Below are 230686 nucleotides of genomic sequence, written 5' to 3'. Positions count from 1 at the left end.
ATTCAATAAGATAGTGAAAGTTCTACAGAAAAAAAAAGAAGAAGGCAAAAGGAGGAAATAAGCTAAATGAGGAAATTAATGGCATTATTCGTGGACCTATTTCCATATTGCACAAAACTATGGGAGATATAAAACAGTAAAGTGGGTAGAATAATAGAGCACCCAGATTTTGCGTTACCGAATCGAAAAGAATTGTTAAAAAGTGATATGGAATATGAAGTTTTAGTGATAGATAGTACAGAAACACCGATAGAAAGATCTGAAAAAAGCAACGAAGATTTTATTATCCCAAATTTGGGATTGCTTTCAAGTATATAATAGCTGATGGTAAGTTTGAGGTGATATTAGAGGAAAAGCAGCCATTCGGTATATATATCATATGGCATGAAATATCAGTGTTGATAGAGAACCAAAGATGTAGTACAAGAGGTATGTAGAAATCAGGGGGAAAATTACATCAAATCATGTCCATATATATGTTTCTATATTTAGCAAATTAGTGCAAAGAGAAGAAGTTCAACAACAAAATTTTCCGGAATTGAAGAATGGATTTATGGGCAGTTGGCTATTTTGTAAGGGAAATGTAACTGATCAGATGATAAAATCACTCTAAACGAGAATTGGTAAATTAGCATTCTATGCTTTTTCTCATTCTTTGGATTTCTAATCCATAGTGGTTGAATTTTTGTTCACAGAGACTAGATATTTAGTCCCATCAAGTAATGGTAAGGATTTGAATGAAACATGTTAATTTGTATTCAGACAATATTTTTTCCATAGGTGTTAAAAATTTGAGGGACTTGAGTTTTTGAGCATAGCTTTCAAAACTTCAGTTTGTTTCATAATGTGGCTTGTTTAATAGTTCTATTCATTCTGCTCATTTATCCAATAAACTTAGTCAAACAATGTTGAATTTCTTATATCGAAGTCATGAATTTTGTCTTTAGGAGCTTTTTTAAGCAAAGAATAGGAGAATTGAATACAGTTATGAATCTTATAAGGCACAGCAAATTTCAAGAAAATAACAGCCTGTGCGAGAATCCCAGATATTTACAATATTCCTACATAAATATAAACTTTTTGTTCGCGCTTCACAAATATCAACATGAAAATATCGTATTTTTTGAAGTTCTGGCTTAGTATTCTTTTTAGGTAAAGATTGTGTCTTTTTAAGCAACGATACTGCGAGATAAGGTAGTTGTTTAAAAAACAATCATCTAAAGGTTTTTGACGGTAATTCCTCTCTCTCAGATAATTAGGGCCCATAGTTCTATAGAAGTTTCCATTTTAAGACCGTTTTAGGATTCAGGTTATATTGTTTACTTAACTGCGTGATTGTAAGCGCTGTAATTCTGTTCGCACAGCGTACGTTGTCTTGTGTGTAATATCTGTCCCACAATATCTCCTTTTCTACTAAGGAATAACTTACACCATTACTTGATGGAGCTAAACAGCTAACTTGTATCATATGTTAGCTATACCATGGGAATTCCCACTTTTCTTCAAATCATTCATTTTGCTGGATACATATTTTACTTATCTCATATATTTCTGCGTTGGTTGTTTATGGCTGTAGGAAAATACACAATTTGAGATCATTCATAACCAGCCAAATAAAAACCTCTTTTTTTGATCTATGCCGAATTTGCTTACTTTGAAAAATCATACAAATTATTGGCACTCATTGGTAATAATTTATCGGTAATATTGCTGCTGCTTATGGTCGTTTCGATATTTATAACTTTGCAAACATTTCAAGTTCAGGGTGTAAATTAATTTGTCTTTTTTTTGCGGCTCAAGTCTCTATCTTCAAATGAGTCTGAATCTGTATTTTGAACTTTTCTACGATTTCATTCTCATTTATTTTCTTTCTAAACTTGCCTCTAGTAACTTTTTGATTAGCAGTTCCTCCTTTTCCAATTAGTTTCTCGGATAGACGATAATATATTAACTCTTTATTAATCCACTGTTTTTATTCGATGTTTTTTCGTTCATTCCTCCTTTTTTATATTATTTATATTCGGCTTGACACAAGATCCCCTGAGAAACGGTATACTAGTAACGAGGTATGAGTTAGGCCAAAGCAAAAAAACCATGCTTCAAGTTCCAGAAATAATATTAAACCTCATATTTTCTGAAAATTACATGTGACATAATTTTAAATATCTTTGAGTCTTATTTTCCACCTAAACGACGCAAGCTATGATCCTTTTGCTCCGGGGTTTTTTACGGTATTTTTTATACTTTCTGCAATTTTTGCCAACCCTAGAATCAGCATATTTTATGCTATCTACTGGCAGAACTGTTTTCGTATCTTAAACACGATGAGATTTTGAAACCTTGTCCGTTTTCTTCATTTCGGTTTTTATGTTTTCTTTTTTCCAATTCCTTCTCTTTTTGCTATCTTTTGGCTGCTGTGTCTGTCACATCTACCAAAATATTTTTTCTGGTTTTGTGATCTTGATTTTTTTCGCTAACCCATTTTTTTTAGCAAATATTTGAATTGTGTAAATTAAACAAATAGCCCAAAAATGGATGCATTATATACGTTCGGTAGTATATTAACACACATAAAATTTTGTCTTCTAGCGTTTTAATGTGATTCCGTCGCCTGTTTTTTAACTTTTTCCCACTAACTATTTCGACTATTTTTTCGCATTCTGCTATCAGCAAATTGACGGAATATATATTTGCCACTTTTTCATAACTTCTGCCAAAACTGCTATTTTATATCTTTCTCTCTCTTTTCATACCTGTTTCCTCACTTTCTCAGGGGGTCTAACGTTTGAAGAAATGCGAAAGCTAATTGCTACTAGTTCAATGCATGGCATAGCTCTTTAAAGTATTAGCCTGATTGGCAAATACAATGATCTAGAAAGAAGGTTTTAGAGACATTTATTATCTTTTATTATTATCCTGAAAGGAAATGGAAGGGGGACTTCCAAGTTCCTAGCTTTAATTTTCTAAGCATGGTTACATACAGATAAAAAAATGTTTTATTCTTTGCTCTAAGATATATACTATAATCTTTCATTAGAGAGTTTATGAATAAGGAAATAGTAAAGCATTTAAATATCTTATTGACACATGAATTAACGTCTATACGTCAGTATTTTTTACATTCAGCAATTTTAAAATCGTGGGGGATAGTAAAGTTAGCTGAAAAAGCAGAACAAGAACTCAATGATGAAGTGACTCATGTAAAGAATATATCAGAAAGAATTATATTTTTAGGAGGTATGCCAAATTTTCAGGATACTAATACTGTATCAATTGAAAATATTACAAAAGGAAGCGAAACAACAATAAAGGAGATCTTAGAAGCAGATTTGACGTTGGAGATAAATGGTATTAAAAATTTAAAAGAAGCAATCTCTTTTGCTGAAAATCAAAAAGATTATGTAACTGCTGATTTGCTAGAACATATTCTAAAAGATGAGGAAGGACATCAAGATTGGATTACAAAACAACTTAAAATAATTGAATCAATAGGTGCTGCAAATTACTTGCAAACACAAATATAGCAATGCTCAGTAAAAATATCATAAACACTATTTTAATTATATGTTGTCCTTTTATAGTTTTATTTGCACTTGGTACATGGCAGTTGTTTAGGCTTAATTGGAAAAATAACATTATAGCAAAAATGAATATGCCAGCTGTAAAGATGGAAGGTGGAAATATTGACGATTTTGCTTATAGAAAAGTTGTAGTAGAAGGGGTACTCACAGGCATTGATCTATATATTTTTGCTGGAATGAATAGCTACTATATTTTAACCCCTATGCTTTTAAGCAGTGGAGAGTATATATTAATAAATAAAGGATTAATTGATAAAAAACAAAAGGGAGTGAACATAAAACCTAAAAAAATAATTATAAATGGTATGTTATATTGTGATTCGTATAAAGGTATAAATAAACTCATTAAGAATGAAGCTAAAGATGATGTATGGCCATGGCTTGATGCTGAGTCAATATCTAAAGATATGGAAGTAAATTTTAGTCGATGTGTAGTATGGGCAATAGATAAATTAAGTGATAACTTGGTTCTAGCTATGCCAATTAAGCCAAGGAATTATCATATGCAATACATGATTACTTGGTATTCTTTAGCCTTTATATGGCTCATAGTGTGCTATGTAAAAAACAAGAGTAATTTTGTAGTTGACCCTAAACATCACAAAAGCACATAATGTAATTTTAACAATATGAAATTTGTTATTGCAACATTTTATCGTTTTGTAGAACTTTCTAACTATTATGATATGAAAAATAGGTTAGCAGATTTTTGCAAAAACATAGGTCTAAAAGGTACAATATTATTAGCGGAAGAAGGAATTAATTCTACTATATCAGGAACAAAATCTGCAATTGATGATTTTTTCAGGTTTTTAGATCTTGATGATAGGTTATGCAATCTTAAGTGGCAGAAAACTTACTCAAATTTTCAACCCTTTAGCAAAATGAAAGTAAGGCTAAAAAAAGAAATAGTAACTTTGGGTGTAAGTGACTTATCACCTTCTTTAAAAGGTGAATATGTAGAACCTGATAATTGGGATAATTTTATTTCAAGTCTAGATGTTTATGTCATTGATACAAGAAATGAATACGAAGTAAAGCTTGGTAAATTTAGCAATGCCATTAATCCTAATACACAAAATTTTCGAGATTTTCCTGGATGGGCTAAATCCTGGGCACAGGATAAACCTAAAAATAAAAGCAAAGTAGCAATGTATTGTACTGGTGGTATTAGGTGTGAAAAATCGACTACATATATGAAAAGTCTAGGATTTAAACAAGTCTATCACCTGAAGGGAGGAATTATTAACTATTTAGCAAAAAAGCAGAATAGCAGTAATACCTGGCAAGGTAAGTGTTTTGTCTTTGATGATAGAGTTGCAGTTAACAACTCTTTACTGCCAAGTGATGAAATAAAATGCATATCTTGTGCACAGAAAGTGACAACAGATGAGTTAAAGTCGGTCCCACATGGACAAGTTATTTGCTATCATTGTAAGTATTAATTTATTATCCCAAATTTGGGATTGCTTTCAAGTATATAATAGCTGATGGTAAGTTTGAGGAGATATTAGAGGAAAAGCAGCCATTCAGTATATATATCATATAGTATGAAATATCAGCGTTGGTAGAGAACCAAAGATGTAGTACAAGAGGTATGTAGAAATCAGAGGAAAAATTACATCAAATCATTTCCATATATATGTTTCTATATTTGAGTATAAAGTGCAAATGATTAAGGGAAGAAAACAAAATTTTCCGGAATTGAAGAATGGATTTATGGGCAGCTGGCTATTTTGTAAGGGAAATGTAACTGATCAGATGATAAAATCACTCTAAACGAGAATTGGTAAATTAGCATTCTATGCTTTTCTCATTCTTTGGATTTCTAATCCATAGTGGTTGAATAATTATTATACTATCTACTATTTAATAGTAGATCCCCTGAGAAACGGTATACTAGTAACGAGGTATGAGTTAGGCCAAAGCAAAAAAACCATGCTTCAAGTTCCAGAAATAATATTAAACCTCATATTTTCTGAAAATTACATGTGACATAATTTTAAATATCTTTGAGTCTTATTTTCCACCTAAACGACGCAAGCTATGATCCTTTTGCTCCGGGGTTTTTTACGGTATTTTTTATACTTTCTGCAATTTTTGCCAACCCTAGAATCAGCATATTTTATGCTATCTACTGGTAGAACTGTTTTCGTATCTTAAACACGATGAGATTTTGAAACCTTGTCCGTTTTCTTCATTTCGGTTTTTATGTTTTCTTTCTCTTTTTGCTATCTTTTGGCTGCTGTGTCTGTCACATCTACCAAAATATTTTTTCTGGTTTTGTGATCTTGATTTTTTTCGCTAACCCATTTTTTTTAGCAAATATTTGAATTGTGTAAATTAAACAAATAGCCCAAAAATGGATGCATTATATACGTTCGGTAGTATATTAACACACATAAAATTTTGTCTTCTAGCGTTTTAATGTGATTCCGTCGCCTGTTTTTTAACTTTTTCCCACTAACTATTTCGACTATTTTTTCGCATTCTGCTATCAGCAAATTGACGGAATATATATTTGCCACTTTTTCATAACTTCTGCCAAAACTGCTATTTTATATCTTTCTCTCTCTTTTCATACCTGTTTCCTCATTTTCGCAGGGGGTCTTGAGATCTCTTACAGGTTCTTAGAAGAGCAAAATTTAGAAATATTCAAAAATTTCAAATTCTAGTTTTTATGACAGCGATAGTTCAAAATTTCAAAAGAAAATTACCTTTTTGTATCCCTATTTGCTGTTGCTCAAAAGTAAACCATTTTTGCCTAATCTTAATTATTTATACTATTTTTAATAGTCCGAGGACTTGATCTGACAACAGAAGAATTGAAATACTGATGTTTTTATGCTTGGTAAGCAGTCTTCATTGCTGTTTTTATATAGCATACTTTTTCTTTAAAATTTTTATAGAGATATTAATAATACATAATTTATCATTAATTTAACAAAGCTTAGCATCCTAATTATTAACTTATTTTCATAACTACGACTTATTTAGTAACTTTATCCTTTCAATATATTGATCCAATACGTTTTTTATTTCCTTGAAGTTCTCATTACTTTTGCCTTCACAACGTGCTGTAATATAGTTCTGTGTGTTAGATGCTCTAAGTAATAACCATCCTTTTTCAAAGGTAATTTTTATGCCATCAATACTTGAAAACATAATATTTTTTTGTTCTAATTCTTTTTTTAAAAGATCAATGATCTGAAATTTTTTTTCTTCTTGAACTTCAATTTTGATTTCGGGACTAATGTGTAGCTTAGGTAATTCTCTCATTATGCCATCCAAATTTTTATACTTCTGCAGAATATTAATAAGCTTAACAGCCGCGTACATACCATCATCAAAGCCAATTTCTGCAAAGAAAAAGTGGCCACTAAGTTCTCCGGCGAATTTTGCACTTTCTTTTATCATCATTTTTTTAATAATAGAATGGCCAGTAGCACATGTTATTGCTATTCCACCTAACTTTGAAATGAGGTCAAAAACTTTCATACTGATTTTTATATCAATAATAACTTTATCGCCTTTGGTCAGTATTTCCTTTACAAATATCATAAAAAGGTAGTCATTAGGAACAATATGATCTTCACTATCTACTATACAAACCCTATCACCATCGCCATCTAAGGCGATACCAATATCACATTGATGCTCTCTTATAGTATTGATTAGTTTATTGAGATTCTGCTGCTCAATAGGATCAGGATTACAAGAGCCATCTATTGTGTTATTAATTGTAATGTGTTCATGATTGGGCAAAATTTTTTGAATATACCTAATAACACTACTTGTTGCTCCATTAGAACAGTTCCATGCTATTTTAAGCTTTTTCTTACTTCCTACATCTTTATCTGCATTCTTCAGTATTTCTATATATTGAGTATATATATTACAATTAAGCACAGTATAATTACTTATACTATTTTCAGCATCAACACTCATAAACGTAGTTATTTCTTTTTCACTAAATACTATCTTGTTGCTATAAAATTTAAATCCATTGTACTGTGCAGGGTTGTGAGATGCAGTAATCATTATGCCGCCATCTGCATTGGTAAGTTGAGTAGCAAAATATAGCATTGGAGAAGAACACAGCCCAACTCTTATAACGTTTGCTCCAGAAAAACATAGCCCTTCAATTACTTTTTTCTCTATTTGAGGCGAGTGTACTCTGCCATCATAACCAACACAAATCTTAGCATTAGTGCCTAAAAATTGGGCGAATTTTTTCCCTATCTCATAACCATCTTCAACTTTGAGGTTTTGCCCAATTATTCCTCTAATATCATATTTTTTTATTATTGAGGTGTCTATTTTTGCAGTCAAGATCATTAACTTATTGACATAAATTATTAATTTATAAAATATAACATTTTTATTAAGAATTGAATATGGGTATATTAAAATATTTTAAAAAGCAATCTGAAAATCAATTTCAAATTAACAGTAGTATAAATACAGTAGAGAAAAATAATGTTATATATACTGCATACTATAAAGATATGGGTGATGGGTACAGCAGCGTTGAATGCACAATTACTACTCCTTTTAATAGTCAAGAGCACTCTTTCAGCATAGATGCAAAAATACCAAACAAACTAATAAAAGATGATAAGCCAGTTATCCTGCCAATTAATGATGGAGAAAAAGATTTCGTTTTTTTTGCCTTTCCTGAAGAACAAAAAAAACTCTCTGTAACATCGTATACTCGATACCAAGTTGATTTAAAATCAAATTCTATTAATGCTATACCTCACGGCACAAAAATGTCTTTATCAAACAATGCAAAACTTTCTCACTCTAGTAATAAGTACCATAGTTATAGCAAGTCGAAAGCCATGGAGTTGCCAAATGGTGATATCATAGTTGCTGCAGTAGATTCAAATTCTGAAGGACAATACGTTACTGCATGGCTTTTGGAAAAGGGACAAGATTTAGAATTTAGCGTTAATGAAGGATCAAATAAAGTTACCAATAGACTATTGTTCAAAGTAGATGAAAATATGGGAAGCAGTTTTCAACTTTTGCCATCAAATCAAAACGATAATGTAGGAAAGATAATTTATTCAGATTCAACTTCTTTATTTTCCTTAGATATCACTAAGTCAATGATTGATAATATCAGAGAGGGAAAATACGTAAATAATGAAGATGAAGAATGTTTATTTGCAGTAGGTAAAGAGCGCTGCGGTCAATTTGATAAAAAAATATCAACTCCATTTTTAACCAGTAAAGGTATAAGCAATTTAAGTGCAGTAAATACTGAGAATGGAGCAGTAGTTGCTTTTCTTGAGGATCAGCAGCAGTTATGCATTGCAAAGTTAACAGATAAAAAGGGAAAGAAACAAATAGTTCATAATTATAAAGTGAAAATAAAATTACTACAGCTGAGTGTTGTTGGTGAGAATGATATTATAGTATCAGCAGCGGATGAGAAAAACATTACTCAAAGTACAATTAATTCAGAAAATTTAAATGTGGTTACTACACGAGACTTTCCAACTGATGGGATAAGAACTTTGGGTGATTTTGTAGATATTGTTTATAATAACCCGTTAAAGCTTACAACATCTTTTCCATATACAACTTTTTTAAGTTCAGATGCATCTCAAATAAGCTCTAGTACAGTACCTGTAACTACTCCTTTATCTACAGCTACTACCGAAGAAATAACTACAAAAGAAAGTACAACTACTATAGAAGGTGATACAACAAGTGCTGCAACTACAGAGGTCACAGCTCAACGCATTACTACAAAACCAAAAACTACCAAACATACTACTGTCACAACTACTGCATCTACTACACAACCAACTACGACAACTTTTCCTCAAACCACTACTTCAACAGAGAGGGCTACAACTACTGCTAAAACAACAGCAGAAACTAGTACCGCACAACATACCACTGCAGGTCAAAGTACAACAGTCACTACTATATCTACTACACAACCACCTAAAATTACTACCCCAGCAGAAGAAACTACTATCAGCACTAATCCAACTACTAGTCAGACTGCAAAGGTAATTTCGCATACAATTTCTTCAAGTTCAGATGCACCTAAAATAAGCTCTAGTACGGTATCAACAACTACTCCTTTAGCTACTGAAGAAATAACTACAAGAGGAAGTACGACTACTGTAGAAAAGGATACAACAAATGCTGCAACTACGGATGTAACTACTGCATCTACTACACAGCCAACTACAACAGAGGGAGCTACAACTACTGCTAAAACAACAGTAAAAACTAGTACTGTACAACATACAACTGCAGATCAAAGCACAACAGTAACTATTATTCCTACTGTACAATCATCTAAATTTACTACTTCAACGGAAAAAATTACTGTCAAGCCGACTACCAATCAAGTCAACGAAACAACAGCTAGTACAACAAAACCAACTACTAAACCTACAAAGGCTACTGCAAAAAGCACTGTAAAATCAACAAACAACTATACAACAAGCTCTAAGCAAGGCAGTACAACTGTTATAAGCACTAATTTCCCTCAAAGCACAACTACAGAAATGCAAAGCACAGCAGCCTTAGGATTCACTACTTTAGCTTCAACAATAGGAAGTGCAATGGTAACAATTTTAGGATCAGTTACACAAAATGCTACAAATATGCTTACTACAGGTAATCCAATGATAACAGGTAGTTCATCTGATTCCAATCAAACAGATGTATCATCAAATTATGAAGAAAAGTTGTTAAGTACTGCACAGGTTAGTACAATCGTTTTTGGTTCTATAGCAGTAATAGGGGGAATGTCTTATCTTATATATAGAAATTGTTGCCGCAGTAATATGCGACTGCCAAGTGAATATACGGATGATGTGGGACTTTGGCAACGTTTAAGACGTTATTTTAGAAGCTGCTTTAATGGACAAGAACAAACTATACATGCACTTCAATTAGAGCCACTAGATGGAGATAATGCTAACCGGGTAGATAGTAACGAAGATGAAATTGTAGTATATCAAAAAGGCATATCAAGTTCAAGTGACAATCTTCTACCAGATCAAGATCAAAATAGTAATGATGGAGTAAGTAACAGTGCTTCTACTGTAGAAAAAGGTAAAACTAGTGTAAATTCAGAATTAGGTAGTACTGAAGTTAGCAATGGTGCAGGACAAAATTGTAATGCTAAAGATCGTGAATCAGCAGTGTAATATAACTTGTAAAAACAAAAGAACTATTTTAGAGTAATATATTAATTAAATTAATGTTTTAAAGATGTCGAGTGGTAGTGTTAATAAAGTGATTTTAGTTGGTAATCTTGGTAAAGATCCAGATATAAGAGCAATGCAAAATGGCAAGGAAATGGCAACGTTTTCACTTGCTACTTCTGAAAGTTGGTTCGACAAGGCGTCTGGTATGCGTTCTGAGAAAACAGAATGGCACAATATTGTTGTGTTTAGCGAAGGACTGGTAAAAATTGTAAAAGATTTCGTACGCAAAGGCAGTAAAGTCTATATTGAAGGTTCCCTAAGAACTAGAAAATGGGTGGATCAAAATAATAATGATAAGTATACCACAGATGTAGTGCTGCAAAATTTTAGCAGTGCTTTAACTCTTTTAGATTCTAAAAATGCCACAAGCGCTGAATATACAAACAGTGAACGTAAAGATTATAAGGCCAGTGGCGAATATAAAAATCACAGTAAAGAAGACGAATTTGAAGGAATTATTGATGATGAAATACCATTTTAACTATGTTTAATCTAGAAGGTAAGAAATTCTTAGTTACAGGTGCATCGGGAGGAATAGGACAAGCTATTACGGATGTACTACATGAGGCTAGAGCTACTTTATGCATTTCTGGAACAAGAAAAGAAATTCTAGAAAAAATGGTAGAAGGCAAAAATAATATGTACTCACTGCAATGCGACCTAACGAAGAATGAGGAAGTAGACAGTTTAGTTGATAAAGCTAATGATCTAATGGCAGGTTTTGATGGCATTGTATGTAACGCCGGAGTAACACAAGATAGCTTACTACTTAGAATGACAGATGAAGCATGGGATAAGGTTATTAGCATAAATCTTACCTCAACTTTTAAATTAAACAAGAAGGCATGTAGTAAAATGCTCAAAAATGGCTGGGGAAGAATAATCAATATTTCTTCCATAGTTGGTTTTACAGGTAACCCAGGGCAGGCAAATTATGCTGCATCTAAAGCAGGAATGGTTGCTATGAGTAAGTGTATTGCAAAGGAATTTGCAGGCCGCAATATAACAGTGAACTGTATTGCACCAGGTTTTATAGAAACATCAATGACTTCTTCTCTTTCACAAGAACAACAAAACAATATAATGAGCAATATTCCTCTAAAAAGAATGGGTATTCCAAAAGAAGTAGCATCGGGAGTTTTATTTCTAGCAAGTGATGAAGCTAGTTACATTACTGGTCAAACCCTTCATATAAATGGGGGATTATTAATGTAATGATCAGTATTCATTATATATAATGATGCATATTGAGAAACATGAAGCTGTTGATGTTGGTTATGTTGAATTATTAGCAAAAAAAATTGCTAAAGTTGTAAAGCCTCCATATGTTATTGCTCTGTATGGAGATTTGGGAGTTGGAAAAACTGCTTTTGCTAAGTTTTTTATAAACACTTTGTTGCCTGATGAGGTAGTGTCTAGCCCTACTTTTAATATCATAAGTCGTTATGATGCTTATGATTTTACTATCTGGCATTTAGATTTATATAGAATAAAAGGTCTGAATGAGCTATATGATATTGGTATAGAAGAGGTGTTGAGTTCAGGTATTGCTATTGTTGAGTGGCCAGAATTAATAAAAAAGTTAACTATACCTGATATAGAAATCAATATTAACTATAATGATGATAAGGATGATTTGCGTGATATAATAATACAAACTAAATCTGAGAAAAGGAGGAGTTGTGTCACAAATATTAGATGATCTGAAGAAAGGTTTTAAAGCCGTTGATGAGTTTTACACCAACAAAATAAGAGAGCCTGTTGTAAATCTTATAAAATCATGTAATAAAGTTTTTAAGCTGGCTAAGCACAATGACACTTCACATGACGATAATGAGCATATGATAAAAACAGCTTTTGAGCAAAATGAATCTACATTCAATCAGGTTTCTGCAGCAGAAGATTTAACTGGAACAAGCATAAACGATACTGACATACTATAATCTAGATAATTTATACTACAAATAATGATAAAATGGATAATACTTTTAATAATAATAGCTATTGTAATTGGGGCTGGTTGTAAGTGGTTTTATGAATGGTTGAGTCAGAGTTATTTTTCAGATGATACTAAACTTAAAGATGTTAGCTCTGTAAATGACAAGCCTTCCTTAGATGTAAGAGATAAAAAATTTAATAATAAAAAGGACTTAGGTAAAATTCCATATGATAAAAAGAATGAGCTAGACGTAAAATCAGTTAAATCTGTGTTGAAAAATACAAAAAAAGGGAAGCATTTATAAGTACATTTGATTTTATAGTCTAAAATGTAAAAGATAAAACTTAAACTGATAAAAAAATTAAAAACTAATATCAAGTTTAAGATTTTTCTAAAAAGCTTGCTATCAATGGCAGTCTGTATAGCCATATTATTAGAATGAGGGCTTGCTTCATTATAAGAATATGGCTAAACTGTAGAAGACAAGACTTAATCTGACAATGATGAATTAACTGACAGAAGAATCGACGTAGTCAAAACTAAAATCAGAATCCTGTTTAATGCTACTAATATTTTTCTGAAAAGCAATATATCAAGAAAAGTTTGTATTGGCGTTTTATCAGAGAGTATTCAACAAACTGTGTCAAAAACTCAACTGAATTTTTAATCTATTAGGAAAGAAAATATCAAAAAGCCCAATTTGGTACAGTCCAATTTTGCTCTATTTTTTTATAGCACAGAAGGCATTTGTACTGGTAAATTGGTTTTTTCCTGATTTGTCGGTGTAACCCCTCAATAGGATTGGTAGTAGCCGCCTAATCGGATTTGAATACTTTAAATAGCCAGTTTCCCAATTATTTTGCCACTACATTCCCATTTTTCTTCCAGCTCAAATTTTCAGCGATTTCTCTATTTGAAGCTTTTCTTCAAATCATTCATTTTGCCGGATACATATTTTACTTATCTCATATATTTCTGCGTTGGTTGTTTATGGCTGTAGGAAAATACATAATTTGAGATCATTCATAACCAGCCAAATAAAAACCTCTTTTTTTGATCTATGCCGAATTTGCTTACTTTGAAAAATCATACAAATTATTGGCACTCATTGGTAATAATTTATCGGTAATATTGCTGCTGCTTATGGTCGTTTCGATATTTATAACTTTGCAAACATTTCAAGTTCATGGTGTAAATTAGTTTGTCTTTTTTTGTGGCTCAAGTCTCTATCTTCAAATGAGTCTGTATCTGTATTTTGAACTTTTCTACGATTTCATTCTCATTTATTTTCTTTCTAAACTAGCCTCTAGTAACTTTTTGATTAGCAGTTCCTCCTTTTCCAGTTAGTTTCTCGGATGGACGATAATATATTAACTCTTTATTAATCCACTGTTTTTATTCGATGTTTTTTCGTTCATTCCTCCTTTTTTATATTATTTATATTCGGCTTGACATGGTTTGTTGAACGTTCTCCAACATGATTAATTATTGGTGGGCCTGGGAAGAGTTGAACCTCCGACCTCACGCTTATCAGGCGTGCACTCTAACCACCTGAGCTACAGGCCCTTTATATCTGCCTCAAGCAGCTACTATATCAATAAAAACTCTTTTGTTTCTTCCTCTTCTAAACTGAACATAACCAGCTACCTTAGAAAAGATTGTATGATCCTTGCCCATGCCAACGTTATTACCAGGATGATATTTTGTACCCCTTTGCCTTACTATTATATTCCCCGGGATTACTTTACCATTTTTTTTAATGCCTAGCCTTCTTCCTGCCGAATCTCTACCGTTACACGAACTACCGCCTGATTTTTTCGTTGCCATATATCATTTCTCCATACATTTTGATTATTCTTTTATATCAATGCTTGTAATACGCAGGACAGTAAGATATTGCCTGTGACCTTTTTTTCTTCTGTAATTCTTACGTCTTCTTTTTTTAAAAATTATAACTTTTTCTCCTCTACACTGCTCGAGAACTTGGGCCTTAACTACAGCATTAATTGAGTTAAATACTGGACTAGATTGACCATTCACAAAAAGAACATTATCAATTGATATCTCGGCATCTTGGTCAGTTTTTAATTTTTCTACTCTAATTATATCACCTTCTTTAACAGTGTATTGCTTTCCACCAGTTTCTATAACGGCAAACATTGATAAATCTATAATAACTTCTAGAGCTTAACTTTAATTAATATATGTCCATCTGTCAATAGATCATTATGACTTAGCATTGCAATTTTATAAGGATTTTTTAAGAAAATTATAAATTAAGATACTGAAATTAGGTGCTTAACTATAAGGACATAAAATTACTGCCAGATAAACATTTTAGCTATGTTTTGAAGGTCTTCATAATAATAAGCTACTGCATGCAGTAGCTTATTATTTAAAATTATATCAGTTCATGTGCACTATAAAATAATCGACGAAAACGTTTTGGTTTAAGATTTAATTTAATCGCTGCTATTCACAATTTTGAGCTCCCACATGAATTTTGAAAGAAATCTATTGACTGCAACAGTCACTACTACATCATTTAAAGTCATATGCGGATTAATTAAGACATATTTGCAAAACTAAATCCTGATTTTCTACTGAATGAGTGATATAGTTTTTACTTTTATCTAACTCTGCATTCACTGATAAATGTGTCGATAAAGTTTGGTCTTTTATATATTCTCCCCACTCTTTTATTGCATTTTTGAAATTATCATTATTTGTCTTTACAATAACTTCAATACGGTCAGATATATGCAGATTTGCTTGTTTTCTTGTTTCTTGAATCAACCTTACTAAATCTCTAGCAAATCCTTCTATGATTAATTCTTCACTTAAATTTGTATCTAGTATTGTTACTCCCTTGTTATCATCAAATACACAAGAAAAAATGTTATCTGTCTGCAAAAGTAGCTCATATTCTTCTTTTTCTAATATATGGTAATTATCTCCATCATTACGTATAAGTAACTGCCCTTTTCTAAGTTGATCCCACTTTCCTTGCTTTACATATTGCATTAGATCCTTTATTTTATCTGGCATTCTCTTTCCTAATAAAGGAAAGTTTAGTTTTAATTTTACTGACGCTATTTCTTCTACATTATTTACCATTTCAAGGGTTTTAACATTAACTTCGCTTTTAATTATCTCTTGATATTCATCAGACAAATTACTTAAGTTTTTGTGATATATTGTTATTTTACTCAAAGGCTGACGAATGCGTATTTTATGAGTGTTACGTATCGAAAGAGCAGAGTTGCATATATCTTGCACTAAGTCCATCTCTGTTATGAGTTTCTTATCAAAATTTTTACTTTCAGGAAAATTAGTTAAATGAATAGATTGCTCTTCAAACTTGAGCCCTTGCCATATAGCCTCTGCAATAAGTGGCAAAAGCGGTGATGCAGCACGCAGTATATAGTAAAGCACAGTATATAAAGCATTATAAGCATCAATTTTATCTTGATCTATCTCATTTTTCCAAAAGCGACTGCGGCTCCTACGTATGTACCAATTATTCAGCACTTCAAAAAAATCTGTAATTGCCTTACATGCATTTTGTGCATCATATGAGTCCATTGAATTTTTTATAATTGCAACAGCTTCAAAGCATTTAGCAATTATGTAATGATCAACAGTAGCTTTAAACTCCTCACATATTTTAGCTTTTACCCCGTCAACGTTTGCATACATAACAAAAAAATGATAGCTGTTCCATATAGGCTTTATCACTCCTTTAAGGACATCTTTCATCATATTTCCTTCTTTATCTAGAAGTAAATTTCCACCGCAGACGATTGGGCTGGAGAGCATAAGAAAGCGTAAGGGATCTGAGCCGTATTTATTAAATACTTGCATAGGATCAGCGTAATTATTAAGGCGCTTAGATAATTTTTGTCCTTGGATATCAAGAACAACTCCATGACATATGCAATTCTTAAATGGTGAACGGTCAAACAGTGCAGTGGATAAAACAAATAAAGTGTAAAACCATCCCCTGGTTTGTGCTACATACTCGGTGATGAAATCTGCAGACTGCTTATTTTCAAATGGATCTTGTGCAAAAGGCATAGAGCCTGATTCAAACCAACAATCAAAGATGTCAGGAACACGACGCATTGTTGATTTACCAGTTGGGTCGTCAGGATTTGGACGCACAAGACTATCAATAAATGGCAGATGCAGATCTTCTATTTTGGTGCTAAAATCTTTTTCTAGTTCCGCAATTGAGCCATAAACATCTATTCGCGGATATTTAGGATCATCTGATTTCCATACTGGTATTGGTGTTCCCCAAAAACGATTACGTGAGATAGACCAATCATGAGCGCCTTCCAACCACTTGCCAAATTGCCCATCTCTCACATGTTGTGGTACCCAATTGACACTTTGATTTAATTCTACCATTCTATCTTTGAATTGAGTCACAGCAACGTACCATGAAGGCATGGCACGATATATTAAAGGAGTATCTGTACGCCAGCAATGCGGATAATTATGCACATATTGTTCTGTCTTAAACCACAAATCTTTTTCTTTCAATTTTTTAATTATTATGTCATTTGTATCAAATACATGCATGCCAGCTAGATCTGAAACAGCTGCAGTAAATTTACCACCACTATCTATAGGGCAGATAGCTTCTATATTATGTTGCTGACAAAGAAAAAAGTCATCTTCACCAAACCCTGGTGCTGTGTGTACAATGCCTGTGCCATCTTCTTCTGTTACATAATCTGCAGTTAAAACACGGAATGCATTTTTTATATCTTTAAAGTAGTCAAACAGTGGTTTATAGGAAAGATGAGCTAAATCTTCTGCTCTAAATTTTATATTACATATTGAATAAGTAATATTGCTCTGCTGACAATGATCTGTAAATTTCTGCATATAACTTTTGGCAAAAATATATAATTCATTGTCCACGATTGCGCTTAAATACTCTATATCTTTGCCTATTGCTAAAGCTAAATTGCTCGGCAAAGTCCACGGAGTTGTAGTCCAAGCAAGTAATTTACATTTGCTGATATTGCTAGCAACAGACTCAGGTTTTTCTGATAATTCGAAGGCAACTGTTACTGATTTGCTAACTTTTTGTCTATAGGCATTGTCTATTCTTGTTTCGAAATTAGATAGTGGAGTTTCACATGCCCAGCTATAAGGAACAACTCTGATTGACTCATATATCAAACCTTTATCGTAAAGTTGCTTAAAAGCCCAAATTACTGATTCCATAAATGACTTGTCCATAGTCTTATAGTCATTATGAAAATCAACCCAACGAGCTTGTCTATTTACGTATCTCTCCCACTCTGCAGCATATTTCATCACAGAAGATCGACAATGATTGTTAAATTTTTCAACGCCAAACTTCTCTATTGCTACTCTGCCAGATATACCAAGCTCTTTTTCAGCTCCCATCTCTGCTGGTAGTCCGTGGCAATCCCAACCAAACCTTCTTTCTACTCTCTTTCCTTGCATTGTTTGATATCTAGCAAACGCATCTTTTATAAAGCCTGTAAGCAGATGACCATAGTGGGGCAGACCATTAGCAAACGGGGGACCGTCATAAAAAACAAAACAGTTGCTTTTAGGTCGGTTTTCAATTGATTGCCTAAAGGTTTTATTTTTATCCCAAAAATCTAAAATTTCTTCTTCTATAGCGACAAAATCTGGATTGCCATCAACTTCTTTATATTTCATAGCTATTTTTTAAGTACTATTACTTAAAGAGTACGTTATTTTCTTTTTTTGACAAGGAAGAGTATCTTTAAAGAAATTGCTATATAGAACGGCTTTTCCCTACTGGATTGGACAATGTTGGACTTTGCATAACATTACCTTTTACTTCTTCTTGTATCGTTACCTTCTTCATTTTCTGTATTTTTGCTTCTATTGCTTGTGGATCTGAATTAAAAATTTCTTTATCGATAGTAGCGAGATATTCAAGATCACGATTCGCTATGTGACTAAGATTAAGATATGCTTTTGATGATAAAAACTCTAACCTTTCTTGTTCACTTAAATGAAGTATATCAATGGGTGTTTGCCCATTTTTATTCTTAATTTCTAAACTTGCTCCTTTTTCTAGTAATTGAGCTATAAATTTTTCATCTCTTCTTGCGCAGGCAATGTGAAGAGCAATATCACCATATATGGTCTTATCATCAATATGCTTTTTAATATCCTTGTGATTTAATACTTCATCAACTATGCGCCTTTGCACGTCATGGCCTTTAAGTAACAAAAAATGTAAAGCATTCTTATTATCTTTGTCACAGATAAATGGATTAGCATCAAATTCACGTAGTAATATTAATGAAGCTTCTGGAGTGATAGCCTTACCATAAGAAATATCCCATAACAACTCAGTATTTCCATACATACCAGGAGAATGTTTCTTATTAAAATCAAACCCCTTTTTATAGATAAAGCGCATTATATTGCGATAAACTTCATTTTGATCAGTAGTGCTATTTGGACTGTGTAAATGATCAATTACACTTTCTAGTATACCATACCTAGTACTTTCAGTGAACGCAGTTACTGGTTCATTGACTTCACAAAATTCCTCAATATCTTGTAAAGTAACATTAGATGTAATTTCTAACTTTCCAAAATTGCCTAAACTTATACTAGATTTCCCACTTTGCATTCTTACAGTTTTTACATATGTTGGGGGAAGAGATAACCAGTTTTTTATTTTATTCCAGACTCTACGAAAAAAATTAGCAATTCTTTTAAATAGTGAAGGTTGCTGAATTTTAGTGTTACTACTTGCCCCTTTCATATGTCCCCCTAATCAACTTAAATAATTATATATTATACTAAACTCTTAGTAAAGATTAGTTGCATCTTACATTATTCCATTTTTGCTGCTATTATTAAAGGCTACATCTAAGGGGGTAAAAATGATTAATGAAATAACAAAAGCATAATTAGGAATGGGTGCATCACTTTTTTTTATAATTGGTGGAATAGCTGGAATAGTTGTATCTGACAAATTTCCTTCTAGGGATAATAAAATCAATTTTGGTGGAATATCATTTTTCACATTAGCTTTTGCCTTAATAGGATTATTTAACTTTACTTACAGATTCAAAACTGCAAAAGATGAGAAAAACAGAATAGAAAATACACGTGACAATAGTTTGAATGAACCGAAAACAGAGCTTTCAACTATTTTAGCAAATAGAGCTGTACAAGTACTAAGTTATCAAAGTGTGGAAGATACAAAGTAAATCACCGTTTGATTATTATTTTACTACGGTTAATTTTGCGTTGCAGACATAGCATGCCGTAGAGAAGAGCTTCAGCAGTTGGCGGGCATCCAGGAACATATATATCAACAGGAACAATACGGTCACAACCTCGTACTACCGAATAAGAATAATGATAGTAACCACCACCGTTAGCACAGCTACCCATAGATACAACATAACGTGGCTCAGGCATTTGATCATATACTTTACGCAATGCTGGAGCCATCTTATTAGTGAGTGTACCAGCAACAATCATAACATCAGCTTGCCTTGGGCTTGCACGAAACATTATCCCATATCTATCAAAGTCATATCGACTGCTCGCAGTATGCATCATTTCAACTGCACAACATGCAAGGCCAAAGGTCATAGGCCATAATGAACCAGATCTTGCCCAATTTGTAATATAATCAACTAAATTACCAAATTTGGTAACTATAAATCCTTTATTATTATAATCGTCCCAAATACCGTCAGGTGTAGTGTTACTCCCATTCCAAGGCGCCCTTATTCCATTCATATATAAAACCGACAGTAAGTATTAATAAAAATATTACCATAGACCAAAAACCTACGCTCCCTATTTTAGCAAGAGATACGGCCCATGGGAATAAAAAAGCAATTTCTAAGTCAAATATTATAAACAATATCGTAACTAGATAAAACCTTACATCAAATGTCTTTCTTGCACTTGATAATTGATTGAATCCGCATTCATAAGAAGATAATTTTTCACTATCAGGTTTGTATGCTGCAAAAAACATAGGTAAGGTAGCTAAAAGTACAGATACGAGTACAACTACCCCTAGAAAAACCATTATTGTAAAATAATCACTTATCATTGCCTTGGCTATACACGGTATGAAACTTAATCTTAAATTGTATTTAAAAAGGTTGTCAATAGACATCTTGCAAAATGGGTAAAAAATGAAAATGTAGTATAGAACCATGCATTTAAGTGTATGAAATATAAACAAAGATAAGATAATTAATTTTTTAAATAATATAAATAAGAGAGAACAATATAAGTTATAGAAACGTAAAAAACACTGGATTAGACTTTAAAAAAGTAAACAATAAATGACAAACAAAGATGTCAGAGCAAAAAATAACCAAGAGAGGACTAGATAAATAACCTTAATGCTTATTTGGACCATATCAAACAAGACTTCGTAAACTTATAGAAAACTTCTATAAGTTATATCTTAATATGCTATAGTAGCAAAAGTGCATTTATACTTAGAATAATATGTATCAACTAAAGGTAAAACATAAAAAAATCTGTTGTGACGGTACTAACGAAATAGGAATAGATGAAGGTTTAGGCCATCCTCTTATTTATTTAGATATGGGGAATGAAGACAGCATAACTTGCCCTTATTGTAGCAAAGTTTTTACTTATAGCTGTGTAGAAGATGGTGTTTTAAATTAAAAAGTCTATCTTCAGCGGATTATAGAAGATGCATATAAAAGCACTATAGATATAGCACTTAAATATTACTCAATTTAAAAAAGGTGTATTACTAATTATATAAATCTTACAGATGTGATGCGATTTTACTTGATGAGAGTAATTAAAGTTAATAAAATTAAGCTATATTTTATCATAATTCAATGGATAGTTTAACATTAATTTATATAACTATCGGTAGTTATGAAGGTGCAAAGAAGATTGTTGAAGAGTTACTTAAAGAAAAATTAGTTGCATGTGCAAATATTTTTCGCAATGTTACATCAATGTATCTATGGCAAGGAGAGGTTTATAGTAAAGATGAAGTTATAGTAATAGTGAAGAGTTTAAGTACTTTAGCTCATGATGTAATTGCAAAAATTAAAAGTATTCATCCTTATGAAATTCCTGGTATCATTGCAATACCTACAGATAAAGTTGATAATGATTTCTATACATGGGTTTGTGAGTGCATAAATTGACATTTACATTATTGGTATATTAACTCTTTTTTCCTATAATTGGGGTGTAGCCAAGTGGTAAGGCAACGGTTTTTGATACCGTCATGCGGAGGTTCGAATCCTCCCACCCCAGCCATTAAAGTAGGGAATTTGATGCTATTTTTTTATCGATTTAGAATTTTAAGTTATGCATTAGCCAATATAAAAAATCTAATTGTAAGAGTGTTTTTATTTGGTATTTATGCTTATGCTTGTGGAGCTATACTATTATTTCTCAGTGGTGACTCCGATATATCGTTAGGTTCAGTTAAACATATACTTTGCTACTTATATAAGTATATGAAGTTTTGTTACTATAACTGGAATAATCTAAGTTATGGTTTAGTAATAAGGCTAATAGTATCTTTAATACTTCCTTACTTTATTTATAAGACACTTGCTAGCATAAAGTGGAAGTATTTTTTAAGAAGATTAATAATTAGGATAATAGCGGTCATCAGAAAGAAAAGAGAAGATACTTTAAAAGAGAATCAACCTGAAAAAGGAGCTCAAAATAACTATCAAGATAAAGTTAATGCAATAAAAAACATACTAATGCATGATATTGAAAAGACTATAGATAAAAGATTGTATGACATATTTATTGCTAAACGCAAACCAGAATATAAAGATTCTAGCAAAAATATAGAATAATTTTAGCTAATTATATATATTAAACAGGACGGACTGTTAAAAAAGTATAAATAGCTAAGATTAGGTAGTGTCGACAATAAAAATGATAATAGAATAATATTTCTTTTAAAAAGTGAGAGAAGCAACAGACTTCTTTCGAAACTAGCTTATGAGCGGAGAATCGGAGTGTATTATGAGGATTCAAGCACCGACACAATTGTCCGCAGAATTCGAAAGAAGTCTGTTGAAGGAGCTGAGAAATATTGTAACAGATTATAAATCTGCAAATTCAACCCAATTTTTGGCTTCAATATTTATTCTTAGCATTTATAAATTTCATTATGTAAAAAGTAATTTTCATGAAGGATTTAATCAATTTATAAATTAACAAACATAGTATTTTATGTAGTTAGGTGCTCGCCTTCAGCCTTAGTATTTCAGTATTAGGTCTACTTTAGTTTATTTATAAACACACAGTACGTTTGATTTAAAGTATCATGTAGTATTTTGTACTAAATACAGATATTTACAGGTGAAATAGCAGTAGAGAGATTATCAGAGAAACATGTGTTACAAATTACTAGATATTGTAACTTACATATTCTATGCCGCCCACTATCCAAGTTAATACAATATATCAAACCAAGAATTTGAACACTTAAGAAAAAGATATTGGGGCCAGCACCTTTGGGCAATTTGCTGTTACTGTTGGTAATGTAAATTCTACAGATGTACAGAAATATATTGAAAGTTCATAATAAACATTTAACATCTCTGAATTTTTAATCTGCTTTATAAGCGTTACCACCAGCTCTAGCTGGTTGTAATTGATGAATGATTTGAAGAAAAGCTTCAAATAGAGAAATCGCTAAAAATTTGAGCTGGAAGAAAAATGGGAATGTAGTGGCAAAATAATTGGGAAACTGGCTATTTTAAGTACTCAGATCCTGTTAGGCGGATAGTTTACACTACCAATCCCATAGAGGGACTGCACAGGCAAATCAGGAAAAAACCAATTTACCAGTACAAATGCCTTGTACAAGCAATTATACTGTGCTATAAAAAAGATAGAGCAAAATTGGGCTTTAACCATCTCTCAACTTAATATTTTCTTTCCTAATAGATTAAAAATTCAGTTGAGTTTTTGACACAGTTTGTTGAATACTCCCTTTTTAAAACTGATCAATGTCTTCATTACTGAGATTCTCCTCTTCAACTAGTTGACAAAGTTAAGTATTCTTATCCTTTTGCAATAGAATTTAAGATTTTCTGTGTACTTATTTCTTTTAAAGTACTGACTGGTCCATCTAGCTTAGGTAAGCTCATATAAGATTCAAGATTCGCACCTAATTTTGATTTTATTTTTTGTATATCTAGCAATTTCTTTATGTTATGGCTATAAAAAGAAGTTCGCACATTACAATCTTCTCTTCTATATCATTATCGCTCATTGGCGTTTTTGAAGCAAGCCTATGTAATTCGTTGTCTTCATAATAGGGACGGGGTATTACATTAGGCGTTGTATTACTGTTCCAATTAAAAATAGGTGAATTAGCAGGTCTGTTAATATCATACTGAGGATTAAGACAATAGAAACTTCTTCTTTGTTCTTCTGATAGGCCCATAAACTTATTAAACATGTACTTTGGACTTTTACTTTCTTCTTTTTTCTCACGTTCTTCTGATGTACATTCATAAGCAGGTTTAATTAAATTTAAATTAAAAAAATCTGGTTTAACCCCTAAACTCGGTAAATCAAGCTTAATTGGTTCAACTTTAAACTTTGTTAAATTTAACCTAGTAATATACTTAGTTAAATCAACCTCTAAACCTAAATTACTTAACTCATAAGTATTATCACAAATACTACTAAACTCTTGATATAGTTCCTTAAATTGTTCTAACTTGCTAGCACTATGATTATCATTTAAAACAATATTCACTTTTTTTGAAGTAAAACCTCCAAATTAAAGATTGGTGATAATATAGTAAAAGTTAAAGAAATAGAAAGGAAAAGGAATTACACGAATGTAATTGGAGAAGGTGTAACAATTTCTTTTCCTACTAAAGTAGGGATCATTAAAATTCACTTATATCCTGACGAAACAGATAGTAACAAGGTTAAGGTAAAACTTGATAAGAAAAATCAAAACAAAATTGATAAACTGACAGACAAAAGTATCTTTAATAAAAGCTTCTTTTTAGGAGGAAAGAATGTTATAGATGCTATAAAAGATGGAAGTTTTGAAGTAGATGGTAATGTGCACACACAATCAGTAGAAACCGCAGAACAACTAAGCAGTGTTGGCAGGAAGAGAAAGATACCATCTTCCTTTATGGAAAAGGTTTGTAGTGTGAAAAAGTTATTCTGTGGAAGTTCTGTAGGTAAAACTTAGATTTAATAAGCTATTGTTATTTTACTAGAAGACCTATCTATAGAAGTATCAAATTTTTAATTATTTTGTATTTATAGTAATAGTGACATAATTATCTTGCTTAAAAGGGATTATGACAGAAAGTATTAGAGAAGATGTTGATATAGCGTCTATAATTAAAACTGAAGTAAACAAGCTTAATTGCGACAAACTCAGAGCTCAAGAGAGTAAAACAAAAGATGTGACATCTAAACATATATAGACTTGACTAGAATGAGTGAAGTTCTGATTGTTAATGGAACAAAAATAGATCCAAGGTTAGTAAAGAATTTACTTAGTGAAGTAGAAAATAATCCTGATAATAAAGTTCTTAAGAGCTTGATTAACAATAAATTAGATCATGAAACAATTAAGGTATTAGCTAGTAAACCGGAAGAAAAAGAGGGTTTTTCTAATCTGCTATATTATTGCAATAAGCAATACTATCACTCAATTCTTGCAGAAGTTTTCACAAAAATCTTTCAATATGTTGGAGCAAAAATTCCAGATGAACATCTTATATCTGAATTAATCATAAATTTAAATCAAGCTGGATATCAAGGTACTTTATATCACAATGTGTTTGCACCTAGTGCAGCTAAATGCAACTTATAGCAGTGCACAAGTGATATATATTAATTGTAACAGTTCCAATGAAATAAAATTTAAAATTGATGAAAAAATGGATATGTCAAAGTCAGATTATAATAATCTAGCAAAAGAAGTACTAGCATCTTTATCTAGCTCGGTTATGTTCATATTGCAAAGCGATAGAAATAATAATGTAAGTTATACAGGTGGAAAGTTATCAGATATTACCCTTCAAGTATCAGAAGGATTTGATTTAGAGAAAAATGAAAATTTGTTTTCTAAATTTATAGAATGGATCAAAATTTTTATGGAAAATAGTTTTGGCATAAGATTAGATAAAGCAAGCGTAAGAATAACAAAACTCGATAAGCCAAATAGTAAAATGGAAGATGCAACAGTGCAACCTTGTGAACAGAAATTAGTGCCTCATGCTATGGGCATCTAAAAGGCTAAAGTTAGTATTTTGACATTATCTCTATGTATTAAGTAATATTCAACTGATATTTTTAGAAAATAAGTTTAAAAAGAAAGAGATGGGAAATTGATTCTTAGTAGGTTTTTTCTCGAATCTTCCGTTAAAAAATCTAAATTACGTACTTTATGCAAGTTAAACATAAACATCTAATATGAAGCAAAGTAACAGAATTCTTGTATCTAAGCAGAAGAATTCATTTAAAAGTTAAACCACTCCTCAAAGAAAATTCATAGACATGTCCTATTATATTTAGCGTCATAATATATTGGGGGATATAGTGATGTTAAGACATAAGCATTTTCATCAACATTATGTTACTGCATTATTAGAAAAAATAGTATACGGCATAAACAGTAATCATTATCTAGGTTTGTTGCTGTATTATATTAATTTTTTAATTAGAAGAGAATACACTGAGGAAACCTTTAAAGTACTGCAAAAGGTAATTGTTAAAAACAATTTTTTACTACAAAGAAGAGATTCTGGGTATGGATCGGATTTTGAAAGCTACTCATCAGACTCTGAAGAAATTCTATATGAAAATTATGAAAAAGTTAATCAATATGATGCTAATGATACGGGATTATATGAAGAGATAGTAAAAAGAATAACTAAAACGCTAATTAATGCTGGAATTAATATAGGAACATATAAATATGAAAGGGTAGAAACGCCACTGCATTGGGCTACAAGGGAAAATAATATTAATCTTATAAACTTCTTTATAGAGTTGGGAGTTGATATTGAAATTCAAAATAAAAGCGGGGCAACAGCATTACACATGGCAGCTATAAATGATAATTTTAATATTATTACAGAGCTGACTAAACAAAAATCAAATCAAGAATTGAAGGCATTAATTGAACAAGGATTAAGTAAAGAACTGCTTAAACAAAGATTAAAAACTAACATAAAGGACAATAAAGGTAATACACCACTATTTTTTGCTGTATCTTGTGAAAATTACGAGATAGTAAAATCTTTGCTTGCTGCCGGTGCAGATCCAAATGTCTTTTGCCCACTGGGTGATGACTTTTATATAAAAACTCCTGAACTACAAAATATAACATGCACGCCACTTCACCTTGCAGCACTTATAGGCAATTTTGGCTTAATTAACTTACTCATAGAGTATGGAGCAGATATTAATGCTGTATGCAAAAATAAAAAGTACTCTTGCCTTCATATGGCTGTTTTAGGTGTTACATGTTATTATGATGAAGGAATTAGTGAAGAAAAAGAGGAAGAATACTTAACAGTAGTTGAGTCTCTAATATCACAGTTCTCTAATCATATTAATAACCAAGATCATGAATATAATTCACCATTACATCGGGCAGTTAGCACACGACATGAAGAGACTATAAGAATTTTACTTGATCATGGAGCTTCAACACTAGTTTTTAGAAGAGGAGGATATACTGCCTTTCATGATGCCGTAAGTATAGGAAGCTTAGCTTTAGTAAAACTGCTATTGGAAAGTAGTGATGAAAGAGAAAAAGTAATTAATGCTGTTTATAGACCTGTTGAGGAAAATGGAGATGATATTTGTTTTCAATTCTCCCCTCTACACATGGCTATTAATACTTATATTGACTTCTTAAAGAGAAAAGAAGATTCACTAGAGTCATTTAATATAATAAAATACTTGTTGTCCTATTCTACCCTTGATCACAACATTCAAGACCTTCAAGGAAAAACCCCTCTACACTATGCAGTAGAAGATATTAAAGAAGATCAGTCAGCTTTAATTCTAATAAATGAACTCCTTACTGCAAATGATATCAATCCATTCATCAGAGATTGCCTTGGCAAAACCCCCATTGATTATGCTAAAGAGGGTAATAGGAGCAAGATATTACAAGCTTTCATTGATCACCAATATGGATCTGATAAGGATAATCTGCTTCATTTGGCTGTAAGTAATGGTGATAGTGAAGCAGTTGATTATTTAATTAAAAAAGGTATTGATGCTAACCTGCGTAATACTTCATATCATACGCCACTGCACTTAGCATCAGGAAATGGATATGTAGATGTAATAAAAATTTTAGTAACAGAGGGAAAAGCAAATCTTAATGTTTTTGATGCAAGAAATCACTCACCTATTCACTTTGCAATAAATAATAAGCAGTTGAATGTTGTGAAATTGTTGTTTGAACTGGGAGCAGATATTAATATAGTTAGTACTGGAAAGAATTCTACTCGATTATCGCCACTTCATGTTGCTGTAAGTAGTAGCAATGATGATAAGAAGAATCCATGTTTCGGTATAGTTGAATATTTAATTAATATCTCGCATTGCAAGATTAATTCACAAGATTATCAAAGTCAAACACCTCTGCACTATGCTATAGATGAACATAAGCTAAACATAGTTGCAGTTCTCTTAACAAAAAAGGACATCAATCCATTTAGCAAAGATGCTGAGAACAAGACCCCGATTGATTATTACATAGAGCAAAAAAAATATAATCATCCTATTTTAGATCAATATGCAGAAATACAAGAAGAAAGAAATGCAAAAATTAGAAGCTATCAGGTAAAGAAGTACTTTGTATACACATTGACTTTATGTGCAATAAATTCTGCTTTTGCTGGAATATATACAAGCCTGGGGAATATAGCTTTAGACATAAGTTTAGTACTCATAATTAACATTGCTGCACTGGCTTGTTGCTTGATTATCAATAAGTGCGTAGAAAGGGCAATTGAAGAGAAGTTTAAAAATAAAGCTTCAGATCTTTTTAATGGTTATATTCAAGCTGAAGAACAATTAAACCATGTAATAGAAAATTGTAGTGATCTACCAATACCTAGCAAACTAGATTGTATTAATAAACAAAGTTTTTCTCAAAGGGAAATTTTGTAGATAGAATTTAAAATTGCAAAAATTTAGCTGATCTAGTATATTATATTTTTAAATGATTATATATGATAGATATAAGTAAGATTACTGCTGGTGAAAATCCTCCTAAAGTAGTTAATGCGATTATTGAGATTGGTGCAAATTCATATCCTATTAAGTATGAGTTTGATAAAGAAATAGGTCTATTGCAGGTTGATAGATTTTTATCAACAGCTATGCATTACCCGTGCAATTACGGCTTTATTCCCAAAACTCATGCTGAAGATGGTGATCCAGTAGATATTTTAATTTTAACACAATTTCCTTTAATACCAAAAGCTATAATATCTGTTCGTCCAATAGGGGTGCTTTCTATGTCTGATGAAGCAGGAGTTGATGCAAAAATATTATCCGTACCTACTTCTAAGGTTGACCCTTATTACGATAACATAGGTAATTATTCTGACTTACCTAAATCTTTACTGGATAAAATTGCTCACTTTTTCTCTCATTATAAGCAATTGGAAAAAAATAAAGAGGTTAAAGTAGAAGGATGGCATAGTATAGAAAAAGCACATAAAATTATTGAATTTTGTAAAATAATGTTAGTTTTAGTGCCTCTGTTAAGCTTTTAAATTGACTCATATATGTTAAAATCAACGTATATGTTAATAATATAATGCAAAAGGCTAAAGAAATAAAATTGAATAGTTGCAGGAATAATAATGTGATAAGAGCTATAATAGATAATATAGCTCTGATTTGGTCAATATTTCAGATACTTATTGCTTCTCCTGTTCTTATCTGGCTTTCAGCACATTTGGGTTTTGTGGCAGTATTATTAAACGACTTTCAGCTTCGCTTAATACATTTAAGCTTTGCGTTATTTTTAACTTTTCTCTCTTCTTCAGAACCTTATAGCCAACATAATAAGATTTCTGTAATCAATTGGACATTAGCATTAATCTCGTCTTTTCTAGTGCTTTATCTATTTATATTCTACGAAGAATTGGCAGTTAGAGTTGCAATGCCAACTAATATTGATCTAATTATTTCAATAGCTGGAATTTTACTTCTGCTTGAAGCTGCAAGAAGAACTGTTGGCATGCCTATTGTCATTATCAGCTCTATTTTTTTACTGTATTCATATTTTGGGCAGTATATGCCTATAATTGTAGCACACAAAGGCAATTCTCTCAGTGCAATTGCTTCGCATGAATGGTTATCATCAGAAGGGGTATTTGGAGTTGCTTTAGCTACTTCAGCAAATTTTATCTTTCTTTATGTATTATTTGGTGCATTACTTGAAAAAGCTGGAGGCGGAGAATTTTTTATAAAATTATCTTTTGCTTTGCTTGCAAGATTTACTGGTGGTCCAGCAAAAGCTGCTGTAGTTGCTTCTGGTCTTATGGGTATGATTTCTGGCTCTTCTATGGCAAATACTATCACTATAGGAACTTTTACTATCCCCCTTATGAAAAAAATGGGTTTGAGTGCAGAAAAGGCAGCTGCAATTGAAGTATCGGCTGGAGTAAACGCGCAAATTATGCCTCCGGTAATGGGAGCAGCAGCCTTTTTAATATCAGAGTTTCTATCAATACCATATGCTTTAATTGTCAAATATGCCATAGTCCCAGCCATTTTAATCTATATAACGTTACTATATATTGTACACCTTGAGGCTTGCAAATTAAACGCCAATATAGGCGATGACATGAATAAGAAAACTAATTTCAATTATTACACTCTACTTACATCTTTAATATCAATTTGCTGTTTTATTATTTTTTGCGGAGTAATTTATTTTGTAATACAAGGCATTTATCATTTTCTTGGAGCTACAGGTTACAGTATTTACCCTATCTCTCTTTTAGTTATATCTATTTACGTACTAACATTATGGTATCAGTCTCAGTATGAAAAAAGTGATAGTAATTCATTAAGACAAACACTCATATCTGGATTACATTATTTTATTCCTGTATCTATCCTAATTTGGTGTTTAACAATAGAGAAAATGTCGTCTGCTTTATCATGCTATTGGACTATAATATTTCTTATATTTATGTTGCTGACAAAGGATATAATTACATCCTTTTTTAGAAAGGAAAAAGTAAATATAGCGAGTAAGCTAAAAAGTAATTTAAATAACTTACGTGAGGCTATGGTTATTGGTGCAAAAAATATGATACCAGTTGCAATTGCAACTGGTACTGCAGGTGTTTTGGTTGGTTCAGTATCACTTACAGGCTTTGGGTTATCAATTGGCAATCTAATAGAAAATCTAGCAAATGGAAGTTTACTTATAACGCTTATTTTAACAGCAATAATATGCATTATTTTAGGAATGGGGATGCCAACTACTGCTTGCTATATAGTTGTTTCAACTCTCATGATTCCTATTTTAAATCATATTATACAGTTAAATGAATTTGATATTGCTCAAATAGCGCTACATTTATTTGTATTTTATTTTGGTCTAATGGCAGATGTTACCCCTCCAGTTGGTTTAGCCTCTTATGCTGCAGCTGCAATAGCACAGGCTAATGCATTTAAAGTTGGTATCCAAGCTTTTCTTTATAATATCAGAACAATGCTAGTACCATTTGCGTTTGTTTTTAATAATGAATTAATTTTGTATAAAATAAAAAGTGTGCCACACTCTATATGTACTATAATTACATCCCTAATTGGTTTAATTGCAATATCTTCTGGTATGCAAGGGTATTTTATTAGGGTAAGTAAATTTTACGAATCGGTTTTACTTTTTATGGTAGGTTTTATTTTACTTTTTCCTAGAGCAATTGTTGCTTTTGTTCCTGTACATACTGGTTACGCGTATGCATTATGTGGAATTATTTTGCTGAGCGTAATTTTTTTGCAAAATAGATTTAAAGGTACAAGTAAATGTTTGATGTCATAGTTATTTTTGTAATTATTCTTTGTATTTTTGTTGCTTTCATGAGAGGAGGGCTAAAAGAGCTATTTGGACTGGTAGGAATGTTTTTATCAGTAATACTGACAATAAATCACTTTGATTTCTTTAAAATGAACTATATGAATACAAAATATATAGAATCAGAATTAGTAGCAAATATTCTTTCTACAATTTCTATTTGTGCCATTATTACTATAGCCATTATAATAGTAAATAATTGGATTATGTATGTGCTAAATCCCATAAGGCTTGGCGTTACAGATAGATTAAGTGGTATATTTGTTGGTGTTTTAAAAGGTATTATATTTTCTTCTATTATATTTTTTGCGATAGAGGTTTATTGTTTTACTTTCTATACTAAGAGCGAAAATGAGGGCAGTAGTGCAGAAGACGTTCTACCAGGTTGGCTGACTGATTCGCATTTTTATCCTATGTTTCACGTAATTGAAAATAGTTTAAATACATATGTACCACAATCGATACATTCTAAGATAGAAAAGCTTGGTTCTAATTTAAAGGATGCTGTGGATAAAAAATTACAAGAGAAAGAAAAGTAGGAGGAAAATAAGCAGAAAAATAAAGAAATTAAAAAACATAAGAAAGATAAGTAACTCTATATTCCTTTAATATTATAAGATTTTAAAATATTGGACTTAAGCTTCAAAAGTTATAAATTTAAATATTTAAAATAGTAGTATGAGTGATACTAGAATAGAATCTGATAGCTTAGGAGAAATAGCTGTTCCAAGTAATCATTACTGGGGGGCACAAACCCAGCGCTCTTTGGAAAATTTCAAGATTGGCTCAGAAAAAATGCCAATTTCTTTGATTAAAGCTTTAGCAATAGTGAAACTAGCTGCAGCGCGTATTAATATAAGATATGGAGATATTGCAAGTGATGTAGGCAGTGCTATTTGTCAAGCAGCGCAAGAAATAATAGATGGCAGGTTTGATGAAGAATTTCCACTTGTTATTTGGCAAACTGGTTCTGGTACTCAGACCAATATGAATATCAATGAGGTCATAGCTAATCGCGCAATAGAGATAATGGGGGGGATCATTGGAAGTAAATCTCCAGTGCATCCAAATGATCATGTTAATTACGGGCAATCTTCAAACGATACCTTTCCAACAGCAATGCATATAGCTGCAGCTAAGCAGGTAAATGATCCGCTTATTTCTAACATGCAAGAATTACATAAAACATTAGATTTAAAATCACAGGAGTTCGAGCAAATTGTCAAAGTTGGACGCACTCATTTGCAAGATGCAACTCCACTTACTTTGGGACAAGAATTTTCTGGTTATGCAGCTCAAATTCAAAAGGGTATCGAGAGAGTAAAAGCTGCTTTAACAAACATATATGAGCTTGCACAGGGGGGCACTGCAGTTGGTACGGGTCTTAATACTAAGAAAAACTTTGCTTTAGATTTTGCAAAGGAAGTAGCAGAAATAACGAATCTACCTTTTGTAACAGCAAAAAATAAATTTGAAGCACTAGCAGCGAATGATGCATTAGTTGAACTGAGTGGAGCATTAAATACAGCTGCAGTAAGTATCATGAAAATTGCAAATGATATAAGACTTTTAGCATCAGGACCAAGATGCGGTATTGGAGAAATAATATTACCGACTAACGAACCAGGATCCTCAATCATGCCAGGAAAGGTAAATCCAACTCAATGTGAAGCAATCACTATGGTATGCGCTCAAGTAATGGGAAATCATACAACCGTTACAATCGGTGGTAGTAATGGTCATTTTGAGCTAAATGTTTTTAAACCAGTAATTATATATAATGTACTGCAGTCAATTCAACTCTTAGCTGATGCTAGTATTAATTTCAGTAATAAATGCATCGTTGGAATTCAGGCTAACAAAAAAAGAATATCAGATTTATTAAATCAATCTTTAATGCTAGTTACCGCTTTAAATACTCATATAGGTTATGACAATGCAGCAAAAATAGCAAAATATGCCTATGATAAGAACATCACTCTCAAAGAAGCTGCTGTAGAGCTCGAGTTGCTTGATGAGCAAAAATTTGATGAGATCATAAAGCCAGAAAATATGATTAGCCCTAAATAAACTAGTCGTGTTAGAAGCATATAGGAAAATTCCAATTAATTTTCAGATTTATATTATCTTTTTCCCAACTACTCAATCTATAGAATAGAGTTAAACTAAAATTCATCAAAAATAACTATACTCATATAAGAATAAAAAATACGCTCAAGCGTATATATAATATGCTATTGGTTAGGGGGAACATGCCAATACAGGGAACAGAAGAAAGTAATATCGTTGACCAACTGCAAGTTGTTTATAGATTGGATGATGAACTAGAAACTAGTAGTGAATCGTCAGATTCTGGTATTGATTCTCCCAAATTTAATGATGCTCAGGAACCAGATGATTGTGAGAGTACTTTACCTAATGATACTCATAACCTACACAGCAGAATAGAAAGGATTTTTCAGGTATTTGATGTAATACAATATTGTGGTAATATAGATAAATTACCATGCATACTTGCTTTACTCTCTTCCTCTATTAAGAGGGCTCCCAATATAAACTATGATGATCTAATTTACAAAGAAGCTTTTGATTTCTTTATAAAGCAGGGTATTAATGTTAACTCACAAAATGAATATGGGCTTACACCACTTCATTTAGCAATAGAAATTGGTGACATTGAAGCAGTAAGATATTTACTTGCTAGAGAAGGCATAAACCCGTTTATCCAAAACAATAATGGTAAAACGCCATTTGACTACGCTGAAGGAAAAACAGAAATATTGCAAATGCTGATTGAAGCTGAGTATAAATATGGTAGTGGCAAAATTAAGTTTTTTCACCTTACTGTACAACTTAATCAAATTGAAATAGTAAGATATTTAATAAAAGAGCAAAAATATCTTCTTGACCTAAAGGATTTACATCACTCACTACACATTGCAGCAATGGAAGGCTATGCTGATATGGTAAAATATCTGATTGCAAGAGGTGCTGATGTAAATTATGTTTCTCCACTTGAATACACAGCACTAATTCTTGCTACAATCTATATTGGTAATAATGAAGAAAACCGTTTAAAGACGATAAAGTTATTAGTTGAAAATGGAGCAGACGTTAATTTCATCTCTCAAGATGAAGGAGTTTTATTTCAAGAATCAGCATTGCATTTTGCTGTAGAACGCTTTATTAAAAACAACAATGAAGATTCATTAGATATCGTTTCGTATCTGTTATCCTTACCTAAGCTAAATGTTAACATTTGTGATGATCGCAATGAAACAGTACTGCATTATGTAGTAAAAAGTAAACTAGATGTAAATAGTCAATTAAAAATTTTAGGTACTTTGTTGACAAGAAAAGATATTGACCTTTTAGTTGCAGATAATAAGGGCAAAATTCCTCTTGATTACGCTCAAAAACCAATTTTGGATGTTTTATGTAAATATATAAAAATTAAAAACAATTATGAAACTGCCAATAATAGCAATTCAGCTTCGTACTGTTTAGCTACACTAATGATAGCAACTAGTTTTATGTTGATTGTAGGGAGTAGCATCTTATTAAACGACGCAATAGCAATGCAAGATGATTATGCGCATTATATGTGTGCTAGCTTTATTGTAATAGCAGCAGTTGGTATGTTGAGTGGTGTTAATATCTTAACACGTAATTATATCGAAAAAAAAGGAATAAAGGAAAATTTTGAATATCAGATAGAAAAATTGATCAAAAATAGTGACAATATCAGTAATGCATTAGCTCAACCAAAAATAGAAAATATACCAGATATGAACTCTAACTATAGATGAGGGGAAGAGTAAAGGAAATATCACACATCATGCCATTATCAGCATTGCTTAAATTGCTGCTAATGATTTGGTATTACTCAATTTACAGATACAGTAACTAACCGCATTTGATATGTCAGCAAAAGAAGTTGATGATGCTGTTGCTAAGCTTTCCAATGTTTATAATATTGACATTGATAAAATGGGTAAATGTGATAAATTATTTATCTTACAGCTAAAGCAAGGTGGCAACTTTAAATATAAGTGGTAAAATAGTTTGGTTGGATATTATTCAAGCAAGCTAATAATTTTATTAGTTTAGACCAGCCAAAGTTGCAATGATAATATATGCTATAATTCCAAACTGCAGGATAGGAAATTCCAAGAGACATTAGACTTCTTTCGAAAGAAGTCTAAAATAAGAAAAGAGGAGATTTCAAAATGGAGATAAAATATAAAATAGTAAAAGAGTTAGAGGATGAGAAATTTCGCAAGGAGTAAAAAGGTCAACATTTGATAAAATAGTAGAGAGAAGCAAATAAGAGAAAAAAGGCTAAAGGTGGTAGGAAAAATAAATTAAGTGAAGAGGATATGCTGCTTATGGTATTGGAATATCTCCGTGAATATCGAACATATTTTCATATTACGCAAAGCTATGGGAGAGTGCAGCTTATAAAACGGTAAAGTGGGTAGAATAATAAAGCACCAAGATTTTGTGTTACCGAATCGAAAAGAATTGTTAAAAAATGATATGGAATATGAAGTTTTAGTAATAGATAGTACAGAAACACCTATAGAAAGACCCAAAAAAAGCAACGAATTCAGGTAAGAAGAAAAAACATACACTCAAAACTCAGTTAATTATAGGAAAACAGAACAAAAAGATTATATGTACATCTTTTTCGAACGGTATGATTTTAGGATGTTTAAGGAATCAAAACTACATATATTACCAGACGTTAAAGTTCTGGCAGATAGTGCCTACAGAGGAATGCAGAAGCTGCATAAAAACGCGTATTTGCCTCACAGAAAGACGAAAAAGAAGCCATTGAATAGGGAACAAAAGAAAAGGAACTTATGAGTGAAAGAGTAATAGTAGAAAACATAATTGGCTTGTTGAAAAGATTTAATCGGATAGATATAGAAACAGACGTAAACGTTTTGCTCTGAGGTTCAATTTAATCGCTGGTATTTACAATTTTGAACTTTCTATTTGAGTTTCGAAAGAGGTCTATTGAGGAACTTTATTAATGCTGTTACTTGGACCATATAAATTTTCACCAACAAGCTTAAGATGCTATAAAGAGCAAAGATGGCATACGGTTGAGTGTATTGGTCAAATATCATTACAAAATATTGGTTCAGGATATTGATTTAGAAGGTATCCTCAGCTACATTTTAATGATCTAATTAATATGAGAGAATCCTGGGTAAATCAAACACCTCATATTTTAGTTGACACTTTAGGGCTTATTTTAGGCCATTTTGTTATTACCCATATAGAAGAAAGGCAGAGATACCTTCTTCCTTCTGGTAGCCCAAGAAAAATTGAATTTCAATTAAAATTAAAAAGTTATAAAAGATGATTTACTACTCTACAAAAGAAAATGAAGTATTAGATTATATCTGTTTTAAACATTATGGATTTACTTCTGGAGCTGTGGAAAAAGTGTTAGAGCTGGACTTGCAGAATATGGTAGTTTTTTGCCCACAGGACTTAAGATTTAAGCTTGAGAAGATGTCACAAAAGTCCATTGTAAGAATTTTAGACTAAAATGACACCAGACTTTTATATAACAGCAGAAGATATCTCTACTACAGAATCGATAAAGAGCAGCTTAATATCACTACATATTACTGATGAACTTGGCACTACCAGTGATGAAGCTGAGATATGCCTTGATTATAGTAGTTATTTTGAAGCTTCGGATAAATTAAAAATCTCTCTTGGATATAAAGAAACAGGTGTATGGGAGTTTATATAGCTAATGAGGTTACAATACAAAGTCCACCTCAAACTTTAAGAATAAAGTGTCACGCTGCAGATTTAAAGAAATCTCTGAAAATCAAAGGAGTGGCACCAGATCACTTTAGATAGCTTAGTTACAGAAATAGCACAAAAGCATGGTTATGGAGCTAAAATTGCTACAGAGTTCAAAGATATCTTAGTGCAGCATACTTATCAAACCAATAGGAGAAGTTTTTGCTTGATACTGCTATTTCTCCACTTAAGAATACCATCAATAGTATATATAAGAAGTTTTTAAGCATTTAAAGAGTTGTAAAAGCAAAAAAGTATATTAAAAATTAACTATTAAATAATAGTCTTTATAAGATTCATAATAAATCGATAAAAAAAATATTAATTAAAATGAGAGTTAAAGGTTCTTGTAAGAAATAAAGAATGACAAATTCAATACATAAGCTAATAATATAGTCAATTTTAAATTGAGTTATAAACAATGAAACCAAAAAAGTACATTCTCTCAGTTGACGGTGGTGGAATAAGAGGCATAATTCCTGCTATTCTTCTTGAAGAAATAGAAAAGAGAACAAATAAACCCATTGCTAAAATTTTTGATTTAATGGTGGGTACTTCAACTGGTGGCATTATTGTGGCTGGACTATGTAGAAAGGATAATAAAGGCAAACCTTTGTACTCTGCCAATGATATGGTTGGTATTTATGAAAAACACGGATTAGAGATTTTTAAAGGTCGTGGCATTATTAACGATATTATGAGTTTTATACTTAAAGCAAAGTACTCAGAAGAAAATATTGAAAGAGTACTTGGTAATTATTTTGGCGAAAGCACATTGGTTAATGTTTTAACTAACTTATCATTGACTAGCTATGACATACATAACTGTGGCCCCATTCTTTTTAAGAGCTGGAGCGATAATATAGATTTTTTAAAACCAAAAGAAACTAAAATAGTGGATAGCAGTACGAAGTTGATAAAATTAAAAGATGCATTAAGAGCTACAACTGCAGCACCTACTTTCTTTCGTTCTAAAAAACTTACAATTAATAAAGTAGACCGGATATTAGTTGATGGAGGGGTTTTTGCTAATAATCCTGCAACAGTAGCTTATGTTAGCAGTCAGGAACTGTATCCTAATAATAGTTGTGACATAACAATCTTATCTATTGGTACTGGTGTATCAGAAATACCTGTAAAGTTTACTTCTAAGCCACCAAGTAGTCCGCTTTCTTGGGTTAAGAATGCGTTTATTTTAAATGTTATGTTCAATTCTGGAAATAACTTTATCAATTATCAACTAAAAGAGATTCTTGGCCCCAAGTATATAAGAATTGAACCTCAATTGAAATTTGCATCTGCTGATCTAGATAATGCTACTGAGAAAAATATTAAAAATTTAAAACAGGATGCAGCACTTGCAATCGAAAAAAATGGTGATGTAATTGAAGAATTTTGTAAGACGGTCGTGAATGATGAACGTTATAGCGAGAGAGGTTAACAAAGGTAAATATATTACTTAAAATATTATTCAACAAATAAAGACTTTACTGTAAGGAACAGATCACATACCTAAGCAAAACTCATCTCCGCGCAAAAAGCTTTTCAATGTCAGAGAGTTTCAATTCTATATAGGTGGGTCTACCGTGGTTACATTGACCAGAAAATGAGGTCTCTTCCATTTGCCGGAGCATAGCGTTCATTTGTGTGATTCATAGGGATTACTATAACTGACTTGTCAAATCAAATCTCATTTTATACGTAAGCCTAAATTTCTTTACATTTTTATTGTAATAATCTCTATGAATTACATAATTTCTTGAATTATTAATATAACATCACAAAAGACTAAAAGTGCTGTTTTATTTAGCAAAGTTACTTTAAATAGTGTATAATTATTGATGTTTTATTCTCATTCTATATATGGCTCTTTCTAAGTTTTTAGATCCAAAGAATGATGTCGCTTTTCGGAGGATATTTGGTTCTGTAAATAATAAGGATATTCTTATTCATTTTCTTAATGATATATTAGATCTTACTGATGTTGATCAAATCAAAGATGTTTCCTTTTTAAGCCCTATTCAAGATCCTGAAATTATCTCTCAAAAGCAAAGTATTGTTGATATCCTTTGTACCGATTCTAATGGGGTTCAGATGATTCTTGAGATGCAAGTTGCTAAAACCACAGGCTTCGAGAAACGTGCTCAATATTATGCTGCCAAGGCTTATTCAAGTCAAGCTCATAAAGGTGATCAATATCATAATCTTAAAGGGGTCATTTTTATTGCTATTGCTGATTTTATTTTATTTCCTGAGAAACTGGCTTATAAGTCTGATCATGTTACCCTTGATAAAATTACTTATCAGCATGATCTTAAAGACTTTAGTTTCACTTTCATAGAGCTACCTAAGTTTAATAAAACCAAAGAAGATCAGCTTGAGAATATAGTCGAGAAGTGGATCTATTTTTTTAAATATGCTGATGCGACAAGCGAAAAAGATTTAAAGAAAATAATAGGTAATGATGTTATTATTGGCAGAGCTTATGACGTGGTCAATGAATACAATTGGACTCCAGAAGAACGTTTAGCTTACGATCAAGCAACAAAATGTACTGATGATTATCTCTCTAGTCTTGAAGAGAAATTTGATGTAGGCAAAAAAGAAGGCATCCAAATCGGTTCTCTCCAAGGGAAAATTGAAGTTGCAAGAAACCTACTTAAAGCTGGTATATCTGTTGACTTAATAGCTGGATCTACTGGCTTATCACCTGATGAAATTGCAAAGTTGGAGGATTAGCTGTACTAAGCTAGAACGGTTTTTTGCTTTTCAATTGTACCAGACACCACTTAATCTGACAGTGACGAATTAACTGACAGAAGAATTTAAATATACTATCAGAATCCTGATTTAATGTTTTTCTAAAAAGCAATATATCAAGAAAAGTTTGCATTGGCCGTAGCAATATTTGCCTGATTGTCTCATTGTAAGAACGCAACCAACATCAATCTGCAGATCTTCCAAAGAACTATATTTCTAAAGATGATTTGCATAGTTTTGTGAAGCATTGGTCTGTGGAGAGTGGGTTTTGGTTCTAGAATGATCGATATGCCTAAATAAAGCTGATAATTTCACGCAATATTCTGTACCTCTATCAGTCAAAATACGCAATATCAAAGAATGGCTATCATTTAACAAGAGGTAATTGCTGTCTTATCGACTTAGCAAATGCAACTTCGAGAATAAGTATCAATTGCTGGTAGATTCGTCCTATACCTTTGATATTACCTACATAATAGGTATCTTGAGCACCCAGATAACCTGTGTTTCAATTTTATCATCTTTGTTCTTTCACTTTTTCTAAAGCTGTTAGAATTATTCCATCTTTTTGCTTCTAGTGCTTTAAGTCTTTTCTTAAAAGTCTCAACTATCCACCTTCAGATATTATTTTTTTCTCAGCTCATTTTTTATATGCTGGAAACTCTGTTGCGATATTAATCACGGCTCTTTCTATGTCTTCCGAAACTCTGTTTGCAAACTTTCTTACTTATCTCATCTCCATTTTCGTATAACTCCTTGAAGCGATAAAATTTGAATATCCCATACGCTTGTGACACATTTCCTAGTTGTCTTGCTAAAATCCTAGTTTTAGTATTTTTTTTTGCATTGTACTCATTTCTCTTATTTTTTGTTCTAAGTGTCAGTTCAAATCTTATTTAATACAACTAATACGAAGTCTTAGCTTCATCCTCTGTTCTTGCTTATCGCTTCCATCGGCATTACTATCTTTACTTTCAATAAAATTATACCTATATTCCTTTAGTGTTTATTGATAACAAAATTCTTTTCTATCAATTAGCATCCTATGCATAATTACTGACAACTTCCGCGCTACAGCAACAATTGCTTTCTTCATACCTTTCTTTTTTGCTAATCCCCAGCTTTTTAACTTAAATTTTCTCTTACATCTTGTCAGCAAGGATTGCGCAGCCTCATATAGCATACTTCTGCACTCCATTGTTTGATATACTTCCATGTCGATCAATCTCCCCAGAAGCATACTGTCTTGGGCTCAATCCCATATATGCTCCAACTGTATAAGATGTTTCAAACCTATGTGTATTGCAGCTTTGTATGTCATTGCTACTATAATACCAACCCCTGGGCTAATAATTTTTATCTTTTTTGCACTTTTCTGAAAGTAATTTATCAAATTGATTCTTCTATTGTTTCTAAGCTATGTACTAATGCTTCAATTGAGTTTTTGCTAACTTCATCTAGATCATTTCTTCTATTTTTAAAGAAAAGCTTTCAAATTTTAATCCTCGACCAACCGTATATCTTCAATTTATTGTTCCAATAATCTGCTGTTTGCTACATGTTAACTGTCTTCTGCTTCCAAGTTGATTTGGTAAGATTTATCTGATTTTACTAATACTTCTCTGTACAACCCAACCCTCATCATTTGAGCTATACCCCTTGCATCTACACAAATCACTGGTAATCCAAAATCCCTTAACTCTTTACACATTGATATTGACAACTTTCTATCCCTATGGATTCTTATTTTTTGCCTTGACTTAGCAAGTTCTCTGCTATTGCTTTACTTTTTCTTGCAACAACTTCTTCCTTAACAACTTTTCCTTTCTCATCAACGATACTTATAAAAGTTTCTTTGAGTGAGACATCTAACCCAATATAATATTTTATGAGACTACTCCTACTTTAAAAGTTTAAATTATTTTTGCAGAACTAATTCTATCGAATTTCTTACTTCTCTCTAAAATATTCTATCTCCTTTTTTCAATAGCTATTACAGTATGTCTATTGATATGGAAGGTTTATATTTTTAGGATCATGTTCTAATAAAACCTTAAATGCTTCAGGATGCATTTAAAAAACAGCTTGCCAAATTGGATTACTAACTCTAAGAGCCTGTTCATAATCTTTTTAGCAAAAGAGCAACAAAAGAAAATTTGTAAGCTAGTGTTGAGTTTCCTCTCACAATTCTTCCATAATCTTCTCTAACCAAGCAAATCGACAACCCATCTTTTTGGTAATACAACAAAGGAATGTAGCTCATTTCGTTTGATTACTTCAACAGTTGCACCAATAATCGCTTTTATTTGAGTTGCAAATTTTTCCCCTGTATATCAACCAGTATATTTTGAACTTCTGAAAGGTTTTTTTAGCATTCCAAACCATTTTTACAGCAGATCTACGATATTAGTTGTTGTGATATAAATTGCATGCGCTGACTATCCACCGCTATATATTCCTGAAATTTTCTTACATAACCTTTTTCTTCAGCAGTATCGGTGTTTTTCACGCTCTGGGCATCAATTATGCAGAATTGGTATTCCGACCATTGTTGAAACCCAACTAATTTTTTTAAGATACGCTCCAAAACGCTTTCTTTATCTATACCTATTCCATCTCTTAAAATAATCATAGTAATTGCGCCATTTTGTTTAGGCAACATTCGCCACTACTCTTTAAAACGTACAGCACGCCGCAAAATAACTCGTATAAATTCTGCTTTCTTGGCTTTTTCGTGCGCTTTCCAAAGTTGGTTTAATCTTTTCGAATTTCTCACGACTTTGGGTATGAATCTCGCATAACATATTTTTTATATATATTATTATCCATCTTATCATTCTTCCTAGATCGCGTACAGGTTCTTAGAAATTAATGCTTCTTGCATGACATACAGTAAGCTATCTATAGATAATGTTTATTTAGTGTTCAATAAATGAACCATAAATTCCAATTGTAGTTGGTTCATCTAAAACTTGCTTTACATCAGTCATTAACCTACCCATTGACCTATTGATTCTTTTTTCGCTACATTCTTTTTCATTATTAACACTAATATTAATATCCTTATAGACTAAAGCAAGATTTTGTAAATCTTTAGTACTTAAATATTGAGCTATGTTTCCAGCTACATCATGAAAATTATTGTTGTGACATTGCTTTTCTGGAAGTGCATCATCTATATTTTTGGTTAAAAATGGCATTATTTTATAGAAACATTGTTTTATCCATAGAAGTATTTTGCTTATTATACTGAGCTTAGGGCTAAGCTTAATATTTTCATATCTTGTATTTATCAAGCTACTTACAGCTTTAGTTTTACATTTCTTTATTTTGTATGCTTGCTTAATTTTTGGTTCCATATATTTCATGAAATCATACAAGTATTGAGATATAAAAGATAATTGTTCGTTAGAATTACAACGTTCTTCAATTTCCTGTAGATCCTTGATTAATGCTTCTCTATTATTTATCAAAGGTAAAATGGCTTTTATATTTCCACCTTTATGTGCTTCTATCATTCTATCAAAGAGAGGTATCGCCTTTATTCTTTCAAATTCTTCTAAACAGCTGGCAAGTTTAGGATTGCCGTTCATTTTGATTCGATCTTCTGCACTTATATCAGCACCAAAAAGTAGAAGTAGGAAAAGGATTTCCATACAACCGGATTCAGCAGCAGCCTGTACGGGTGTACTACCCTCACCTTCCAGCATGGGATAATAAAAGCCGTGATCACTTTTAACATTAACATTTGCTTCATTTTTAAGAAGAAGATTAACTAATCCTGTATTTCTACGTAGAATAGCCCAGTGTAGAGGTGTATTACCATTCCTATCTTTAACATTAACATCTGCTCCATTTTTAAGAAGAAACTTCACTATATCTATATCTTCATCACAAATAGCACAGTGTAAAGGTGCCTCATTATAGTTATTTATAATATCAACCTTTGCTCCATTTTTAAGAAGAAGCTCAGCTATTTCTACATGTTCATTTTTAGCAGCACGGTATAGAAGTATATTACCATCCTGATCTTCATAATAAACATCTGCCCAATTTTTAAGACCAAGCTCAACTTCATATTGAAAAAGAAGATCAACTATGCCTTTATGTTCTGCTTTATTAGCAAGGTTTAGAGCTGTAAGATCATACTTATTTTTAGCCTTAACATCTGCCCCATTTTTAAGAAGAAGCTTAACTATTTCCACATGTCCATTTTTAGCAGCATAGTGTAGAGATGTTTTACCACTCTGACTTTGAGCATTAACCTTTGCTCCATTTTTAAGAAGAAGCTCAGCTATATTGTGATACCCCTCTTTAGCAACACAGTGTAGAAGTGTATAACCATCCTGATCTTTAACATTAATATCTACCCGATTTTTAAGACGAAGCTCAACTTCATGTTGAAAAAAAAGCTTAACTATGCCTTTATGTTCTGCTTTATTAGCAAGTTCTAAAGCTGTAAGATCATACTTATTTTGAGCATTAACATCTGCCCCATTTTTAAGAAGAAGCTTAACTATTTCCTCATGTCCATTTTTAGCAGCATAGTGTAGAGGTGTTTTACCATTCTTACCTTTAACATTAATATCTACCCCTAACTTGTTCACAAGAGATTGAACTTTTTCTATCTTTCCATCTTTACAAGCTTGTATTAAGTCATTATCAAGTTAAGTAAAATGTCTTCGTCTAAGTAGTACTTCTCCAACATGGAATCTGAAGAACAATTTTATTTTTTTTAATAACCATGTCATAATTTTCCCCCTCTTAGTTATTTTTTATTGTCTAATAAAATTAGAATACATATTGTCATTTTAGTCAATATCTTTTAAGATAAATACACCAGCTATTTACCTTTTATTTACAGTAAAGATTTTTTACGTATTAAACCTAAAATGTATTATATCTCCATCTTGTACAATGTATTCTTTGCCTTCGAATCTCGATTTTCCTGCATCTTTGCATCCAGCTTCGCCACCATACTGCAGATAATCTTCAAAGCTGATTGTTTCTGCTTTTATAAATCCCCTTTCAAAATCACTATGAATGACTCCGGCTGCTTTTTCTGCTGTTATACCGTTTTGTATTGGCCACGCCCGAGCTTCCTTTGGCCCAATGGTAAAAAACGTTATCATATTCAGCAGGTTATACATAATTTTCACTATAGAATCTAGCCCTGATTCCTCTAGGCCAAATTCAGATAAAAAGGTTGCTTTTTCCGCCTCATTTTCAAGAGTTGCAATTTCTGCTTCTAGTTTCGCTGAAATACAGTGACACTGACTACCTGTTTCCTTGGCCATTTTCTCTACAATTTTAGATAAGCTGTTACCATGAATGATATTCTCATCTTCAACATTGCAAACATACATAATCGGCTTGGTTGTCAAAAGTTGAAGCAGCTTTATTTCTTCTTCGTTTGGGTATCCTAAACTTCTTGCCGGTTTACCATTTTTGAGCATTTCAAGCACTTCCAGCATTAAATCTAATGTCTTTTTAGATTCTTTGTTGCCAGATTTTATTCCTTTCTGCAGTTGTGGGAGTCTGCGTTCTATGCTGTCAATATCTGCTAAAATTAACTCCATTTCCACTGTTTCAGCATCAGATATAGGATCTATGTCATTATGAACATGAGGAACGTCACTATCTTCAAAGCAGCGCAGTAGGTGAATAATTGCATCAACCTCTCTAATATGACTTAAAAACTTATTGCCCAGGCCCTCACCTTTGCTTGCACCTTTAACCAGGCCTGCAATATCTACAACTTCAAGTTGATTATATATAACTTTTTGAGATCCGGCAATTTTTGCAAGCTTCACTAAACGCCTATCTTTAATAGCTACACGCCCCACATTTGGTTCTATTGTACAAAATGGATAATTTGCGGCTTCAGCCAGTGCAGTTTGAGTAAGAGCATTAAATAGAGTTGATTTTCCTATATTTGGCAGGCCAACTATGCCGCAATTAACGCTCATAATAACATTATAAAATTAGTAGTATATCAGCCTTTTAAAGGTAGTGAAGACCTTTTTATCTCTTCGCCTGTTTCTTCATCTTTTATGACAATCTCCTTACCATCAAAGATATCCTTAATATCATCACCAGTTAAAGTTTCAAATTTTAATAGATTAGAGGCAATTAGCTCTAACTTATCTTCATGTTCAGTAAGAATACTTTTAGCTTTATCATAGCACATAGAGATAATATTTTTTATCTCTTGATCTATAAGCTCTGCAGTACTATCAGAAATCACCTCAGCGCTGCTTTCTCTGGTGATATTTTCTCTACTGTGATCCAGTGGCCCAACTTTATCACTCATGCCCCACTTTATGACCATAGCACGTGATATAGCAGTTGCTTGCTTGATATCTGATGAAGCACCGCTGGTAACTTTATCGTGACCAAAAATAAGTTCTTCTGCAACTCTTCCACCCATGGCAACAGTGATGTCAGCGATCATCTTTTCTCTCGTATGTGATACTCTATCTGTTTCTGGAAGACGCATAACAAGCCCTAAGCTCCTTCCTCTTGGGATAATAGTTGCTTTATGTATTGGATCAGAGGCTGGACTATAAAAAGCTACAACTGCATGGCCTGCTTCATGGTAAGCAGTCAGCTGTTTTTCTTCATCTGTCATCATTAAAGAACGTCTTTCTGCTCCCATCATCACTTTATCGCGTGCATATTCAAAATCTGCCATCGTCACCACTTTTTGATCTCTCCTGGCAGCTATGAGAGATGCTTCATTTACTAAATTTGCCAGATCAGCTCCACAAAACCCAGGAGTTCCTCTTGCAACCGTTCTAATGTTAACATTTGGTGCCAAAGGTGCATGTTTTGCATGTACATTTAGTATCTTCTCACGTCCGTTAATATCTGGTGCAGATATAGTAACTTGCCTATCAAAACGTCCAGGTCTAAGTAATGCTGGATCTAAAACATCTGGACGATTAGTAGCAGCAATAATTATTACTCCATCATTGGATTCAAAGCCATCCATTTCAACAAGTAGTTGGTTTAAAGTTTGTTCTCTTTCGTCATTGCCGCCACCAAGCCCAATGCCGCGATGCCGACCCACTGCATCTATTTCATCAATGAAAATTATACAAGGAGCACTTTTTTTTCCTTGATCGAACATATCACGAACACGACTAGCCCCAACTCCAACGAACATCTCAACAAAATCAGAACCAGAAATACTAAAAAATGGTACCTTTGCTTCACCTGCAATTGCTCGTGCAAGTAAAGTTTTACCAGTTCCTGGAGGACCAACCAGTAAACACCCTTTTGGTATTTTGCCACCAAGTGATTGAAACTTTTGCCTATGTTTCAAGAAGTCAACAATTTCTACTAATTCCTCTTTTGCCTCATCAATACCGGCAACATCATCAAATGTAATTCTTTTTCTATTATCTGTCATCAGTCGTGCTCTGGACTTGCCAAAGCTCATGGTTCTATTGCCACCAGCTTGCATTTGTTTTAGAAAAACAAACCATACTATGATAAGTAGAAACATAGGAAACCATGATATTAATACACTACCAATCAGACCTAAGAAGGATTCACCAGTTGAGAAGCTAAAATTTACTTGTTTATCATGGAGCATTTTTATCAAGTCATTGTAAATTATGCCACTTGAAATAAAGCTCGAGCCATCCTTTAATTTTCCTTCAATACTATTTTGTTTAATTACGACACTTTCAATTTCATTTCCATCAAGCTTATTGAGAAAGCTAGAAAAAGGTAAATTTATGTTATTTTTACTTAAAACTCTCCCATTTAATTGAAAATATACAACTGCAACAATAGTAATGATAACTAGCCAAATTAGTAAACCTTCAAAAATTTTTCTCACGCAAAAACCTCCTCATCTGTTATGTAATTTATACAATTCATTATGTTTTCTTTAACTGGATGACTACTAATTGAGAAATCTACATTGTCACAATTTATGTGTGGATAGGCAAGTATTTTTTCATCTTTTACAAGAATAGGTAAAGAACATATTATCTTTTGATGATATTTTTTCAAATGTTCTGGTAATTGAGAATATGTTTTCAGAATTGTTATAGTCACAGTCTGGTTGCATGGAATATTTCTTATTGTACATAAAAATCTGTTATCCCACTCATATTCAATAGTTTCATTTTGCTTCAGTTCTATTGTTTTATCTATAATTTTTGCAGCTTCTCTTAAGATCATTATATTACCTTTGCTTTTCATTATTGTGCAGCCATGCAGTGTATGATCTCTCTTATAATCTTTGTGCCATATTTGATTGAATATGATGCTAAAACTGCCATAACGCGGTTTATAATATTTCTCTCCTATTACCATTAAAGAATAAACAAGCACTCTTGTAGCTATCTCTTCTGGTAATTGGTAGAATTCAATCAATTTTATTTCTATGTAGCCTAAAGCAGATATAATCACACATTGGTTAAATGCAATTTTTGTATAATGCATGAGCGCAATAAGTGCTCTTTTCATGTGCATACTAGTTAAGCATATTCGTTTCATTAGTACTTCTGGATTTTCACTAATTTTAAGGAAATTGCGGTATATAGTGCGTTTATACTTGTTATCCCGATTGCTTGGGTCTTCTATCCACTTTACATTATGGCTCAATGCATATTCTGTTAAAACTTTGCGACTAAACGTAAGCAGTGGCCTAAGTATATAAATATCATTAAAAATGCTCTTTTTACTCATTGCAGATAGACCATCTACACCGCTACCACGCTCCAGTCTAATGAAAAAAGTTTCTGCTTGATCATCAAGATTATGAGCAGTCAGAAGGTGTTTCACTTGATTTTGTTTACACCACTGAGTCAATAGCTCATATCTTGCATTTCTTGCGCGTGATTGTACATTACTTTTGATTTTCTCCTTTATTTCCCAGCTTAATATGTAACATGGAATGCCTAATTGTTCTGCATGCTTTGAAACAAACAGAACTTCTTCCTTTGCTTCTGAACGCAGATTATGATTTACGGTAAGCACTATTGGCACTGCTTCTTTCTTTTCTCCTGCCCACTGCGCTACAAGATGAAGTAGGACCATGCTATCTATTCCCCCTGAGACAGCAACGGCAAAATTTTGTTCCAGTTTAAAATCATCTATAACACTAGTAAACTCTTGATTCATGCTTTAGTAATTTTATTTTCCTATTTTATATATTAAGTTTAATATTGATAGCTAAAACAAAAGCAGAGTATAGTAAAGATGCTATCTTTACTATACTGAAATTTACTAAATATTAGTTAAAATTAAGAAAGTTCTTTCTTTTTAAGAACAGCTGTTAAATTGACTATAATCAATATTTGTAAGATCGATGTGTTCATTATCTTTTTCAACACCTATAATGATAAACATATCTGGATTAGATAATGAATTACGAAGCTGTTCGAATTGATCTTTGTCTACATGTGAAAATATCAATCCTATAGTATCTGTAACACCTGGTTCTTCCTTGTAATATTTTAAATTAACATCATCAAACTTAGCTTGTACTTTTATGTTGTTACCATTTATATGATCACTATATTCAGTGATTTCTAATGCTTGATCTTTGTATCCTATAATGACACGTTGATCAGCAATACCTATATTATTACAACCTATTGGTGCAATTGTCACCATGTTGTAGGTATCAACAGCAACATCAATAAATTCTATATTAGACATTTAATCCCCTGTTTTATTAATATCTCTATAATAACAGGAAGAAGTGAAAAAAGATTAAATAACGTTTCTCAAATTTTTTAGATTTCTGCCTTGAAGGAATGTGACAAAAATCTAAACACAAGCTATATTACGTTACTATAACTTATTGAGAAATAGAGATGTTAACTCGTTTTGCACCCAGTCCAACTGGTTATTTGCATGTTGGCAATATACGCACAGCTTTGGTTTGTTACCTTTATGCACGGAGTTGTGATGGCAAGCTGCTATTACGTTTTGATGATACTGATATTGAGCGCTCAAATGTTACGTATATAGATAGCATTATAGAAGATTTAAAATGGCTTGGTATTGAGACAAATTTAAGCTTTAAACAATCTGAGAGGTTTGAACGTTACAATGAAGTATTTTCTTCTCTAATGAAGGAAGGACATATTTATCCCTGTTATGAAAGCAAAGAGGAGCTAGACATCAAACGCAAAATGCAATTAAAACAAGGATTGCCGCCAATTTATGATAGAAACTCTTTAACACTATCTGCTCAGCAGAAAGAGCAATATGAAAGGAAGCCTTATTTTCGCTTTAAGTTAGATGAAGATGCTATTATTTTTTGGGATGATGAAATACGCGGTGAAGTAAAATTTTTAGTAAAAAACATAAGTGATCCAATCATAAAAAGGACTGATGGCAGCTATACATATATGCTTCCTTCTACAATTGACGATATTGATTATAATATCACTCATATTATTCGCGGAGAAGATCATATCACTAACACTGCTGTGCAGATACATATTATGAACGCACTTAAAGCTAAAGTGCCAAAATTTGCTCATCTTTCTCTATTGCATATGGGTGAAGACAAGATATCTAAACGTAAGGGTGGTTTGAATATAAAATATTTAAAGGAAGATGGCCTTGAGCCTATGGCAATTAATAGTTATTTGGCAAAAATTGGTACATCAGATGTAATTAAAGCACAAACTAGTATGAAATCTTTAGTAGAGTCATTTTCTATACAGAAATTTAGTGCTGCATCGGTAAAGTTTGACTTATCTGATATATATAGACTAAATGCAAAAATATTCTCCAATATGTCTTTTGAATCAGTTAAAGAGCGCTTAAATTCAATGCAATCTCCAGATTTTTGGTATTTGATTAGGAACAACATAGAGAGATTTTCTGATACTGAAAAGTGGTGGAAAATATGCACAACAAATATTAAAACTGTTATTATAGATAATGAGCTTATAAACTTAGTGCTTAGCTTGCTACCAGAAGAGAAATGGGATGAAAATACTTGGACCAGATGGGTAGAATCAATCATGCTAAAAACTAAAATAGAACGCAATGATCTGTTTATGCAACTACGTTTAGCTCTCACTGGACTTGATAAAGGTCCAAGTTTAGCTAAGCTTTTACCTTTAATTGGCAAAGAACGTGTTATACTAAGGCTTGGAGATAATTGACTTATTTCTATTTATTTGTTAAGTAACTTATAATTACACAAGGTTAACCAGTTGAAGAATATTTGCGAGTGTCCTAAAAGGAAAACAGTATGCTCTTTTATACTAGTGGTGCTTGTTGCTGTTTTATTTCGTAGCTTATTATTTGAACCATTTCATATACCATCTGGTTCAATGAAGAGTACTTTACTCGTTGGTGATTACATTTTTGTCAATAAATATGCTTATGGTTATAGTAGGTATTCTTTTCCTTTTGCTCCTAAAATATTTAAAGGTCGGATTTTTTATCATAAGCCACAAGCGGGTGATGTCGTTGTTTTTCGCCCAGTAGGCAAAGAAAGCATTAATTACATAAAAAGGATTATAGGTCTTCCAGGAGACAAGATACAATTAATTAATGGTGACTTATACATTAATAATAAGAAAATGAAACATGAAAAAATTACCGATTTTGTTGATATAGATCGAAATGACAATAAAGCTGTAGTTCCTCGTTATGAAGAAATTATCTATAACGGTAGAAAGTATGAAGTACTGAAATTAGATAAGCATTTTAATGACAATGCAAATAATACACAGGTGTATACTGTACCTCAAGATCATTTTTTTGTTTTGGGAGACAACAGAGATAATTCACAGGATAGTAGATATATAGGGTTCATTCCTATGGAAAATTTAGTTGGTCGCGCTGAGATTGTTGCTTTATCTTTTAAAAGTTGGTTACCTCCAAAATTGAGATTAGATAGGATATTGCGTAAGATATAGATTTTTTATTATACATTGTAAGAATACATATTATAATTTGTGGTATATATGAAGTTAAAAAAAGTTCAATACTGGTTTTTTATAGAACTTATCAAAGGTTTATACATTACTTTAAAGTATATGTTTAAGCCTAAAGTAACTATAAGATACCCTATGGAAAAAGGTCCTTTGAGCGCAAGATTTCGTGGTGAGCATGCCTTGCGTCTGTACCCAAACGGTGAGGAACGTTGTATAGCATGCAAATTGTGTGAGGCGATATGCCCAGCACAAGCTATTACTATAGAAGCAGAGGAACGTCAAGATGGAAGTAGGCGTACCACACGCTATGATATTGATATGACAAAATGTATATATTGTGGTCTCTGTCAAGAGGCTTGCCCTGTTGACGCAATTGTTGAAGGTCCAAATTTTGAATTTGCAACTGAGACAAGGGAAGAATTAATGTATGACAAGGAAAAATTGCTAGCTAATGGTAAAATTTGGGAAGAAGCTATAGTGGCTAGGCTAAAAGAGAATCAACCATACTACTGATTCGTTTACAAATTTTTATTCAAAATATATTAATAAATTATTATAGAAACAATCAGTGTGCCTTACCAAAAATTAAAGATGCGTTAGTACCACCAAAGCCAAAAGAATTTGATAGAACAAAATCAATTTTATGTTCTTGTGCTTTAAAAGGTACAAAATTTAAGTCACAACCTTCAGATGGATTAAATAAATTTAAAGTTGGTGGCACTATATTATTTTCTAATGCTAAAATAGAAAATATTGCCTCAACACTACCTGCTGCTCCAAGCAAATGTCCTATAGATGATTTTGTTGAGGAAATTGGTATTTTATAAGCATAATCGCCAAACAAATTTTTAATGGCATTAACTTCTGCTAAATCTCCAAGTGGTGTTGAAGTACCATGAGCATTTATATATCCTATCTTATTCGATTCAATATTTGCACTTTTTAAAGCAAGGTGCATAGCTCTTTTTCCACCAGCACCATCTTCTCTTGGAGCAGTGATGTGGTGCGCATCTCCTGAGAGACCATAACCTAAAAATTCCGCATATATTTTAGCATCACGCTTCTTTGCATGTCCATATTCTTCAAGTATTACTATACCTGCTCCTTCACCCATAACAAAGCCATCACGTTCTTGATCCCAAGGTCTTGAAGCTTTATTAGGTTCGTCATTAAATTTAGTTGACAGCGCTTTAGCTGCTGCAAATCCTGCAATTCCTAACCTGCATAAAGTAGCTTCTGCACTGCCAGCAACTACAACATCTACTTCCCCTAACTTTATCATCCGTGCAGCATTTACAATTGCATGAGCCCCTGTTGCACATGCTGTAACTGCCGAATCATTTGGACCTTCAATCCCATATTTAATTGAGATATGACCAGAAATTAAATTGATCAAACTTGCAGGAACAAAAAAAGGACTAACTCTTCTTGGACCTTTTTCACTTAAGCATATAACTGTTTCCTCTATACGTGGCAAGCCACCAATCCCAGAACCTACAACAACTCCAATACGTCCAGGATTAACACTTTCTACAAGTTGAGAATTACAAACAAGACCAGCATCTTCAACTGCTTGTTGTGCTGCAACAAGACCATAATGAATAAAAGTATCCATTTTTCTGATATCTTTTTCATTTATATAATCTGTAAGCTCAAGACCATATTCATAATTTTCAGATTTTAAAGGAACCTGCCCACCAATTTTACAACTAAGATCCTCTGCGCAGAACCTATCGATAAGTTTGATTCCAGATTCTCCGTCAATTAATCTCTTCCATGTATTTTTAACATTTGCTGCTAAAGGAGTTACCAGACCAATACCAGTAATCACTACTCGCTTGTTCATAAATATTAATTACTTTTTATTTTATCTTCTATGTACTTTACTATATCGCCTAAATTTTGCATTTTTTGTGCATCATCATCTGATATACTAATGCTAAATGCATCTTCAACAGCCATAATAACCTCAACTGTATCTAAACTATCTGCTCCAAGATCGTTAAATGTTGAAGAAGTACTAAGTTGGCTTATATCTTTTTTAAATTGATTTGATATAATTTCTTTTACTCTGTTTTCTATGCTTTCATTTGATTCTAAAGAACCTTCAGTTTTTATACTTTCATTTATTGCATCTAGCTCAGCCATATATCCTCTCAACTTATCAAATGAGTATTTTTAACGTATAGTATAGAAATATTTATATATTTGCAATATTTTTAAGTTTAATCTTAAAATTTCTATGTTAGCTTGACAGTTACTATTTTAATCCTTAATAATAAAATTTAGCTGTAAGAAAGATATGAGAAAATTTTTCATTACTATTGTAATTCTATTAGTTACCTTAATTTTAATATATTTTCAAAATCAAAGGCTAAATAAAAGTGATGAGGTAGTCAATGTATACTCCACGCGGAAAGAAGAATTAATGCACTCATTGTTTAATGAGTTTACCAAAGAAACAGGCATAAAAATTAACTATATTAATGATGATTATGCTCAATTGCTTATAAGAATAGAAAACGAGAACAATGGTGATTTATTTTTAACTGCTGATGTAACAAATTTAATTTCAGCAAAAAGAAGAGAGCTACTGTCTAAAATAGAGTCTAAGATACTGGAAGATGTGATCCCAGAGAATTTTAGAGACAGCGATAATTATTGGTTTGGTTTAACAAAAAGAGCAAGAATTTTGGTTTATAATAAGGAACTTATTGATGCTGGAGATCTTAGTACTTATGAAGATCTAGCGGATCCAAAATGGAAAGGAAAAATACTCACACGTTCCTCTAGTAGTCCTTATAATCAATCACTTATTGCATTTATGATTGCAACTGATGGTTTAGAGTGTACAAAAGAATGGATTAAAGGATTAGTTTATAATTTTGCAAGAAAGCCAAGTGGTGGCGATACAGATCAAATCTATGCAGTAGCAGCAGGTGAAGGAGCAGTTGCTATTGTTAACAGCTATTACTTTGCTAGAGTACTTGCTTCTGATAAAGCATCTGAGAAATTAAAAGTTTTTTTTCCCAATCAAAACAGCAACGGAGCTATGATTAATATAAGTGGTGGTGCAGTGATAAAAAATGCAAAAAATAAGGATAATGCCATTAAGTTATTGGAATTTTTAGTAAGTAAAAAGGCACAACGCTTGTATACAGAAATGAATCATGAATATCCTATAAGGGATGATGTTGAAGTTTCACAAATACTAAAAGCTTGGGGTCATTATAAACAGAGTGACCTACCTCTTCAAGAGCTTGATAAATACTTAAATGAATCTATAATGGTAGCAGATCAGTTTGGCTGGAAGTAAAATAACTGTGATTTTGCAGATATAAATGAAGCAAATAATGGTTTGATTGCTTTTAATTTTTAGTGATCTGCTCTTCCTTAATGCTTTCAAAATATTCAGTATTTTAAGTACATTATTATCTCTATCAGCACAGAACTGATTTTTGATATTGTTATCACCTAACTATAGTTACTTCAATTTTACTTTCTGATACTCTAGGCAGGATATTTAATATAGATTCTTTTTCTGTATTTTTAGAAACGCAAATAACATCTGTTTTTTTATGCTGAAGACCTCCAGCAATTAATAGAATATTGTTTTGAAGCTCTATATTATAGAAATTTTTTAATATAAGAAAAATTTAGTTAATTTCCTCACTATCTTCTTTTTCTTCTTCTTTATCTTTTAATTTATTTTCGTTAGATTTTGATTGATCTTGCTTATTTGTTTTCTTATTTTTATTTGTGTTTGGTTCTTTACCTAGAACTTTTGATATAGCTGTCTTTAGTACTTTTATCTCAATTTTAGGAGCTATTTCAATTGAGAAGGTTGAATTTGCTGTATCAATTTTACTTATCACTCCCATAATGCCACCAGAAGTAACAATTTTGTCTCCACGTTTAATTGCATCAAGCAGTTTATTATGTTCTTTTAATTTCTTTTGTTGTGGTCTAATTATAAGAAAATAAAATACAATAAATATTAAAATTAGGGGAACAAAACCAGCAATTACACTTGAAGAACTCGCATTCTCTGCAGCAAAGGCTTTAGAGGAAAACATAAATAAACTAACCTTAAAAAATATTAGCTTATTATAAGAGAAAGTGGTGTCAAGTAATTTATAAAACTTGTTGTATTAAGGATTAGCTTGTTATACTCTTAAATTATTATTTAATTTATTCATGGCATGCTAGAAGTAGTATTTATAACCTCTAATATTAACTCTTTTTTAAAAGCAGCTGTAGTTGTTATTGGGTTATTTGAAGGATTCAGTGATATAAGTAATGTTACGTTTTTAAAAGAACAGGAGCAGCAAGTCCTTTCTTATATTAAAAATATTGGTAATTTTACTGGAAAATTTGGGGAATTTTTACCAATAACGCTGCAAAACAAAGACAACAATGATCAATTAATATTAGTTGTAGGTTTTGGTAAAAAGGATGAGTGGAACGAAAATAAAGCATTAAGCATTGGCGATATCATATATACTAAACTTAAAGAATTGCAATTAAAACAAGCTGCTATTCTCACTGATAGCAATGAAGCAAATTTGAGTGCAAATATTGCATATGGGGCATTTTTGCGCAGCTTCAAATTTAATAAATATATCACTAAAATAAGAGAAGAAACAATAGATCCAGAAAAAATCACACTTTTAGTAAATGAAAACCATTTAAAAGATGTACAAAATCTATATAATAATTTAGGTGAAGAAGGACAGGGTATTTTTCTAGCGCGTTCTCTTGTAAGTGAGCCACCAAACGCATTATATCCTGAATCATATGCTCAAGAAATTAAAAAAGAGCTTTCTAAGCTTGATTTAGACATTGAAATTTTAAACGAAAATGACATGCGCAAGAAAGGGATGGGTGCGCTGCTTGGAGTTGGTCAAGGTAGTGAAAAAGAATCAAGATTAGTAATAATAAAATGGAATGGAGGGCCTAAAAATCAAAAGCCCATTGCTTTTGTTGGTAAAGGTATAACATTTGATACTGGTGGAATTTCTTTGAAGCCTGCACGTGGAATGTGGGAAATGAAGTATGATATGGCAGGTTCTGCAGCAGTGGTTGGTACCATGCGCACTTTAGCAGGACGCAAAGCCAAAGTCAATGCTATAGGAGTAGTTGCACTTGCAGAAAATGCAATAGGTGGTAATGCCCAGAGACCAAGTGATATAGTAACCTCAATGTCTGGGCAAACAATTGAAGTGCTAAATACTGATGCTGAAGGCAGATTAGTACTTGCAGATGCTCTGTGGTACACACAAAAGATGTTTACACCACAGGTTATGATTGATCTAGCAACCTTAACTGGTGCTATAGTAGTTGCTTTAGGAAACAATCAATATGCCGGGCTATTTTCAAATAACGAAGAATTAGCAAATAATTTACTTGATGCTGGCAATGAATCAGGTGAAAAGCTATGGCAATTTCCTCTAAGCGAAGAGTATAATAAAATGATTGATTCTCCAGTTGCTGATATGCAAAACATTGCCACAATTGGTTCTGGTGCAGATAGTATTACAGCTGCTCAATTTTTACAGCGTTTTGTAGACAATGCTACTTGGGCTCACTTAGATATTGCAGGTACAGCTTGGAATAAAGAAGATGCACATGTATGTCCAAAAGGGGCAACTGGTTTTGGTGTTAGATTATTAAATAGGCTTGTTGCGAAATATTACGAAAATTAAATGCCTATAAAAAAAATTAAGTTAGGGGTATTAATTTCTGGCAGGGGGACTAACATGCAAGCTCTAATAAATGCTTGCTTAGATGATAATTTTCCAGCTCAAGTTGAATGCGTTATTTCAAATAATCCTGATGCACAAGGAATATTGTCCGCTAGAAAGCATAATATTTCAACCTTTGAAGTAGAAAATAATCCTTTAGATATAGATAGAATTAACACAATACTGCATGATTATAAAGTTGATTTAGTTTGTCTTGCAGGTTTTATGAGGCTACTTAGTGCTGACTTTTTAAAAGAGTGGGAGAGTAAAGTAATTAACACCCATCCCTCTTTACTTCCCGCATTTAAAGGTTTAAATGCACAAAGGCAAGCATTAGATGCAGGTGTTAAAATTACCGGATGTACTGTACATTATGTTGTTCCTACAGTAGATGCTGGACCTATAATTTTCCAAGCAGCAATTTCAGTGCTACAAAATGATAATGTAGCGACTCTATCTGAGCGCATCTTAAAAATGGAGCATATATGTTACCCGCACTCTATAAAGCTTATTGCAGAAAATAAGATCGTATTAAAAAACAATATTATTATATCAAATGAGGTGTTAAGCTTGATTTAAAAAGTGTTTTTTAATAAATGCAGCTCCAAAATTTACTCCTTTATCATCAATAGTATGTCCTATTCCATCTAAACTATGACTTTCTATTTCTATGTTATTGTTAGTTAGAGCTTCTATTGCTGCTTCAAAAGCAGTAAAAGGAACAACTGCATCATCTCTGCTATGAATTATGCATATGTTAGGTTTTGACTTTAATTCTCTAGGCAGTTTTGATGGTGCTAACAGTCTTCCTGAATATGCAACAACTGAAGAGCAAGGATTAGAGCGACGAAGAGACGTATGAAGAGCCATCATCGCTCCTTGTGAAAAACCAACTAAAGATAATTGCTTTTCACTAAAACCGAAATTCTTAAGCTTCATATCAATAAAATCATTTAAGATATCAGCTGCTTTTTTTATGCCAGTAAGTATAGCAACCTCGCTCCTATCCTCTAGACTAAACCATTGATAGCCGCCAACTTCACGTTCGAATGGCGCATTTGGTGCAACAAAAAAAGAGTTTGGCAAAAATTTACTCATTGCTTTGCCAATTTCAATAAAATTATTGCCGCTTGCACCCCACCCATGTAGTAAAATAACTAAATTTTCTGCTGACTTATCTAAACAAAACTCAGGACCGCTTATTTCAATCATAGTCTATAAAAATACTTAACCCTTAAAGGTTACTTATTATTTAAATTTATTCAATAAATATTAAAATTATGCAACTGATCTTTTTTGAAGAAAGTTAGTATTGCTTACCTGTTGTAAAGTGGTGCCATGATCTTTTTGCATCACCAATGGATCAATTCTTTTGCTCAACAGTGGAGTAAAAAACTCATAATCTTCTTCAGTGTAAACTTGTATAATATTTCCTTTACTAGGAGAATAAGTATATCTTATATCAGCACCTACATTTAGCAGTAAGTTAGCAATATCAACATTACGAGACTTTATTGCTAAATTCAATGGCGTGCAGCCATTTTGATCAACGCAATTTAATTTTGCACCTTTACTTATGAATTGCTTAACCATTTTAAGATCTTCTAATTTAACTGCGTGATGAAGAAATGTCTGATTTTTATCATCCTTTAAGTTTACATCAATACTACATAATATTATATGAATTATATCATATCTTTCATATTTTACTGCATAATCAAAGAGCTCATGATACTTTTTACCTATTAAGAGGTTATTTTTAACAACTTTTATCAAGGAATTAAATATTTCAAATTTTCCATACTCTATGCAATAATGTAATGTTGATATATTAATAGGAGCACCGTTTTTTATTAAAAGTTCTACTATTTTGTCCTCATTACATTTTATTGCACAATCGAGTAAATGTTCACTATTAATGTGCTTAAAAAGTAATTTACTTGTCTCAGTATTACTTAATAAATCTTCTATTACTTCATGGCTTTTCTTGATATTTCTTAATATGAGCCGTTTTAGTCCTTCTTTAGTTGTAATATATTCATTATTTATCCTTAATAAATTAAAAATGGCTTTTCGATTATCCTCTCTTTTTAAGAGATTAATTAATTCCTCAACATTTATAGGGTAGTTATTTACATTTAAAATCTTTGCTAAATCTTGAGCTATAAAAATACTATTAAGCTTATTCTTGCTTATATCCTCAAGTAGCTTTGTGAGTTCTTTATCACTTTTTTTATTTATCTTTTTAATGTGTGAAGGAGAGCTTAATATACCGGATAACTCATGTACATTAACTTCTATAGAAGGTTTTTTAGAAAATAAACTTTTTATATGTTCTGATAATTTGTGAATAATTCTCATTTCTTGTAAAACTTAAAGATATTTTATTTTAAAGTAAAAATCTTTAATTTCACTTAAAAAGTGAATAATTTAATTAAATTCTAGCTTAAAGTTATATTTATATAAATAATGCTATAAAAGAACCTTATTCTATAACTTTTCTTTGATAAGTGAACTTCATTAAAAGCTACTGAAATTAAAATCAGTAGAAATAAAAAGAAGAACAAGTACAGCTGTACTTGTTCTTTTTAAGATATATGAATTAGAATCCTCCATCCATACCCATGCCACCTGCGCCAGCACCCATGTTATTATTTTCATCTTTGCTTGGTACATCAACAAGAAGTGCGTCCGTAGTGATAAGTATACTAGCAACAGATATTGCGGTTTCAAACGCAACTCTAACTACTTTAGCAGGATCAATCACTCCAGATGTGAAAGCGTTTGCATAATTCATAGTCTCAACATTATAAATAAGATCATGATCGCTCTGCTTTGATAAGTGATCTAAAATTATAGAACCTTCCTCACCAGAATTTTTAATTATGCGTCCAATTGGAGCAGCTAAAGCCCTCTTTATAACATCAATACCTGTTTGTTCATCATGATCTTTGCCTTTGACAGCTTCAAGTGCACAAGCAGCATAAAATAAAGCAACACCACCACCTGCAACTATTCCTTCTTCTATTGCAGCCCTAGTTGCATGTAGTGCATCTTCTACTCTATCTCTACGTTCTTTTACTTCTACTTCAGTTGCACCACCAACCTTAAGCACGGCAACACCACCTGTAAGTTTTGCTAAACGCTCTCTCAATTTTTCCTTATCATAATCAGAAGTGGATGCTTCAATCTGTGTTTTAATTTGCTCAGTACGTGCTTTTACATCCTTATCATCTTTATCTTTTTCACTAACAATTATAGTATTATCTTTAGTAACCTTAATATTTTTAACGCTTCCTAGATCATCACATTTTAGATCTTCCATCTTTATTGCTAACTCGTCACTAATGACATGTTTTGCACCGGATAGAATTCTTATATCTTCAAGCATTTCTTTCCTTCTATCACCAAATCCAGGAGCTTTAACAGCAGCAACTTTAAGGCTACCACGTAGTCTGTTGAGTACGAGCGTTGTCAGTGCTTCTCCTTCAACATCTTCTGCAATAATAAATAGTGGCCTTCCAGACCTCATCACTGCTTCAAGAATAGGCAGTAGTGACTGTATAGTGCTTATTTTCTTATCTGCTACTAAAACATAAGGATTGTCAAATTCAATTATCATCTTTTCGTTATTTGTAATAAAATAAGGAGAAAGGTACCCACGATCAAACTGCATACCCTTAGTTTCTTCAACTTCCAAAGCTTCAGACCCTTTACTCTCTTCAACAGTAATAACACCTTCTTTGCCAACTCTTTTTACGCAATCAGCAATTTTATCACCTATATTTTTGTCTCCATTTGCAGAAATTGTTGCCACTTGAGCAATTTCTTTTTCTGAAGAAGAAATATTACGTGACATAGTTTTTAGTGCTTTAAGTACCGCATCTTTTGCCTTAAGCATTCCTTCCTTTAAACCAATAGGATTAGCTCCAGCTACTATACATTTTGCAGCTTCTTTCACTGCAAATGCAGTGAGTATAGAACATGTTGTTGTACCATCACCTACTTTATCATTACATTGAGAACAACTTTGGTTAAATATAGACATTACAGCAGCTTGTGTTTTGTCTTCAGGCTTGATGTTCTTCATTACTTTATAGCCATCTTTGGTGATTTTCGGTGCACCATATGGTTTGTCAACCGCAACCGTACGTCCTTTTGGTCCACCAGTAATACCAACTGTTGTATCAACAATTAATGCAACTTCACGTATAGCCTTTTGTAAACGTTCTCCCGATACTACAATATTAGCCATCTTTATCACTCCTTAATATAAAAAAATTAACAAAATAAATATCTTTTAGATACCGGAAAGAAAACTACTTCCCTTCTACGATAGCGAGTATATCAGACTCTTTCATAACAACTAATTTATCATTCCGACATTCAACTTCCGTTCCAGCCCATTGACGATAAAAAACCTTATCACCAACTTTTACAGTTAAAGCCATGCGCTCACCTTGCGCATTACGCCCCCCAGGACCGACAGCTTTAATTTCACCCTTTGTTGGTTTCTTTTTCGCTGAATCTGGTAACATAATACCACTAGATTTTTCTTCTTCATCAAGAGGTTGAATTAATACATTATCATCTAACATTTTCAACATTCTAATTTCTCCCTTAACAAATTTTTAATAACATTACTTCACTTGAAGTATAAAGCTTATATATAGATTGGCTATCCTTATTTCAAGGCCTTTTTCCAAAATTATTAAAAAAATATTAATTAAATACTTAAATTTTTATCAGCAAAATCCCAATTAACTAAATGTTTTAGGAAAATCGATATATAATCAATACGACGATTTTGGCAATCTAAGTAATACGCATGCTCCCAAACATCCATAACTAAAAGTGGAATCTGCTCAGGTAACGGTTGTTCTGCATTTGAAGTTTTGACGATTTTTAATTTATTATTTTCTAAAACCAACCACACCCAACCGCTACCAAATTGATTAGCTCCATATTCAGAGAAAGTTTCGGTGAATTTATCCACTCCTCCTAAATCATCTCTTATCTTCTTTGCAATTGCACTTCCATCTTGTGGAGTGGAGCCACCATCTTTTTTCATTGACTGCCAATAAAAAGTATGATTCCAAATTTGAGCTGCATTATTAAATATAGAAACTTTAGAATTATTATTATGCGTTTCCTTTATTAAGATTTTTAAATCTTCTTCATTGCCCGTAAACCGTCCTTCATACTCTGTTTTTCTTTCTCCTAGCAACAAATTAAGCTTATCTACATAGCCTTTATGATGTTTTCCATAATGAAAATTCATAGTTTTAGCCGATATATAAGGCTCTAAAGCATTTTCATCGTATGGAAGATCTGGCAAACTGAATGTCATAATACCTCATTTTCTGAATTTTATGCAACTACCATATACCTTCCGGTAACGATGGGCAAGTAAAACGCTACAGCAACATTATAATAAAGGAGCTTTATCAGAGCTATGTTGCACAAAATTAGGATTACTAATATGCGGCTGTGGACTTGGCTGGTACTGATTTTGATATGAACTGTATCCACTAGTCCCTGGTTTATTATGCATTGATTCTTCATAAGAAGGTGGTTGTGGTGGAGCTGATGGATCTTGTTGATTAGGCCTCATTTGATATTGTTCATACTGAGGAAATTGCTGCTCTCCATATTGACTACCCGATGCGCCATAACTTGGTGAACACCTATTGCTCATTATCCAATCAACTAGTGCTTTTTTGCTTGCTTTATCTATAGCCAAATAGAAAAACAGAACTGCGCCCAGTCCAAATATTACAGCATTTAACCCAGTTATCACCTGGAACCCTGTGAAAGCTCCACTACTTACCCCCATAGCACGCTCTAAATTTGGCACAATCATGCCTGTTAGTAAAAGAACTAAAGTTGCAGAAACACTAAATGAAAATACTCCAAGACCAATAGCAGCTGGAATAGAATGCTTATTATTTTCCAGCTTAGCATTTTTTATTTTATACGCAGCATATGATAGTAAAAAGTAAGATGCAACTGTTGCAAAAATCAAACAAAAGGCAGCAATGCATGGACCAAGCACACTGTTGTCAGATTCATTACTTTTGCGATTAGAATTAGAACCGTTGTAATTATATATATTAGTTGTACTACCACCACGCCCCCAAAGGCAAGACAAAAGCATAATATCCCAAAAATCAAATCCTGATTTATGCTCAATAATAATTGGTTGTACTATAGGCGTACTGCGATTGGTATTGCCTGAAGCTTGCGACTGATTTTGGTTGTTACTACCTGATGGAACTTGCTGTTGACCCTGATTACTACCATTATTTTGATACTCAGTGTAGTGCCGAGATAAATACTGACCTAAATCCTCTTTACTGCGACCTACATTTAGATACTCATACCCCTTCTCTCTAAGATATTTTTCTAACTCTTCTCCCCCCATTGTTCCCCCATTACTACTTTTTACTAAAATAATTAACTATTTAGTTAACACAAATTACAATAAAAATCAAGTTGAAGGTACAATTTTCTACTTTACTAATATATTTTAAGACAGCTACTCATCTGATCAGAGATTGATTCAATCGCACATTCACTTAAAATTTCATTTCTCTTTTTAGCATACTTCCCCTTGTCTAACGGATATGTAGTGCCATTTTTAATAACCGACTGAATAAGTTCTGAACACTTTGTTTTTACTTTTTCCTTTTGCTGAGAAACTAGCTTAATTATATTCTCATTCCCAATTTCTTCGGCTAACTCTTCGATGCTTTTTTCCTTGGGAGAGTGGATTGACCTTCTTTTACCTTCTACATATTCAGCTCCACAATCAATAACTAACTGAATAAGCTTAAGGTACCCTGTTTCAACTGCATAGTGCAGAGTGCTATACTCAGGCTCATTTACAACTTCAGCTCCGTTTTTAATCAATAATTCAATAATTTTACAGGTATTGTCTTTGTTTTCTTCAATATATATTTTTCTTTCTTGATCAGTGTTACAATAATGTTGGCTTGGTATAAGACGTGCTATGGCAGCATGGAGAGTATGAGTAAAACCAATGGTATAGCTATCAAGTTTGAGATAATGTTTTTCTCTTACATCTTTTTGATTTAAAGATTTGCCTCCTTTTTCAAGGATGAGTTTTATAATCTCTAAATCATTACCAATAATAGCAGTGTTTAGACTATGACCTAAATTCATGAAATTAAATGCTATATCTACTTCACTAATCTCTTCATAATTCAAATTTTTAATTTCATATTGGTCATTATCTATATCTGCTTTTAATTGTTCTGGTGTTATCTCATTAGATATGATTTTTCCAATGTATTTATGATCTAACATATTGGGGGTTTGAGTTATTTATTACAATTTAAGTATTAATATATTAATAATTCTTTGTCAAGAATCTTATTAAAAAAATAATTCATTAATTAAAATTAATAACTAAAATAGTATAAATTATAATCTTATCTCTAATAAAAAAGAGGAATAAAACAACTTAGATGACTTATGCAATATAATGGTGTAAGACTTTAAAATATTAGAAATAACGTAAGATGAACAACATTAGGAATTTTGCCATTATTGCTCACATAGATCATGGCAAATCTACTTTGGCTGATCGCTTAATAGAACATTGCAATGGTTTAGAGGCAAGAAAGATGGTAGATCAAGTGCTTGATTCTATGGATATAGAACGCGAACGCGGGATTACAATTAAAGCGCAGACGGTTAGGCTTAAATATGTAGCAGATGATGGTAATACATATCATCTTAACCTTATGGATACGCCAGGACATGTTGATTTTTCCTATGAAGTGAGCAGAAGCTTAGCAGCATGTGAAGGTTCTCTGCTCGTTATTGATGCCAGCCAAGGAGTTGAAGCACAAACTTTGGCAAATGTATATAGAGCTCTTGATAGCAACCATGAAATTATAGTTGTGCTTAATAAAATTGATCTACCTGCTGCTGATCCTGAAAGGGTAAAATCACAAATTGAAGAAATAATTGGTATAGATGCAAGTGAAGCAATTTTAATCTCAGCCAAAACTGGCCTTGGTATAAAAGATGTACTGAACACAATAGTAAAAAAACTACCATTACCAAAAGGTGATGAATTAGCTCCTCTACAGGCGATTTTAGTTGATAGTTGGTATGATGCTTATTTAGGAGTGATAATTCTCGTTAGAGTTAAAAATGGCACACTTACTAAAGGAATGAAAATAGTTATGATGTCAAATAATGCCACATATCAGGTGGACAATATTGGTATTTTTACACCTAAAAAAGTAATGGTAGAGAAGTTATCAGCTGGGGAAATTGGTTTTATTACTGCTTCAATTAAAGAAGTTGCAGATTGCAAGGTGGGAGACACCATTACTGAAGAAAAAAGATCCTGTGCAGAGGCTCTACCAGGTTTTAGGCAAACTAGCCCTGTGGTTTTTTGTAGTATATTTCCAAATTCAGCAGATGATTTTGAATATCTGCGTGATGCACTAAGTAAGTTACATTTAAATGACGCTAGTTTTACTTTTGAAACAGAATCATCCAATGCTTTAGGTTACGGATTTCGCTGCGGCTTTTTAGGGATGCTGCATTTAGAAGTCATACAGGAAAGACTAGAAAGAGAATTTGATTTAGACCTTACAGCAACAGCACCAAGCGTTATCTATAAGGTAAAAATGAAAAATGGACAAAATCTGGATATACACAACCCAAATGACATGCCAGAGCCAGATAAAGTGTTATCAACTGAAGAGCCATGGATTATTGCTTCTATTATGGTACCAGATGAATACTTAGGATCAATTTTGACGTTATGTAACGAAAGAAGAGGAGAGCAAGATGATCTATCTTATATGGGTAGCACAGCATTGGTAAAATATAAGTTACCTTTATCTGAGATTATTTTTGATTTTTATGATAGGCTAAAATCAATTTCAAAAGGTTATGCAAGCCTCGATTGGAAGTTTAGCGAATATCGCGAAAGTCAAATAGAAAAATTGAGCTTTTTAGTCAATGGTGAATCAGTTGATGCTCTAGCCTGCATAATTCATAAAAGTAGAGTAGAGCAAAGAGGAAGAGAAATATGCTCTCGTCTTAAAGATTTAATACCAAGACAACAATACAAAATTGCAATTCAAGCAGCAATTGGCAGCAAGATCATTGCTCGTGAGACCATAAATCCGTATAGAAAAGATGTTACAGGTGGTAAGATCAGTGGGAAAGATAGAAAAATGAAATTACTTGAAAAACAAAAGAAAGGTAAAAAGAGGCTACATGCTGTTGGTAATGTCAATATTCCACAAAATGTATTCATACAAGCGTTAAAGCTTAATGATTAGATAGAATCCCAAGTTTATTAAGGTATATAAAAATATACTCCAATATTATATTGATTTTTTAACTTTTTATCTAAAATAAAAGCTCCATAATTTAATACTAAGCTTTATGAAAAATAAGGGATAATAGAAAGTAAGAAGAAAAAACCCCTTTAAAGTTAAAAATGATGGATAAGGAAATAGTTACAGGCTGAAGCAAAGAGGACTACAATCTGCAAAAAAGTACAGTAAGCTCCGAAAATTTAACAAAGAAACGCTGATAGAGTAGGTAATGCAGCTAGCCAAATAAGAGAAAATTAGAGAGATATTTTGCGTATAGACTGATGCAAAAGTTGGATTTTTTCTATATAACATCAAAATATTCAACCACTATGGATTAGAAATCCAAAGAATGAGAAAAAGCATAGAATGCTAATTTACCAATTCTCGTTTAGAGTGATTTTATCATCTGATCAGTTACATTTCCCTTACAAAATAGCCAACTGCCCATAAATCCATTCTTCAATTCCGGAAAATTTTGTTGTTGAACTTCTTCTCTTTGCACTAATTTGCTAAATATAGAAACATATATATGGACATGATTTCCTGATAATTTCTACTTCTACATACCTCTTGTACTACATCTTTGATTCTCTACCAACACTGATATTTCATACCATATGATATATATACCGAATGGCTGCTTTTCCTCTAATATCTCCTAAAACTTACCATCAGCTATTATATACTTGAAAGCAATCCCAAATTTGGGATAATAAACTAAAATAGATCTAATACTAAAGCTGAAGGCGAGGGTGTTAACCCACTCACCTAACTATAATCTTTCCTAAACTGAATGATAAACCTAAATAATAGCGTTACCAACAACAACAAGAAGTGTTGATGCATTTGAGGTAACTTTTGATGGTATGCGAGCAATGTTCAATGAGGTTCAAATCAGGAGAATATGGAGGAAGATAGAGTAAATTGCCTTTTCAATTAATTCTCTTGTTTTAGCGGTTTTATTGCATTATCGATAACTACAGTTGTATTAACAGGCAGCTCCGGTAGTGTTCTAACCATGTATTAAATACTTCTTTATCACAACCTCCAGTAAAAGTCATTGAAATCTTCTTCCATCCTATTATGTTCTCGTCTTTTGCCAGTGCATGTATTTTCTCTCCTCTTGTCCATATTCTCTATATAATCTTTCATCTCTTGATAAATTTTTTTTAATGTGATTTTTAGCTGTTGTACCAAATTGCGCTTATTCCGAACCAATTTCATCTCTGCCAGCTGGATGCTTTTTTACATATTCTTCTAGGGGTCTATTTTTCGGATAAAATTACCATTTTTTGCTGGTTTTAACCAACAGCTTTCTTTTTTAGCCATCTGTACAATTCCTATTTCTAAAAGCTCCACAACTTCAGCCTTTCTTTTTCAACTAAAGATAATCTCTTAAATCTACACTGTATGCCATTTTCCCTCTTCTAAAATTGTTCATTATACCTTTATCACTTATTTTTGAAAGTACTATAGCTGGTTGTAATCGATGCTATTATAAAGGTGGGTATAAAAATTAAAGCAGCTTACCTTTAAGAGAAGTTAGTTGTTTGCACGTCAGATTTGTGCTAACATTTTTACTTCTGAAAAATCAAGATACGAAAATGAATGAGTTATTAAGGTTAACTATTGCGCAGATGCACGAAGGGTTAAAGAGAAGGGAATTCTCTGCAGTTGAGCTTGCAAAAGCACATATAGACGCAGTTGAGAATGAAAAACTTAATGCATTTGTAATTAAAACGCCTGAGATAGCACTTGCGGCTGCAAAAAGAGCTGATGAAACTATTGCGAAGCAGGACGTTACCTCACCAGTGATGGGTATACCCGTTGGAATAAAAGATCTCTTTTGTACCAAGGGAATTAGGACTACAGCATGTTCTAAAATGCTGGAAAATTTTATTCCGACTTATGAATCTCATGTTTCTCACTTACTCTTAGAAAAAGGAGCGGTCATGCTTGGTAAACTTAATATGGATGAGTTTGCTATGGGATCTGCAAATACTAATAGTTACTTCGGCCCTGTGGAAAACGTTTGGAGACGAAGTAGTGATGGAGAAAAAGTAGTTCCAGGTGGGTCATCAGGGGGATCTGCAGCAGCAGTTGCTGGTTTTTTGTGTGTTGGAAGTTTAGGTAGTGATACTGGTGGTTCTGTGCGTCAACCTGCAGCTTATTGTGGCATAGTAGGAATGAAACCAACTTATGGTCGTTGCTCTCGATTTGGTATGATTGCGTTTGCTAGCTCACTAGATCAAGCTGGTGTGTTTGCTCGCTCTACTGAAGATGCAGCGTTAATGTTAGAAGCAATATCTGGTTATGATGAAAGAGATTCAACTTCTGTGAATAAGGAGGTTCCTGCCTTTTCCTCTTATATTAATAACAGTATAAAAGGAAGGCGTATTGGTATTCCTAAAGAATATAATATGGATGGAGTGCAAGACGAGGTAGTTGCTTTATGGGAAAAAGGTGAGGATTGGTTGAGAAGCAGTGGTGCAGAAATAGTTGAAATTAGCTTACCTCATACTAAGTATGCATTACCTGTTTATTACACTATTTCTTCTGCTGAGAGCTCATCAAATCTTGCACGCTATGATGGTGTTCGTTATGGGCTACGTGCCCAGGCAGAAACGCTTGAAGAGATGTATGAATCAACTAGAGCTGAAGGTTTTGGTCCAGAAGTAAAAAGAAGAATTTTAATGGGAGCATATGCTCTTTCATCTGGTCATTATGATATGTATTATAACAAAGCTGAATGTGCACGAACCTTAATAAAACAGGATTTTATTAATGCCTTTGAAAAAGTAGACTATATTCTAGCCCCGTCATCTCCTACAGGTGCATTTGGGTTAAACGATAAGCCAAATCCTTTGATGATGTGTATTAACGATGTTTTTACAGTTCCTGCAAGTCTAGCTGGCCTACCAGCAATGTCTGTACCTGCAGGACTTTCAAGTGAAGGGCTACCTTTAGGGCTGCAAATAATCGGCAATTACTATGATGAAGCTGGTATTTTAAATATAGCAAATATCATAGAAAAATCTGCTGGAAGAGTAATAGAAAAATTAGTATTTTAGCATTACTATTTATACGATAATCTGAAGTTTTATGGCTGGTCATTCTCAGTTTGCAAATATAAAACATAGAAAAGGTGTGCAAGATGCAAAGCGCTCACAAAGATTCACAAAATTAATTAGGGAAATAATTGTAGCAGCAAAACAAGGGTTACCTGATCCTGAATTTAATCCCCGTCTTCGCTCAGCTATATTTGCTGCACGCAAAGAAAATCTGCCAAAAGATAAGATAGAAACTGCAATTAAAAGTGTCAGTAATCCTTCAATTGATAATAATTACGAAGAAGTACAATATGAAGGCTATGGATCGTCAGGTCTTGCATTTATTGTTCATGCATTAACTAACAACCGTAATCGTACGGCATCTGAATTACGCTATATATTTTCCCGTCATGATGGAGTTTTAGGTGAGACTGGTAGTGTGAATTTTCTCTTTGATCACGTAGGACTAATAACATATAAAGCAGATAACATAAGTTGTTTTGATAACATCTTCAATTATTCTTTGGAATTGGGAGTGCTAGATGTTGAAGATCAGCAAGATTTTCACAATGTAATTTGTAAAGTGAAAGATTTTGGCAGAGTGCGTGATGCATTATATAAAAAATTTGCGGAACCAGAGTTTGCACGCCTTGCATGGAAAGCAAAAGATTTAATTACTGTAGATGATGAAGGCTTAGTTAAAAGAATGATAGATTTAGTGGAAGTATTAGAAAATAATGATGATGTTCAATATTTAGATAGTAATTTTATTTATAAAGATCAACCTAAATAACAGAGAATGAAGAGGAAAAATTTAGAAATACCAAAAGTAAAGATTGAAAATAAAAATTTTAAAATAGAATTAAAATCATTTTAGATGTTTTTTATTGTCTATTATATGAAATAGTTTTATATTATTAGAACTTTGAAAGCGGGAGTAGCTTAGTGGTAGAGCGCAACCTTGCCAAGGTTGAGGTCGAGGGTTCGATCCCCTTTTCCCGCTCTAATAATCTATTAGATTGTTTGCAGAAATAATAAGCGAGTTAAGTGAAAGTATAATGTTGCTTGAATAAAATAAAACAGCTAAGTAAATACTTTATTTACCTAATTGACGTAACTTAAAAAATCTATTATAAATATAAGTTTCTGCTCTAAAAAGTATGGAATCAAACAGTAATATGCAAGAGAATGAGCAAAGGATTATAAAAAGTCTTGTTACAAAAGGAATAAAAAAAGGTGGATATGTTACCATTGATGACATAAATGATATTATATTCGATGATGACTTCTCATCAGATTTTGTAGATGAAGCCGTATCTCTATTACAAGATTCTGGTATTAATGTACTTGAAATAAATGAAGGAAATGAACTTGCTTGCACTGACAAAGAGTGTGAGACTGAAGAGGAATCAGCTGATACTCCATCGATTGGACAAATAGCTGATCCTGTACGTATATACTTGCATAAAATGAGCTCTGTGAAGCTTTTATCTAGAGAAGAAGAGATACAAACAGCAGAAAAAATTGAACGTGAGAAGATAAATATTTTAGGAGCACTAACTGAATCTTCTTTGACACTAAAAATACTAACCTCATGGCGTGACGATTTAATAAATAACAATATATTACTTAGAGAAATTATAGATTTAGATGCTAATTATAATTCTGAGAGTGAAGACATAGACAATTCTTCGATTGACGATGATAGTGCATATAATAAAGGTCATGACAAAGATAGAACAGTAAATAATCATGAAAGTGGTTTAAAAGATGATCATGAAGATGAAGAGAAGGTATCTTCGAGTAGCAGTGTGTCAATATTGCAAATGGAAAGTAACTTATTACCTAAAGTAATAAATGCTTTAGATGAAATCATTGGTTTAGGAGAACAAATACTACAGTTAAAAAATAAAAAAAAAAATCTCTCCAGTAGTGATTATCATGATAAATATGAGGAAATTTATAATAAAATATATGCAATTGTACTGCAGATAAAATTAAGTGATAATGCTGTTTCGATAATAAAAAAACAAGTTTATGATTTAAATAAGTCCATTATTGCAGAAGAAGCAAAGATTATTTCTCTAGCTGAAGATTACAAAATAAACCGTAAGGAGTTTATAGAAGCATATAGTAATAACAAGTTATTATATCAAATGAATACTAGCAGAGAATGGAAAGATCTTTTACGTGATAAAACTTCTTATATAGAAGAAATGTTATGTAGAATACAATCTCTTTTAGGGGAAAATAATTTACACGAATTTAAAGAATTAGTATCTAGAATACAAAAGCACGAAAAAATCCTCAATGAAACAAAGCAAAAAATGATAAAAGCTAACTTGCGTTTGGTGGTTTCTATTGCTAAAAAATATTTAAATCGTGGATTACCATTTTCCGATTTAGTACAAGAAGGAAACATGGGTTTGATAAAGGCTGTGGATAAATTTGACTATAAGCGTGGTTATAAATTCTCTACATATGCTACTTGGTGGGTTAGGCAGTCTATCACTAGAGCAATACCTGAACAGGCTAAAATCATCAGAGTTCCTGTTCATATGGTTGAGAGTATAAGCAAAATTAATAGGGCATTAAGGCAGATGACTCATGAAAATGGTTGCGAGCCTACTGTGGAAGAGCTAAGCAACAAACTTATGATTCCTGTTGAAAAAGTACGTAAAATTATGAAAATAGTAAAGGACCCAGTTAGTTTAGAAAGCCCAATAGGAGATGATGATAGTAGTACTTTTGGTGATTGTATAGAAGATAAGCGTGCCTCAAGACCTGAAGATTCGGCAATACTTGCTGATTTGCGTGATATCACTACAAGGGTTCTTGCTACTTTAACACCAAAGGAAGAAAGGATTGTGCGTATGCGTTTTGGCTTAGGAAAAAGTGGAAGAGATCATACTCTAGAAGAAGTAGGCAAAACTTTCAATGTTACACGCGAACGTATAAGACAAATAGAAGCAAAGGCATTACGTAAGCTTAGGCATCCAAGTCGTGCTCGTAAACTTAGAGGTTTTTACTAATATTTTATACCTAAATAATAAGATGTTATAGACCTAACATTGTTTGTCTCTAAGTTAAACCGTATGGGTTTTAATATATAAGTAATCTAAGTTACACAACATTCTGTACTTAATTTTATAGATCCTACTGTGGCTTCAATGAGTGATTTTTCTGGTACTTCAAAGACTGCTTCCTTTAATTTTGTCAGGAATGCATCTACTTTCTTACTAAGAACTAATGAAACAGCTTTATTTGTATCAGCATCAAAATATGAAACTATTCTTTCTGCTGCTTCATAAGGTAAATTTTCTAAAATAATTCCATCTTTTGTTGTCACTTTAATGTCATTTTTTGATTCATGCAATTGAGCTGCTACCACTTTTTTATTTGTAAGAAATTTTAAAAATATATGTTTTACAAAATCTAACAAATACTCAAGTATGAAAAATAATCGCTCATAGGGATGTCTCTTCTTAATAGCTTCAAATTCTTTGATTAATTCCTGTTTTTTAGTTTTATCATTTATAAATCCCAAAATGAAATTTGTATCCTTTTCTATATCCTTGCTCTTATTTATCTCCATTAGCTTATCTAAATTAGGCATCTTTTTGATTTCTTTGAATACTATTAAGCACTCTTTGAGCTCATTATTGATTTTACTTTCATTATTCTCATCTAAAGTTACATCATAAATTAAAAGCAAGCACATAATTTCTTTATGATTGTTTATGACAGCATAGCGTAAAGCTACATTTCCACTTTCAGTATTGATCCCATGCTTTAAAAACAGTTTTACCATCTCTATATGATTCTTTTCAGCAGCAATATGTAAAGCCGTTTTTCCATTAAATTTAGCATCAATATCTATTTCTTCGTGATCTAAAAGCAATTCTACAACCTTTACATGACCACAGCTCGCAGCAACGTGTAAAATTGCTTTCTCATCAAGATCTTGAGCATTAATATTCGCTCCGTACTTTAAAAGCAACCCTACAATCTTTGTATAACCCTTTTCAGCAGCAACATATAAGGCTGTTCTTTCATAAAGATCACAAGTATTAACATCTATTTTTTCATGGTCCAAAAGCAACTCTACGATCCCTACATGACCACAGCTAGCAGCAACATATAAAGCTGTATCTCCATTAAGTTTAGCATTAACATTAATTTCTTTATGCTTTAAAAGCAATTCTACAATCTCTTTATTACCACTTTCAACGGCAATATGCAAAGCTGTTTTTCTATAATAATTTGTGTATTTACAAGAATAATCTCGAGCATTAACATCTATTTTTTGAGTTAAAAGAGATCGAACTTTTTCTACATCTCCTCTTTTAACTGCAGCTAAAAATTCATCAGTAGATGACATATCCCCCTCTAAATAAGCAGACTAATAGTAGTATACTTTATTGCAGATAGTCAATTATAACGGTTTTAGTATAAAAATTTAGGTTACATTAAGAAATTTATTCATAACGCAGTATTTCAGCTGGATTTGTAGAGGCTGCCTTAATTGCAGAAGGAATCGTAGCAATCAGTGATAGTGATAGGGATAATAGTGATATTTTTACCACATCTTCTGGTAACAAGATTACAGGCAAAGTTGAGAAAAAATAAACCATAGGGTCAAAAAATTGTACGTTAGTTATGTGTTCTAGAAATATTCTTATTCTTTCAATATTAAGAGAAAATACTACGCCAATAATGCAGCCTAAAAACGTACCTATAAATCCAGTAATAAAACCGCAAAAGCAAAATATTCTCATTATGCTGCCTTTAGTTGCACCAATTGTTCTCATAATAGCAATAGCTGATTTTTTATCCTGCACAAGTGTAATTAAACTCGAAACAATGTTAAAAGCAGCAACTACAATAATAAGAGCTAAAATCAAAAACATGACACTTCTTTCAGTTTTTAAAGCATTAAAATAATAGCTTTGGATGGTTTGCCAATCTTTTGTTTGCATGCCAGTTTGCTCTTCTATAGCTTTGGCAAGTTGTGGTGCTTTATCTAAATCATTTATAAATATTTCAATACTTTTTATACTATCTTGATAATTGAAAAAAAGTTGAGCTTCTTTAAGTGGAATATAAATTAGCATGCTATCGTAATCAGGCATTTCTGTATAAAATGTTGCTATTACCCTATATTCTTTCATTTTAGGCATTTCATCTAAAAGATCTGCAAGCTCTTCAGATAAAACAAGAGTAATGTAATCGCCATAATTTACATTAAGGTTTTTAGCCAAATGCGAGCCTATTATAATACCCTCATCAAACTCTTTGATACTTCCTCTGTTTATATGAGAGGCTACAATATTTTTACGCACTAAACCTTCTTTTGCTATACCATAAACTAAGGCACCTGAAATATTGTTTTTAGATTTTATTATGACTTGATTTTCAGTAATAGCAGTAGCACTACTTACCCCTTTTATGTTTTTAATTGATTCTACAACTTGATTATAATCACTATTTACATTTTTATCAAAGTAGACAACAATGTGACTGCTCACTCCAAGTATTGTCTCAAACAATTTAGCCTTAAATCCATTCATTACCGACATAACGGTTATTAAAGTTGCAACACCTATTGTAATACCAATAATAGAAAATAAAGTCATAATTGAGAAAGGGTTTTTACTATTTTGTCGTAAGTAGCGGAAAGCTAGCATTAATTCAAAATTTAAAGACATAGGTCTAAATCTAAAAAATTTAGCTTATCGCTTTATTTTATGAAATAAAACATTTATATTTTATTAGTTGAGTTACTATTGGAGCAAAAGATGTCAATCACGCAAGATGATTACCTATTAAAGCAAATTGAAAAAGACGTAAAAGAGAATGACGTAGTGCTTTACATGAAAGGTAGCAAAGATTATCCACAGTGCGGATTTTCTCTTGCAGTAGTATCGATATTGCAGGAAATTGGTATAAGATTTAAAGACATTAATGTTTTAGAGGATCAAGGATTACGAGAAGCTATAAAGAAGTTTTCAGAGTGGCCAACAATACCACAGCTCTACATAAAGGGAGAATTTATTGGTGGGTGTGACATTATTAAAGAAATGTATGAGAAAGGAGAACTAAAGAACCTTTTAATTAACAAAGGTATTATTAGTAAGTAATACGTTTTATATGCTATGAAAAAGCCGATAGACAAAAAATTGTATTACAATATTGTTAAAGTATATAATTAAACATTTTAAATGACTGCTATACATAACGGTAAACATTCATCTCATTCTAAGTCTCTTATTTATGCTATAATCATTATAGCTGTAACAGCGGTTTTAGAAGTAGTAGGTGGTGTGATTTCAAATTCTCTTGCGCTACTGTCTGATGCTGGTCATATGCTGACTGATCTTATATCGCTAATTTTAAGTTGGTTTGCATATAAAGTTGCAACTAAGAAATCAGATTTAAAGAGATCTTATGGATATCATAGGATTCAGGTAGTTGCAGCGTTTGTCAATGGTCTTACGCTGTTTTTAATTTCGGGAATAATTATCTTTGAATCCATAAAAAGGTTTATCTCTCCAGTAAATATTGATTGGCAAATCATGTTTTTTACTGCGATCTTAGGGCTAATAGCAAACATATTAGCATTTTTTCTATTATACAGAAAAGATGAAGATAATTTAAACATAAAAAGCGCTGTACTTCATATCATCGGCGATATTTTAGGGTCTTTAGCAGCAATTACTGCATCATTTATCATTATGTATACTAACTGGCAAATGGCCGATCCTATTCTTTCAGTATTTGTCAGTATTGTAATACTTAGAAGTGCATATAAAATAGTAAAACACTCCTTCCATATTTTGCTTGAAGGTACCCCTAAAAATATAAATTCAAATGAAGTAAAAAATAAAATCATTGAGGTAATACCTGAGGTAATTGATGTACATCATGTACACATCTGGTCACTTACTGAAAACTACTTTATTATTACAGCTCATATAAAAGTAGGCCAAGAAATAAACTATAATGATACAATATATAATGTGAAAAAATTACTATGCGATATATTCAGCATAGCACATGCTACTGTTGAGATTGAATACGATCAATGTGTAGATGACAAGTTACAGAAGGCAATTACGTGAATTTCATAGTTTTTGTATCTTTTATGTTAATATGGTGGATTGTTTTCTTATGTATATTGCCAATTATGGTTAAAGTAGATGATAAACCTAAGCTTGGTTTTGCCAGCAGTGCTCCCACCCATCCTTACATATGGCAAAAAATGCTAATATCTACCATAATCTCAATTATTTTGACTGCCGTTTTACTTTATTTTAGAAGTCACAATTACATTAAATTTTAAAAATCTATTTAGCTAAATAGAGCATGTGCCGCCAGTGGATTGTAGAAAAGGTTTATTGCTGATATGGCAGAAATTCATGGATTGCTTACAAAAGTATGGAGTGATAGCTGTTGTTAATTATATCATTAAATCTTTTTCTTTTAATTCAAGATATCTACTAAATTAGTTAGTATATGGCTTTTATCTAAGTTAAATTTTTCAGCAGAAACTAAAAGATCGATAATTTGCTGACATTTTTCATACCAATATGAAATATTATGAATAATATTTTCTGTAATGAATTTTTCATTTGACTGCTTCTCTATTCCAATTTTATTTTTTACAACTCTTAAGATCAAGTTTTGTAAAATATAAGCTATTGTATCAAGTTCAACATCAGTATTTACTATGCAGTCAATTGTTTTGAAATCATTTTGTCCTTGTAAGACTTTCAATAAAGATTGATATAGATCATTAATTTTGCTGCTTGCAGTATTAATTATTATTCCTGGCAATCCACAGAACAGAGAAAGTAACTCTTCGCACAGTTTCTGTTCAGAGGGAAATTTTGCTATGACTTGTTTTGTCTCATCGTAACTTAAAGGAGATAGCTTAAGTTGAAAGCAACGTGATTTTATAGTTGCAGGTACATGATAAGGTTTATGGCTAATTATAATTATTATTGAATTTTGCGTTGGTTCTTCCAATATTTTTAGCATTGCATTTCTAGCATTATTATTTGCCGCTTCAATGCTATCTATTAATACTACTTTATAGTCAGAATATTTTGGGCTTAAATATAAAAAATTTTTTAGACATCTGATTCTTTCTACAGTAATTAAAGGATCTTCAATTATGAGAAAATCTGGATGATCACAATGAACGTAAGAATGTGTTAAAACAAAGCTTGCAAAGGATTTAGCTAGTGTTGCCTTGCCTATGCCTTTTTGCCCACAAATGAGCCATGATTGCACAGATTTATTATTAATTAGTATTTGTTTTGCAGATTTATGCCCTATTATATTTTCCATACTTATCAAATACCGTTTTAATGTTTTCTTGTGTTATTTTACCTCTTCTCAAAACAGAAATTTCATCCATTGTAAGATCAATTATAGTTGACTCTACTCCTATAACTAATTTATCATTTTCTATAATAATAGAAGCTTCCTTCTTTATATCGTTTGGAATATCACAAGCTCTTGATACACTCTTTTCTCCTGAAATGTTGATACTCGTTGCCACCACTATATTTTTAAATTCGTTTAATATTTTAAGAGCGATTGGATGGTTTGGAATTCTGACACCAATAGTACCTTGGAAAAACTCCTTTGGTAGCCTATTCTTTTCTTTAAGAGGTAAGATAAATGTTACTGAGCCTGGAGTAAAGTGTTTAATGGGAGTAAGATAATTTTCCTTAACTATTGCTATCTCCTTAAGTTGATCGATATTAGCTACAAATACTGATAGAGGTTTATTTTTATTACGTTTTTTTATTTTATAGATTTTATCTATTGCACTTGCATCGTTAGCATTACAAGAAAGAGCATAGACGGTTTCTGTTGGAAAACATATTAATTGACCGTTGTTTAAAGCATTAATTACATTTAACATGTATTATGTTTATATGTTTTAACTATAAAGTGCACTAAATATGATCATTTTAGGCTTAACAGGTGCAATTGGGGTAGGAAAAAGTTTTGTTGCAAGTTGTTTACAAAAATTTGGGGCTGCTATATTTGATGCAGACGCTATGGTACATAAAATTTACCAATCAGATAAATCTATTATTAACCTAGCACGAGACTATTTTCCGGATGCAGTAATAGATGGATCAATTAGTAGATCAATGCTTAGGAAGTATTTTTTTCAATATAGTGAAAAATGGCAAATTTTTGAATCTAAAGTACATTCTCTTGTTCTAGAAAAACAAAACGATTTTCTCATTGAAGAGAGGAAGAAAAGCAGCAAGCTTGCAGTGCTAGATGTACCACTACTTGTTGAGACAAAATCTCACCATTTATGTGATTTCATCATCTTTGTTACTGCAGATTTGCAATTACAAAATAAAAGGTTAACAAAGCGCAGCTTAACAACAAAGGAAATTGATTTATTTTCTAAACGACAACTTACTTATCATATAAAACATAAGCTTTCGGATTTTACTATAAATACCAGCTTTAACAAAGGATATACTTTTGCTCAAGTAAGGGAAATTATAGATTGTATTACTTATAATAAACACGTTTATAATGTAAGCTCTAGTTTTTGAGATAAAATATAATACTTATTAATGAAATGTGCAGAGAAAAATGTCGGTTCAAATAGCTGCATCAGTACTTTCAGCAGATTTTGCTAAGCTTGGGGAAGAAGTTAAGAAGGTAAGTGACTTAGGTGCGGATTTAATACATATAGATGTTATGGATGGCAATTTTGTACCTAATATTACAATTGGTCCAGGAGTTATATCAGCAATAAGGCCCTATTCTTCTTTGCCTTTCGATGTGCATTTAATGATAAACTCTCCTTCAGATCATATTGAAGCATTTGTAAGTGCGGGAGCAGATATAATTACTATACATGCAGAAGCAGAAATTCACTTAGACAGAGTAATCAGAAAAATTAAATCATATGGAGTTAAAGCTGGAATATCAATAGTTCCTTCAACTCATCCAAGTGTACTAGAATATATAATACATGAACTAGATGTAATTCTTGTAATGTCTGTCAATCCTGGTTTTGGCGGGCAAGAATTCCTAACTTCACAACTAGATAAAATATCTAAAATAAAATGCATGATAAAAAAAATTGCAACAAAAATAGCTATGGATGGTGGCATCACTACAAATAATGCATCCTCTATTATAGAAGCAGGAGCGGATATTTTAGTTATGGGATCAGCTATTTTTAAAGCACAAGATACCGCAAAAATGATAAATGATATTAAGAGTTTATTTTAAGATTCAACTATAAGTGGCATATTGACTTATGTTGGTATTTATGTAATACTATTTCATTAAAAGTGGGGGGTGAATAATGGGAGCATTAACACTAGAACAATTAGGAAAATATGAGGCACATTATGTCAAAAAAAATGACGGTATAGGTGCTTTAGAATCATTGCTTGGAGGCATTAATAATGAAAACGAAATTGAAGAAATTAGAAGTATTGCATACAGCATGTATGAGGAATTCCATTCTGATCAAAAGAAAAGAATTATTAGAAATATTACTATAGTTTCTACTGTTACAATGTCTGCTGCTTTTGGTGTATTTTTACTAATAAGACATTTAAATCCAATAGTAGACATAAAATTACCTATAGAGGTAGTGTCTACTTACTTTAGCAGCTACATGCTTACTTATGTTGTGTTATCAGTTGATAAAATATGAAAGCGTGGAATACAGATTTGATAGTAGATATTCTAATGAACAAGATGAAAGTAAAACACAAGCTAATGATAGTAATGATATTGTTACGTTAAAAACGCGATTAAAAAGGCTTACAGATTGCGTAAAATCAAATTGTAACAATAGTTATTATTACGATAATCCACAAATAGTTAGAGATGATGGAAAGCCGCAAAAAGTACTAGCAACATCTTTTATGCAAAATGGTGGTACAGATTGTGCAAACTTCCCTCCACTTCTTGAAAGTCCTGAAGGAAAAAATGGTTTTGCTCCTAGTACTATACAACTCACATCTAATGGCTTCTATGGTAGGTCATAACACTTTGTTACTACTTATCTTAAGTAGTAACAAATTATTAGCATTTCTTCTTATACTCACATAAATTTTTTATTATGCACGTTTTGCAAAGTGGCATGCGTGCTTTGCATACATATCTACCATGTAATACCAGCCAATGATGAGCGTATAGGAGCCATTTTTTTGGTACTACTTTAAGCAAGCTTCTTTCAGTTCCTATTATGCTCTTTTCCTTTACTAAGCCTATTCTATTGCTGACTCTAAACACGTGAGTATCAACTGCAAGCGTTGGCATGCCGAGTGCTGAATTTAAAAAAACATTTGCGCTTTTTCTTCCTACTCCTGGCAATGAGACTAGTTGATTAAACTCTGTGGGAACACTGCTATCATAGCTTTCTATTAAGATGATACTTAATTTTATGATATTTTTTGCTTTAGTGTTGTATAAACCAATACGGCAGATATGACTCTTTAATTCTTTTTCTCCAAGATCTAGGATTTTTTGTGGAGAATCAGCAATTTTAAACAGCTGTTCTGTTATCTTATTTACACTAACATCAGTTGTCCGTGCTGATAAAATTATTGCTATTAATAAAGTAAAATGGTTTGTATAATTTAGCTCAATTTTAGGTATAGGGTTAGATTGCTGAAAACTTGAAAAGATTAACTCTACTTTCTTTGGATCCATAAATCATCATTTTGCTGAAGTAGCAATACTACTGCTGCAGCATTGTAGATCAGGGCTAGTTGAGATGCAAACTTTTCTCCTAATATGTAACTAATTGTATAATTTAAAGAAACTCATTATAATAAGCTCTGAAATGGTAAAATTAACTAAAATTAATGGAAATAAGTTTAAAGGATGTAATCAAAAAAGTTTTACTTTCTGGTAAAGAGGTATGGCCCATTATAGAGGGTGGTAAAGGCATTGGAATAAGTGATGGATTTTCTTGTGGAGCCTTTGCTGCAGCTGGTGCAGTTGGTACTTTTTCAGGTGCTAATGCAAAGCTCATAGATGATAACGGTGAGATAGTGCCACAGATTTACAAAGGCAAAACAAGACATGAGCGTCATAATGAGCTCATTGAACATAGCATAAAAGCAGCAATCAGTCAGGCACGTGTTGCGAACGAAATTTCAAAAGATCAAGGTCGTATACATATGAATGTCTTATGGGAAATGGGAGCTGTGCAACGTATACTTAATGGGGTATTAGAAGGTGCAAAAGGGCTAATACATGGGGTTACTTGTGGTGCAGGGATGCCTTATAAATTAGCTGAAATAGCAGCTAAGTATCAAGTATATTATTATCCGATAATTTCATCAGTACGTGCGCTGAAAATTTTATGGAAGCGTTCGTATGAAAAAGTATCTAAATTTTTACTAGGCGGAGTAGTTTATGAGGATCCATGGCTTGCTGGTGGGCATAACGGTTTGAGTAATAATGAAGACCCAAGAGTGCCGCAAGATCCATTTGCAAGAGTTGCAGAGATTAGATCATTTATGAATGAAGTTGGCTTATGTGATGTGCCGATTGTAATGGCTGGAGGGGTGTGGTATTTAAAAGATTGGTATAACTGGTTTGATAACGAACTAATAGGCCATATAGCTTTTCAGTTTGGTACTCGCCCTCTGTTAACACAAGAAAGTCCAATTTCAGTAGAATGGAAAAATCATCTGCTTAATATTAAGAAAGGAGATGTTTACTTAAACAAATTCAGTCCTACAGGCTTTTATTCTTCTGCAATTGAAAATGATTTTTTACGTGAATTAAAAGAACGTAATTTAAGGCAAGTAGAATTTTCAGACAGTTATAGTAGTGTGTTTAATACCGAGCTAACCATTGGACAAAGAAATAGAAAAATTTATTTAAAAGCAGAAGATAAAAATCTATCTAATAAATGGATTGTTGAGGGGTATACAGAGATATTAAAAACACCTAGCTCAACTGTTATTTTTGTAACAAAAGATAAATTTGAAGAGATAAGAAGGGATCAAATTAATTGCATGGGTTGTTTAAGCCACTGTTTATTTAGTAATTGGAAAGATCATGATGACTATACAACAGGGCAAAAGCCAGACCCACGTAGCTTTTGCATACAAAAAACTCTGCAAAATATAATAAACGGTGGTGATATTAGAAATCAACTTATGTTTTCTGGCCACAACGCTTATAAATTCAAAGATGACCCTTTTTATAAAGACGGTTATGTTCCAACAGTAAAAGAGTTAGTTGAGAGGATATTAACTGGTTTTTAGGATTATTTACAGTGGCTGTTTTTGGTAAAAACTACTAGAGTGAAATTACTATAAATTCCCAATTCTAAAAAAGAAATAATTCTTAAGAAAGTTCATTGTATTGGAAGTATTAATATAATATACTTTAAATTAACATTTAAAAATATTATATGTCAGAGGTTAGAAATTTAGTCTTAGCAGTTTTTCTGTCAGTTTTAATAATGATTGGCTGGAGAATCTTCTACGAAAGGTTCTTTGATTATGAAAAAACCGCAATAGAAAATGCTGACGATATCAATTTAAACGACACAGAGTTAGCATTTCCTGAATTAAAATATAAAGATCGTTATGAGATTATAAATTCCAGCTCAGATCAAAGAGTAAAGATAGCCAATAACAAATTGCATGGTTCTATTTCTTTAAATGGAGCTAAGTTTGATGACTTAACTTTAGTCAATTATCATGTAACTTCCGATCCTACTTCTTCTGAAGTAGTTCTATTGTCTCCACTCGGGTCAAAAGATGTATACTTTGCTGAGTTTGGTTGGATAGACCCAGAAAATAAGATAAAAACTCCAAATTCATCAACAATTTGGCAAGCTGACAAAAAGAAGTTAAGTAGTGGGGAAGAGATTATCCTCCACTGGGATAATTTAGATGGCATTGTATTTAAAATAAAAATTGAACTAGATGATGATTACATGTTTAAAGTAGAACAACTAGTTGAAAATAGTACAAATACACAGGTTCATCTAGTACCTTATGGTAGAATAAATCGCAGTCGTGATGATATTAAACATTCTTACTTTATATCGCATGAAGGTGCTGTAGGCGTTCTTGATGATAAATTGAAAGAGTGGACTTATAAGAAGATTTCTTCACAAAAAAATATTAAGTTAAAGCAAAATCAAAATAATAAAAATTGGTTTGGTTTTGCAGATAAATATTGGTTTACGGCTATAATATCAGAAGGCTCATCAAGCATCAATATTAAACATGCTTCATCTTCTTTAGATAACAAATTTCAAATAGATTTTATGAAACAGCACAGCAATGAAATATCTGCAAATAATAGCCGTTCTCATATCAATTATTTTTTTACTGGTGCAAAGGAATTAAAACTTTTAGATCATTATAAAAATACTCTTAAAATACCACTATTTGATAAAGCAGTGGATTTTGGTGTTCTTTACTTTATAACCAAGCCAGTGTTTATGCTTCTGGAATATTTCCATACAGTATTTAAAAATTTTGGTTTAGCAATCTTGCTGCTAACATTATTGACTAAATTAACTATGCTGCCTTTATCTAGTAAATCTTATACTTCAACATTTAAATTGAAACAATTGCAGCCAGAAATGTTACGGATAAAAGAATTATATAAAAATGATAAAATGAAATTAAATAAAGAGATGTCATCATTATTAAAAAAACATAATATAAACCCAATGTCTGGTTTTTTACCGATGCTGATTCAAATCCCAGTCTTTTTTGCACTTTATAAAGTGTTGTTTGTCACTATTGAAATGAGACATGCTCCATTTTGTCTTTGGATTCATGATCTTTCAGCGCCTGACCCTATGAATATTTTAACGCTATTTGGTCTTTTAGATTATAATCCTCCAATTTCAATTGGGATCTTACCTATAATACTTGGTATGACCATGATAATTCAACAGAAGTTAAGTTATGACAATAATTCTTCTGAAAATATGCAAGTAACAAAATTTTTGCCATATATTTTTACATTTCTTTTTGCATCTTTTCCTGCAGGATTGATAATATATTGGATATGTAGCAACACTATAACAATCGCACAACAACTAGCCATAAAGCTTTTTATAATTAAAGATAATACTGTTTTTATCAAAAAAGTTTCAAATGAGAGTATGTAGTGTCTAAAGTACTTATTGTAATTTCAGATTATTATAAAGACATATCTGACTACCTACTAGCTGGTGCCAAAGAGAAATTGGATGACAAAGGTATTCAGTATGATGAACTCTATGTGCCAGGTGCATTTGAAATTCCGGCTGCAATTGTTTTTTCAATTATGAGTGATCGTAGCAGTTACAATGGCTATTTAGCACTTGGGTGCGTAATACGTGGGGAAACAGATCACTATCACTATGTTTGCAAAGGAGTAATTGGGTCTTTAGGTGAGATTGCCATCCAACATGCTGTACCCTTAGGCATGGGTATAATTACAGCTGATAGTAAAGAGAGAGTCTTAATCAGAGCTGATAAAAACCAAAGAAATGTTGGTGGTAATGCAGCTTTAGCGATGTTACGAATGATGGAAATATGTAGTAAATTTTTAAAATAATGGAACTTTTAGCTAAAAAAGACCGTTATTCTAGAAGAAGCATTGCACGTTTTCTTGTTATACAAGCCTACTATTCAGCCATGTTTGTAGATTACAAACATTCTGAAGAGTTAATTGATTACATAAATGAAGTTGCTCATTTATTTGAATTTTATAGTTTTGATAATCAGTTTTTGTTAAAGTTACTAGATGGTATCATCGACAACCCAAAAAAACTTGATTCAGTAATAGAATCTAATCTAAACTCTAAATGGTCCTTAGCAAGAATAAATTTGATTAGTTTAGCAATACTGCGAACTGCTGCGTATGAACTAGTGAATTGTGATACTCCCGCTATAGTGGTAATAAACGAATATACAAATATTTCTTCTGATTTACTTGATAAGGCAAGTGAAATTAGTTTTATTAATGCTATTCTAAATAAAATAAATAATACATAATATTTGCTACACATTAGATTTCTAAAAAGAGATGATAGAAGATTTAATTCCTAAATTGGTTGAAGCAACAGAAAGCGCAGCTATGGCTGCATATAATTTGCTTGGTTTAGGTCAAGAAAAAGAAGCAGATAGAGCTGCTGTTGATGCGATGCGTTCTACACTTAATTCTATAGATATGAATGGTACAGTTGTTATCGGTGAAGGTGAAAGAGACTTAGCACCAATGCTTTATATAGGTGAAGAGGTTGGTACAAAAAGGGGTCCAGAGATTGATATTGCACTTGACCCTTTAGAAGGGACTTCTGTATGTGCGAATTATGGCAGAGGGGCAATGTCTGTTCTTGCTGTTACAAAAAGAGGTAGTTTTCTAAACGCACCAGATGTTTATATGGAAAAGATAGCGGTAGGTAAAAACTTACCAAACGGTATTGTATCACTTAAAAATAGTATTGAAAGTAACCTATATCAGCTGTCCGAAGCAAAATGTTGTAAGATTAGTGAATTGGTAGTTATAGCACTAAACAGACCAAGGCATGAAAGCTTAATAATGAGAATTAGAAAATGTGGAGCAAAAGTAAAATTAATAGATGACGGTGATATATCAGCTGTTATTTCATTACTAAATAATAGTTATGATATGTATGTAGGAATTGGAGGTGCACCAGAAGGAATTTTAGCCGCATCAGTTCTAAGCTCCGTTGGGGGGCAAATGGAAGGAAAGTTAATATTTGATACTGATAAACTAAAAAAACGTGCGGAAGAAATAGGTATCAAGGATAAGGAAAAGATCTATAGAGTAGAAGATATGGTAAAAAGCGAATCGATATTTATCAGTACTGGTATTACAGATGGAGATATATTAAGCGGGATTAAAGATAAAAACAGCAAGCGTACTATTAACTCACTTATAATATCAAAAGGTGTGATAAAAAGGGTAAAAAAAATTACTTATAATTATTTTAACAGTTAAAGTATTTATTAGCTTAAAATCATGAAAAATAATAAAAAGAAAATATCCAAAAAACTGAATCAAGCTATATTTTTAATGATATAAAGTAAAACATAACCCGACCGCTTAAAACAGTAAAAGAAAGAAATATTAGACCATGTGAACAAAATTTCATTTAAGCCAAATGAGAGCACCAACGAAGTTTAAAAGTCCCATATAAACCTCAGCTGTCCTGTCGAATCTGAAAAAAATCCTTCTGAAATTTTTGATTTTTCCAAATCAATCAGATGTCGCTCTTTGTAAATATGCTTATCGTATGCACTTTTCTATTCCTCTTTGGCGGTTTTACATCCTTAAAAGCATTGCTGTCATAACCCTTATCAGCCTACTACGATGGAACGTTTTTAATGAGTACTTCAGCCTGTGTAATTTCGTTCCTTTGACCTGGTGTGAGAACAAATTTTAGCGAAAACAGTAGCATGAATCTTGATTAAAAAGCCACCCTTGCTTCGCCCTAAAGCTTCTTGAGCTTTTTTTGTATCCAGCCGAGCAGGCGTGAGCACGGATAATTGTACCATCGATTATTTCCAAATCTGGGTCTTGTTGTGTATATTGGAGCAACTTCCCCCAAATTTCTTTTTCGCACCATCTTTTGAATTTTTTGTGTATGCTCCTGTAATTGCCGTATATTTTTGGTGCCACTGGCAACCACTTCGATCCGTGTACCAAACCGCTTCCACAAACATTCTTCTCACTTTATTATTAATTTGTTAATAATTATTAATTATAATTAAGCAATATGAAAATGAATTTTGATTTAAAATTACTTGATCCAGCTTACCAATGGAATAATGGAAGTATTTTAGCAAAAGATCAAAATACGCCCAAGCATGCAGAAGTAGAAATAAACCCTAAATCACAAATTAAAAGCTGTATAAATACAAGTAAGCTAGATGACGGTTTAATTTCTATTGACACTACCAGACATGGATGTGATGTAGGCAAGCTTTTTAACGCAAAAAATGATGCATTTAAAATAACTTTAACAGAGGGAGTCAGAGAGAACGATGAGTTTGCGATGTTAGGAGGTACTGTAAACCTTAAAAGCAGCAAAGGTGATTGGATAGACTTAGGCTTAAATGAATGGGCGTTAAGCAACATCAGAGTTAAGATAACTAAGGATTGTGCTGAAGAAAGTAGGAAGATACTAGAAGCAGAGAAAGCAGCAAGAGAAGCTCAAGAAAAACTAGAACAGGAAAGAAGAGAAGCTCAGGAAAAATTGGAAAAAGAAAAGAAAGAAGCTCAAGAAAAATTAGAGGAAGAAATCAGAGAAAGAGATGCTTGCGAACCAGACATTGAAGCTATAAGAGATCACAGATATGATATAGAAGTGAAATCAAACCAATTTAATGGTAAAGTTGGTAGTGTAAATTTAGCATCTTGGTTTTTTAAAAATGGTGAATTATATTATGATTTACGTGGTGACGGTCTAGGATCTGTTAGGGTAGGAGAAGATAATATTTATTTAAAAGTATTACCTTGTAATGAGATAAAAAAGTACTATAAGTTAGCTCTTTGTGATCAAGAAGGTAATATAGCAGAAAAAACTCAAAAGGGAACTTCTTTAGATTCAAAAGGTCAAGCATCAAAAACTGAAAAAGAAACTATCATATATGTAAGTAAGTGCAACCTAATAGATGGACAAAAAATTCAGCTGAAAGACTACTATAGAGAAGATGAAAAGCCATCATTCATTATAAAACCATCTGAATCTAAAGATTGGGGAGAATCTAGTTCTGATGGAATCCGCTCTAGAGCAGAAGTATATAAATACAATCCAATTTCTCATAATATTGGAGATAAAATAGGAAAATTAAATGCGACAGATATTAGAGTATCGGATAATTCGTTTATTATTGATAATCTTGTATTAAATGATCGTTATACAACTTTTAATACTAATAAAAGTATAACAGTTTATGAACAAGATGATCATTCATACCGTGTAAATCAAGAATTTGCTGATGCAAAAACAATGAAACTTGTATTGGATGATTTACTCTGCTTATTTGATCAAAACTTATTACAAGATGGCATACAAATTATTGGCTAAAAAACTTATTCCTTATAACTACTACCGATATAGCAACTGCTTATATGCTATATCGGTGTAGTAAAAATTTGTGTGAATAAAATTTACTTATATTTTTATTATTCAATGTATTTTCTTGTATTAGTAAGATGAAATTCTAATAAATTTTTCATTTGCATTTACCTTCTTTCAGTTTTAGGAAAAATAAATTACCATTTTCATCTTTGCCAGAGAAAATTTTGACCTCTTGGTTACTGTTATTTAAATCAAAGTGAAGGTCTACATGAGTAGACAGTACATAATCTGGCTTTGCTTCACTACCTGAACCAAAGGCTTCTTTTATATTTAAATTAAAATGACTTTTTTCTAATGAATGCACATCCAAATAACATTTAGGTGGATATGAAGTTGCACAAATGCCAGAGATATTGTTTAATTCACCACTTATCTCTTCATATTTTGCTATTTTCTGGTAAGGCCATATCTTGCCATCTTGACCAAAGTATACTTTATTCTCCAAATCAACTTTCATATCACCATGATAATGAAAGCTTTCATGATCTTTATTATCGATATAATAACTTTCAACTTCAAAACATGGAAAATAATGGAGATCCATAGAAGTACCTATAAATTACACTATTGCTTATTATAATTATACAGTAAAAAAGTAAAGTAATTTTAAGTAAAAGTTAAAAATTTAATTTATTCAAGACAAAATTAAACACGAAACCTCAGAGAATTAATTTTGATAAACCCTTCTGCATCACTTTGGTTGTAATTTTCATCATCAAAACTTGCAAGTGCTTGTGAATAAATGCTATTGTCTGATTTTCTACTAACAATTGTTACTGACCCTTTATATAGCTTAGCACATACAGTGCCATTTACGTTCTTCTGTGATTTATCAATCAGTGCTTGTAGCATCTCACGTTCACGCGTCCACCAATAACCATTATAAATTAGTGCAGCATATTTAGGCATTATCTCATCTTTTAAATGTGATGCTGCTTTTTCTAGAGTAATACTTTCAATAGCACGGTGGGCATGAAATAAAATAGTACCTCCAGGAGTTTCGTATACACCACGAGATTTAATACCAACATAACGATTTTCAACTATATCTACCAAACCAATACCATGCCTGCCGCCAATTTCATTTAATCTTCTTAAAAGGTTTGCTGGCGACAGTTTATTACCGTCTATTGAGACTGGATCACCTTTAGCAAAGGTTATTTCCACATATTCAGGATTATCTTGAGCTTGCTCTGGTAGAGTAATGCGTTGTAACATTGAATAGTCAGATTCAATACCAGGATCCTCTAAAACCTTACCTTCAAATGAATTATGCAACAAATTTGAATCTATTGAATAAGGTGGTTCACCAGTTTTATCCTGTGGTATCTTTATATTGTGTACCTTAGCATACTCTATTAGCTTATTACGTGAGGTTAAATCCCATTCTCGCCACGGAGATATCACCTTAATTTTAGGATTAAGGCTGTAGTAACCAAATTCAAATCTTACTTGATCATTACCTTTGCCCGTTGCTCCATGAGCTACTGCATCTGCACCTACAAGCTTTGCTATATCAACTTGACGCTTAGCAATCAGTGGACGCGCTATTGCTGTGCCTAGTAAGTAATAACCTTCATATAAAGCATTAGCACGAAACATAGGGAAAACAAAATCTTGAACAAATTCCTCTGTTAAATCTTCTGTGTATATATTCTCATCTTTTACTCCTAATGCGGATGCCTTCTCTTTTATTAATGCAAGATCATCGTCTTGACCCAAATCAGCAGTAAAAGTTACAACTTCACAATTATATTTATCTTGTAACCACTTTAAGATCACTGATGTATCAAGCCCACCGGAATATGCAAGTACTACTTTTCTTACTTTTTGATTATTCATTACTAATCTTAAGTTTATTTATTAGCTAGTTTAGCCTTAAAACATAGAAAATAAATCTTTATTTTGTGATATTAAATTAGAGACTTGTTTCCAAAAATTCTAGAAATTCTACACAATTAATTGGTTTTGACTTTGATAATATTGGCACTACACCATGTGAAGATAAAAAACCAGAGTCAGTACTGCTACGCTGAGGTAAAATGTTAGAGCTAATATTATATAAGGGTGAAGGGCTTGAGTTAATGCCATTTGGTACTACTGCTATACTAGGAGTAGTAGGGGGAGGAGAGATAGAAGAAACAGAAGAACTATAAACGTCATAATTGCCGCAGAGCCTATAGCTTATGCCTATTGCCGAAATAAAACTAATCGTCCCTACTACTGACGTTACAATTGAAAACGTTGATAATGCTGCTGTGCTGCACTCAGCTTCTAATCCACGATCAAGAAGATATATACCAGAAGCAGAAGCAGCAATAGCACTAGATAGAGAAGAGGTAAGTGAGAAAGCTGCTATTGTAGTAAATATTCTTGCTATTCTGTCTGTACAAGTACTGGATGGACCTAAATAATTATCAACAACACAACCTGCACTACTTCTACTGTCTGTCATACTTTCTCAAAAAAAGTGATTATGCCTTTTTTACAATAAAACATTGAGCAGTCAATAAATATTTTTATTTGATTTTTTATTATCAAATTTAAAATCGATTAAAAATAATGAAGAAATTTACATTTTTTTATCATATTCTATACTTGTTAAATACAAGTTATTAGGTATGCAAATAAATCAAAATTGGATAGCTAGTGAAGAAGCAAGATTGATAATAGAGGCCATTGAAAAATCTGGTGGAGAAATACGATTTGTTGGTGGTTGTGTTCGAGATAGCGTCTTGGAAAGAGAAGTACATGATATCGATTTAGCTACTAATTTGCTCCCAGGGCAAGTAATAGCTGCCTTGGAGGCTAGTAATATTACGGTTATTCCTACGGGATTAAAACATGGTACTGTCACAGCAGTTTTAAATCAACAATCATTTGAGATTACAACTCTCAGACATGATATAAGGTGTGATGGTAGGCATGCTGAGATTGAGTTTACCAACAGTTGGCAAGCAGATGCTTCAAGACGCGATTTTACATTCAATGCTCTATACGCTGATAAATACGACAATGTATATGATTACTTTGATGGCCTGGAAGACTTAAAGCAAAGAAAACTTAGTTTTATCGGCAGTCCCGAAGCTAGAATAAAAGAAGATTATTTGCGAATATTGAGAGCATTTCGTTTTCATGCAGACCTATGTATAGGTAAAATTAGCGATAAAATACTTAGTGCATGTAGTAAGCATGCAGAAATGATATCTAGTTTATCTGGAGAAAGAATAAGAGATGAAATGTTAAAACTATTATCATGTAGTGACCACTTGGTACCCACTTTAGTAAGTATGCAGGAGTGTGATGTCCTGCAGAAAATTATTCCAGATAAAGTCTCATGCAATATTCTATCACATAAGATTTTAAGTGGAGTTGATTCCATAGTTAAATTAGCACTGCTCTTGCGTACAACTATAGCTGATAGAAAAAGTATAGGTGAATATATGAGTAGCTTTTTACGCCTATCAAAAAAACAAAAGAAAAAATTAATATCTATACTTAAAAACAACATATCAGCTGATTTATCAGAAAAAGAGCAAAAAAAGTATATATACTCATTTGGTTTAGAATTGTATAAGGATATAATAAAAGTTTGCTGTGTAGAGGCAAAAAAAGATGTTGGTGAAATACAGAAGTATATATTATTTGCTGATTCATGCTTAATTCCAGATTTTCCTATATCAGGTTCTGATCTGCGGAATATAGGATATAGACAAGGAAAATATTTGGGTGAAAGCTTAAAAACAATTAGAAGTTATTGGGAAGCGAGCTCCTATGCTCTTACAAAAGATAAGCTGCTTTCGTATGCTAAGAGTTTACTTTGTAAAAAAAAATAGAGAATGTAGGATATATAACTAAAGAGGTATAAATTCCCTGAGAACTTATGAATATACAGCCTCAAAAGGGGAATTTAAATAATATTTTAATTGTATAAATTGTTAATTTTGTCTGCATGCTGTGTGAACTGATGCTATAGGCGATGTATTTAGTGCAGTTAAACTACCATTTGGGTTTCCTTGTGATCTAATTGTGGCTTCTTCATATGAAGGAAGTTGTCCATTAGCTTCTTCGTAAGTAGGAGGCATACCTTTCATTGTAGGTTGTGCAGTAACAACATTTAGGTGTTGTGATTCACAACTATCAGGAGGCATGTCTCTTATTATAAGTTCTCCGCCATCACCATAGTGTAGCCTATAACCATTAGCATGACAGTAACGCTTTAAGTTATACGATAAATAGTACCTAGCAGCTGTAGAAATCACTGTTGATCCCGTTGCAGTAATGCTGATACATTTAGCTATTGGAGCTACTGATGGACATGCAAAACAAAAAGCAGAACAAAAGATAACTGGACATAAGGCAACAGGTGCCATGCTTATACAAGACACGATGGATTGATATTTATGATTTCCTAGCATATTTATTCTCTAATAAAGAGAATATTAGATTAATAATACTCTTTAAAAGAGAAAAATCAATAAAGAAACGTTAAAAATCCTGTGTTTCAATAGGAAAATTCAAGGTTAGTGTAGTACCAAGTTGTGGTTCGCTTTTTATGCTAAAAGTTCCACCCATAAGTTCTACTAATTTTTTGCTCAGTGGTAAACCTAAACCAGTTCCTTGATGTTGATTATAAGAATTGTTATCTGATTGGCCAAATTCAGACATCACTTTATATATATTTTGTTGCATTATACCAACTCCTGTATCACTTATTTCAATTAATATATTATCTGTGTTTTTTTCTGTTCTAAGCCTAATGACACCATTTTCAGGGGTAAATTTTATTGCATTTGATAGTACATTTATTATCACTTGTTTCATTCTTTTTGGATCTGCTTCCATGAGGAGTTGACCCTCAGTGATAATTTTTTCAATACTTACTTTTTTCTTTTGTAGTTGCGGTGTTACTACCTGCAGGCAAGATTCTATTGTCTTATTTAAGTCAAATCTGATTTTACTTACAACTAATTTGTCCGCTTCAGCTTTTGAAAGATCTAGCATATCGTTAACTAAATCCAAAAGGTGAACACCAGAATCATATATATCGTTTACATATTCCTTATATTTAGGATTTTCTATTGGTCCTGCGGATTCGTTTTTAATAATTTCCGAAAATCCAATTATTGAGCTTAAAGGTGTGCGTAACTCATGAGTGATATTAGCTAAGAATCTTGATTTATTTATATTTTCCTTTTCTGCTAAAGCCTTGGCGTTTTCAAGCTTAAGGTTAGTTTCATGTTGCACACTGATCACCCTATTGTTTTGGTTATGCAAATGACGAATAAATAGCACCATTATTATAATAAATAAAAACACTAGTGCCATGAATGCAAAACTGATTTGAATAAGAAAATTAAAATAATATTTTTGAACAATCTTTAAAAACAAGAAGGGTTCACCATTCTCTTTTGATATCCGGAAAATTGAAACTAGAAATTGATTCTTTTTGTAAAATATATGCTCATTTTTTTTTAACTGCTCCAGATCGCTTGGTGTTAATAGTTGTCTATAATTATCTTGATCTGATCTACTATCAAACAACGTCTGACCATCCTTTCCATATAGAATAACATCTATGCTTGTTCCACTAATTAGCTGTGACAATTCAGCTCGACACTTAACTAGTTGGTTTAAGTAGTTAAAATTAGAGTGCAGCTCACTATATCCATCTGTAAGAAGATTATTGTATTTTCTTACGATAGAATTTGTGATGATAGTTTTAAAATTTGAGCTCATATCTTGCTGAAGAGCAAGTGTTTTCTGTGTTAGAAATGTACTTACAAGTATGCAGCTTGAGGTTAGTATGGAAAATACAAGTGCTAAGAAAATAACTCTTACACGATACTTTGCAAAAAAATTCTTATATTTATTCATGTTGTAACGTTAAAATTTTATGTTTAAAATAATACATAATACCTATGATAGAATTATGGCAATTTCTCCTATATTACCAATTTATTCTCCAATTGATATAAATTTTTCTTATGGTGAGGGTGCATATTTGTATGATACTAAGGGTAAACGTTATATAGATTTTCAGTCAGGTATAGCGGTAAATAGTTTGGGACATTGCCATCCACGCTTAGTTAGTACATTGAAAGAGCAAAGCGAGAAAATATGGCACCTTTCAAATATTAACACTATACCAGCTGCTGTAGAATTTGCTAAAAAACTGATAGCAAATAGTTTTGCCGATACTGCATTTTTTACAAATTCTGGCACTGAAGCAGTAGAGTGTGGGCTAAAAATAGCAAGATCTTATCAAAATGGTAAAGGCAATCATCATCGTTACAAGATTATCACATTTAAAGGGGCTTTTCACGGGAGAAGTTTTGCTGCTTGTTCAGGAAATGACCCTGCAAAATTTTCTGATTTTTTAAGGCCCTATGTTGAGTGGTTTGAAAACGTTGAACCAAATATAGAGAGCGTTAAGAAGGTAATCGACAATAATATCGGAGTAATTCTAATTGAGCCAATACAAGGCGAAGGTGGAGTCAACGTTATAGACCATAGTTTTCTTAAAGAGTTAAGGGAATTATGCAATGAGCACGACATATTGCTATTCTTTGATTGCGTGCAATGTGGTGCTGGTAGAACTGGAAAGTTGTTTGCGTATGAGCATTTTGATGTGGAACCTGACATATGTGCACTTGCAAAAGGTATTGGAGGAGGCTTCCCCCTTGGAGCGTGTCTTGCAACTGAAAACGCTGCTAAGTATATGGGTGTGGGTCTACATGGATCAACTTATGGTGGCAATCCTCTAGCTACATCAATAGGCAATGCTGTACTTGATGAGTTGTTGAAAGATGGATTTTTAAAAAGCGTTGAAGATAAGGGTAAGTATCTAAAAGATAAGCTACAACAATTAGCAGACAAACATAAGATCATTCAAGAAATTAGGGGCTTGGGCCTTATGCTTGGCATCAAAATAAACACAGATAATAAAGAGTTTTCGCGAGAATTATGTTATCGTGGGCTTTTGACTGTTGGTACTACAGCACAGCAAGTAGTTAGAATTTTACCACCTTTAATTATAACTAAAGAACAGATAGATGAAGGAATTGAAATTCTAGATACTTATTTAAATGAGATAGCAAATTAAATTAAGTGTCAAAGTTATTACAAAAGGTATTTCTTTTCTTAGTAATAAGCCTTTTTGCATGTCCTTTAGTTTCATTAATATCAATCTTATTTACAGAGCAGCAAAGTGCTAAATGGGCAATACATACATTACTTTTTGAATATACATCAAACACAATTATTTTAATGATAGGAGTAGGTATTATATCATTTATTTTTGGTGTGATTAGCTCTTGGTTTGTTACTTTTTTTTCATTTCCCGGACGTAAATTTTTTGAAGTTTTTTTATTCTTACCAATTTCAATACCGGGATATATAGTATCATTTGTCTATACCAATGTACTTGAATATTCAGGTCCAATACAGAGTTTACTTAGAGAAATATTTCACTTACAAAAAAACGATTATTGGTTTCCAGAAATCAGGTCTTTAGGTGGTGGTATATTAATACTTGGTTTTACTCTTTTTTCCTATGTATACATATTAGCACGTTCAAGCTTTACTAGCCTTAATAACTCCGTAACTGTTGCTTCAACACTTGGGCAGTCACCACTTAAAATCTTCACCTCTATAGCTTTACCTGCGGCCCGTCCAGCAATCATTGCCGGTATATTACTTATATTTATGGAAGTTATTGCTGATTTTGGCACATCACAGATCCTTGCCATTAATACTTTAACCACAGGAGTATATAGGACATGGTTTTTACTTCATGATCGATATTCTGCCACTTTTTTATCAATCATAGAGCTATCGATTATTATATTATTTATGATAGCTGAAAAAGTATCAAACAATAGACAAAAATTATATTCATCAATTATTATAAACTCTGACTACCAGCGTAGATGGAGTGTTGATAATAAAATACTTTTGGCTTCAATTTATTTTATCTGCGTATTACCAGTCCTTATGGGGTTCATATTTCCTATTATTCCCTTAATATATTGGACAGTGCAGAGAACAAGTTTTTTTATAAATGATTTGAAATTCTACATTGCTATTATAAATAGCATAGGTGTTGCCTTAGTTGCAGGATCGATACTGGTTATAATTTCGCTTACTATTGCCTATACTGCACGTTACAGTAAAATCACTTACTATATAGCACGAATTATATCTATGGGTTATGCAGTCCCAAGTGCTATTGTGGCAGTAGCTATACTTACTTTTCTTGGAAAATTGTCTAGCTTCATAAGTAGATACACTGTGGAAATAGCGTTAATTGGCACTATAGGAGCTTTACTGTACTCCTATATATTCCGCTTTTTTGCCATTTCATTTAAAACGATAGAGACAGGTTTAAGCAAAATACCAAATGAAATTGATTGGGCATCTTATACTATGGGACATAGTCCCACAGCAACTTGCATTAACATACACATTCCTCTGATTAAAAGAAGCATACTATTTAGTTTCTTGCTTGCATTTATAGATATTATACAAGAGCTAACTGCAACTTTAATTATTCGACCTTTTAATTTTGAAACGCTGACAACGCGAATGTATGAGCTCATCTGTGATGAGAGATACATGGATGCAGCACCACTGGCAATTGTTATAGTACTTATAAGTCTTGTGTCAGTTACAGTGTTACTTAAATTATCAAATACAGATAAATAGTAAGTAATTTAAATCCTAATTTTTTAAGGAAATTGACTTAATAATAAAATATATATACAATATGTTAATATATAAATTAATATGAGAGGGAGATATGCTAAATGTCATTCCTGCTGCTGCAATGGCTCCAACAATGCTCAGCAATAGATTAAATAATAAAGAATTAAGAAATAAAATTTTAATATTCATTACATGCTTGCTAGTAATAAATGCTTTAGGTATTGGGCTTTGCATCCAATTTCCACAGTTAACTGGAGTGTTTGAAATGACTTCTATTACATTCACACTAATGACTGCTGCATGTATTTTTATATTGCCAAAATTTTTTTCCAAAGCGAAATCTTCTGAGAATATTAATCATGAGGAGGAGTTGCTTAGTAACCTAACTATGTGTAACCCTGAAAGAAGAGTAATTATCGAATATAATATCAACCAAGTTAATGCTTCACTCTCAGAAGATCGTGTTAGCTATATAGCAAGAAGTCTGTTTTATAGGCCACTTATGATCTTGGCTACAAGTAGTGAGAATTCTTACATATCACCAACAGTAGCACCTTTTCTAGCGCATGTTATTGGAGCTATCGATAATACAGTTTGCGCTTCTATAGATGTAACTACAGCAACTACTAAGGCAATTACTAAAAGTGTAATGGAGTCATCTACTACTAGGGCTATTTGTTCTTCCATTAATACAGCTGCTGTAGCTACCTATGATATAGCAGCGTCGTCTTTAGGATATGTATCGAGTACCCTATCATCCGTAAGCTTAAGATTTGTATCGTTTACACAATCAGCAAGTAATTGAGTAGGCAATCTAGCTAATTCTTTTGGAACAATGCGACTCAACATTCATCCCTAGTTTTATAAAATCTACATATTACTGAATCAAGCACACGAATAAATATCTTAACTATCGTGTAGATTTGTGATAAATAATAACTAGTTACCAGTGTTATTAAATGTCAAAGATAGCAATAATCGATTTTGGTTCGCAATTCACGCAATTGATTGCCAGAAGAATTAGAGAGATGAGAATCTATTCTGAAATATTTCCTTGTACTGTAGCAGCTGATGAGATATCTGATTTTGACGCATTTATTTTATCAGGCGGGCCGGATTCGATAAACACAGAAAAACCTGCTGTATTGTTGCTTCATGATATTATGAATCTAAACCAAAACAGAGGTATTCCAATACTTGGAATATGTTATGGAAAGCAGTTAATTTGTCATTATTTTGGAGTGCAAATACAATCTGATTGTAAAAAAGAATTCGGTAGGACGAATATAAAGATATTGGCTGATTCTCCTATTATTCAGGGTTTATGGAATGTTGGTTCTGAAATAGATGTATGGATGAGCCATTCAGATAGTGTAATAAGCGTGCCAAGTGGGTTTAATACAATTGCAATTGGAGCGATAAGTAATGCTGCAGCGATAATAGGAAACGAGGCAAGAAAAATATATTGCACTCAATTTCATCCTGAGGTTAGGCATACAAATAATGGAACGGGGTTATTGTCAAATTTTCTCGATATAGCAAAATGTGAAAGAAATTGGACTATGGACTCTTTCTCTGTAGAGCAGATAAAAAAGATAAAAAACGAAATTGGCAACAAGCAGGTTATAGGAGCTGTAAGTGGTGGTGTTGATTCAAGTGTAGCAGCAGTGCTAATGCATAAGGCAATAGGTGAGCAGATGCACTGCATTTTTATCGATACGGGTTTGCTCAGAAAGAATCAAGCACATGATACAAAAGCCATATTTGAAAAGATAGGAGTTCCACTTATATCTGTAGATAAATCAGACTTGTTTTTTGAAAAATTGAAAGGAATAGTTGATCCAGAGGAAAAACGTAAAATTATTGGCAACACTTTTATTGATATCTTTACAGAAGAAGCAAGAAAAATAGGTAATATAGATTTCTTAATGCAGGGAACTATATATTCTGATGTGATAGAATCAGGTTTTGGTTCAAGTTATGGACAGGACACGAAAATAAAATCTCATCATAATGTTGGTGGGCTACCAGAAAAAATGCAATTAAAGCTTGTGGAACCTTTGCGTTCCTTGTTTAAAGATGAAGTAAGGCTGCTGGGTAAAGAATTAGAATTGCCAGATGATGTTCTTTTTTGTCACCCATTTCCTGGTCCTGGACTTGCTTTGCGGATTATTGGTGAAGTCACAGAAGAGAAAGTTAAAACACTGCAAGAAATAGATCATATATATATCAATATGATGAAGGATTATAATTTATATAGTGCGATATGGCAGGCTTTTGCCATATTGCTACCAATTAAAACTGTAGGGGTAATGGGAGATAGAAGGACTTATAAATATGTATGTGCTCTAAGAGCTATAACATCGTCAGATGCAATGACTGCAGATGCGTTTCCTTTTGAGGCAAAGCAACAATATGGAGGGATATTTTGGGACTTTCTGCAAAATGTTAGTAATGCAATTGTTAATCAGGTTAAAAATGTAAATAGGGTAGTGTATGATATAACCTCAAAACCACCTGCTACAATTGAGTGGGAGTAAAAGCACTTTTGAGATATCTGTTACCTTTATACAATTTTAATTAAATTGCCATCTCATTTTATATCTAACAATGTCATCGAAATAACTAAGTTCATCTGAAGGGTTTTGTTTTGAAAAAGGTTTTTGTATAAAAATATGATTACCAGTTTGATAGTTTGAGCAATTTACTCTTTTATCATCATTAGTAGAGCTATTGTAAATTTGTGTTTCTCCATAATGTGGCCATGCACAATATCCATTTTTGCCATGGCTGACAAGCACCATCATTGCATGATTTGTTTTTACTTGATTATTTCCTCCAATTATTTTTATAGAACCATTATGTAAGGATAAGTAATATTCTGGATTAGAAAAATTGCTATCAATTGAGTACCCGATGCGTCTGTTCCAGCCATCAAACATGAAATCATCATCAAGCTGTAAAGTACGTACTGGTACAGTTCCATGTGATATTTGCTTAAACAGTATTAGGTCCCTACATTTAAAATTTCCGTCTTCAAGATTTGTGCTCTCCAGGCCAAACTTCTTCTCGCTAGCTTTAAGTTCTCCTATTGCTGGACATGGAAGACGATTATGAGAAGCTGCATATGATTCAATTGCTTTTTCTATCAGATCCAATTTCTTCAATGTTTGCTGATATTTTTCTTTATTTATGTATTTGTTTTTCAGCGATAATACATTACTAAAAACTATAGATAAAATAATTAATACTATAGTTAACTCCAAAAGAGAAAACCCTTTGTTCATGTGGTATTATATTAAATTAAAGTTTAGCTAATTAAAAACAGCTTAAAAAAAGATTAATATACTATTCATATTACTACAAAAGTATGTATGGAGACCTCATGTGTTGTATGGGTTAAGATTCTTGACAATTATTGTTGGTATTAAATAAAATTTAGGGTTTAATGATTTATTATTTAAAGTTATATACGTGTCAAGTCGTGATAAAAAAATATTAATAGATGCTATATTGCAAGATGAAATAAAAATAGCTGTTTTAGATGATGATAAAATAGTTGGATTTGAGCAAGATATTAAAGGAAAAAAACAATTAAAAGGTAATATATATACTGCTTTAGTTAAGCGTATAGAGCCTTCTCTACAAGCAGTTTTCATTGAATATGAAAAAAATAAGCAAGGTTTTTTATCATTTTATGAGATATCACCTATTTATTACCAGCTTCCTGAAGATGAGAAAAAGCTTTTACTTCAGCAGTTTTATTCTTATAAGAAATGTGTTCAAAACAATAAAGAATCAATTAGTAGTGATCAGTCAGTTTCAGAGCAGAGTAGTGATGATTGCACTGATAGCAATGAAAGCAGTTTGCCAGTTTATAAAAAGTATAAACTGCAGGATGTAATACAGTTAAATCAAAAAATTCTAGTTCAACTTACAAAGGAAGCTCGTGGCTACAAGGGAGCATCCTTTTCAACATACATTACTTTAGTAGGTAAATATTGTGTTTTAATGCCAAATTCTAATAGCAAGGGTGGTGTGTCTCGTAGAATAGAGGATGAAAATGTTAGGAAGTATCTACGAGAGGTGTTAAGTAGTATACAATTACAAGAAAAAACTAGTTTAATTATTAGAACTGTTGGTGCTTTTAGAAAAAAGGAAGAAATAGAGCAAGATTATATAGAACTGTGTTCTGTGTGGAAAAAAATTCAGAATAAGCAAAATAGCATTACAGATAGCAAGGTTCCGGTCCTTGTTCATAGTGAAACTGATGTTATTACAAGATCACTTAGGGATTTTTACGATAATCAAGTAGGTGAAATAATAGTATCAGGTGAAGAGGCTTATAAAATAGTTAAAGAATATGTTAAGCCATTAAGAAATAAATTACGTATTGAATTATACAAAAATATATTACCGATTTTTGTTTATTATAAAGTTGAAGAACAAATATCAAAATTATACACTAATTTAGTAGAGTTACCTTCTGGTGGTTACTTAGTAATAACACCAACAGAAGCTTTGGTATCAATAGATGTAAACTCAGGTAAAATGACAGGAGAAGGAAGTATTGAGGAAACAGCGTATAAAACTAATATGGAAGCAGTTCAAGAAATAGCTAGGCAGGTGAGTTTGCGTGGCCTATCTGGCCTCATAGTAATTGACTTTATAGATATGGTAAAACAAGAGCATTGCCAGGCAGTTGAATTGGCCGTTAAGGAAGCTTTTAAGAATGATAGAGCTAAGGTTCAATATGGATGCATTAATTCTTTTGGTTTAATGGAAATCTCAAGACAAAGAATCAAACAAAGTATTTTAGAGTCTAATACTGTTGAATGTTTTTATTGTAAAGGTATAGGAAAGATAAAATCTATGGAAGTTATAGCGCTTTCTATCTTGCGTGAGCTTAAGTATGCTGTTGATAAGAATCGAGGTAAGATTTTTAACTTATATGCAAATTATTGGGTTATTGCTTATATTTTTAATAGCAAACGCAGCATGATATCTGAGATAGAAAGGGAATACAATATTTTACTTAATGTTGATGTTGATAGCAATCTTGATATAGATAACTTCTATCTTAAGATTGGTGGTGATGTTCATAACTGTGAAAATTCACCAGTTTTAGATTTTAATCAAAGTAATCAAAAAAGTCAGAGAAAGAATAGCAAAATTTTGCATAAGTCAAATAGAACTAACAATATTAAAAAAGGTAAATCTTGGTTAACTCGGTGGTTGTTACGCTTATTGAAATTATGTAATTAATCTTATCTAAAGATAATAGGGGTTGTAATCTAATAAATCATTACTATATAGTTAAGGATATAATTTGAGTTTAATTAATTTAGGAGAGCAGTTTTTATGGCAATTATTGGTATAGATTTAGGAACTACTAACTCTTGTGTTGCAGTTAATATTGGTGGTGAAGTTAAAGTAATTGAAAATAGTGAGGGTGCAAGAACTACCCCTTCTGTAGTAGCTTTTACTGAGTCAAAAGAAATGTTAGTTGGCGCTGCAGCTAAAAGACAAGCATCAACAAATGCTAGCGGTACATTTATAGCAACAAAAAGGTTAATAGGACGTAAATTTGATGATGCTGAAAAGAGAACTGCATACAAAATAGCTAATGTAAAAGGTGATGCTTGGGTTGATGCTTGGGGTAAACAATATTCACCTAGTCAAATTGGTGCTTTTGTATTACAAAAAATGAAGGAAACAGCAGAAACTTTCCTTGGGGAGAAAGTAACACAAGCAGTAATAACCGTTCCTGCTTATTTTAATGATGCTCAACGTCAAGCCACAAAGGATGCTGGCCAGATAGCAGGCCTAGAAGTTAAAAGAATAATAAATGAACCAACTGCTGCAGCTTTAGCGTATGGATTAGATAAAAAACATGGCCACACTATAGCTGTCTATGATTTAGGTGGTGGTACATTTGATGTTTCTATACTGGAGATAAGTGAAGGAGTTATTGAAGTAAAATCTACCAATGGTGATACTAAATTAGGCGGTGAAGATTTCGATAGTTGTATAATAAATTACTTATTAGATGAATTTAAGAAAGAAAATGGAATGGATCTTAGCTCTGACCGATTGGCGTTGTCTAGGATTAAAGAAGCTGCTGAAAAAGCAAAGATAGAACTATCAAGCTCTATGCAAACAGAAATAAACTTGCCTTATCTTACTGCAGATAGTAGTGGTCCTAAACATTTGAATATAAAATTAACTAGGGCAAAACTTGAAAGTTTAGTTGATCACTTGATAGAAAGGACTATGGCTCCTTGTAAAAAAGCTCTTGAAGATGCAAAACTAACTACTTCGTCTATAGGTGAGGTGATTTTAGTAGGCGGCATGACGAGAATGCCAAAAGTTATACAGAAAGTAAAAGAATTTTTTGGTAAAGAGCCAAATAGAAGTGTTAATCCAGATGAAGTTGTAGCAATGGGTGCTGCTATACAAGGAGCTATACTTGCAGGTGATGTAAGGGATGTCTTGCTTTTAGATGTAACTCCTCTCTCTCTTGGAATTGAGACACTCGGAGGTGTTTTTACTTCTCTTATTGAACGCAATACTACTATTCCTACTAAAAAATCTCAGGTTTTTTCTACTGCTGAGGATAATCAAACTGCAGTGACAATAAAAGTATATCAGGGGGAAAGAAAGATGGCTGCTGATAATAAGCTGCTTGGTCAATTTAGTTTAGAAGGTATCCCACCTGCACCACGTGGCATGCCGCAAGTTGAAGTTACTTTTGATATAGACGCAAATGGTATTGTTAATGTTTCTGCTAAAGATAAAGCTTCTGGTAAAGAACAAAAAGTAACAATACAGTCCTCTGGTGGATTATCGAAAAATGAGATAGAGCGTATGGTTAAAGAAGCTGAAGAAAAAGCAAATGAAGATGAAAAACGTAAAAAATTTATTGAAGTTAAAAATAACGCTGACAGTATGATTCATTCTACAGAAAAATCCTTAAGAGAGTATGGAGATAAAGTTTCTGCTAATGATAAATCTAATATTGAAAATACAACTAATGAATTAAAGGAATCTATAAAATCTGATAATATTGATAATACTGACTTAATTCAGCAAAAAATTGATAATCTTTCTCAAGTGTCTATGAAGCTTGGTGAAGCTATGTATGCTGCCTCTCAGCAACAGCAAAATACTGCTTCTAATTCTAAAGCAACAGATGATGAAGGATATCAATCGAGTGATGAGAAAGTAGTTGATTCTGATTATCAAGAGATAAATGATAATGAAAGTAAAAAGTAGTCTAAAAATTTGACCTAAATAGGCTTTTTTATAGAGAAAAGAATAAGGAATAGTAAAGAGCTTGTAATAGAATAAGGAGTTGTACAAAACTCTTGTAGAAGTAGAGGATATTACTTTTTGTTAGATAGTTGCTTTACTGGTTAGTTATAATTGAAAGATCTCTCCGCTAACTTTGTAATTTTCAGATACGAGTTCTAAGAATTTATCGGTAAGTTCTTCTGGTGAAGGTAGTTTAGATGCATCTTGTCCAGGGAATGCCTGTTTGTAAACACCACTATTTATTGTTCCTGGTTGTACTATATTAATACATAATTTTGTGTGTTTTGTTTCTGCTGCATACACTTTTACCATTGCCTCTAAAGCAGCCTTGCTGGCAGCATATGGCCCCCAATATGGATAGGAAGCTGGTGATTGTCCAGTATTTGAGGTAACAAAAATAGCTCTTCCTGCTTCAGCACGTTTAAGTAATAGATCTAAATTCTTAATTAAGTGCCAATTAGCGTTAAAGTTGGTTCCTATAATACTTTCCCATGTATCTGGATCATAATCCTGCACAGGGCATAACTCACCCAATACCCCAGCACTGGCGACTAAAATATCTAAACGTTGATATTGTTTGTCAATTGCTCCTGCAAGCTCTTTGATTTTTTCAAATTCTAAAAGATCAAGCTGTACTAAAGTAGTATTAGATTCTTCTTTTTTATCAGGAATTAATTTTTTTATTTCATCATCTACTTCCCTTAAATCTTCAATATTTCTAGATACTAAAATTACATGCGCGCCTTCCTGTATAAACCTTTTGGCTACCGCTGCTCCTATCCCTTTTGAAGCTCCAGTAATTAAGGCTACTTTACCAGATAATAAATCACTCATTTTGCTAATAAATAACTTTTACTTTATATCTTTTTGCACAGAATTGCAATATTTAAACTTGTAGTTAAATTCCGCTCCATATATAAAAATGAAACTCAAAACGTAAAAGAACAAAAGGGAAATTATAATACCAGCTAAGCTGCCGTATATGATGCTAAGCTGGTGGAAAGTCTGTAAATATTTGGTAAAAGCTATAGCTGACAGAGTCCACAGTATTATAACCATTATGCTACCTGGGATGACATTGATAAATTTCTGTTTTACGTTTGGCAACAAAAAATACAGCCAACAGACTGTAATGAATAATACAAATTCAACTATAATGAATCTAATATAGCTACTAATTTTCCAATTAAAAAAATCTTCTAGTATTGGTATTAAAGTGGCACACATTATGGTGATTATTATAATCAGTGTAATAATTAAGAATTGGATTATACTAAGTAACCTTCGCAATATGTATGATGGTGGAGATGAAACCCTGTATACTTTGTTTAGTATACCTCTTATTCCTTCAACTGCAGAAGATGCAGTCCATATAGCACCAATTATGGCAAGCGTCAGTAGATTTTGTGGGGGACCAGATACAATTTCATTAATGCGAGGCATCAGTGATGACATCATATCACTGGGCATATTTTCGGTAATAAATGACAAGAGTCTTTTGTCAATATCATATTGGTTTAAGAAATTAGTGACAGTTGCAGCTAAGGTTGTAAGAAATACTAAAAAAGGAAAAATGGATAACAAAATAATAAATGCTAAGTACCCTGCATACTCTTCTCCATCATGGGCAATAGTATCTTTAAACGCATAATAGATACATTTAGAAATCTTTTTCATTTTTATACTTTAATATTATTTACTATACATAACACATTATTGATTTAAGTATATATGAGAGAGTTTGAGTATATTAAAAGATATTTAAAACCCTTAGATGTAAACAATTCAATTGGAGATGATGCTGCTACTTTAGCAAATAGCTCATATATTATTACAAAAGATATACTAATTGAAGGTGTACATTTTTTTTCAAACTATTTGCCTTATAACTTAGCAAAAAAATCATTAAGAACCAATTTTTCTGATATTGCAGCGGTAGGAGGAATTCCTTATGGTTATATGTTGGGTCTTGTTTTGCCAAATAACGTAGATGATTTATGGTGGGAAGGTTTTGTAGCTGGGCTCAAGGAGGATAATAAATACTTTCAAGTGAAGCTATTAGGTGGTGATACCACAGCTCACAATGGTAAAGTTATTATCAGTATAACAGCACTTGGAATAAAGAGTGATAGATTTATATGTAGATCAGGTGCGAGGTTAGGCGATTTAGTGTATGTTAGTGGCACAATAGGAGATGCAGCACTTGGCCTTCTTGCATATCAAGGAATTATAAGAGATAGTACAGGACATTTAAAAGGTCGTTATGATGTTCCAGAACCGAGGGTTATTTTAGGGCAGGCAATTTCTGATTTTGCTTCATCCTGTATTGATATTTCTGATGGTTTAATACAGGATGCCCAGCATATATGTGAGTTATCGAACGTAGGTATGGAGCTGCATTCAGATAAAATACCACTATCATTTGCAGCAAGAGAGGTAGTAGAAGAAAAGCCAGATTATATTGATCTAGTGCTTACAGGGGGCGATGATTATGAGTTGTTATTTACAGCAAGCAGTGAGCATAGCAATAAAATTGATGAAATATCGCAAAAGTGTAGAGTTAATATAACAAATATAGGGCAAATTACAGATGGTAAAGAGGTTATTGTAAGGGATAAAGATAATTTGCCAATTACTCTAAAAAGTAAGGGCTTTGTTCATTTTACTTAAACGGGCTTGCGTAATGACAAATCGATTGATTTCTCCAAATTTAAATTCTTTTTAAAGTTATAGACGCAGTAGTTTTAAATCAACAATTTTTATTATCCCAGATTTGGGATTGCTTTCAAGTATATAATAGCTGATGGTAAGTTTGAGGAGATATTACAGGAAAAGCAGCCATTCAGTATATATATCATATAGTATGAAATATCAGTGTTGGTAGAGAACCAAAGATGTAGTACAAGAGGTATGTAGAAGTAGAAATTATCAGGAAATCATGTCCATATATATGTTTCTATATTTAGCAAATTAGTGCAAAGAGAAGAAGTTCAACAACAAAATTTTCCGGAATTGAAGAATGGATTTATGGGCAGTTGGCTATTTTGTAAGGGAAATGTAACTGATCAGATGATAAAATCACTCTAAACGAGAATTGGTAAATTAGCATTCTATGCTTTTTCTCATTCTTTGGATTTCTAATCCATAGTGGTTGAATAGCTACTTTTAACCTGGATCATTTTTAGATGTATACTAAATTTAATTTAAACTAGATAAAAGGTATAATGTTTTACATAAATATTATTTCTTGCTTTTTTCTTACTTTAATAATATAAGAAAATTAACTGGTAAAGAAAAATATGATTTTTGCTCGATTATTTCTTTTATTATATTTTACCTTATATTCAATTGATTCTTTTGCCGCTCCTATGCCTTGGCAAATTGGGTTTCAACCTGCTGCAACAGAGCTGATGGAAGTGACGGATAAGGCGCACTCTTTTGTTATGCTTGTGATGTTTGCAGTATTTGGGTTTGTATGTCTTTTACTTGGCTATATAATGTTGCGCTTTCGCAAGAAAGGAAATATGCAAGTTAGCAAAAAATCACACAGCACTGTTCTTGAAATTACTTGGACAGTTGTCCCTCTATTTATTGTGGCTATATTGACTGTAAGTAACATAAGGCTTGTGAAGCTACAGGAAAAAATTCCTAAAACTGAACTTACACTTAAAGCTATTGGTTATCAGTGGTATTGGGGTTATAGGTACCCTGAGTATGATGGAGTTGCCTTTGATAGTTATATGAAACAAGATTCTGATTTGCTACCTGGAGAGCCAAGGTTACTCACAGTTGATCATTATGCTGTTTTACCAATTGACACAAATATTCGTTTGCAAGTTACAGCTGGTGATGTAATACATAGTTTTGCTGTTCCTGCTTTTGGTATAAAACTTGATGCTGTACCTGGAAGATTAAATGAAGCGTGGTTTAATATTAAAAAAGAAGGAATTTATTATGGACAGTGCTCTGAATTATGCGGCAGGGGTCATGGTTTTATGCCAATTGTTGTTCAAGCCGTAAGTAAGGAAGATTTTAAAAGATGGATTGAATTTCAGTCTATTAGTAAACTGACTAAAGAGGATTTAGCATGAGTGATATACCAAAAGGCTTAAAACGTTGGTTATTTTCAACAAATCATAAAGATATAGGTACTTTATATATTATCTTTTCCATCTTTGCGGGAGTGGTAGGTGGTGCTTTATCTTTGATTTTTCGCATGCAACTTATGCATATCAACATCTTTGGTGATAATTATCAATTATATAATGTAGTAGTTACAGGTCATGCTTTGATTATGGTATTTTTTATGATTATGCCAGCTTTGATGGGTGGTTTTGGTAATTGGTTTGTTCCTCTTATGATTGGTGCACCAGATATGGCTTTTCCACGTATGAATAACTTAAGCTTTTGGCTGCTTGTGTCATCTTTCATTTTACTTATTATGTCTGTATTCGTTGGCGAAGGAGCTGGTACTGGTTGGACCTTATATCCCCCACTATCGCAGGTTAATTCTCACCCCAGTGCCGCTGTTGATTTAGCAATATTTGCACTGCATGTTGCTGGCATTTCTTCAATTGTTGGTGCTATTAACTTTATCGTGACTATATTTAATATGCGCACCCCTGGAATGACTTTACATAAAACGCCTCTATTTGTTTGGTCTATTTTGCTTACAGCTTTTATGCTTATAATTGCTTTACCAGTTTTGGCAGGAGCTATTACTATGCTCCTCACTGATCGCAATTTTGGTACTGCATTTTTTGATCCAGCAGGTGGTGGTGATCCAGTGTTGTTTCAGCATCTATTTTGGTTTTTTGGTCATCCAGAAGTATATGTGGTTATCTTTCCTGCATTTGGTATTATAAGTCAAGTCATATCCACTTTTTCTCATAAGCCTGTTTTTGGTTATTTAGTTATGATCTATGCAATGATTGGTATAGCAACCTTAGGTTTTTTAGTGTGGGCCCATCATATGTTCACTGTTGGTCTGAGCACTGAAACGGTAATATTCTTTAGCACTTCAACGATATTTATAGGTGTGCTAACGGGAATAAAAGTATTTAGCTGGATTGCAACTATGTGGGGTGGTGCAATTGAGTTTAAAACGCCGATGCTTTTTGCACTAGGGTTTTTATTTGTTTTTGTTGGTGGTGGAATAACTGGTATAGTTTTATCGCACGGTAGCATCAATAAGCTAATGCATGATACTTACTACGTTGTGGCTCATTTTCATTACGTTATGTCCTTAGGAGCTTTATTTGCTGCTTATGCCGCGTTTTATTACTGGATTGGAAAAATATCAGGTAAACAATATAGCGAAATTTTAGGTAAAATTCATTTTTGGCTTACTTTTATTGGTACTAACATTACTTTTTTACCTCAGCATTTTTTAGGATTAGCAGGTATGCCAAGGCGTATACCTGATTATCCAGATGCATTCATCCCTTGGAATTATGTATCGTCTATTGGTGCATTTATATCATTTGCATCAGTTTTATTTTTTATCTACATAGTAGTACATCTTTTAGTTAAAGGTAAAAAAGCTCCTAGCAATCCATGGGAGGGTGATACTTTAGAGTGGACAGTTCCATCACCTGCTCCGTTTCATACTTTTGAAAAGCCACCAAAAATAGATTGATGCAAACGAGTGTTTTATCATATAACGTGAATTCTTGCATAACTGATTATTGGCGCTTATTAAAACCAAGAATTATGTATCTGGTAGTTTTTACTGCAGTAGCTGGCATGACTGCTGCTCCTGGTACAATCCATCCTTTTTTGGCGTTTATATCTATACTATCTATAGCTTTAGGTTCAGGTGCAGCTGGGGCAATTAATATGTGGTATGATCGTGATATAGATGGGCTTATGGAAAGAACAAAAAATAGGCCAATACCCTCTGGTAATATTGCTCCAGATAATGCACTTGAATTTGGCATTGCGCTTGGAATTTTATCTGTTTTTATGATGGCACTTGCAATTAATTATATTTCAGCAATTTTGCTTGTAATAAGCATTCTGTTTTATGTTTTTATATATACGATGTGGCTAAAAAGACGTACTCCACATAATATTGTTATAGGTGGGGCTGCTGGTGCTTTTCCTCCTATGATTGGTTGGTCATCTGTAACTGACTCAATAGATCTGGCAAGCGTGATATTGTTTATCATAATATTTATGTGGACACCACCACACTTTTGGTCTTTGTCTTTGATCAGGTGTGAGGAATATAGTAAAGTTCATATTCCAATGTTACCTGTTGTTTATGGTGCTCAAAAAACCAGGATGTATATATTAGTATACAGCGTGCTATTGATCTTAGTAAGCCTGCTTCCTGTATTTTTTCTTAAAAGAGCATTGCTCTATTTGATAAGTGCAACTCTACTAGGATCTGTATTCTTATGGCAAGCAGTTAGAGTTTTAACACTAAAAGATGATTCCTCTTGTAGGCGAATGTTTTCCTACTCGATTTCGTACCTTTTTGCTCTTTTTGGCTCTATAATAATATTCTCAATATTTTAGTTATTGTATGACTTTTTCTCAGCTTCACAAAAAGCAAAAGCGTAAAAACTATTTTTTACTTGTGATTTTAATAGTATTGGTTACATTATTTTTTTTCATTTCTATCGTAAAGATGTAATGTTAAATAGCTTTATAGATCTTAATTTACACAAGAAAGAAGATCTAAGATATATATTGAGTAGTGCAGTTGCAATTAAGAAAAATCCTGAAAAATACAAAAACTCCCTAACTGGCAAACAACTTGCTATGATCTTTGAAAAACCTTCAACACGCACTAGAGTTTCGTTTGAAGTAGGAATTAATCAACTTGGTGGAGATTCGATAGTTTTGCATAGTAATAATATGCAGTTAAGTCGTGGTGAAAGTGTCTACGATACAGCTAAAGTACTTTCTAGATATGTTGATATTATAGCAATCAGGTGTTATCAACATTCTTTTTTGGAGGAATTAGATAAATACTCTGAGGTGCCTGTAATAAATGGTTTAACTGACTATAGTCATCCCTGTCAGATTATGGCTGATATTATGACTTTTGAAGAAAAAAAATGTTCTATTGAAAATAGCATAGTACTTTGGATTGGAGATTGTAATAATGTTTTAACTTCATGGATACACGCTGCTGCTATTTTAGGTTTTAAACTTAGGGTATCTTCTCCGAAGGAAGCCATACTTGACTATCAGCCGTTAACTTGGGCCCAAGAACGAAATAGTAATATTTCTTGGTATGAAGATCCAAAAGAAGCGGTACCTAACGTAGATTTAATTGTTACTGATAGTTGGGTCTCTATGGGTAACGAAAGTAATGAAGACTATGCAAGATTTTCCAATTACCAAGTAAATAAAGAATTAGTATCCTTAGCTAAGAAGAATTTTGTTTTTCTACATTGTCTTCCTGCTTATAGGGGAAAAGAGGTAACAGCTGAAGTTATGGAAGGCCCAAATTCACTTGTATTTGATGAAGCAGAAAATAGACTTCATGTGCAAAAAGCAATAATGTTATGGTGCTTAAAACTTCTCTAGCTTGCTGTGTAAAGAGTTTAAAATTATATAATTTTCGTAACTATCTAAACTCTGAATTGAACTGTGATGGACGCTCTGTTGTAATTGTTGGTAACAATGGTGTAGGTAAAACTAATATACTTGAAGCTGTATCTCTTTTATCAAAAGGCAAAGGAATAAGAAGTGCGAATGCTAGCGAAATGCGTAACAGTAGCACAAATATAGATTGGGTAGCTCATTACGATTTTTTTGATGGTAATAACTTAAATTCCATTGGAATTGCTAGCAAACAAGAGAGAAAATTGATAAGTATAAATGGAAAAATGCAATCAAACTATTCTCTTCTGAGTGAGTTATCGGATGTGATATGGTTTGCTCCGCAAATGGACTATATCCTTCTTAAAGGTCCTGGCACACGATTAAAGTTTTTCGATAGAATAGTTTCTACATTCAAAGAAAAATATGCATTGTATTTTATAAAATACAAACGAGCCAAAAGTGAAAGGAGTAGATTACTTAAAGAAAATATATTAGATGATAGTTGGCTTACTGGTTTAGAGGATATAATGGCTAGCTGTGGCACTCACATTTCACTGATGAGGTTTTCTGTTTTACAGATGCTACAAGAAACAATCAATCAAGATTTATCTACCTCCTTACCAAAGGCAGCTTTACAATTAACCACTCAACTACCTAAGGAAAAAGATTTTGACGAAATTGTATCCCATTATAAAAATTGCCTAAGACAAAATAGAGGAAAGGACTCGTTATATAACCGCGTTAGTTTTGGTGTGCACAATGATAATTTTCAGATTTTTCACCAGCAAAAACAACTAGCATCTAACTTATGCTCCACTGGAGAACAAAAGTTATTATTACTCTCAACAGTAATGGCAAGTGTAAAAGCTAGGCATACATCTCCTATCCTTTTACTTGATGATGTTATGTCTCATTTGGATAAGCGGTACAGAGAAGCAATATTAGAAGAGATATTAAATATAGGTTGTCAAACTTGGGTAAGTGATGTAAACGATCAAAACTTTTTGGGACACAAAGAATCCTTTAAATTTTTTACTGTAAAAGATGACCGGATTCTAAATTATGATTAAAATATATTTAATTTTGCTATTTAGACAGTATATTTTCTAATTTTAGACCATAGCTTTTTTGTAATCGTATGTTACACTTCCTTTGATTTTCTAATATTATAAAATATATGCTCCGAAAATTTAAAAAGTATTTAGGTGGGGTTTTTGCTAATGCTGAACTTTCAGTTCCCAGCCTACTCGGCCATGGATCCTTTGAAGTAAAAAACAATTCAAATAAAAAATATCCCAAATTTCTTGAAAAATCATTTCTACTTGTTGATGCAATAATAAATTTTATTCTAAAGCGAGAAGGCAATAATAAGACAAATGAAGTATTGAATGTAACTTGGGGACCATTAGTTACAGGTTCTATAATTATGCTAATATTTTTTGGAATAGGTGGGCTTTGGTCTTTTACTGCAAAACTTGAAGGAGCTGTAATAGCCCCAGGAGAGGTTGTTTTGTTCTCTCATAAAAAAACCATTCAGCACTTAGAAGGTGGAATAATAGATAAAATACTTGTGCAGGAAGGTCAATCAGTTAAAAAGGGTGACTCTTTAATATATTTTAGTGATATTTCTGCAAAAGCGAACTTAGGTATAATAAGAGAAAAGCTTTTAAATTCGTTGGTTACAGAAGCAAGACTGCTTGCTATACGTGATAATTTAGATAATATAAGTTTTCCAGACGAAATTGCTACCTTATCAGATAAAGAAGCTGTATATAAAATTGTGAATGCTCAAGAAAAACTATTTAATTCCTACAGAAAAACCATACTTGGGCAGATTGATATACTGGATCAGAGGATAAAGCAACTACATAATGAACTGGAAGGTTTATCTTCACAACTAGATGCAGCAAATAAACAGTATGGATTTATAAAAGAGGAGTTAGAAGCAAAAAGAAAATTGCTTGATAGCGGTCACATTAGTAAGCCTTTCATTCTTGCATTGGAAAAACAATTTGCTGAAGCCGAAGGTAGAATTGGTCAATATAATGCTTTGATATCACAAGTTCATCAGAAGGTAGGTGAAAATGAACTTGAAATTATGAACATAAAAAACAAAATTCAGGATAATGCTCATGCTGAATTAAAAGAAGTCAATACTATTATTTCTGATTTAAGAGAAAGATTGATGATGGTAGAAGATATATTAAAGCGTACAGTAATTCGTGCACCAGAAGATGGTACAGTTACTGGTTTAAAATATCATACTGAAGGGGGAGTGGTGCCACCAGGTGCACCAATTATGGATATAGTTCCGATGGATGATGAATTAATTGTAGACTCTAAAATCCAGACAAGGAATATAGAAGAGATACTTTCTGCACAAAGAAAAGGTGATCATACAGTAAATGTAGATGGTGTGCAGGGACTAGAAGTAAAAGTACGTTTAAGTGCTTATAGTAGCCGCCGTGTTGGCTTAATTAAAGGTGTAGTCAGCCAAGTTTCCGCTGATGCTTTAAGCGAACCAAATGGTTTTCGTTATTATTTAGTACGTGTTGCAATACCTAAAAAAGAACTATCGCAACTTAAAAATGTTTATTTATATCCAGGTATGCCAGCTGAAGTTTATATTATAACCCAGTCTCGTACACCTTTTTCATATTTAGCAACGCCAATAATGACATCTTTTGAAAAGGCTTTGAAGGAAAGATAAGTTTTATGTAAAGGAAAAATAATTCCATTAGTTTACTTTATAATAACTTAAAATAGAGGGCTAAAAATATTTTAGCTGTTTTAAAGAAATACCTAAAACTTTTTTGCTGACTTATTTTGTTATAAATTCAAAAACTGTTAGATAGCTAATATCATCTCATCTAGAATTTAATTCTGCCAAAAGCTCATTGAAAAATCGGCTTGAACCGAATATAATTTACAGTTACAAAATTTAATTAATTAATTTTTTAATTTCCTAATGTGTATAAAGTAATTTAATTATTTTTCTGCTCTTTTACATCATGTCCTAAAAGAAATTCTACAATTTCTTTAAACCCTTCTTTAACAGCAATGTGTAAAGGTACGTTCCACTCCTCATCTCTAGCATTAATTTTCTCTACACTTTTATATTTACTAAATAAAGATTCAGATTTTTTACCACTTGCTTAACCACAGCTCTCTCTTTTCATTTAGCTATAAGCATTTTATTCAACGATGCTATATTTTGATATACAAAATTTTTTATAACAGGTAACTTCGCTATTAACAATTATATTCTAGAAAAATTTTATGCACCACTTTTATGCTAAAAATAGCTTAATTTTCTCTCCACTTTCCTAGTAAAGTCATCATTCTTCTTTTATATTACCTTTTCTCCTCTTTTCCAGATAAAGTTAGTGCATTCTATCATTTTTTCTTTTATTATATTTACAATAAACTTATACTTCAAGATTAAGGGCGGTTAGCTCAGTTGGTAGAGCATCTGGTTTACACCCAGGAGGTCGGCAGTTCGAGCCTGTCATCGCCCACCATAGCAACCTGTACGAACTTTTCTCTATTCTAATTTTAGCATAATCTTAAACCTGCCACAATAGCCTGTTTTACCTCACGTACATGTATGCCTTGATGCTCAATTATACTATAAAATAACCACATATTTCACTTTCCATAATGCAACAGTTCCAGCTCTTTTTCTCTAAAACGTAGGTCCTTTTTTACAGTTTTGAGAGTAAAGTAAATAATTGAATTATAGTTGATGCTAGTGAGTATTATACTTTTCTAAATTTATCAATTTGTTTAGCTATATGTTGCTAAGAGTACAAAATGTTAGTGATTTTTAGAAATTAAATGATTTATCTTGTCAAATAATAATAAATTAATATATTAAATTAATCATATTAATAAAGATTTGAGCAGTTACAATAGGGGGAAGTAGATGCAAGGTTCTGGTAAAAAAATATTACAGGCTATAGCACAAAACTCGCAGCAACCAGTAGAACAACAATTTAGTAGTGAAATAGTACTAGAACAACAAAAAAATAATAAATCAAAAAGTAGGAGAAATAAGGAAAATATTGAAAATCATTCTCCTAACCACAATCATAAAACTGTTAGTACTAAAAAGAAAATAAGGAGTCCTCTTTATAAGGAGAAGCATAATCAAAAAACTTTTTCCAATTATGTAATGGATCTTGTTCTTCGATATTTAAAGGAAACATTAAATCCTGAATATGACAAGATATGGGTTATACTTGAAGGAATAGTGCTAGCTAAAAATGAAGAGCTTATAAAAACAGTACTGAACTTGATTAAGGAATCTGAGGAGAATAAGAAAATTAGTGTTGAACCAAATACTAATTTAGCACTATTACATTTTGCCATTCGATTTAATTCTTTGGAATTGGTAAAAGCTCTTCTTAGCTATGGCTTTGATGTTAACGTCAAGGATAATCTTGATCTTACACCATTGCATTACGCTGTTAATGATAGTAATTTACGTGCAGTTGAATTTCTTATTAGCAAAGGTGCAGATTTTAGTGCTCAAGATAAAAACGGAAAAACACCTTTACAGTTAGCAAGAGAGTTAGAAATCAAACGTGATTACTCTCTTTACGAAAGAAAGGAAATAATAGCTTTGCTTGCAAATGCACATAGTAACAAACAATATGAACAAAAACCTTTAACTATAATAGACATAGGCCAATCTAGTAGGAAAAAATCTGAAAATAATAAGTTAGAGTATGATACTATTTCTTCTGGTAAATATGATAAACTGCAAAATTTGCAATTTAAATCTCAATATGCCATAGATCTTGTAGCTTCCTACATGAATAAATCAGCAGATATTATTGATAAATCAGAAAATATTGAAGTATCTTATAATAGCGAAACGCAATTACCACAAATACAAGATAATGAATTATCGGATATTCATAGTACTAAGGCACAATTACTACAGAAAATAAATGATTTGATAGAAACCTACCTTATTGAGGCAAAGCGCTTGCAAGATGAAATAGTTGATAATAGAGTACTTAATCGACTTGCAATAGAAGATATTAGTTTCGTATCAACTACAGATTCTGAATTGCAAATAACTGATGTAAGCAGCTCCACCATCGATGATGATTCCCAAGTTATGGATAGCAAAATAGTGAACAATAATCAGCCACAGGTAGCCAGTTCAATGAAGAAAGCTATATATGCCACCATGATAGCTTCTCCATTTACAGCAGTAGGGATTTACGCTGCAGTAGCTTTATCAGCTGGTATAGTAAAGTTTAATCCTATCGTTGCTGCTGGTATTTTTGTTGGTGTAGCAGTTGCTGCAATTGCATGTTTTGCGATAATGAAAGTTTGTGAAAAAACTGGCAAAGAAAAAGGTGAGAATTCAAGTGTAAGTTCATACGTTACTTTTGAAAATGAGCTTATTCCTGAATATGTTAAAAGTGGTGGAGCAACAGTTTCTTGATTTAATACATATAAATTAATTAGGAATATAGTTTAAGTTATTAAATTTATAAAAATTATCAATTCCTTTAAATTGTCAAAACTGCTACCCCTCATTACACTACCTTTTCTTGAATTTAGAGTTCACATCATACTTTTAGGCTTGCTCATAGATAAAACTCTAAATACTACTTTCAAGTAATGGCTTATTTTGTTGATCAGTCTCAACATCGCTAAGTGCTGTATTTACTTTATATGAACAGTAAAGCCCTGCTACAAGAAAAGTTGATGCAGCTATAGCAAGTGTGATACATGCTGCTAAGTAAGGTATTGTTAAACTTACACCGGTAGTACATACTCCAAACAATATAAAAGAAGCAGAGGTATAATTTACTTTGCCTTTTATTCCTTGAGTATTTACTATTGAGGCTTCTTTGTTTTTCAGCTCTTTATTTTCATTTTGAAGTGCCTTAAGCTGTTGCTGGGCATCATCACGCTCATGTTCTAGCTGTAAAATCTTTTGATTTACATCATCTAACTTTTTACTTACATTTTCAAATTCATCAGTTTTTTTGGTTAATTCTTGCTGCAGCCTTTCAAGTTGAACTTTTGCACTATTTGTTCTACCTTTGAGTTCAATTACTTCGCTAGTCTTCATATCTAAATCTTGTTGCAATTTTGCAAACTGAGCTTTTGTGCCTTCAAGTTCGTTAATTTTTTCAGTCAAGTTTTGCTGTGTATTATCCAATTTTTGCTTCAATTCTTCTTTTTCTTCATACAACTGGGTACGTATGTCTTCAAACTTTTCTGGCATTGTATTCAAATCGTTAGTTGTACTTTTAAGTTCTTCCAGCTCTTGAATTCTGTTTTCTTGAACTTTAATTTCTAGCTCTTTGTTTTTGCTTTCAAATTCTTGCAGCTTTGTTTGCAGTTCATTATTTTCACTTTCATATTTTTGTAGTTGTTGCTGCATATCCTTTAGCCCACCCTGTAATTGAGTATTTTCTTGGGTGATTCGATTATCACTATCAATAGAGTTATCTCTTACATTTTCTAATTGACGTTTTGCTTTTACAAGTTTGCTGTTTTCTTCTGCTAAATTATCGACATCCTTTTGCAAATATTTTATCTGTTCTTTCTTTTCTTCAAGTTCACTTTTTAATCTTTCAACTTCTTCAACTTCCTTATTAGGCTGACTTTTTTTATTAGATAATAGGCTATTTTCCTTTGCCAAATGTTCTATCTTTTTATCCTTTTCTGAAAGTACAATCTCATTTTCCTTAGCTTCTTTTTTAAGCTGTCTATTCTCTTCCTGCATGCATGACATAATATTTTTCATACTTTCCATGTCTGCAAGTTCCTCTTGTAGCTGTGTAATTTTATGTTCTAGCTCATTTTTACTTTTAATATGACTCAGATAAATTAGGTGAATCTGCATTTAATGTTCTTTTGAATCGGCTTGTAAAGCTTATAAAAGATCCAGAAAGGCTGGATTTTGGTGATCCTAAAATTGCTGAAGTGCTGTGTTCAGACATCTCAGAAATACTAGATTTAGGTGAGATTGTATCTAACATTCTCAGTTGAGATGCTTCTGGAATACTAGGTCCAGGTGAGTGTAAGCTAGAAAGTATATTGTGCTTAGATTCTGGTAGATCCATAACAATTAATGGTGACTGTTTTATTTTCTCTGGAGCCGCAAATTCAATAGATGTTTGTTCATGTGTAACTTTTAAAGTTGGATTAGCTCCGTAAGTTAATAATAGTATTTTTATATCTGTGAAATTTTGATGCACTGCCAACATTAATGGGGTATTTTTTTTGTTATCTTCTTGGTTAATATCGGTGTGTTCATACTTTATTAAAAGATCTACTATATTTATCCGATTGTTCCATACCGCTATATGTAGTGACGCATGTCCAAAAATATCTTTCGCATTAGCACTACCTTCCGTAAGCAATATTTTTACTATATTTAAGTTACGTCTTTCTTTGATAGCTATATGAATTGGAAGAACATCTTTACTGTAAGTGGTAGGATTTGCACCATATCTTATTAATGTTTTGATTATGGTTAATCGTTCATTTTGCAACATTTTCCCAACAGAACCATCTTTTAGCACTATTTTACTCAATATTGTGTATCCAGAATCATCCTTTACTTGAAGATCTGCTCCAAGCTCAGCTAGCTTTTTAACCATTGACAGATTATTACACAAAGCAGCCAAAAAAACAGGTGTTTGCCCCAAACTATCTTGTATATTGATGTCTATGCCAAAACCTAATACTCTAATTACTTCCTCTATATTACCATCACACACTGCTTTAAAAAGCTGTCTTTTTGATACCTCTAATGTTTCTTTTGAACCAATCACTTTTCCCCCCAACAACAAAACTACCCTGCTGCAGATCAACAATCCATATCTACTTCCGATACATAGCTTGTTCCTGTTTTAAACTTAAGTTTTATCTATAGAACTTCCACAGAATAACTTTTTCACACTATAAACCTTTTCCACAAAGGAAGATGGTATCTTTCTCTTTCTTTCAGCACTGCTTAATTGTTCTGCGGTTTCTACTAGTTGTATGGGCACATTACCATTTCTTTCAAAACTTCCATCTTTTATAGCTTGTAAAACATTCTTTCCGCCTAAAAAGAAGATTTTATTAATGATACTTTTGTCTTGGAGTTTATCGATTTTATCTTGACTTTCCTTGTCAAGCTTTACCTTAATCTTATTATTATCTGCTGTATCAGGATACAAATAGATTTTAATATTCCCTATTTCAGTAGGAACAGAAATCATTATACTGTTGCCAACCACATCAACATAATTTCTTTTTCTTCCTACTTTTTCAACTCTTACTATATTATCACCAATCTTTAATACACTTTCTTTTGCTCTTAAATCTCTACTTATTTTATTGTTTGTAATTTTTGCAACCTGAACGATGCAATCTTTTGGATATTTTATAAAAATAGAAGTATTATCCATTTCTACTTCTAAATCTTCAGCGTGTTTATTGTCTCCTATTACACTTTCGCATACTACCTTTTTAAGCTCATTTTTAATTCTTGCACATTCTTCGAGAATAGGCCCATCATTCCAGTAATAACTTACTTACAGTACTAATTAAAATATCTATACAATCAGTATCTGTAAGCTCATTTAATGCATCTTCTCCAGTTGATGAATCTATACGTGATATGGTAGTTGGTGTTATTTCTATTACTCTATCAGCAATCTTAATCAGTTCCTCAAATATTAAGTTCGATACGGTATGTTCATAATCTTTTTTAAGTAAATTAAGCTTTATTCCTTTCTTTAAATACTCATCCACTAAGCAGTCTAACCTTTTTAATGCAACTTCCGTACAATTTTCATATTTAGATTCTCTATAATCTTGATAATTTTCTTTAGATATTACTGCCATCTTTTCATAAAACTCATCAATCAAGTCTCTCCCGCTCAATGATAAATATGGAGCAAGTAAATCTTCTATAGTAGGAGGACTATCATCTATATTATTCGTAACGTAAGATTTATCTAAATCATCATTCCAATCATAACTCAAATCAGAGTCTTCATTTTGTTTTTGTGATACTTGATTTTGCAACGCTGCATTATCCTTAGCAGGATTAGAACATTTTAAATACTCTGTATATTGTTTTGCATCAGCTTTAATAAATCCGTACATAACACCCCCTTAAAGTTTTACTTTCACAGTATAATCTAATATGCTCAAATTAATATAACTTTTATTATTAATATTGTATTAACCACCAAAAAGATATTTCTGAAATTGGGTGCATTGATCTTTCAAGTTACTAAAAACATTACTAACTGAAGCTTGTTCTAAAAGAGTAGGTGTGCTAGCTGGGGTAGATGGTTTATAAGACTCATGTTTAGTGAACTCTTTGTCCTGGATAGCTTCTAGTACTTTTTTTCCCCCTAAGAAGCAGTTTTTGCCTAAGCTTGATTTGTCCTTTAATTTATCAAATTTCTTCTGATTCTCTTCATCAAGCTCTACTCTTATTTTGCTACTATTTTCTCCATCAGAGTATAAAAGAATGCTGATTTTCTCAGTTTTACCTTCTACTTCTGCAGTAAAAGACATCTTAATCATGCCTTGTGGAACATCTGTGTAATTTCTTTGCTTTCCTAATTTTTCAACTCTAATTACACTGCTGCCAATCTGTAGTATGCCAACTTTTAAGTCTAACTTATATTCTGAGTTTAAATCTTCTATAATTTTATTGTTTGTAACCTTTGTCAGTTCAACGACGCTATTCTTTTCATACTTTATGTAAAAATAACCATTATCTATTGCTACTTCAAAATCATCTCTGCTCTTATTCTTATTTATAACACTTTTGTATGCTATACTTCTAAGTTTGCTATCAATCTCCTCACACTTTTCATAAAGACCATCATCAATGCTACGAGTTACATGAGCTAACCTGTCATAGTAGAAATAACTGCGTTTTGCTTTCCCGCCCTTTGTCAGCAAATCTCCTATAATACTGCTAACAATTTCTGCACTACTACCTTTAAATAATTCGTACTCATCATCATAATCTTCATCATAATTAGAAACGTCATAGGGCTTAAACTGCCCATATGCTGTAGTGTTACAGGTTACACGTACAATACCATCAAGAACGTATATTATTTTTTCAAATATAAGATTTGTTACAGTGTGACCATCATAAGATGCATTTAACCTTATCCCTCTCTTCAAATATTCATCGACTAAACACTTAATACGTTTTAAAGCGTTCTCAGTACAATTTATACTAGAGTTATGTATATTCTCTTTACGCTCTTGATCATTTTGTGCCTCTACTTCTTTCATCTTTTGATAAAATTCATGGATCAAATTCTCTTCATTTTCAGTTAATGGTACTTCCAACTTCATCAAAAATGAATCTTCTGGAAGAATATCATCTGAACTATAGCTTAAATCTTCCTCTGAACTCCAATCATTAGAGTCAGAATAAGTTTCTTGCAATACAGATTCAATACATGACCTAGCAGTTTTTTTTGCTTCTATATCATATTCATCTTCTTCATTTTTTAGAGCAAATTGATCATCCTTTTGACCCAAGTTTCGTATTTCTTGTAAAAATCGAATATCATCAAGAGCTTTTGGGCTATATTCACTGCCAGTAACACTAGAATTAATAGATTGCTTATCTTCTTCTTGATATTCCTTCACGTTATGAGGAAAGTGTGGCAAGCCATCATCTGTCCCTATACCACTTTCAGGAGTGAGTTGATTATGTTTTTCTGAATGTTCTGGGATTGAAAGATATCTCTCACTTTCACGAAGCTGCTTTTTTGCTACGTCTTCTTCATCATCTAATTCAATCGGTGATATCTTTATATTAATTGGTGTAATTGGCATACTTCTTGTTTAAACGCACTATACAAATAATAGCATAACTCTGATAAAATTAAGATTATTTTAAAAGGAATAGTTGATGCTTTCTTCTAAAACGCAGACAACTGGAGCATGATCTGAAGCATTATCTTTATCACGCAGCTTATTGTTTATATAGCATTTTTCTAACCTGTCTGTTGCTTCTGGAGATAATAAAATGTGGTCTATTCTCATACCCTTATTCTGTTGCCATGAGCCTTCTCGATAATCCCACCAGCTAAACTCTTTACTTTCTGGATTTGCTATTCTAAATGCATCACAGTAACCTGAATGAAGTATAGCAAAAAGCTTTCCTCGCTCATCTATATTAAAACCTATCTTATCTTCATTGGCATAATCATCATGCACATCTATCTTATTTGGTGCAACATTGTAATCGCCACCTACTATGGTTATTTCCTCTTTTTCAAACAAATCATGTAAACGTTGATATAAGCAATCAAGAAAGTGTAACTTATACTTAAATGCTTCAGAATCAATGCTTTGGCCATTTGGCACGTATACACTTGCAACCCTTAGGTTAAAATCATTGCATTCAATCAAACATTCTAAATAACGTGCTTCTTCATTATCAACAATACTTGTGCTTAAACTATCCTCAATTACTGGATATTTTGATAATATCGCCACACCATTCCTAGCTTTTTCTCCATGCACTACACATTTGTATCCTAATTGCTCTATTTGTTCGTAAGGAAACTGCTCATTTGTACACTTTATTTCTTGTAACATTATAATATCAATCTCATCTCCAGTAACAAAGCTGCAGAGTTGATCGATCCGTTTACGTATAGAATTAACATTCCAAGTGGCAATTTTTAGCATAAATTTAGTACAGTTATATCACTATTTATAATAACCCTTTTTCTTTAAAACTAAAATATCTTTTAGGGGCTACTATTACATGATCCAAAAATTCAATCTCCATATAATGGCACGCTAAAGAAAGTTTTTTTGTAATATCTATATCATTCTGCGAAGGTCTTACATTGCTGCTTAAGTGGTTATGACTCACTATAATTGATGTTGCTCTTAAAGATTTTTTATAATATTTCTAATGTAGAGTGGTGCCTGATCTACTGTTCCATATTTTTGTAGCTCATCAGCAATTATGCGATATTTTTTATTTAAGTATATTACACGAAAATTCATCTTGTCATACATTCCCACACTAACTTTTAAATAATCTATTAGCTTGCTCCAATTACTAACAATGGGCAATGTCTCTATCTCTTCCTGTAATATTCGTTTTAAAATTTCTTTCACGCATAATATAGAAGTTACTACTGCATCATTGACACCTTCTACGCTCTTTAAATCATAAATGTTGGCACTAAAGATCTTAGTAATACTACCTAGCTTACCCATTAACCTGTATACCTAACATTTAGTTGTGCCCTATACAATATAAGCTCCATGATTTCACTGTTTGACATACCTTCACTGCTTGCTATAAAAAACTTTGAGTGTAGATACTGCTGTCTTTCATCTTCAGCAACATCTTGCTTAGTATTTGCATTATTGCTCATTTATATTCTATGTATAAAGATATTAACAATTAGATTTATAGGATAAACTGCAATCACTACTACCCATAGAAAATTTCCTCTTGCTCTGACCATAAAAGAGGTATGCTGTTTTTCTTAAAATCCATTAATCTTAAATGTCGTGGTTGGGTGCCGTTTAAAATATCTTCTTTTATTTTTGGTGCCAGAAAGTTGAGGCGTAGAATGTATTGAGCATACTTTAAACCAATGCTCTCATGATTACATAAATCTTGCAAGGTTGCAAATTCTCCATTATTTAGCTTATGCTTCCATAGATCTGCTCTTACCAATGCTTTAAGCAATGTATCATCCACTTCTTCATCCTTTGTCTTAGGATCTACTATGATAGTTCTTGCTCCACACTTTTTAAACGTTACTGGAATAAAGATTGATTCTTTATCGTTATTACTGGTGCATAGTTTGATGCCATCTGTACATATCCATAGGGTTTTAATCAGCTGACGAATAATCTTATGCTGTTCTATCCAAAACAGATTATGCCAAGTTTCCTCACTTATATTTGACAATTCTTTATGGTAATTAGCTGAATTTTTTAGTATCTGAGGAACATGTGTAATCACTATTTGCTCTATCTCGCCTGCTGGAATGGTACGGTTACTAGATGCACAATTTAGCCCTTGAATATGGCTTCTACAAACATAATAACAATAATTTTTATTCCTTTTCTTAGTATAAGTTGGTTGCATTGCTACTTGGCAGCTATGGCAGCGTATAATCCCCTGAAGTAGAGGAATTGTTGTTACTTTGCTTTTGTTATTCTTAGGAGCATTAAAAGTAGCTTTAACTTTATCCCATAATTTATCATCAATTATTGCCTGATGTTGTCCGGGATACAATTTCCCTTTATAGCTTATATAACCATTATAGATTGGATTTGTGAGAATGCTATGTACTGTGGCCTTTTTAAATGGCAATCCTCCATGAAAGCAACCTGATTTGCTTTGATATCTCTTGGTGCAATGTCCTTGTTTATTTAACTCTCTGGCAACTTTGATCGTAGATTTTAAACCTAAAAAACTTGTAAATATATACCTTACTACTTTAGCTTCATTTTCATTGATAATTAGTTTTCTATCTTCAATATCAAAACCAAGAGGTGGAGGACCTCCCATCCATATGCCCTTTTGCTTTGAGGCAGCAAACTTATCTCTAATTCTTTCTCCTGTAAGCTCTCTTTCATATTGAGCAAAGCTTAGGACTATATTGAGCATCAACCTTCCCATTGAATTTGCAGTGTTAAAAGACTGCGTTACTGATACAAATGTTACTTTATGCTTATCAAACAAATCCACTATTTTAGCAAAATCAAGCAACGATCTTGAAAGTCTATCTATTTTATAAACCACAACACAGTCAATCTTAGCATTCTCGATATCCTTAAAGAGTTCTTGCAAAGCTGGTCTCTCTAAAGTACCGCCAGAATAACCACCATCATCATATCTCTTATCCACAACAATCCATCCTTCATGCTGCTGACTTTGAATATAACTTTCTCCCGCTAAACGTTGAGCATCTAAACTATTGAATGCTTGCTCTAATCCTTCCTCACATGATTTTCTCGTATAGATTGCACATTTAACTTGCTTTGACACTCTTCACCCCAAAAAATACTAAGCCATTCCATCTTGTGCCTGTAATTTTATTAGCTATTGCTGAGAGAGATTTAAAAAACTGTCCTTGATAAGTGAATCCTTTTTTTGTTACAGAAACCTCATGATTTACTCCCTGATACTGACGAATAAGAGTTGTGCCAGCTATAGGGCAATTTATAGTTGAGCTACTTATTTTCTTGCCTTGTTCTAACTGATCACGGAGGTAGTCAAGTTTCTTAGCTGCTTTACTACATAGCCCACCATAAGCTATTTCCTGCAAATGATAAGCAAGACGTTTTATCAAATACTTTCTTGAGTATAGTGGAGCATCAGACTTAAATAACCTCCTCCACATCTCTCTCAGTTCTATTAACGTTTTACTTTCTAGAGACATCACTTCTTTAATTGCAGATGCATCCATTTTCTTCTCCTTAAAAATTAGTTTCTTCAGCGACAGAGAATTTTCTAATGTTTACTGCTATACTCAACAGTAGTCCTTAAGCTAAATTAGAAGTCAAGTTGCTTATGGTAATTAGTAGTACTAAAATAGTATATATTGTAATATTCATATATATACTTAATATCTACAGATAATTGGCCTAACATCGGACCATGGCCTATTTAAATGTTTATGTTGATGCCAGGTAATAACACCAAGATAAAACACTGCAATATAATTTTCTAACTCATGAATTGACTCTGCTTGTTTTGAGTCTAAATCACTCTTAAGATAAACATGATATTCTGCTAAGTTATATCTACTAAGCCTATGATCATGAGTATAACTTGCTTCATAGTGATAACTAACACTGAATCTTTCTAAAATTAGCTTATACTTTAAATTCCATACTTGCTCTGAAAGTTTATCATCTCCCAAAGAAAATCTATCACCTACCTCTTCATGGTAACACAGAGGAAAACAAGCATTTACGTCTTCTAAGTGCCAGCTATCTGACAATACTATTTGTGCTTTAGCAAATTTGATCTGTGGTAATAAAGTTTGTGGCAATGGATATAAAGCTTGAAAATTATGCCACTGATGCTGGCGCCTACAGATACTATGATAATTCTTAGTATGTGGCTCTGTCTCTCCAAGTATTGCTACATCTAAACGATATAAATCATTGCTAAAAACTTGTTCATAATGATCACGTAAACAGTCATCGATAATCTTAACAAGTAGACTTTTAGATTCAAAGTAATTAATCCTACCAAATGACAGAACTGGACCATCTATTGCAATCTTTATCCCTGAGTAATCAGAAAGAAGATCTCCCCATAAGCTTGCATCTAATATAAATCTTTGAGCGTTATAGTGATCATTGTACATCCTCATCAGCCGTGATCTTACTGGTAATGCCAGTTTAGTTAGGGCGATCACTGTATCAATAAAGAAATTATTAGGTACATCTTTAATACCTATTTGCAATTCAAAGAAATGCTCTCCTGGTGGTTCTTCTTCAATGGTAATGGTATCAATGTTTGCCCATTTTAATGCCATTTTAAGTGAAGCTGGTGTTCCTCTTAAACGTTGGAACTCTATTCCTTCTTTAATTGCTTTTCTTTTATCAGCTACCCAGTAAAGAATCTCTTCTAGGCCATATTCATCAACCAGAAACGGTAGTATTTCTTCCTTAAAATTAAACTTAAATCCTCCAATGCAACCTATGTCTAAAGGATAATTGATTGCTTCTACTATCGCTTTTTCTGTCGTCGATGAATTAGGAGGTAATAGAGTAGCTTTCATTTGAATTTGTTGGAATAGATTTTATATTATTGTTTCTATTTGATGAGTAAAAAAGAGATAATAGATACTATCTTGCCTGCTCATAGACGTATACGTTTTAGGGACTATAAACCTTCTCAATCTTAAAATTACCTAAAATAGCACTTTCATTGCCTTTAATTATAATATCTTCTTTTGGCTCTATAAGCTCTATATTCTCTACCCCTTCTGTAAAAAGATGAGCAATTATCCATGATCTGGTTACATTCCAACCCAACCTTTTAGTAGATTCAAACTTTTGTATAAACTGCTTTTTTATGTTTTCAATAGTATCTGATAAAGCATCAATTTTGGCAGAGATATCAACTGGAATGATATTACAACCTACCACTGTTACTGTATCAGTTAAAACTCTTATGTCATCTTTGGTTACTCGTTCTTTGACAATACTTAACAATTCCTCAGAGGGTATTCCTTCCGTAGATAATATAGCAATCTCTACATTACCAGGAACAGGCGATCTAACTAAAGCATCTTTAACTCTAATATCAGCTGATAGGGCATGATAGCGATAATGCTCTTTACTTCCTGCAGCTCCCCAACCAACAATCTTAGCTTTAACTCTTTTTCTTAAATGCTCATCATTCTCTGTGTCTTTACGCTCAACTCCATAAAACTCAGCTAAATGCTCAAGATCCGTATCTGTGGCAAAAGCTAGTAAATTAGCACGAGCTGCCTCATTAATTCTCTGTCTCAGCAAAAGCTCTCTCCAAGCAGCAATTTCTAAAATCTTTATCGCTGGGTCACTTTCAACTAATGCAGAAAAATTAGGATCTTTCTTTACTAATTCCGCCTTCATCCGTGATAAGATCTCTTCAAAATTTAATGGTTCAATTACATTTGGTGTTTTTTCCATTCAATAGACCTCCTTCGCTGCTAATTAAATTTTTTGAAAGGAGGTCTAGCTATTTTTAACTAAAGATTGTACCCACAGTGAGGACAATTTGCTACACTTACACTTTCCATTATAGTAAAAGGCAAGTTAGGTTGCTCGCCATTCTTTGCTTTTACAAAACTCTTAGCACCAGCAATAATCTTGGTTAAACGTGGTTCTTTTTCTAACTCTTGACAGTATTTTTCAAAGATCTCACAACTTTTGTCATCCATATGTACTATTATTGCACCAAAATTTAGGGCATTATTGACCTTGTCATCAGCTTTTATGGAAGATAGGTTCATCTCAAGAACTTCCTCTCCAAAGTTAAAAGTCATTTTTACTCTGCCTTTCATATCATGGTACTGTCCTTTATTTAATCTCAGTACATTTTCTCCTTCTCCTACGCGTAATGCACCATATTCTAAATCTTTAAATTCTGGAGCATTAATAAATTTTGCTGGAGTAATAACACTGCTACTTGGATACTTAACGCAATAAAACCTATGATCCCTTTCTACTATAACATATTCTGTTGCACCACTTTCAATACTTTTACGTGCAGCCTCTTCTAACTCTGATAAGTAATCATTACGTTTTCCCATTTGCGTTTGAAGTTCAGGTATAAAACTACTATACGAATCTACTATTTCTTCACCTACATATGTCCCTGTTGCCACTAAGTGTACAATTTCTTGCGCAAGAGAATCTAGTTTGCTCTTTACATTTTCCCCAAGATTCGAAGTCTGCTTTCTGATTAAAGCTACATTCTTTATAAGATGATCTATTAATGATTCTTCCTTTAATGCTTTTTCCCTTTCTTCATCAGATAACATACCATGCATTAAATTAAAAGGCATACCAAACATAATCTTTTCCTTATGTGCCTTTTCTTTAAGCTCTGACAAACTATCTATTATTTCTTCTGCTGTAAAATTGTTTACAGAATTTTTATATTTTTCTTCCACTTTTTTTATATCGTTTAAAATATTTTGCCGCATGAATCTTTCAATTTTTTTATATATCGTCATGCTCAAATTAAACTCTGTTGTATTCTCAGGACGTTTTATATTTACATATGGACGCTTTTGCTGTTCTTTTAATTCTTCAGTATTTGATACTGTAACTAATTCATAAGATGATAACATCATATCCCCCTTATTAAATATGATAAAATTAGAATATTATAGATAATATTCAATTACTAAACTTCTTCAAGCAAATTGTTATATATATCAAAAGAAACATTCTTCCCTTCTGGCAGATATTTTCCTTCAAGTGATAAAGTAACTTTACCTTCACTTACTTCTGTAATTTTAACTCTATCAAGTTTAAATCTTCTTTCCCATTTGGCTAAAGCATCAGCCACGGCTGCATAGATCTCTAAGTTTTGGTTTGTAGGTCTATCTATAAGCTCAAATAGTCTAGAGCCATAATCTCTTCTCATAACTCTACTGCCAATTGGTGTGGTTAGAATATCAATTATCGATTGCTTTAAATGCTCTAACCCTTCTAATACTTTACCATTACTGACACTCATTCCTTTCATTTCTTAGTCACCTGAGAATACATTATCGCTACCATTTTTTATTTTAAATCCACAAGAGACTAAATCTCCCACTCTTGCCATACCAAGCCCACCGACAAAGACTGTTTCAGATCCTTGTATTATTTTCTTTCCTGCAGTAAAACTATCTGATTTTCTTGCAATAGGTTTGCCATTAACAAATACATTACTACTTCCATGAGTACTAAAATGTGGTACATCTTCTTCACAACTATCTCCTACTCGCACAACTGATTTACTTATAAGCATATTTTCTTCAATTGAGGTTGATTCTCTCAGCATTTAACCTAATACCATCTCGAGTTATCTCCAAACTTGACTGATTAACTTTGAGTGTAATTTTATCCACCACAGAAACTTCAAGATGATTACTGTCTTTGTTATATGATAACTTTGTTCCATCTTGAAACACTAAGCTACTAATCATTTTATCACTCTCCGCTGCTGGATATTTCTGCTGATAAATACTCCCTAGTACAACTCCAAGAGATAACTCTCCTGAGGGTGAAAGTATCACCACTTGTTCATCAATACTTGGTGGCAACCAACTCCTCTCTTCTCCAGCTCTGGAAGTTATCCATGGCAGCCATCCAGTTAAAATCTCATCTACTTTGACCACAACTCTTGCTTGTGAATAATCTACTTCTTTTACAACTCCAATACGGATGATATTGGCTAGTTTCCTCTGCAGCTGCGAGATGGCAAAATTATGCTCCAGCACTTATACTTCCTATACTTATGGAATGTGATTCAATATCACTATCTACCCAGATTGAATGTCCAACATGTATCTCATGCACCCATTCAACTAACCAAACAAGATAAGCATCTAATTCCGGTTTAAACCCATCTCCTTCTGCTGATATAAATTCAGCGGGTGAAATATTCTCCATATTCCAAGTATTCTTGTTTACAACTCTTGCAACTTCAGCTGCCAATGATCTTACAACGAGAAAAGCATTATCTATACTACTATCAATTATCACTCTTGCTTCAAACCTAGCTCTAAGGGCAAGCTCTTCTGTACCTGGGTCTTTTCCTGGCTCTAAACTTGTAAGCTCAATAAATACTGCTGGAGCTAATATCTCTTTACGTACTACTGGATAGTGTTCACAGGTTTGTACTGCTGATATTTCATTTTTAATTGTACGACAAATTTTATCATATAGCTCATCCCAGAACATCTTTATACCTTTTGCAAAATAAAATTAAGTTCGTGCTGAAAGTACTTTTCAAATACCTTATCTACTTCATTACTCACCAGTCCCTTAATGATCTTTGATGCTTCTGGTTCTAATGGTAAGGTCACTTCTTGTATTGGTAGTGCTGTTTTACCTTTACGCTTAAAACTACTTGTATAACCTCTAGGCATAGTGGCAACAAATGCACTGTGAAACATATATTTTCCAACTTTTACCCCAGTTTTTGTCTGTCTCATACTTCCAAGCTTTGCTGCTTTGATTCCGTAAAGGCTTGCTCTTACTAATGCTCTTAAAGAATTTCTATTGGCTTTAATCACCTGTAGCCTATTTCTAATTAGCTTTAATTTTATTTGTTTCTCTGTACTGATTTCCCTACTAGCTTGAGATTTTACCCAAAGCGCTGTTTTATTTAGTGCTCTAACTATTGCTAGTTCTATTTGTGGTTTAGTGCTATTTATCTCTTGGGCTACTTTATTAATATTATTACTTACTTCGATACTAAACATCTTAACCCTCTGTTGCCATAGTTTGAATTTTCCACAACATGCCAGAATTATCTCGAAGTGGTGGTGAGTGGATTTTATACTTTTGCTCATTGATAACAAAGATATCTCCTATAATTGGGTGTAATACATCAAACACACTTACCTCAAGTATTAACATCTCCCCAATGAATTTCCCCTCACCAATCTCATAAAGCCTATCTGGTTGTTGCTTTAATATCTGTATCAAATATGATTTGTTCTTTGACTTGTATAATGCTTGCTGTCCTAGATATAAGAAACAATCTGCAAATAATCTCTGAACATTTTTAAACATATTAAGCGGTGATTTTGATCAATATTCCTGGTCTGTGACACATAGGAAGAGGATTAGACTGAGTATGCAGATCAGTTCCCCGATCAAATCTTCTTGGTTGTTGTTTGGCATAAAGTGGTTGTCCTAAAGTATTTACAGTTTCATTAAAGTCTGCTGGGGCAAAATAAGTAGTAAATGTGTTTGCCGTTTCCATGGGAAAACAATGTCCAATATCTTTTTCAATAAACCTTCTCACATTGCCATCAGGATCAGTTGCTTGTCCTCGATACTCTTCAAAAGTAATACCACAAAAAGTAAATCCTGATCTCATATCATTGCGGAGTGCTGCTCCTTCTTGCCATCTTTCATAGGCTTCTTTTACTTTTTGGTGTGAAGTTAAAGCATCAAAAAACTCAGGACTAACCAGTGCATGAACCTCGGTCATATACTCACCACTTAAGTTATCTTCAATATGACGCAATACTTCCATACACTTACGTTTTACATCTGTGGTTGCAGTGCTAAGAGCAAAATTCACTACCTTTGGTGCAATTTCAAATTCTGTATATAAGTTGAGTAATTCAGAGCCATCAGCATCAAGAATAATGCCCTTTAAAGCTCCCATGCGTAGATGCTCTAGAGTGATTGCATGTTTATTCCTCATCGATTGTAAGTGATCTGTGATAACATCAGCTAACGCTTTAAGTTCATTCTCTGAGCCAAATGCACGTATTCCTTGTACCTCTTCTGGTAATACCACATCATCATGAGGAATATGAGGGATAGTAAAGGTCCTTACTTTTCTTTTTCCACGTTTTCCTACAGTTGCTGGTGCTCCAGGTAGTTGGGTTGGCAGTAAACTTAAAACTCCATTTTGCTCTTCTATGGTGATATGACGGAATCTTACCGCTTTACTAGGAAATAACTTTAAATTTTCCGTACGACCATAATTAATTGGCAAAATATTTATTGCACCAGTGAGTGCTGTCATACTAAATGCTGGATTTGAGAATGGATTTTGCATAAAGTTTATACCCCCTTTCTTATAATAATGCCACGCTCTTCAAGTTGCTTTATGGCTTTACTTTTTTGCTCTTCAGTAATATTTGCTGGCCAAACTAAAATACAATCAGCTAGCAGGGCAATACGTGTAATTATCACAGCTTTGGTATCTGCTGCTTTTGCATCCACGTCACTTATTACTACACCAATAGCAATTTGAGTGCCGTCTGTAGCAGTTGGATTTAAAACCTTAATTAAACCATCATCTGTTTTTTTGCTAACCACAGCTCCTAGACTAAGATTCTGCCCTTTGGCAATTGTTACTTGATCGCGTGAATAGATGTTTGATGCTTCATATTTTAATAGATCACTTAAATTATTGGCCTCTGTTATACAACTCATAAAGATTTTCCTCCTTTTATTATTAACTATGCAGATTGACGAGATTTAGCTACCTGTATCACCAGATCTTCTTGCACATCTGTCTGCAAAGTACTTAAAATCTCAGTTTTTGTTGCTTGTTGGGCAAGGGTGGTCATTAAAATCTCTCTTGCTTCAACCGCACTTATATTCTGCTCAATAAATTCTCCTAACCTCTCTGGCATACGTGATAAGTTACATAAACGTATCATTTCTAAAATTTCATTTCGACACTGCTCGTAACCTATGCGCTTACCTTGATCAATTAAATCTTCGGAATTTATTATTTGTTCTTTAGCTGTAGTTTGTTCTGTCATAGTAAAACTCCTTTGTTTGTTGATAAATATTTTTTCTTTAAGTTCAGAAAACGTTGTTATCCCATCGGCAAGACCAATATCTATTGCACTTTCACTAAAATAAAGTCCGGCTTCAGTATTTTTGATCGCTCCTACAGAAAGGTTGCGATTACGTGCGATAACATTAGCCAACATTTCATATAGACGGTTTACTTCTTCCTGTAAATTTTTAAGACTTTCAGAAGTTATTGGTTGATGTGGATTTAAATCATTCTTTCTTTTACCGGCAAAAACTGTAGTATATTTTAAACCTTTTTTCTCATCAAAACTGCTCTGATCGATATGACTGGCAATAACTCCAATGCTACCAACTCCTGAAGTTCTAGTGATTAAAATCTTCTCACTACTTGCAGCAATAGCATAAGCAGCAGAATAAGCATCACCACTTACAGTTGCGATAATCTCTTTTTTTGACCTAGCATTATAGATAAAATCAGCTAAATCAAACACTCCATTTACTTCTCCCCCAGGACTATCAATATCAAGTAAAATAGTCTCTATACTACTATCTGCTAAAGCTTCTTCTACTTGCTCATAGATTCTTTCATATGAGGTCATTCCTAAAACACTATCAAAAGCTCCAGGTTTTTGAGTTAAAATCCCATAAATGGGGATAATAGCAGCACCCTCTTGCTTGCTCGCCATATGTTTTAAATTCTTAAAGATTGGTAATTTCTTGCTGTGTAATGATAATAATTCAAAACTTCTTGGTTCCAGCATCAGTGGTTTGCTTAGTAATAGAGAACTCTCCATAAATTTAATTTCCTTTTTGCTTAATATCTGCCCGACAATCAGAATCAAAATTCAGGTTAAAGTAATCAGCACGTTTATGATCTTCAGCAATCTCTTGGTCAATTTCTTCTATATCATAGCCAAGTTCTGACACTACCTCTGCTCTACTTTTAAACCCGTTTCTTACTGCCATCTGCTGTGCTTGCTGATCCTTAAGTGGGTCAACCCAATCGAATCCTTGTGGTATCCATTTTACTTCTTTCAACGATTCACTAGTTGTTGTTTCCTTAATTGCACCAGAGAGTAATGCTAACTCTAGCCATCTATTCCATACTGGACGGCAAAATTGAAAGACCATGATATTATGTTGTAACATTGAGCATCGACGACGAAACTCTATTAGCCCTGCTCGAATTGATGAATAATTAACATTAGTTAAATCTCCAGTTAACTGCTCATAAGTAATGCCCATACCAATAGCAATAGCTCGAAGTTGTTGTCTCATGAATGCTTCATAACTACCTCCAACGTCTGACGGTTCAGAAAACTTAATATCTTCTCCCGGATCAAGTAACTGCATAGTTCCAGGTTCCAAACCAGAGAGGGCAATTCCGTGTTCGTTTGTTTCACTTTCTCCCATAATATTAGCTTCAGGATCAAGTCTGGTGATAAAGCCAGCAAACATTGCTGCTGTTTTCTTTCTCACAAGTTCTGCATCATCATATTGATCAAGCTCATAGAGTTTTAGTAGTACATTAGAAAGCCAAGGTTCTCCTCTTATCTGTCCTGGCCTTAAAGGTCTATAAATATGCAAAACATCATTTGCTGGCACACGAACTGATTCTCCTAACGAACCGTCACCTGGATGCTCTCTGAATAAGTAATATGCTTCTCTTTGTCCTAATTTGTTAAATTCAATCCCACTACGAATGATATTACCATTTGCTAACGTTTGGTTACTCTTATTATCTAAATGTTCTGATTCAAGTACTTGCAGCTGCAGTGGTACAGATAAATTATCTTCTGCTCTTCGGACCCGCAAACGAACAAAACATTCTCCCCCCTCTACCATACTTCGACATACTAAAGACTGCAGTCCATAAAAATCATTTACGCCACAGCTATCTGCCTCGTCAGTCCAATTAAGCCATAACTGTTGTAGTTTCTTTCTAAATTCAGCATCTTTAGCTTTTGATTGGGGTTTAATTCCAGTGCCAACACAATTACTGACTATCGTATCAATAATATTTGCTGCATAAGGGTTATTACGTACCATACCACGAGCGCGACTACGTAGAGTTTCAAGGTTATGAGTAAGAAGGCTATTTATGCTTCCTCTTTCTGGTTGAAAATGACATAATCTCCTTCCTGACCCTGCTATATCCCAGGCTGAGCTTTTAATCTTTGGTTTATTGAATAATTGTTTTAGTGATTTGAGTATCATTGAATTTCTTGTTATTAATTATGCAGCAAGTTGTTGCACAAATGAGTTTTTGTATATATCTGTTGACCTTTTGTACAATGCACCTATCTCTTGTAAATAGTGCCTCTATGTCCTATTTCTGTAATAATTACTGTATGCTTTATTTTATCTACTCTATAAAGAATTCGATAATCACCTACTCTTAATCTTCTGTGTCCTTTAAAACTATAACGTAATGGCTCACCAAGATTAATGGGATCAATTGTAAGTCGCTCATCTATGGCTTTTTTTACTCTTGATTCTATTGTTAATGGTAAAGCTGGAAGATCTTTTTCAGTAACATTTTTTAAAAATTTAATTTTATAATGTTTTATTTTCACTGAGTGCCTTTGTAATCAACATCTCCACTTAACGTCTTTATAATTAACTGTCTCTGCGCCATCAACATCACGTTCATTAGCAATTTTAGACAATAAAATATCTTCCATTTCAAGTTCAACAGCTTCTTTTACTAACTTTTCTGTTAACTCTTGTACAGACTGTTTAGTGGCTTCAGCTAGCTCAATAAGATGTTGTGAAGTTTCTAGACCGAAAGTTATATTGACTCTTGACTCTGCCATATGCTAACTAAAATTCATTATTACACTAATTATATAATATTCCTCTTTAATTTTCAATAAATATTCCTTCATACTATCCCCTTACTTGTGGAAAAAACAATTCTTCTCTTTGGCTTTACCCCTGAGATTTTCAGCTCAGCTTTGATTCTCTGTCTTAAATTAAGTAAGTCATTTATCTGCACTTCTGCATATCTAACTACATGGTCACCATAAGCAATTGATACTACTCTTTCCCCACTTTGCAGCTTCTGTATGGCTTGTTCAACTTGAACTAGATACTCACTATTGTACATTTGGCTCTATCCACTTACTCGGTATTACTTTTGCCGATTTCTTTTGACTCTTAGTTTTTTTACCCACTAAACTGTTCCATTTATTCTCTGTCCAGCGATCAATCCCTAGAGCAATGGATGCAGCTCTTGCATAAACTCGACAGTCAAGTGCTTCATTACGTTCTCTAATCTTTTGCCATTCTTGTTTAGTATAGCCTTTAACTACTTTAGTAATTAACTGCTCAGCTGTTAATTGTTTAAAATATTCAGGGCAATACTGAGGGAAGTGACAGTACCCGGGAGGAAACCCTTCTTCATTCTCCAAAAGCTTAAGTAATTGGAATAGCTCGGATTTGAGTATTGATACTCCTATGGGCCAGAGTTTTACGCCCCGACGCAATTTTTGTCCAGCAACAGTAACATCAACTTTACTTGGGCTACTAAGTGGCACTAGAGCTTTGTTTACTCCTTTAACCGCCATTACCTTTCCACATCCTTGATGACTTCTGATCCAATTGTAAACTTCTTGCGTTGCATATCCCGCATCTACTGCCATCATACTGATTGTGTATTCCAAACCATCGTTACCGAGGAAATGATTATTTAGCAGTTCTGATAACTTATTCCACACAGCATCACGTCCAGGATCGCCTTCAAACACTTGATAATCAATTGACCAACTTTCTCTATTTTTACCCCAAGCAACAACTTCTACCTCTATTCGGTCCTTCTGCACATCAACCCCAGCTGTGAGTACTACTTCTCCTTGAGGTACTGTACCAATTAAATAATCTTCTCGACGCTGAAAAAGATGCTTCCAATCTGGTACTTCTCCACGATCAACCCAGGTTTCTCCGAGTGTAGTATTTATCCATACTTTAAGTAGTTGTTCATTATCTTTACTGTGGAGAAAATCTTCTACTGCTTGACTCCAACTATACCAGCCAACCGGGCTATATAGACTCGACAGATGAAACCCTACTGTTTTGTTGTTTGCTGTGATGTTTGTGCCTCGCCATTCCCCTTGACTTAACATTTCTGTTTTTTGATGATTTTCTATTTTGCCACTACATTCACTACAAACATAATGTGCTGAAGCTGGCTCCTTATCTTCCCATTTAATTTGTGACCATTTTAAGATTTGATAATAATTACAATGTGGGCAAGGGACAAAGAAATAACGCTTATCAGAAGCTTCAAACTCTTTCTCTATCCTACTTATTCCATGTACTGTTGGCGTTGACACTAAAAAGATCTTTCTCCTCGTAAAAGTATTAGTACGCGCAATGCTTAAAAGTACTGGATCACCCTCACCCCCAGAATCTCCTGGATAAGCATCAATCTCATCTAAGAATAAGTATTTAACTGGCATGGATCTTAAGCCAACACTACTGTTAGCTCCAGTTATTACCACCATGCCTCCTGGGAACTCTTTACTCTGCACCGTGTTACCTGAATCTCTTGCTCTTGGATTTTTAACCTTACTCTTTAAACATGGTGTACTTTCAATCAGAGGAGCAAATCTTCCTTTAGACCAACGCTTTCCCATCTCGACAGTTGGTTGTACTACCAGCATTGGTCCTGGGGTTTGATCGATGATATAACCTATCCAGTTATTACCAGCCTCTGTTCCCCCAATTTGCGCTCCCTTCATAAAGATTACTTTCTCAACGGCAGATGAAGGAGAGAGACAATCCATGATTTCTTTTAAATAAGGAGTTCTTGCTGTCCGCCACTTCCCTGGTTCTGATGACGCCGTTTGCGAAAGTACCCGATACTCATTTGCCCACTCTGATACTTTAAGCAGTGGATCGGGTTTTAGTCCGGCATAAAAACTACTGCTGTAAATCATTGCATTAGTACCAAATTATTTGATTGCCAGGGATTTTCTCGCTCATCATAATCAACTAAAGTAGCAGGTTCTTTACTGGTTTCTGTTTCTGAAAGCACTTTTAAAACCCCTTGCTGACAGTTGTTATCAATTGATCTTTGCATAAGTTGACTTAAAACGGCTATAGCAACTGCAGTGAATACTCCTACTATGCCAATATACATTCCTACTGCTATAGTAAGAATCACTGTCATTGAACCTATAACTGCAAGAGTGAGAACCGTACAGAGCTTAACCTTTTTATTATGATTATTTCTCTTTTCTATCACTTCTGCACATTTATTAAGCATATAAAACATCACAAGATTTTCTTTCGCATAATCTATAGGAGTTTTGCCTTCATTATCCCTACCAAATAGATCTACATCTTTTCTGATCAGTAAGACCTTAAGTAACTCTAGGTTATTTGCTTTAATTGCACAGTAAAGGGCAACTGCAGGACTTGCTCCTTTTTTAAGCAGTAACTCTACCGCATTTAAATGTCCTTGCTCTGCGGCAAAATATATTGGTGATTGGTTTTTATTATTTAAAACATTAATATCTTCCCCCGTTCTTATTAGAATATCGATAATTTCAGTGTATCCTTTTTGCGCCGCTAAATGTAATAGATGGTTACTATCAATTCCGTATCTATTTTCTCTTAAGACCTTTATTATCTCTTGCTTATTCTCCTCCACTGCATATTCAAATGGAGTCTTACCATTATCATCTTTCATCAGTGGATCTATATCTTTTCTGGTGAGTAAAACGTCTGTGGTACTGAGTCCACCACCATCGACAGCATAGTGCAAAGGAGTTTGGTTCTCATGGTCTTGGGGATTAACTCTACACTCAGGAGTATTTATTAAACACTTAACTATATCAAGGCAGAGATCTCTTTCATCGTAACTGCTATTACTTACTGCAATATGAAGTGGTGATAATCCTGTGGAGCTTTGACCAACACTGACTGCGTTGACATTGGCCTTAAGCTTAATTAACAGCTCTACTATTTTTAATCTCTTATTATTTACAGCGTAATGTAAAGGAGTTTGATTTCTTGCATCAAAAACATCGATTTCTGCTCCCCCTTCCTCTACTAAGATTTCAACAATATTTTTATGTCCTGCTCCTGCGGCTAAGTGTAAGGGAGTATGGTGCGCAGCATTGCGTAAGTTAACATCTACACCTTTTCCAATTAAATATCTTACTGCTTTAACTTCACCAATTGCTGCTGCTAAATGAAGTAGGCTATCGCCATCAGGTCCATACTTACGATCAATTAGAGCTTGTAGTACTCTTGTTTTGCTTTCTTCTTGGGCGTAATCAAGCGGAGCTTTACCTGTATCATCTTTAATGAAAGGATTGACATTTTTCTTGTTAAATAAGAGATCTACTAAAGCTAGATCATCAGATTCTATAGCGTAATGAAGAGCAGTTTTGCCATTTATCCCCTGAGTGTTAACATCTACTTCTGCGTTGCTAATAAAGCATCTGATTATTTCTAAATGGAGGTTTTGTTTGATCATTGGTTCTTCAGCTATAAATAAGGCAGGTAAAGTGTTTGTAGATGTAAAGCCACTCACTCCAATTCTCCTTGTGATAATGTTTCAAGCGCTGTCTTAATTTCTTCAGTTAGCGTTTGGTGAATCTTTTCACTACTATCGAGTGAAGCTAAAAGTGCAGATACTCTATCGGGAATGTTAAGCAGGTTATTTCTTACAACTCTTGCAACATTGAAAGCTGCAGTTTTAACTTCATCTATCGACACAAGTTCACCAATTTCAGCTTTAGCTTTAGCTTCCAGAAGCTTGCCACGTTCTATCTCATTCTTAATGCGAGTTTTAAGGAACATGGCAGCAAGGTCACTATTGCCTCTTTCATTACCGTTAATACCTTTTCTTCTTTGTGGTTGACTGGGATCACGAATGGTAATAAGTGCAGCATCTGCTTGCTGAGAATCAACCATACCGTCTTTAAGCTCAACGATACCATTCTTCACCAAATAACAGACGTACTGTTTAGAAAACCCTTGCTCTTTTGCCCATTCAGTCTGGGTTATAAGTGCCACTTTCCCCCCCTTTTATTATTTTCTTGCTTTAATTATTTTCCTAGGATTTGTTCTTGAATTTGCAGAAAGGTCTTACCACTCGCTGCCAATATTGCTTCCCTATTAGTATACATCTGCCAACGTTTAATCGTTATATCAACATAAGCAGGATCAAGCTCAATTGTTCTACACATTCTTTCTCTACGCTCACAAGCAATAAGTGTACTACCAGAGCCAGCAAAGGGATCAAGAACTATATCTCCTGAGTTACTACTGTTTATTATTGCCTTTTCTATTAGCTCTAAGGGTTTCATGGTTGGATGTAGCGTATTACAGGTAGGTTTGTCGTAATACCATAGATCACTTTGACTTCTTCCTCCATACCATTTACGTTCATTACCTTCCTTCCAACCATAGAGTATTGCTTCATACTGATGTTGATAATCAGCCCTGCCTAAAGTAAAGTGATTCTTAGCCCAAATGATAAACGTTGACCAATGTCCTCCTGCTTCTTTAAATGCTTTCTGTAGGGTTGCAAGTTCGGCTGATGCTGTACAGATATAAATTGCCCCTTTAGTATAGGCTAGAATGTGAGAACAAATGTCATAGAGAAATAACTCAAATTTTTCACCTTGGTCATCATTTAATATTTTCTTATCATCTCTTTCTTGGCTATTACCATAAGCAACATTATATGGAGGATCACAGAAGGTAATATCTGCCACTTGCTCATCTAAAACAGCTTTATAAGCCCTATCTAGTCTACTATCACCACAGTAAATACGATGATTACCTAAAATCCATAAATCCCCTGGTTTTGTTACTACTGGTTTATCTTCATTATCAGTTAAATGAGAAAAATCCTCCTCCTCATTGTCTTCATCAGTAAAGAACTTTTGTACTTTATCTAACTCAAAACCAGTGAGTTTAAGATCAAAGTTTAACTCTTCTAAATCCTTAAATTCAAGCGCTAAAAGATCATTATCCCATTTAGCCCAATTAGCAGATTGATTAGCAAGAAGACGAAAAGCTTTAGTTTGGGCATCATTTAAGTTGTCAGCAAATACTACTGGAACTGTCTCTAATCCTAATTTTCTTGCAGCTTTAAGACGTAAATGACCATCAATTACCATACCATCACTTTTAGCAACAATGGGTATACGAAAGCCAAACTCAGCAATAGCAGCACACATTTTACTCACTACTACGTCATTTTTACGGGGATTGCGCTCGTATTCAATGAGGTTTTCAACTGGATAATAATGGATTTTAAGATTCATATTTTCATTGATTTTAAAGGTTGGTTTAAAAAGTTAATATCTTAAAATATTCTAACGCTAAAGAAGTCCTGGGGTCCCTTTACCCAAAACCCGCCACAGTAGCCAAGGACCCGTTCAACAGGCTTCTAAACTATTTAAGTTATTAATATTATTATTTAAATTCATAGCATAAAATAGTAGTGCTAAACTATCAGCTTCATTATCATCGCTTGGGGTAAAACCCTTATTTTTTATCGCAGCAATCACTGCACTTTTACTGGCATTACCATTACCTGTGATAAAACGCTTAATAGTCTTTACAGCAACACCTTGATAAGGCAGAGAATGACTCTCACACCAAGCAGTAAGATGGGCTAAGAAACCTCCATAGATATGAGCAGCATCAGTTCCTAAATGTCTTCTTACCTCTTCAAAGTAGACAACACTTATATTAGAAAACTTCTGCTTTAAAGAGTTAAGCCAATTACTAAAGTTTAAAAACTGCATTCCTCCACCACTAAAACGACTAACATGAAAACTCTTACTGCCACTTTCAATTACTCCTCCTTCTAAGATTGCCCAACCAGTTTGTTGCCCTAAGTCTAATGTGAGTATCGACATATTTTATTTTTAGGTATAGATTTCTTAGTTGGAGTTAGTTTGGTTAAGATTTTTCTTTTCTTCCACCAATTTATCGAAGTCTGACTTGTACGATTTATCTTGTATTTTTCTGAATTCTTCATACTCCTTTGTAGCTAAGGTAATTGCTACCTCATGAGAAACTTTACCGTGGTCCTTTAATATCTCTTGCTCGTTAAATTTTAAAAATGCGTCAAGCTTTTCCTTCCAATCTTTCATATACATTATTTTACCTCGAGCAGCTTGAAATTCCGCATGGTCTATATACATATTCACTATCTTATTCAATTGAGCAATTTCATTTTCATCTAAGTAGTTTTTTGCTACCTGAGTGTCAGAGAGAAAGATTTTCTCTTTAGGTGCTTTTCGCCAATTTGTTAGGCCCATATTTGGTTTGTTTCTATTTGCTCTATTTGCGATTATTTCTGCTGCTGTATTTCCAGTAATGGCAAAATGTAATTTGTTTTGCACTATAGCAAAGAAATCTTTTGTTTCAATTGCACAACTTGAATAATCTACTGAAGTTGAATAAATATCTGTAATTTTCTGGTAAGCTATACGCTCGCTAGCCCTAATTTCTCTTATTTCTTCTACTAGCTCATCAAAGAATCTAGCATCAAATCTTGTACCATTCTTAAATCTATTACTATCTATTGCAAAGCCTTTAAAAATGTAATTCTTTAGTTTATCAGTTGCCCATGTACGAAAAGCTATGCCACGCTCTGAATTAACACGATAGCCTACTGATATAACAGCTTCTAAATTGTAAAACACTACATTACGTTTTACTTCTCTTTCTCCTTCTTTTTGAACTACCGAGAATTCCTCAGTAGTTGAGCTTTTATCTAATTCTTTACTTAGATAAATATTCTTTAAGTGCAACGAAATATTATCACTTGAACAACCAAATAGCTTAGCCATATGTTTCTGTGTAAGCCATAGATTGTCATTTTCAAACCTGACCTCTATACATACCTTTCCATTGTCTGTTTCATAAAACAAGATTTCATTATTACCTGGGAGCTTATCTTTCATATATCATCTTATTATGTAGCCTTCTTACTATTAAAATAATGGAGTTTCGTATCCCTCTACTATATATATCAAGAAAATTCATCAAAATGTTCAGAAAAAGTTACATTATTTCAACATTTAGTTCATCAAAGGTTTTAATGGTCAAAAAATTTTGAGCTATGAGTGAACAAATTCGTGCGATTTCTTGATTCATTATTGGTAAGGGATCTATTAACGGAAAATTATGGATATCACATGTGACTTTAACACTCTACCAAAGAATGGACATTATAAGCCACTGCTAGAGAAGGAAGAACTAAAAACTCAGCTTTTACTTAACATAAGATCTTGTCTTTCTTACCTCTTTCCTAATGGCACTTTTCATGGCAACGAATATCGCATTGGTAACCTGCAAGGCAGTAAAGGGAAGAGTTTAAGAGTAGAACTAACAGGCAATAAAGCAGGTTTATGGAATGATTTTGCCACTGGAGAAGGAGGGGATATCATAGATCTTTGGGCTGCTGCGCATAGGAAAGATGTTAAGGCTGAGTTTCATGAAGTAATGGCATCTATTGGTGAGTGGCTTGGCTATTACCGGCAACATAAAGTTAATGAAGCTGAGTCCACAATCTCTTGGGATTATCTTGATGAAAATGGTGAAGCTATTGTTAAGGTTTATCGTTATGATACTGCTTTAGGAAAACGATATCTGCCATTTGATGTTAAAAAGTCAAGCTATACCGCACCAGAAGTAAGACCTTTATATAATATCCCAGGTATAATTAAAGCCGATAAGGTCATTATTGTTGAAGGAGAAAAGTGTGCAGAAAGTTTAATAAAACAAGGTATTACAGCAACAACAGCAATGTCTGGAGCAAATGCACCAATTGATAAAACAGACTGGTCACCACTTAAAGGCAAACACATAATAATTTGGCCAGATAATGACGAACCAGGAAAGCAATACGCTGAAAAAGTTGCAAAAAAACTTATCGATCTTGGCGTTATCTCTTTAGCAACCGTTAAAATCCCTCAAGATAAACCAATAGCCTGGGATGCTGCTGATTGTATCCAAGAAGGAACAAATCCTCTAGAATTTATTACAAATAGGAAAAGTCCTTATCATAACAATAATTCCTCTAATAAATTGAAAAAAATTGATACATCAATCTGGACTAATACTGCTCCAGAAAGAAAGTGGATCATAAAAGACTGGCTCCCTGTTGGTAGCGTTACTGCTGTTTATGGCGATGGTGGTGTTGGCAAATCTCTTCTTGCACAACAATTAATGACAGCTGCTGCTATTGGTAAATCTTGGTTAGGCATAGATATTGAACAAATTAAAACATATGGTGTCTTTTGTGAAGATGATGAAGAAGAACTCTGGCGTCGGCAATGTACAATAAATGCATTTTATCAATTGGATATGCAATCCCCTGCTTTCCTAGACAACATTTGTTTATCATCTCGAGTAGGAGAAAATAATCTTCTTATGGTTTTTGATAATAAAGGTATAGGCCAATTAACTCCTTACTTTCAAGAATTGCTTGCAGACATTGAATTGTTTCAACCCAAGCTAGTGATCTTAGACACAGCTGCAGACCTATTTGGCGGTAATGAAAACGATCGCTCTCATGTTAGGCAATTTATTCAAAACTGTTGTGGTCATATAGCAAAGACAATAAAAGGAGCTGTTTTATTATGTGCTCATCCTTCTGATTCAGGAATAATACGAAAAACTGGTACAGGAGGTTCAACAGCATGGAATAATTCTGTAAGGTCTAGGTGGTATTTATCAAAACCAGATAGAGCTGATGCTTCTGATATTGATCGTGTTCTTTGTCGTAAGAAATCTAATTATTCTGCATCTGAACAAAATCAGATTTCATTTTATTGGCAAAATGGAGCATTTGTAGAGTGTAATGCACATTTTAATTCAGAGAGAATAGTAAGGAATAATTATAACAAGAAACTAGATTTAGAACGTGGAAGAAGACATGACGTTATCTTAGAGTTAATTGCAAGTGAAGCATATAAAGGTAAAGTCTATACTACAGCACAATTTGCTAAATATTTTGAAGGAAAATTAGGTCTTGGTAGTGAACGTAGTATTCGCGAAAGAATAAGTCATCTTGCAACTATTGGTCATATAAAATTTTTCAAGAGAAGTCCTGAGCATGAATTATCAAATACCAGATCAAAGTATGGTTATTTATGTGTTGAGGATATGGAGCTTAAAATTTCTGAAGATCAATATGTATTTATTAAACCAAGCTGTTATCTATCAGCAACAAATGGAGTACTTATGCCAGTTGAAAATCCGAACGTTTGGGTTACTCATAATTTCATTATAAATGACAATTTTAAGTTGGCAGAATAAGTTGGCAAAAATTAAGTTGGCAGTTTAAGAATTTGCCATCTTGCCAACTAGGATTTTTCTCAAACTGACCGCAGTGGCTTGTTTTAAGTTATTTTGTTAATTTTAAGTTGGCAGGATGGCAGAAATGCAGAAAGAAATTGCCAACTAGAAATGCGTCTTAAAATCCCCTTCCATAGCAGGTTTAAGGTAGTTGGCAAGATGGCAAAAAACCTTATATATATAATAATATACTATAGTATTATATAGTATATTATAATCAAATATTACCAACTAGAAATTCTGATCTTTAATAAAAAGTCTATTTTAACAGAAGAATTAAAAATGAATGCAAAGACAAACAATCTATAATAAAGTTTTAAAACTACCCCCATGAAAACATCATATCTACTGAACTTTTAGATTTTTTTTAAATACTATTGCACTCTCAAAGTAATTCTACTAACATTGCTAATGTTTAGCTGGTTTGCTAAGTTACTAAACTAAAAGTATTAAAGATATGAGTAAGTAGAGTTTATGTTGCTTTAAATGTGATGTTTTTAGAGTCATTATGTTATTTCAGCATGAATTGTATACTTTTTATAAACTTACGCTTATAATATAACTTAAAACGTCAGCAAATGGCATATAGCTTGTAATCATTATCTTGCCTTTAGCTTTTAGTTGGTTTGGGTGTGTTTTAAGTTTAACTTCAATGAACAGCACTACTATCTAAATAGATTTTAATATCATTCCATTGTAGCGCTGTTTTGAGCTTATTGCTTCCTTTTACTGAAATATATAATCCAAAAGAATTACTGACTTAATTGCTTGTTGTTTATTTTAGTTATTGTTACTTGATCAAAAGTGGTATTTAAATCAATTAAGTTACTTTTTGCATCCATTTTAGCTGAAGAATTTTCTAGTTTATGTTCTTCCTTTGCAAAATTGAAATCAGTTAAATCATTTAAACTCTTTTCTGGCAGATGACTGATAAAACTACTTTGCTGTTCTTTTGTGCTTTTAAGTTCAACTAATTTTTCTCCATGTTGAAGCTTTCTTATTACTGTTTCAAATATTCTTGTAAACAATGATTTAATTGATCCTGCTTTGCTTGCTTCTGTTTTGTTTAGCTGTTCAATACTCTCTTTTTCATACATTGAAGCAACTTTTTCAAGATACTGTATATCATCTTTTGTAAATTTGTCGGCAAGCTTATAGAGATGATGTACATCTTGTGCATTTATGTTCAATCTATCTTGCTCAATAACCTTATTTATGGCTTTAATGTCATGTTTTGTTAGTTTAAAAGTATCTTTTACTATCTCAAGTAACTTAAGTTTGCAAAGCCTTCTGAATACATCAAATGCTTTATCATCTTGAAATATAGGATAGCTTTTTTTATCCTCTTTCACTGATTTTTGTATACATATTAACTCATCATCAAAAGACTTTTTTAATTCATCGAGATCTTTACCGATATTGTTTAATCCTTCAAAATATTCCTCATATTTATCACAAGTTTTTATATTATTATTCTCTGTCATTTCACCCCCATACTTTATATCTATTAATGATATAAATAAAATTATTAAGCTTAAGTATTAATTAAAGATTAATTATTGGTTAAATAAAACCATCATAAGATATGAGAATAAGTACTATTAAAACAGCATAATAACTTCAATGTCTGAACAAATTTTGCAGATGGGGGATAAACTGGAAAGAAATCCTGAAATATCAAGTGATTAACTTTTACATATGGGGGAAAGAATTTCTCTCGTGCCGTACAAAACCAGGGCAATAGATTTCATCCTTAAACCATATAAATTTATGGAATCGCCATGAAATCAAACAATCGCTATTTAGGCATTAACCCTAAAATTATTAAACAAATAAGGAACCGTGCTAGACGACTTAAATCTTTCAGATGTTTTGCTGATTACAGTATTGAAGATATAGAACAAGAGCTTTTGTGCGAAACTTGGTCTGATTTAAACCAATATAGTGGTGATGAAAGCAGTCAAGATGCATTTATTCATAGCATTATTAAAAATCGTGCTATAAATCTTGTACGCAAGCAATCATGCGCTAAACGTGATAGTAAAGCCGGGATATTATTCATTGATATCACAGAATTAGGTAATGTTATTGACAAAAGTAGTCACTTCGAAAATAAAGTAGCAGCAAATATTGATATAAGCACAACAATTTCAAAATTACCAAAACTTTGGCAGAACATTTGTTATGATCTTCAATCTTATAGCATCTGTGAAATTGCTAAAATGTATAAAATATCAAGAACAACTGTTTATCACATCAGAAGACAAATACGAGCTAAACTTTCTCACTTAAAAATATATTTGTAAAAACAGGTGAACAAATCGTCGTCATTTCTTGATTATATATTATGAGAGGAGAATAAAATTATGACTTTAAAAATTACAAATAGTGAAGAAAGAATAAAAACAATAACAGGGGTGAAGATAGTCATCTTTGGACCTTATGGCATTGGTAAGACTAGTTTACTTAAGACTTTAGATAAGCCAACACTGTGTCTTGATTTTGAAGCTGGTTTACTGGCCGTACAGGATTGGCAGGGAGATTCAATCAATATTCGTACTTGGAATGAAGCAAGAGATATTGCTTGTCTTATCGGTGGTGCAAATCCTGCACTTAAAGCTGATCAAGCTTATAGCCAAAGACACTATGATCACATCTTAGGTAAGTATGGAGATCTTTTAGCAAAACTCTCTGAGTACCGATGCATTTTCATTGATAGCATAACTGTTGCCTCACGCTTAAGTCTTCTATGGGCTAAATTACAACCAGAAGCAATTTCTGAGAGAACAGGTAAACAAGACATGAGAGCAGCATATGGCATACTTGCTCAAGAGATGATGGCTTGGTTGAATCAATTTCAACATATTCCTAGTAAAGACATCATTTTGGTTGGTACTCTTGGACAATACTTAGATGATTTTAATCGTCCAACTTGGTTACCACAGTGTGAAGGAACTAAAACTGCCAGTGAAATTCCCGGTATTGTTGATGAAGTTATCAGCATGGTAGGAATTAAAAAAGAAGATGGCAAGGAAGTACGTTCTTTTATCTGTCATGCTATTAATTCCTGGGGATATCCAGCTAAAGATCGTAGTGGCTGTCTTGATATGGTTGAAGAACCACATTTAGGTAAGCTGCTGAACAAAATTAAGAACAAAACTTTATCCACAATTTCAACTACAAAAGGAGTGTAAACCTTATGAGACAATTTACTGATTTTAATAGACAAAAAATACCATTCTTCACCGTCAAAGAATACTTAAACGATAAGTCACCAATACCAGAAGATATCATCTCGCCAAGAATCTTAACCCAAAGAGGATTATTGGTACTAGGAGGTCCACCTAAGATTGGTAAGAGTGATTTTTTAATTTCTTGGTTAGTACATATGGCCGCTGGAGTTTCTTTTCTTGGAATGACACCAAGTAAACCTTTGAAGATCTTCTATATGCAAACCGAAATTGAATATCCCTACATGAAGGAACGCTTACAACAGCTTAAACTTGATAAGGAACTTTTAGATATAGCTGCTAATAATTTAATTATTACCCCAAAGGTACATCTATCGTTCAATAGTGAAGAGATAACGCAAATAAAGGAAACTGTAAAAGAACACTTTAGACCTGATATTTTGGCGATTGATCCTCTTCGTAATATCTTTAGCAGTGAATATGGCAATGAAAATGATAATAGCGCCATGTTATTCTTCTTGCAAAGAACTCTTGAAAGTTTACGTAGTGCTGTGAGTCCAGATGCCTGTATGATACTGACCCACCACACAAAGAAATTATCTAAGAAAATGCTCGAAGAAGACCCATTTCAAGGGTTAAGTGGAGCTGGATCTTTAAGGGGATTCTACAGTACTGGCATGGTTATGTTTTCTCAGGATGAAGAGAGTAATGTACGTCAGATAGTGTTTGAACTACGTAATGGTGAACGTGTACCAAGTAAGCTTATCGATAAAACCTCTGGCTCTTGGCAGCTTATAGAGCAATGGGATCATTAACCTTTTTTAATTTTAAAATTTAATTCATAGGAGAAATTATATGTTGCAAGATCTTTTAACTGATTTCAATACAGCAAAATCACAAAGCAATCTCATTCCTGCAGGTACAATAGCTAAAGTACAAATAGTCATTCAGCCTGGAGGTTATGATGGCGACTGTTGGTTAACTAAAAGTAGGACCACTGGAAGTGTTTATCTCAATACTGAATTTATTGTAACTGAAGGTCCATATGCGAAACATAGAATCTATCAAATCATTGGAATTAAAAGTAGTAAAGCAGATGGTGAAGATAGATGGGGAGAGATGGGACGCTCTATGATTAGAAGCATTTTAGAGTCTGCACGTAATATTCATCCGCATGACACCTCAGAGAAAGCAGTGCTTGCCCGTAAGATCAACGCTACTGGTGACTTAAATGGCCTAGAATGCTTAGTAAAGATAGGAGTTACAGCTGATGAATATGGAGAAAAGAATAAGATTGCTGCAGTTATAACCCCAGAGCATCGTGCTTACACTGATTTTATCAAAAATTCTCAGGTTAATTGGTAATGAAATATGATGAAGGAAGGTTATGGTCTGCAGTTATTATCCAGGCCATACAAGATCTATTAGGAAAAAATCAAAAGCTAAGAAAAGAAGCGCAAGGATGGATAAATTCTCAATCTTTTGCGGTGGTTTGTGATCTTGCCAATCTCGATTTTGCACGAACAAAGAACATATTGAATAAAATTGGAACAAATAAAGGAGGAATTATAGATTTTTCTTCATCAGAGGTTAAATCATTATTAATTACAATTTAGATAGACTACTTTCTAAAAATGAGAATAAATGGGTTAAGTCTGTAGCCATATTCCTTGCCACTCATTGCTGACCATGGCAAAGTTTGAATAACATCATCTCTTTTTACATTTAACCCTGAGGTTTTAGCTAATTTCTCTGTTATATTTTTCTGCATTCTATTTATTGGTTTACGAATTTGCTGTTCTACATCGAAAATATTTCCTATCCTATTTGCAATTTCCCCAACACTTAAAGCTTTATACTGCTCCTTAGGAATTCCTTCCTTAAAATCTTGCTAAAATTGTTCTAAAAGAATAAAAAATATATTTCCAGATTTTGAGTGTTTATCAATAACTCCTATATTATTAATACAAATGTTATTTCCTTGAATTTGTAGTTGTAAGATTTTCTCTGGTGGAATAGGTTGAGCGTATTGCAGTGGTACATAAGGATAATAATCTAATGCTTGTAAAGAAACGTTAGGTAATAGTTCCGGTATTCCTTTTTCGACTGCTGTGAGTAATATTTCCCTTAAAGTTTCATGCTTGCAAATTAGATCAGCCATAGAGATAGTATACAAATTTAGTAATAATTTAAGATCTCTTGTCCCAAGGGTTATTAAAACAGTAGGGTTAATTCTTAATCTATCTGCAGTTAAATATGATGTATCAGTACATAAAACTGGTATAACAATACTAACTATTCTACTTTGAAAACTAATATGGTAAACTCCTTCTCCAGCTTTTTGCCATATTAGACCAGTTAATAAACTTTCAAAATAACTTACTGTTTTTTCTATATTGAGTTTGATAGAAAGTACAAGAGATCTTTGTTTTTTATAAGTATTAGGCAAAATATAACGACCACAATCTTCACAGCTCAAATCATCACAGTCTTCATTAAAGTCATGGGCAATTATAATCTGATTTTTGCAATCAGAATCATATACATCTGGAAAATCAAGATCCAATTCGTTAGCACAAATAACAAAATATGATATTTCAAACTCAATAAATCCAAGCTTACTTAAGTATTTAGCAGCTTCTAAATAGCCCTTCTTAGGATTTATCCAAGATCCATTCATTAATATAGCATTAACTATTTCTCTATTTTGAAAGTGCTTTTGCTCTTGATAAGACAGTAATACCATAAGTATCCTTAATTAAAGATTTAAAATCATCTCGTTCTTTTTTATTAAGTATATGTTCTGAATAGTTAATTGCTATATAATTTGGATCTTGTATATTTGCTTGAAAAGACAAAGTAACTTTTTTATTTTGAAACACTACTTTTACATGCTGAATCAGAGTAATATCATGTAATACATTCCCAACAGATGGCTCTAATTTTTGCAGCCACTCTTGAACATCATTGGTAGTTAAAGTAAGGTAAGTTTTAGGTTCAGATGAGCTAAATTTTAATTCAAACATACAGACATTAGGTACAGATTTTTGTACACATGCCTTTAAGAATGTAAGTACTTGCATTGCCATATTATGATTGTGTGTATCAATAAATAAGCATTCACGTTCAAAATATTGACTGACAATACTATTTGTTATTTTTAAGCCTTGATTAATACTTTTAGTACATAAATTTACCTGATTAGCATTAAGAGCGAAATCAATTATAATCCAATCTGGCTTATAACCATGTACTACTTGATTTGAATTTAGTATTAAATCTAAGTCCCTAGCACGACGTATAAATACGTAAATACGGTTCTGATAGAAAAAGAAACCCTGGAATTGACTTTCAAAGTTGTCATTTTCAGTAAGATCATGCTGTTTTAGTATTTGCTGCACTTTTTCTTTTGATACAAAGTCTTTAAATGTAGCAGTCTTTTGTCTTGGAGGATTTTTTAAAGTAAAGGATGAAAAACTTCTCTTTTGTACTTTATCGAAGTGAAAGATTTGTTGCAACAAGTTAAAATTAGTTACAAAAAGAGTTAATAATAGAGACTTCTTGTCATACTTCTTATCCTTTAGCAAAAATATTTCCATAAGGTCTTTATCTAATATAGATCTTGCCACTTCAACTACAGCTAATTCTGACTTGGCATGGCTAAAGTAGCTAACTAAATAATAACGAAACAGAAAGTCAAAACCACCGTTGAGTATATTACGTTTTTGTTCAGCTGATCTGCCATCATGATAAAAGCTACCAACAAATAATTGTTGCTGATGATTTAAGTGGTATTGAAAAATGATATTCAATTGCTTACCGGTGAGAGAATTAAGCCAAAGTCTACAGGTATTAGCACTTTGAAAATGAGATAACAAATCAGTAGCAGGGACTTCAAGATCATTTTCCCAGAATTCTCGATTAGGATAAATGTAATCCATTTTAAAAAAACAGAAGAAACATACTTATTATAGTATGAACAATATCTCATAGAAATATTTTTTAAATTTCTATAGAAAAATCTGAACAAATTGCAGAGAAAAGTTGATTATATATAATAGGAGGAATAAAAGTATGTCAATTCTCACCCAGTCAGGTCGAGCAGCAATAGCACTAAGTATAAAAGAACAACCTATACATCTTGCCTGGGGAACAGGTGATGCTTCTTGGGAAAGTAACCACAAAGTTGAGAAAACTTTTTTAAAGGGCGAAATCAAGCTTGACCATTACCCAGTTAAAGATGTTAAGGTTTTTAAAGGAGAAGTAATCTATAAAGCAAGTGTGGATTATCTAGTTGATAGTAGTACTGGGATAGTAAAACGTGGAGAAAATAGCTCCATTTTAGCAGATGATACCATAACCTTAGAATACACCCAAAGCACGCCACCAGAACTAATTAATTCAACAAAATTGATAAATGAGGTGGGTAGACGTACTGCTGATGAAGTTATCTTTTGTAGCGGTGATGAGGAGGGAGAACTAATTACTCCAACTGGGAGATTTAAGCCTTCTTCTTTGCCAACAGGTAGCTTATACCTCAAATTTACTTTTGATTTTACTGATGCTGCAAATCAAGTGATACGGGAACTTGGAGTTATGGTTGGTACCAAAGTGAAAGAAGAATTGCCTCCTGGACAGAGATATTTTGAACCGCAAGATATTATCGATCATGGCATTTTATTGGTTTTAGAGCACACAGTACCACTTATCAGAACTGCTGCTACCAGAGAGACTTTTTCCTTTGTAGTTACTTTTTGAATTCTTTTTGTTTTATGACACTTAATAGCTATTACAATCGTTTCAATCCAGAAAAGAGATATGAACGTAGTCTATTCTTAGCAGGGAGAGGCTTACAGTCAGCAGAACTCAATGAGATTCAAGATTATGCTCTCTTTAAACTTAAAGGTATAGGAGATGCGATTTTCAGTGATGGCGATATTATCTCTGGGGCTAATTGTATTATTGATGAAGAGACTGGTAATGTCACTCTTGAGCTTGGTAAAATTTATCTTCGTGGTTCAGTAAGAGTAGTTGAAGCTGCAGAGTTTATCATTCCCCTAAATACTATAGTGCGTATTGGTATTTACTATACTGAATTAACAGTGACAGAGCTTGAAGATATAAGTCTGCGTGATCCTGCAGTTGGTACAAGAAATTATCAAGAAGTTGGCGCAGCAAGACTAAAAAGCACTATTACTTGGGGATATCAGGCTGATGGCATAACTCAAAGCTCTACTTTGGAATTCTATCCTATTTATCATATTGAAAATGGGGTTCTCATTCAGCATTCTCCCCCACCGCAAGCAAATGTAGTTACCACAGCTCTTGCTCGTTATGATCGTGAAGCTAATGGCTCTTATGTGGTAAATGGCCTTGAGGTAATATTTTTAGCTAGAGAAAATAAGGATGGCAAGAAACAACAAGTATTCATGATCAGTGAAGGTAAAGCTCATGTTGATGGTTATGAAACCCTTCTACCTCATAGTAAACGTGTCTACTTTGATGAAGATCCAGATATTAAAGCTGTTGCCTCAGAGCCTCATACTTTTCAGCCAGATAGTAAAAAAGTAATGGAGCTTGTTTTAAATGATTCACCTATCACTGAAATTAAAAAGGTTGATATTACCGTACAAAAAACCATCACCATGACTCATGGCTCGTATTCAGGAGCAGTAGATCCTATACCCGACTCAGCTGTGCTTGAGATTATTCAAATAAAACAGGGGGACACTGTTTATGAAAATGCTGTAGACTATAAACTTCATGCTGGAGATGTTGATTGGTCATTACCAGGTAAAGAACCAGCACCAGGTAGTAGCTATCAAATCACTTATCGTTGTCGTACTTATGCTACTCCTCATGATTTAAACGAGTTGGGTGGTAAAATAACTGGCGCAGTTGACGGTACTTTAGTTCTAGTTGATTATAGCTGGAAAATGCCAAGATATGATTTAATCACTATCGATAGCAAAGGGATAATTAGAAGAATAAAGGGCATAGCCCATCCTTGGCAACCATCCATTCCCCAGGCTCCAGTAGGACAACTTGCTCTTAGTTATGTTCAGCAAAAATGGCAAGAGGAAGAACAACCTAAGGTAATCAATAATGCTATTTATGCCATACCTATGAATGACTTGGAGGCCATGAAAAAAAGTATCAGTGATCTTTATGCTTTAGTTGCCGAAGAGCGTTTACGTAGTGATGCAAGCTTAAGAGAGCCCACTGCTAAGAAAGGAGTATTTGTTGATCCTTTTTTTGATGATGATATGCGTGATTTAGGCATTGCCCAAACAGCAGCAATTGTAAATAAAGAACTGACTCTACCTATTACTGCTACAGTAGTTAATCTTGAGCAAGCAGCAAAGCCTTATCTTCTTCCCTATGAGCTTGAACCAGTATTAGAACAACTATTACAAACCAAAGAAATGAAAATTAATCCTTATCAAGCTTTTGATCCTGTGCCCGCTAAAGCTACAATTAACTTAAGCGTTGATCATTGGACAGAAGTTAAAACTAATTGGCTTAGTTCTATCACTAGTAGATTTAGTGTTAATAACAGCACAGAATTTGTAAGTAGTAGAAGTAATCAAATCGCCTTTATGCGTCAGGCTACTCAAAGTTTTGAGCTTGAAGGCTTTGTTCCTCATGAAGAACTCAAAGAATTAAGACTCGACTCCATCAGTATTAAACCTGAAATTTAAAAGTATGAATGCAGTTACACCACTTATAGCTGATAACCAAGGAAAAATAACAGGAAGATTTACCGTACCAAGTAATATTCCCGCAGGGACAAAGCTCGTACAATTTTTTGGTAATCAAGGTAGTTACGCTGAAGCAACTTATACCAGCCGAGGAACAATCACTACTGAAGAGCGTAGAAGAGTCATAGCTACCAAACGTATTGATCCTTTAGCTCAAACTTTTACTTTAAGCGAAAGTAGGCACATTGCTGGTGTAGATTTATGGTTTACAAATAGTGGAACAAAGCGGGTTGTTCTACAAATTCGTGAAACTAGTATTGGCACACCATCTCAAACTGTCATTGCTGAAAGTTATATTGAACCACATGATATTAATACTAATGGTAGTGCAACACGTGCTGTTTGGTCCCCAGTATTTTGTGAAGCTGGACAGGAATATGCTTTAGTTGTTCTGACTGATGATGCTAATACTGCGGTGAAAATAGCGGAAGTAGGAAAGTATGATGCAGTAAATAGTCGTTTTGTTGTCAGTCAACCTTATCAGATAGGGGTATTACTTTCTTCTAGTAATGCTAGTACCTGGACTCCCCATCAAAACTTGGATTTAACTTTTAGACTCTTAGCAGCAAGATTTACTGAGAATACCCACACTATTGATCTTGGTAAGGTCACTGTAGACAAAATTTCAGATTTAATAGTTCTAGCCAATATTGAAAGAGTTGCTTTTGATACTAATGCTGAAGTTTTGTTGACTGATGAGAACGGCGAGGCACATCATTTATCTGACAATTTACCTTTAATATTACGCTCAAGACTCTCTGGAGAATTAAAAGTAGAAGTAAGTCTTAAAGGATCAGAGAAGAAAAGTCCGGTTCTTTATCCAGGAGTGCAGTTAGTTCTGGGCAATCTTTTAGAATCTGCAGATTATGTTACTAGAAGTATTCCTGCAGGGATAGATACTAAGGTTACGGTTACTTATGATGCTACTCTTCCAGGCACTGCTGATGTTAAAGTTTATTTGCAAAAAGCTGATGGTGAATGGCAATTGATTGATTTAACTGCTGGTAAACCTATAGGGGAATCTCAAGTGGAGCGAACTCATGTGCTAGAAAACTTTAATGCTCACAGTACTAAAGTGAAGTTAGTTTTAAGTGGTACAGTTCTATATCGCCCTAAAGTTAGAAATCTAAGAATTGTAGTAACTTAAAAGTATGTCAGAAACCAAACGTGGATACCCTTTACCACATCCAGATAATATTACGGTTGAAGACATAGTGCGTATCCGTAAAACCATTGTAAAAGTAGATGAGGATATTAGCTTGCAAGAGAGTGAACATTTAAACCTAAAAGATGCTTTTGCCCGTTTTAGTTTTGAAACTTTTTTAAATTTATGGGGTAATAAATGACCATTGCTAAAGAAGTAGTTTATGCATTACATAAAAGACTTAAAGATTTAGCTGCAGATAGTACAGCAGATCAACTTGCTTATCTTGCTAAATCTCTTGAATCTATAGCAGGACAGAGCACTGTTCTTGATATTGTAAATACAACTGATGAGAAATTAAAAGAACTTCTCGAGAGTGTAACAGGTCATTTAAATAACTTAGATACCACTAAAGATAAGGCTTTAACTGCTATTTCTCAGTTGGAAAAACAATCATTAAAAAACATCGATGATAAAAGTATAGAAGGCTTGTCATTACTTGATACGAGAAAAGATGCAAATATTGCCGCAATTGATAGTAGTGGGAATTTAGATCAAATCAAAGGTGCAGTTGATGATTTAAGCAAGGAAATAAAAAGCCGTAGTATGATTGCATCGGGATCATTACCTTTATTATTTGGAATATTAAATAGATATAATGATAATTGGGGATCAAGTAACTTCTCTAGTGAACTTGGTCAGTGGTACAGCAGTACAACCGGTGCTAATTACATGCTTGCTTTTCTTGCTGGGGCTCATAAGGAAAGTACTAAATATTGTAGTTTTTATAAGCCACCACAACTTTATTTTCTTCAAGGGACAAATGGTACATTTCTTTATAAGGAGATGTATTTGCGTTATGCTGTAAGTACAAACGTGTATCAATATCCATATGCATTACTGGGAGTAATCTTTGTTAAGAACACCAGTAAAGAAGATATAACGCGAACATTAAATTTTACTGGTTCATCGGGATGGAGTTCTGGTTATGAGGGTGCAGGAGTATTTGTTGGTACCCCAGATGCCATCAATCCTAATAAAGAAAAGACTTCAACAGTGACTTGGAAAAATGTGCAAAAGCATAATAGCACAAGTACAGAATTATCAAGCTCAGCTACTATAGTTATTCCGGCAGAGAAGACCGTAGCAATTGTGCTTTATACCTCACCATATTATTACACTAATACTAACAATTATTATACCCAATTTATGTACTTTGGTATTTATAACTTCCGTAGTAACTTTTTAACTACTGGACTTGAGATTGATAAAGAGAGAACACTTCGGGCTTTGCAGTGCCCAGGATTAGAATATGTTTATCAGATTTGGAGCTAGAAAATGCCTATTTATATTCGTTTTGTAAATAATAAACAAGTTGAAGCCACCACCCTTGAAAGTAAGCGAGAAGGTGATGGCTGGTATGAGGCGCCAAGAGATTTTAGCTGGCAGAAAAGCTATTGTTTAACGGAAAATGGAGAAATTACAGAGTGTAGTGATGAAGATGTAAGATTAGAATTATTACAGAATGCTAAATCTGCAGCACTTACGAGTCTTAATATTTATTTCCATAATTATACTGGACCATACGTGGGTTATTCTCATCACAAAGCCAAGTCATATGATATTCAAGCTCAAGCTGCAGGGAATATTCTCAAAGCAGAAGAAGCAAAACAACCTTTAAATAATAAAGATACAGAAATTATCACGCCTTTAGCTCAAGTACGTGACATATCGGTAGTTGAGATGGCTAAACTTATCCAAGAGAAAGCAAACCAAGCGATAAAGGCCATAATAAAATGTGAAGAGTTTGAAAGCCTAGCTAAGAAAAAGATTAATGAGGCTAAAACTGATGAAGAGCTACAAAACATTCTCGATAATTTTGTCAAAGAAATTCAAGTCTCTTTAACTTAATCAGAAGGATAAATATGAATGACCAATTCTTCCATGGAGTCAATGTTGTTGAAATAACTTCAGGTCCAAGGACAATACGTACCAGTAAATCAGCAGTAATTGGCGTTATTGGAACTGCTCCAGACAGCGATAGTAAGATGTTTCCGTTAAATAAACCATCGCTGATAGCAGGAAGCTTAAAAGAAGCAGCTAAACTCGGGAAAAAAGGTACTCTACCTGCAGCGATCAATGCAATCTTTGCCCAAATTGGAGCAACAGTAATAGTTATTAGGGTTGAGGAAGGTAAAAATAGTGATCCTCTTTTAAAAGATGGTGAAACACTTAAAAATATTATCGGAGGAATAGATAAAGAAACTGGAGATTATCAAGGTATTGAAGCTTTCTTAAGTAGTGAAAGTATAGTGCATGTAACTCCAAGAATACTGATTGCTCCTCATTTTACTCAGCAATTACCCAAAACAGAATCAAATACTGAAAAGCCTAAAAATCCAGTAGTTAGCGCTCTAATTCCCATAGCTGAGAAGCTCAGAGCAATTATAGTTGCTGATGGTCCCAATACTAATGATGAAGAAGCAATTAAATATCGTCAAAGCATTGATAGTAGTAGAGTTTATGTAGTTGATCCTTGGGTTAAGGTTTTTATTGAGGGCAAAGAAGAAATTTTACCTGCAAGTCCATTTGTTGCCGGGCTTATTGCTAAAGTTGATAATGAGCATGGCTTTTGGTGGTCACCTTCAAATCAAGAGATAAATGGTACTTTTGGCACGAGTCGAGCTATAGATTTTACTTTAGGTGATTTAAATTCTCGAGCTAATTATTTAAATGAGAATGAAGTTGCAACCATTATTCATCAAAATGGCTATAGATTATGGGGCAATAGAACCTGCTCTTCTGATCCTAAATGGGCATTTTTATCGGTAAGACGAACAGCTGATTTAATCAATGATAGTGTTCTGCGTGCTCATCTTTGGGCAGTTGATCGTAACATTAGTAAAACCTACATTGATGATGTTGTTGATAGTGTTAATTCTTACTTAGCACATTTAAAAGCTAAAGGAGCAATTCTTGCTGGTAAGTGTTATCCTTCACCGGAGCTTAATACTCTCACAAACATTACAAGTGGAAAAGTTTACTTTGATTTTGAGTTTACTCCATCTTATCCAGCTGAACAGATAACGTTCCGTTCGTACTTAGCTGATAGCAATATAAAAGAGATATTTTAAAATTTAAATAGGGGGATAAATTTTATGTTACCAAAAATCTTAAAGAACTTTAATATCTTTGTTGATGGTCGGGGTTATGCTGGTCGTATTGATGAAATCACGTTACCTAAACTCACTATTAAAACAGAAGAATATAGAGCCGGAGGTATGGATATCCCAGTAAGTATTGATATGGGGATGGAAAAGCTTGAAGCTGAGTTTACTTTTGCTGAGTATGATACCGAGCTCTTCAGACTTTTTGGTTTAACAGATGGCAATTCAGTACCTTTAACTCTAAGAGGAGGACTGCAAGGAAATAATAATGTTGAAGCTGTGGTGATCAATTTAAGAGGTACTTTTAGAGAGCTGGACTTTGGTAGTTGGAAACCTGGAGAGAAAGCAACTCTTAAATGTATGGTCAATGCTCATTATTATAAACTTACCATAGGAGGTAAGGAACTCATTGAGATCGATGCTGAAAATATGATGCGTAAGATTAACGGTATTGATCAGATGGCTTTATTGCAAACAGCTTTAGGCATATAGAATTTATTTAAAATTTAAACAATTAAATAAGTCGCAAAGCTTGAAAAAACTTTTTACTAAATTTATAGGAGATAATATGAACATAATAACACTTAACAACCCAATTACAATCGACAGCACTTCTATTTCAGAATTGACTCTCAGACGTCCAAAAGTGCGAGATTACTTAGCTATAGATCGTCTTGATGGTAGTGATCTGGCAAGAGAAGTAGCTTTAACTGCTAACCTTGCTTCTGTGATCAAAGAAACTATTGAAGAATTGGATATTATTGATTATGTCAAAATACAGGAAGTATTAAGAGGTTTTTTTCCATCACAAAGGACTTAAGGTTAAATGTACTGTTACTCAGTTCTGTTGCAGGTGGCGGGATTGAGCAGTTTTTAGATATGGAAATAGAAGAATTCATTCTTTGGCTTAAAGTTGGAGTAGAAATAAAATGTCAACATTATCTATCAAAATAGGTGCTATACTTGATGGTAGTTTTAGTAGTACTATGGCAGGAAGTAGTGCTCAACTTTCTCGTCTTGGTAGTACAATTAGGCAACTTGACTTATCAATGCAATCAGCATCTAAGTTTAAACAATTAACTCGTGACTCACTTATTGCCAAAAAATCCTGGAAAGACTTAGAAGGACAAGTGAAGTCTTTAGCTAAGCAGATTAAGCTCAGTGAAAATCCAAGTAAAGCTCTGCAAACAGAATTTAATAAGGTTAAGTTATCGACATCTAAGGCAAAAGCAGCTTACTTGCAAAAAAGAGAAGCTCTTCACCAATTAAATCTAGAAATAAGAAAAAGTGGCCAAGATACAGAATCTTTGATTCGCAATCAACTTAAACTCGGAGCATCAACTGAAAAGCTAAAGAGTCGTTATCATGCACTTGGTTCAGTTATAAAGAAACAGCAAGAAGTTTTAGCACAAAGAGCAAACCTCAGATCTCAAATGGTAGATGCTGTCGCATTAGGAATAACACTTGCGGCTCCACTTAAAGTTGCTATTGACTTTGAATCTGCTATGGCTGATGTTAAGAAAGTGGTAGAATTCAAGGAGCAAACAAATGAAGCCATCGAATTTGCCAATAAGTTAAAAGAAATGTCACGAACAATACCGTTATCTGCAGCAGAACTTGCTCAAATTGCTGCTAGTGGTGGTCAGCTTGGTATTGCAAAAGAAGATCTTACTCAATTTACAGATACAGTAGCTAAAATGGCCACTGCGTTTGATATGTCAGCAGAAGAAGCGGGTGATGCCATTGCTAAGCTTTCCAATGTTTATAATATTGGCATTGATAAAATGGGTAAAGTTGGTGATGTGATAAACCATTTATCTGACAATACTGCAGCCAAAGCCAGAGAAATGGTGGCAACTTTAAATATGGTTGGTGGTACAGCAAAACAATTTGGCTTGGATATTATTCAGGCAAGTAGTTTAGCTAACAGTTTTATTAGTTTAGGTAAACAACCAGCCAAAGCAGCAACAGCAATAAATGCTATGCTCAGTAAACTCCAAACTGCAGGAGAACAAAGTAGGGAATTCCAAGAGACATTGGAGGAAATGGAGTTAAGCGCAGAAGAGCTTGAAGAAGCCATCAAATCTAGTGCCCAAGGAGCAATGATGAAATTTCTTGCAGCACTAGAAAAAATAGATAGCCAGGAACGTTCTAAAATCTTATACAAGCTCTTTGGACTTGAGTATCAAGATGATATTGCCTTGTTAATTGGTAGTTTAGATAAATATAAAAAAGCTATAGAGCTGGTTGCTCAAGAAAGAGACTATGAAAATTCTATGCAGAAAGAGTTTGACAATCGTGCAAGTACTACAGCCAATAATCTACAATTGCTTAAAAATTCAATAGCAGAAGTGGGAATGAATTTAGGTTCAGTTATGCTTCCCACTTTAAATACAATCACTGGAGCTTTAAAAGCCATATCTACCAGCACAGCTCAATTTGCAGAGAGATATCCCAAAATAACTACAGCAATTATGGGTATTATTACCGCATTGATTAGTTTTAAAATAGTGGTAATAGGACTAGGTTATGCCCTCACTTTTATTAAAGGTGGAGCTTTAGCCTTAGCTGCTATTATGCATGGACCATTAGCTTTAGCATTTACTGCGTTATCTTCATCGGTATTTCCAGCAGTAGTAATGGGACTTAGAGCGATAACTCTAGCAATAATTAGCAATCCTATAGGATTATTAGTGCAGGACTTGTAACTGGTGCAGCTCTGGTGATTAGCAATTGGGAGAAAGTAAAGAGTTTCTTTGCTAGTTTTTGGGAGTATATTAAATCAATTATCAAACCCATTGGTGAGGCTTTTGCTTGGATAGGTAATACTGTTGTTTCTCCACTGAAAAGTGTTGTTGGAAAAAAGCTTTCTGAAAATAGCCCACTCAAAGAGTTTGAAAAAAGGAGAAGCTCATTAAGTGAAAACGATATTTCTAAAAATAGTACTTTAAAAAGTATAAATTCTCCTTTAAACAACAGCGTATTAACGGAATTTTCTAGAAATAAAGATTTTAAAATAAATAGCGTTATTGAAGAGAAAAAGTTTGCTGAGAGTAACTCTAAAGACGATACTGACAAGATATTTAAAGAGTTTATCAAGAGTAAATTTGAAAATAAGGAAGAGAAAACTTTAAATAAAACTCAGCATAATCATTTTAATATCAGCATTCAAGCAGCACCAAATCATGACACTCGTAGTCTTGCTGATGAAGTTATAAGAAGAATAAGAGAACAAGCACGTAGCGCCCTTTTTGATATAGTAGAAGAGGTTTATTAATGCTGTCACTTGGACCATATAAATTCTCACCAATAAGCTTAAGATGCTATAAAGAACAACGCTGGCATACGGTTGAGTGTATTAGTCAAATATCGTTACAAAATATTGGTTCAGGAATAGAACATATTGATTTGGAAGGGGTGATCTATCCGCAGTTGCATTTTAATGATTTGGTTGACATGAGAGAGTCACAGGTAAAGCAAATACCCCATATCTTAGCCCAAGCTTCAGGGTTTATCTTTGGGCATTTTGTTATTACTCATATAGAAGAAAGGCAAAGATTCTTTCTCCCTTCTGGTTTGCCAAGAAAGATTGAATTTAGCTTAAGTTTAAAACGCTATGTATTACCATACTCAGGAGAATGAAATTTTAGATTATATCTGTTATCAGTATTATGGCTTTACTTCTGGAGCTGTGGAAAAAGTATTAGAGGAAAATCCTGGACTTGCAGAATATGGTAGTTTTTTGCCTGCAGGACTTAAAATTAAGTTGCCTAAGCTTGAGAAGATGTCACAAAAGCCCATTGTAAGAATTTTAGATTAAAATGATACCTGATTTTAATATAATCACAGGAGAAAGCTTTGTTATAGAGAATTTGAAAAATAGGTTAATATCGCTGCGTATTACTGATGAACTTGGCACTACCAGTGATGAAGCTGAGATATGTTTTAATTATGAAAATGGTGCTTTAGAGTTTGCAGGTAATTTAAAGGTATTTCTTGGATATAAGGAGACAGGGTTATTTCCCATGGGAGTTTATGTAGTAAATGAAGTGATAATACAAAGTCCACCACAAACAGTAAGAATTAAAGCTCATGCGGCTAATTTAAAGAAGTCTTTAAAAGAACAAGTGTCAAAGCAGTGGCACCAGATTACCTTAAGTGATTTAGTAACACAAATAGCACGAAAGCATGGTTATGGAGCTAAAGTTGCTACAGAGTTCAAAGATACCTTAGTGCAGCATACTTATCAAACCAATGAGAGTGATATGAGTTTTTTAACTAAAATAGCTAGAGAATATGGGGCAACGGTCAAGCCTATAGGTGGATATATAATCTTTATTCCCAAAGGAAAGTCAAAATCAGCAACTGGAAAGGTTTTAGGTACGACATTACTTACTCCTAAAGATGTTTTAAATTGGAAAGCAAATTTTACTGTGCGTAGTAGATATGGCTCTGTAATTGCTAATTGGTATGATTATAACAGAGGAGAAACTATAAAAGAAAAAGCAGGAGATGAAAGTCCAAGTTATACTCTACAGGAGGTTTATTCCAGTGCAGAGTTAGCAATGAGTGCAGCAAGTACAAAGTTAAACCAATTAAAACGTAGTACTGTAACATTAAATATAACAACAGTTGGAAATCCTGAATTTCATGCAGAAACTAAGATTAGCCTTTTAGGGTTTTGTCAGGAAATAGATGGTGAATGGGTAGTAAATAAAGCAGAACATATTTTAGACAACTCAGGCTATAGAACTATGATAGAAGCTGTGATAAATAAATGAGGATTAAAAAGTTTAAATAAACAATAGCCTTAAGGAAAATTAAGTAAATTACTCATCTAATATTAGATAAAAATTTAAGTATGAATAAGCCAAATCAAAATGCAAAGCTCAATCTAAGTTTTCTATGGCTTATGATAACAATAGTATGTGTTGTTATTACTTATTACTGCGTGAAAGTTAAAGCTACTAATAACTATAAGACAATATTACATACTGCTGCTGAGAGTTGTAGTTTAGAAGTAGTAAAATTTATAGTAGAAAATATAGTAGATGTTAATAACACTCAAATATCTGATTTTACAGTACTACATAATGCAGCAGATGTAGGGTGTTTAAAGGTTGTTAAATTTCTATTAGAGAAAGGAGCCAATATCAATACTACTGGCAGGTATGGAGGAACAGCTTTACATTATGCTGCAGGTGAGAGTCATTTAGAAGTTGTTAGATTCTTGTTACAAAATGGTGCAAACCCTAATATCAGGGCCAATGATGGAAGAAATCCAAGAGACGTAGCTGTAGCAAGATCACGACATAATAAAGATAAACCCTATGACGAGATTATAAGTCTGCTTTATAACGCGGAAAAGCAAGTGCAATCTGATGCTGCAAAACCATGATGGTTAAACCTACCTGACGTAACATCTGGTTGAAATCATAATTTATATTTTAAGGAATTGGTAGTCTCCTAAAATGCAAGTATGAACCAAAAGAAAGCAATATTAAATCTTATAATAAAATCCTTAAAAGATGACTTTTTCTCCTGAGATGACTGCTATAAGTCTGAATAACAGTCTGCTTAAGCTGAAAGAACTTAAATCTTACCAATTAATCAAAAAACTTTAATTAATGTTTAAACCACTTTAACAACAAGAGGAAGTATGAAAAACCAAATTACAGGGAAGCTCCCTATGGGAGTTATAGTAACTCTAATAATACAAACGGTAGCAACAATATGGTGGTTTGCCAGGCTTGATATGAAAGTTCATTCTCACGATCAACTTATAGAACACAATAATCAGCTCAGAGAAACCGTTTATCGTCTTGAAGAAAGAGTAATAAATCTCACTGAAGAAGTAGATGAGCTGAAGGATTCCATGAAAAGCTGCAGACCTAATAATCACTTATAACTGAGTTTAAAGAATTAATGACCAAGTATATTCTCTCAGTTGACGGTGGTGGAATTAGAGGTATTATCCCTGCCATTATTTTAGCAGAAATAGAAAAGAGAACAAGAAAGCCAATAGCTCAAATATTTGATTTAATTGCTGGTACTTCAACCGGTGGCATTGTTGTTGCTGGCTTATGCAAGAAAGATGAGCAAGGAAAACCTAAATATTCTGCTCAAGATTTAGTCGACCTTTATCAAAAGTATGGGTCTTATATCTTTAGATCCTTTTTTTTAAGAAAAGCAATTGCTTGGTTTAATGGTGCAGAGTACTCACATAAAAATCTTGAATATGTTCTAACTCGGTATTTTGGTGAGGATACTTTGAGCAATACTTTAAGTAATCTCCTGTTAACTAGCTACGATATAGACAATCACTGTCCTTTCTTCTTTAAAAACTGGCGAGAGGATAGAAATCTTATCAAGTTAAAAGATGCTTTAAGAGCCACAACCGCAGCACCCACTTACTTTACTCCTAAATATCTTAAAATTAATCAAATAAACAGAGTGCTGGTTGATGGGGGAATTTTTGCTAACAATCCTGCTGCCTGTGGTTATGCTAGTGGTAAGAGGTTATTCCCAAACGATGATATAACTATTCTATCCATTGGTACAGGTACATCAGAAAGAACTATAAAATATAGTAGTTCAAAAAGACTGGGCAAGATCACTTGGGTTAAGCCTTTACTGGATGTTATGTTTGGCAGTAGCCTTGATGCTGTTGATTATCAACTGGGTGAAGTAATGGGAGATAAGTATATAAGAATACAGTCTCAATTAAAAATTGCATCAGTTGAGATAGACAATACTACTGCCAAAAATATTAAGGACTTAAAGCAAGAAGCCCAGATGATGATTAGTGATAATCAAAGATTAATAGAAGAATTTTGTCAGGTAGTAGCATAAATGTTATAGATTTTTACTAAATCCAGCACTAGAAGTTTTTTAAATATTTACTGAATACTTTCTCGTATAAAGAGTATTTCTCTTAAATATTTCTCTTGCTAAGAGCAATTATATTAATACTATCCTAACCCTGAAGAGTACATGTTTTAGTATATAACGCTCTATAGAGGTCAGTATGGGGATTGATAAGGATTTAAATGCTATCGCGAGAAAGGTTAATAAAGGTAAATATATTAATCTATTATTATACCCTATGGTTAACAGTATACTTGGTTTAAAACTGTTTCATCTGGCTGCTAAACATAACTGGAAAAGTGTGTTAGAATTTTTAGTAAAAAAAGGCATTAAGGTTAATGTTAGAGATAGAAACGGCAACACTGCTTTACATTTTGCGAGTAAAAATGGCCATGAAGAAATCTTAAATATTCTTTTGCTTAATGGTGCTAAAGCTAATGTTAAAAATATTTATAATATAACTCCGCTACACTATTCTATTAAACCTAGCTATGAAGAAATTGTAGAAGCCCTAATAAAAAATGGTGCAGATGTAAATTATGAGGACTGCTGGGGAAATACTCTTATACATTTAGCGGCAAAAGAGTGCCTTAATGAAATTTTGAAGATGCTTATTAAAAATGGAGGGTATACTGATGCGATAGATAAAGATTTAAATACACCTCTGCACATTGCAGTCTTAAATAATTGTGAGAACGTTGTAGAGGTTCTATTACAAAATAATGCTAATGTTAATGTTCAAGGAGAATACGATTGTACACCTCTGCATCTTGCCGTCATTAAAGATAATAAAAGAATTGTTGAGATATTACTAAAAAAGCAAGCAAATATTTATTTAGAGGTTAATTATAATAATATTACTATGACAGCTTTGGATATAGCTCAGGCCAATAAAAATAAAGAGATTGAACAATTACTTTTGAGTTTTATTATAGGAACAGATTACATATCTGAGTAAAAGTTATCTCCGCTCAAAAAGCTTTTCAATGTCAGAGAGTTTCATCTCTATATAGGTAGGTCTACCATGGTTACATTGGCCAGAAAATGAGGTATCTTCCATTTGCCGGAGCATAGCATTCATCTCTTCAAGTTTCATAGCTCTTCCAGCTCTGATTGATCCATGACAGGAGATGGTTGCACAAATTTTTCTCATTTTGTCTTCTATCGGTAAAGTATCTTCCATAGCTATTAGGTTATCGGCTAAATCCAATATCATCTCTTTAACATTAATTGCACCAAAAATTGCTGGAGTTTCTTTGACTGTCACTAGTGTATCTGAGGCAATCTCAAGATTAAAACCCATTTCACCAAGTTTATCTTTATACTTTGCTATAAGTTCTCCAGCATGGCTACTTATCACCACAGTTTCAGGAATAAGTAATTTTTGTCTTTTGACTCCTGATTTTTTTATTACCCCTTTTAAATACTCATAAACAAGTCTCTCATGAGCTGCATGTTGATCGACAACAATTAGCTTATCCTTTGTGAGATAATATAAATATTGTAAATCTGGCAACGTGCAAGCCCCAAAGGATGTTCTTCTACTATATTTATTTGCTCTTTAGTTAATGTTTGCTGAGAAGGCTTTAACTCTTTTTGCAGATTGAAAGAGAGCGGTTTATTTACTAAAAAACTATCCCTTTTTGTTTTTAAATCAGGGAATTTATTCATTTCTAAAGGAGATGGTCTTTTTGGATAGAATTCTTGATTCCTTTGATTATCTCTACTTACTTTACTGTGTTCACTAATCTTATCATCGGCAATAAATTTCTCAAATGGGCTAAGAATAACATCTTTCTTATCGCTTTTCTTATCACTTAATCTTGTTGATAAGGCTTTAATTAATCCTCTGGTAATTACCTCATATATAAGCTTTTTATCTCTAAATCTTACCTCTAGCTTATTGGGATGAACGTTCATATCTACCTGATCGTAAGGTACTTCTAAATGTAGTACGACAATTAGGATATCTGCCGCTGGGAATAAAGTCATTATATGCATATCTTATTGCCCCTATGAGCATATTGTCTTTAATTGGTCTATTGTTAACGAAAGTATAAATTGTAGAGGAGTTACCACGATTTACCGTTGGCTTGCAGATGTAGCCTGTAATGCAAGTACCATCCTCTTCTTCCCTCACCTTAAGAGAATTCTCAGTAAATTCCCTCTCAATCTCACATAATCTAAGCAGTAGTGATTCTTGCTTATTATACTTTAAAAGTCTTTTGTTACTTACGCTAAGAGTAAAACCGATGCTGGGGTTTATCATGGCCAAGTTGTTTATAATGTCAACAATCGCTTGGGTTTCAGCCCTCTCAGTTTTTAAAAATTTAAGCCTATTTGGAGTGGCGAAAAACAAGTCTCTCACCTCAATCTCTGTACCACCTAAAGCAGGAGCAGGGGTAAGATCCATCACCTTTTCCCCACCTTCATAAGCTATACTCCAAGCAGAATCCATTCCTTTTGCTCGCGATGAGAGTTTTATTCTACTTACTGCAGCAATTGAAGGCAGTGCCTCTCCCCGAAACCCTAGGTGTTTAATCTCTATCAAATCATCATCATTTTTAAGTTTAGAAGTTGCATGACGCTTAAATGCTAGCTCAATATCTTCTTTCTCTATGCCAGTACCATCATCTAAAACAGTAATAAGATTACGCCCACCACTTTCTATTTTTACCTCAATTTCAGTGCTACCGGCATCTATGGCATTCTCTACTAATTCTTTTACCACACTAGCTGGACGTTCTACAACCTCACCAGCTGCTATCCGATTAATTGTTTTTGCATCTAATAGAATTATCGCCATGACACTTTAACATCTATTGACGCAGGCTTAGATTGTTCTTTCCTTTTATACCAGTTTTCTGTATATTTTTTAGCTACTTCATCATCATCAATTGTAAGCAAGTTTTCAGCATTCCTATCCTGTGCTGCAGCTGTAAAATTAAATGAACCGGTTATTACTCTTTTGCCATCTACTATCATCACCTTGTTATGCGCAATAGCAGGTTTATTATCAATCCACACCGGTATCTCGTTACTTAATAACTCTTTGACAATGGAAATACTGTATTTATGTTTTACCTGACTTTTATCGAGAATAACTTGCACGTCAATGCCACGCTTTTTAGCTGCTATAACCCCATTCACAATAGGTTTTGAGGTGAATTCATACGCTTGTAGTAGTATAGACTTCTCAGCTTTATCTAACATGCTAACAATTTCTTGGGTACAATTTTCACCAGGAACAAAGCAAACTTCTACACTAGGACAAGTAGAGGCATAACTATGCAATGAGACCAGGACAGATAGAATAAGTACAAGATACTTCATATTATGTTTATTTTTTAATTATAATATGATACCATAAAAGACTAAAAGTCCTATTTTATTTTTACTTCAAATAGTGTATCATTATTAATATTTCATCTATATCCTGAGTATGGCTCTTTCCAAGTTTTTAGATCCAAAATGCGACCTAACCTTTAAGCGAATTTTTGGTACTGAGAAGAATAAAAATATTCTTATTCATTTTCTTAATGATATTTTAGAGTTTCATGGAGAAAGTACAATACAAGAAGTTGAATTCCTTAGCACTATTATGAATCCTGAGATTGCTTCTGACAAACAAAGTATTGTTGATGTTCTTTGTCGAGACTCTGTTGGTAATAGATTTGTTATTGAGATGCAGCTTGCTCGTGATAAAGGTTTTGAAAAACGTGCTCAACTCTATGCTGCTAAGGCTTACTCACGACAATTAGATAAATCTGGTAAATACATCGATCTTAAGAAAGTCTTCTTTATTGCTATTTCCAATTGTACGTTATTCCCCGAAGAAGTTGATTATATTTCTACTCACAACATTCGTGATATTAAAACCAATGGCCATTACTTAAAAGATCTACAATTTATCTTTATAGAACTACCTAAATTTGTAAAGGATAAAGTGGAGCAGCTAACAAGCACAGTAGAAAGGTGGTGTTTCTTTTTTAAGTATGCAGAAGAAACAACTGATGAAGATCTAAGGAAAATTGCAAAACAGGAACCAATAATAAAGCTAGCGTATGATGAGCTTGATAAGTCAGGTTGGACAGAAAAAGATCTAGTAGCATATGAAGAAAGGGTTTTAGATTTTCAGAAGGAAGCTGCTATTTTGGCACAACGCCTTGACGACGCTACTGAAAAAGGCATCCAAATCGGCCAAGAAAAGGGCATCAAAATTGGCGAAGAAAGAGGCATCCAAGTCGGTTCTCAGCAAGGGAAAATTGAAGGCAAAATTGAAGTGGCAAAAACAATGCTAGCTAATAATGTTGATATGGGTACTATTGTCAAGTTTACTGGCTTATCTTTAGATGAGATTAAAAAATTACAAGAATGATAGTTGCTTTATAGGTGTATGTTACTTAAGCAGGTCTGAGATTAATTTTCATAAATCAGTTGGCTCTACCTTTAGTAACCATACACTTTCTTTTTTTATTACATTAAACCCCTAGCTTGAGTTAAACAACCTTGAGTAGCAATATTGTCTAGATAGCTTTCAGGTTTCTTGTTTTCTAAATTAGAATTTCTTCGCTGTTTTTGTACACTATTACCTTTACCTTCTAGTACATTATTTTTACTATTATACAGAATTTGCTGTATTGATTGATCTAAAGATAGATTATTAAATTCAAACATAAATTTATTAAATTTCTTTGGACTTAATCTACCAGGATTTCCAGCTTCTCTACTAGGACAAGCTTTCTCTGCGTATGACTTTAAGATTTGAGAAATTTCATCAAATCTACCTCTTGCAATTTTATTGTTAATCTCTTTTTCCATCTTCTCTATTTCTACAAAATCAATATTTAATCGACGTTCCGATATACCACTTTTTAATGCAGCTTTTTTTATTGCCTCTTTAAATACTCGCCCAATATTCAATGTACTACTCAATGTTTGCGATTGAGATAAACCTTGATCCATTGAAGAAGTATATATTTTTCTTTTACCTCTCTTAGCTAGTAATACATCTGCTAATAATACTGTGCCATTTATATCAGCTTGTGCTAAGTATTTATCTCCCATTCCTAATACAGTCATTTGAGGTTTATGGTTAAATGTTTGCTGCTTTTCATAATTAGTACTATAACCTATTTCATTTACTCTGTTTTTACCATTAATATAGGAATTACTAGTAAAAAACCCTCCTATTGAATCCTTCATCCATGCAATACAACTATTTATCCACGAAGATGGTCTTGCGCCACTGCTTGTTGCTATTTCTAGTTGATCTATGTAGTAACGGTTATTTTGGTAATTATTGTTGTGTTCTTGCACTTTATGATACACACCATCTTCGCGTCTACTGTGATCCGTATGTCTTCTGTGTCTAATAGGATGATTACTACTTGCAGCTTCTGAAGGTTCAGAACTTTCTTGTAACTTAACGATAGAACTAATGTAGTCATTTATATTTAATTTATCACTAATACTATCCGCATTGTTTATTTTATCCATTTCATCACTCAACAATATTTCTTTGTCAGTAAATTTTATAGATAATGTTTCCATTTTAGGTTCCCTATAAAAATCTTTAAGACATATAGTACACAATTTATTTGTCTCCACATCAGCATTAAAAGCGTTGGTAATCATCAAGTCATATTCAGAATGAAGAAAAGTGAGTTGTCCTGCTTCTTTAGATATAATTAACTCATCTTTTTCTTCTACATCCTCAGATGTTACTACAATAATTTCTTCGTCAAATGTTAAAGGTAAAGGACTTAAATCTAAATTATCATCTATTTTCATAGGTGCATTATTGAGAATAATTTGTAACCCTTTATACCAACTGTTTACAAGTGCATCTTTTAGTCTAACTGTTACTACATCTTGCTGTAAACCAGTAGCCGATATAGATAGCTTAATCAATAAATCATTTTTATCTTTGGTAATCTTTGATATTGGTTCTATACTCAAGTCACTATTTACTTGTTGTACCAACTGACGTAAATCTAATGTATCTTTCAAGCTTTCTTTTTTATTGAAATCATCATAAATTATTACTTCTGGGATAGGAAGATTTTCAATATCAAGTGTTTCATGACCTGAAGTAATAATATGTATATTTTCACCACCGCTACCAATTAAATGACTTTTCTGTAAGAAATTATTATTAATTACATCATGATTTCCATGTCCTATAACAACAGTTTCATTATTTGCACTTATAAAAAGAGACATTTTTAAATGATCTGCTACAGTTGGATAGCTTTTCACAATCTCATCAATAGCTTTATTAGTACTATGCATTGCATATGAATTATTTTTTCCTACATTTATCTCAGTATTATCACTCAGTATATAAGAAGCATTAGCTGGAATATCTGAAATGGTTATATCAAATTTTTCATTAATAGACTTACCTTTTAATAAAGGTGAAAGGAAACTAAAAGTAACATTTCTTATTGTATGAGTCATATTTCCATAACCAGCATGCCAATGATTGATATCTTTAATATTTGTAATATCAACACTTGCTAAGTCAAAAAGGGTATAGTTAAATAAAAAATTATGCTTTCTTTGTCTTGTAAAAGTATAATCAGGTTCAATATTAATGTTAGCTTTTCCCTTATCAGGAAGAATAATGTAATCAAAATTTCCGTTACTTGATTGGTCTAAGTTATTTATTTCAGTACTAGGTCTTACTATTATTTTCTTTTCACTAGGTCTATAACAATATGGTATGGTTATATTATCAGGACTATTATTACTTATGCCACCTTGACCATCTACATATCTTACATCGCATCCACAATCTACTATATCCTGTTTTCCTTTCCTACCATAAATTATATTCATATTTTTTATTCTAATGTTATTAGAAGATGAAGATATTGAACTATCATTTTTGTGTGAGTCAGGTTTAATGTTTAGATTCTCGTTCAAAGAAAACTCTGCTAAGCTTAGTGTATTATTTCCACCACCTCCATTTAACCTTCCTGTAACCTCATTGCCTACTAGAATGAATAAGTCATCTTTATCACCTCCAGTAAATTCTTTATTTCCATCATCTATTAAGAAAATATTAGGACTATCTTTAAACCCAATTACTACATCTCTGCCTTTTTCCAACGCAATTAAAGTATAATTTCCTGTCCTATTTGCTGGGTATTGTAAGCCTATTGCATTATGACAAAGATAAGTATTTTCACCTTGACTTTCAGGACGTATTGGATCAGTTGGAAGACAAAACAATTTTCCTTCATTTGGATTATCCGGCTTTGTTCTATCATAAATTACATTATCTACTTTTTTATCAAAAGATGCCGTACTATTTAAATCCACTTGAATTTTAACCTTACATTTTTCATATTTTGATGTAGTATACATACCTGTACCGGTACCAACACAGCTCCGTTTTATATTACTTTTTATTTCAGATTCTATTGGAGACAAATAACCACGCAGACAGGTTTCACTTTCGATAGTAAAAGTGTCACAAGAATCTATCACTGACCTCCCAGTGGGAAAAACATATCTTTGGATATCATTATGTTGCTTTAAATACTCAAGTCCTTGTTTCACTAATTGGTTATTAGCTTGTTTTTTTCCCATCAATTCTTCTACATACTGTTCAGGTTTCATACCTATAAATGCACGTAATCCTTCAATAAATTTTTCTCCTCCAGTTAAGTGAACTACCTTATCAATTTTATCAACCCTTTTTACTGCCATATAAACATCAGTACCAATAAATACTACAGCTCCAATAGTAGTACCAATAGGGCCAGTAACACTTGATACTCCTTCTAAGACTTCAAAAGCCTCAGCAACTTCTATACCAATCTCCGCAGCATCAATTCCCAAATAAACACTATCTCCTATAACCGGTATTAGAGCATCTTTATCACCGCTTTCTAGCTCTTTAATTTGATTTGCTAAATCATAAACAACAAAAGCTGAAGTACTACGAGCAAGAAAAGGTGAGGCTGCCTTTAAAGATCTACCAAGAAGTACCTTACCATCTGTAATGAGACCAACTCCTTTAGTACTAACAGCTTTTGCAATTTTAGTAAGTCCTCGACCTCCAGCAATAAATCCTAAATTAATTGCTACTCCTTTATAATCATCATTTAAAAAATCAGCTAAAGCATTTTTAGCCATCATGCCATACATTAGAGCACCGGAAACTTTCCCTACCTTGTTTAAGTGGCTTATAGCCTCTCGACTACGAACTATCTTATTGACTAAATCTTGGAATTTGCCTGTAACTTCAACTTGACTTGCTAAATCAATTAACTGAACACGTCTACTTTCATCTTCCACATCCTTTATATAATAAACAAATATTTCGCTATTGATTTTAATTTTATTAACGCTTCTTTTCTCACTCTCTTCTTCATTAAATTTGTCTATATCTTTCCATAAAGCTAAACAGCGGTTAGTATCTCTTTTCCCTCTATGACCTAAACAACTACCTAGATTTAACCCATTTTTTGGTTCGCTTAAGGACCTGCCTGAAGTAGCAGCTATATGATGTAAGGAAGTAGATTCTTCAATATTTTTAACCATGGAGGATATTTTACCTACTACTTGCTGATTATTTTCCTCAGCCAATATTAATTTAGAGCACTGATCCACTACATTTTGATCATAACCATTTAATGAAAGATTATTTTGTAACTTTCTTGATAGCGCTGAAATTTGAGTGCTATTCGATTTATCTCTAAACTCGGTAAGTTGCTCTAAACTACAGAAATTTTCAGTAAAGCTAATTTGATCTTGCAGTGAAGAAAAACCTAAACATTGATACGTTGAATTCTTATTTTCACTTTCAAAACTATCAATTGATACTAAACATTTAAAGTCATTTTCTATTTTAGGAGTATATTTATCTTTATTTTTGTAATTCTCTGAAGCTTTTTCAATTAGGTCTTGTATTTTTCTTACCTCAGATAAATTAAACCTATCTAATTTACTAATTATTATTGATTCTAAGTCTAAATCAAATTCCAATGTAGAAATTCTATAAGATTTAACATTATTCCAGCTTTTTATGTTGACTGTATGATTGGACCTCTTATCGCAAAATATCAGATCTACACCATTACTAGAAATTTCAACCCGATCCGGAGTAATATTCTTTAATATTATTACCCCTATACGTTCCTCATCTTGTCCTACAAAAGTAGAGATATCTCTTTCTAATTTTTGATTATGCTTAATAGTACCAGTAGAGTTACTAAAATCTACAACGTATTCTTTTACAATCCTTTCATAATCAGTTCTAAGTTTATCCTTGTAGTCCATTACATCATCAACATTCTCTAATAAGCCGGAAGATGGAAAGAGATCGTTGTTATTCCATAGAGAATAAGAAATATTTTCCCATTTACTTCGATCAGTATAAAACCCTTCCATTCTAATAATAAAAGGTATTTCACTTTCTCTTCTTTCCCTTATTAATAAAAGATCATCTTTATCTTTATATTTCTCAATATCTTCAAGGTGGGAATCAATTACTATATGATCATCTTGAAAATCTTTAGATAACAAAAACATATTCTGAGTTTGTGTAGCTTGTAAAAAAGGAACTAATTTACCCTTCTCTGAAGAAGATGGAGAACATGACATCGACTGTATATTAGGGATAAAGGCTTCTCCTTTGTCATTCATAACTATAAGATGCCTATAATTATGATCTTGAAGGTAGTTTTTTACTTGAATACTAGTGTTATTATAATTTAAATGTAAGTCACATTGCTGGATTGAAAAATCTTTTTCGACTACCGGAATAAGTAGCATATCTAATTTTCCATCATCTGAATTATTATCAATCCTAACTTCTCTATTACCTATACCATCACCAATAACATATACATCATTCCCTTTTCCACCTCTAGCAAACATGGTGCCCTGATCGAAGTTTATTATATCATCTCCTGAAGAACCAAAAATCACGTGTAAAACTGTACTATTACGTTGGTCTTGCACTTCATCTCTAATAATACCAAAGACTGTGTAGTCCTTATTATTGTTTAGAATTTTCTTATAATGATTTTCAACATCATTATCATTAAAATTGTCTAGAGAATATTCTGAATGTAATTCAAATGATTTAATTTCTATAATTGGTGAGTCTGATTTCTCAATCTTAGGAACAATATTACTACCATTTTTGTCTATTAGTGCAAAGTGAGGCTTATTACTGCTCTTCTCAACATAATTTTTTATATCAAGAGTAAATTGATTATTTTGACCAAAATTTACCTTCAAAGATAAAGTGTTACTGTTCACAGAGTAAGTTATTTGATCACAATCACTTAATAAATCGATTTCCGGAAAAACTACAGTTCCTGTCCCATCTACATCAATTTCTGAATATAACCCCCTACCTTTGTAGTCTGCAGTTTTCACGTAAAAAGTATAATGGCTTTTTCTACCCTTGACTGTAGTATACGGAGAAATAATTACTTTTTTGCAATTTTCAACTATATCTTTCTTATTGTTGTTAGAGCCACCACCACTATCTATGATAACGTCACGACCATCGATTCCTGTAAAATGCTCAGAATAACCCATGCACAAGATCTCATCTACTTTGCTCTGCCTTCCAATATAATGGTAATTAAAGAGGTTGTTACTAACATAATCATCAATCAACAAACGATTATTTATTTTCACCTTTAATTGTCCATTGGCACTAGGTTTGAAACGATAGTTAATATTCACTTCGATAACTGTATCTTTTAATTGGCTTAAATCAAGTATATTAGTGGAGTTATTTCCACCAATAATCTTGCCTGAAAAGCTAGGGTTATTTACAAGAACAAACCTATTTACTATAAAGACTAAAAATCCTATTTTATTTTTACTTCAAATAGTGTATCATTATTAATATTTCATCTATATCCTGAGTATGGCTCTTTCTAAGTTTTTAGATCCAAAATGCGACCTAACCTTTAAACGAATTTTCGGTACCGAGAAGAATAAAAATATTCTTATTCATTTTCTTAATGATATTTTAGAGTTTCATGAAGAAAGTGCAATACAAGAAGTTGAATTCCTTAGCACTATTATGAATCCTGAGATTGCCTCTGATAAACAAAGCATTGTTGACGTTCTCTGTAAGGATTCTCATGGTAATAGGTATATTGCGGAGATGCAGGTTGCAAGAGATAAAGGCTTTGAAAAACGTGCTCAACTCTATGCTGCTAAGGCTTACTCACGACAATTAGATAAATCTGGTAAATACATCGATCTTAAGAAAGTTTTCTTTATTGCTATTTCCAATTGTACATTATTTCCCGAAGAAGTTGATTATATTTCTACTCATAATATTCGTGATATTAAAACCAATGGCCATTATTTAAAGGATTTACAATTTATTTTTATAGAGTTACCTAAATTTGCAAAGGATAAAGTGGAGCAGCTAACAAGCACAGTAGAAAGGTGGTGCTTCTTTTTCAAATATGCAGAAGAAACAACAGATGAAGATCTAAGGAAAATTGCAAAACAGGAACCAATAATAAAGCTAGCGTATGATGAATTGGATAAGTCAGGTTGGACAGAAAAAGATCTAGTAGCATATGAAGAAAGAATTTTAGATTTTCAGAAGGAGGCTGCTATTTTGGCACAACGCCTTGATGACGCTACTGAAAAGGGCATCCAAATCGGTACTCAGCAAGGGAAAATTGAAGGGAAAATTGAAGGGAAAATTGAAGGGAAAATTGAAGGGAAAATTGAAGGGAAAATTGAAGGGAAAATTGAAGGGAAAATTGAAGTAGCAAAAACAATGCTGACTAATAATGTTGATGTCAATACTATTGTCAAGTTTACTGGCTTATCTTTAGATGAGATCAAAAAATTACAAGAATGATAGTTGCTTTATAGGTATATGTTACCTAAGTAGGTCTGAGATTAATTTTCATAAATCAGTTGGCTCTACCTTTAGTAATCATACATCTTTTTTTATTAAATTAAACCCATAACCTAATTTAATAACTTTGATAAGCTATTTTATCATTAACAACATAGATTATAAATGCATAACTTGAGTTATATTTTTTATAACAGAAACATCATTTAATTCAGTTGCAGGTATATTTACACTTAAGTTCAAATCATCATTGATCAATTCAGATGGTCTAATACTACTATTATATAAAACACTAGATAAGTTAGCATAATCAGTTGAATGGCTATTCCTTGATGCATTTTGTGCTTTTGGCGTAGTATATGACTCCTTATACCTACTTTCTTTACCTAAATCATAATAATCAATAATTTTTTGAACTATCAGGTATAAAGGATCATCTTCTGAAATTGAAACTATTTCAGAACTACCATATTTATTCGCAAATTCTTTGATTATATTTGATTCTTGCCTTTTACCTTCATTTAATTTTATTTCACTTAAATTTTCTAATGAACTCAGTAAAATATCGTATATTTGATTTTTTGTTAAATATGTGTAGACAACCGCTTCCCCCAAAGCTGAAGTATATATATCATCCTCTGAGATTGAGATATGCATTGACATATTACCTTGACTCATTGCTTGACTTATCATTTTACATATTTCTGTTTTTTTAAGCACTTTATAAGCCAATTCGCGAATTTCATGATGTATATCTTCTTTATCTTTTGATTTTATCTTATTATACCATCCTAATAGATAAGTTAATAATATGATGTTACCATCTTGGTTGCATAAACTTCTTATATACTCACTTTGCTTTTGCATATTATATCGTTTCACGTTATTAATTTGCTTTTTCATGGACTCTAATAACTTGTTAGTACATAAGTTATTTAAATAATTATTATCTACATCACATTTATCCTTTATAAGCTTAGCAACATTCGTTCGGCACGTATATATATCACTGTCTTTATATGATTCAAAACTGGCTTTTATTTCCTTACAAAGATCTTCTACTCTTTTTAAATTTTCTTTATTTAATTCCCCCAATACTTCATCATAAAATCCTACCATATTTTGAGATACTTCATCTCTTCCAAATATCATACTTTTAATTTTTTCAAAAGCACTGCTCTCTGCTATCTTAGGATTGAATTTAATAGGCATCTGCCTTTTATGTGCTTGTTTTAGAGTTACATTGATATCTTGATCATCAATAAACCATCTACTTACAGGACTGACTATGTTTGACGTCAACAAATTACCTTTTGCTTTTATCCAACCAAACAAATTGTTTATCCATGAAGATGCTCTTGTGCCACTACTGACCGCTATCTTAGGTTGATTACTTGAATCTATAGCAAGAGGATTACGTGATAAGTGATTGTGATGACGATTATAATCTCCATGGTGGTGACGGCGCCTGCGCTGTACATGATTTCCCCCTTCTTGATTAGATTTTCCTAAATGTTCTATAGTCTGATCACAATCTTGACTAGAAGTAATATCTAATTGTTTTTGCCAAGAGGCAAGATCTAACGGAGTTTTACCATTCTTGTCTCTAGCATTAACATTAGCTCCCTTTTTTACAAAAGATTGTACTACATTTGAATGACATTTTCTAGCAGCAAGATGCAGAGCAGTACGGTTGATATTATTCTCAACATCAATTTTAGCATCTTTCTCTATAAGAGATTCTACTACATCTAAGCACCCTCTGAATGCAGCCCTGTGTAGAGGTGTCCATTTACTATTATCCTGAGCATTAACGTCAGCACCTTGATTGACAAGATCTCCAACTTCATTAGGTTTACAGTCTTGTGCTACAGTTAATAATTTTTTATTTAAATCTGATAACTTAATATTAGTTATATCTAAAATGCTATCCGCGTTGTTTATTTTATCCATTTCATTACTTAACAATATTTCTTTGTCAGTAAATTTTATAGATAATGTTTCCATTTTAGATTCTTTATAAAAATCTTTAAGATATATAGTACATAATTTATTTGTTTCTATGTCAGCATTAAAAGCATTGGTAATTATTAAATCATACCCAGAATGAAGAAAAGTGTATTGTCCTGCTTTTTTAGATATAATTAGTTTATCTTTTTCTTCTACATCTTTAGGTGTTACTATAACAATCTCTTCATTAAATGTTAAAGGTAAAGGCTTTAAATCTAAATCATCATCTATTTTCACAGGTACATTATTGAGAATAATTTGTAACTCTTTATACCAATTATTTGCAAATGCATCTTTTAACCTAACTGTTGCTACATCCTGCTGTAAGCCAGTAGCTGATATAGATAGCTTAATCAATATATCATTTTCATCTTTAATAACATTTGATATTGGTTCTATGCTCAAGTCACTATTTACTTGTTGTACCAATTGACGTAAATCTAATGTATCCTTTAAACTCTCTTTTTTATTAAAATCATCATAAACTATTACTTCAGGAATAGGAAGATTTTCAATATCAAGTATTTCATCACCTGAGGTAATGACATATATATTTTCACCTCCACTACCAATTAAATGACTTCTTTGTAAAAAATTATTACTAATTACATCATGATTTCCATGACCTATAACAACAGTTTCATTATTCGTGTTTACAAAAAGAGACATTCTTAAATGATCTGCTACAGCTGGATAACTCTTTACAATTTCATCAATAGTTTTATTAGTATTATGTATTGCATATAAATTGTTTTTTCCTATTTTTATCTCAGTGTTATCACTCAATACATAAGAAGCATTAGCTGGAATATCTGAAATAGTCACATTAAACTTTTCATTAATAGATTTATTTTGTGATAAAGGTGAAGAGAAACTAAATACAGCTTCTCTTATCGTATAATTATAATAGGAAACCAGACTAATATTTCGAATATCGATATTTATAAGATCAGAGAGAGTATAATTAAAAAAAAAGTTGTGTCTATCAGTTGGTGTACCACTTAACAAACTTTGTAGACTGATATTGACTAGAGCTTTCCCTTTATCAGACAAAGTAGTATAGTTAAAATTTCCTACACTAGCATGATTTACAATATTAGTACTAGGCCTTATTATCAGCTGCATTTCGTGGAAATGAGGATTTCTAGGTATAGTTATAACATCAGGATTATCATTACTCTCACCACCCCTACCATCTACATATTTTGTATTATAATCACAGGTTATCGTATCACTCTTATCTTTTCTAGTAGAGATTCTGTTTATGTTCTCGATCCCAAAAGAACTGCTATTATAACTGACATATCCACTTCTACCTAATTTGACTTGTATCGATCTTACTTCTGAAGCAAACTCTTCTAAATCTACTGTGTCAACACCATTACCTCCATTGATATCTCCCTCAATAAAATTCCCCTGTAGAATAAACATATCATCTTTATTTCCACCATAATATTTCTTAAATCCATCATTAACTACAAAGATATTTGAGCTATCTATAAATCCTTTTGCATAATCATCACCTTCTCCTAAGTTAATCAGAGTATGATTTCCTGTTTTGTTAGTAGACAAGTCTGCAATACCAATTGCACTCTTACACAAATAAGATCCATAACTTGGAGCAAGACTGTAATTACTCTGTGGCAAACAAAATAACTGACCTCCTTTTGGATCATCTGGTTTTGCTCTGCTCCATTTTATATCAGCTCTTTTTTTATCCAACACAACTGTATTATCTAAGTCAATTTCAAACTTGGTAGTACATTCTTCAGTGTAACGTGTAACTGTACGTGTCTTGAAGCATCCACCATTCAGTCCACCACTATCACACACACTTGTTTTATATGGCACAGTACGGCAAGAATCCACAACTGACTTACCAGTAGGGAAGACATATCTTTGAATATCGTTATGTTGTTGTAAATACTCAAGTCCTTGTTTCACCAACTGGTTATAAAGCTGCTTTTCTTCCATTAATTCTTCTATATATTGTTCAGGTTGCATACCAACAAATGCACGTAACCCTTCAATAAATTTTTCACTTCCTTTGAGATGAATAATCTGGTCAATTTTATCAACTCTTTTTACTGCCATATAAATATCAGTACCAACAAATACTACAGCTCCAATTGTTGCTCCTATAGGTCCAGTAACACTTGATACTCCTTCTAATACCTCAAAAGCTTCAGCAACCTCTATACCAATTTCTGCAGCATCAACACCAAGATAGATACTATCTCCTATTACACCAGCTAGAGCTTCTTCCGTACCATTTTTAAATGCTTTTACCTGATTTACTAAATCATAGACAACGAATGCAGAAGTCCCACGAGCAAGAAAAGGAGATGCTGCTTTTAAAGATCTACTAAGTAATAACTTTCCTTCTGAAGCTAACTTTAATCCTTTAATAGATGCAACTTCAGCAACCTTGGAGAATCCTTGACTACCGGCAATAAAGCCTAAGTTAATAGCTACACCCTGATAATCACCATTTAAAAAACTAGCTAGAGCACTTTTAGCCATCATACCATGCATTAGAATGCCAGAAACTCTCCTTACCTTGTTTAAATGACTTATAGCCTCTTGACTAGGAACTATCTTATTAGCTAAACCTTGAAACTTACCTGTAACTTCAACTTGATCAGCTAAATCAATTTCAATGCGTCTACTTTCATCTTCTCCTGTGCTAAGATAATTAATAAACTTTACACGACTTATTGGTATTCTTTCAGTTTTTTTTGGTTGACCCTTTCCTGCTTGAACACGTCCACCTTCACCTTCTGTACCTTTTGTATTTATATGGTAAACAGACATTTCGATATCGTTTCCTACTTGTCTTGGAACTCTTACTATATCTGAATGAAACCCAGCATTTGCATTAAATGCATTACTGTACTGAATAGCTGTGTGTAAAGAGGTTTCACCATTATTATCTCTAGCCTTAATATCTGCACTCTGATTAATAACATCTCTTTTTTTCATAGTAAACCCACAATCTTCAATCTTCCATATACCTTGCTTATCATTACCACATGAACCAGAAGGATTATTCTTTTTTGATGGAACCCAAGTAAATACATGCCGTCTATCATTATCATATTTTAAACGGTCAGCAACAGCATATAAATATTCGTTATAATTAACATTCATGATGCAAATGTTATCACCATAAGGCTCAAATTTCCACATACCTTGCTTATCATTACCACATGAACCAGAAGGATTATTCTTTTTTGATGGAACCCAAGTAAATACATGCCGTCTATCATTATCATATTTTAAACGGTCAGCAACAGCATATAAATATTCGTTATAATTAACATTCATGATGCAAATGTTATCACCATAAGGCTCAAATTTCCACATACCTTGCTTATCATTACCACATGAACCGGGAAGATTATTCTTTTTCGATGGAACCCAAGTAAATACGCTCCGTCTATCATTATCATATTTTAAACGATCAGCAACAGCATATAAATATTCGTTATAAGCAACATTTTTAATACACACTTTTGACGAAAATACTGTATTTTTTACTGACTCTGGTAATCTATTTTTTAGACTTTCAAGATCGGATCTCTTTTCTGAATCAATAATTTCCTTCACATAGTAAGCCAGCTTAAACACCGCATTATCATTAAGATTATTTTTGCTTTCCATTTTGTCAAACACAGCTACATAACCATAAACTTTCTGCTCAATCTGATCATGGTAATGTATAAAGCTTAATATTTTTTCTGTATCAACCTTCCCATATACATCATTTATAACTTCTTTTATTACATCACTGAACAGCTTATTCTCAAAAATGTAAGTTTCTTTAGCAAGCTCAATAGTCGCAGTATAACGATCATTCAGCATACCATCTTTCAATCTTTCTACTACAATGTCTTTTATTGAATTTCTTAAATCACTAATGCGAGACTCTGCCCATTCTTTTACATCAGCTTGAATATTTGCTTGACTAATAATTTCCTCTTTTAAACTTCTAGTTAGTTTCATCATCTTAGATGGATCATTACTTCTAGCCTCAATCCTATTATAAATAAGCTTAGTCATATTTAAATTACCATTGCAAGCAGCTATGTTTAGAAGTGCTCTATCATTGTTACCTTTAATCTCAACGTTAGCGCCATTATCAAGAAGAAATTCTACTCCAGGCAAATCATTCATCTCAGCAACTAAGTACAATAGCTTAGATATTTCGGATTTTGAAGTTATCATTGAATAATTACACTTATCTATTGTATTTTTATCATAACCACTCAATAGAAGATCATTGTGTAATTTAATTAATAATGATAGGACTTGAATATTGCTTGGTATTTTACCCATAAACTCTTCAATCTGCTCTGCACTACAAACACTTTTAGCAAAATTAATTTGATCCTGCAGCGAGGAAAAACCTAAGCATTGATATGTTGGTTCCTTGCTTTCACTTTCAAAACCATCAATTGATATTAAACATTTAAAATCATTTTCTACTTCAAGTGTATATTTACTTCTATTTTGGTAATTTTCTGAAGCTTTATTAATTAAATTCTGTATTTCTCTTACTTCAGATGAACTAAACCTATCTAATCTACGAATTATTATCGGTTCTAAACCTGAATCAAATTCCAATGTAGAAATTCTATAAGATTCATCGTTGTTCCAACCTTTTATGTTGATTGTATGATTGGATCTCTTATCGCGAAATATCATATCTTCACCACTGCTAAAAACTTCAACCTGACCAGGAGTAGTATTCTTTAATATCATTACTCCTATGCGTTCCTCGTCTTGTTCTACAGAAGTATAGATATTTTTTTCTAGCTTTTGATTATGTTGAATACTACTAGTAGAGTTACTAAAATCTTCAATATATTCTTTTACAATTCTTTCGTAATCACCTCTAAGTTTGTCCTTATATTCCACTATATTGTCGACATTCTCTAATAAGCCAAGAGATGGGGAAAAATCATTATTATTCCATAAAGAATAAGAAATATTATTCCACTTACTTCGATCATTATAAAAATCTTCTATTCTAATAATAAAAGGAATTTTACTTTCTCTTATCAATAAGAGATCATCTCTATCTTTATATTTCTGAATATCTTCAAGGTTAGAATCAATCACCACATGATCATCTTGAAAATCTTTAGGTAATAAAAACATATTTTGAGTTTGAGTTGCATGAAAAAAAGGAACTAATTTACCATTTTCCGTAGAAGAACTAATACACGACATTGATGGCATATAAGGAATAAAAGTTTCTCCTTTGTTATTCATAACTATAAGGTGTCTATAGCTATTTTTGGAGATAATTTTCTATCTGGATGTTAGTACCATTATAATTTAAACGTAGATTACATTTTTGCATCCAAAACTCTTTTGGTGCTTCTTGTATAAATATTGTATCTAATTCTTTATCGTTCGAATTGTTATCAATTATAATTTCTCTTTTTCCTACTTTACCGTCGACGATATACATATCACTTCCATCCCCACCTTTAGCAATCATGGTACCTTGATCAAAGTTTATTATATCATCTCCTGAAGAACCAAAAACCACGTGTAAAACTGTACTATTACGCTGGTCTTGCACTTCATCTCTAATAACACCAAAGACTTTATAGTCCTTATTATTGTTTAGAATTTTCTTATAATGATTTTCAACATCATTAAAATTGTCTAGAGAATATTCTGAATGTAATTCAAATGATTTAATTTCTATAGTTGATGAGCCTGATCTTTCAATCTTAGGAATAATATTACTACCATTTTTATCTATTAGTACAAAATGAGGCTTATTACTGCTCTTCTCAACATAATTTTTTATATCAAGAGTAAATTGATTATTTTGACCAAAATTTACCTTTAAAGATAAAGTGTTACTGTTTACAGAGTAAGTTATTTGATCACAATCACCTAATAAATCGATTTCCGGAAAAACTACAGTTCCTGTCCCATCTACATCAATTTCTGAATATAACCCCCTACCTTTGTAGTCTGCAGTTTTCACGTAAAAAGTATAATGGCTTTTTCTACCCTTGACTATAGTATACGGCGAAATAATTACTTTTTTGCAATTTTCAACTATATCTTTCTCATTGTTGTTAGAGCCACCACCACTATCTATAATAACGTCACGATCATCGGTTCCTGTAAAATGTTCAGAGTAGCCCATGCATAAAACCTCATCTACTTTGTTTTTCCTTCCAACATAATAATAATTAAAGATGCCATTATTATCAATGCTGTCATTGATTAGCAAACGATTATTTACTATTGCCTTTAATGGTCCAGAGGCATTAGGCTTAAAACGATAGTTAAATTTTACTCCTACAACTGTATCTTTCAGTTGGCTTAAATCAAGTATATTAGTAGAGTTGTTTCCACCAATAATTTCACCTGAGAAGTCAATGTTATCTATAAGAACAAACCTATTTACTACATTATTGCCACCAGTTATTCTTTCTGTACCTGAGTAAATTAAAAAATTATTATTCCACACATTACTTCCAGCAACGACACCGCTGTTTACATTTTGTAGATCGTAAACGATTGTTTTGTCTTTTTGCTTCATACTTACTCTACTATTATGGCTAATAACCATTGCATTTTCACAGTAGTATACAGCAGACTTAACTGAGCTTTTAATACCTTTTTCATAATCTTGATTAGTAATCTGTGGTAAACAAATCATGCTAGCACCTTCAGTATTATCAGGTATAACACGCGAAAGATTGCTTGTATTGGCATTTTTCCTATTCATCATAATCGTTGCATAATCTGGACGAAGAGTATTACTGCTCACTTTCCCAAGACCAACACCATAAGCAACAACACTATTAGGAGCATTATTTAAAGCCTTCCATACTCCTTTAGCTAGACTATTAACTGTATTTTTTCTATCTGCAAGGTGTTGCACATCAGATGCCATAGGTTGAAAAAGAAGTGTACGCCAAAAAATACTCCAATTCTCTCCATGGGTTGTATCATACTTTTTCTCATACTCTATGATATTGCTGACACCACTATAGATTCCATAACCTACCATGAGCCCAAATCCAACTGCAATACCAACCACCGGCATACTAGCTGCTGTAAGAGCAACACCAGAAATAAACGATACAGTAGAAAAAGATATGGATGCTATATTATCCCTTATCTCTTTTTCTTCGCATGGATTATCACTATTCTCTCTTTTTTTACAATCAACAAGATTACTTGCTGACATACCTATATCAACAATATCAAAGACACCAACTATAACTCCTGCTGTACCTCTTGCTATAGTTCTTCCAAACTTTGCACCTGCAATTCGAATAGCAAATTTTGTCTGCTTACCCAAAGTACCTGATAAAATCTTCCCTGCAACCTTTTCAGCTGATGCTACAACCTTTGGAGTAATTTTAACCATTACATTCTCAATTGGTTGAGATGCAAAAGACCATGCTATTCCACCTAAATTTAATCCACAGTCTGTTGCTGTTCCATCTTTACAAGATACAACAGCCCCATGAATTCCTCTTATTAATTGTATTCCACCTGCAGCATTCATTAACCTGCCTTTTAATTTCGAATTTTTTGTTGAACTACTAACTTGCTGCGAGACATCACCATGTAAATCCTTAATACGTTCATTCTGAACATAATGTTCATATCCTCGATCTTCAATTACCTTATCAAGTAAGTACTTACGATCACCTTCAATACTTTTGTCTCCAATGAACTCTATTAGTTGAGCATTTTTCTTTTCATCTTGACTATTTTTGACATAAGTTAGGAACTTTTCGCTATCAATTATAATCTTATCTATATTATTTTCATCTACCTTCCCCTTACTAAACTTTTCTACATCACTCTTTGAAAATAAACAAGGATTAATACTTCTTCTACTTCTGCCACCTCTTCCTACACAAATATTTGGGTCGAATTTTTTTCTAGGCTGCTGCTGATCAATTTGCATAATAGAACTGTGAACCACTTTAACAGGAGTAAATTCATCTTTACTTACTAAAATAAGAGAATTTGCATTATTTGCTCCTTTATCAAATACAATACCCATAAAAGCTACTTTGTTGCCATCTGTGAGCGTTTTATAAGTAACACCTTTTGTATACTCTTTAATTATTTGATCATTTGCTTCTGTTATTAATGCATCAGTTGTCTTACCTTTCCTTGGTCCCTTGAGCTCTAATCCTACTGGTATATACTCTTTAGCACTGTTAGCTTGGTTTGCAAACTTAATACCATGAACTAGCATATCAATGCGTTTTCCCCTACCTGTTTGAAACTCTGTTAATATTAACGCTCTATCTTCTTGTCGTGGTTCTCCTAGCTTGATATCACTATAATGGTCAAATGCTCCATGCAATACTGCCTGAGTATGTGCCTCTTTTTCTATTAAACCTCTAAAAGGTAACATTGCCTCGCCTACTTTGCCAAATAACTTCTTGTACTTACCTATTGATGAAGATTGATCTTGTAAAGAAGCAAGCTGAGATACTAGTACTTCATCAAATGTTTTCTTAAAATCCTTAGGGTAAGGAACATTCTTAAAATCACCTTTAAACTTATCAGATCTTTTACTATTATACTCTCCTAGAGAAATAGGCTCATTAACTTCAACACTAAAATATTTTTTAAAATCTGATTTTTGTTCTTTTATATTAAAATTAAGATTTAATTCTACTATCTTTCTATTTCCTATTTTTTGTTCAAGTTTATTAAGAGAAATGCCTTTTTTTAATATTTCAGCTCTTCCATTTGATTCAACAATATTTATTACATAAGCTGATTTTTTATCACTTTCTGGAATAAATACCATTGTTACAACTGCATGACTTTCATCAAACCTAGATGACTCAGCTGACTTTTCATCTGCCTTCTTGGCTGCTTGGCGTTGAGGAACACCTCTACCTTTACTTTCTAAACGAACTTCAGTAGGTACGTTTTCTTCATAAACAAAAATATGTTTTTCAAAACTCGTCTTTAAATCCTTAACTTCATTTAACAATAGTGATTGTCCTAACAAAAACCTACTAAAATAATGATTATCTCCCTTCTCTCCCGTGCCAGGAAATGTATGATATATACGTTCTATATTATTTTGAATTTGCTTTTTTAACTCTCCTTCATCAATTTTACCACTGTTTCGTTCATCAATAGATCCCAATATATCATTAAAAGAGGTATAATTTTTTGATCACGTGACTTAGCAACGATATCTGAAATGGGAGATGGATGATCAAGGTTTACACCAACACATAAAATATCATCTGCAGTAGTTAAAACTCTCATCACGTTTGGTTGAAAACCTTTAGTATAATCTTCTGCCTGTTTTAAAGCAGCAGCTGGTGTAGTTTTACTATTCTCTTTTATTTTACCTCCTTTCTTTAATTTTTCTAACTCTTCGGCAGTAGCAGCCTTCAGCTCTATGATAATAGGAATAGCATCTAATACTCGTTTTTCACCACGTGGCACTAAAACAATATCAGCATAACCTCTTTCTGCAAACTGCTCTAGATAAACCCTAAGATTATGTCTATAGCGGAAATTCACAAGAGCTCCTGCTATAAACCCATGATGTGCTGCTTCTCGTGCTCCTTCAGTATAGATGAGTGAACCTTTATATTTTGAATGAACTTCACTAATTTTCTTAAGAATGTTTTCGATAGATCCTCTAACTTTGTCTGTGTTAGAGTCAGTCAGCTTCACTATATCATTTTCCGGATTATCCCATAACCCTTTTTCTATCTCACAAAACTTGTGACTGGTAGCAGAATCATCTATTTTCTTACTTTTTATTCCTACAATAATACCTTCTTTGCCTATATTATCTTTAGAAATCTGTATCAACTTAGATTCAATTCTATTTTTGAGTCTATCTTTCATATTTTTGGCTTCGACTGGACCCACAAAGTTTTTTAATATGTCTTCCAACTCACCAGAAGTAAATTTGCAACTTTGATGATCAGAACCATGTTCAGAAATAGAAAATAATTTTATGTTCTTAATAGCATCTATATCACGTTTAATTTCGCCACTCTTAATGACAACCACTTTTAACGTATCCGGAGTATCAAATCTAAAATAAATCTTTTCAACACCCAATTTTCCTGCAGCTTGTGTATCTAGAAAGGTAGATAAGCTTCCTAAAAAGAAGTGAGGAAAGAACCCTGATTTTCCTGCAGAGTGTAAATACGATGGAATCTGATCTATATATGACTGAAACCTTGCCTTGAAAGATTCAAAATCATTCCCTTGTTGAGTTGAAGTACTTGGACTAGCTCCTACGTTTAAACCTGCTTCTCGAATTAATAGTTCTATTAACTCAAAATCTTGTGGTTTTTCTTGATTTAGCATAAAACCTCCCTATTGATGTATAATTTTTTCTATTTACCCAATCCTAAATTGGACTGGCCATGTATTTTTTTAACTTCTACTTTACCTAGGTCACCACTTGGGCAAGGCATGTTATCTTGATTAACATCTTTACTAACAGATTTGCCATAGGCTAAAAATCTATTTAATAAATTATGATCTCCTTGCTCTAATACAGAACGTATATGATCCGCTTGCTTATAGGTTATAAATTCCTTTATTTGATCAGAATCTAGTTTGTCTAGCACCGCCCACACAGGCTCCATACAACCCTTCTCTACCCAACGTACCAATAGAATTTTGTGAAAAAAGGCAGATTTATCCATCACTTCTTTATTTATTACAAAAGCACGATGGCTGTCAAATCCCTCTCTTGTCCATATGTGTAGGAAAAACTTTTCAGCTGCATTTGTATAATATTTTTGATAATTTTGTATTTCTATATATTTTAACCAAATATGGTAATCATCTTCTGAAATATTACCTGGTTTTAAACAACTAAATAATTTTTGAAACTCATCAAAGTTAAGCATATCCTTCATCTTATTTAAAGACCCATAATGACGATTTTTTTCCAAATCTCTTTTCAAAAGCTCTGGATATCTATTAGGATTTATTTGGTTAAAGAAAAATTCAAATATATCAGGATAAATACGGAAATTACCTCCTGCTGCATATACTGCATTTTTCATTAAGATTTCATCTTTCTTTTGTGCACTTAACTCATCTTCAGGCAATGATTTTATTTTACTCCAAAAGAACTCAACTGCTTGAACTTGTCTGCAATCTATAGCACAGTCAAGCCCATACTCATATATATGACGACCTTTCAAATTTAGTCTAGAAGTATAGCCACCAACAAAATGTGACCAAAACTCCCCTAAAGCACCTTCTCCGAAACACCCAATTAAATGCTCATACTCTAACAAGCTACTTTTACCTTGAGCTAATAATTCTTCCTTTCTTTCCTCAAACAAAGCTCTCACATCCTCTTCTAAGCAACACTCACATGCAATTTTATACCTTTTCGCATCAGTAAATGGATTATCTGAGTCTGGTGGCAAAATAAGTTTCTTACCTACCATTTGTCTATTGAGCTTCACCCCATGTAAATTATTAACTTTCTCCCAACATTCTTCATCAGACAATACTTGTGCAATAAAATTATGTTGTTTTTTGCCACCTCTTTGATGCAAATGCCAATTTACATAACACCAACGTTCAATTTGAAGAAGTTTAGATGCTCTATAAGGATCATCTTCTCTAATACAAGAAAATAAAACCTCTGGAATATCTCCACGGTCCATAATTACCTCCTTTAAAATGAATATTAAGAATATAATTTTGTTTATGTTAGCATAAATTTGAAAAGGCTATACTAATCTTAGTATAGTGAAGTACTTTTATAACAACATGTCAACCAATTTAGATGGAAAAAATTGTCTAATTTAGCTTTAGAAAGAGAAAGCAATAAAATATTATAAATGGAAAATTTTGAATTAAGGATCTAGTTAATTTTTCAATTCTTCTTTTAGTTAATTATTATCTATCAAGATTAAATTTCGACTGAAGTTAGTGCTAGCTGAAAATATTATATTTACTGAACTTCATCTGTTACCTATTCTTCTTCTCATTCTCAAAAGGATGGATACTTTTATTACTTTATACTATTACTAGAATATACTACTATAGGCTATTTTACAGAATTGAAGGAAGAAACAGAGAAAAAGTTTAGAGAGGCTGGAATGCTCCACCATAACAACCTATACGAACTTTTCTCTATTCAATTTTAGCATAATCTAAAACCTGCCACGGCAGCCTATTTTACTTGATATACATGTATACTTTGGTATTCAATTATACTTCAAATAATCCTATGTTTTGTTTTCCATAATGTAGCATTTCTTACCTTTTTTCTCTAAAATATGGGTACTTCTATATGGTTTTGAGAGAATGAAGTAAGAGTAAATAAATAAAATGCTGTTAATGCTAAAGAGGACAATATTTTTTATAAATTTGTTTAGCTATATGTTGCTAAGAGTACAAAATGATTTATCTTGTCAAATAATATTAAATTAATTATATTAATAAAGATTTGAGCAGTTACAATAGGGGGAAGTAGATGCAAGGTTCTGGTAAAAAAATATTACAGGCTATAGCGCTAAACTCACAGCAACCAGTAGAACAACAATCTAGTAGGAAAATAGTACGAAAACAGCAAGAAAGTAATACATCAAAAAGTAGGAGAAATAAGGAAAATATTGAAAATCATTCTCCTAACCACAATCATAAAACTGTTAGTACTAAATCAAAAAAGAAGGTAAATAGCCCTTCCTATAAGGAAAAATATAACCAACAAGCTCTTCATAGTAATGTAACACATAATAGTGTTGTAAATCTAAACACTACTCCTTCTGCAGAGATTACAGATTATACTCATGTACCAAATCTTGAAAGAGTAGAAGCTGTAAGCAAAGCAGTGGAAGGTGGCTTAAATGAAAGAACTCATATAGTTAAAGTTTCTCTCTGTAATGATTTTGATATTAACACAAAAGATGAGTTTGGTTTTACGCAGTTGCATCATGCTGTTGATGAAGGTGATTTGCGTGCAGTGAAACTTCTCATTAGCAAAGGTGCTAATATCTATGTTAAAGATAAATGTGGTCAAACACCTTTTCAGTTAGCAAAAGAGTTAATGGTTAAAAATAGTAACCGTAATCGTAGAGAAATAGCAACTTTGCTTACTAGTGTACGTGATAAAAATAAAAAGCAAATTAATCATCTTACTAAAAAGGTAAATGAACTGAGTTTAACGAATTATAATAATCAAAAACTCGCATCAGTAGCTCAAGATATCAAAGAAGGTTTTTCAACTGAGGGTGATACTTGCTTAAGTGAGTCAAAAATTTTTAAGGGGGGATCTATGGGAAATAATGTAATTCAAGACGGTGATCTAAATAATAAAAGTTTAGAATTTGAAGCTGATAATAGTGAGCTTATATCTGATGAGAAGCTACAAGCAACCATTACACGCTTTGATGAAGCTTTGCCACAATTAACAAAACTTCAAGAGCTTTATAGAAAATATAGTAAATCATTAACAAAAACACCTACTGAAAAAAGATTAATTGATAATTATAGAGAATTTATAACAAATCATCCAGACATTAACTTAGGAAGAAGCAATATAGCTAATTTAAAAACCATTTGTGCTCATGGTACTAATGCATGGACAGTATTCTCAGCATTTGCATTCACTAACTTGCAGTTATTACCCAAATTTGCAATGAAAGTAAGGGGAATACCTATAGGTGCGGGTGAATTAATATCTGAAAAAGAAAAAGCAAAATTCTATAGACATACTTCTTATCCAAATACTATAAGCCAAAACTTTGTATCAACTGTTTGGTTAGGGTCTAAAGACTCAGCATTAGCAGAGATATTTGATTATGCGGATAAATCAACAAAATTATATAAACATGATTATGATAAGTTCAAAGAAAAGCTGTTAAAAAAATGTAAGGATCAAAATATAGTACAAGAATTGAAAGAAGTTTTAGAATCCGATTCAATGAATCTGATATATGAAGATTTATCCAGTATTCCAGTAGTGATTATTGGAAATGGAATTGGAGGGGTGGGAGTAGGTTCAAGTATTAGTGGAGAAACTGGATATGAAAGAGTGGATATTAGAATAATAGCAATTTCAAAAGTATTGCAAGTATTCATTCAAAAGTTAATTGAAAAAATTAATCCTAAAAAATCTAAAGATGTAGCTTTGCTTACCATAGAAGAGTTAGATGATTTTGAAAGGAATAGACCAAAAAAAGGAAAACCCACGTGTTATATGCAAGGACTAGGAAGTAGATCAATTCCTATAGGTGTACATGAAAATACTTTTACACACGATTTTTTAAATACATTTGGTGATAAGTTACCTTTTAATACCTCTGATAAATTTGATCGAATACCTATCGAAAGAACAATTTTAAGAAAAGAAACGATTCAAGGTAAGCTTAGTAGTTACAGCGCTAGTGAAGTGGGTTATTACAAAGCTAGTCCTAACATTAGTGTAACATATGATGAAGAAGATAGTAGTTATCTAAACGCTGAAGTAGCTAGCAATTTGCATCCCATCAACGAGCAAAAATGCGATGAAATAGAAGATATACAACAACCTAAGATACAATCTCTAACAATAGAGAATTTTAATTCTGCAGAAGATTTAAGCTTCAAACCAACATCATACATAGAACCATTAATATTTGATGTAAGCAGCTCTACTATCGATGATGATTCCCAAGTTATGGATAGCAAAATAGTGAACAGTAATCAGCCACAGGTAGCCAGTTCAATGAAGAAAGCTGTATATGCCACTATGATAATTTCTCCATTTATAGCAGTAGGGATTTACACTGCAGTAGCTTTATCAGCTGGTATAGTAAAGTTTAATCCTATCGTTGCTGCTGGTATTTTTGTTGGTGTAATAGCACTTTCAGCTATATGTTTCGCTACAGCAAAAGCTTGTGGAAAAGTTAGCGAAGAAAAAAGTGAGAATTCAGGTGTAAGATCATATATTGCTTCTAATAATGGAATTTTTTCTGAATGCTTTAAAAGCAGTGGGGCAACAGTTTCTTGATTTAATATATGTAAATTAATTAGCAGTACAGTTTAAGTTATTAAACTTAATAATATCTTAAAATAACATACTACTTAATTAATAAATAGCCTGATTAGCATTATCCATAATATGTACCAGACGCCACTATACTTTTATTTTCTCAATTTGACGCCTATGGTTTGTTGAACGCTCTCTATTTTAGCTGTAAATTTTGCATTATGAAAAATAGAGCATTTTAAATTTTTGCTAAATTTTGATTTTAGCGTTTTTAATTGTTTATATCAATCGGGTAATTGCCTGTAAAGCATGCATCGCAATACTGAGGGCTTCCATCATTGCGCTTTATTTTTTTGACTGCACGATAAAGCCCTTCTATACTCAAAAAGCTTAAGCTACTTACATCCATTATTTTAATCATCTCCTCTACTGAGAAGTTGTTAGCCATTAGCTTTTCACATTGCGGAGTATCTATTCCATAAAAACAGGAATGCTTAATGGGAGGGCTAGAAATTCTTAAATGGATTTCTTTCACTCCCGCATTTAAAAGTAAAAATACTATTTTTTTTAACGTTGTTCCGCGCACTATGCTATCATCGATAAGCACTATGCTTTTATTTTTTAAAATATGGTTGTTTGTATTATGTTTTAGTCTTACTCCTATGTTACGTATCTGTTCAGTAGGCTGAATGAAAGTTCTACCGATATAATGATTCCTTATAATACCGAATTCAAGCGGTAATCCTGACTGATTGGCGTATCCAATTGCTGCTGGTATTCCAGAATCAGGTACAGGAACTATCATATCTGCATCTTGTGGTGGAGGGCTCTCTTGTGCTAGCACGCTTCCAATTTCCTTCCTTACTTCATATACAGACTGATTTTCAATTACGCTATCTGGTCTAGAAAAATAGATATATTCAAAAATACAAAAGCTTGATTTTTCTCTCACAAAAGGAAAAAGGCTTTTTAATTTTCCATCTTTACTGATAGTTATTACTTCCCCCGCTTCCAATTCCCTAATAAGGCTAGCACCAATAATATCAAGTGCACACGTTTCAGAGGTAAGTACATATGCATCGTCTGTTTTCCCAAGAACAAGTGGTCTAATTCCTGCAGGATCGCGTAGTCCTACTATTTCATCCATTGTCATAGCAACAAATGAATAGGCTCCTTTTACTTGATTTAAAGCATCTACTAAATTGTCTAAGAACGTTTCTTTATTACTAATTTTAATGAGATGAGAGATAACTTCTGTATCAACACTGGACTTAAAAACGCAACCCTTTTTAGTTAATTCTGCAGCAAGATTTGTAGCATTAGTTAAATTGCCATTATGTGCTATTGCCATCTTGCCGGATCTACAGTCACTTACTATTGGTTGTATAGTACTTTTGTCTCCACTCGTTGAATAACGCACGTGACCTATTGCATACCTACCATGAAGTTTTTCCACCTCTTCCATATTATCGAATATGCTATTTACTTGCCCATGAATATGGAGAGAGAAAAAATTCTGATTATCGTTTGTAACAATACCAAATGACTCTTGCCCTCTATGTTGTAGAGCATGAAGACCTAAAGCACAATTAAACGCAGCTTTGTCATTACAAGCTATAGCAAATATTCCACATTCTTCATGCATGCTATATGAAAATATTAATTATAAGTTTAGTTTAGCTCAGCTACAAGTAAAAATCTATTTTAAGATGATTTTGAAATTAACCTTTCAAGTTATACGATAATATATTTGCACTAATTCTAATATTAAGAGTATTTTAATATCTAATATCTATTATCCAATTCAACTTATAGTTGAAGGTAATAGAATGACCAACAATCCTAAAATAAATGTAAAATTTGATGAAAAAATAAACGCAGAAGCATTAGCGGATAATGCTATATATAATTTTAAAACTGCTTTTTGTAAAACACAGGAATGCAGTTTTCCTGAAGAGATTAATCTCAATCTATTTACAACTAAATCTGAATATGAGAACTATTTCAAAAAAAACAATATTGATCCTATAAAACAAGCTGGGCACTTTACTCTTGCGAAAAGCGGGGATGAGTTTGATGTGTATTCTTATTTAGATAGACAAAAATCAGAATATTCTGATTTAAGTATAAAACGAGGGGTTGCCCACGCTTTAATTGAAAACAACGAGAAGTGGGGAAAAGTTTTACCTACATCATTTAAGGTAGGAATAGCAGACTATGTTGCAGGTTTGAATGAGTATGGTTTTGTTCAGAATAACAATGATGATAAGCGTGACTTTGAAGCAATAAAAGAAGATTCTTTAAGTTTAGAAGAAATATTAGCTAGAAATAGTGATCATGGTGGCTTAGCAGAGCAAGTTGTGAAATTTCTTGAATCAGAACATAAAGAAGATCTTAAGTGGTTATTGCATAAGATCGATACCGAAACAGTAAAAGAAGGTAGAAGCTCTGTGAATCAGTTCATCAAAGATGTAGGAGAATATAATGGCGAATTCTCAGACTGGATAGCAGGACAATATAGCGATTTTATCTTATAGTTTTGCTAAAAAATTTTAAATTACTTTTCTAGTATTAAGAGTATATCTTAATACCATTTCTAATATTTATAATTATAATGGAGTACAATATGTATAATAATATGAGAAAATTTAATGTTGATGATATAGAGATAGAAGTATTTGGTAAAAACCCAAGTAATGATCAGATAGAGAGTATAGGAAAATCAATTGATAAGGCTTTTAATAATTTCAACGCTGCTTTCTGTAATGATCTGGGGTGTGGTGGTGCACAGAAGATTAACATCTATGCGGCAAATACTGAAGGTGAATATAAAGAGCTTTTAAATGAAAAAGAAATTGATAATAGCATAAAAAACCATAAATTCTCTGCTTTAAAAGATTATGGTAACAAAGAATTTGATATTTATTTTTACCTAAATAGATCAGGAGATTTCGCTTACTCAACTTTAGAGAGAGCAGTAGCTCGTGTTTTAATTGAGGGTAATGACGTATTTAAAAGCGCTTTACCTCAAGCACTAAAAACAGGAATGGTAGATTATGTTGCAGGTTTAGATGAGAATGGTGATGTTCAAGACAATAATGAAGATTGTCGTGATTTCAATAAAATTATAGGCAAGAATCTAAGTCTATACAAAATATTAAGCAGTAAAAATAGTGAAGCCCAAGCAGAACAAGTAATAAAGTATCTTAAGCAAGAAAATCCTGACAAAATTAATCAATTATTTAAAGATCTTACTAATACACAAAATCAGCAAGATAAGAAAACGATAGCTGATAATTTTTTAAATGAACTAAAAAATGATGATGAAGGTCTTAACTCAAAATTTTCAGAGTGGATAAGTAAGCAATTAGAGCAATTCCAGCAAAAGTTGGCAGAGAAGTTTGTTCCAGAGATGGAATCTGTAACAATGAAAGATGGTACTGAGATAGTAGTAAGATATCATCAAGATAGTAAAATGAAGGATGTAAAGACATCAGTTGCTGATACTTTAACAAATTTTAAAGACGCCTTTTGCAGTAATGGAGAGTGTAATATTCCTCAAAAATTAAATATTTTTTCATTTAATAGCGAAACTGACTACAGCCAATATTTATGCAGTAATAATAAAAAATCCGATAAATTCTTTGTCTCAAATGATAAAAATGGTGGCGCTAGTATTTACTTATATCTAAAAGGGAAAGGTGACAATAAGGAAAGTAATAATATTGACACTTTAAACGCACGAGTTATTGAAGCCATAATGAAAAATAATGATTGGGATCACCTGCCTCAGAAATTTAGAGAAGGAGTGCAAAATTATATTTTAGATTTAAATGATGATGGTTATAAAAACAGTAACTTAAATGATACTAAAAATTCTAATCTCGCTCCAGGTTACATAATGAGTGAGTTTGGTACTGAAGGCTATCTATCAGGACAAGTAGTGAGGTTTTTGATGGAAAATAAATCTGATGATGCGCATCAGTTGCTTAAAAGCTTTAACGAACTACAAGTAAAGGACAAAACAAAGGTTGAAAAGATAGTTAGCAGTTTTATGGGGAAGTTAGATGGTTATGAGCAAGGGTTTTCAGATTGGGTAAAAGGACAACTAAGTCAGGTTAACAATGCGAGATCAGAAGAAGAGCTCAATCCGTTAATACAAATCCAAGAAAGAGAGTCTACTTCAATGGATCAAATTCAAGAGCAATCAACTGAGGGTAAGCAAGATTTTATAGACCAAGTAATGAATTCCTCATGTATTACTGATTTAGGTATTAAACCAGAGTGTAAAGATAAACTTGAAGATTTAATTAAGGCATTGAAAGAGTGTAATGAAGAGTCTGAGAAAGTAGTAGAACCTAATGAACCTGAAGAAGAAACAGGAGAAAAACCTGAAGAAGAAACAAGAGAAAAACCTGAAGAAGAAACAAGAGAAAAACCTGAAGAGGAAATAACAAAACAACCTGAAGAGGAAATAACAGAACAACCTGAAGAAGGAGTAGTAAAAGAATCTAAGGAAAGCATATCTGATATTTTTAACAACTTCAGGAAGGCTTTGTGTAATAGCCAAGAATGTCATGGTATTCAAAAAGTAAACATAAGTACTATCAGTGGAGATGAATTCAGAGATCTAGTAGATGAGCCACATTATAATAAAGTAGGTTACTTTATAATCTCAGATGACCATAATATAGTTGATATTAAATTATATATTGATCACGAAAAAGATTCTTCAGCCTTAAATTTTGGATCTGGAACGTTTATAAATCCACATTGTAATAGCTATGTTCCGTCAGATCTCAATATAGGTAATGAATATGAGTCTAATTGTGCTAAAGCAGCACAGGTTATGTCATTCCTCATCCAAAGACATCCTGATCACCTTGTTTATCTTTTTGAAGATCTTGCTAAATCTGGGTGTGAGAACGGAGATCGAATCATGCAAGAGTTAGATAATTACTACAACTCCGAACTACAAACGTGATTGGAAAGTAATCCTATTGCGTAAGGAAGATTTTAATCTTACGAAAAAATGGTTGGAAGGTTTATAAAAAAAATATAAACCTTCCATATCAATAGACATACTGTAATAGCTATTGAAAAAAGGAGATAGAATATTTTAGAGAGAAGTAAGAAATTCAATAGAATTAGTTCTTCAAAAATAATTTAAACTTTTAAAGTAGGAGTAGTCTCATAAAATATTATATCGAGTTAGATGTCTCACTCAAAGAAACTTTTATAAGTATCGTTGATGAGAAAGGAAAAGTTGTTAAGGAAGAAGTTGTTGCAAGAAAAAGTAAAGCAATAGCAGAGAACTTGCTAAGTCAAGGCAAAAAATAAGAATCCATAGGGATAGAAAGTTGTCAATATCAATGTGTAAAGAGTTAAGGGATTTTGGATTACCAGTGATTTGTGTAGATGCAAGGGGTATAGCTCAAATGATGAGGGTTGGGTTGTACAGAGAAGTATTAGTAAAATCAGATAAATCTTACCAAATCAACTTGGAAGCAGAAGACAGTTAACATGTAGCAAACAGCAGATTATTGGAACAATAAATTGAAGATATACGGTTGGTCGAGGATTAAAATTTGAAAGCTTTTCTTTAAAAATAGAAGAAATGATCTAGATGAAGTTAGCAAAAACTCAATTGAAGCATTAGTACATAGCTTAGAAACAATAGAAGAATCAATTTGATAAATTACTTTCAGAAAAGTGCAAAAAAGATGAAAATTATTAGCCCAGGGGTTGGTATTATAGTAGCAATGACATACAAAGCTGCAATACACATAGGTTTGAAACATCTTATACAGTTGGAGCATATATGGGATTGAGCCCAAGACAGTATGCTTCTGGGGAGATTGATCGACATGGAAGTATATCAAACAATGGAGTGCAGAAGTATGCTATATGAGGCTGCGCAATCCTTGCTGACAAGATGTAAGAGAAAATTTAAGTTAAAAAGCTGGGGATTAGCAAAAAAGAAAGGTATGAAGAAAGCAATTGTTGCTGTAGCGCGGAAGTTGTCAGTAATTATGCATAGGATGCTAATTGATAGAAAAGAATTTTGTTATCAATAAACACTAAAGGAATATAGGTATAATTTTATTGAAAGTAAAGATAGTAATGCCGATGGAAGCGATAAGCAAGAACAGAGGATGAAGCTAAGACTTCGTATTAGTTGTATTAAATAAGATTTGAACTGACACTTAGAACAAAAAATAAGAGAAATGAATACAATACAAAAAAATACTAAAACTAGGATTTTAGCAAGACAACTAGGAAATGTGTCACAAGCGTATGGGATATTCAAATTTTATCGCTTCAAGGAGTTATACGAAAATGGAGATGAGATAAGTAAGAAAGTTTGCAAACAGAGTTTCGGAAGACATAGAAAGATCTGTATAGCAACAGAATTTCCAGCATATAAAAAATGAGCTGAGAAAAAAATAATATCTGAAGGTGGATAGTTGAGATTTTTAAGAAAAGACTTAAAGCACTAGAAGCAAAAAGATGGAATAATTCTAACAGCTTTAGAAAAAGTGAAAGAACAAAGATGATAAAATTGAAACACAGGTTATCTGGGTGCTCAAGATACCTATTATGTAGGTAATATCAAAGGTATAGGACGAATCTACCAGCAATTGATACTTATTCTCGAAGTTGCATTTGCTAAGTCGATAAGACAGCAATTACCTCTTGTTAAATGATAGCCATTCTTTGATATTGCGTATTTTGACTGATAGAGGTACAGAATATTGCGTGAAATTATCAGCTTTATTTAGGCATATCGATCATTCTAGAACCAAAACCCACTCTCCACAGACCAATGCTTCACAAAACTATGCAAATCATCTTTAGAAATATAGTTCTTTGGAAGACATGCAGAGAACGTTCAACAAACCATGTCAAACAAGAAAAATATTAATATAAAACATGGAATGAACGAAAAAACATCGAATAAAAACAGTGGATTAATAAAGAGTTAATATATTATCGTCCATCCGAGAAACTAACTGGAAAAGGAGGAACTGCTAATCAAAAAGTTACTAGAGGCTAGTTTAGAAGGTGAAATACCTATCAAATGAAGATGAAGAAAATAATCGTAGGAATGGCAAAAGTTCAAAGACTATATATACAGATTCAGACTCGTTTGAGCTTATAACGCCTCGAGATGGAGATTTGAGCCACAAAAAAAAGACAGACTAATTTACATCCTGAACTTGAAGCAAAAATTCTTAGTATGTTTGCAAGAGTTATAAAATCGCATATCGAAGAAATTATAAGATATCAGCAGCAGCAATATTACCGATAAATTATTACCAATGAGTGGCGCAGTCGGTCATATTTACCCAATAATTTGTATGATTTTTCAAAGTAAGCAAATTTGGCATAGATCAAAAAAAGAGGTTTTTATTTGGCTGAAAGCGAGGGTTTTGGTTAGGAGTATTGAATGATCTCAAAGTGTAGAATAATTGCCAGCATAGATGGGCTCAAAAGCTTTCCATAAACAACGTATTTCCCAACGCAGAAGTGCAATTGTGTATAATGCATCAGATAAACTAAAATATGTATCCAGCAAAATGAATGATTTGAAGAAAAGCTTCAAATAGAGAAATAGCTGAAAATTTGAGCTGGAAGAAAAATGGGAATTTCCATGGTAGTGGCAAAATAATTGGGAAACTGGCTATTTTAAGTACTCAGATCCTGTTAGGCGGATAGTTTACACTACCAATCCCATAGAGGGACTGCACAGGCAAATCAGGAAAAAACCAATTTACCAGTACAAATGCCTTCTGTGCTATAAAAAAGATAGAGCAAAATTGGACTATACCAAATTGGGCTTTAACCATCTCTCAACTTGATATTTTCTTTCCTAATAGATTAAAAATTCAGTTGAGTTTTTGACACAGTTTGTTGAATACTCCCGAATTTAAATATACTATCAGAATCCTGATTTAATATTTTTCTAAAAAGCAATATATCAAGAAAAGTTTGCATTGGCGTTTTATCATAGCAATATTTGTCTGATTGTTTCGTTGTAAGAACGCAACCAACATCAATTTGCAGATCTTCTAAAGAACTATATTTCTAAAGATGATTTGCATAGTTTTGTGAAGCATTGGTCTGTGGAGAGTGGGTTTTGGTTCTAGAATGATCGATATGCCTAAATAAAGCTGATAATTTCACGCAATATTCTGTACCTCTATCAGTCAAAATGCGCAATATCAAAGAATGCTATCATTTAGCAAGAGGTAATTGCTGTCTTATCGACTTAGCAAACGAGAATAAGTATCAATAAAAGTCTAGCTGGTAAATTCGCCCATTATATTACCCACGTAATATGTATCCTGAGAACCCAGATAACCTGAGTATCAATTTCACTATCTTTGTTCTTTCACTTTTTCTAAAGCTGTTAGAATTATTCCATCTTTTTGCTTCTAGTGCTTTAAGTCTTTTCTTAAAAGTCTCAACTATCCACCTTCAGATATTATTTTTTTCTCAGCTCATTTTTTATATGCTGGAAATTCTGTTGCTATACAGATCTTTCTATGTCTTCCGAAACTCTGTTTGCAAACTTTCTTACTTATCTCATCTCCATTTTCGTATAACTCCTTGAAGCGATAAAATTTGAATATCCCATACGCTTGTGACACATTTCCTAGTTGTCTTGCTAAAATCCTAATTTTAGTATTTTTTTTGTATTGTATTCATTTCTCTTATTTTTTTGTTCTAAGTGTCAGTTCAAATCTTATTTAATACAAGTAGTTGATAACATGTAAATTTTCGATTCTTTAAAAATCCTAAAGTCATGTCGTTTACCGTGAGCAAAATACAATTTTCTTACTTTCTTTTGCTATAACTACTTGTGTTTTTATCGTATGTTTCTTTTTCTTTCCAGAATAAAATCTCTTCTGCTTTTTTTTGGTCTCTCTATGGGAGTTTCTGTTCCGTCTACTACCAGAATCTCATATTGCACATCTGACTTTAATAGCTCTTTTTTCCAGGTAATGCAAAATCTTGGTGCTTTATTATTCCACCCACTTTACTGTTTTATATCTCCCATAGTTTTGTGCAATATGGAAATAGGTCCACGAATAATGCCATTAATTTCCTCATTTAGCTTATTTCCTCCTTTAGCCTTCTTCTTTTTTCCTGTAGAACTTTCACTATCTTATTGAATTTTTAGCCCTTGCGAAATTTCTCATCCTCCAACTCTTTTACTATTTTATATTTTTTTGAAACCTTCCCCTTTTCTGATTTTAGGCTAGTTTCGATAGAGGTCTATTGAAGATGATGAAGTTCTTGAGAACATTAAATATCATATGACAAATTGGCCACGTGGTTATCTTATGTGTGTATATGAGTTTTTATATAAAAAGCGAGACATCGAAGCACTACTTAAAATAATAAGCGACAAAAACAAATTTCAGGAAGACATTATCTATAAATTTTCAAATTATAAAAATCTACATACAGCTAATAGACAATATTTAAGAGAAAATTTTAAAGAGTGCATTGAATATAATACTTTTGCTTCTGACTCATCTGTCCCTTGCCATTTCAGAGAAGGACCCACCTTTCAAAATTGGATGCTGGCTTACAGTAATGTAATAATATTAAAGGAATTAGATTACATGATCTCTGCTTTTCATTCTTTACAGCACTATCACATAGAAGATACTTCTTCATTTGGGTATCATCTCAGTATGATAGACAAAAGAGTAAATAATTATATTGAAGGTAAAGGATATGACACTGGACTTGGAGTTAACGTAATAAATTATCAGTATGATAAAAGGGATAAAAAACAGATGAGTAAACAAGAGCTATATAGTCTATTACAGCTTGCAAAGGTTGCAGTTGTTAAGGCTGCTATTAAAAATAGTAGAGAGTAAATTTTACAAATAAGACCTTAAATACTTACCAGTCATACTTTCTGAAATATTAACTACCTTATCTGGAGGGCAAGCAGCAACGACCTTCCCTCCTCTTATCCCTCCTCCCGGGCCGATATCTATAATATGATCTGCAGTTTTAATCACATGCAAATTATGTTCAATCACTATAACTGTGTTACCTAGGTCAGCTAATTTATGTAATATTTTAAGGAGATTACTTATATCTTCAAAATGCAAGCCAGTTGTCGGTTCATCAAGAATGTATAAGGTCTTACCGGTAGCACGTTTTGACAATTCTTTAGATAGCTTTATTCTCTGTGCTTCACCTCCAGATAAAGTGGTTGATGGTTGGCCAAGTTTTATGTAGCCTATGCCTACCTCCTGAAGCGAAACTAGTTTCTCTTTGATGATCTGCATATTTGCAAAAAAGTCACATGCTTGATCAACTGTCATATTTAAAATATCAGCTATTGACTTACCTTTATACACAATTTCTAAAGTCTCACGATTATACCTAAACCCTTTGCATTGCTCACATTTAACATAAACATCAGGCAGAAAATGCATCTCAATTGTTAGATATCCATCTCCTTTGCATGCTTCACATCTTCCGCCTTTTGTATTAAAAGAAAATCTACCTACTTTATATCCACGAGCCCTAGATTCCTGCAAATTTGCAAACCAATTTCTCATGTGAGTAAATAAACCAACATAAGTTGCTGGGTTTGATGCCGGTGTTCTTCCTATTGGAGATTGATCTATTTCTATAACTTTATCTATATATTCAAGTCCTTTAATAGCAGTGCATTTCCCATATGGCTGGGAAGAGCTGTATATTCTATGCGCTGCATATTTATACAACGTTTCAATAACTAAACTTGACTTTCCTCCACCTGATACTCCAGTAACACAAATGAAATTACCAAGAGGGAATTTGACATTTATATCGCGCAAATTGTTCTCACACGCACCAATTACCTCAATGTATTTATCTGAACTTTTGCGCCTTTTTGGTATGGGAATTACTTTATTTTTACTTAAATATTGACCTGTTATGCTACTTGGATTCTTTTTAATTTCCTCTGGTGTACCTTGAGCAATTATCTTACCACCATTTACTCCAGCTCCTGGACCAATATCAATTACATAATCTGCATTCATAATTGTATCTTCATCATGCTCAACCACTATAACTGTATTGCCGACATCTCTTAAATCTTTTAAAGTTTTTATCAGCAAATCATTGTCGCATTGATGCAAACCAATAGACGGTTCATCTAGAACGTATAATATGCCAGTAAGACCTGAGCCAATTTGTGATGCAAGCCTAATCCTTTGACTTTCACCACCAGATAGCGTGCCTGATTCACGCTCAAGTGTTAAATAATCTAGTCCTACATTCTTAAGAAAACTCAGGCGTTTTGTTATCTCATCTAATATTTTTTCTGATATTTGATTTTGTTGCTCAGTTAGCACTGTAGGCAATTTTTGAAACCACAGTAAAGCCTCATCTATAGAAAGCTTTGTCACTTCACCTATATGTTTTTCATGTATTTTTATTGATAGCGCTTCTTTTTTTAACCTAAACCCTTGGCAACTATTGCAGTAAACAGTGCCATAATATTTTTCTATATCTTGCTCATTTTTTAGCAAGGTAATTAGGCCAGGAAAGGGCTTCTTTGCAGTAAATCTATAGCTAATTTCCTGATTACCAGAGCCAAAAAGAATTGCGTTTTTTGCATCTTGACTAAGCTCACTCCATGGCTGATTGAAATCAAAATTATATAATTTTGCTAGTGCTGATATTGCATCCTCTACTATATATGAGTAAGGATGTATAGCGGAACCTTTTATAGGACCTATCAGTTTTAAAGCACCATCGGCAATAGATAAGTTTTCATCCGGCACGATAAGCTTGATATCAATATCTGATTTTTTCCCCAGTCCATCACATACGCTACATGCACCATAAGGACTATTAAAGGAAAAAAGCCGTGGCTCTATTTCTTCAATTGTAAAACCAGATTCAGGGCAGGCAAGATTTTCTGAAAAAGCCAGTATTTGTCCGCAATTATAATCTAAGTTGTCATCATCAGGTAGACCTACAATTTCAACATGCATGAGGCCGCAACCAAGCTTCAGTGCTGCTTCAACACTACTGGGCAGACGATTATCTAAATCAGCCGTTACAGATACCCTATCTACTACAACAAATACATCATGTTTTTTATTTTTATCCAGTTGTGGTAGATCATCGATACTATATATTTTTTTATTAATTTTTAGTCTAGTATATCCTTGCTTTTTTACCTCTAATATTTCTTTTTGATGCTCGCCTTTGCGACCACGCACAATCCCTGCAAGGATATATATTTTTGTTTCCATAGGTAGAGCCTGTATTACATCTACTATTTGAGTTGTAGTTTGTTTTGTAATTGGCTTACCTGTTGCTGGAGAATATGCAGTGCCAATGCGAGCGTACAAAAGGCGTAAGTAATCATAAATTTCAGTTGCTGTACCTACAGTTGATCTTGGATTTTTAATTATCGATTTTTGATTGATTGATATTGCTGGTGATAGACCAGTGATTGATTCAACATCAGGTTTATCATGCATGTTTAAAAATTGACGAGCATAAGCTGAAAGGCTTTCCACATAGCGGCGCTGTCCTTCTGCATATATTGTATCAAAAGCAAGCGTAGATTTTCCAGAACCACTCAGCCCACTGATTACAACCAATTTATTTTTTGGTATGTCAACGTCAATATTGCATAAATTGTGTTCTCTAGCACCTTTTATTCGAATAAAGTCATCCATAATTCAAACATCTAAAGAGATTCATTATATACTCAATACCTAATCCTGGCCTATAATTTTGTTGCAAACATTCTATCAAACAACTTTATATTGATTTTTTAATATATAGATATAATATATTTATGTCTTAGTAGTAAATAGTTGTTAATGAGAAACCTATATTTTATTATCTTGATTTTGTACATATCGTACGGACATAACTGCCATGCTACTAAGACAATCATAAGCAGTGAAGATAAATATGCGGAGCTAGAAGGAAGCACTAGCTTTAGTATGGGACATATAAAAAATAATGAAGAACGCTTTAGTGATGGCAAGAATGGTACAATTTTACTAGATTCAAATATTGGTTTTCTTTATATACGTAAAAAAGACAGTGAAGATAATCTTGGTGCCAAGATCAAACTATCAACGAAATTCACATCTTTTAAGCCTAAACCTCTGGAAATAAATATAGATGAAATGCATATCTTTTTTGCAACGCAAAATAGAGGTATAATGAAACTCGGCTTTGATGATACTATAAGTAGAAGCATGGGTTCGAAAATGTACTTTGGAGCTGGAGGAATAAATGGGAGATGGGCAGATCTTGCAAATCTTAGAGGGTTTAATAAGGCAGATGATGGTTCAGGGTATGACACAGGTGGCATATTTTGGGTAAAACCAGATTTATATATTGACTATAAGGGACTTAAATCTCTAAGAGTGAGTTATTATTCTCCCAAAATACGTGGAGTACAAATAGGTTTAAACTATCTTCCTAAAGATGATGATGCAGGATATCAAAGAATAGTAAGTGGAGGAATTACTTATAGTAATTGTGCTTTTAAAATCATCAATTATTCATTATCTCTAACTGGTGAATTGGCTAATGAGAATTCAGCTAAAAAATTGAATAAACTACAGACATGGAATGCTGGCTTAGATCTGCAGTATAAGAACATAAGATATGTAATTGCATATGGTAATATTGGTACATCTGGACGCAAAAACTCTCCTGAAACTTACTATGTAAATACTGGCATTGCTTACTATCATAATAACTGGCGCGGTAGTTTTATGCATTTTATAAGTACTAAGGGGAATAACAATTTTCTTTCATGGTCTATAAATTGGGAGAAATATTTAGCAAAAAATGCTTCATATTATATAGACTTTGTAAAATTCAACACTCAAGAACCTGCAGATAGTAGCAATTCAGGGCATGTATTTTTAGTTGGTTTGAAATCTAATTTCTAATACCATATTAATTTTAAGCACTAGAAATGATCGATAAGCAAAAAAATCTAGCATCAGAATGGTTTGTGAGTTTAAGAGATTCAATAGTGGATGAGTTTCTAGCTATTGAAAAGGAATTTTCGGCTGAGCCTCTAAAGATAAATAGAAAAAAGTGGGATCGCCCAGGAGGTGGCGGTGGGGAGATGACTATAATGTATGGTAAAGTGTTTGAAAAAGTTGGTGTCAATATATCAACGGTTCATGGAAAGATTGCAGAAAAACTTATGGATGAAGTTCCTGGAGCAAAAGAAAATGATGGCAAGTTTTGGGCTAGTGGAATTTCCATAGTTTCGCACATGCATTCACCGCTGGTACCTGCAGCTCATATGAACACAAGGTTTATAGTTACTGCAAAATCGTGGTTTGGTGGCGGGATTGACTTTACTCCCACCTACTGCAATGATGAAGATTATCGATTTCTCCATGGCAAAATAGAAAAAATGTGCAATGAGTTTAATCCCAACTATTATCCACAATTTAAAAAACAGTGTGATGACTATTTCTTTCTTCATCACAGAAAAGAGCCAAGAGGAATAGGTGGGATATTTTACGATAACTTAAGCTCTGATAGTTGGGAAGGTGACTTTGCATATACACAAGCTGTTGGCAGAACTTTTCTTGAGATTTACCCTTCTGTAATACGTAAGCATATGAGTAAATCATGGACAGAAGAGCAAAAGGAATATCAACTAATTAAACGTGGTAGATACGTAGAATTTAATTTGCTATATGATCGTGGGACAAAATTTGGTATTTTAACAAATGGTAATCCAGATGCTATAATGATGTCTATGCCACCTTTGGTGAAGTGGAAGTAAAAAATCTTATGTCCGGCAATATCCGTATGCTCTCTATACCGGATTCATCAATATAAACAAATGGTTTTTTGTTCCCAGAATCTTTAAGAATTCAGCTCTTCGTCCTTTTTTTTGTATCCGTAGGTCTTTTTTTACGCGTAAATCCAATCTTTTTAAATGCTCGTTCGAAAATTAATATTACCCCAGATTTCCGATAGAGTTTTCTCTCTGTGCTTTTCAGCAAATTCAGCAAACAGTCGGTAATTTTATGATTATAGTTCCAATGACTGAAAATCTCCTGTTTCTTTTGCTGCCATTCATACAGTTAAACCTCCGAGCCACATCCTTCATCCAATTGCTTTTTTCCTTAAATAGATGCTGGCCTCCTAAATCTTTATCTTATCTCGTTCAGATCTTTAAAGGAATGGCTATACTACCATTTTGTCGAATCCGCTCAATCATCGAAACCTTTCTTTATATATTATTATGTAGGATAATATAGCTAATACTTCCAAGCTATTCCAAAACTTAATTTATTTTTTAATGCTTCTCTAAATTCCACTGCTTCTTTAGCGAACCTAAAATCCAATTTTTTACTAATTTCTATTCTATAATTCCTATATTGCCAAAAAAAATCTTCCTATTGCTTTAGCATTTATAATCAGGATGCTTTGAGTTTATTTTTTGTTGTTTAGTTATCAAAACTTTCAGGTAACTGTATAGCTTTTTTAAATTCTATTTCTTCATTAATGAAGAAATAGCTTTGTCGACTAATTTACTTATGCCCATATCAGATTGAGTGTTTTCAATGATACCACCACTTGTAACCACATCATCCTCTGCTCCAGGATATATATTAATAAATTTATTTTCTAAAAGATTGCTATTAGTTACTCTAGCAATACTATCAACTGGTAATAATATGTTTTCGTTGATGCACATACTAACTTCAACTACATAACCTTCCTTTTTAAGAGATATATTAGTAACTACTCCAGCCTTAACCCCAGAAATTTTGACGCTACTACCAACATCCAAACCTGTCACATCAGAAAACATGGCATTTACTTGATAACAATCATCATGATTTGTCTTTAAATTATCAAAAATAAAAAAAGCTATAACAGCAACAAAAACTAAAACAAATAGTCCTATTATTGCTTCAGTAATATTAGATTTAGTCATTTGGACTCCAATTTTTATAAGTGATATTACTATTTGAGAGATAGTGATTAGTGTCACTATGTATTTCTATAGGATCAATTATACATCTTATCAAACTGTCTTGTGTTTTTGGAACATTATCACTAGTATAATGAAGCCAAAGATGCCATTTGGGTGGGATTCTAACCGGATCTTCAATTTTATTATATATAACCCATCTCTTTTTAGTTTTTTTATCATTCACCTCATAGTAAGCATTACCATACTCATCCTTTCCCACTAGTGTCTTGTTTTTTCTAAAGAAAAATTTTATCTGATCAGAAAATGCCATATTCTTCCTTAACTTACAAAAATATTTGCTATAAGCAAAATTATTTTACACTTTTACACTTTAAAAGTATATTTTTAGTTTAAAATAGTTTCTAAAACGTGATATTGCCTATTTTGCAAGTTATAATACCTTTAACTTCTGCAATCCTTTGTTTTTTGTTCAATAATCACAAATTATCTTGGATTTTATCTTTAATTACAACTTCTACTACCCTACTTATCTCATCATTACTTTTATGCAAGACATACAATGGGGAAATTATAAATTACAACGTAGGTGGATGGATAGCTCCGTATGGAATAGAGCTGAGAATTGACCTATTTAATGCGGTAATGTTATGCCTCATTAACTTTATATCTCTAATGAGCATACTGTATGGATTTTACATAAATAAAAAAGAGATAGATGAAGATAAAATAGCAGGTTTATATTCTATATTTTTATTTTGTTTAAGTGGATTTATAGGGATTTTAGTCACAAATGACGTTTTTAATATTTACGTGTTTCTTGAGATATCATCTCTTTCATCATATATATTAGTTGCAATGGGTAGATCAAAATCGTCTTTAACTGCAGCGTTTGAATATTTGATAAATGGGACAATAGGTGCAACTTTTTACTTAATTGGGGTGGGATTACTTTATTCAGTAACTGGAACACTTAACATATCTGATTTAGCATTAAAAATCTCATATCTACACGATAGTCTTATCATACAATCGGGGTTAATTTTTATCGTTATTGGTTTATTAATTAAAATAGCACTTTTTCCTTTAAACCGTTGGCTAGTTAATGCTTATAGCGCATCTCCTAGTTTTGTTACTATCTTTTTCTCCGGTACTGCAACTAAAGTTATGATTTATGTTCTGCTTAGAATTTATTATTCAATTTTTTATGCAAACTCGTTATTCATTGAATCATATCTGACTCATTTGTTATTAATCCTGGCTTTGTGCGGAATAGTTTTTGGTGGTCTGCTAGCAATTGTAGAAAAAGATTTGAAAAAGCTGCTTGCTTATTCAAGTGTAGCTCAAATTGGTTATATCATCTTGGGGGTTAGTTTGAATTCTAAGGCAGGCCTTACTGCTGCTATAATCCACATGATAAGCCACAGTATAGTAAAGTCTGCACTATTTATGGTAGCCGGTTGTGCCTCTTATACAACGGGCACAACAAATATAGAAAACTTAAATAAATCTTCTATAACACCTATATTTATCATATTAGGTATGGGTCTTATAGGCGTGCCAATTACCTTTGGTTTTGTTGCTAAGTGGTATTTACTTAAGTCAATTATTGACTCCATCTTGTGGGTACCTCTTGTCATTTTTGTCTTAGGGTCATTTTTGTCAGTGATATATGTTTGGAAAGTAATTGAAAAAATGTATCTAAAAGCTAACCAAGAAATGAAAATTACCCAAATTCCAATTACAATGCTTTTATGCTCATGGTTTATGGTTATACCAATAGTAGTATTTGGTATATACAGCAAACCAATTGTAGATATTGCAGATAAGATTTCTGCTTTGCTTCAATAATCCTTTAGAATCACAAAAATCTTGAATTAATAAAATATACCTTTAATTTAGAGTATTATTTATTTAACATTTACATGACGCATTTTGTTACGGAAAAATGCATAAAATGCAAATATACAGATTGTGTTGAAGTTTGCCCTGTTGACTGTTTTTATGAGGGGGAAAATATGTTGGTTATAGATCCAGACCAATGTATTGACTGTGGGGTATGTATCCCAGAGTGCCCAATAGATGCAATTGTTACTGACGATGGAGTAAAAGATATTTTAGACCGAGCTGATGATCTGCTAGCAAAAGAACAAAGAATGCTCAAGTTATTTTATAATCTCAATACTGAGTACGCAAAAAAATGGCCTAATATTACAGCTAAAAAGAAAGAAATGGATACAGCTGAAGAATATAAAAATAAGCAAGATAAATTAGATCATTTTATAGAAAATCTGCAAGATCAAGAGGAAATTGAAAATTTTAAAAGCTTTAAAAAACAACGGATTTAGAACTTTAAATAAATTGTATTTTTACTGGTTGAAGTACACAGTTTTCTCAATTAACTGATAGCGCATATTGAATTATTTGCTCTTACACTTGTGACTTTTGCTGCTTCCAAAAATGTATTCTTATTTTGCAAACATTCCACAACTTTAGCTAAGGCAAGAGTTTGCAACGATTGTACCCCTTTTTTAGTGTATGAAAAACCATCTAATTGAACTGGTGACAATTCTAGTTGTTCTTGGTTTTTGCTTATCTTTTCTTTAGTTAATGTTTCTATTTTTTGTGTAATTTCTTCGATAGACTTGTTTTGTAATTCTGAAATTGTAATATCACCTAAGCTAAATATTGATAGATAATTAACAATAAAATCCTGCTTATCTTCATCCAAAGTTATTAATTTTCCTATATCTTCAATCATTTTATTCTTCATAGCGAAATAAAATAGTCTTGGATTTTCTCTATATCTATCTATTGCTACAACTTCTACAGAGGATATAAATTCCCACGCGCTTTTAAGCATCTCTGAAGATTGAAATAAAGAAGAAAATTTTGAAGTGATTTTTTTGCGATTAACAAAACAATCATATACTTCAGTGGCTATGTTAATCTCTCTACAATGCCCCATAAAATTTGTTGTGATAACAGGAAAACATTTCTCAAGCAAGTTTCTTATACGATGAGGTTTAGTATTATATTTCACAAGATCATATACGCATTCTATGCTTTTTAGTTCACACTTATTTTCCAATAACAAAATAATAAATTCTTTGTATTTCACAAAGGTATTATATACTTCATCATTCTTTTGACAAAATACACTTTTAAAAGCTTCACTACCATACCCATTTTCTATCAACGCAGTTAGTAAATCAGATTGATCCTTAATTCTGCTTAAAAGTAAGTTAAAATCTCGATTATTAAATTTTAATATTCCATTAATAATTTCTTCTGGACAATTATATTTTTTTAACAAACATATAAAATTCTCATTATCTTGTGATCTACTATTAAGCATTTATCCCCCCATACTAAGTAAACTTATATTATGATAATTTATTTTAGATAAATAGTAAAGATATTAATCCTAAATAGATTTTTATATATTAGAATATAGTTTTTTTATATATTTTATCTTTTTCTAGTTTAGAAAATGAAAATTGGAAATTTTATACTTGATGCTCCTGTTATTTTAGCACCTATGTCTGGGGTAACTGATCTACCATTTCGTTCTTTAGTTAAAAAATTGGGCGCAGGGCTTTTAGTTTCAGAGATGATAGCAAGCAGGGCAATGATAATGCAAACTAAGCAAAGTCTGCAGAAAGCACAAGTTGATGAAAATACCTCTGTGCAACTTGCAGGATGCGAGCCAGAAGTTATGGCAGAAGCGGCAAAGCTTAATGAGGATATGGGAGCCAAAATTATAGATATGAACTTTGGCTGTCCAGTGAAAAAAGTAGTGAATGGTTATGCAGGATCAGCACTTATGCGTGATGAAAAGAAGGCTGCAGAGATAATTGAGGCAGTGGTTAGAGCTGTTAAAATTCCTGTTACGCTTAAAATGCGCACAGGTTGGGACTACGAGCATCGAAACGCAGATCGCCTAGCTAAAACTGCTGAAGAGCTTGGAGTGCAAATGATTACAATACATGGACGCACAAGAGCTCAAATGTATCAAGGTAAGGCTGACTGGCAATTTGTCAAGCAAGTTAAGGAAAAAGTCAAAATTCCAGTAATAGTAAACGGTGATATTAAAACTACTGATGATATCAAGCAAGCACTGCAAGACTCTGGTGCAGATGGAGTGATGATAGGGCGCGGAGTATACGGTAGGCCGTGGTTTATAAATCAAGCAATAAATTTTTTAATAAAAGGTATAGAATTACCAGAACCGACAGCAAAAGAAAAAATAGAACTAATAATTAAACATTATGATGATAACATTAATTATTATGGAGAGGACGCAGGAGTTAAAATTTCAAGAAAGCATATAGGCTGGTATAGTAGTGGACTTATTGGCTCTGCAGAATTTCGTGCTGCAATCAATCGCTTAACTGATGCAAAAGAAGTAAGAGAGAGATCAATAGAGTTTTTTAGTCGAGTTATGAATTTTATTTAAAGAAAGCTAAAACTTACTTTTATTTGTTAAGTATCAGTGGAAATATAGGCTTGAGATATTTATACTACAAGCTTACTATATCCTTTTAATTAGAGTTTTGCCTAAAAAAAATAAAACAACATCAGACATTCTAGAAGAAGTTGCAAATACTAATGTTCAAGATGCTGATAAAATTACATTATTTGAACTTAAAACCGTGATACATGAACGTGGCTTTGGCATATTCATGTTAATTTTTTCCCTGCCGCCATTTATTCCTGTACCTATTCCTGGTTATACTACTATATTTGCAATACCACTTATTTTGTTTTCAATACAGCTTTTTATTGGGCTTGATTCACCATGGATGCCGAAATGGTTAGAAAGAAAGTCTATTAAGCGCTCAGCACTGGTGTTTATAGTAGAGAAGACCTCTCCTATCCTTAAGAGGATAGAAAAAATTATGCAGCCAAGAATGGCATTTGTTTTTTGCAAATTTGGTGAAAAATTCTTAGCTTTAATTATATTTCTCTGTTCCATATCAATTGCGGTTCCTCTACCATTTACCCATTTTTTTCCATCTGCGGGAGTAGCATTTATTTCCCTTGGAATTATAAGTAAAGATGGGCTTATTTCGCTTTTTGGAGTAGTTATATCGCTTATTGGAATAACTATTACTTCAGTTGTGCTCATAGCCGGGCCTAAATTTTTGATTGGGATGTTTTCTTTTTTAAAAAATTTTGTATGATTAGCTTATACAATACCCTTAGCAATAAAAAAGAAACTTTCACTCCTTTAGACCCAAGTAATATCAAGATGTACGTATGCGGCCCAACCGTATATGACTGGGCACATATCGGCAATGCTAGATCTGCTGTTGTCTATGATGTGTTGTTTCGGCTACTAACTCATACTTACAGTAACGTCACTTACGTGCGCAATATTACCGACATTGATGACAAAATTATAGATTCCGCAAAGCAAAAAAAGCGTAGCATTGAGGATATAACCTCGTATTATGCCGCAGCGTTTCAGCAAGATATGGACGATTTAAACTGCATAAAACCTACATTTGAGCCGAGGGCAACACATAACATTAAAGAAATCATTGATTTAATAGAGAGGCTAATAAAAAACGGTAATGCTTACATAGTGGATCAGAATGTATATTTTAATATTGAGTCATACTCAAAGTATGGGCAGCTATCTGGACGCAAGACTGCTGAGCTGATACATGGAAGTAGGGTTGAGGTTGAAACCCATAAAAAACATCCGGGAGATTTTATCTTATGGAAACCAGCAACTGATGTTGATCTTGAACTGCGAAGCTTTTGGCCAAGTCCATGGGGCAATGGCAGGCCAGGTTGGCATATAGAGTGTTCAGCTATGAGCCATAGCTATCTTGGAGAAAATTTTGATATTCACGGCGGTGGTGCAGATTTGCAATTTCCTCATCATGAAAATGAAATAGCGCAAAGCTGCTGTGCATTTCCCGGCTCACAATTTGCAAGATATTGGGTGCACAACGGCTTTGTAACTGTGGATGGTGAAAAAATGAGCAAATCTTTGGGCAACATAGTAAAAGTTAGAGATTTATTGCAAAACGGAGTAAAGGGTGAAGTAATTCGCTATACATTCCTTAAAACTCACTATAGAAAGCCTTTAGATTGGACTGACGAAACACTAGCTACTTCTAAAGAAGCCCTAGATAGATTTTACGGCGTCTTAAGTAACGCTTCAGAGATAGAGGGAGGTGCAGATGTTGCTAAAGACATTACTTATGCTTTAAAAAATGATTTAAATACGCCAGAGGCAGTCTCAGTCCTGCATGAGATGGCAACAGAGATCAATAAAACACATAATAATAAACAGAAAGTGCATTTGACTGCTACTTTCCTTAAAAGCGCAAATTTCCTTGGCATCTTAACTCACAGCTGGCAAGAGTGGTTTAGAATTTATGATGAAGAAACAGATAAATTGATAGAGCAAAGAACACAAGCCAAAAAAAATGGTGATTTTGCCGCTGCTGATGCCATACGCGCTGAACTCCTCAAAAAAAACATACTACTATCTGACCAAAAGGATGGCACCACAAAGTGGTATAGGAAGTAATTATATTTCATATATATCTTTGCTTTTTTCTAAAAAAGTCATAGTTTAAAATTATTAGTGGTAGGGGGAATATGCATAGTAGTTTTATAGAGTGGTTAAAAGAACATAAATGTCCAGATGAAATTATTCGTAATATATTTGAAGAAGGTTCTAAGTGGGATGATAGTACGTTTAAAGAGCGTATTAAAAGTTGTCCAACATTATTTACTGCATTGCTAGATAATGGATACAAATATGAAGCTATTGAATGGATATTCTACGTAGATAGATATTGGAATAGCTTAGCAAAGCAAGAAGATATTGCCATTGAACTGGTAAAAAACAAATGTGAGTACAATGATATTTCCTCAATGTGCAAGTTTAAAGATGTTGATAGTAAAAAGTTTTTTGACCATAAAGAATTTTATGTCGGACTTCTTAAAAAACTCTCTCCACTTCCAAGTAGCCAAATGAGTGATATTTTAGATTTCTTTGTAGTTGATTGTAATGAGCAACAGCTAAAAAGATGTATGAGCAATCAAAAATTGCTTAATTTGTTGATAGAAAACTACCTGCCAAGTGAAATGCTAGAGGGCATCCTTCAAAAAGATGATTACAGAACATTAAATATTAAAAACAATAAAGAATTATTGGATCTCTTGCTAAGAGAGGAATTAATATTTTCCGATAAGAGTAATCAATTTGACAGAGATAGGAAGGATTTAGTTACTAAAGATACATTGATACATGAGTTGTTACAAATAAATGATCTTACAATTCATGATTTACTATGCCCTAATGGTATGCTAATCACACCCACAGCATCACGTGTTAGGAAGAAAGCAGAAAAAAAAGCAGCAAAATCAATTAAACTGAGAATAAAAAGAGCTCAAAGCAATTTACCGGATGAACACCCTGCTAAAGCAGAAGGGTTAGCAGAACAAGTGTTTGAGAAAATTGAGTGTAATAAAGATCACGTAAAACAAGTGTTAAAGCGATTTAAGTCTGATCAAGATCTAATAAGGCTATTTAACTATATTCAAGATACAGAAAGGCTGCTTAACTATAATCAAGATGAAGTGCCATCATTACTAGTTCTTTCTGTAAATGCAATACCTGCTTTACAAATAGAAGAAATAAAAGTCCTTCAGGAAAAACAACAAAAAGGATGTTGCAATATCTTATAATTTCTCAAGCAAACGTTGAGTTTAAATTGTTAGTGTAGATTTTATAATGTAAAATTACCTAAAATAAATGCAGTGTGAAGGTAGGTTCTAGCTTGATGAATAAGAACAAAATTTTTACAACAAACGAACCTTTCTTACCAGCATTGGTAGATTATATATTTGCTAAATACGAGCTGCTGGAGATTGCAAACCTTAAGATAGTTGTACCTTATAAAGCAGATATACTAATACTGTTTGACGCATTTAAAAAACATAAAAAAACTGTTATTTTGCCAAATGTCGTTTCATTTGAAAATATAGATGAGGAGTATCTAATATTAAATATTGATAAGGTAAAAGTTACCTCTCCTACAAGGCGAATTCTTTTACTCACTGAATTTATAATAAAATGGAATAGGGATAATAAAGAAAATTTGCCAATTAGTGTTGTGCATAATCTCACCTCACTGCTAGATGAACTTCAGCATAACCAAATACCAATATCTGCTTTAAATTTAAATGATCCTACTGAGCACTGGCAAAGCAGGTTTTTATCTGAATTCACGCAAGTTTGGGGTAGTATTTTACAAGATGAAATTGATCCCTTAGAGCACAAAAATAACTATATAAATAACATAATATATAGTAAGGATGAGCATGTTATCTTTGCTGGCATCCACCCCTCTAAAATCTGTCATGCCTTAATTAAAACCATCTATAATTTAGAGTTTGGCTTAATTGTGCTGCCAAATTTAGATTTACATATGAAAGAAGAAGAGTGGAGTAGAATAAATGAAGAACATCATCAGTACTGCTTAAAGGGGCTTTTGGACTACATTGGTGCCAGTAGAAGAGACGTACAACACCTTACTGCTGCACCTAAAATAGGCAATGAGTTGATTGAATATGTGTTTAACTTAAGCAAAAATCTATACGATTTCAATGCAAAAGAAGACAGTAATTTTGAAATTATCACTTGTAAATCGCAAGAGGAGGAAGCGCAAGTTATTTCAATGATAATCAAAAATGAAGAAAACGTATCGTTATTTATTAGTGATGGACTATTATCTAAACGTGTTAACTCTTTGCTGAATGAGGAATCAGCTACTGACAATTATTATCTTTATATAACTTTTTTATTATATATTTTAGATATACTTACATCGAATTGGGGTAGTGTAGAGCTACTTTCGTTACTCAAACACCCATTTATTGACCTAGGATATCCTAAAGATGAATACAATAAAATTTTAGCTGATTTTGAAATTAAAATTCTGCGCAATCTTAATCAACTAGGGATTGAAGCAATAAAGAAAGGTATTGATAGTTATAATGATTCAGAAATATCTTCTTTTTTCAGTAAAGTAGAACTGAGTCTTACGCCTTTAATTAGCAATATAAATAATAATATCTCGGAGATAGCAAAAGCTCACGTTGAATGCTCACAGAAATTATCAAAATTTCTGCAGTTAGGTAATGAGATTAGCGATTTCATGGTTGCTCTAATAAGAGAATGTGAAAAAGCAGAAATAAGCACATTAGAGCTATATCAAAAAATACTGAATTTACTTCTGCAAAACAAATTTTCTTCTATGTCAAATCATCTGCATAGATTCAGTTTGCATAAGAATAAAGTTGTAATACTGACAAACTTCAATGAGGGACATTTTCCCCCAGATTTTCAAAATCCATTACTAAGTCCATCTATGCGCAAACAAATAGGGCTGTCTTCTACTCAGATTGGTTATTTTCAATATATTCTTCATAACCTGATGCATGCAGAAAAAGTCTATATTACCAGATCCGTAAAGGGGATAAGTGGAGTAAACAGAAAACCTTTGTTTCTACAACGGTTAGAGATGTTAATAAGAAAAAATGATAATACTTTAAGTAAGCAACCGTTTAGGGAATGGCTCAAGTTATTAACTAAGCCTGATTTTATCATTCCGTGCAGTAGGCCAAAACCTAGCCCATCTATAGATGTTAGATTAAAAAAATTACAAACGCTCTCATCCACTGCGGTAGAGAAGTTAATTCGCAACCCATATTCATTTTACGCTGAATATATCTTAGACCTTAAGCCACTGAGAGAATTAAATTTTAGACCAACGATAATGCATTTTGGCATTACTATTCATAAAATTTTTGAAAAATATCTATTATCTCAAAATAATAGTTATGAGATACTACTCAACATCGCCCATAAATATATGAACTTTCCTAGCATACAGTCGATATGGTGGCCAAAATTTCAAAAAATAGCTAAAGATTTTTTTAAATTAGATGTGGAAAGAAGGAAAAACTCTAGTGTTGTAGAAGTAGAAAAGGCTTTTTCTTGGCCACTGTCTGAAAAAATTACTATCAGAGCAAAATGTGATAGAATAGAACATTTATTAGATGGCAGTATTGCAATTATAGACTATAAAACCGGTTCCCTGCCGACACAAAGCGATGTAGAAATGTGTTTTTCACCACAGCTAATACTTCAAGCTATAACGGCAATGCATTCGATGAATAAGGAAATCAAAGAGCTAATGTACTGGAAGTTTGATGGCAAGCAAGCAGAAATTTTTACTATTGAAAACCATAAAGAAATCGTGCTATTTCTTTCTACTAATATAAAAGGCTTCCTTTCCAACTTCTTAAATGAAAACGTACCATTTACTGCATCTTATAGTTTAAATTTAAAAAGGTCTTCAAACTATAAACATTTAGAACGTACTGAAGAATGGTTATAAGGGTATATCTCAATATTTGTAGATTAATACTAGAATTTAAGCTATCTTCGTATGAGAAAATGTGATCTTCAAATATTAATTGATTAATGTAATTAAATATGTAATAATTTTAATTATTCAAAGAGGGGGAAAAATGTTTAATTGGATTAAAAAAATTTTATTACATTGGGCCGCTCGCAAAGGATATACAACTATAGCAAGATTGCTCATAAGATTGGGAGCAGATATTGATAATATATTGAGTACAGATTCGCAAGCTGCTGATTACAACAATCATATGGAGACTCTAAAGTCGATTTTAAACAAAGGGGTAGATGCTGACTCTAAAGGAAAAGCTTTACTCTTCGCTGCTGCAAATGATCATAAAGAAATTGTACGGTTGCTTTTAGACAAAGCTTTATTCACTGCTGCCGGCCACGGTCATAAAAAAACTGTAGAGTTGCTTTTAAACCAAGAGGTAGATGCTAGCCATATAGGACAAGCTTTGCTCGTTGCTACCTTACTCGGTCATAAAGAAACTGTAGAGCTGCTTTTAGGCAAAGAGGTATAGTAAATTCACTTTAAATCAGGACTATTGGAAAGCGCGATAGATAGCTAAATTTATGTTTTGTGCATCAGTTTTCTAATTCTAGACTTTAAAAAAAATGCTCAATTGGATTAAGATCTGGTGAATATGGAGGAAGATAGAGTAAATTGCCTTTTCAATTAATTCTCTTGTTTTAGCGGTTTTATTGCATTATCCATAACTACAGTTGTATTAACAGGCAGCTCCGGTAGTGTTCTAACCATGTATTAAGTACTTCTTTATCACAACCTCCAGTAAAGGTCAGAGGTGCAACAAATCTTCTTCCATCCTATTATGTTCTCGTCTTTTGCCAGTGCATGTATTTTCTCTCCTCTTGTCCATATTCTCTATATAATCTTTCATCTATATATACGATTGGTCTATTTCGGCAATTTTTTCGATAAATCTTTTTCATCTCTTGATAAATTTTTTTTAATGTGATTTTTAGCTGTTGTACCAAATTGCGCTTATTCCGAAACCAATTTCATCTCTGCCAGCTGGATGCTTTTTTACATATTCTTCTAGGGGTCTATTTTTCGATAAAATTACCATTTTTTGCTGGTTTTAACCAACAGCTTTCTTTTCTAGCCATCATCGCTATTCCTATTTCTAAAAGCTCCTCAACTTCAGCCTTTCTTTTTCAACCAAAGATACTGCTTTTTTCAGTAAATCTAAGCTATCTCTTTATATACTAATAATTTCATTATACCTTTATCACTTGTTTTTGAAAGTACTATAGTTTTCTTATAAAGCTATTGGTAAATGACGCACGATTAAATTGCAAACAGCCTTTTCGAAACCTCTAATCAGACAACTATCTGCTACACAGTACTAACTGTTAAGTAACCCTCTTACTCTGTAAAATGCATCTTTATAGGGTTTGTATATTTACTATTGCCATTCTTAATGTTATCTTCAGTAAATGGTTCTATATTTTTCAGGTTAGAGCGAATTTCATCTTTAATTATTCCAGACGCTTCGTTCATAAATGGAATTTTCTCTTTGTTTGCAATAAATTCTAGTTCATTACAAGCAGAAATTTGTTTATTAAAAATTATAGATCTAAATTTTTCTGGACAACCAAAAACAAAAGCCATGAGTGGAATGCAGATTACAATGGTACTTACGGCTGACGCTATTTTTACATTATCCGTGCACAAATATGGAATCTGTGGAAAGACTACAAGTAGTGGAAACCATTTTATGAAAAATATAAATGTCTGTAATCCTGCATTACCATAATTTTTTCTATATTCCTTTCCTTCTTCGTTATTTAAACTAAACTTTCCATCGCTACGGTAAAGAAAATTCGAAAAAAACTTCCCTGCATTACCTACATTTCTAATATAAAATATCTCATTGTCATTTTTTAACCTTGGCAACTCAACACCAATTACATTATGAGAGTCATGATACCAAGCTTGAGCTGCTGCAATTTCTTTGCTGACTTCTAATATAGAATTAATCGTTTCTTTATCAGTTTTTACCTCTTCCTTATTTTTTATTTTATCAAAAAGCGATCGTATCTTTCTTACTTTGTCATCATTATTCTCACTTGGATAAATAGAATTTAATATTGTTAAAATATACTCATCCTGCAGTGGCGAGATGATGTTCTTAAGCGCTTTTTTACATATTGAACTGTTTAGAAGTTTATTGAACAAATCATTTTTATCTTGTGACAATTCTAGAAACTTCTTTATTATTTTTTGATTTTCAATACTGTCTGCAAAGGTATAATTTTTAACTATATGAACATATGTTGCCTCTGCACTTGCAACATTGTTTATTACTTTACTGTTACCTATAGTTCTAAGAGAAAACGTTATATAACTCGGTACTGTCCATGGATAGTAGAGGATCTTACTAAAGATATAAGCAATATAATATGGAACTGCATATAATGCGCTTGGTTTGCCTTGATTTTTTACATTTTTTTCATAAGAAATTAGGTTTTTCTTCACGTTTTTCAAGATGCGAGAAGACTCTTTTTTTGTTTTTTTTAAATCGTGGTCATTTCTGTTGTATAGATCTACAAGTTTTCTTATTGTAAAAGCTTCAATGTGTTCTTTCTCTTTTTCACTAAATTCATCATTTTTCTCTTTTTTATTATCTACATAATTGCTGATATACTGAATTACTTCTTCTGAAATTTCTGTGCTAATTGTCTTTAATGATTCTTTATTGTATTTTTCCCTGGCTTTAAATAGCAGTGAAGTAACACCTTTTGCCATCAAGCTTTTTACATCAAAGCACAATTTTATGCCTTTGCGTGCAATCATTCTAAAAAATGGTTGTTGAGTTACATCTAACCCCCTATTTCTACCATAGCCTTGATAAATCTTATCTGGATTATTAATTTCATCGTCATTTTCATTAATGAGAATAGCAACGTTCTGCAAAGTAGGATCGCTAAATCCTATAGATTTTGATGGATCCACAAGTGTACCTATCCAGCCTTCAGTAAATAACTTTGTTACTTCCTTTGACGTATATTTATGTGTCTTGGATTCTCCTTCTTCATCTTTGTATAACAATTCATACTTTTTAGGATTTCCTTCTTCATCAAAGTCAATAAACGGTCCATCTATTTTTAAAGTACCTAAATTATCAAAAACAATTTTGTTCTTTTTACATATTTCTCTTAGTTTATATAAAGGGAATTTTCTTTCATTATTATTCCTCATCTGCATAAGATTATTGTCTTTAAGCAATGAATACAAAGCTGGATAATCTTGAGATTTCAACAAGCTATATATCTTTTTTGTGGATTTACTGACTTCTGATCCAAATTCCTTTTCTAAGTACCGTTCTAGCTGAGTTTTGTACACATCATCAAAATAATCATCAGAAAGATTATGGAATTTAGAACTGTTGTTTTTAAATCGAGCCAAAAAATTGGTGTAACCTGGTGTACTCTCTGTTATCTTTTTAAATTCACCACACAAATCATCTAATACCTGATACTCATCTCCTATTTTCATCATATTGTGAAGTTTTCTATCAAGTTCCCAATTTTCTATTATGATATGTGATCTTGTTTCTAAAGCTTCTACTACGCACTTAATACCTTCAGCCATTTCGGTCTGTAGGTCACATTGAAATCCTTTATCTTTAAGATATTTTCTTATACATTCTTTACTTCCTTTATTATCTTTAAGTGCATTTTCAACATCTTTATATAGATCTTCTAGTTTTTCTGCTCTTGCTTTGTTTAGCGCAATAACATCACCATATTTCCTATTACCTTGATCATCATGACACTTCTGTAGTAACGCTAAAAGAGCGCTATTAATTATGCCATGCATTACTCTATATTCTGAGTAAGTTGAAGTATTGCTAAAATCTATTTTGTTTATCAGTTCATCTGCCTTACCTTTAGTTAAACTTCTTCCTATTTCTTCCCTGCATTTTGCTATACAGTAATTCCTCTGTGACTCTTTATAAGAGAAATCATATTTTTCACCAAAATCTTTTCCCAGTTTGTATTGATCATGAGCCTTACTTGAGCTCAATAACTTGCCATTTTTATATATTTCATTTTTTTCATCTCGATAGATGAGATTTAAGTTTCTAATCATATCATCGTTGCATGCCAAAACTAAGGATTTTTTACCTCTAGGGCTTTGAATATTTATATCCTTATAGTTGAGATCTGTTTTTTTATATATGAAAGTCTCTTCAGTTTTGCAGATATCCTCATGAGCTGGACTAGAAGCTCCTACATCTACCAAGTTTGCTATAAGCCTACCAGATATATCTCTATCAGCTATTTTATTTACTATTAGATTAACAAGCGATACGATAGGAAAAGCAATGATAGCAAGTGAAATCTGCCCTATGATAGGGTGATATATAAACGTATTAAGATAAAAATTATAAAAATTGTATAAAGTAGAGAAATAAGTAAACCCTTCTATAGTATAGGAGTTTAAATAGATTTTAAATAATAAAGTTAACAGGTACGATGTGACTATAATGCAAGCATATGGCAGGAAACCAGACCTCTTATTGGTTCTTTTCATAACACTGTTTGCGGTAGCATTTATCGAATGTGCTGGGATAATTCCCATCTCCTTTATTTTCTCTTCTAAAGAAATACTGATAACCTTGCCTTGAGCCTTTTCAATGCTCTTATACAACCACTCTTGTGATGTTGCGCTAAGACTTATACATGAACACTTATTTCTTAAAAATTCAAAACGTTGTCTGTATAGATCTTCTTTTGTTGCCGAGTCTACTTCATCAATCATTAAAAATGTTGATTTTGGTATTTTTCTTGTCTCTTGCCAATTTTTTATAAAGAACTCTTTGTGCCCTTTTATTTTACTTTTTATTTGTTCAGCAGTTTTGCCAGAAAAGAACTTGTCAACATCATTTTTAAACTGCGATATTAAATTATCAGGAACTACTATCCTATAATCGGTTTTGGCATTTTCTAAAATGCCAGCGAATGATATTTGAATAAATGACTTGCCAAACCCCGTAGCTATATCAAGTAGTATATTAGGATTTTGACCATCTTTTATATGTTCTAGCATTCTTTTAAAAACGCTCTTTTGAATTGAATATAATTTTTGATCTAATTCTTTAATCTCTGCAATTACACCATTACTATCTTTTTTACCAAGATCAGGAAATAATGATTTGGCAGCGTTTAAAATGCCCTTTACATCTAGGTTTAGCTCTTGTGTATTTATGGCTGAATCTAACATAATATTACTATCTAGTATTAAATTACTTAAAGTTATGCTTTTGGCTTCAGCAATATACTTGCTTTTCTCTCCCCCAAAAGAATGAATCTTTTTATTAAATTTTATTAAGAATTTAACTTAATGTCAATAATTTCTTTTAAAGGAATTTTTGTTGTCTCAAATTTTATTAGTATTAAGTTGCAGTAACTTAAACCTGATCTAATAAAAAATTATATAGCCAATAAAAGTTACTGCTCTTTATAGCATTATCTGAAAAGCATCTATAGTCTGCTTATCTTCTATGTGCACATGCGCCATCTTGCAAAGATGCCTCTTCTACATCACTGCTTGGTGAGGGTTGGTATTTTTTCATTAATCTTTCTATTACTTCATCTACTTTTGCTTTGTAGCCATGTTCTTTCATGATCTTTCCTAAAAGTTCACTTGTGTTTTTTCTACCATTTATACAATCATCGAATACGATTTGATCGAATAAGGAGTCATTCCCTATTTCATCACTGCACACACTATGAAATTGTCCATTAACTTGTAACATTACGTGTTTTTTTTGGTTTAGTCCTGTCAATAAATTTTTATATAGATCAGGTAGCTCTTTCACTAAATTATTTTCAATATCCTTAATATTTTCAATATATGGTATATAATCTAAATAATCTGATGCAGTAATCCCTAATTTAAATATTGTATCTTTTATTTTTTGAAACAATACGGTTATTTTGTCACCACACATTGTAGCACTTTTAGATATGTTAAAATCGCTATTTTTGTACTTTTGTAAATCAACAGTTATACAATCCTTCTTTAGTAGCTGATTTAATATTGTAACAAAATTATAGGCTTTAATATGTTCTGTTAATACCTTATTAAACTTTTTATAATTTTTCTCAGAAATATATGTTGTTTCAGGCAAATTATTTTTCTTATTATATACTTCTTTTATATCATAAAACAAAGAAAATATTATTTGACAGTTAGTGATTCTTAGATAATCGGTCAACTTTGCTTTAAAATCAGGATAACATTTTTCTCTTTCTTTCTGTAATTTTTCAGCCTCATGTTTAGCTCTTAGTTCTTTTGTTTTCTCACGTTCTTTCCTTTGCTCTTTTTGCCCTTGTGAAGATTGTTCATGTCTTTTCTCTTTTGGCACTGCACCAGTTTCTTTTATTGAAGATTGATCTTGGCTCGCTTCGCTACTACTTGTACTCGGTGGTTCTTTTTGTGCTTGAGTTCTCTCTCTTTCCTCTTTGAGTTTATTCCTCTCCTGATTTAATTTTTCTTGTTTAAGTTTCTTTTGTTCTAGTTCTTTTTTAATCTCTTCATTTATCTTTCTGTTCCAACCTATGAGTTT

At 32.7% G+C, this 230686-nt stretch carries 199 protein-coding genes, 4 tRNA genes and 13 pseudogenes (1 of these 216 running past the window's edge); 116 read left to right on the top strand and 100 right to left on the bottom strand.

Features of this window, described 5'->3' with window-relative positions; genetic code table 11:
- Positions 1-94: 94 nt before the first annotated feature.
- Positions 95-287 (top strand): annotated as a pseudogene (locus AACL09_RS01360) (IS5/IS1182 family transposase); the annotation flags it as partial.
- 2203 nt (positions 288-2490) lie between these two features.
- On the opposite strand, the pseudogene AACL09_RS01355 reads toward AACL09_RS01360, so the two are convergent.
- Positions 2491-2625, bottom strand: a pseudogene (locus AACL09_RS01355) (transposase family protein); the annotation flags it as partial.
- A 419-nt stretch (positions 2626-3044) separates the two neighbouring features.
- On the opposite strand from AACL09_RS01355, the gene bfr reads away from it, so the two are divergent.
- Genes bfr through AACL09_RS01340 form a run of 3 tightly spaced genes read left to right on the top strand, consistent with a single transcriptional unit; the run spans position 3045 to position 5026 of the window.
- Positions 3045-3524, top strand: a complete 480-nt coding sequence (gene bfr, locus AACL09_RS01350) for a bacterioferritin (RefSeq protein WP_339048296.1) — start codon at positions 3045-3047, stop codon at positions 3522-3524.
- A 2-nt stretch (positions 3525-3526) separates the two neighbouring features.
- Complete coding sequence (locus tag AACL09_RS01345; RefSeq protein WP_339048294.1) at positions 3527-4195, top strand: SURF1 family protein; 669 nt, start codon at positions 3527-3529, stop codon at positions 4193-4195.
- Positions 4196-4210: 15 nt separating this feature from the next.
- Positions 4211-5026 carry a rhodanese-related sulfurtransferase gene (locus tag AACL09_RS01340; protein ID WP_339048292.1) on the top strand — a complete coding sequence of 272 codons (816 nt, stop codon included), beginning with the start codon at positions 4211-4213 and terminating at the stop codon, positions 5024-5026.
- 876 nt (positions 5027-5902) lie between these two features.
- Here AACL09_RS01340 and AACL09_RS06340 read toward each other — a convergent pair.
- Positions 5903-6037: pseudogene (locus AACL09_RS06340) on the bottom strand (transposase family protein); the annotation flags it as partial.
- A gap of 526 nt (positions 6038-6563) precedes the next feature.
- Complete coding sequence (locus AACL09_RS01335) at positions 6564-7919, bottom strand: phosphomannomutase/phosphoglucomutase (RefSeq protein WP_339048288.1); 1356 nt, start codon at positions 7917-7919, stop codon at positions 6564-6566.
- A gap of 59 nt (positions 7920-7978) precedes the next feature.
- Between AACL09_RS01335 and AACL09_RS01330 the strand changes: the two genes are divergently transcribed.
- From AACL09_RS01330 to AACL09_RS01305, 6 genes are all read left to right on the top strand, one after another.
- A complete protein-coding gene (locus AACL09_RS01330; protein ID WP_339048286.1) occupies positions 7979-10765 on the top strand; it encodes a hypothetical protein in 2787 nt (928 codons plus the stop codon).
- A gap of 64 nt (positions 10766-10829) precedes the next feature.
- Complete coding sequence (gene ssb / locus AACL09_RS01325) at positions 10830-11306, top strand: single-stranded DNA-binding protein (RefSeq protein ID WP_339048284.1); 477 nt, start codon at positions 10830-10832, stop codon at positions 11304-11306.
- A gap of 2 nt (positions 11307-11308) precedes the next feature.
- On the top strand, positions 11309-12040 hold the full coding sequence (fabG, locus tag AACL09_RS01320) for a 3-oxoacyl-[acyl-carrier-protein] reductase (RefSeq protein WP_339048282.1): 732 nt from the start codon (positions 11309-11311) through the stop codon (positions 12038-12040).
- A 22-nt stretch (positions 12041-12062) separates the two neighbouring features.
- Positions 12063-12527: a tRNA (adenosine(37)-N6)-threonylcarbamoyltransferase complex ATPase subunit type 1 TsaE gene (gene tsaE, locus AACL09_RS01315; protein ID WP_339048280.1), complete on the top strand. Its 465-nt coding sequence runs from the start codon at positions 12063-12065 to the stop codon at positions 12525-12527.
- The gene (locus tag AACL09_RS01310; RefSeq protein ID WP_339048278.1) at positions 12508-12768 is read left to right on the top strand and encodes a hypothetical protein; all 261 of its coding nucleotides are present in this window, start codon (positions 12508-12510) and stop codon (positions 12766-12768) included. The genes tsaE and AACL09_RS01310 overlap by 20 nt, the downstream gene beginning before the upstream one ends.
- A gap of 24 nt (positions 12769-12792) precedes the next feature.
- Positions 12793-13068, top strand: coding sequence for a hypothetical protein (locus AACL09_RS01305; RefSeq protein WP_339048276.1), 276 nt, complete (start codon positions 12793-12795; stop codon positions 13066-13068).
- A 339-nt stretch (positions 13069-13407) separates the two neighbouring features.
- On the opposite strand, the pseudogene AACL09_RS06335 reads toward AACL09_RS01305, so the two are convergent.
- The 6 genes and pseudogenes from AACL09_RS06335 to AACL09_RS01275 form a co-directional block, all read right to left on the bottom strand.
- Positions 13408-13629: pseudogene (locus AACL09_RS06335) on the bottom strand (IS256 family transposase); the annotation flags it as partial.
- Between the two features lie 624 nt (positions 13630-14253).
- A tRNA-Ile gene (locus tag AACL09_RS01295) sits at positions 14254-14330 on the bottom strand.
- Positions 14331-14342: 12 nt separating this feature from the next.
- Positions 14343-14591, bottom strand: coding sequence for a 50S ribosomal protein L27 (gene rpmA / locus AACL09_RS01290; RefSeq protein WP_339048274.1), 249 nt, complete (start codon positions 14589-14591; stop codon positions 14343-14345).
- Positions 14592-14615: 24 nt separating this feature from the next.
- The gene (gene rplU / locus AACL09_RS01285) at positions 14616-14924 is read right to left on the bottom strand and encodes a 50S ribosomal protein L21 (RefSeq protein ID WP_339048272.1); all 309 of its coding nucleotides are present in this window, start codon (positions 14922-14924) and stop codon (positions 14616-14618) included.
- Between the two features lie 402 nt (positions 14925-15326).
- Entirely contained in the window at positions 15327-18473 is a 3147-nt protein-coding gene (gene ileS / locus AACL09_RS01280) for an isoleucine--tRNA ligase (protein WP_339048271.1), read from the bottom strand.
- Positions 18474-18552: 79 nt separating this feature from the next.
- Positions 18553-19560, bottom strand: coding sequence for an ankyrin repeat domain-containing protein (locus tag AACL09_RS01275; protein ID WP_339048270.1), 1008 nt, complete (start codon positions 19558-19560; stop codon positions 18553-18555).
- Between the two features lie 154 nt (positions 19561-19714).
- Here AACL09_RS01275 and AACL09_RS01270 point away from each other — a divergent pair, with 154 nt between their 5' ends.
- The gene (locus tag AACL09_RS01270) at positions 19715-20011 is read left to right on the top strand and encodes a hypothetical protein (protein ID WP_339048268.1); all 297 of its coding nucleotides are present in this window, start codon (positions 19715-19717) and stop codon (positions 20009-20011) included.
- Between the two features lies 1 nt (position 20012).
- On the opposite strand, the gene AACL09_RS01265 is transcribed toward AACL09_RS01270, so the two are convergent.
- Complete coding sequence (locus tag AACL09_RS01265; RefSeq protein ID WP_339048266.1) at positions 20013-20552, bottom strand: NADH-quinone oxidoreductase subunit B family protein; 540 nt, start codon at positions 20550-20552, stop codon at positions 20013-20015.
- Complete coding sequence (gene ndhC, locus AACL09_RS01260) at positions 20518-20874, bottom strand: NADH-quinone oxidoreductase subunit A (protein ID WP_339048265.1); 357 nt, start codon at positions 20872-20874, stop codon at positions 20518-20520. Before ndhC ends, AACL09_RS01265 begins: the two co-directional genes overlap by 35 nt.
- 407 nt (positions 20875-21281) lie before the next feature.
- On the opposite strand from ndhC, the gene AACL09_RS01255 reads away from it, so the two are divergent.
- From AACL09_RS01255 to AACL09_RS01235, 5 genes and pseudogenes are all read left to right on the top strand, one after another.
- Positions 21282-21464: a zinc-finger domain-containing protein gene (locus tag AACL09_RS01255; RefSeq protein WP_339048263.1), complete on the top strand. Its 183-nt coding sequence runs from the start codon at positions 21282-21284 to the stop codon at positions 21462-21464.
- A 182-nt stretch (positions 21465-21646) separates the two neighbouring features.
- Positions 21647-21964, top strand: a complete 318-nt coding sequence (gene cutA, locus AACL09_RS01250) for a divalent-cation tolerance protein CutA (protein WP_339048260.1) — start codon at positions 21647-21649, stop codon at positions 21962-21964.
- 40 nt (positions 21965-22004) lie between these two features.
- Positions 22005-22079: transfer RNA gene (locus tag AACL09_RS01245), tRNA-Gln, on the top strand.
- Between the two features lie 17 nt (positions 22080-22096).
- Positions 22097-22636: a hypothetical protein gene (locus AACL09_RS01240; protein ID WP_339048259.1), complete on the top strand. Its 540-nt coding sequence runs from the start codon at positions 22097-22099 to the stop codon at positions 22634-22636.
- Positions 22637-23519: 883 nt separating this feature from the next.
- Positions 23520-23763 (top strand): annotated as a pseudogene (locus AACL09_RS01235) (transposase); the annotation flags it as partial.
- A 91-nt stretch (positions 23764-23854) separates the two neighbouring features.
- Here the strand turns inward: AACL09_RS01235 and AACL09_RS01230 are convergent.
- Positions 23855-23995 carry a hypothetical protein gene (locus AACL09_RS01230; RefSeq protein ID WP_339048257.1) on the bottom strand — a complete coding sequence of 47 codons (141 nt, stop codon included), beginning with the start codon at positions 23993-23995 and terminating at the stop codon, positions 23855-23857.
- Between the two features lie 5 nt (positions 23996-24000).
- A complete protein-coding gene (locus AACL09_RS01225) occupies positions 24001-24558 on the bottom strand; it encodes a hypothetical protein (RefSeq protein WP_339048255.1) in 558 nt (185 codons plus the stop codon).
- Positions 24559-25123: 565 nt separating this feature from the next.
- On the opposite strand from AACL09_RS01225, the gene AACL09_RS01220 reads away from it, so the two are divergent.
- The 16 genes and pseudogenes from AACL09_RS01220 (at position 25124) to AACL09_RS01145 (ending at position 40467) form a co-directional block, all read left to right on the top strand.
- The gene (locus AACL09_RS01220) at positions 25124-25252 is read left to right on the top strand and encodes a hypothetical protein (protein ID WP_339048253.1); all 129 of its coding nucleotides are present in this window, start codon (positions 25124-25126) and stop codon (positions 25250-25252) included.
- A gap of 11 nt (positions 25253-25263) precedes the next feature.
- Positions 25264-25644: a hypothetical protein gene (locus AACL09_RS01215; RefSeq protein WP_339048251.1), complete on the top strand. Its 381-nt coding sequence runs from the start codon at positions 25264-25266 to the stop codon at positions 25642-25644.
- Positions 25607-26065 (top strand): hypothetical protein, encoded by a 459-nt coding sequence (locus tag AACL09_RS01210; RefSeq protein ID WP_339048249.1) that lies wholly within the window; start codon positions 25607-25609, stop codon positions 26063-26065. Before AACL09_RS01215 ends, AACL09_RS01210 begins: the two co-directional genes overlap by 38 nt.
- 310 nt (positions 26066-26375) lie before the next feature.
- Complete coding sequence (locus AACL09_RS01205) at positions 26376-28967, top strand: ankyrin repeat domain-containing protein (RefSeq protein WP_339048247.1); 2592 nt, start codon at positions 26376-26378, stop codon at positions 28965-28967.
- 65 nt (positions 28968-29032) lie between these two features.
- Positions 29033-29578 carry an inorganic diphosphatase gene (gene ppa, locus AACL09_RS01200; protein WP_339048954.1) on the top strand — a complete coding sequence of 182 codons (546 nt, stop codon included), beginning with the start codon at positions 29033-29035 and terminating at the stop codon, positions 29576-29578.
- Positions 29579-29670: 92 nt separating this feature from the next.
- Entirely contained in the window at positions 29671-31866 is a 2196-nt protein-coding gene (locus AACL09_RS01195) for a TRAP transporter permease (protein ID WP_339048245.1), read from the top strand.
- Positions 31851-32438: a CvpA family protein gene (locus AACL09_RS01190; protein ID WP_339048243.1), complete on the top strand. Its 588-nt coding sequence runs from the start codon at positions 31851-31853 to the stop codon at positions 32436-32438. Before AACL09_RS01195 ends, AACL09_RS01190 begins: the two co-directional genes overlap by 16 nt.
- A 139-nt stretch (positions 32439-32577) precedes the next feature.
- Complete coding sequence (gene fumC / locus AACL09_RS01185) at positions 32578-33969, top strand: class II fumarate hydratase (RefSeq protein ID WP_339048241.1); 1392 nt, start codon at positions 32578-32580, stop codon at positions 33967-33969.
- Positions 33970-34151: 182 nt separating this feature from the next.
- Complete coding sequence (locus AACL09_RS01180; RefSeq protein ID WP_339048239.1) at positions 34152-35708, top strand: ankyrin repeat domain-containing protein; 1557 nt, start codon at positions 34152-34154, stop codon at positions 35706-35708.
- A gap of 112 nt (positions 35709-35820) precedes the next feature.
- Positions 35821-35958 (top strand): hypothetical protein, encoded by a 138-nt coding sequence (locus tag AACL09_RS01175; RefSeq protein ID WP_339048237.1) that lies wholly within the window; start codon positions 35821-35823, stop codon positions 35956-35958.
- A 176-nt stretch (positions 35959-36134) separates the two neighbouring features.
- Positions 36135-36904: pseudogene (locus AACL09_RS01170) on the top strand (transposase family protein).
- Positions 36905-37102: 198 nt separating this feature from the next.
- Entirely contained in the window at positions 37103-37273 is a 171-nt protein-coding gene (locus AACL09_RS01165) for a phage tail protein (protein WP_339048235.1), read from the top strand.
- Entirely contained in the window at positions 37270-37461 is a 192-nt protein-coding gene (locus AACL09_RS01160; protein WP_339048233.1) for a tail protein X, read from the top strand. The genes AACL09_RS01165 and AACL09_RS01160 overlap by 4 nt, the downstream gene beginning before the upstream one ends.
- Position 37462: 1 nt before the next feature.
- Positions 37463-37672, top strand: a complete 210-nt coding sequence (locus tag AACL09_RS01155) for a hypothetical protein (RefSeq protein WP_339048231.1) — start codon at positions 37463-37465, stop codon at positions 37670-37672.
- 477 nt (positions 37673-38149) lie between these two features.
- Positions 38150-39169, top strand: a complete 1020-nt coding sequence (locus AACL09_RS01150) for a patatin-like phospholipase family protein (protein ID WP_339048229.1) — start codon at positions 38150-38152, stop codon at positions 39167-39169.
- Between the two features lie 422 nt (positions 39170-39591).
- Entirely contained in the window at positions 39592-40467 is an 876-nt protein-coding gene (locus AACL09_RS01145) for an Rpn family recombination-promoting nuclease/putative transposase (protein ID WP_339048227.1), read from the top strand.
- Between the two features lie 153 nt (positions 40468-40620).
- Here the strand turns inward: AACL09_RS01145 and AACL09_RS01140 are convergent.
- From AACL09_RS01140 to AACL09_RS01100, 9 genes and pseudogenes are all read right to left on the bottom strand, one after another.
- Positions 40621-41285: pseudogene (locus tag AACL09_RS01140) on the bottom strand (IS481 family transposase); the annotation flags it as partial.
- A 209-nt stretch (positions 41286-41494) separates the two neighbouring features.
- Positions 41495-41704 carry a hypothetical protein gene (locus tag AACL09_RS01135; protein ID WP_339047287.1) on the bottom strand — a complete coding sequence of 70 codons (210 nt, stop codon included), beginning with the start codon at positions 41702-41704 and terminating at the stop codon, positions 41495-41497.
- A 345-nt stretch (positions 41705-42049) separates the two neighbouring features.
- Entirely contained in the window at positions 42050-42199 is a 150-nt protein-coding gene (locus AACL09_RS01130) for a hypothetical protein (RefSeq protein ID WP_339047285.1), read from the bottom strand.
- A 408-nt stretch (positions 42200-42607) separates the two neighbouring features.
- A pseudogene (locus AACL09_RS01125) lies at positions 42608-43292 on the bottom strand (IS5/IS1182 family transposase).
- Between the two features lie 114 nt (positions 43293-43406).
- Positions 43407-45095 (bottom strand): ankyrin repeat domain-containing protein, encoded by a 1689-nt coding sequence (locus AACL09_RS01120; RefSeq protein ID WP_339048225.1) that lies wholly within the window; start codon positions 45093-45095, stop codon positions 43407-43409.
- A gap of 267 nt (positions 45096-45362) precedes the next feature.
- On the bottom strand, positions 45363-46457 hold the full coding sequence (gene ychF / locus AACL09_RS01115) for a redox-regulated ATPase YchF (protein ID WP_339048223.1): 1095 nt from the start codon (positions 46455-46457) through the stop codon (positions 45363-45365).
- Positions 46458-46483: 26 nt separating this feature from the next.
- The gene (gene ftsH, locus AACL09_RS01110; RefSeq protein ID WP_339048221.1) at positions 46484-48337 is read right to left on the bottom strand and encodes an ATP-dependent zinc metalloprotease FtsH; all 1854 of its coding nucleotides are present in this window, start codon (positions 48335-48337) and stop codon (positions 46484-46486) included.
- The gene (tilS, locus tag AACL09_RS01105; RefSeq protein ID WP_339048219.1) at positions 48334-49629 is read right to left on the bottom strand and encodes a tRNA lysidine(34) synthetase TilS; all 1296 of its coding nucleotides are present in this window, start codon (positions 49627-49629) and stop codon (positions 48334-48336) included. The genes ftsH and tilS overlap by 4 nt, the downstream gene beginning before the upstream one ends.
- A 141-nt stretch (positions 49630-49770) precedes the next feature.
- The gene (locus tag AACL09_RS01100; protein WP_339048217.1) at positions 49771-50169 is read right to left on the bottom strand and encodes a hypothetical protein; all 399 of its coding nucleotides are present in this window, start codon (positions 50167-50169) and stop codon (positions 49771-49773) included.
- A 152-nt stretch (positions 50170-50321) separates the two neighbouring features.
- On the opposite strand from AACL09_RS01100, the gene gltX reads away from it, so the two are divergent.
- Genes gltX through nuoI form a run of 3 tightly spaced genes read left to right on the top strand, consistent with a single transcriptional unit; the run spans position 50322 to position 52928 of the window.
- Entirely contained in the window at positions 50322-51635 is a 1314-nt protein-coding gene (gene gltX, locus AACL09_RS01095) for a glutamate--tRNA ligase (protein WP_339048952.1), read from the top strand.
- Positions 51636-51695: 60 nt separating this feature from the next.
- Entirely contained in the window at positions 51696-52397 is a 702-nt protein-coding gene (gene lepB, locus AACL09_RS01090) for a signal peptidase I (protein WP_410519820.1), read from the top strand.
- 48 nt (positions 52398-52445) lie between these two features.
- On the top strand, positions 52446-52928 hold the full coding sequence (gene nuoI / locus AACL09_RS01085; protein WP_339048215.1) for an NADH-quinone oxidoreductase subunit NuoI: 483 nt from the start codon (positions 52446-52448) through the stop codon (positions 52926-52928).
- Positions 52929-52980: 52 nt separating this feature from the next.
- Here the strand turns inward: nuoI and fabF are convergent, their stop codons facing one another.
- Together fabF and acpP are read right to left on the bottom strand one after the other, a co-directional pair.
- The gene (gene fabF / locus AACL09_RS01080; protein WP_339048213.1) at positions 52981-54261 is read right to left on the bottom strand and encodes a beta-ketoacyl-ACP synthase II; all 1281 of its coding nucleotides are present in this window, start codon (positions 54259-54261) and stop codon (positions 52981-52983) included.
- Positions 54262-54266: 5 nt separating this feature from the next.
- Positions 54267-54563 carry an acyl carrier protein gene (gene acpP / locus AACL09_RS01075; RefSeq protein ID WP_339048211.1) on the bottom strand — a complete coding sequence of 99 codons (297 nt, stop codon included), beginning with the start codon at positions 54561-54563 and terminating at the stop codon, positions 54267-54269.
- Between the two features lie 154 nt (positions 54564-54717).
- Between acpP and AACL09_RS01070 the strand changes: the two genes are divergently transcribed.
- Positions 54718-55731 carry an extracellular solute-binding protein gene (locus AACL09_RS01070; protein ID WP_339048209.1) on the top strand — a complete coding sequence of 338 codons (1014 nt, stop codon included), beginning with the start codon at positions 54718-54720 and terminating at the stop codon, positions 55729-55731.
- A gap of 340 nt (positions 55732-56071) precedes the next feature.
- Here the strand turns inward: AACL09_RS01070 and yajC are convergent, their stop codons facing one another.
- On the bottom strand, positions 56072-56491 hold the full coding sequence (yajC, locus tag AACL09_RS01065; RefSeq protein ID WP_339048207.1) for a preprotein translocase subunit YajC: 420 nt from the start codon (positions 56489-56491) through the stop codon (positions 56072-56074).
- Between the two features lie 126 nt (positions 56492-56617).
- Between yajC and AACL09_RS01060 the strand changes: the two genes are divergently transcribed.
- Together AACL09_RS01060 and purN are read left to right on the top strand one after the other, a co-directional pair.
- Positions 56618-58120 (top strand): leucyl aminopeptidase, encoded by a 1503-nt coding sequence (locus AACL09_RS01060; RefSeq protein WP_339048205.1) that lies wholly within the window; start codon positions 56618-56620, stop codon positions 58118-58120.
- A 6-nt stretch (positions 58121-58126) separates the two neighbouring features.
- Complete coding sequence (gene purN, locus AACL09_RS01055; RefSeq protein ID WP_339048948.1) at positions 58127-58738, top strand: phosphoribosylglycinamide formyltransferase; 612 nt, start codon at positions 58127-58129, stop codon at positions 58736-58738.
- Here the strand turns inward: purN and AACL09_RS01050 are convergent.
- The 7 genes from AACL09_RS01050 to AACL09_RS01020 form a co-directional block, all read right to left on the bottom strand.
- Positions 58724-59371, bottom strand: coding sequence for an alpha/beta hydrolase (locus AACL09_RS01050; protein ID WP_339048203.1), 648 nt, complete (start codon positions 59369-59371; stop codon positions 58724-58726). The two genes, purN and AACL09_RS01050, sit on opposite strands and share 15 nt — an antisense overlap.
- A 66-nt stretch (positions 59372-59437) precedes the next feature.
- Entirely contained in the window at positions 59438-60520 is a 1083-nt protein-coding gene (locus tag AACL09_RS01045; protein ID WP_339048202.1) for an ankyrin repeat domain-containing protein, read from the bottom strand.
- A 241-nt stretch (positions 60521-60761) separates the two neighbouring features.
- Positions 60762-62414 carry a chaperonin GroEL gene (groL, locus tag AACL09_RS01040; RefSeq protein WP_339048200.1) on the bottom strand — a complete coding sequence of 551 codons (1653 nt, stop codon included), beginning with the start codon at positions 62412-62414 and terminating at the stop codon, positions 60762-60764.
- Between the two features lie 64 nt (positions 62415-62478).
- Positions 62479-62766, bottom strand: a complete 288-nt coding sequence (locus tag AACL09_RS01035) for a co-chaperone GroES (RefSeq protein WP_339048198.1) — start codon at positions 62764-62766, stop codon at positions 62479-62481.
- A 119-nt stretch (positions 62767-62885) separates the two neighbouring features.
- A complete protein-coding gene (locus AACL09_RS01030) occupies positions 62886-63509 on the bottom strand; it encodes a superoxide dismutase (RefSeq protein WP_339048196.1) in 624 nt (207 codons plus the stop codon).
- Between the two features lie 78 nt (positions 63510-63587).
- Positions 63588-64583, bottom strand: coding sequence for a hypothetical protein (locus AACL09_RS01025; RefSeq protein WP_339048194.1), 996 nt, complete (start codon positions 64581-64583; stop codon positions 63588-63590).
- Between the two features lie 95 nt (positions 64584-64678).
- Complete coding sequence (locus AACL09_RS01020; RefSeq protein ID WP_339048192.1) at positions 64679-65488, bottom strand: hypothetical protein; 810 nt, start codon at positions 65486-65488, stop codon at positions 64679-64681.
- A 215-nt stretch (positions 65489-65703) separates the two neighbouring features.
- Between AACL09_RS01020 and lepA the strand changes: the two genes are divergently transcribed.
- Complete coding sequence (gene lepA, locus AACL09_RS01015) at positions 65704-67491, top strand: translation elongation factor 4 (protein ID WP_339048190.1); 1788 nt, start codon at positions 65704-65706, stop codon at positions 67489-67491.
- Positions 67492-68345: 854 nt separating this feature from the next.
- Here the strand turns inward: lepA and AACL09_RS06330 are convergent.
- Positions 68346-68423 carry a hypothetical protein gene (locus tag AACL09_RS06330; RefSeq protein WP_410519819.1) on the bottom strand — a complete coding sequence of 26 codons (78 nt, stop codon included), beginning with the start codon at positions 68421-68423 and terminating at the stop codon, positions 68346-68348.
- A gap of 711 nt (positions 68424-69134) precedes the next feature.
- Between AACL09_RS06330 and gatA the strand changes: the two genes are divergently transcribed.
- The 4 genes from gatA to rpoD all read left to right on the top strand — a co-directional run bounded on the left by gatA (position 69135) and on the right by rpoD (position 73612).
- Positions 69135-70601 (top strand): Asp-tRNA(Asn)/Glu-tRNA(Gln) amidotransferase subunit GatA, encoded by a 1467-nt coding sequence (gene gatA, locus AACL09_RS01010; RefSeq protein ID WP_339048188.1) that lies wholly within the window; start codon positions 69135-69137, stop codon positions 70599-70601.
- Between the two features lie 31 nt (positions 70602-70632).
- The gene (locus AACL09_RS01005; protein ID WP_339048185.1) at positions 70633-71373 is read left to right on the top strand and encodes a YebC/PmpR family DNA-binding transcriptional regulator; all 741 of its coding nucleotides are present in this window, start codon (positions 70633-70635) and stop codon (positions 71371-71373) included.
- A gap of 138 nt (positions 71374-71511) precedes the next feature.
- A tRNA-Gly gene (locus tag AACL09_RS01000) sits at positions 71512-71583 on the top strand.
- Between the two features lie 157 nt (positions 71584-71740).
- Positions 71741-73612 carry an RNA polymerase sigma factor RpoD gene (gene rpoD, locus AACL09_RS00995; RefSeq protein ID WP_339048183.1) on the top strand — a complete coding sequence of 624 codons (1872 nt, stop codon included), beginning with the start codon at positions 71741-71743 and terminating at the stop codon, positions 73610-73612.
- 86 nt (positions 73613-73698) lie between these two features.
- Here rpoD and AACL09_RS00990 read toward each other — a convergent pair whose 3' ends face one another.
- Together AACL09_RS00990 and AACL09_RS00985 are read right to left on the bottom strand one after the other, a co-directional pair.
- Entirely contained in the window at positions 73699-74961 is a 1263-nt protein-coding gene (locus tag AACL09_RS00990; protein ID WP_339048182.1) for an ankyrin repeat domain-containing protein, read from the bottom strand.
- Positions 74962-75058: 97 nt separating this feature from the next.
- A complete protein-coding gene (locus AACL09_RS00985) occupies positions 75059-76288 on the bottom strand; it encodes a lipoprotein-releasing ABC transporter permease subunit (RefSeq protein WP_339048180.1) in 1230 nt (409 codons plus the stop codon).
- 90 nt (positions 76289-76378) lie between these two features.
- On the opposite strand from AACL09_RS00985, the gene grxD reads away from it, so the two are divergent.
- The 3 genes from grxD (at position 76379) to AACL09_RS06325 (ending at position 77922) form a co-directional block, all read left to right on the top strand.
- Positions 76379-76720: a Grx4 family monothiol glutaredoxin gene (grxD, locus tag AACL09_RS00980; RefSeq protein WP_339048178.1), complete on the top strand. Its 342-nt coding sequence runs from the start codon at positions 76379-76381 to the stop codon at positions 76718-76720.
- Positions 76721-76801: 81 nt separating this feature from the next.
- The gene (locus tag AACL09_RS00975) at positions 76802-77701 is read left to right on the top strand and encodes a cation diffusion facilitator family transporter (RefSeq protein ID WP_339048176.1); all 900 of its coding nucleotides are present in this window, start codon (positions 76802-76804) and stop codon (positions 77699-77701) included.
- Positions 77702-77724: 23 nt separating this feature from the next.
- A complete protein-coding gene (locus AACL09_RS06325) occupies positions 77725-77922 on the top strand; it encodes a DUF1467 family protein (RefSeq protein ID WP_410519807.1) in 198 nt (65 codons plus the stop codon).
- Positions 77923-78062: 140 nt separating this feature from the next.
- Here AACL09_RS06325 and AACL09_RS00970 read toward each other — a convergent pair whose 3' ends face one another.
- Together AACL09_RS00970 and AACL09_RS00965 are read right to left on the bottom strand one after the other, a co-directional pair.
- Positions 78063-78932 carry an AAA family ATPase gene (locus AACL09_RS00970; RefSeq protein ID WP_339048174.1) on the bottom strand — a complete coding sequence of 290 codons (870 nt, stop codon included), beginning with the start codon at positions 78930-78932 and terminating at the stop codon, positions 78063-78065.
- Positions 78910-79515, bottom strand: coding sequence for an L-threonylcarbamoyladenylate synthase (locus tag AACL09_RS00965; RefSeq protein WP_339048172.1), 606 nt, complete (start codon positions 79513-79515; stop codon positions 78910-78912). Before AACL09_RS00965 ends, AACL09_RS00970 begins: the two co-directional genes overlap by 23 nt.
- Positions 79516-79555: 40 nt before the next feature.
- On the opposite strand from AACL09_RS00965, the gene coaE reads away from it, so the two are divergent.
- The 4 genes from coaE (at position 79556) to AACL09_RS00945 (ending at position 81631) form a co-directional block, all read left to right on the top strand.
- A complete protein-coding gene (gene coaE / locus AACL09_RS00960; RefSeq protein ID WP_339048170.1) occupies positions 79556-80173 on the top strand; it encodes a dephospho-CoA kinase in 618 nt (205 codons plus the stop codon).
- Between the two features lie 40 nt (positions 80174-80213).
- Positions 80214-80861 carry a ribulose-phosphate 3-epimerase gene (rpe, locus tag AACL09_RS00955; RefSeq protein ID WP_339048168.1) on the top strand — a complete coding sequence of 216 codons (648 nt, stop codon included), beginning with the start codon at positions 80214-80216 and terminating at the stop codon, positions 80859-80861.
- A gap of 76 nt (positions 80862-80937) precedes the next feature.
- Entirely contained in the window at positions 80938-81294 is a 357-nt protein-coding gene (locus AACL09_RS00950) for a hypothetical protein (RefSeq protein WP_339048166.1), read from the top strand.
- A gap of 4 nt (positions 81295-81298) precedes the next feature.
- Positions 81299-81631 carry a hypothetical protein gene (locus AACL09_RS00945; protein WP_339048164.1) on the top strand — a complete coding sequence of 111 codons (333 nt, stop codon included), beginning with the start codon at positions 81299-81301 and terminating at the stop codon, positions 81629-81631.
- Between the two features lie 37 nt (positions 81632-81668).
- On the opposite strand, the gene nth is transcribed toward AACL09_RS00945, so the two are convergent.
- Complete coding sequence (gene nth / locus AACL09_RS00940; RefSeq protein ID WP_339048162.1) at positions 81669-82298, bottom strand: endonuclease III; 630 nt, start codon at positions 82296-82298, stop codon at positions 81669-81671.
- Positions 82299-82453: 155 nt separating this feature from the next.
- On the opposite strand from nth, the gene AACL09_RS00935 reads away from it, so the two are divergent.
- From AACL09_RS00935 to AACL09_RS00905, 6 genes are all read left to right on the top strand, one after another.
- Complete coding sequence (locus AACL09_RS00935; protein ID WP_339048160.1) at positions 82454-83869, top strand: NAD(P)H-dependent flavin oxidoreductase; 1416 nt, start codon at positions 82454-82456, stop codon at positions 83867-83869.
- Positions 83870-84018: 149 nt separating this feature from the next.
- Positions 84019-85743 carry a membrane protein insertase YidC gene (gene yidC / locus AACL09_RS00930; RefSeq protein WP_339048158.1) on the top strand — a complete coding sequence of 575 codons (1725 nt, stop codon included), beginning with the start codon at positions 84019-84021 and terminating at the stop codon, positions 85741-85743.
- Entirely contained in the window at positions 85743-86174 is a 432-nt protein-coding gene (locus AACL09_RS00925; protein ID WP_339048156.1) for a 6,7-dimethyl-8-ribityllumazine synthase, read from the top strand. Before yidC ends, AACL09_RS00925 begins: the two co-directional genes overlap by 1 nt.
- On the top strand, positions 86174-86614 hold the full coding sequence (gene nusB / locus AACL09_RS00920) for a transcription antitermination factor NusB (protein WP_339048154.1): 441 nt from the start codon (positions 86174-86176) through the stop codon (positions 86612-86614). Before AACL09_RS00925 ends, nusB begins: the two co-directional genes overlap by 1 nt.
- Before the next feature lie 34 nt (positions 86615-86648).
- Positions 86649-87584: a class II fructose-bisphosphatase gene (gene glpX, locus AACL09_RS00915; RefSeq protein ID WP_339048946.1), complete on the top strand. Its 936-nt coding sequence runs from the start codon at positions 86649-86651 to the stop codon at positions 87582-87584.
- Between the two features lie 778 nt (positions 87585-88362).
- Positions 88363-89676, top strand: a complete 1314-nt coding sequence (locus AACL09_RS00905; RefSeq protein ID WP_339048152.1) for a hypothetical protein — start codon at positions 88363-88365, stop codon at positions 89674-89676.
- A gap of 148 nt (positions 89677-89824) precedes the next feature.
- Here AACL09_RS00905 and AACL09_RS00900 read toward each other — a convergent pair whose 3' ends face one another.
- The 3 genes from AACL09_RS00900 to AACL09_RS00890 all read right to left on the bottom strand — a co-directional run bounded on the left by AACL09_RS00900 (position 89825) and on the right by AACL09_RS00890 (position 92185).
- Positions 89825-90274, bottom strand: coding sequence for a hypothetical protein (locus tag AACL09_RS00900; protein ID WP_339048150.1), 450 nt, complete (start codon positions 90272-90274; stop codon positions 89825-89827).
- 101 nt (positions 90275-90375) lie between these two features.
- Positions 90376-91572 carry an argininosuccinate synthase gene (locus AACL09_RS00895; RefSeq protein WP_339048148.1) on the bottom strand — a complete coding sequence of 399 codons (1197 nt, stop codon included), beginning with the start codon at positions 91570-91572 and terminating at the stop codon, positions 90376-90378.
- 76 nt (positions 91573-91648) lie between these two features.
- Positions 91649-92185, bottom strand: coding sequence for a hypothetical protein (locus AACL09_RS00890; RefSeq protein ID WP_339048146.1), 537 nt, complete (start codon positions 92183-92185; stop codon positions 91649-91651).
- A gap of 166 nt (positions 92186-92351) precedes the next feature.
- Here AACL09_RS00890 and AACL09_RS00885 point away from each other — a divergent pair, with 166 nt between their 5' ends.
- Positions 92352-93566, top strand: a complete 1215-nt coding sequence (locus tag AACL09_RS00885) for a CCA tRNA nucleotidyltransferase (protein ID WP_339048144.1) — start codon at positions 92352-92354, stop codon at positions 93564-93566.
- Between the two features lie 102 nt (positions 93567-93668).
- Here the strand turns inward: AACL09_RS00885 and AACL09_RS00880 are convergent, their stop codons facing one another.
- Together AACL09_RS00880 and AACL09_RS00875 are read right to left on the bottom strand one after the other, a co-directional pair.
- Entirely contained in the window at positions 93669-94103 is a 435-nt protein-coding gene (locus AACL09_RS00880; protein WP_339048142.1) for a hypothetical protein, read from the bottom strand.
- A gap of 115 nt (positions 94104-94218) precedes the next feature.
- A complete protein-coding gene (locus AACL09_RS00875; protein WP_339048140.1) occupies positions 94219-95607 on the bottom strand; it encodes a HAMP domain-containing sensor histidine kinase in 1389 nt (462 codons plus the stop codon).
- Positions 95608-95662: 55 nt separating this feature from the next.
- Between AACL09_RS00875 and AACL09_RS00870 the strand changes: the two genes are divergently transcribed.
- From AACL09_RS00870 to guaA, 4 genes are all read left to right on the top strand, one after another.
- Entirely contained in the window at positions 95663-96835 is a 1173-nt protein-coding gene (locus AACL09_RS00870; protein WP_339048944.1) for an aspartate aminotransferase family protein, read from the top strand.
- A gap of 5 nt (positions 96836-96840) precedes the next feature.
- Positions 96841-98436 (top strand): iron ABC transporter permease, encoded by a 1596-nt coding sequence (locus AACL09_RS00865; RefSeq protein ID WP_339048138.1) that lies wholly within the window; start codon positions 96841-96843, stop codon positions 98434-98436.
- Between the two features lie 94 nt (positions 98437-98530).
- Positions 98531-99241 (top strand): hypothetical protein, encoded by a 711-nt coding sequence (locus tag AACL09_RS00860; protein WP_339048136.1) that lies wholly within the window; start codon positions 98531-98533, stop codon positions 99239-99241.
- 154 nt (positions 99242-99395) lie between these two features.
- Positions 99396-100976, top strand: a complete 1581-nt coding sequence (guaA, locus tag AACL09_RS00855; RefSeq protein WP_339048134.1) for a glutamine-hydrolyzing GMP synthase — start codon at positions 99396-99398, stop codon at positions 100974-100976.
- A gap of 36 nt (positions 100977-101012) precedes the next feature.
- Here guaA and AACL09_RS00850 read toward each other — a convergent pair whose 3' ends face one another.
- A complete protein-coding gene (locus tag AACL09_RS00850; RefSeq protein ID WP_339048132.1) occupies positions 101013-101723 on the bottom strand; it encodes a type II secretion system protein in 711 nt (236 codons plus the stop codon).
- Between the two features lie 187 nt (positions 101724-101910).
- Between AACL09_RS00850 and AACL09_RS00845 the strand changes: the two genes are divergently transcribed.
- Entirely contained in the window at positions 101911-103701 is a 1791-nt protein-coding gene (locus AACL09_RS00845; RefSeq protein WP_339048130.1) for an Rne/Rng family ribonuclease, read from the top strand.
- 96 nt (positions 103702-103797) lie between these two features.
- Positions 103798-105711 carry a molecular chaperone DnaK gene (gene dnaK, locus AACL09_RS00840; protein ID WP_339048128.1) on the top strand — a complete coding sequence of 638 codons (1914 nt, stop codon included), beginning with the start codon at positions 103798-103800 and terminating at the stop codon, positions 105709-105711.
- Positions 105712-105855: 144 nt separating this feature from the next.
- Here the strand turns inward: dnaK and AACL09_RS00835 are convergent, their stop codons facing one another.
- Together AACL09_RS00835 and AACL09_RS00830 are read right to left on the bottom strand one after the other, a co-directional pair.
- Positions 105856-106584 (bottom strand): SDR family NAD(P)-dependent oxidoreductase, encoded by a 729-nt coding sequence (locus AACL09_RS00835; RefSeq protein WP_339048126.1) that lies wholly within the window; start codon positions 106582-106584, stop codon positions 105856-105858.
- A gap of 18 nt (positions 106585-106602) precedes the next feature.
- The gene (locus AACL09_RS00830) at positions 106603-107427 is read right to left on the bottom strand and encodes a YihY/virulence factor BrkB family protein (RefSeq protein ID WP_339048124.1); all 825 of its coding nucleotides are present in this window, start codon (positions 107425-107427) and stop codon (positions 106603-106605) included.
- Between the two features lie 54 nt (positions 107428-107481).
- On the opposite strand from AACL09_RS00830, the gene thiL reads away from it, so the two are divergent.
- The 7 genes from thiL to AACL09_RS00795 all read left to right on the top strand — a co-directional run bounded on the left by thiL (position 107482) and on the right by AACL09_RS00795 (position 116020).
- Positions 107482-108420 carry a thiamine-phosphate kinase gene (thiL, locus tag AACL09_RS00825; RefSeq protein ID WP_339048122.1) on the top strand — a complete coding sequence of 313 codons (939 nt, stop codon included), beginning with the start codon at positions 107482-107484 and terminating at the stop codon, positions 108418-108420.
- Positions 108421-109049: 629 nt separating this feature from the next.
- Positions 109050-109841, top strand: a complete 792-nt coding sequence (gene coxB / locus AACL09_RS00820) for a cytochrome c oxidase subunit II (protein ID WP_339048121.1) — start codon at positions 109050-109052, stop codon at positions 109839-109841.
- Positions 109838-111388 (top strand): cytochrome c oxidase subunit I, encoded by a 1551-nt coding sequence (gene ctaD / locus AACL09_RS00815; RefSeq protein WP_339048119.1) that lies wholly within the window; start codon positions 109838-109840, stop codon positions 111386-111388. Before coxB ends, ctaD begins: the two co-directional genes overlap by 4 nt.
- Entirely contained in the window at positions 111388-112272 is an 885-nt protein-coding gene (locus tag AACL09_RS00810) for a heme o synthase (RefSeq protein WP_339048117.1), read from the top strand. The genes ctaD and AACL09_RS00810 overlap by 1 nt, the downstream gene beginning before the upstream one ends.
- Positions 112273-112389: 117 nt before the next feature.
- On the top strand, positions 112390-113292 hold the full coding sequence (gene argF, locus AACL09_RS00805; protein WP_339048115.1) for an ornithine carbamoyltransferase: 903 nt from the start codon (positions 112390-112392) through the stop codon (positions 113290-113292).
- Positions 113271-114380, top strand: coding sequence for a DNA replication/repair protein RecF (gene recF, locus AACL09_RS00800; RefSeq protein WP_339048113.1), 1110 nt, complete (start codon positions 113271-113273; stop codon positions 114378-114380). The genes argF and recF overlap by 22 nt, the downstream gene beginning before the upstream one ends.
- Before the next feature lie 107 nt (positions 114381-114487).
- On the top strand, positions 114488-116020 hold the full coding sequence (locus AACL09_RS00795; protein WP_339048111.1) for an HlyD family type I secretion periplasmic adaptor subunit: 1533 nt from the start codon (positions 114488-114490) through the stop codon (positions 116018-116020).
- Positions 116021-116294: 274 nt separating this feature from the next.
- Here the strand turns inward: AACL09_RS00795 and AACL09_RS06320 are convergent, their stop codons facing one another.
- On the bottom strand, positions 116295-116411 hold the full coding sequence (locus AACL09_RS06320; RefSeq protein ID WP_410519818.1) for an ankyrin repeat domain-containing protein: 117 nt from the start codon (positions 116409-116411) through the stop codon (positions 116295-116297).
- A gap of 344 nt (positions 116412-116755) precedes the next feature.
- Here AACL09_RS06320 and AACL09_RS00790 point away from each other — a divergent pair.
- Both AACL09_RS00790 and AACL09_RS00785 read left to right on the top strand, forming a co-directional pair.
- A tRNA-Val gene (locus AACL09_RS00790) sits at positions 116756-116831 on the top strand.
- Positions 116832-117235: 404 nt separating this feature from the next.
- The gene (locus tag AACL09_RS00785) at positions 117236-118771 is read left to right on the top strand and encodes an ankyrin repeat domain-containing protein (protein WP_339048109.1); all 1536 of its coding nucleotides are present in this window, start codon (positions 117236-117238) and stop codon (positions 118769-118771) included.
- 159 nt (positions 118772-118930) lie between these two features.
- Here AACL09_RS00785 and AACL09_RS00780 read toward each other — a convergent pair whose 3' ends face one another.
- The 33 genes from AACL09_RS00780 to AACL09_RS00625 all read right to left on the bottom strand — a co-directional run bounded on the left by AACL09_RS00780 (position 118931) and on the right by AACL09_RS00625 (position 145256).
- Entirely contained in the window at positions 118931-120187 is a 1257-nt protein-coding gene (locus tag AACL09_RS00780; protein ID WP_339048107.1) for a hypothetical protein, read from the bottom strand.
- The gene (locus AACL09_RS00775) at positions 120153-121121 is read right to left on the bottom strand and encodes an ankyrin repeat domain-containing protein (protein WP_339048105.1); all 969 of its coding nucleotides are present in this window, start codon (positions 121119-121121) and stop codon (positions 120153-120155) included. The genes AACL09_RS00780 and AACL09_RS00775 overlap by 35 nt, the downstream gene beginning before the upstream one ends.
- Positions 121122-121205: 84 nt before the next feature.
- Positions 121206-121742 carry a hypothetical protein gene (locus tag AACL09_RS00770; protein WP_339048102.1) on the bottom strand — a complete coding sequence of 179 codons (537 nt, stop codon included), beginning with the start codon at positions 121740-121742 and terminating at the stop codon, positions 121206-121208.
- A 106-nt stretch (positions 121743-121848) separates the two neighbouring features.
- Complete coding sequence (locus tag AACL09_RS00765; protein ID WP_339048100.1) at positions 121849-122445, bottom strand: hypothetical protein; 597 nt, start codon at positions 122443-122445, stop codon at positions 121849-121851.
- A 78-nt stretch (positions 122446-122523) separates the two neighbouring features.
- The gene (locus AACL09_RS00760; protein ID WP_339048098.1) at positions 122524-124155 is read right to left on the bottom strand and encodes a hypothetical protein; all 1632 of its coding nucleotides are present in this window, start codon (positions 124153-124155) and stop codon (positions 122524-122526) included.
- A 60-nt stretch (positions 124156-124215) separates the two neighbouring features.
- The gene (xth, locus tag AACL09_RS00755; RefSeq protein ID WP_339048096.1) at positions 124216-125016 is read right to left on the bottom strand and encodes an exodeoxyribonuclease III; all 801 of its coding nucleotides are present in this window, start codon (positions 125014-125016) and stop codon (positions 124216-124218) included.
- Positions 125017-125041: 25 nt separating this feature from the next.
- Positions 125042-125206, bottom strand: a complete 165-nt coding sequence (locus tag AACL09_RS06315; protein WP_410519806.1) for a JAB domain-containing protein — start codon at positions 125204-125206, stop codon at positions 125042-125044.
- Between the two features lie 17 nt (positions 125207-125223).
- Positions 125224-125559, bottom strand: coding sequence for a JAB domain-containing protein (locus tag AACL09_RS00750; RefSeq protein WP_339048094.1), 336 nt, complete (start codon positions 125557-125559; stop codon positions 125224-125226).
- Entirely contained in the window at positions 125559-125720 is a 162-nt protein-coding gene (locus tag AACL09_RS00745; protein WP_339048092.1) for a hypothetical protein, read from the bottom strand. The genes AACL09_RS00750 and AACL09_RS00745 overlap by 1 nt, the downstream gene beginning before the upstream one ends.
- A gap of 59 nt (positions 125721-125779) precedes the next feature.
- Positions 125780-127351 (bottom strand): recombinase family protein, encoded by a 1572-nt coding sequence (locus AACL09_RS00740; RefSeq protein WP_339048090.1) that lies wholly within the window; start codon positions 127349-127351, stop codon positions 125780-125782.
- Entirely contained in the window at positions 127335-127772 is a 438-nt protein-coding gene (locus AACL09_RS00735; protein WP_339048088.1) for a DUF2924 domain-containing protein, read from the bottom strand. Before AACL09_RS00735 ends, AACL09_RS00740 begins: the two co-directional genes overlap by 17 nt.
- A 156-nt stretch (positions 127773-127928) precedes the next feature.
- Positions 127929-129098, bottom strand: coding sequence for a phage tail protein (locus AACL09_RS00730; protein WP_339048087.1), 1170 nt, complete (start codon positions 129096-129098; stop codon positions 127929-127931).
- A 97-nt stretch (positions 129099-129195) separates the two neighbouring features.
- Entirely contained in the window at positions 129196-129993 is a 798-nt protein-coding gene (locus AACL09_RS00725; protein ID WP_339048085.1) for a baseplate J/gp47 family protein, read from the bottom strand.
- Between the two features lie 59 nt (positions 129994-130052).
- The gene (locus AACL09_RS00720; RefSeq protein ID WP_339048083.1) at positions 130053-131159 is read right to left on the bottom strand and encodes a hypothetical protein; all 1107 of its coding nucleotides are present in this window, start codon (positions 131157-131159) and stop codon (positions 130053-130055) included.
- Between the two features lie 56 nt (positions 131160-131215).
- Entirely contained in the window at positions 131216-131560 is a 345-nt protein-coding gene (locus tag AACL09_RS00715) for a GPW/gp25 family protein (RefSeq protein ID WP_339048081.1), read from the bottom strand.
- 3 nt (positions 131561-131563) lie between these two features.
- Positions 131564-131821, bottom strand: coding sequence for a PAAR domain-containing protein (locus AACL09_RS00710; protein WP_339048942.1), 258 nt, complete (start codon positions 131819-131821; stop codon positions 131564-131566).
- 13 nt (positions 131822-131834) lie between these two features.
- The gene (locus tag AACL09_RS00705) at positions 131835-132299 is read right to left on the bottom strand and encodes a phage baseplate assembly protein V (RefSeq protein WP_339048079.1); all 465 of its coding nucleotides are present in this window, start codon (positions 132297-132299) and stop codon (positions 131835-131837) included.
- The gene (locus tag AACL09_RS00700; RefSeq protein WP_339048077.1) at positions 132286-132762 is read right to left on the bottom strand and encodes a hypothetical protein; all 477 of its coding nucleotides are present in this window, start codon (positions 132760-132762) and stop codon (positions 132286-132288) included. The genes AACL09_RS00705 and AACL09_RS00700 overlap by 14 nt, the downstream gene beginning before the upstream one ends.
- A gap of 2 nt (positions 132763-132764) precedes the next feature.
- Positions 132765-133286, bottom strand: coding sequence for a phage tail protein (locus AACL09_RS00695; protein WP_339048075.1), 522 nt, complete (start codon positions 133284-133286; stop codon positions 132765-132767).
- 1 nt (position 133287) lies between these two features.
- Positions 133288-133599 carry a hypothetical protein gene (locus AACL09_RS00690; RefSeq protein WP_339048073.1) on the bottom strand — a complete coding sequence of 104 codons (312 nt, stop codon included), beginning with the start codon at positions 133597-133599 and terminating at the stop codon, positions 133288-133290.
- Between the two features lies 1 nt (position 133600).
- A complete protein-coding gene (locus tag AACL09_RS00685) occupies positions 133601-134602 on the bottom strand; it encodes a major capsid protein (RefSeq protein WP_339048071.1) in 1002 nt (333 codons plus the stop codon).
- Positions 134603-134607: 5 nt separating this feature from the next.
- A complete protein-coding gene (locus AACL09_RS00680; RefSeq protein WP_339048069.1) occupies positions 134608-134982 on the bottom strand; it encodes a head decoration protein in 375 nt (124 codons plus the stop codon).
- Between the two features lie 26 nt (positions 134983-135008).
- The gene (locus AACL09_RS00675) at positions 135009-136109 is read right to left on the bottom strand and encodes a S49 family peptidase (RefSeq protein WP_339048067.1); all 1101 of its coding nucleotides are present in this window, start codon (positions 136107-136109) and stop codon (positions 135009-135011) included.
- A gap of 4 nt (positions 136110-136113) precedes the next feature.
- Positions 136114-137532: a phage portal protein gene (locus tag AACL09_RS00670; RefSeq protein ID WP_339048065.1), complete on the bottom strand. Its 1419-nt coding sequence runs from the start codon at positions 137530-137532 to the stop codon at positions 136114-136116.
- An 83-nt stretch (positions 137533-137615) separates the two neighbouring features.
- Entirely contained in the window at positions 137616-137891 is a 276-nt protein-coding gene (locus AACL09_RS00665) for a type II toxin-antitoxin system RelE/ParE family toxin (protein ID WP_339048063.1), read from the bottom strand.
- Positions 137892-137906: 15 nt separating this feature from the next.
- Positions 137907-138131: a hypothetical protein gene (locus tag AACL09_RS00660; RefSeq protein WP_339048061.1), complete on the bottom strand. Its 225-nt coding sequence runs from the start codon at positions 138129-138131 to the stop codon at positions 137907-137909.
- Between the two features lie 68 nt (positions 138132-138199).
- The gene (gene gpW / locus AACL09_RS00655) at positions 138200-138424 is read right to left on the bottom strand and encodes a gpW family head-tail joining protein (RefSeq protein WP_339048059.1); all 225 of its coding nucleotides are present in this window, start codon (positions 138422-138424) and stop codon (positions 138200-138202) included.
- Complete coding sequence (locus AACL09_RS00650) at positions 138414-140255, bottom strand: phage terminase large subunit family protein (protein WP_339048056.1); 1842 nt, start codon at positions 140253-140255, stop codon at positions 138414-138416. Before AACL09_RS00650 ends, gpW begins: the two co-directional genes overlap by 11 nt.
- Positions 140252-141799: an ankyrin repeat domain-containing protein gene (locus AACL09_RS00645; RefSeq protein WP_410519817.1), complete on the bottom strand. Its 1548-nt coding sequence runs from the start codon at positions 141797-141799 to the stop codon at positions 140252-140254. The genes AACL09_RS00650 and AACL09_RS00645 overlap by 4 nt, the downstream gene beginning before the upstream one ends.
- A gap of 56 nt (positions 141800-141855) precedes the next feature.
- Entirely contained in the window at positions 141856-142344 is a 489-nt protein-coding gene (locus AACL09_RS00640) for a hypothetical protein (RefSeq protein WP_339048052.1), read from the bottom strand.
- Between the two features lie 32 nt (positions 142345-142376).
- The gene (locus tag AACL09_RS00635) at positions 142377-143603 is read right to left on the bottom strand and encodes a DNA modification methylase (RefSeq protein WP_339048050.1); all 1227 of its coding nucleotides are present in this window, start codon (positions 143601-143603) and stop codon (positions 142377-142379) included.
- Positions 143604-143717: 114 nt separating this feature from the next.
- Positions 143718-144203, bottom strand: coding sequence for a Holliday junction resolvase (locus tag AACL09_RS00630; RefSeq protein ID WP_339048048.1), 486 nt, complete (start codon positions 144201-144203; stop codon positions 143718-143720).
- A 24-nt stretch (positions 144204-144227) separates the two neighbouring features.
- Positions 144228-145256 carry a virulence RhuM family protein gene (locus AACL09_RS00625; RefSeq protein ID WP_339048046.1) on the bottom strand — a complete coding sequence of 343 codons (1029 nt, stop codon included), beginning with the start codon at positions 145254-145256 and terminating at the stop codon, positions 144228-144230.
- Positions 145257-145479: 223 nt separating this feature from the next.
- Between AACL09_RS00625 and AACL09_RS00620 the strand changes: the two genes are divergently transcribed.
- Positions 145480-147615 (top strand): AAA family ATPase, encoded by a 2136-nt coding sequence (locus AACL09_RS00620; RefSeq protein WP_339048044.1) that lies wholly within the window; start codon positions 145480-145482, stop codon positions 147613-147615.
- Between the two features lie 791 nt (positions 147616-148406).
- Here AACL09_RS00620 and AACL09_RS00615 read toward each other — a convergent pair.
- Positions 148407-149138 carry a hypothetical protein gene (locus tag AACL09_RS00615; protein WP_339048041.1) on the bottom strand — a complete coding sequence of 244 codons (732 nt, stop codon included), beginning with the start codon at positions 149136-149138 and terminating at the stop codon, positions 148407-148409.
- Positions 149139-149435: 297 nt separating this feature from the next.
- Here AACL09_RS00615 and AACL09_RS00610 point away from each other — a divergent pair, with 297 nt between their 5' ends.
- The 5 genes from AACL09_RS00610 to AACL09_RS00590 are packed head-to-tail and all read left to right on the top strand — an operon-like array spanning position 149436 to position 152461.
- Entirely contained in the window at positions 149436-149960 is a 525-nt protein-coding gene (locus tag AACL09_RS00610) for a sigma-70 family RNA polymerase sigma factor (protein ID WP_339048039.1), read from the top strand.
- A gap of 60 nt (positions 149961-150020) precedes the next feature.
- Positions 150021-150848, top strand: a complete 828-nt coding sequence (locus tag AACL09_RS00605) for an ATP-binding protein (protein ID WP_339048037.1) — start codon at positions 150021-150023, stop codon at positions 150846-150848.
- A gap of 5 nt (positions 150849-150853) precedes the next feature.
- Positions 150854-151660 (top strand): AAA family ATPase, encoded by an 807-nt coding sequence (locus tag AACL09_RS00600; RefSeq protein WP_339048035.1) that lies wholly within the window; start codon positions 150854-150856, stop codon positions 151658-151660.
- 40 nt (positions 151661-151700) lie between these two features.
- Positions 151701-152210, top strand: coding sequence for a hypothetical protein (locus AACL09_RS00595; RefSeq protein WP_339048033.1), 510 nt, complete (start codon positions 151701-151703; stop codon positions 152208-152210).
- On the top strand, positions 152210-152461 hold the full coding sequence (locus tag AACL09_RS00590; RefSeq protein WP_339048031.1) for a hypothetical protein: 252 nt from the start codon (positions 152210-152212) through the stop codon (positions 152459-152461). The genes AACL09_RS00595 and AACL09_RS00590 overlap by 1 nt, the downstream gene beginning before the upstream one ends.
- A gap of 5 nt (positions 152462-152466) precedes the next feature.
- Here AACL09_RS00590 and AACL09_RS00585 read toward each other — a convergent pair whose 3' ends face one another.
- The 3 genes from AACL09_RS00585 to AACL09_RS00575 all read right to left on the bottom strand — a co-directional run bounded on the left by AACL09_RS00585 (position 152467) and on the right by AACL09_RS00575 (position 154786).
- Entirely contained in the window at positions 152467-152616 is a 150-nt protein-coding gene (locus AACL09_RS00585) for a hypothetical protein (RefSeq protein ID WP_339048029.1), read from the bottom strand.
- A 120-nt stretch (positions 152617-152736) separates the two neighbouring features.
- Positions 152737-153591, bottom strand: coding sequence for a hypothetical protein (locus AACL09_RS00580; RefSeq protein WP_339048027.1), 855 nt, complete (start codon positions 153589-153591; stop codon positions 152737-152739).
- Positions 153548-154786, bottom strand: a complete 1239-nt coding sequence (locus tag AACL09_RS00575) for a hypothetical protein (protein WP_339048025.1) — start codon at positions 154784-154786, stop codon at positions 153548-153550. The genes AACL09_RS00580 and AACL09_RS00575 overlap by 44 nt, the downstream gene beginning before the upstream one ends.
- Before the next feature lie 133 nt (positions 154787-154919).
- On the opposite strand from AACL09_RS00575, the gene AACL09_RS00570 reads away from it, so the two are divergent.
- From AACL09_RS00570 to AACL09_RS00485, 18 genes are all read left to right on the top strand, one after another.
- On the top strand, positions 154920-155603 hold the full coding sequence (locus AACL09_RS00570; protein ID WP_339048023.1) for a hypothetical protein: 684 nt from the start codon (positions 154920-154922) through the stop codon (positions 155601-155603).
- A gap of 14 nt (positions 155604-155617) precedes the next feature.
- Entirely contained in the window at positions 155618-157546 is a 1929-nt protein-coding gene (locus AACL09_RS00565) for a DUF4815 domain-containing protein (RefSeq protein ID WP_339048021.1), read from the top strand.
- Positions 157547-157550: 4 nt separating this feature from the next.
- Positions 157551-158753, top strand: a complete 1203-nt coding sequence (locus AACL09_RS00560) for a hypothetical protein (protein WP_339048019.1) — start codon at positions 157551-157553, stop codon at positions 158751-158753.
- 4 nt (positions 158754-158757) lie between these two features.
- Entirely contained in the window at positions 158758-158952 is a 195-nt protein-coding gene (locus AACL09_RS00555) for a hypothetical protein (RefSeq protein ID WP_339048017.1), read from the top strand.
- Positions 158949-160085: a hypothetical protein gene (locus AACL09_RS00550; RefSeq protein ID WP_339048016.1), complete on the top strand. Its 1137-nt coding sequence runs from the start codon at positions 158949-158951 to the stop codon at positions 160083-160085. Before AACL09_RS00555 ends, AACL09_RS00550 begins: the two co-directional genes overlap by 4 nt.
- 3 nt (positions 160086-160088) lie before the next feature.
- On the top strand, positions 160089-160661 hold the full coding sequence (locus AACL09_RS00545; RefSeq protein WP_339048014.1) for a hypothetical protein: 573 nt from the start codon (positions 160089-160091) through the stop codon (positions 160659-160661).
- Between the two features lie 14 nt (positions 160662-160675).
- Positions 160676-161884 carry a phage tail sheath subtilisin-like domain-containing protein gene (locus AACL09_RS00540; protein WP_339048012.1) on the top strand — a complete coding sequence of 403 codons (1209 nt, stop codon included), beginning with the start codon at positions 160676-160678 and terminating at the stop codon, positions 161882-161884.
- Between the two features lie 24 nt (positions 161885-161908).
- The gene (locus tag AACL09_RS00535) at positions 161909-162409 is read left to right on the top strand and encodes a phage major tail tube protein (RefSeq protein WP_339048010.1); all 501 of its coding nucleotides are present in this window, start codon (positions 161909-161911) and stop codon (positions 162407-162409) included.
- Between the two features lie 76 nt (positions 162410-162485).
- Positions 162486-162737, top strand: coding sequence for a phage tail assembly protein (locus tag AACL09_RS00530; RefSeq protein WP_339048008.1), 252 nt, complete (start codon positions 162486-162488; stop codon positions 162735-162737).
- Between the two features lie 109 nt (positions 162738-162846).
- The gene (locus AACL09_RS00525; protein ID WP_339048006.1) at positions 162847-164625 is read left to right on the top strand and encodes a phage tail tape measure protein; all 1779 of its coding nucleotides are present in this window, start codon (positions 162847-162849) and stop codon (positions 164623-164625) included.
- A 14-nt stretch (positions 164626-164639) separates the two neighbouring features.
- The gene (locus tag AACL09_RS00520) at positions 164640-165194 is read left to right on the top strand and encodes a hypothetical protein (protein WP_339048004.1); all 555 of its coding nucleotides are present in this window, start codon (positions 164640-164642) and stop codon (positions 165192-165194) included.
- Positions 165194-165559 carry a phage tail protein gene (locus tag AACL09_RS00515; RefSeq protein ID WP_339048002.1) on the top strand — a complete coding sequence of 122 codons (366 nt, stop codon included), beginning with the start codon at positions 165194-165196 and terminating at the stop codon, positions 165557-165559. Before AACL09_RS00520 ends, AACL09_RS00515 begins: the two co-directional genes overlap by 1 nt.
- The gene (locus AACL09_RS00510; RefSeq protein WP_339048000.1) at positions 165534-165737 is read left to right on the top strand and encodes a tail protein X; all 204 of its coding nucleotides are present in this window, start codon (positions 165534-165536) and stop codon (positions 165735-165737) included. The genes AACL09_RS00515 and AACL09_RS00510 overlap by 26 nt, the downstream gene beginning before the upstream one ends.
- 1 nt (position 165738) lies before the next feature.
- Entirely contained in the window at positions 165739-166698 is a 960-nt protein-coding gene (locus tag AACL09_RS00505) for a phage late control D family protein (protein ID WP_339047998.1), read from the top strand.
- Positions 166699-166778: 80 nt separating this feature from the next.
- The gene (locus AACL09_RS00500; protein WP_339047996.1) at positions 166779-167315 is read left to right on the top strand and encodes an ankyrin repeat domain-containing protein; all 537 of its coding nucleotides are present in this window, start codon (positions 166779-166781) and stop codon (positions 167313-167315) included.
- 261 nt (positions 167316-167576) lie between these two features.
- Positions 167577-167825 (top strand): hypothetical protein, encoded by a 249-nt coding sequence (locus AACL09_RS00495; protein ID WP_339047995.1) that lies wholly within the window; start codon positions 167577-167579, stop codon positions 167823-167825.
- A 17-nt stretch (positions 167826-167842) separates the two neighbouring features.
- Entirely contained in the window at positions 167843-168769 is a 927-nt protein-coding gene (locus AACL09_RS00490; RefSeq protein WP_339047993.1) for a patatin-like phospholipase family protein, read from the top strand.
- Between the two features lie 175 nt (positions 168770-168944).
- Positions 168945-169742, top strand: coding sequence for an ankyrin repeat domain-containing protein (locus AACL09_RS00485; protein ID WP_339047991.1), 798 nt, complete (start codon positions 168945-168947; stop codon positions 169740-169742).
- 3 nt (positions 169743-169745) lie between these two features.
- Here AACL09_RS00485 and mutL read toward each other — a convergent pair.
- Both mutL and AACL09_RS00475 read right to left on the bottom strand, forming a co-directional pair.
- A pseudogene (mutL, locus tag AACL09_RS00480) lies at positions 169746-171590 on the bottom strand (DNA mismatch repair endonuclease MutL).
- Complete coding sequence (locus AACL09_RS00475) at positions 171581-172117, bottom strand: phospholipase D family protein (RefSeq protein ID WP_339047989.1); 537 nt, start codon at positions 172115-172117, stop codon at positions 171581-171583. The pseudogene mutL and the gene AACL09_RS00475 overlap by 10 nt, the downstream one beginning before the upstream one ends.
- A gap of 109 nt (positions 172118-172226) precedes the next feature.
- On the opposite strand from AACL09_RS00475, the gene AACL09_RS00470 reads away from it, so the two are divergent.
- Entirely contained in the window at positions 172227-173162 is a 936-nt protein-coding gene (locus tag AACL09_RS00470; protein WP_339047987.1) for an Rpn family recombination-promoting nuclease/putative transposase, read from the top strand.
- A 98-nt stretch (positions 173163-173260) separates the two neighbouring features.
- On the opposite strand, the gene AACL09_RS00465 is transcribed toward AACL09_RS00470, so the two are convergent.
- Positions 173261-179452: a latrotoxin-related protein gene (locus tag AACL09_RS00465; RefSeq protein ID WP_339047985.1), complete on the bottom strand. Its 6192-nt coding sequence runs from the start codon at positions 179450-179452 to the stop codon at positions 173261-173263.
- A gap of 235 nt (positions 179453-179687) precedes the next feature.
- Here AACL09_RS00465 and AACL09_RS00460 point away from each other — a divergent pair, with 235 nt between their 5' ends.
- A complete protein-coding gene (locus tag AACL09_RS00460; RefSeq protein WP_339047983.1) occupies positions 179688-180647 on the top strand; it encodes an Rpn family recombination-promoting nuclease/putative transposase in 960 nt (319 codons plus the stop codon).
- Between the two features lie 159 nt (positions 180648-180806).
- Here the strand turns inward: AACL09_RS00460 and AACL09_RS00455 are convergent, their stop codons facing one another.
- The 4 genes from AACL09_RS00455 to AACL09_RS00440 are packed head-to-tail and all read right to left on the bottom strand — an operon-like array spanning position 180807 to position 194341.
- Positions 180807-187934, bottom strand: a complete 7128-nt coding sequence (locus AACL09_RS00455) for an ankyrin repeat domain-containing protein (protein WP_339047981.1) — start codon at positions 187932-187934, stop codon at positions 180807-180809.
- A 19-nt stretch (positions 187935-187953) separates the two neighbouring features.
- The gene (locus AACL09_RS00450; protein ID WP_339047979.1) at positions 187954-191826 is read right to left on the bottom strand and encodes a hypothetical protein; all 3873 of its coding nucleotides are present in this window, start codon (positions 191824-191826) and stop codon (positions 187954-187956) included.
- Positions 191775-193016 carry a hypothetical protein gene (locus AACL09_RS00445; protein WP_339047977.1) on the bottom strand — a complete coding sequence of 414 codons (1242 nt, stop codon included), beginning with the start codon at positions 193014-193016 and terminating at the stop codon, positions 191775-191777. The genes AACL09_RS00450 and AACL09_RS00445 overlap by 52 nt, the downstream gene beginning before the upstream one ends.
- A 29-nt stretch (positions 193017-193045) precedes the next feature.
- A complete protein-coding gene (locus AACL09_RS00440; protein ID WP_339047975.1) occupies positions 193046-194341 on the bottom strand; it encodes a hypothetical protein in 1296 nt (431 codons plus the stop codon).
- An 815-nt stretch (positions 194342-195156) separates the two neighbouring features.
- On the opposite strand from AACL09_RS00440, the gene AACL09_RS00435 reads away from it, so the two are divergent.
- The gene (locus AACL09_RS00435; protein WP_339047973.1) at positions 195157-197673 is read left to right on the top strand and encodes an ankyrin repeat domain-containing protein; all 2517 of its coding nucleotides are present in this window, start codon (positions 195157-195159) and stop codon (positions 197671-197673) included.
- A gap of 250 nt (positions 197674-197923) precedes the next feature.
- On the opposite strand, the gene purF is transcribed toward AACL09_RS00435, so the two are convergent.
- The gene (gene purF / locus AACL09_RS00430; RefSeq protein WP_339047971.1) at positions 197924-199297 is read right to left on the bottom strand and encodes an amidophosphoribosyltransferase; all 1374 of its coding nucleotides are present in this window, start codon (positions 199295-199297) and stop codon (positions 197924-197926) included.
- Between the two features lie 184 nt (positions 199298-199481).
- Between purF and AACL09_RS00425 the strand changes: the two genes are divergently transcribed.
- The 6 genes and pseudogenes from AACL09_RS00425 to AACL09_RS00400 all read left to right on the top strand — a co-directional run.
- Positions 199482-200189: a hypothetical protein gene (locus AACL09_RS00425; RefSeq protein WP_339047969.1), complete on the top strand. Its 708-nt coding sequence runs from the start codon at positions 199482-199484 to the stop codon at positions 200187-200189.
- A gap of 89 nt (positions 200190-200278) precedes the next feature.
- The gene (locus AACL09_RS00420; RefSeq protein ID WP_339047967.1) at positions 200279-202636 is read left to right on the top strand and encodes a hypothetical protein; all 2358 of its coding nucleotides are present in this window, start codon (positions 200279-200281) and stop codon (positions 202634-202636) included.
- A 388-nt stretch (positions 202637-203024) separates the two neighbouring features.
- Positions 203025-203174: a hypothetical protein gene (locus AACL09_RS00415; RefSeq protein WP_339047285.1), complete on the top strand. Its 150-nt coding sequence runs from the start codon at positions 203025-203027 to the stop codon at positions 203172-203174.
- A gap of 345 nt (positions 203175-203519) precedes the next feature.
- Complete coding sequence (locus AACL09_RS00410) at positions 203520-203729, top strand: hypothetical protein (RefSeq protein ID WP_339047287.1); 210 nt, start codon at positions 203520-203522, stop codon at positions 203727-203729.
- Between the two features lie 150 nt (positions 203730-203879).
- Positions 203880-204480: pseudogene (locus tag AACL09_RS06310) on the top strand (IS481 family transposase); the annotation flags it as partial.
- A gap of 206 nt (positions 204481-204686) precedes the next feature.
- Positions 204687-205557, top strand: a pseudogene (locus AACL09_RS00400) (transposase); the annotation flags it as partial.
- Here AACL09_RS00400 and AACL09_RS00395 read toward each other — a convergent pair.
- Positions 205534-206306 (bottom strand): annotated as a pseudogene (locus AACL09_RS00395) (hypothetical protein). The pseudogenes AACL09_RS00400 and AACL09_RS00395 overlap by 24 nt on opposite strands.
- Positions 206307-206431: 125 nt before the next feature.
- Positions 206432-206741, bottom strand: a pseudogene (locus tag AACL09_RS00390) (transposase family protein); the annotation flags it as partial.
- Positions 206742-206975: 234 nt separating this feature from the next.
- Here AACL09_RS00390 and AACL09_RS00385 point away from each other — a divergent pair.
- Positions 206976-207548 carry a hypothetical protein gene (locus tag AACL09_RS00385; protein ID WP_339047965.1) on the top strand — a complete coding sequence of 191 codons (573 nt, stop codon included), beginning with the start codon at positions 206976-206978 and terminating at the stop codon, positions 207546-207548.
- 3 nt (positions 207549-207551) lie between these two features.
- On the opposite strand, the gene uvrA is transcribed toward AACL09_RS00385, so the two are convergent.
- Positions 207552-210368, bottom strand: coding sequence for an excinuclease ABC subunit UvrA (uvrA, locus tag AACL09_RS00380; protein WP_339047963.1), 2817 nt, complete (start codon positions 210366-210368; stop codon positions 207552-207554).
- Between the two features lie 147 nt (positions 210369-210515).
- Here uvrA and AACL09_RS00375 point away from each other — a divergent pair, with 147 nt between their 5' ends.
- Entirely contained in the window at positions 210516-211607 is a 1092-nt protein-coding gene (locus AACL09_RS00375; RefSeq protein ID WP_339047961.1) for a porin, read from the top strand.
- A gap of 29 nt (positions 211608-211636) precedes the next feature.
- Complete coding sequence (hemF, locus tag AACL09_RS00370) at positions 211637-212464, top strand: oxygen-dependent coproporphyrinogen oxidase (RefSeq protein WP_339048940.1); 828 nt, start codon at positions 211637-211639, stop codon at positions 212462-212464.
- A gap of 714 nt (positions 212465-213178) precedes the next feature.
- Here the strand turns inward: hemF and AACL09_RS00365 are convergent.
- Together AACL09_RS00365 and AACL09_RS00360 are read right to left on the bottom strand one after the other, a co-directional pair.
- Positions 213179-213628: an outer membrane lipid asymmetry maintenance protein MlaD gene (locus tag AACL09_RS00365; RefSeq protein WP_339047959.1), complete on the bottom strand. Its 450-nt coding sequence runs from the start codon at positions 213626-213628 to the stop codon at positions 213179-213181.
- Complete coding sequence (locus tag AACL09_RS00360) at positions 213621-213938, bottom strand: NADH-ubiquinone oxidoreductase subunit NDUFA12 family protein (protein WP_339047957.1); 318 nt, start codon at positions 213936-213938, stop codon at positions 213621-213623. Before AACL09_RS00360 ends, AACL09_RS00365 begins: the two co-directional genes overlap by 8 nt.
- Positions 213939-214036: 98 nt before the next feature.
- Between AACL09_RS00360 and AACL09_RS00355 the strand changes: the two genes are divergently transcribed.
- Positions 214037-215476, top strand: a complete 1440-nt coding sequence (locus AACL09_RS00355; protein WP_339047955.1) for a proton-conducting transporter membrane subunit — start codon at positions 214037-214039, stop codon at positions 215474-215476.
- A 74-nt stretch (positions 215477-215550) separates the two neighbouring features.
- On the top strand, positions 215551-215973 hold the full coding sequence (locus AACL09_RS00350) for a ferredoxin family protein (protein WP_339047953.1): 423 nt from the start codon (positions 215551-215553) through the stop codon (positions 215971-215973).
- A gap of 50 nt (positions 215974-216023) precedes the next feature.
- Here the strand turns inward: AACL09_RS00350 and AACL09_RS00345 are convergent, their stop codons facing one another.
- Positions 216024-216983 carry a hypothetical protein gene (locus AACL09_RS00345; protein WP_339047951.1) on the bottom strand — a complete coding sequence of 320 codons (960 nt, stop codon included), beginning with the start codon at positions 216981-216983 and terminating at the stop codon, positions 216024-216026.
- A gap of 135 nt (positions 216984-217118) precedes the next feature.
- Here AACL09_RS00345 and dusB point away from each other — a divergent pair, with 135 nt between their 5' ends.
- The 6 genes from dusB (at position 217119) to AACL09_RS00315 (ending at position 224608) form a co-directional block, all read left to right on the top strand.
- Complete coding sequence (dusB, locus tag AACL09_RS00340; RefSeq protein WP_339047949.1) at positions 217119-218084, top strand: tRNA dihydrouridine synthase DusB; 966 nt, start codon at positions 217119-217121, stop codon at positions 218082-218084.
- A 97-nt stretch (positions 218085-218181) separates the two neighbouring features.
- Positions 218182-218811, top strand: coding sequence for an exopolysaccharide biosynthesis protein (locus AACL09_RS00335; protein ID WP_339047947.1), 630 nt, complete (start codon positions 218182-218184; stop codon positions 218809-218811).
- Positions 218811-220175, top strand: coding sequence for a cysteine--tRNA ligase (gene cysS, locus AACL09_RS00330; RefSeq protein WP_339048938.1), 1365 nt, complete (start codon positions 218811-218813; stop codon positions 220173-220175). Before AACL09_RS00335 ends, cysS begins: the two co-directional genes overlap by 1 nt.
- A gap of 71 nt (positions 220176-220246) precedes the next feature.
- The gene (locus AACL09_RS00325) at positions 220247-221341 is read left to right on the top strand and encodes a hypothetical protein (protein WP_339047945.1); all 1095 of its coding nucleotides are present in this window, start codon (positions 220247-220249) and stop codon (positions 221339-221341) included.
- Positions 221342-221436: 95 nt separating this feature from the next.
- Positions 221437-224058 carry a PD-(D/E)XK nuclease family protein gene (locus tag AACL09_RS00320; RefSeq protein ID WP_339047943.1) on the top strand — a complete coding sequence of 874 codons (2622 nt, stop codon included), beginning with the start codon at positions 221437-221439 and terminating at the stop codon, positions 224056-224058.
- 133 nt (positions 224059-224191) lie between these two features.
- Positions 224192-224608: an ankyrin repeat domain-containing protein gene (locus AACL09_RS00315; protein ID WP_339047941.1), complete on the top strand. Its 417-nt coding sequence runs from the start codon at positions 224192-224194 to the stop codon at positions 224606-224608.
- Between the two features lie 866 nt (positions 224609-225474).
- Here the strand turns inward: AACL09_RS00315 and AACL09_RS00310 are convergent.
- On the bottom strand, positions 225475-229338 hold the full coding sequence (locus AACL09_RS00310; RefSeq protein ID WP_339047939.1) for a DEAD/DEAH box helicase family protein: 3864 nt from the start codon (positions 229336-229338) through the stop codon (positions 225475-225477).
- Positions 229339-229609: 271 nt separating this feature from the next.
- Positions 229610-230686, bottom strand: the 3' portion of a protein-coding gene (locus AACL09_RS00305; RefSeq protein WP_339047937.1) for a hypothetical protein. The gene runs 87 nt beyond the window's last position; only the last 1077 of its 1164 coding nucleotides appear in the window; the start codon falls outside the window, past its right edge; its stop codon occupies positions 229610-229612.

The organism is Candidatus Mesenet endosymbiont of Phosphuga atrata (assembly GCF_964020175.1).
Taxonomy (GTDB): Bacteria; Pseudomonadota; Alphaproteobacteria; order Rickettsiales; family Anaplasmataceae; genus Mesenet.
This window is presented reverse-complemented; position numbering and strand designations above follow the sequence as displayed.

Coding starts and splice junctions, on each gene's coding strand:
- bfr (WP_339048296.1), top strand. CDS start 3,045: ATGAATAAGGAAATAGTAAAGCATTTAAATATCTTATTGACACATGAA.
- AACL09_RS01345 (WP_339048294.1), top strand. CDS start 3,527: ATGCTCAGTAAAAATATCATAAACACTATTTTAATTATATGTTGTCCT.
- AACL09_RS01340 (WP_339048292.1), top strand. CDS start 4,211: ATGAAATTTGTTATTGCAACATTTTATCGTTTTGTAGAACTTTCTAAC.
- AACL09_RS01335 (WP_339048288.1), bottom strand. CDS start 7,919: ATGATCTTGACTGCAAAAATAGACACCTCAATAATAAAAAAATATGAT.
- AACL09_RS01330 (WP_339048286.1), top strand. CDS start 7,979: ATGGGTATATTAAAATATTTTAAAAAGCAATCTGAAAATCAATTTCAA.
- ssb (WP_339048284.1), top strand. CDS start 10,830: ATGTCGAGTGGTAGTGTTAATAAAGTGATTTTAGTTGGTAATCTTGGT.
- fabG (WP_339048282.1), top strand. CDS start 11,309: ATGTTTAATCTAGAAGGTAAGAAATTCTTAGTTACAGGTGCATCGGGA.
- tsaE (WP_339048280.1), top strand. CDS start 12,063: ATGATGCATATTGAGAAACATGAAGCTGTTGATGTTGGTTATGTTGAA.
- AACL09_RS01305 (WP_339048276.1), top strand. CDS start 12,793: ATGATAAAATGGATAATACTTTTAATAATAATAGCTATTGTAATTGGG.
- rpmA (WP_339048274.1), bottom strand. CDS start 14,591: ATGGCAACGAAAAAATCAGGCGGTAGTTCGTGTAACGGTAGAGATTCG.
- rplU (WP_339048272.1), bottom strand. CDS start 14,924: ATGTTTGCCGTTATAGAAACTGGTGGAAAGCAATACACTGTTAAAGAA.
- ileS (WP_339048271.1), bottom strand. CDS start 18,473: ATGAAATATAAAGAAGTTGATGGCAATCCAGATTTTGTCGCTATAGAA.
- AACL09_RS01275 (WP_339048270.1), bottom strand. CDS start 19,560: ATGAAAGGGGCAAGTAGTAACACTAAAATTCAGCAACCTTCACTATTT.
- AACL09_RS01270 (WP_339048268.1), top strand. CDS start 19,715: ATGGGTGCATCACTTTTTTTTATAATTGGTGGAATAGCTGGAATAGTT.
- AACL09_RS01265 (WP_339048266.1), bottom strand. CDS start 20,552: ATGAATGGAATAAGGGCGCCTTGGAATGGGAGTAACACTACACCTGAC.
- ndhC (WP_339048265.1), bottom strand. CDS start 20,874: ATGATAAGTGATTATTTTACAATAATGGTTTTTCTAGGGGTAGTTGTA.
- AACL09_RS01255 (WP_339048263.1), top strand. CDS start 21,282: ATGTATCAACTAAAGGTAAAACATAAAAAAATCTGTTGTGACGGTACT.
- cutA (WP_339048260.1), top strand. CDS start 21,647: ATGGATAGTTTAACATTAATTTATATAACTATCGGTAGTTATGAAGGT.
- AACL09_RS01240 (WP_339048259.1), top strand. CDS start 22,097: ATGCTATTTTTTTATCGATTTAGAATTTTAAGTTATGCATTAGCCAAT.
- AACL09_RS01220 (WP_339048253.1), top strand. CDS start 25,124: ATGACAGAAAGTATTAGAGAAGATGTTGATATAGCGTCTATAATTAAA.
- AACL09_RS01215 (WP_339048251.1), top strand. CDS start 25,264: ATGAGTGAAGTTCTGATTGTTAATGGAACAAAAATAGATCCAAGGTTA.
- AACL09_RS01210 (WP_339048249.1), top strand. CDS start 25,607: ATGTGTTTGCACCTAGTGCAGCTAAATGCAACTTATAGCAGTGCACAA.
- AACL09_RS01205 (WP_339048247.1), top strand. CDS start 26,376: ATGTTAAGACATAAGCATTTTCATCAACATTATGTTACTGCATTATTA.
- AACL09_RS01190 (WP_339048243.1), top strand. CDS start 31,851: ATGTTTGATGTCATAGTTATTTTTGTAATTATTCTTTGTATTTTTGTT.
- fumC (WP_339048241.1), top strand. CDS start 32,578: ATGAGTGATACTAGAATAGAATCTGATAGCTTAGGAGAAATAGCTGTT.
- AACL09_RS01180 (WP_339048239.1), top strand. CDS start 34,152: ATGCCAATACAGGGAACAGAAGAAAGTAATATCGTTGACCAACTGCAA.
- AACL09_RS01175 (WP_339048237.1), top strand. CDS start 35,821: ATGTCAGCAAAAGAAGTTGATGATGCTGTTGCTAAGCTTTCCAATGTT.
- AACL09_RS01165 (WP_339048235.1), top strand. CDS start 37,103: ATGAGAGAATCCTGGGTAAATCAAACACCTCATATTTTAGTTGACACT.
- AACL09_RS01160 (WP_339048233.1), top strand. CDS start 37,270: ATGATTTACTACTCTACAAAAGAAAATGAAGTATTAGATTATATCTGT.
- AACL09_RS01155 (WP_339048231.1), top strand. CDS start 37,463: ATGACACCAGACTTTTATATAACAGCAGAAGATATCTCTACTACAGAA.
- AACL09_RS01150 (WP_339048229.1), top strand. CDS start 38,150: ATGAAACCAAAAAAGTACATTCTCTCAGTTGACGGTGGTGGAATAAGA.
- AACL09_RS01145 (WP_339048227.1), top strand. CDS start 39,592: ATGGCTCTTTCTAAGTTTTTAGATCCAAAGAATGATGTCGCTTTTCGG.
- AACL09_RS01135 (WP_339047287.1), bottom strand. CDS start 41,704: ATGGAAGTATATCAAACAATGGAGTGCAGAAGTATGCTATATGAGGCT.
- AACL09_RS01130 (WP_339047285.1), bottom strand. CDS start 42,199: ATGTGTAAAGAGTTAAGGGATTTTGGATTACCAGTGATTTGTGTAGAT.
- ychF (WP_339048223.1), bottom strand. CDS start 46,457: ATGAGCGTTAATTGCGGCATAGTTGGCCTGCCAAATATAGGAAAATCA.
- tilS (WP_339048219.1), bottom strand. CDS start 49,629: ATGAATCAAGAGTTTACTAGTGTTATAGATGATTTTAAACTGGAACAA.
- AACL09_RS01100 (WP_339048217.1), bottom strand. CDS start 50,169: ATGTCTAATATAGAATTTATTGATGTTGCTGTTGATACCTACAACATG.
- nuoI (WP_339048215.1), top strand. CDS start 52,446: ATGAAGTTAAAAAAAGTTCAATACTGGTTTTTTATAGAACTTATCAAA.
- fabF (WP_339048213.1), bottom strand. CDS start 54,261: ATGAACAAGCGAGTAGTGATTACTGGTATTGGTCTGGTAACTCCTTTA.
- acpP (WP_339048211.1), bottom strand. CDS start 54,563: ATGGCTGAGCTAGATGCAATAAATGAAAGTATAAAAACTGAAGGTTCT.
- AACL09_RS01070 (WP_339048209.1), top strand. CDS start 54,718: ATGAGAAAATTTTTCATTACTATTGTAATTCTATTAGTTACCTTAATT.
- yajC (WP_339048207.1), bottom strand. CDS start 56,491: ATGTTTTCCTCTAAAGCCTTTGCTGCAGAGAATGCGAGTTCTTCAAGT.
- AACL09_RS01060 (WP_339048205.1), top strand. CDS start 56,618: ATGCTAGAAGTAGTATTTATAACCTCTAATATTAACTCTTTTTTAAAA.
- AACL09_RS01050 (WP_339048203.1), bottom strand. CDS start 59,371: ATGATTGAAATAAGCGGTCCTGAGTTTTGTTTAGATAAGTCAGCAGAA.
- AACL09_RS01045 (WP_339048202.1), bottom strand. CDS start 60,520: ATGAGAATTATTCACAAATTATCAGAACATATAAAAAGTTTATTTTCT.
- groL (WP_339048200.1), bottom strand. CDS start 62,414: ATGGCTAATATTGTAGTATCGGGAGAACGTTTACAAAAGGCTATACGT.
- AACL09_RS01035 (WP_339048198.1), bottom strand. CDS start 62,766: ATGTTGAAAATGTTAGATGATAATGTATTAATTCAACCTCTTGATGAA.
- AACL09_RS01030 (WP_339048196.1), bottom strand. CDS start 63,509: ATGACATTCAGTTTGCCAGATCTTCCATACGATGAAAATGCTTTAGAG.
- AACL09_RS01025 (WP_339048194.1), bottom strand. CDS start 64,583: ATGGGGGGAGAAGAGTTAGAAAAATATCTTAGAGAGAAGGGGTATGAG.
- AACL09_RS01020 (WP_339048192.1), bottom strand. CDS start 65,488: ATGTTAGATCATAAATACATTGGAAAAATCATATCTAATGAGATAACA.
- lepA (WP_339048190.1), top strand. CDS start 65,704: ATGAACAACATTAGGAATTTTGCCATTATTGCTCACATAGATCATGGC.
- gatA (WP_339048188.1), top strand. CDS start 69,135: ATGAATGAGTTATTAAGGTTAACTATTGCGCAGATGCACGAAGGGTTA.
- AACL09_RS01005 (WP_339048185.1), top strand. CDS start 70,633: ATGGCTGGTCATTCTCAGTTTGCAAATATAAAACATAGAAAAGGTGTG.
- rpoD (WP_339048183.1), top strand. CDS start 71,741: ATGGAATCAAACAGTAATATGCAAGAGAATGAGCAAAGGATTATAAAA.
- AACL09_RS00990 (WP_339048182.1), bottom strand. CDS start 74,961: ATGTCATCTACTGATGAATTTTTAGCTGCAGTTAAAAGAGGAGATGTA.
- AACL09_RS00985 (WP_339048180.1), bottom strand. CDS start 76,288: ATGTCTTTAAATTTTGAATTAATGCTAGCTTTCCGCTACTTACGACAA.
- grxD (WP_339048178.1), top strand. CDS start 76,379: ATGTCAATCACGCAAGATGATTACCTATTAAAGCAAATTGAAAAAGAC.
- AACL09_RS00975 (WP_339048176.1), top strand. CDS start 76,802: ATGACTGCTATACATAACGGTAAACATTCATCTCATTCTAAGTCTCTT.
- AACL09_RS06325 (WP_410519807.1), top strand. CDS start 77,725: ATGTTAATATGGTGGATTGTTTTCTTATGTATATTGCCAATTATGGTT.
- AACL09_RS00970 (WP_339048174.1), bottom strand. CDS start 78,932: ATGGAAAATATAATAGGGCATAAATCTGCAAAACAAATACTAATTAAT.
- AACL09_RS00965 (WP_339048172.1), bottom strand. CDS start 79,515: ATGTTAAATGTAATTAATGCTTTAAACAACGGTCAATTAATATGTTTT.
- coaE (WP_339048170.1), top strand. CDS start 79,556: ATGATCATTTTAGGCTTAACAGGTGCAATTGGGGTAGGAAAAAGTTTT.
- rpe (WP_339048168.1), top strand. CDS start 80,214: ATGTCGGTTCAAATAGCTGCATCAGTACTTTCAGCAGATTTTGCTAAG.
- AACL09_RS00950 (WP_339048166.1), top strand. CDS start 80,938: ATGGGAGCATTAACACTAGAACAATTAGGAAAATATGAGGCACATTAT.
- nth (WP_339048162.1), bottom strand. CDS start 82,298: ATGGATCCAAAGAAAGTAGAGTTAATCTTTTCAAGTTTTCAGCAATCT.
- AACL09_RS00935 (WP_339048160.1), top strand. CDS start 82,454: ATGGAAATAAGTTTAAAGGATGTAATCAAAAAAGTTTTACTTTCTGGT.
- yidC (WP_339048158.1), top strand. CDS start 84,019: ATGTCAGAGGTTAGAAATTTAGTCTTAGCAGTTTTTCTGTCAGTTTTA.
- nusB (WP_339048154.1), top strand. CDS start 86,174: ATGGAACTTTTAGCTAAAAAAGACCGTTATTCTAGAAGAAGCATTGCA.
- AACL09_RS00905 (WP_339048152.1), top strand. CDS start 88,363: ATGAAAATGAATTTTGATTTAAAATTACTTGATCCAGCTTACCAATGG.
- AACL09_RS00900 (WP_339048150.1), bottom strand. CDS start 90,274: ATGGATCTCCATTATTTTCCATGTTTTGAAGTTGAAAGTTATTATATC.
- AACL09_RS00895 (WP_339048148.1), bottom strand. CDS start 91,572: ATGAATAATCAAAAAGTAAGAAAAGTAGTACTTGCATATTCCGGTGGG.
- AACL09_RS00890 (WP_339048146.1), bottom strand. CDS start 92,185: ATGACAGACAGTAGAAGTAGTGCAGGTTGTGTTGTTGATAATTATTTA.
- AACL09_RS00885 (WP_339048144.1), top strand. CDS start 92,352: ATGCAAATAAATCAAAATTGGATAGCTAGTGAAGAAGCAAGATTGATA.
- AACL09_RS00880 (WP_339048142.1), bottom strand. CDS start 94,103: ATGGCACCTGTTGCCTTATGTCCAGTTATCTTTTGTTCTGCTTTTTGT.
- AACL09_RS00875 (WP_339048140.1), bottom strand. CDS start 95,607: ATGAATAAATATAAGAATTTTTTTGCAAAGTATCGTGTAAGAGTTATT.
- AACL09_RS00870 (WP_339048944.1), top strand. CDS start 95,663: ATGGCAATTTCTCCTATATTACCAATTTATTCTCCAATTGATATAAAT.
- AACL09_RS00860 (WP_339048136.1), top strand. CDS start 98,531: ATGCTAAATGTCATTCCTGCTGCTGCAATGGCTCCAACAATGCTCAGC.
- guaA (WP_339048134.1), top strand. CDS start 99,396: ATGTCAAAGATAGCAATAATCGATTTTGGTTCGCAATTCACGCAATTG.
- AACL09_RS00850 (WP_339048132.1), bottom strand. CDS start 101,723: ATGAACAAAGGGTTTTCTCTTTTGGAGTTAACTATAGTATTAATTATT.
- dnaK (WP_339048128.1), top strand. CDS start 103,798: ATGGCAATTATTGGTATAGATTTAGGAACTACTAACTCTTGTGTTGCA.
- AACL09_RS00835 (WP_339048126.1), bottom strand. CDS start 106,584: ATGAGTGATTTATTATCTGGTAAAGTAGCCTTAATTACTGGAGCTTCA.
- AACL09_RS00830 (WP_339048124.1), bottom strand. CDS start 107,427: ATGAAAAAGATTTCTAAATGTATCTATTATGCGTTTAAAGATACTATT.
- thiL (WP_339048122.1), top strand. CDS start 107,482: ATGAGAGAGTTTGAGTATATTAAAAGATATTTAAAACCCTTAGATGTA.
- coxB (WP_339048121.1), top strand. CDS start 109,050: ATGATTTTTGCTCGATTATTTCTTTTATTATATTTTACCTTATATTCA.
- ctaD (WP_339048119.1), top strand. CDS start 109,838: ATGAGTGATATACCAAAAGGCTTAAAACGTTGGTTATTTTCAACAAAT.
- AACL09_RS00810 (WP_339048117.1), top strand. CDS start 111,388: ATGCAAACGAGTGTTTTATCATATAACGTGAATTCTTGCATAACTGAT.
- argF (WP_339048115.1), top strand. CDS start 112,390: ATGTTAAATAGCTTTATAGATCTTAATTTACACAAGAAAGAAGATCTA.
- recF (WP_339048113.1), top strand. CDS start 113,271: ATGGTGCTTAAAACTTCTCTAGCTTGCTGTGTAAAGAGTTTAAAATTA.
- AACL09_RS00795 (WP_339048111.1), top strand. CDS start 114,488: ATGCTCCGAAAATTTAAAAAGTATTTAGGTGGGGTTTTTGCTAATGCT.
- AACL09_RS00785 (WP_339048109.1), top strand. CDS start 117,236: ATGCAAGGTTCTGGTAAAAAAATATTACAGGCTATAGCACAAAACTCG.
- AACL09_RS00780 (WP_339048107.1), bottom strand. CDS start 120,187: ATGCAGATTCACCTAATTTATCTGAGTCATATTAAAAGTAAAAATGAG.
- AACL09_RS00770 (WP_339048102.1), bottom strand. CDS start 121,742: ATGGATAATACTTCTATTTTTATAAAATATCCAAAAGATTGCATCGTT.
- AACL09_RS00765 (WP_339048100.1), bottom strand. CDS start 122,445: ATGTACGGATTTATTAAAGCTGATGCAAAACAATATACAGAGTATTTA.
- AACL09_RS00760 (WP_339048098.1), bottom strand. CDS start 124,155: ATGCCAATTACACCAATTAATATAAAGATATCACCGATTGAATTAGAT.
- xth (WP_339048096.1), bottom strand. CDS start 125,016: ATGCTAAAAATTGCCACTTGGAATGTTAATTCTATACGTAAACGGATC.
- AACL09_RS00750 (WP_339048094.1), bottom strand. CDS start 125,559: ATGGGTAAGCTAGGTAGTATTACTAAGATCTTTAGTGCCAACATTTAT.
- AACL09_RS00745 (WP_339048092.1), bottom strand. CDS start 125,720: ATGAGCAATAATGCAAATACTAAGCAAGATGTTGCTGAAGATGAAAGA.
- AACL09_RS00735 (WP_339048088.1), bottom strand. CDS start 127,772: ATGGATGCATCTGCAATTAAAGAAGTGATGTCTCTAGAAAGTAAAACG.
- AACL09_RS00730 (WP_339048087.1), bottom strand. CDS start 129,098: ATGAAAGCTACTCTATTACCTCCTAATTCATCGACGACAGAAAAAGCG.
- AACL09_RS00725 (WP_339048085.1), bottom strand. CDS start 129,993: ATGGAAAAAACACCAAATGTAATTGAACCATTAAATTTTGAAGAGATC.
- AACL09_RS00720 (WP_339048083.1), bottom strand. CDS start 131,159: ATGTTATCATCTTATGAATTAGTTACAGTATCAAATACTGAAGAATTA.
- AACL09_RS00715 (WP_339048081.1), bottom strand. CDS start 131,560: ATGAAAGGAATGAGTGTCAGTAATGGTAAAGTATTAGAAGGGTTAGAG.
- AACL09_RS00700 (WP_339048077.1), bottom strand. CDS start 132,762: ATGTTCTGGGATGAGCTATATGATAAAATTTGTCGTACAATTAAAAAT.
- AACL09_RS00695 (WP_339048075.1), bottom strand. CDS start 133,286: ATGTTTAGTATCGAAGTAAGTAATAATATTAATAAAGTAGCCCAAGAG.
- AACL09_RS00690 (WP_339048073.1), bottom strand. CDS start 133,599: ATGTTTAAAAATGTTCAGAGATTATTTGCAGATTGTTTCTTATATCTA.
- AACL09_RS00685 (WP_339048071.1), bottom strand. CDS start 134,602: ATGCAAAATCCATTCTCAAATCCAGCATTTAGTATGACAGCACTCACT.
- AACL09_RS00680 (WP_339048069.1), bottom strand. CDS start 134,982: ATGAGTTGTATAACAGAGGCCAATAATTTAAGTGATCTATTAAAATAT.
- AACL09_RS00675 (WP_339048067.1), bottom strand. CDS start 136,109: ATGGAGAGTTCTCTATTACTAAGCAAACCACTGATGCTGGAACCAAGA.
- AACL09_RS00670 (WP_339048065.1), bottom strand. CDS start 137,532: ATGATACTCAAATCACTAAAACAATTATTCAATAAACCAAAGATTAAA.
- AACL09_RS00660 (WP_339048061.1), bottom strand. CDS start 138,131: ATGGCAGAGTCAAGAGTCAATATAACTTTCGGTCTAGAAACTTCACAA.
- gpW (WP_339048059.1), bottom strand. CDS start 138,424: ATGTACAATAGTGAGTATCTAGTTCAAGTTGAACAAGCCATACAGAAG.
- AACL09_RS00650 (WP_339048056.1), bottom strand. CDS start 140,255: ATGATTTACAGCAGTAGTTTTTATGCCGGACTAAAACCCGATCCACTG.
- AACL09_RS00635 (WP_339048050.1), bottom strand. CDS start 143,603: ATGAATCTTAAAATCCATTATTATCCAGTTGAAAACCTCATTGAATAC.
- AACL09_RS00630 (WP_339048048.1), bottom strand. CDS start 144,203: ATGTCGATACTCACATTAGACTTAGGGCAACAAACTGGTTGGGCAATC.
- AACL09_RS00625 (WP_339048046.1), bottom strand. CDS start 145,256: ATGAAAGATAAGCTCCCAGGTAATAATGAAATCTTGTTTTATGAAACA.
- AACL09_RS00620 (WP_339048044.1), top strand. CDS start 145,480: ATGGATATCACATGTGACTTTAACACTCTACCAAAGAATGGACATTAT.
- AACL09_RS00615 (WP_339048041.1), bottom strand. CDS start 149,138: ATGACAGAGAATAATAATATAAAAACTTGTGATAAATATGAGGAATAT.
- AACL09_RS00610 (WP_339048039.1), top strand. CDS start 149,436: ATGAAATCAAACAATCGCTATTTAGGCATTAACCCTAAAATTATTAAA.
- AACL09_RS00605 (WP_339048037.1), top strand. CDS start 150,021: ATGACTTTAAAAATTACAAATAGTGAAGAAAGAATAAAAACAATAACA.
- AACL09_RS00600 (WP_339048035.1), top strand. CDS start 150,854: ATGAGACAATTTACTGATTTTAATAGACAAAAAATACCATTCTTCACC.
- AACL09_RS00595 (WP_339048033.1), top strand. CDS start 151,701: ATGTTGCAAGATCTTTTAACTGATTTCAATACAGCAAAATCACAAAGC.
- AACL09_RS00590 (WP_339048031.1), top strand. CDS start 152,210: ATGAAATATGATGAAGGAAGGTTATGGTCTGCAGTTATTATCCAGGCC.
- AACL09_RS00585 (WP_339048029.1), bottom strand. CDS start 152,616: ATGCAGAAAAATATAACAGAGAAATTAGCTAAAACCTCAGGGTTAAAT.
- AACL09_RS00580 (WP_339048027.1), bottom strand. CDS start 153,591: ATGGTATTACTGTCTTATCAAGAGCAAAAGCACTTTCAAAATAGAGAA.
- AACL09_RS00575 (WP_339048025.1), bottom strand. CDS start 154,786: ATGGATTACATTTATCCTAATCGAGAATTCTGGGAAAATGATCTTGAA.
- AACL09_RS00570 (WP_339048023.1), top strand. CDS start 154,920: ATGTCAATTCTCACCCAGTCAGGTCGAGCAGCAATAGCACTAAGTATA.
- AACL09_RS00565 (WP_339048021.1), top strand. CDS start 155,618: ATGACACTTAATAGCTATTACAATCGTTTCAATCCAGAAAAGAGATAT.
- AACL09_RS00560 (WP_339048019.1), top strand. CDS start 157,551: ATGAATGCAGTTACACCACTTATAGCTGATAACCAAGGAAAAATAACA.
- AACL09_RS00555 (WP_339048017.1), top strand. CDS start 158,758: ATGTCAGAAACCAAACGTGGATACCCTTTACCACATCCAGATAATATT.
- AACL09_RS00550 (WP_339048016.1), top strand. CDS start 158,949: ATGACCATTGCTAAAGAAGTAGTTTATGCATTACATAAAAGACTTAAA.
- AACL09_RS00545 (WP_339048014.1), top strand. CDS start 160,089: ATGCCTATTTATATTCGTTTTGTAAATAATAAACAAGTTGAAGCCACC.
- AACL09_RS00540 (WP_339048012.1), top strand. CDS start 160,676: ATGAATGACCAATTCTTCCATGGAGTCAATGTTGTTGAAATAACTTCA.
- AACL09_RS00535 (WP_339048010.1), top strand. CDS start 161,909: ATGTTACCAAAAATCTTAAAGAACTTTAATATCTTTGTTGATGGTCGG.
- AACL09_RS00530 (WP_339048008.1), top strand. CDS start 162,486: ATGAACATAATAACACTTAACAACCCAATTACAATCGACAGCACTTCT.
- AACL09_RS00525 (WP_339048006.1), top strand. CDS start 162,847: ATGTCAACATTATCTATCAAAATAGGTGCTATACTTGATGGTAGTTTT.
- AACL09_RS00515 (WP_339048002.1), top strand. CDS start 165,194: ATGCTGTCACTTGGACCATATAAATTCTCACCAATAAGCTTAAGATGC.
- AACL09_RS00510 (WP_339048000.1), top strand. CDS start 165,534: ATGTATTACCATACTCAGGAGAATGAAATTTTAGATTATATCTGTTAT.
- AACL09_RS00505 (WP_339047998.1), top strand. CDS start 165,739: ATGATACCTGATTTTAATATAATCACAGGAGAAAGCTTTGTTATAGAG.
- AACL09_RS00500 (WP_339047996.1), top strand. CDS start 166,779: ATGAATAAGCCAAATCAAAATGCAAAGCTCAATCTAAGTTTTCTATGG.
- AACL09_RS00495 (WP_339047995.1), top strand. CDS start 167,577: ATGAAAAACCAAATTACAGGGAAGCTCCCTATGGGAGTTATAGTAACT.
- AACL09_RS00490 (WP_339047993.1), top strand. CDS start 167,843: ATGACCAAGTATATTCTCTCAGTTGACGGTGGTGGAATTAGAGGTATT.
- AACL09_RS00485 (WP_339047991.1), top strand. CDS start 168,945: ATGGGGATTGATAAGGATTTAAATGCTATCGCGAGAAAGGTTAATAAA.
- AACL09_RS00475 (WP_339047989.1), bottom strand. CDS start 172,117: ATGAAGTATCTTGTACTTATTCTATCTGTCCTGGTCTCATTGCATAGT.
- AACL09_RS00470 (WP_339047987.1), top strand. CDS start 172,227: ATGGCTCTTTCCAAGTTTTTAGATCCAAAATGCGACCTAACCTTTAAG.
- AACL09_RS00460 (WP_339047983.1), top strand. CDS start 179,688: ATGGCTCTTTCTAAGTTTTTAGATCCAAAATGCGACCTAACCTTTAAA.
- AACL09_RS00455 (WP_339047981.1), bottom strand. CDS start 187,934: ATGAATAACAAAGGAGAAACTTTTATTCCTTATATGCCATCAATGTCG.
- AACL09_RS00445 (WP_339047977.1), bottom strand. CDS start 193,016: ATGCTAAATCAAGAAAAACCACAAGATTTTGAGTTAATAGAACTATTA.
- AACL09_RS00440 (WP_339047975.1), bottom strand. CDS start 194,341: ATGGACCGTGGAGATATTCCAGAGGTTTTATTTTCTTGTATTAGAGAA.
- AACL09_RS00435 (WP_339047973.1), top strand. CDS start 195,157: ATGCAAGGTTCTGGTAAAAAAATATTACAGGCTATAGCGCTAAACTCA.
- purF (WP_339047971.1), bottom strand. CDS start 199,297: ATGCATGAAGAATGTGGAATATTTGCTATAGCTTGTAATGACAAAGCT.
- AACL09_RS00425 (WP_339047969.1), top strand. CDS start 199,482: ATGACCAACAATCCTAAAATAAATGTAAAATTTGATGAAAAAATAAAC.
- AACL09_RS00420 (WP_339047967.1), top strand. CDS start 200,279: ATGTATAATAATATGAGAAAATTTAATGTTGATGATATAGAGATAGAA.
- AACL09_RS00415 (WP_339047285.1), top strand. CDS start 203,025: ATGTGTAAAGAGTTAAGGGATTTTGGATTACCAGTGATTTGTGTAGAT.
- AACL09_RS00410 (WP_339047287.1), top strand. CDS start 203,520: ATGGAAGTATATCAAACAATGGAGTGCAGAAGTATGCTATATGAGGCT.
- AACL09_RS00385 (WP_339047965.1), top strand. CDS start 206,976: ATGACAAATTGGCCACGTGGTTATCTTATGTGTGTATATGAGTTTTTA.
- uvrA (WP_339047963.1), bottom strand. CDS start 210,368: ATGGATGACTTTATTCGAATAAAAGGTGCTAGAGAACACAATTTATGC.
- AACL09_RS00375 (WP_339047961.1), top strand. CDS start 210,516: ATGAGAAACCTATATTTTATTATCTTGATTTTGTACATATCGTACGGA.
- AACL09_RS00365 (WP_339047959.1), bottom strand. CDS start 213,628: ATGACTAAATCTAATATTACTGAAGCAATAATAGGACTATTTGTTTTA.
- AACL09_RS00360 (WP_339047957.1), bottom strand. CDS start 213,938: ATGGCATTTTCTGATCAGATAAAATTTTTCTTTAGAAAAAACAAGACA.
- AACL09_RS00350 (WP_339047953.1), top strand. CDS start 215,551: ATGACGCATTTTGTTACGGAAAAATGCATAAAATGCAAATATACAGAT.
- AACL09_RS00345 (WP_339047951.1), bottom strand. CDS start 216,983: ATGCTTAATAGTAGATCACAAGATAATGAGAATTTTATATGTTTGTTA.
- dusB (WP_339047949.1), top strand. CDS start 217,119: ATGAAAATTGGAAATTTTATACTTGATGCTCCTGTTATTTTAGCACCT.
- AACL09_RS00325 (WP_339047945.1), top strand. CDS start 220,247: ATGCATAGTAGTTTTATAGAGTGGTTAAAAGAACATAAATGTCCAGAT.
- AACL09_RS00320 (WP_339047943.1), top strand. CDS start 221,437: ATGAATAAGAACAAAATTTTTACAACAAACGAACCTTTCTTACCAGCA.
- AACL09_RS00315 (WP_339047941.1), top strand. CDS start 224,192: ATGTTTAATTGGATTAAAAAAATTTTATTACATTGGGCCGCTCGCAAA.
- AACL09_RS00310 (WP_339047939.1), bottom strand. CDS start 229,338: ATGTTAGATTCAGCCATAAATACACAAGAGCTAAACCTAGATGTAAAG.